The following is a 230,686-nucleotide window of genomic DNA, read 5'->3' on the forward strand; positions in this document are numbered from 1 at the left end:
CTGGGTGATCTCGGTGTTCGTATATTCTGTATTCAGCAGCTTCACGAAGGAGTCCTTATCGAAATACTGGGCCTTGTCGCCCATAACCGCTTCCGCCACCTGCGCAACATCGGCCTTCTTGCTGGAAGGAATACGCCCGCCGGGAAGCATCTCGGTATTCCCTTCGGTCAGGAACCAGCTCAGGAACTTCATGGCTGCCTCTTTGTTCGGACTCTTGGCATTGATCGAGGTCATATCGTTCAGCTTGGTGTTGTTGATGTTGCCCCCTGCCGTCCACTGCGGCATCGGCGCGAAGGCAATCTGGTACTCGCGGTTCGGGTAGGCGGTGTCATCCTTAATGTAACGGACAAAGTAAGCGGAGGTATAGGTAGAAGCCGTTCGTCCGTTCAGCAGTTCATCCTGCGGCTGGGCCTTATTGGCCACCCCTTCCGCATACGGCATCACCTTCTTGCCGTCAATCAGCTTCTTCTGCAGCTCAAGTCCTTTGCGAAAAGCTTCATGCCCGAAGTTAGATGTGCCGTCTGCGGCATAATAGGCATCCTTCGGCTGGGCTGAATTCAGCACATCGAAGGCAATCGGCTCCCAGGTGGGCGTGAAGAACGCCCCGTACTGCCCCTCCTTCGTCAGCTTGCCGGCCAGAGCCGCATAGTCATCCCAGGTCCAGCCCGGCTCCGGGATGCTCTCTCCGATGGCATCCAGCGAAGCCTTGTTGAAGGCGACGAACTTCACATCCCTGGAGCCTGGAAGGTTATAGATGGTGCCGTCCACCTTCGTAATGTTCTCTGAGCCGATGATTCCCTCCAGGTCAAACCCGCTGGACTTAATCAGGTCCTCCAGCGGCTCTACCATCCCGGCCTTGATGCGGCGTTCCAGATGGGCATCGGCGTAATTGACAAACAAATCAGGAGCATCCGTGTTCGACAGCAGAGCCGTCTCCAGCTTCACATTGCCCGGATCATCATTGACGAACCGGACATATTCAACCTTGATATCCGTGTTCTCAGCGTTCCAGCGGTCCGCTACCGCCTTGGGACCATTCTCTTCAGGTACGCCGCCCCACCACTTCAGTGTAACCGTTTTCGATTCCCCGGAGGCCTTGGCGCTCTGCTGCGGCGCCTTGTCCGGGCCCCCGGCCGTATTCCCGTTATTGCCTCCGCAGCCGCTTAACAGGACACTTGTCAGCAGGACAGAGGACAGACTTAAGGTTAATCCACGCTTCATTATGATTTCCCCTTTCGCTAATTGAACAGTAACACAACTTAGTTATATCAGAGCGCTGCTCAATAACGAACGGCTTATTCTTTGGTCTTAGAGGGATTTTCCAAGCTGCCCTGCTTGCGGCCGGTCATCGTTTTGCGGTATTCCAGCGGAAATAATCCCTCTATTTTTTTGAAATACTTACTGAAATGATTGGAATCGGCGTAGCCGACCATCTCGGCTATTTCATATATTTTGTACGTGGGATTGCGCAGCAGCTCCCGCGCCTTTTGCATCCGGATCTGGGTCAGATAATCCACAATCTTCACCCCGGTCTCCTTCTTGAACATCACACTGAGATAATTCTCGGCGAACCCCGTCCGTCTGGCCAGATCGGCCACTTTCAAGGACGAAGCATACTCCTCCTCCATGATGGTGATCATCTGCTTCACCTCATCGCGGTATACCGGCTGGCTATTCTGCCCTGTCAGCGCGATAGCTTCGGGCAGCCAACCCAGGAACCAGTGGCCGATCTCCCGCAGCGTCTCCGCGTTGCGGATCACATCGAAGGGATACTTCCCCTGATGCTCAGGCATGACGTACAGAATATGATCGGACGGTCCCATATGCTGGCAGACCAGATGCAGCCACTGCAGCCACTGCTCTCTGACCCAGGCGGTTCCCATCCCTTCCTCCTCCTGCAGCCGGGCAATCCAGCGCCGCAATTCCTCCAGAATAACCGCCTGCTCCCCCGTGTCCAGCAAGCTGCTCCAGTGCCCGCTCTTCAGAATACTCACCTTGGGCTGAACCTCATCCGCCTCAGCCAGCGGGTACAGGATCGGGCAGTCTTCATGAAAAAAACGCCGGGCCAGTGCCTGATCCGCCTGCCGGAAGCCTTCATTTAACTGATAAGGGCTGCAGTAGTCCCCGGACACGCCGAAGCTCACCTTCACCTTGGCAAAGGTGCTGCCCGCCACCATAAGCTCCTCCAGCATCCCCTCCGAATAAGCGCCGGCCAGAATCACCAGCTTGCGGTTATGCATGTCTACGAGCTGGCACTTGTCATATTTCTTCAATATTTCCGCAAAAATATTACTGACGGTATAGAACAGCAGCTGCTCACTTTGAAAGCGGTTCTCCTCCAGGACCTGCCGGTAATGATCGACACCCGCCACAATCACCCGGCAGCCCTCCGTGACAAAAGGCGGCAGGTTCCCGTCTCGCTGCAAATGGTCCACCTCTAGCTTCGATCTCTGCTTCACCAGTAAATCAAGCAGCGTCAGCTCGGCGGATTTCCGCTCCAGAGCTTTTATTTTATAATCCAGCTTATCCTTCTCTGTACGCTCCTGCTCTTCATTGTGGAAGAACTGCTGAAGCCGCTTGCACTTGTCAAGCAGCTCCTCCGGCGTATAAGCCAGCTTCAGCGTATAGTCAGCAGCCCCCAGCCGCAGCGCCTTCTGCACATATTCAAAGTCATTATGGTTGGATAAAATGATAAACTTAATCGCCGGCCACTTCACCCGGACATGATTCATGAGATCCAGACCGTTCATCTCCGGCATCCGGATATCGGACAAAATGATCTGGCAGGTCCCGCGGTTCAGCAGCTCCAGGGCCTCCACCCCGTTCGCGGCTTCCCCGATGATCTCGAAACCGTGCGCCTCCCAGGGAATCAGCGTCTTGAGCGCCACCCGGACCAGAATTTCATCATCCACAATTAATAGGCGTGTTGTCATCCTTCCAGCTCCTTCCGATAAGGAATCCGCACCGTCACCTGTAGTCCGCCCGCCTCCGGCCGGGACAGGAGGATGCCGCATTGCTGCCCGAAATGGATTTTGATTCTTCTGTCCACATTCAGCAGCCCGATGCCGCTGGTCTTCACATGATCCTGCTGCAGTTGATTGGCAATCATCCGCAGGGTTTCCTCCGAGACCCCTTTTCCGTTATCCCTGATGTGAATAAGGATGTATTGACCGGAGCATTCCGCCTCGATGCGGATATGCAGCGGCAGCTTCGACCCATGGATAATGCTGTTCTCCACCAGCGGCTGGAGCGTGAATTTCAGCACCGTGCAATCCAGCAGGGCCTCCGGGACCTCAACAGAGACCGTAACATCATCGTGATACCGGATTTTTTGCAGAGACATGTACAGCTCCAGATACTCCAGCTCCTGACCCAGCGTGACGAACAGCGTATTTTGCTTCATGGAGAACTCCATCAGCTTCCCGAGCGCCGTAATCATATCGCTGACATTGCGGTTGGTACCCGAGAGCATAGCCATCAGCTTGATGGAATTGAGCGTATTGAACAGGAAGTGGGGGTTAATCTGGGCCTGGAGCGCCTGGAAATGCGCCTCCTCCTTCTGCCGTTGCTCCTCCGCCACATGATGGATCAGCTCTTCGAGCTGCCCGACCATTTTATTGAAATGGCTGCCGAGCAGGGCGATCTCATCCTTGCCGCGCACCTCCACCTTGGTACTGAAGTTGCCGCTGCCCACCCTGCTCATCGAGCGCACCAGGGCATAGAGCGGCTTGGTCAGCCGCAGCAGAATGTAGATCACGATAATGATCCCCACGCCGAAGAACAACAGGAACAGTGCGATGGACTTCGTCCGGGAGTTATCCAGCTGAGCCGAGAAATCCCCCATCCGCTGCAGGGAGACAATGGACAGGCCTACCTGCGGCACGGACGCTGCATTCATTAGATAGGTCTCCTTACCCAGCGTCAGCTTCCTCATCACAGAACCGCTATGCCTGGAGTCTTCCGCCTGCTCCGGCGTCAGCGAATACTGCTCCTTGCCGTAGATGTCGTACAGGGTTCCCCCTTTATCCAGAACAAGCAGCTGCGTATTGTCAGGCAGCCCTTTGGAGGGAATGCCATAGAACTGGCTTACGGGTATGGCCACCATAACCAGTCCCCAGTTACGGATGGACGATTCGAAGGCGAAGGAACGCGACAGTAGGATGAACTCCTTATCGGGGGCATTCTCGGTATACCCCAGATTGGCTGGCAGCCGGTAGACTCTTTCCCAATAGGGATAGCCCTTCAGCTCCATCCCCGCTATGAACCAGGGTTCGCGGATGATCGTGCCGGTTGCCCCGCGGTTGAAATTGTTGAGGGTCGTCACCACACTGCCTTCAGCATCGACCAGTCCGATGAAGGCGCTGTTACCCAGCAGGATATCCTTCAGGTACCCCATCTTCTTCTGAATTTGAAAAATAGCTCCCATCGCCTCGGCATTCCCGTAATCCCAATTGAAGGTATTCGAGCCGAAGGACTGGGCCATATCGGCCTCCAGCAGATACGTCGCCTGTATCATCCGTTTGGCTGTATCATTAATCGTCATCGCCGCCTGCTCCACCAGGCTCTGATTGGCGGCATAGACCTCCTGCTCCACCACTCTGACCGATGTTGTGAAATAGTCATACAGCACGATCAGTGTCGGCAGGGCAATTACGATGAGTACGGTAGCAATCAGCTTGCTGCGGATGGAACGCAATCCTCTCCAGCTTCCGGTTATGGCGGCTTCCTCCCCTGGCACTGCGACCTGTGTTCCGAAATATCTTAAACACATTAATTATAGCAAAGGATAGGCTGGGCTATGAATGGGATATACTGTTTAAAAACAGGGGAATTCTTCTGTCCCTGCAGCAAAAAAGCAGCGATCCTCCCATCGGGAGAACCACTGCTCACAGCTCACACAAACATCTCTACAATCAAGAACAAATTCAGCGATACCACCAGAGCGGAGATGATCCAGCCCAGAGTGGTGGTGATCCGGTGATTCACCAGGCCCTTCATGATCTTGCGGTCGCTGGTGAAGATCACGAGCGGGATCAGGGCGAAGGCAATCCCGAAGGAGAGAACGACCTGGCTCATCACGAGTGCGGTGGTCGCATTAATGCCGAAGGCGATAATCGTCAGCGGTGGGATAATCGTAATCGCCCGCCGGAGGTAGAGATTGATTTTTTTATTAATGAAGCCTTGCATCACCACATCACCGGCCATCGTACCGACCGACGAGCTTGACAGACCTGCGATCAGGAGGCCGAGGCCGAAGGAGATTGCCGTAACGGGTCCTGCCAGATTGCGGAACTGCTCGAAGGCGATATCCAGATCCTCAACAACAAGACCGTTCTTGAAGAACAGCGCCGCTGCCACGATCACCATGGCCATATTCACCGCACCGGCAATCAGCATTGCAATCAGGATATCAATGAACTCCAGCCGGAAAATCTGTTTCTTCTCCCGCTCATCTGCCCCCACAACCCGGCTCTGGGTCAGCGAGGAATGCAGATAGATCGCATGGGGCATAACCGTTGCGCCGAGAATCCCGGCCGCCAGCAGGATGCTGTCCACACCTTCAAATCTGGGGGTAAACATCCCTGTAACAATGCTGCCCGCATCCGGCTTCGCCATAATGACCTGGAACGCAAAGGCCAGCACAACAATCATTACCATGCCGGCTATCCCGGCCTCAAGGGTACGGTAACCACGCCGCTGAAGCTCCAGAATCGCGAACGACCCTACTGCGGTAATCAGTGCAGCCGGCAGCATCGGTATACCGAACAGCAAGTACAGTCCGAGGGCTGCCCCGATAAATTCTGCCAGATCGGTAGCGATAATGACCAGCTCACTCTGTATCCATAAGAAGACCGACACGCCCTTCGGGAATTTCTCCCGCGCGACCTCCGGCAGATTCTTACCGGTAGCAATACCAAGCTTGGCGGATAAGGATTGAATAAGAACGGCCATCAGATTCGAAGCAAAGATAACCCATAGCAAGAGATACCCGTATTTCGAGCCTGCTGTAATATTAGTGGCGAAATTGCCGGGGTCCAGGTACGCTACGGAAGCGATAAAAGCCGGGCCCAGGAACGGAAGCAGCCGCTTCAGTCCTTTGACATCTCCATCAAGCACCGACTGTGCCGAATGTTTATTGGTATGGCTTTTTAGTATTGTGGATGATTCTACTGCTGTATTCTGCTCCATCATTTCTGTCCCTCCTCTTGCCCGGAAAAAGTTGTCTATACACACGAAAGTTTCCCTGGTGCAACATTTGATCTGAGTTTATTATAATCCGCTGTGTGAGAAATGTAAATGTATTTTCATTGGTTTTTTTCATACGAAATGTCACGATGATTACAGACAGCTATGCTATCCGCCGGCCGCTGCATCTTATATTATGTGCACGCCCCTGGAAAGTGATGCTCCAGCCCATATGTTATTACCCATTCTGAGACTTATGATTTACAGGAGCACATGGGTGGACGCATGGGCGGGCACTTGAGTGGACGCTCCGCGGATGGACCGTTGTTTTAGCGGTATCCCATTAAAACATTCAAATAAAAGTAACACCTATACCGGGCGTACCACGCAAAACAGCGATCCTCCATGAATAGAAGAATCGCCGTTTGGTTAATTTCAGTTATCCAGAATTTAATCCAGAATTTAAAAATTCAGCAGCAGCCGGGTTAGTTCCACACTTCTGGATCCGGAATTTGCAACATCTTGCCGTTTATTTCCCCGCTTTGCCTTTCCAGGTATCCTTGAGCGGAACGATCCGGTTGAACACCAGCTTCTGCTCACTGCTGCGCTTGCTGTCGATACAAAAATACCCGTGGCGCAGAAATTGGAATTTGTCCCCGGGCTGCGGTGTATTTTCGAAAGGCTCCAGCAGGCAATCCTTAAGCAGAGTCACAGAATGGGGATTGATATATTGCTCCCAGGTCTCCCCCTCCTCCTTCGGACCGTTGTTATCGTTGAGCAGCTGCTCATACAGGTATACCTCACACTTGAGCGCATGGGCGGCAGAGACCCATTGAACCGTTCCTTTGACCTTCCGGCCGCTTAGAGGACCGCCGCTCTTGGTATCCGGGTCATAGGTGCACCGCAGCTCCATGATCTCTCCCGTCGCCTCGTCCTTAATGACCTCATTGCAGCGGATAATATATGCGCCCTTCAGCCGTACCTCACCGCCCAAGACAAGTCTGCGGAAGCCCTTGGCAGGTACCTCCATGAAGTCCTCCCGCTCGATATAGAGGGTGCCGGAGAACGGAACATCTCTTGTCCCCAGCTCAGCATTTTCGCTATTGTTATCCATCTTAAGCCATTCAGAGGTCCCGGCTTCAATATTCGTGAGCACAACCTTCAGCGGATTCAGCACAGCCATGATCGCAGGAACCTTGGCCTTAAGATCCTGTCTGACGCAGTGCTCCAGCAGTGAGTAATCGACCATCGCCGTATTACGGACCATTCCGATCTCCTGTACGAAATCCTTGATGCTCTCCGGTGTAAACCCGCGTCTGCGCAGACCACGGAGCGTCGGCAGACGCGGATCATCCCAGCCGTCCACGTAGTTCCCGTCTACCAGTGCCCGGAGATAACGTTTGCTTGTGACCACTCCTGTAAGATTCACCCGGCCGAATTCCCTTTGCCTCGGCGCCTCCGGGATATCCAGCTCATTCAGCACCCATTCATACAGCGGCCGGTGATCCTTGAATTCAATGGAGCATAACGAATGGGTCACCCCTTCTAGCGCATCCTGAATCGGGTGGGCGAAATCATACATCGGGTAGATACACCAGGCATTGCCCGTACGGTAATGCTCTGCGTGAATGATCCGGTACAGCACCGGGTCGCGCAGATTGATGTTCGGCGAGGCCATGTCGATCCGGGCCCGCAGCACTTTGGCGCCATTAGGATATTCGCCGTTACGCATCGCTCTGAACAGCCGCAGATTCTCTTCCGGCGAGCGGTCCCGGTAAGGACTATCTGTCCCCGGCTCGGTTAATGTCCCCCGGTAGGCCGTCATCTCCTCCGCCTTCAGGTCACAGACATATGCCTTCCCCTTCTGAATGAGCACTTCCGCGCTGCGGCAGATTTCCTCTGAATAATCAGAACCGTAATAGACATGCTCTCCCGGGCTGCAGCCCAGCCATTCGATGTCTTGGGTGATGGCCTTCACGTATTCCATATCCTCCTTCAGCGGGTTGGTATCATCGAAGCGCAGATGGAATCTGCCGCCGTTCTTACGTGCAATCTCATAGTTCGTGTGTATAGCAAAAGCACTTCCGATATGCAGATAGCCATTGGGCTCCGGCGGAAACCTTGTGCAGATCTCCCTGCTGAAGACCCCTTCCTCTATATCTTCCCTGATTAGCCTGTCCATATAATTCTCCGGCACGGCGGATTCATTCTCATTAACATTAACGTCAGTCATTCGATCTCCTCCTGTATATGGGTGATACCTGCCCTTACGGGACCACAAAAAAGAACCTCACCTCCAAGACTGTAGTCTTGGGGACGAGATTCTCGCGGTACCACCCCAGGTTCATTAATATGTCGCCATATTAATCTCATCAAGTACGGCGCCGCCGGCAAGGCAGGGCTTATACTCTAGCTCTGTAACAGGAGCACCTGTCGCACCATCCCCGGCTGCTGCCGGTTCCGATACACCGCTCAGAGGCTTGTTTCTACTCAGCCTTCCCTGCTCCTTCACACCAGCCGGAGCTCTCTGTGAGGGAAGAACTGAATATACTCTTCTCGTCATCGCGTTTGCAAATTGTTGGATACAGAATATCAAATCTCACACAAACTGTAAAGTCTAATAACGGCCGGCTGCCCTTATAGCCTGCCGGTTACGCTTCTTCCGGCCCCTGGCTCAGCGCCGCCAAAAGCTCCAGTGCTTCCTCATGCTCCGGCTCAATTAGCAGCGATCTGCGCGTGTAATCCAGCGCCGCTTCGTCATCCTCCTGCTCGTAGCTGCAGATCGCCAGGCAGTACAGCACGGTAATTACCGGCTCCTCCTCACTTGACGCAAGCGAATGCTCCAGGAAGCGGCGGGATTCCCCGTACTGCTCCATCTCGAACAGCAGCAGGCCGCAGTCCAGCGCCAGATCATACTTTTGCGGCATCGGGTAGAAGCCCTTCCACATCCGCTCAATGCCCCGTTGAAGGTCCAGCAGCTCTTCATCGCTGGCATCGGGCAGCAGCGCGGAGATGCGCTCCGCACTCTGGATGAACAGCTCGGCGTCATAGCCGCCCAGCCGCCAGAAGGCCAGAATCTGCTGCATCCCGATCGTATCGTAATTCTTGTCAATCCACACCTTCAGGCTGAAGAAGTCATCCGGCCCGAACCGCTCCACGAACCGCCGGTAGGCCAGACGTGTATGAGGATGCAGCATCGGCTCCTCCAGCATCAGGATGCAGCCCACATTCAGATTCTTATAATGATGCTGCGTGAACTGGGGCAGTGCGCCCTTCCGTTCAAAATAATGCACCAGCGCATGATAATTCGCCGTGAGCGAGATGCTGCCGTGGTGAATCAGCTTCGGCGGCTCGGCAAACTCCCAGTTCTCCAGCCGGTGGTCTCCCTTATCGGCAGTCAGCAGCAGGAAGCTTCCCCGGGAGAGTGCCCCCAGACGCTCCATGCAGGACAAGGCCGCAGCCGGAAACAGCACATGTGAATCCTCCAGCTTGTCCAGATAGAACGAAATCACTTCATGGTACTTGTATGAAGGGTCCTCATAGCCTTCGGCCCGCTTGTAATGATATTCCGGCACCAGATCCCGCAGTACTTCGGACGTGCTCATCGAGCCGGACTGCTCGGGATATTTCAACGAAACCTCACATTCATAAATCTTGCCTTCATCAATATAGAGCAGCTCCTGCTGAATACTATCGAAGAAGTAGTTGGCGATCACCATCAGCGGCTGCCCGAGCTCCCCGGGCTTAATCACTATTCCGCTCTGCGTCAGGGACAGCTCTGTATCCTGCACCGCATCAAAGCGGGCGAAATCAAGAATCCCCTGCTCCACAAAAGGCTTCAGACCTTCATGCTTCTGCCAGCCCTCAATGTTCTTCCAGGGCAAATCACTCATCACGTAACGGAACGGCGGCAGCAGCACCCCCGCATACTGGATCAGCTCACATAACTGCTGCAGCACATGGAACGCCAGACGTCCCACTCCTGCCCCCAGCTCCAGAACAATCACCGGTTCTGCAGTATATCCCTTCTCTGCCCGGTCCTGGAGAAATCCGAAGATCATCTCCGCATAAGCAGTCCCAATCATCGGATTGCTTGTAATATACTGCGGAACCTGGTCATTGGCCCAGGCCTGCAAACCGAGCTGTTCATAATAGGCACGCTGCAGTTCCCATATTGGCGCTTCACTGAAGCGGTAACGTTCTTGTCCCTCTAATGTCATTGGTTCTAACCCTGCTCTCTGATTATCGTACGGAAATTTGTCCGGTAGTCAAATATTATCACATTTCCGCATATATTTTCTTGAAATGCTGTGCGTTCCACCTGAATCCCCTGTCTATCTCCGACTGGTTCGCTCATACTCCGCCGGAGGTGCTGTCTGCGAACTTCGGCGTAATGTTGTACATTCTGCAACCTCATCATCTGACTATCCTGAGGCTCAAGACAATTGTTGCATGAATGGCAGGAATCCCCCTGCTTGGCGGTGTGGACGAGGAGGAATCCTGGCTTTTGTACAACAATCGTGGCTTAGGAGTCCGTATCCGGCGAGAATTGTTGCATTTTTTGCAGCTCCAATGGTCTAGTCCAGTCCAGGACAAAAAAAGCGGTCAGACTCACCGTCTGCACCGCTTGTTCTGCTTATCCTATTTCTAGTACTTAAGTTAGAGCAGCTTCAGCTCCAGATACAAGCCCAGCAAGGTGATGAATAGCGTCGGAATCGTCAGGATCACGCCTATTTTGAAATAGGTGCCCCAGGAGATCTTCACACCCTTGCCCGACAGCACATGCAGCCACAACAGCGTAGCCAGTGAACCGATCGGTGTAATCTTCGGACCCAGATCCGAACCGATGACATTGGCATAGATCAGAGCTTCCTTCACGATCCCGGCGGCATGTGCGGTATCAATCGCCAGCGCCCCGATCAGCACCGTCGGCAGATTATTCATCACCGAGGAGAGGAGCGCCGCAAGGAAGCCCATTCCCATCGTGGCTGCAAACAACCCGTGCTCCGCAATTCCGCTGATCATCTCAGCAAGCACATCCGTCAGTCCCGCATTACGCAGGCCATATACCACTACATACATGCCAATGGAGAAAAAGACAATCGCCCAAGGCGCGCCCTTGACCACTTCCATGGTCTTCACGTATGGACTTCTGCGGGCCATCAGCAGGAAACAGAGCGCAATCACTCCTGCTACCACAGACACCGGAATGTCCAGGAATTCACTGACGAAATAGCCGGAGACCAAAAGCGCCAATACGCCCCAGGATAACCGGAACATCCGTTGATCCTTAATCGCTTCCTCCGGAAGCTTCATCCCGGCGGTGTCATACGCTTTCGGTATGCTGCGGCGGAAGTACAGATATAAGACCAGAATACTGGCTCCCAGTGAGAATAAGGTAGGCATCCACATATGTCCTGCGTACTGCATGAACGTGATGCCGAAGAAATCGGCGGAGACAATATTGACCAGGTTGCTGACGATCAGCGGCAGCGAGGTGGTGTCGGCGATGAAGCCGCTGGCGATAATGAAGGGAAATACTTTTCGCTCGTCAAAATTCAGCGCCCGGACCATCGCCAGCACAATCGGCGTCAGGATCAGCGCTGCCCCGTCATTGGCGAACAATGTCGCCACAACAGCGCCCAGCAAGATCACATAGATGAACATCAGCGTCCCATTGCCGCGCGCCGCCGCTGCCATATGCAGGGCCGCCCACTCGAAGAATCCAATTTTATCAAGGATTAAGGAAATCAGAATAATAGCTACAAAGGCCAGCGTGGCATTCCACACAATCAACGTCACATCACGGACATCCCCGAAGCTGACCACACCTGCCGCAAGCGCCAGGATCGCCCCGCCGCAAGCGGACCAGCCAATGGATAAATTCCGCGGCTGCCAGATCACAAAAATCAAAGTAACAACAAAAATCAGGCAGGCGGTAACAATCACCATCCAGCCCCCCGTTCGATCTGCAGCATTCCCCGATGCACTCCTTAAAATAAATATAGTATAAGCCAATTCATATATACTAAAGCAGCCCCTTCTGAAGTACAAGAAAAAATTGCTGGGAGGTTAGCAGGGCATTATTTATATACTTAAGTACTAAGCGCCTGAAGGGATACATAGGCTGGATTAAGGGGAACGAAGCAGCTTCTTGGGAGAGGAGATGCAGGTCCGGAAGAGCCATCCTTGTGTTTGGGATTGGAGGTTCGGACTACCATGAGTACAGATCAGCTCATTGCACTGCTCGTTCTTGTTATTATGATTGTACAGCTTGCCGTCAAGAAGGATAAATCCTGAAGACAGCAGCCAGAGAGACCGGGGGCATCCCGGTCTTATTGCCGTAAGGAGCAGCGTTGGGCGCAGGCCCAAGGGACAAGATAACCGCAGTCCAATTGTGTTCGGTTTTCTGTGAAAATAGGTCTGGCACTGCGATAAACGTACGGCCTACGCGGCGCGTCCAGTCCAGTTGTGTTATGTTTTTCGTTTACATTCGGCTTACGCAACCCACCCGGTCTTATTGTGTTCGGTTTTCCGTTTACATTCGGCCTACGTGGCGCTCCCAGTCCAGTTGTGTTCGGTTTTTCGATTACATTCGGCCTACGCGGCGCTCCCAGTCCAATTGTGTTCGGTTTAATACGAAAATAAAAGTATCGGAAAATGCGCCGCAGACTGGATTTTGACAAAAAAAGACCCACCGCCCCAAAAACGTTTCGTTTTTTTTGAAAAAGGGAAGACTATTGGATAGGATTTAATTGCACGCAATACCCTAACTGCTGGATATATTTCACGTACCGATCCAACGGGTTTTTCTTGGACGTCTCATCGCCTAGTGAGACGTCTATTTCTTGGTATAACCTTTTCTCCCGCATCAGGGCATGGAGGATTCGAATCAACAAATGTGCGGTGGCGACGTTTGCTTTTTTATCTCCTCGTCTCTTACGTATTCGTCGAAAGAATTGGCCGATCCGGTTCGAGGAGCGAGAGTTCGCCCAAGCCGCCTGACACAAGGCCCCTTTCAGATGCTTGTTCCCTTGCATCGTTTTTGACTTTTTTCGCTTTCCAGCGCTTTCGTTGTTCCCTGGACACACCCCCGCCCATGAAGCAAACTGCGCATCACTCGGGAACATTTCCGCGACATGCGGCCCCACTTCTGCAAAGATGGTCACGGCAGATGTCCGCTCAATTCCTGGAATGGAGTCAATTTGTTCAATCCTCTCCAGGTAGGGTTCTGCCTTCGCCTCGATTCGAGCTTCCAGTTCCGTGATCCGTTTCTCCAAATAGACCAAGTGGTCCCAGTGGTCTCGAATCATCTCCCGATGATGACGGCGCAACTTGCCATTGAGCGCGTCTAGCAACTGCGGAACTTTCTTTTTTAAACGGGTTTTGACCAGGTTTTTAACGGTCACTTCGTCTACGACCTCGCCGTCCATGATCTTCTGGAGCAGGCCCCGTCCCGAAACCCCATATAGATCGGACATAAAGGTGGTTAGCTTGATGTTGGCATCCTGCAGGATTTTGTGAATGCGGTTTTTCTCCGCCGTCACCGCCTGCACCATCTTACTCCGGTAACGGGTCAAATCTCGCAAATCCCGGATGTCCTGTTCTGGCACCATACTGCCTTCAATGAGCCCGCAACGGTGCAATTGCGCTAACCAGCGCGCATCTTGCATGTCACTTTTTCGACCCGGCATATTCTTTACCCGCTGGGCGTTGGCCAAGACAAGATCACAACTGCCCTCTAAGATGTTCCATACCGGTTTCCAAAACACGCCGGTACTCTCCATCACCACTTCAAGGCAGCCGTGTTCATTCAGCCAATCTTGTAGGCCTAGCAATTCTTTGGTTGTCGTCCCAAAGGTTTTCAGGTGAGATTGTGGTTTCTGTTCGATCGGTCCTTTCAACACGCAGGCCACAACGGTTTCCTGGTGCACGTCTAGACCCGCGCAACACATACGTACAGCATCCATTCCAACCATCCTCCATCGTCAGCTTACAAATCATGCGCTCGAGTGAGTGTAATTTAATACACGTACTTTTTGGGGGGTTACAATAGGCGATGCTCGAAAAGCGCAATAGAACGGTTTTTCGCACGGGGTGTATCCCAGTAACCGCGTCCGCCCTTTGATTTGTATATGTAGTGTTGACGACTACAGCATCTTTTAGAATGGATGCGACGGATGCCACCCACTTATTTTCATTCCTGGGGGTGACAAGGCCTCTGCCTTGTCATGCCTGTTTTTCGATTACATTGGGCCTACGCGGCGCTTCCAGTCCAGTTGTGTTCGGTTTTTCGATTACATTTGGCCTACGCAGCGCACCCAGTCCAATTGTGTTCGGATCCAACGGGTTTTTCTTGGACGTCTCATCGCCTAGTGAGACGTCTATTTCTTGGTATAACCTTTTCTCCCGCATCAGGGCATGGAGGATTCGAATCAACAAATGTGCGGTGGCGACGTTTGCTTTTTTATCTCCTCGTCTCTTACGTATTCGTCGAAAGAATTGGCCGATCCGGTTCGAGGAGCGAGAGTTCGCCCAAGCCGCCTGACACAAGGCCCCTTTCAGATGCTTGTTCCCTTGCATCGTTTTTGACTTTTTTCGCTTTCCAGCGCTTTCGTTGTTCCCTGGACACACCCCCGCCCATGAAGCAAACTGCGCATCACTCGGGAACATTTCCGCGACATGCGGCCCCACTTCTGCAAAGATGGTCACGGCAGATGTCCGCTCAATTCCTGGAATGGAGTCAATTTGTTCAATCCTCTCCAGGTAGGGTTCTGCCTTCGCCTCGATTCGAGCTTCCAGTTCCGTGATCCGTTTCTCCAAATAGACCAAGTGGTCCCAGTGGTCTCGAATCATCTCCCGATGATGACGGCGCAACTTGCCATTGAGCGCGTCTAGCAACTGCGGAACTTTCTTTTTTAAACGGGTTTTGACCAGGTTTTTAACGGTCACTTCGTCTACGACCTCGCCGTCCATGATCTTCTGGAGCAGGCCCCGTCCCGAAACCCCATATAGATCGGACATAAAGGTGGTTAGCTTGATGTTGGCATCCTGCAGGATTTTGTGAATGCGGTTTTTCTCCGCCGTCACCGCCTGCACCATCTTACTCCGGTAACGGGTCAAATCTCGCAAATCCCGGATGTCCTGTTCTGGCACCATACTGCCTTCAATGAGCCCGCAACGGTGCAATTGCGCTAACCAGCGCGCATCTTGCATGTCACTTTTTCGACCCGGCATATTCTTTACCCGCTGGGCGTTGGCCAAGACAAGATCACAACTGCCCTCTAAGATGTTCCATACCGGTTTCCAAAACACGCCGGTACTCTCCATCACCACTTCAAGGCAGCCGTGTTCATTCAGCCAATCTTGTAGGCCTAGCAATTCTTTGGTTGTCGTCCCAAAGGTTTTCAGGTGAGATTGTGGTTTCTGTTCGATCGGTCCTTTCAACACGCAGGCCACAACGGTTTCCTGGTGCACGTCTAGACCCGCGCAACACATACGTACAGCATCCATTCCAACCATCCTCCATCGTCAGCTTACAAATCATGCGCTCGAGTGAGTGTAATTTAATACACGTACTTTTTGGGGGGTTACAATAGGCGATGCTCGAAAAGCGCAATAGAACGGTTTTTCGCACGGGGTGTATCCCAGTAACCGCGTCCGCCCTTTGATTTGTATATGTAGTGTTGACGACTACAGCATCTTTTAGAATGGATGCGACGGATGCCACCCACTTATTTTCATTCCTGGGGGTGACAAGGCCTCTGCCTTGTCATGCCTGTTTTTCGATTACATTGGGCCTACGCGGCGCTTCCAGTCCAGTTGTGTTCGGTTTTTCGATTACATTTGGCCTACGCAGCGCACCCAGTCCAATTGTGTTCGGATCCAACGGGTTTTTCTTGGACGTCTCATCGCCTAGTGAGACGTCTATTTCTTGGTATAACCTTTTCTCCCGCATCAGGGCATGGAGGATTCGAATCAACAAATGTGCGGTGGCGACGTTTGCTTTTTTATCTCCTCGTCTCTTACGTATTCGTCGAAAGAATTGGCCGATCCGGTTCGAGGAGCGAGAGTTCGCCCAAGCCGCCTGACACAAGGCCCCTTTCAGATGCTTGTTCCCTTGCATCGTTTTTGACTTTTTTCGCTTTCCAGCGCTTTCGTTGTTCCCTGGACACACCCCCGCCCATGAAGCAAACTGCGCATCACTCGGGAACATTTCCGCGACATGCGGCCCCACTTCTGCAAAGATGGTCACGGCAGATGTCCGCTCAATTCCTGGAATGGAGTCAATTTGTTCAATCCTCTCCAGGTAGGGTTCTGCCTTCGCCTCGATTCGAGCTTCCAGTTCCGTGATCCGTTTCTCCAAATAGACCAAGTGGTCCCAGTGGTCTCGAATCATCTCCCGATGATGACGGCGCAACTTGCCATTGAGCGCGTCTAGCAACTGCGGAACTTTCTTTTTTAAACGGGTTTTGACCAGGTTTTTAACGGTCACTTCGTCTACGACCTCGCCGTCCATGATCTTCTGGAGCAGGCCCCGTCCCGAAACCCCATATAGATCGGACATAAAGGTGGTTAGCTTGATGTTGGCATCCTGCAGGATTTTGTGAATGCGGTTTTTCTCCGCCGTCACCGCCTGCACCATCTTACTCCGGTAACGGGTCAAATCTCGCAAATCCCGGATGTCCTGTTCTGGCACCATACTGCCTTCAATGAGCCCGCAACGGTGCAATTGCGCTAACCAGCGCGCATCTTGCATGTCACTTTTTCGACCCGGCATATTCTTTACCCGCTGGGCGTTGGCCAAGACAAGATCACAACTGCCCTCTAAGATGTTCCATACCGGTTTCCAAAACACGCCGGTACTCTCCATCACCACTTCAAGGCAGCCGTGTTCATTCAGCCAATCTTGTAGGCCTAGCAATTCTTTGGTTGTCGTCCCAAAGGTTTTCAGGTGAGATTGTGGTTTCTGTTCGATCGGTCCTTTCAACACGCAGGCCACAACGGTTTCCTGGTGCACGTCTAGACCCGCGCAACACATACGTACAGCATCCATTCCAACCATCCTCCATCGTCAGCTTACAAATCATGCGCTCGAGTGAGTGTAATTTAATACACGTACTTTTTGGGGGGTACAATAGGCGATGCTCGAAAAGCGCAATAGAACGGTTTTTCGCACGGGGTGTATCCCAGTAACCGCGTCCGCCCTTTGATTTGTATATGTAGTGTTGACGACTACAGCATCTTTTAGAATGGATGCGACGGATGCCACCCACTTATTTTCATTCCTGGGGGTGACAAGGCCTCTGTCTTGTCATGCCTGTTTTTCGATTACATTCGGCTTACGCTACCCACCCGGTCCAATTGTGTTCGGTCTTCCGCTAAAATTTGTTAAATAGATGAACAGACGACGTTCTGTTTTTAGGCGCACTGCTCATTTTCATGCTGGAGTTGTGCCTTGAAAGACATGTTTGTTTTCGTAGGTTTTCTGCGTACATGGGTCGATCTGCTAATTAAGGAGTCTTCCTTATACAATAATATAAATCACTTAATTCACTTACTAAAGTTGAGAAACATTATAAAGTATAGTAGAATGATTACATGAAGAAAGGGGCGGACAGATATGGCCGAGGATAAATCACGAATGGAAATTGGAATCAGCACGTTTTTGGAGACTACACCCGATCCGGTGACAGGGCAGACCATCAGCCATGCCGAACGGCTGCGGGAAGCTGTAGAAGAAATTGTGCTCGCCGACCAGGTGGGCCTGGACGTATATGGCATTGGTGAACATCACCGGGCCGACTATGCAGGCAGCGCTCCGGCTGTAGTGCTGGCCGCAGCGGCAGCTACAACCAAGCGGATCAGACTGACCAGTGCAGTCAGCGTATTGTCTTCGGATGACCCGGTTCGGGTGTATCAGGATTTCGCTACGCTGGACGGCCTCTCGAACGGCCGGGCAGAGATTATGGCCGGACGCGGTTCCTTCATTGAATCGTTCCCGCTGTTCGGTTACAGCCTGGAGGATTATGATGAATTATTCGAGGAGAATCTGGAGCTGCTGCTGGCGATCCGGGCTTCCGAGAAGGTTACCTGGCGCGGCGGGCATCGTCCGGCGATTCATAATCTTCCGGTCTATCCCCGTGCGGTGCAACAGCCCCTTCCCGTCTGGGTTGCCAGCGGCGGCAATCCCGAATCTGCTGTGCGGGCCGGAACACTGGGCCTGCCCATCGCCTTCGCCATCATCGGCGGTATGCCGGAGCGGTTCGCTCCGCTCGTCGAATTGTACAAGGAAGCCGCTGTACGTGCAGGGCATAATCCCGACAAGCTGCAGATTGCCACGCACTCCCACGGCTTCGTAGGAGAGACTACCGAACAGGCGGCTGCCTTGTTCTATCCATCCACCCAAGCCCAGATGAATGTCATCGGACGCGAACGGGGCTGGGGCGGAACGTATAACCGTGCAGCCTTTGACGATGCCCGGAGTCTGCGCGGTGCCCTCTATGTCGGTGACGCTGAATTCGTGGCCGAGAAGATCATACTGCTGCGCAAGAACCTTGGCGTGACCCGCTTCTTCCTGCATGTGAATGTCGGCACCATGCCGCACCGCGAGGTACTGCGTGCCATTGAGCTGCTGGGCACCAAGGTGGCCCCGCTCGTGCATGAAGAATTAGCCCGTATTGAAGGCAAGTAACATTCACTTAAAAAACACTTCAGGTGCCCAAGGGCCCTTGAAGTGTTTTTTTGTTAAGACTGGACTAACGCTTCTATCACCGGATAAGAGATCAGACTCCGGTCTCTGTAGGTTGCCGGGATCACATCACTGTGTGAGCTAAGAATGCCATTTTGCAGCAGAACAGCCTTGAACCCTCTTTCCGCAGCCCCGTTATAGGTGAACAGGACGCAATGCTCCGCAGCATATCCGGAGAGTATCAGCAGGTCGATATTCTGCTCCCGCACAATCTGTTCCAGATCCGTCTTCCAGAATGCATTCGAGTACTCCTTCTTCACTCTGAAATCTGTCTCCTGCACCTCAATTCCGGGAATGATGTTGAACTTCGCTTCCTCTGAAGGCTCCATGCCTTCGATGTCCTGGATATGAATTACGGCATGATCCCTTGAGCGCAGCAGCCCGGCGACATAATTAATATACTCACAGGCTTTGTCAATCACCTGCTGCTCCACCTTGCCCAGATGAGCCTCCTGCAGATCAATAATTAATAATCCGATTCTCATTCTATTCCTCCTATAAAGTAATCATTCAACCGCTTTTTCAAATCCACTCTTGTATATGTGGTTTCATACGCTGTACCGTCTTCATTATAAAATATAGCTGTTTTCAGGTAAGGCTCTGTAACCGCTGCATACCCGAGTCTGGTGATCAGCTGTATCATCCGTGGATTCTTCTGTGGATCAACACTGACAAAGAGTTCCGAATAGCCCAATGTCCGGGCCATATTCTCCTGATAACGAATCAGAGCCGAGCCTACACCCTTTCCCCGGCAGGCTTCTTTAACATAGAGATCACTCAGTTTGGGAATCCGGTTCCCGCTCAGCTTCAGAACCACGAACCCTGCAATCCTCCCGTCCATCTCAGCGACTATGAAGCATCCTTCCCTTTGGTGATCCTGATCCAGATACTTGCGGAATAAGCCCTCATGATTTCTGATTGAACATAGACCATCCAGGTCCCTATTGCTGGCGGCTCTTATGCTGTAATTCATCTCTGCCTCCATTATCTTAGATTATATAACAAGAATTGTAGCATTAATCCGTCCTATGTAGCACAAAAAAACTGCAGTAGAATGATCCACCGGAATGGACCCGTCTCTGCAGTATGTTTGGTCTTCACAGCTATCCTGAATCCGATCCGTTTACTCTGTTACTCTTTGACTCCGCCCAGTGCTACACCCGCGATAATATACCGGGACAGCAGGAAGTAGACCACGAACAGCGGCAACGCTGTCAGCGCCAGCCCCATATAGATCGAGCCGAATTCCGTCTTGTAAATGTCCCCGCGCAGCAAGCTTACCATGATAGGCATCGTATACTTCTCCTTCTGTGTAAGCAGGATCAGCGGCATGAACAGGTTGTTCCAGTTGGCCACAAAAGCGAAAATCGCTTGAGTTGCAATCGCCGGCATCATCAGCGGCATAATAATCCGGTTGAAGGTGCGGAACTCGCCGGACCCGTCTACACGGGCTGCCTCTACGATCTCAATGGATAATGTAGCGAGCAGGTATTGACGCATGAAGAACACCACAGCAGGCGCTGCAATCGCAGGCAAGATCAGCGGAAGGAAGTTATTGGTCCAGTGCAGCTTATACATGAACTGATAGAAGCCGATGGCACTGGCCTGGGAAGGAATCATCATCACGCACATAATGAAGGTGAAGAACGCACCCCGCAGCTTCCAGCTGTAGGTTACCAGTCCGTAAGCGGCCAGGGATGAGAAGTAGACCGTACAGAGAGTAGCCGAGCTGGCAATGATGAAGGAGTTCATGAAGCCTTGCAGCGGATCAAAGCTCTTGTCGAGCAGCACCTTCAGATTGCTCATCATGTGGCTCGAAGGGAGCAGCGAGAGCCCGCTCTGAATCTCCGGTGTAGAGCGCGTAGCGTTGACGAACATGATCCAGAACGGCAGAATGCTGAGTACCGCCAAAGCGATGCAAACCACATAGATAATCGTCTTGTTAATGGATTGGGTGACTTTCCCGCTTTCCCGATTCTTCTGCATGGCTTACACCTCCCTAGCAGCCGTCTTGGCAGCATTTCTGTGTGTTTGTTTTTGGATTTTTTTCATTTTGGCTGCATCGCGGTCACGCATGACGTAGAATAGCAAGCCGGACAGTACGGCAGATATCAGGAACATAATCATACTCGCGGCTGCAGCACGGTTATACATGTAACTGCCCTTGAACGCCTGCCCGTAGATGAACATGGACGTAGTAAGCGTAGAGTCATCCGGTCCGCCCGCAAGGAATAATTGCGGAATATCGAACATGGTCAGACCGCCTACCATCGAGGTGATCAGGGTGAACAGCAATATAGTACGCAGACTCGGCAGCGTGATCCGGAAGAAGGTCTGGAATCCGTTCGCCCCGTCAATGGCAGCCGATTCGAACAGCGCCGGATTAATTCCCATAACCCCTGCGATCAGGACGATCATGGTGTTCCCGTACCACATCCAGAACTGGATGAAAGACACGATGCCGCGCGCTGTCGTCTTATCCTGCAGGAAGAAGACCGGGCCGTCGGTCCATCCCAGCATCTGAAACAAGCTGTTGACCGGTCCCATCGGATAGGCGAACAAAGTACTGAACAATACGGCGATGGTACTCGCGGTAATGATATTCGGCATATAGAGCAGAACCTTGAACAATCCTTGCCCTTTTATGTTAAGACGCCGGTTGGTGAACCATGCGGTCAGCAAGAGCGCAAGCAGCATCTGTGGAACGAAGTTCGTAATCCAGAGCAGTCCGGTGTTTATCAGGGACTTGCGGAAGGATACATTATCGAAGAGAAGATCCTTGAAATTCTGAAACGGGTTATCGAGGATATGTATAGGCTTGGGAATGAGCCCCTTCATATCCGTGAATCCAATCACTGCCGTATACAGAATGGGATACAGTGAGAAGATTAGAAAGGCAAGAATAAAGGGAAATGTAAAGATATAACCGAATTTCGCATAGCTGACATCCTTGCGGCGCATGCTCTCACCTCTTTAGTTGATTATAGGGGCGGGAAAAATCCCCCCGCCCCTCCGAATTCTTCTTATGCTTATTCGCTTTCAATACCCAGCTGGTCTTTGACTTGCGACTTGAAGGTTTCGATTGCTTTTTCTTTGGTCTTATTGCCTGCAGTGTACTCGCGTACCTGTTCGCGCCAGGCTTTGTTGATCGTTTCGTCGAATTGGGTCAGGTTCTTACCTGAAGCATTGGCGTTGGCCGGAACGAAGACGTCGAACATGTTCTGTCCGCCCAGCAATGGAACTTCACCATTGGATTTGGACATCACCACAGAGGAAGCTACGCTATCCTTCGTGCCTTGTTCGCCCGTTTTCATCGTACCGTTAGCCCAGTAATACTGGAGTCCCGTTTCCGAGCTGTCGAGTGTAACCCACTTCACGAAATCTGCAACCGCTTGTTTCTTCGCATCATCCTTGGTTACTTCGGCATTGGCCAAGAGCCAGGTGCCGCCCCAGAAGAAGCCTGTAGTCGGTTCCGTAACAGCCCAGTCGCCGTTTGTATCCTTCACTTGGCCGTTCATCACGTAGTTGATGAGCCAGGCCGGACCGAAGAATCCGAAGATCGGTTGAGCGCCTGCACCGGACATATCTGCATACCATGCTTCTGTCCAGTCGGTTGTATCGTTATGATAGCCGTTGTCTTTCAGCTTTTTGGAGAGATCCAGGAATTCTTCACGCTTCGGATCAATGTGCAGCTTGCCGTCTACAATCCAGCCCTTGTCCGAGCTGTTCTCAATCGGGTGCCAGATGTCGCCGTCGCCGGATACGATACCATATCCTTTAGCCTTCAGCTTCTTCGCTGCGTCGAAGAATTTATCCCAGCCTGGTCCAACCTCTGTTTTGATTTTGGCCGGATCATCGGTTCCGAAGACATCCTTCGCAATGGAGCGGCGATAGATGAAGGCACCGCCTGTGGCCTGGTAACCGAGACCTTTCAGGTGGCCGTCAGTGGTACTGCCGATATCTACAGAATACTGGGCGATGCCCGCATCTTTTACCATTTGATCATCAAGTCCAAGGTCTGCATAATTGGCAGCATAAGTGGACGCATCACCTTGCGTGTATTTAAGTACGAATGCGGACTCCGCTGCGTAAATATCCGGGGCATCCTTCCCGCCGCCTGCCAGCGCCTGGTCAAGTGCCGGCTGATATGCGCCATCTGTCGTTGCGATTACCGTTGTTTTGAATTCCACATTCGCATCAGGATGCGCTTCCATATACTTCTTGGTCATGTTCGGAATTTCGTCGGTGAAGCTCCAGAGATTGATGGTTACCTTCTCACCAGATCCGGCTGCTGGAGCTTTGGTAGCCTCTGCGGCAGTTGTAGCTGCTGGAGCTGTCGTTGCTTCTGTACCGGACGAGCTGGAATTGGAATTCCCGCCGCCGCATCCTGCCAGAGCAGATGACATCACGAGCACTGTTGAGAGCCCCGCTAAAACACGCTTCATACTTTTCATACTTTGCCTCCCCTTTTATATTCATCCTCGGTTTTATGTAACCGCCTTCATATTATAGTGCTAGTCTCTCTCCGGCATAAGGAACCCCTCATTGGGAAAAATACCACTATTTATGGGTTTTGCTCTAAAAAGGCACAAAAAAGACGCCAAGGGCATCGGGCCTTAGCGTCTTTGTAATCTTTGACCTTTATTTCTTCCTCTTCATTCTCGCTTCTCCGAAATCCTGATCATAGTGCAATATTTCCTTCATTACATGGCTCCAAATCCAAACTTGTTGCAGAAAAGGCAGTATTTCTCCCCCTTCATATGGCTCAATCGGGACAATTCCTGCATTTGATGCAACATTTCTCAGTCATACTTAGTGCCGAGAAATCAAAGCTGCACAATGTGCAACATTATGGATCAATGCATCCCAAATCCAGCTCCAGATAAAGGATTATCTCATTTTATTTTATATACAAATCACCCATTAGGGTATAACTAATTAGCAGCCGAAGCTGAGAATGCTGAAACTTGTCATCATTCCTAACGTAGATTTGAACCATACAGACTAAGAAACACTGGAGAGGAGCTTGTATCTGATGGAGTATTACCGCCACAGTGTGTCAGACACCCTGAAAGAAGTCCACAGTTCCACGAGCGGGCTTACGTCTGCTGAAGTAGACAACCGGCTCGCCAAGGAAGGCTATAATGAGCTGAAAGGTAAACCGAAAGACCCGCTCTGGAAGCTGTTTCTGGAGAATTTCAAAGATCCTATGGTAGTTGTCCTGCTTATCGCGGCAACGGTTCAGATTGTGATGGGGCATCTTATGGAGTCCATCATCATCTTTGTAGTGCTGATTCTGAATGCAATCATCAGCGTGGTTCAGACGCGCAAGGCGGAGAGCTCACTGGACGCGCTGCGCAAGATGTCCGCCCCCGAAGCCAAGGTTATCCGGGACGGGGCGCTGCGGTCTATTCCGGCGAGGGAGCTTGTCCGGGGCGACATTGTCTTCCTGGAGGCAGGCGATTACGTGCCTGCGGATGGACGGATTATCGAATCCGGAAGTCTGCGGATCGACGAAGGCATGCTGACCGGCGAGTCCGAAGCCGTGGACAAGCATATCGAGCCGATCGCAGAGGAGGCTCCGCTTGGGGACCGGCGCAACATGGCCTTCAGCGGCTCGCTGGTCGTCTATGGCCGGGGAACGCTGGTCATCACAGGAACGGCGCTCGGCACCGAGCTTGGGAAGATTGCCGGTCTGATTGAGAGTGCGGAAGCGAAGCAGACGCCCCTTCAGCGCAAGCTGGAGAGCTTCGGGAAGAAGCTGGGCATCGCTGTCCTGCTGCTGTCTGTCCTCATCTTCTCTATTCAGGCTGCGCGCGTCTGGCTCTCGAATGACGCGGTTGATACCACCGAAGCGATTCTGAATGCCCTGATGTTCGCCGTGGCTGTAGCCGTCGCCGCGATCCCGGAGGCCTTGTCCTCCATCGTAACGATTGTTCTCTCCGTGGGCACGAACAAGATGGCCCGGCAGCATGCCATTATCCGCAAGCTTCCCGCAGTGGAAGCCCTGGGCTCAACCAGCGTAATCTGTACCGACAAGACCGGGACGCTGACCCAGAATAAAATGACGGTTGTCGATTATTTCCTGCCTGGAGGACCGGAGGAGCAGTTCAAGCTGAAGGCCGATGACTGGTCGGAAGAAGCACGCAGACTGCTGCATATTGCCGTGCTCTGCAACGACTCCAACATCAACGAGGAAGGCAAGGAGCTGGGCGATCCCACCGAGGTCGCTCTGATTGCCTTCAGCAACAGCAAGGACCGGGATTACCGTGAGATCCGTGACAACTTCCCGCGCGAAGCCGAGCTGCCGTTCGACTCAGAGCGCAAGCTGATGACGACGCTGCATACCTTCGAGGGGCAGAAAGCCCTGCTGACCAAAGGCGGCCCCGATGTCCTGTTCAGCAGATGTACCCATGTACTGCTGAGCGGCCAGGAGGTTCCGCTGACACCGGAGGTGCTGGAGCGCTTCACCGAAGCCAACGAACAGTTCTCCAGCCGGGCCTTGCGGGTGCTGGCTTACGCTTATAAGACGGTGCCGAATACAGTCACTGAGGTGGGCCTTGCAGATGAACAGAATCTGGTGCTGGTCGGCCTGTCGGCGATGATCGACCCGCCGCGCGAGGCTGTATACGGCTCCATTGCCGAGTCCAACAAAGCCGGTATCCGCACGATTATGATTACCGGAGACCACAAGACTACGGCCCAGGCTATCGGCCGCGATATCGGACTGATGGCAGAGCATGAGATTGCAGTCACCGGCCAGGAGCTGGATGCCATGTCCGAGGAGGAGCTGGACAGCAGGCTGGAGCAGATCGGTGTCTATGCCCGTGTCTCCCCTGAGAACAAGATCAGAATCGTCCGTGCCTGGCAGCGTAAAGGCAAAATCACCGCCATGACCGGCGACGGCGTCAATGATGCACCGGCCCTGAAGCAGGCCGATATCGGTGTAGCTATGGGCAGCGGAACCGATGTAGCCAAGGATTCGGCGGCCATGATCCTGACCGATGATAACTTCGTATCCATCGTTAATGCGGTTGCTGTCGGCCGGACGGTGTTCGATAATATCAAGAAGGCCATAGCCTATCTGTTCGCCGGCAATCTGGGGGCGATCATCGCCATCCTGTTCGCCCTGATCTTCGACTGGATTAATCCGTTCACCGCGATTCAGCTGTTATTCATTAACCTGGCGAATGATTCCCTGCCCGCTATTGCCCTGGGTATGGAGAAGGCCGAGCCGGATGTAATGAGCCGCAAGCCGCGGGATATCAGCGAAGGCATCTTCGCGGGCGGCATGATGCAGGCGGTCATTACCCGTGGCCTGCTGATCGGGATTGCCGTCATCATCTCCCAGTATATCGGGCTGCAGCATTCCGAGGAGATGGGCATTGCGATGGCCTTCACCACGCTGATTCTGGCGCGTACCCTGCAGACCTTCGCCGCCCGCTCCAACAGTCAGACCTCTGTGGAAGCCGGCTTCTTCAGCAACAAATATGTAATCGGCGCGGTCATGATCTGCTTTGCCTTTTATGGCATTGCTGTGCTGCCGGGAGTCAGAGATATTTTCTCGATCCCCGCTTCCTTCGGGATGAACCACTGGCTGACCGCAACCGGACTCGCCTTGGGCGCTGTCATTGTGATGGAGCTGGCGAAGCTGGTCCGCCGTATGCTGCCTGCGAAGCAGGCTGCTTAAGCTGGGCTGAGTCGACGAACCGTAATAACAGCAAAAAGCCTGCACGCCCGGTATGGGGGTGCAGGCTTTTTTATAATCCATCACTTCTTCAAATGATAAGGCACCGTAGTGACAATGACATCGCTGCGGAACAGCAGACGGGCGCGTATCAGCAGACTCGATTGATTATGAAGGATATTATGCCAGCCTTTCTTCGGAATGAACTGCGGAATAATTACCGTTACCCTATGGTTCAGCTCTGCGGCCTTCCAGTTCACCTTATCAATGAATTTGGTCAAGGGCTGTATGATGCTTCTGTAAGGAGTATATAGGGTGACCAACCTTACGTCCGGCTGCCACTTTCTCCACTTCTCCTCGAACACCGCTTCATCTTCCCGCTCGAAGGGCACATAGACGGCAATAATCTGCTGCGGAGACAGCGACTTGGCATATTCCAGGGAATTCATCACGACATGCGTGATTCCGGCCACCGGCACGATAATCACATTGCCTTCAATCTTGATCGTCTCCTCACAGGTAGTAATTCTAAGCTGATCCGCAATAGCCTCATAATGCTTATGGATCCGGTGGAACACCAGGAGCAGAATCGGCAGAAAGACAAATACCGGCCATACCTGCGTAAACTTGGTCATGAAGAACATCATCGTTACAACGAAGCTGATCAGAGCGCCAACCGTGTTGATGATGAACTTTGGCACCCAGCCCGCAGGTTTTTCCCGGAGCCATTTCACCATCATTCCGCTCTGCGATAACGTGAAGGGAATGAACACACCTACAGCATATAAAGGAATCAGCTGCTCCGTTTTCCCCTCAAAGACATAAATCAGAAGCATGGACAGCACGCCCAATATGATAATACCGTTGGAGTAACCCAGCCGGTCCCCCCGCATGGTGAACATTCGCGGAATGAATTTATCCTTGGCAAGGTTCACGGCCAGCAATGGAAAGGCGGAATAACCGGTATTGGCAGCCAGGATCAGGATTAATGCAGTCGTTCCCTGGATAAAATAGTACATCGCATTCCGGCCAAAGGTTTGCTCGGCAATTTGCGAGACAACAGTGACGTCAGCGCGGGGAGCAATCCCGTAATAATAGGCTAACACCACAATGCCTGAGAACATCACAGCCAATAAAACTCCCATGGCGATTAAGGTTTTGGAGGCGTTGGACGCTTCCGGGCTTTTGAAATTCGGTATGGCATTGGAGATCGCTTCTACACCCGTTAACGCAGAGCTCCCGGAAGAAAAGGCGCGCAATAATAGAAACAGGCTAATCCCCGCTACCGGAGTACCCAGTGAGGTATGCAGTTCCGCCGGAACGTTACCTGACAAAATGTTGTACAGACCTGTACCAATCAGGATGAATAAGGCCAGGACGAATAAATAGACCGGATAAGCGAGGACGGAGGCAGATTCCGTGACCCCTCTTAAGTTCAGAATCGTGATCAGAAGCACAAACACTATGGCAATCACCACTTTATGCTCATGCAGGCTTGGAAACGCTGATGTGATGGCATCCGTACCCGCCGAAATACTTACAGCCACCGTTAAAATATAGTCAACCAGCAGCGACCCCCCGGCTATTAACCCCGGATACTTGCCCAGGTTCTCCTTGGACACCACATAGGCGCCCCCGCCGTGGGAATAAGCAAAAATAATCTGCCGGTAGGACAGAATGAGCGCGGTCAGCAGGATCAACACACCCAGCGCAATCGGGATCGAATACCAGAAGGCGGCTGCCCCAATCGTAACCAGAACAATCAGGATCTGCTCCGGCCCGTAGGCAACGGATGACAGCGCATCTGAAGACAGTATAGCCAGCGCTTTCTTTTTATTTAACTTTTGCTCTCCCAATTCACTGGACTTTAAGGGCCTGCCAATTAAAAATCGTTTTAAAAATGAAATCACTTTGGTTTCACCACTCGCTTGTTATTTGTAGGATCTTGGTTGAACCCCGTCTGCACCTGTTCCCCTGACACAACAAAAAGACCACGGAAGACTATTCCGTGATCTTCAACATATCATGTCCGGCATTAATATAGCGTTAAGAATTACGCCAAGACATTAAGATTGCATTAAGATCATTCGCAGGCCGGAGCATTACCGGACTCCATGCTCCGGCCTACTGACAAGTCACGATGTCTCTGCACGCAGATTAAATCCCTTCACCAAGAGCCAGAGCGGAAGAACAATTTCAAATATTGCCCCTGGAATGTACAGGATGCTTCCGGTGTCATGACCGCTGATAGCCAGACAACTGCTTGTTAACAACCCTGCATACCCGATGAAACCGATAACGGACAACCATCGCGGAACCAGCTCTGAACGGTAGAGAACATAACACAATAACAAGCTGCCTAAGCTCAGCACGATCATAGCCAGTTGAAATAGCATGAAATGAGCTTCTACCGCTAAATCCGCTATACTCTGGAGGTGAGAATGACCTGAGGCTTCCGCCGATGCGTAATCTTCACTCAATGTGATGAGTACGATTGGAGCGATTAAACTGATCATTAGAAGCGCAGACTCGAGGATCCGGGAGCTTAAGTACCCTGTTGCAAACGCCTCATTATATTTTTTCAAAACAGGATAGAGCAGCATCGCAATCCCCACAACCGCTATAGCGTTGATCCATTCCAGCAATAATCCGGCGGTTACTCTTGTTCTGTCTACAAATATACCTGCGAGAAATTCAGGCTCCTGAAGTATGGGATTCAGCAACCCGCTCCCTATCATGTAAGCCCCCGTTGACACCAGAAAGAGTACCCCTGCCACCCTTGCATTCCTATTCATCCTTATCTCCCCTTAACTCGTGTTACAAGGATTATAGCTAAGGGGCTTTATAGCCAGTAGACACTTTAGTGTGGTTTAAGCGGGTCCGGAAGCAAGTTCAGCTCATGGGCACGTGCGATCGCTTCCGTGCGTCTTTGTACTTGAAGTTTCTCAAAAATCCTGCGATTATGTCCTTTGACAGTGTCCACGGCTAAGAAGAGTTTCCCGCCGATGTCCCGGTTGGAAAGTCCCTTGGCGATAAGTGCCAGCACCTCAAGCTCTCGCTTGCTGAGCGGCTCGATCAGGTTGCCTTCCTGGCCGGGTCTGCGCTCCCTCTGTACACGCTGCAGACCCGCCTGTGCTTCTTGAAGAGCCGGGAGGGGCAGATCACCGGCTAGCCGAAGAGCCTCTCCGTAACATTCTCCTGCCAGACCGGGCCGATTGTCCGCTTCCTCCATTTGACCCAGGCCGATCAGAGACAGAACAGCCATCGGTTTATGGCCCATCATATGGCTGTACGAAATGACCGCGTCATAGGCCTTCCGGGCTCCGGCATGGTCTCCCCGCCGTTGGCAAGCCACGCCCAGCATCCAAGCAGCCGACGTCCTAACTGCAAGATTATCCTGACGGAGATATTCTAACGCACGGCTTGACTGGGTAACCACTTGTTCTATCTCCTGGCTTGTATCTGCCCAAGCCTCCCTTGCAGGAGCAATCAGCCCGATAAGATCATCGGTCTTATCCTCCTGCTCTGTCATTTGCATGGACGCTTCGGCTGCCAGCAATTTGGGGTTGGCACCCCCAGGCTTTACTGCCATCATCAACGCGGCTACGGCAGCCCGGGTTGCGGCAATAAGTCCGATCAGATCTCTGATACGGGCGTCCTGCCGGACCCCCTCCAGCGCCGCTTCCGCTGCCCGCAGCTTGGGTTCGACATGTGTCGGCTTGCCGGTTATCAGCATCACCGAACCATATATCACGAGCAACGCAGGTCTTGCCTCCAGCTCCGCAGCAGGCAACGACTCCAACCATTTCAGCGCAATATCTGCTGACCCGCGAAGATGCAGCGGCTTCCCGTCACCTTCAAGCAGCCGTGCAGCATGCTCAATATCAGCCGATTGTACGGCATGACGAAACGCTTCGACCTCGAAGCCCTGGTTTTCATACCATGCACTTGCCCGTTTATTCATTTCCGCAATACTGCTGTTGTCGTGACTATCCTGCAACCGTCTCTGCAATGATTCGGCAAACAAGTGATGATAGCGATACCACTGTCTTTCATGGTCCAAAGGGACAACAAATAAGTTCTGGCGTTCAAGATCAAGTAACTGCTGCCTTCCCGACATCGCCGGACTAAGCAGAATGGCCTCGCAAAGAGAACCGCACAGGCGGTCAAGGATCGAGGTCCTTAGCAAAAAGCTCTGAACAGCTTCCGGTTGCCGCTGCAGAACTTCTTCTACCAAATAGTCCAGTACGAAATGATGGCTGCCAGCGATAGACTGTAGGAACCGTCCGGTACCATGATCTCCCTGTATAGAGAGCGCTGCCAGCTGCAAGCCGGCTATCCAGCCTTCGGTGCGTGATCCCAATTCGTCTATTTCGTCCGTGGGCAGGTTAAGCCCCATGATTCCGTTTAGAAATCCTTCGACTTCTGTGGCAGTAAACACCAGATCAGATGCACGTAACTCTGTTAACTGGTCTTGAACCCGTAACCGGGCTAATGGAATAAGTGGTTCCTCGCGAGTAATCATCACCAGGTGGATATGCAAGGGAAGATGGTCCAGCAGGAAGGAGACTAACTTGTCGACAGACTTCGATTTCACTAGGTGATAATCGTCAAGGATGAGTATACAAGGAGCCATGGCGGCGGTATCCTTAAGAAGCGCTGCCAGTACCGGCTCCATGGGCGGCGGCTCGGGAGACTGAAGCACAGCAAGCACACCTTCACCTGTCTTCGGGGCAAGAGTTTGCAGGGATGAGATAAGGCAGATCAGGAACCGCGCAGGCTCACCATCTCCTTCCTCTAGCGACAGCCATGCGCAAGGCCGCCCGCAATTGGCGATCCAATCACTAATCAATGTTGTTTTCCCATAACCGGCGGGTGCAGAGATAAGGGTCAATTTACGATGCAAGCCATCTCGAAGCTTGTTAATCAAACGTTCACGGGGAACCGTTTTGGGCCGAAGCGGCGGGATATTGTATTTGGTATTTAGGATAGGTGTAGGCATAACCACATCTTACCACCCGCCCTTTCCCTCATCCATACTTGATATGGTTTATAACAAGATTAATCATTTACAACGTGAATATTAGTTGAATCCTGACACTTCACTCTCCAGCTCCTCGATTTCACTTAAAAAGTTCTGCAGACTTGATTTTCGGTTGCAGAATAGATATTTTTCTTCATTTTGCTCAATGTAAGATCTGTTTAATCCGGTTTTAGCCTGCTCCCGAAATCCTCTTTGAAGAGCTTCACAATCTATTCCAGGATTGGAGGCGTCCAGCTCCATAATCTCTAGGAGGGTTTTCTTCTTTTTGTCCTGTAGTATAAGTTCAACGGCATCCTTCGGGTATATTCTGTGGACCAACAGGGTTCGCAGGGACTTCAAGCCACTGTACCCTCCTGTAGACAGTCGAATTAATTCTTCCTGAATCTGAGAGATCAGATTGGTATTCCAGTGATCAATAATGCCTTCAAAGATCCACCCGATCCATTCCTCATCATCACTATGCTGGTTAAACACATCTTGGATATAAGGAATAACCGGGTCACCGATCTCCCGCAAAAAATCAGCAATCAGACCAGCCCCCGGCCAATTGATATCCTGAATCCAGACCAGCAGTCCCGGCAATATACGCTCTATACGGGGATAGCCCAACTTAATAATGACCTCAGCCGCCCCGTCCCAATGCCCTTTCGTAAGCGACTGCAACAATAAATGGAGTTCATCCTCGTGAATATCCTGCAGCTGCTTCATGGCATTCGCTTTTTCTGCTACAGGTGTGTCCCAGTCTAACCTTTGAATTAGTGTATTTATATTCTCCAAGGGATATCGCCTCCTCTGCCTCTGTTATTATTTCGCCTCTTCCTCCCATCTCCCTTCCCTGTAGATATACTGGCGGCTCACACCCTCCTGATCCCGTACAATAAGAATAATAGCAGAGCCTACATTCTTCTCCTCTATTACCTCATAATAAGCTTCACGATCGGAAGGCGGCACTCTATATGCTTGTTTGAGCCCGTCCTTACCAGTATTGCTTACGACGATCTTCCCCTCCCTCCCAAAAAAACCGTTTCCGTGTAACACCATATCTCCGCCCAGCACCGTAACGATTCCTCTGATGGTTCGTTGTGAATCTATTACATCAAACCCCATCTTCCAAAAATCCGTAATACCCTCCACCAGATAATCCCCTAACGGGTACACCTGTACGACTGCCGCTGGAGTTAGCTTGAACTTATGGGGAACGGTCTGCTCAATTTGTACAAGCATTGCAAGCTTAAGACCCAGGTAGCCGACAATACACACAGCGAGAAGGGTATGGAATCTCCGTATTCTTTCAGATACCATCGGAAGCAGAGATAGGATCACACCCACCAGCATGGGCACCCATAGCGTAGGGTCTCCCAGATAAATCAGCGGCAAGGTATAAGCTTGCTTGGATAGCGGATACACCAAATGCACCCCATGTCCCAGAGAGTCCACAAGAATATGCCCGAGTACACTCCCTGCGAAGCATATATACAATTGAGCGTACGTGTGCCTTTTTAGAAACACCCTTAATAAATACACTACTGGAACCATGACAAGTCCCATGACTACGATGGAGTGCGACCATGGAGAAATATCACGGGTTCCTAGAAGGTCGGGCAGAATCCCCAACAAGGAGGTCATGCCCAGTATGATTATCTTCTCCTTCAAAGAAATCTCTTTGCCCATAAGGACCCATGAAGCGATGAAACCTCCTGTCAGCAGATGTGTAATCATGTGCATAGCCAGAATAATGGACATCTCGAACCTCCCCGCTTCTTCTGTACTCTCCACTAATAAACAAATGAAGCGGGTAAAAGGTTCATTTTACTGGACAACAGCCAGAAGCTTCGCCCACCCGCCAACAGCAACTTCTCCGCAGAAACAACGTCCATATATATGGAAGTCCTAACCATTCAAGGATAACCATATAACAATTGAACTTTATCAGGAGGTTTAGATATGCGCTATATAGCGGGAATTGTGCTGGCAGCCGCTTTGCTTACAGGGTGTCAAAATGAAGAGGCCGCCGCACCACCATCAGCCACACCTGTATCCTCAGCGGAATCAAGCGTGGAGGAGCCTTTTCTATATATCGAGCAACTGAATGTCATAGGCGGTTCCGGTCAATTGGTTCAAGTGAAGTCCAACAGTGATATTAACCAAGCTTCGCTGGAGCAAGCACTGAAAAACAGTCTGCAGACCAGCGATCCACAGATAGAGTTCCGCTATACGCTGGAATGGGAGTCTCCACGTTTCGTTCAGATTCGTCTGCATATGGATGAGAACAGCACCTATTCAGGAACATTCAATCTGGATGAGACCACAACCACAGGTGGACAGACCTATGCCAGCGCAGAGCAGCCCTTCCGCAATACCGTCATTGTCAGCTCCCGGAGCGATCAAGGCAGCATTCTGTTCAGAGGCATCGTCTCCGGCACCCAGCGTGTGGTTCCAGGCTGGAAGACAGGCTGGGTCAAGACCATCCACAACCAGGAATCCGCGGTTCCCTCTTTTCTATTCTATGGACAAGAAGAGCATCATCTGGTTCAGGCTATGACGGGACATACGCTGGACCTTCCGTCGTTCTCTCTGGAGAAGGGTTCTTACGGCAACGACTATGGATATCATGAGATGTATTCTGACCGCTTCTATCCCGGCTTCACTTATATGGTGTCGGGCAATAAAACGCTGTACCGTGTAGACTTGAAGGACTTCACCCGCAAGCAGCTCCATACGTTCAACAAGCCGGTCTACGGAATGTCCTCATCGCCGGACGGTACCCGCATCGCTGTATTAACCGCCCATGACGATTACATCGGTCCGGGAGCGGACTTGCTGGTTCTGGATGAGAAGGGAAATACGCTGTTGTCGCGGGAGAACGCGGTTTACCTCTCCCACAGTGACGGCTTCCTGTTCGTATATCCGCTGACCTGGGAGGATGATTCGATCCTGCTGCTTCCCGCAGACAGCGGAGAGGATAACCCGCTCGGGACAATCCGTTACGATATCGGAAGCGGGACCTCTTCGGTTATGCAGGATGAACGAATTACGGATCAGGTGACAAAAGATATCTGGGAGCATGAGCGCTGGGAGAAGGATTACTCCCTGTTATCGGGGCTCCATTGGTCGCCGGACGGCAGGTCCGCGGCATATACATCCGGGACTGGCGCCATTCAGGTCTACGATAAGCAAGAGCGATCCTTCGAGTTCGTGGCTGCAGGTACTCTGCTGGGATGGATGCCGGACGGCACGCTGGCGTGGGCGGATGTCGGGGGTCATGCTTATACGTTTTGAGTCTATGGGACGGGAATAGGGCCACTGTTTTGTTTGAATTCTTCCAAATTTATATCAGAGCAAAGACAACCGCCGATCTCTTCTGAGCGGTTGTCTTTGCTAACACTCCTATTTTCTACCATTCCTTTTAAGAAGCATGGAAATTCCAACAATACAAAGCAACGTTACTCCAGCAAAAATTGGCATGGATGAGGCCAATAATAGAACTACAATTCCGAATAACAGAACTCGAATCACCTTAATTACAAGTACCATACGTCAACTCCTATTTAATTGTATCCACAGATTTGCATGGCGTCTGAAATCTTGCATTGCCCTCTAACACATCCGCTAAGAATGTTTTGGATGCCTTCAACTTCTCTTCTAACTCCTGGATATATTGAATTTTCCCCTTCACCAAAGCATTCTTTTCTACATAGGAATTCTCGTTCTCGTTGATAAGCAGAATTATTTCCTGAATAGTGAAATTTACACTGAGCAAGATTTTTATATCCTCCAGAAAAGCAATCACATCTTCGTGATATACGCGATAATTATTGTCATCCCTTGATATATACTGCTCCGGAATCAGCTGTTTGCGTTCATAGAATCGCAAGGTGGATACTGGCAGCCCCGTCAGCCTGGACACTTCACTCGCTTTCATAACCCATTCCCTTCTGAACACCGTAATAATTAGATTTGCTGTAAACCACGGTTTATAGTTCATAATGACAATAGGATAACCACTGGCACCAACAATGTCAAAAAAACGGGTTACCTCAAAAGGAGAGATTACATGCTGGAGCATATCCAAAACAACGATTTTGTGAGTATTATTACGGGCCGCCGTTCCGTCCGCCATTATGATGAGCAGGTCAAGATTACTACAGAAGAAATGCAAGACATCATTAATGAAGCAAGCTTAGCGCCTTCTTCTGCCAATATCCAGCCATGGCGTGTTATCGTGGTTCATACCCCTGAAGGGAAAGACAAACTTCGTCCTCTTGTACAATTCAATACACAACAAAATGATTCCTCAGCCGCTATGCTTATTATTCTGGGTGATACGCAGAGTGAACAGTATGTAGAAGAGATTTATAATATGGCTGTGGAGCAGGGCAAAATGCCGCAGGAGGTGCGGGATAAGCAGGTCTCACAAATTCTCGGTATGTTCCCACTACTCCCCCGGGATATGAAGATAGAGATCGCCAAAGTCGATGCCAGTTTATTTGCGATGCAACTGATGCTGGTAGCCCGTGCACACGGGTATGACACCAATCCTATGGCAGGTTTTGAGCGGGATAAGGTAGTTAGCGCCTTTGATCTGGACGACGAACGTTATGTCCCTGTCATGATCCTGTCCATCGGCAAAGCCAAGCAAGAAGGCCATGAATCGGTGCGCTTACCTAGTGATAAAATCACCTTTTGGCGCTGACCTTCATTCCATTCCAAGGATCTAGCGTCACCTCGCAGACATCGGTCTGTACAGTCAGTGTATGCGGGAACGCTTCCTGATCTGACATGAACCAGACCCGGCCTTCCTTAACCACAATAAGCAATCCCTGCTCGTCACCGGCAGCAGCAAATGAGCTATTGTAATCCTGCCATGGTAAAATCCCTGCATGGGACAGCTCAAGTAATGCATTGTCGACATCAGGCACAGGCAGACCGATTTCACTTACGCACAGCAGACTCGCCTGAGAAAATAACTGATCCGTTGAATTGTTCAAATGATGCCGTGCAATCAGCTCAACCAGATTGCCGGCCGGATCATGGAAATATATCGACTCGGCGTTCCATGCTTTGAAGTATACCACTTGCTTGCCTTGATCCGGGATTATAGCGGCCTTCGGGGTGATCCACCGCACCGCCTCGCCGATTTGGTTCTCCGGTATATTAAAGGCAAAATGATAAAAAGGTTGGGCGCTCTGTCCAGACTCTGTAAAGGATAGGCTGGACTCCCCAACCTTCACACTAAATGAAGTCGAATTTTCTGTAATTAATGCTAACCCGAGAGAATCCACGTAAAACTCCTTCAATTCTGCAATGGACTGAGCCAGCATCTCTACTTCTCTTATCATTCAAGGCACCTCGCATCTCAACCAATTTTTTGAATATGTACTAACTACTTTAGTTACAGGTTACCTTAACCTGAAATCGAGTCAAAACGTAGGCGCAGGTCTTTTCCATAATGAAATCTGGCCTGCCGATGTAATTGGTCCAGCTCAATCTCAAAAACATTCAGACGGCTATGGACATTCCGTCCTGACAAATATTTGCCCGTAAAAAAAGCAGCGGCAGAACAAGACTTGATAAGTAAAGTCTTATTCTGCCGCTGTAGTTGTTGAACTATCTTTTCCCGTTAGCTGCCACTCCATTAATCAGCTTCTCAAGACTTCCCCTGTCCAGAAAAGGTGCGAGGCTTATGATCCGGTCCGCATCGAGGGTGCCTTCTGTAACCCGGTCTACCAGGCGGCTTAACGTATCTCTGCTAATAAAGGGGGCCAACCCTTGAACGGTATCCCAGCTTACGCTGCCCTCTTCTGCCAGTTGTACCAACCGGTCTATATGTTCTCTTCCAAGAAACGGGGCAATTTCAACAAGATTGTGGAACTCCAAGGAACCCTCATTCCATTTATCTACCAGTCGGTTTAAGGTGTCGCCGCTGACGAACGGAGCGAGTCCTGTAATGATGTCCCACTCCATTTCGTCTTCTTCAGCCTGACTAACCAGTTCATCCAATGTACCCGCTCCAAGGAACGGAGCCAGCCGCATGATGAAGTCCAACTTAAGCACGCTGCTGTCTAATCGTTCTGTAACCTTATGCAGAGAGCTTGCTTTTAGTAACGGTGCTACTTCTAGCAGATCTTCCACCTCCACCTCACCGGTATTAACCCTCTCTGCCACTTGGTCCGGTCTGTTCTCGGAGATCTCCTCAACGATTGTTCCCAGGTGCTGGTGCTCCCGATGTTCTGCGTGGTCTCCTGAATTTAAAATGTCATCAACCGTCTTGCCAAATAACCTCGCAAACCGCGGAAGCGTTCCGATATCCGGTAGCGATTCGCCGCGCTCCCATTTCGATACCGCCTGATGACTTACATTCAGTTGATCGGCAAGTTCCAATTGGGTCAGATCCTGGTCTTTGCGAAGCTTCGAAATATAAGCTCCAATCTTACGCAAGTCGAGCATTGGTATACCTCCAAGTCGTACAAAATGTACAGTGCGCACTGTCAAAAACAGCATAGCATTTTCGCAAACGCAATCCTATCAAGCGGTGGTTGAATGATCACTTGCGCAATATTCAACTGCCGGTAGAATGGCTTCTGCAGATGATTACCGGTTGATATTTTGCATAATTGCGCTGTAAAGAAAATCTGCTAAATCCTCATTGCCATATTGATTAAAGTAGCTTTTGAAGCGTGCATCGAATTTGTAGGTATGGGCAATGCAAGCCAGTAACTCTGCATCGCAGGTCATGAATTGCATTAGATTTCCTTTCCACTCTTCGATTAATTGCTGCACTTCATCGGAGGAAGGATCCTGATGGATACAAGACGCAATTTTTTTATATATTTCCTCAGTATCGGAAAAACGTTTCTCTTTTTCATCTGCTGATAGTTTTTCCATATTTTCAATATACACTTTATACGCCTCTGTTTCGCCATAAATGAACTTTGCCTCATTAGCATACTGTTCTTTCAATGGCAAAACGGAAGAATGGTTAAAAATGTGCAAATTACTAATATCATTCCCCGAAACGTATTCATCGAGAGCAGTCATGATGTTGTCCAGTCTTTGTTTTCTCAATAATAAAGTTTGTCTCTGCTTCTTTAATATTTGTTTCTGTTCTTGCCTGGTCAGCTTTAAAATGTCCGCAATTTCTTTCAAGGAAAAATCCAATTCCTTTAAGAATAAAATGGTTTGAAGTTTTTCCAAACTGCTTCGATCATATAGGCGATATCCTTTTTCCGTCAGATGTGTCGGTTTAAATAGATCGATTCTATCGTAATAGTGCAAGGTACGAGCTGTAATGCCTGTTATCTGAACAATATCTTTAACCGCTAATAATGGTTTCTTCATCCCAAAATCCCTTTACTTCGTCTAGTATTTGAGCAGCAGGCGTGATTGTTGCCTCAAAGATCGTTCTTCCTGTTTTTCTGAGGTAATACTGGATTAAATAATATCCGCAAGCGTAGCCGGCGCTGTAAGGCATATTGACCGGTTTGAAGCTCTGAAGTTCTGCGATCTCGTCACCGTAAAGATAAGGGGCAAATTGATCAAACCCCGTTAATTGCAATTGCTCTCTTAGCACGGGCTTAATGCGCCTGTTAAGTGTTTCTGCATTTGTTTTCGTTATCCAAGGGCCAAGCAACTCTTCTCCAAACATGAGCGTAGCAAAGTTCTCAGCTAATCCTTCACTTACAATAAGCTCGCCCAAATTAACGGTGTGATCCCATTGAATAAATTGATATCGCACATTATGATTGCATTCGTGCGCCAGCGAAGCCTTCATTCGAGGAAGCGTGTACTCATTTGGCAAGAGTGTGCCCCAGATAAACCCGGGAATGCCCCCGAAGCCGCTATATCCTTCATTTATTAATAAGGCACGGCTTTCCGGATTTCCTAGTTGAATGGTAAACAAATATTCGGATACAGGGAGATTTATTTCATGTTCTATAAATAGATGGAGGCTTTTCTTCACAGCATGCTCACACTCTAACCAAAAAGAATCCGATGAAATCAACTCGATCTCTGATGAAATCTGCCCGGTAATCTGATCAGGGGATCGATGCATTATACTATTGAACGTAACAACGTCAAAACCATTCGCTTCTTCAGCTCTAAAAGGCATTTGTTGAATTTGCCATTGTTTCATAAAGGGAGCCATCATTTCGTTTCTGAATAATTCAAGCTTTTCCTCGGGCGAAGCTTGGGCAACTTTTTGATAAATTCGGTCTGAACGCAATGTTCTTATGTTCATATCTCTCACTCCAAGTAGTTGATAGTGAGAATTATGCACTATGACCTAACGTCATAGTCAAGCACTTTGAATCGAATAAGGAAAATTAGGTACAGGGTACTCCAACACATACCTTTCTTTTGACACCAGCGAGACTGGTTAGATTACAATGAAGTACTTTAGTTACTTCAAAGTGCGTACTTCTCAAGTGTTGATATTTGTTACAAACTAACGTTGAACAAATCACTGCACTTAAGGAGTTGAGACACGATGATGAATGAATCTACTGAAAGACGTAAAGTCGCTCTGGTCATTGGCGCAAATGGTGTGATCGGTCGCAACCTAATCCATCACCTTATTATTTTACCCGACTGGGACGTTATTGGCGTTTCGCGTCGAGGTGGAGAATCTACCGATCGTGTACGTTATGTGGCGGCCGATTTACTCAATATAAATGAAACCCGTGAACAATTGAAAGGGCTAACTGAGGTAACCCACATCTTCTATGCTGCGTATCAAGACCGGCCAACTTGGGCCGAACTCGTTCCACCCAACCTGGCTATGTTAGTGAACGTTGTAGAAGTTATGGAACCGATAGCGCCGGGATTGAAGCATGTCAGTCTGATGCAGGGATACAAAGTATACGGTGCACATCTCGGTCCTTTCAAGACACCTGCACGTGAGACTGACGCGAATCATATGCCTCCAGAATTCAACATTGCCCAGCAAGACTTTTTAGAACAAAGACAATTAGGGAAATCCTGGACTTGGTCAGCCCTTCGTCCTTCAGTCGTGTGCGGATTCGCACTCGGGAACCCGATGAACCTTGCCATGGTCATTGGCATATACGCTTCTATGTCAAAGGAACTTGGGCTTCCTCTACGGTTCCCGGGAAAGCCGGGGGCTTATGATAGCCTCCTGGAGATGACGGATGCTGGACTACTCGCCAAAGCAACTGTATGGGCAGCGACAGAAGAGAACTGTGCGAATCAGGCATTTAACATTACAAACGGAGATTTGTTTCGCTGGAATGAACTTTGGCCCAAAATTGCCCGTTACTTTGAGTTGGAGACAGCACCTCCATTGCCCATGTCACTGGATATGATCATGGCTGATAAGGAGGAACTATGGGACACCATGGTTAAAAAGCATGGTCTTGCAACACATTCCTATAAAGCTGTCTCGTCTTGGCAGTTTGGAGATTTTGTGTTTTCCTGGAACTACGATTTCTTTTCCGACGGATCAAAGGCCCGCCGATTAGGCTTTCATGAATACGTGGACACGGAAGTGATGTTTAAAGATATCTTTGACGATTTCCGGAAACGCAAAGTCATTCCTTAACAGACGATGGAAAACTAACAAGCTGACCTTCCATAAGGTCAGCTTGTTAGTTTTCAGGTTCAGATTCACTTGGCGGGTTATCCAGAACAACTGCATTCTCCCCGTAGGTTCGCTCAATATAAGTTTCGCCCCATCTACACATCAGGTGAAGAATCTCTTTTAGACTACTCCCATACTCCGTTAACTCATATTCAACCTTTGGAGGAACCTGATTATAGGAAGTACGTAGAACGATCCCTGCCACTTCAAGCTCCCGAAGTTGTTCCGTTAATACCTTTTGAGTGATTTTTGGTATCAGCGTTTTGAATTCATTATTCCGTTTCTTCCCAAAGGTTAAATGAAAAAGAATAGCAGGTTTCCACTTTCCTCCAATCACTTCAAGCGTGGCTTCCACAGAAGTATTATATATTTTAACCGGATCTGCCCGTTTCACTGTACATTCCTCTTTTCTGGACTGGAGGTGGCATCTTAATCTGAATTTGACATCATCCATGCCAGAAATTCTCCAAACGAATCGGCTACCTTGTCAACCTCTTCAAATTCAGGCTCACATCCACGGACAATAGCCCCACCGTCGGTTGTTAAGTCAATGGCATAGAAGGAATATCCATCCTCCACAGACATTACGATCGGCAAGTGATGATCCCACCAGGCCGTTATCTCTGAGCGCCAAATAGAATCACCCTCTGCGGCCTCCAGACTAAGCATTTCAAATTCATTCCATTGGAATGCGGCCTCCGTGCTATTGTTGAACTCCGCCTCACAAATAAACCAGGTTTGCTCATCCGGTGCAACGCACTTTTCAACTACATTTAGAAATTCGGAATATTCATCTGGAAGTCCTTTATATCTTGAAGTAATGCCACTATTTAAATGTAGCTGAGAACCGGATTTACTCATTATGTCCCAGCCCTTTTCCCCAGCCCAAGTCATAAATTCCCTAAGGTGAGTTTTTCCTTTTCCATTATTCCCTTCCAAATTCCACACCTGCCCATCAGCTTAAGAAATAGAAATTCTAACCCTACTATACCATTTTCTTTACTGAGGGTGATAATCAGAGAATCCTGATATTAGAACTCTAGACGCCTTATTCACGCTATCCACCTTCCAAATACCGTTCGTGAATATAAGAGTGACCGTCCGATCTTCAGCATATTGATCTTCTCCTGTAAGACCATTCGCCAGTATTACAGATTGCGAAAGTGTGGCCGAATTCTTGCTAGTATAAACAGGTGAAGTGACAGGCATTTCATAAGTACCTGCTGTGTTCAAACCTTTGTTCTGAACAATAGACTTAATTAACCTATCCGTGAAATAGGGTTGGAGGGTTGAATTTACATTTTTAATGGAAGATATATTGGATGCTTGGTTTAATTTATCCGATAGTAGTTTCAAGCGTGAGTCAGTAATTTTGCTTTTCTCCGGAATTTGAATAGACGGGGTCTTCATATTGACAACAAGTCCCTTGTTGCCTAACGTCACTTTTGCTTGTTTAGACAGTTGGTTCCATACTACAGTTGCTCCTAACGACTGACTAACAAAACGTAGAGGGACATACGTTGTTCCTTGGATGACCTGTGTGGCAGTATCCAAATCCACATATTCCCGGGACGGTGTGTCCGGAGTTTCACTCGATGGAGCAGCTTCAATAATGACACGTTTGAAATTTGCGGCAAGCCATAGGGTTGAATCCCCATTTTTGATTTTAACAACTTTGTCCGTTTGAAACCATTCCAGACTTGCACCAAGATTCTCGGAGACTGCGCGTAAGGGAACTAGTACTCGACCATTGTTTATTTGGCCATTGTTAATCGTAGTAGATGTAGAAGCCTCTGATGCATAACCAGATTCTGTTGTTAAAGGCAGCAAAAAAAGTGCTGATGAAAGCAAAGAAATCGTCCATTTTTTCATCATCATATATCCTCCTTATTACGCGCTTCGTCTATTTGCCCCACCAAGAATAGCAGGTTAAGGTGCTTCCTTATAATCAATTAGCTTAAGATAATATCAGAATGATTTAGTATAATTCTCCTTCATCCCCTTGTACTTTCGCATTAAGTTCCTTAGCAATCTCCTTCATCTTATCCATTACATCATCAACTTTCCATATAAAAAAATCACCGTTTATTGATATTTGAATTGGACCAGATATTGAAAATGTATTAGAATACTCAAAATCATTTTTAGCCGAAAATAAAACCTTTAACTCATCAAGTGAAATGGGACTTTCCGTGCTCTCTGTCCAATGATCTGCTCTCGTAATTATGAATATCATAGCTCATAAACTTATACTCCTTTGGATTAAATTTCTCTCATACTTACTAAGTGTCGAACGATTCAGCGATTTCATGTACGTTACCAAATGGATCAACGAAAGCAGCATATCGCCCCTCAGTAGGTTTCTCATGCAAAAATTGAATACCCTTTTCCTTCATTTCTTTATAAGTTTGCTCAACAGATACGACCTCAAACACCAAAACTGTTCTAGCTTCGTTTGAATAATCCCCAATTTCTTTGGTCTTTTCACACTTAAAAGCTATAAGCTGACAGCCGTCAAGGGCAAATATAAGCTTATTTTCTTGCTCTAACAGAGTTTGCAAACCCAGCAATTCAGAATAAAACCATTTCGCCTTTGTCATGTCATTAACGAAAATCATTATATGTCCTAGTTTCATAAGGCTATGCTGCTCCTTCACTTTTTTGAATTTTTTATGGTTCATGCAGATTCTTTACTTATACTTATTTGAAGTATTCGCTAATTGATTAACATATCCTTCCCATTAGCTTAGTGAAGCGTCCATCCTCTGATATTCATTTTTTCGAGTAATTTCCCAGCAAAAAAGCCGCCCTAAATTATTAGGACGGCTTATGTTGATTAATTTAATCGTTGAATACTTTTTCAAAACAATACTATAATGAATTTTTTTAAATCAGAACAATACTTTAATGTAATCAATCAAGACTTCCTTTACTGATTCCACCCTTACTCCACAGTAACGCTCTTAGCCAGGTTTCTTGGTTTATCCACATCATGACCCAAGGCCAGCGAAGCGTAGTAAGCCAGCAACTGCAGGGATACTACAGACAGGGCTGCGGTCAGCAACGGCAGGGTTTGAGGAATCACGAATACCTGGTCAACGGAGCGGAGCAGGTCGTCTTTGTGTTCTTCATGTGTGACGGCCAGGACATGAGCGCCGCGGGCTTTCACTTCTTTGATGTTGCTGACGGTCTTCTCCAGTACGGATTCCTGGGTAGCCAGGGCAATGACAGGAACGCCTTCTTCGATCAGCGCCAGTGTACCATGCTTCAGTTCACCCGCAGCATAGGCTTCGGAGTGAATGTAGGAGATCTCTTTGAGCTTCAGAGAGCCTTCTTGAGCTACTGCGTAATCTACGCCACGACCGATGAAGAAGAGATGCTTGTGCACGGCGATTTGCTCGGCATAGGCTTTGAGCACATCTTTTTGCGCCAGAATCACTTCTACCTGCTCCGGCAGAGACTGCATAGCCGCCAGAATCTTGGCAACCTCAGGCTCAGACTGGGTGCCGCGCACTTCAGCCAGATACAGACCCAGTAAAGTGAACGCAATCAGCTGGGAGGTGTACGCTTTGGTAGAGGCTACGGCGATTTCCGGTCCGGCCAGCGTTACCAGTACACTGTTCGCTTCCCGAGCAATAGAGCTGCCTACTACGTTAGTGATCGCCAGCACATGAGCTCCGTTGGCCTGACCTTCACGAAGAGCGGCCAAGGTATCGGCAGTTTCACCGGATTGGCTGACTACGATAACCAGTGTTTCTGGAGTCACGATTGGCGCACGGTAGCGGTATTCGGAAGCAATGTCATTCTCTACCGGAATCCGCACCAGGGACTCAATCAGGTTACGTCCAACAAGGCCGGCATTATAAGCAGTACCACAAGCAACGATCTGGATGTTGCGGATGTTCTTGATCTGTTCTTCCGTCAGGTTAAGCTCCGGCAGAATGACCTTGTTGCCTTCAGCATTCATACGTCCGCGCATGGTATCGCGGTAAGCCTTTGGCTGCTCGTGAATTTCCTTCAGCATGAAGTGCTCATAACCGCCTTTTTCTGCGGTTACCGCATCCCAATCGACAGTAATCATTTCCCGAGAAATAAAGTTGCCTTCAATCGTCATTAATTCGACAGCATCCCGTGTCAATACAGCCATTTCGCCGTCGTTCAAAATATATACGTTGCGGGTATATTCCAGCAGTGCAGGAATATCGGACCCAATAAAGTTCTCGCCTTCTCCAAGACCGATAATCAGCGGGCTGGCTTGACGTACAGCTACCAGTTTATCCGGTTCAAATTCAGTCAGCACACCCAGTGCGAACGCTCCGCGCATGTAAGTGATCGCTTTTTGTACAGCCTTAACGATATCCCCATTATATTCACGGGCAATCAGGTGGGAGATTACTTCTGTATCCGTTTCGGAAGTAAAGATGGCTCCTCCGGCAATCAGCTCTTCCTTCAGGTCCAGATAGTTCTCAACAATCCCGTTATGAACAACCGAGAATTTGTGAGTGTTATCTGTGTGCGGATGAGAGTTCTCATCGGATGGCTTGCCGTGTGTAGCCCAGCGGGTATGGCCAATGCCAGCGCTGCCTGTCAGCGGAGTCGCGTCCAGACGGGATTCAAGATTCGCCATACGTCCCTGTGCCTTCACAATCTGCAGACCTTCCGTGGTGAATACGGCAATACCTGCGGAATCATACCCGCGATACTCCAGCTTTTTCAAACCCTCTACCAAGATCCCCTGCGAATTCTGATTCCCAATATATCCCACAATACCACACATTATATTTTCCTCCGTCCAATTTATCGTAATTAGGGGCGCATGAGGAAAGAAACGTGCCGTGCGGCATGTTTTGAAGAAAAGCAAATATGATGTTGTCCATGATACGCAACACAATAACCTGTCACTTACAGTCTTCTCTTCTGCCGCAGCAGAACCATCTGCGTTTCCTGCATGTACGCTTGCCCATGATTTGTAATTCTCCATTTGCACCCACAGAAGCGTTGTGTGCAAGGTCGCCCTCGCATTTTCCGCTTCCATTTACGGCTCTGGTGCATCACCGGGAGGTCCCCGCCGAACATTTCGAACACCTCCACCTCGTCAGCTTACATCTGCCGTGATCCGTTCAGACCGTGCTGCCCTATTCGGCAGACTCCGTTCTTCCCTTCTCGCCCGCGCAAGATCAAGCTCTGGCGCTTGTATTGCATGAACCTTACTATCCCCGCTTTCCTTCTGGAATGACACTTAATCTATTATATGCACCTGATACCATTTTGGCAACGGCACAGTGAAGAAAACCTTTCTTAACCATTTCACAACAGCTTACAAAGCCGCGCCCACTCTAATCATTCAGCCGGTGAACCCTCCTCTATAACGGTTCACCGGCTGTCTGTGCAAGCGATATGGAGAAGGAGTGATTACACCAGCTCGCGCTGAACCACTTCCACAATCTGTCCTACAAAAAGATCAAGCTCGGCCTTATCCGGCCCTTCCGCCATCACACGGATCAGCGGCTCGGTTCCCGAAGGACGCACCAGAACACGCCCATTGTCGCCCAGCTTGCCTTCTACTTCTATGATCGCGGCCTCAATCGCCGGATTGTTCGGGTAATTGGTTTTGTCCTGCACGCGCACGTTCACCAGCACCTGCGGATATTTGGTCATCATGGACTTCAGCGTACTAAGCTTCTTGCCCGAAGATTTCATGGTATTCACCAGTTGAATAGCCGTCAGAATCCCGTCGCCTGTTGTATTATAATCCAGGAAAATCACATGACCGGACTGCTCCCCGCCCAGATTATAGCCGCCGCGGCGCATTTCTTCCATGACATAACGGTCACCGACAGCAGTCTTCGCCGTATTCAGCGACAGCTTCTCTGTAGCCTTGTAGAATCCGATATTGCTCATTACAGTGGATACAATAGTACCGTCCTTCAGCTTCCCTGCACGGTTCATCGCATCTCCGCAAATGCAGAGAATGAAGTCGCCGTCCACCTCGTCGCCCTTCTCATCAATCGCAATCAGGCGGTCGGCATCCCCGTCAAAAGCAAGTCCCAGATCCGCACCATGCCGCAGCACTTCTGCACGCAAGGTCTCCGGATGTGTTGAGCCGAATCCGTCATTAATATTCAGCCCGTCCGGCTCAGCCCCGATGCAGATGACTTCTGCGCCCAGTTCTCTGAACAGCCGGGGTGCCAGCTCATACGCTGCGCCATGTGCACAGTCCAGTACAACCTTCATGCCTTTGAAGCTCTGGTCGATGGTGGTCTTCAGATAGTCCAGGTACAGATACTTCGCTTCATCATCTGTCCGGAGCGTGCCAAGACCTGACCCTACGGGACGCGGCAGTTCATCCTGCTCCGCATCCATCAGCTCTTCAATCCGCAGCTCCGTCTCGTCAGTCAGCTTGAAGCCGTCTCCGCCAAAGAACTTAATCCCGTTATCCTCCACCGGATTATGCGAAGCAGAGATCATCACTCCGGCATCCGCCTGAAGCAATCTTGTAATATAAGCAACAGCCGGTGTAGATACTACACCCAGACGGATTACATCCGCACCAATAGACAATAACCCGGCAATCAATGCCGATTCCAGCATCGGACCGGAGATCCGAGTGTCCATGCCGATTACGACTTTAGGCTTTTCCACATTTCCCGCCAGCACATATCCGCCGCAGCGTCCAATACTGTAGGCCAATTCTGCTGTTAATTCACGGTTAGCCACCCCGCGTACGCCATCTGTTCCGAAATACTTACCCATCTTTTTTTCTCCTTTTGAATACGCTGCTTCAGCTTAATAAATTATAGTATGAACGATTTGTTAATCCGTGCCCGGGCAAGCTACGTTCCGCCCGTACTGCCGGCATTATTGCCGCCCGCTGGCGGGGTAACTTCATTCTCCGGCGGAGTAGGCGTGGGAGACGGGGTCTCCTCCACGATGTCGCCGGTATGGACTGGTGTAGGCTCTACAATCGTCTCCTCACCGGTAACAGGCTCCGCGCTGGGCTCCGGACTAGGAGCGGGCGTACTGCTGTCAGCCCCCACAGTAGCCTCTGGTGTTGCAGGAGCCAATAGCTCAATCTTCGCTATAAGCTGCGAAGGGGTATTCTGCAGCGTGATGAACCTTGGAAGCGATACCTGTAGCGTGACATCGTGAATACCTGCCGTAAGCCCCCCGACATCTGCAACCACGCTGATACTATCCTGGTCAAGCTGGTCGAGCAACGCAGGCGCACCTGAGATCGTCAGATCAATAGAGGTGCTTACAGGGTCTAATATAAGGGCTGTCAGCCCGTTGCTAACGCCCTCCAGCTTAATAGGCATAGCAGAGAGCGTCCGCTGGGTAATCTCCGCTGCAGAGACGGATACATTCATTACAGCAGGTTCAATCTTGCCGGTTCCCTCGGGCGGCTTCAGCTCCAGCTTCATTTGCTCTGTGCCTGCATTCTTAACCGTGCTTAAATCAAGTACGGCTTCATAAGAGGACAAGGTCTTCAGCGACTCTGCGCTGCCGTATACCGTTACCATATCCTGCTCGGGCGTCACCCTGGACAGAACTAATGAACCGGGCAGACTGCCGGTAAAGCTGATGTCCAGCGGCAGAGTTTTGGACGGAAGGGTAATAGGTACTTCTACCGCTGCTGTGGACGGTTCAATCACCGCATCCTCAAGCTCGTTCCCCTTGTTATCCAGCGCGTAGAGCCTCAGCTTCTTCTCGCTAAAAGCCTCATTCTCCCCATCCAGCTCAATCTTCCCCTGCACCTTCGCTACCCGTCCAAGATCACTTGCCGGAAGAGTAACCTCCACAGAGGCCGGGTCGATCACCGGAGTCCCTACTTCATAGCCTGACGCCGGCTCCCCTGTAATATTCAGCGAGACGGGAAAAGATTTGGTCGTCCGCAGCTCGATATGCACATTCACCTGATTCGGGACCATATCGTCCAGGGTTACACCGCTCGGCGTCGAATACATCAGCGGAAGCGTATTATCGCCGGGCTTCACATCCTTAAGATCCAGCCATACCCGGTATGCGTCGGAGAACTTGTAGGTAAGATCTGACCTTTTCCCTCTTACCTCCATCCTGACGCTATCTACATCCTTGGTTAATACATAGTTATCACTGTCGAAGCCTTCAATCTCCACTTTGACATTCTCAATCGTCTTCGATTCGGTGTTTACGGTAGTCTGATACGTCGGTGCTGTATCTACATGCACAATGGTCCACAGGATAATCCCCAGGGCAAGGGCAAGGATTTTGTTGAAGTTGTTATTCTTCATCCATTTATCCATTATTCTTGTTCCCCCTCCATTTCCAGAAAGCGGAACTCTTTTCTTTGAGCGTTGAGCTCAGCTCTTGGTGCAGCTTCGAGATCAGCGACTCTTCCTTGATATCCCGGACAATTTGTCCATTGATGGCAAGGGAGATCAGGCCGGTCTCCTCGGAGACGACGACAGATACTGAATCCGCCACTTCACTGATGCCGATGGCAGCCCGGTGTCTTGTCCCCAGCTCCTTGCTGATGAACGGATTCTCTGACAAAGGCAAGTAACAGGCAGCCGCAGCGATCTGATTCCCCTGCATGATGAGCGCCCCGTCATGCAGCGGTGTATTGGGGATGAAGATATTGATCAGCAGCTCTGAACTTACATCCGACCGCATCGCTATCCCGGATTCCGTATACTCATTAAGCCCCGTGGCCCGTTCAAATACGATTAATGCCCCGATTTTGCGCACAGCCAAATAATTCACAGCCTTAATAACTTCGCCGATTAATTTGCTGATCTCCTCATCATTCTCCGCCGTACGCCCGAAGAACCTGCCCCTTCCGAGCTGTTCCAGCCCCCGCCGCAGCTCCGGCTGAAAAATAATAAAGATCGCAAGTATCCCGAACGTAAACACCTGGTTCATCAGCCATCTCAGGGTATATAGATCCAGCAGAGTACTGCCGCCCCAGATGACGACTAGGACCATAATCCCCTTCAGGAGCTGGACTGCCCGCGTTCCGCGTACCATATTGAGCACTTTATAGATAATATAGCTAACAATTAATATATCGATTATATCTTTAATGGATTCTTTCCATGTAAGGTCGGTAAAGTAGCTCATGGCCGACAACCCCCGTCATTTCAAATTAGCTGGGTTTATGTAAATAGTATGTTAACTTAACACCTAATCTTATTCTAGGTTATAACGTTCAGCCTCCGGTTGCAAGTTTCACGGCCGGGAAATTGAAGAACCTTTATTTCAGGCAACAAAAAAGCGCCATCTTTCCGGAAAAAGAGGCGCAAATGAGTTTTCTGCTACAAGCGACCAACATTTAGCTATCGGTAGGCAACTTCAGAGAACATGTTTGTCACTTTATACCAGATCCAGCTTACTGCTTGGTCTATGCTTTTGACTTGCCCGGAAATATGGGCGGTTGAAGCCTGATACAGCGAGCCGTCGATGACCGTTACATTACCGTTGACTTCCCCGTACACTTGAGTTTTGCCGTTCTCCACCGTCAGATCACCGGAGATAATTTTGCCGGAAGGCACGATTACCGTATCCCCTTGGATAACAACCTGATCGAGGTCTGTCCCCCGGACCACAAGCTGTCTATCCTGGTTCCAGAAGGTCACCGAGCTCATCAGCATCACGAGAATGAACACAGAGGCCGCCGTCAACGCCGGATGTCTCTTGATCCAGGTGATAAAAGCTCTTTCCTTCTTCGGTTTCGGTAATGAATCCATAATCCGGCCTACAAGATCCTCCGAGGCTACGGGCGTCTGATGCATCAGGGAAAACATCAGCATATCGGTCTGTTCCAGTTCTTTGAACTTCGCACGGCACTCTGTACAGGATAGAAGATGCTCCTTCAATTCCCTCTGCTGCAGTTCGGGCAAGTCGTCATCCAGGTAGTCGTGCATCATAGAGACGGCCAGTTTGCATTCCATAGGAGCCAATCCTTTCATTAATGCTTATTTAATTATTCAGGCATAGGAACAGGACGCATAAGACTTGCTTAACTTACATACGTCACGGCCCTGCAGGAGTTTCATAAAAAATAATCTATTTTTACATTTTGGGGCCTAATTTTTTACGTAAAAACTCACGTCCGCGGTGCACCCGGGTCTTGATCGTCGTTACGGGCATATCCAGCACATCACTGATCTCCTGAAGCGACAAATCCTGCAAATACCGCAAAATCATCACCGACCTGTACTTCACGGGCAGGCTGTCGATGGCTTCATAGATGAGTCTCTGTGTCTCCGAGAGCAACAGTTCCGTCTCCGGGGTCACATTGTCGCTCGGAATCATCGAATACCCGTCAATCCCCTCCTGGTCGTTCATCTCGGCATCCAGTGAATACGTCGGCCGCCGCTTGCGCAGACGGTCAATACAGAGATTCGTGCCAATCCGGTAGATCCATGTGGAGAACTTCTGCTTATCATCATACCTGTCCAAATTCCTGTAGACGCGCAAAAATGTCTCCTGAACCACATCTTCAGCCTCATGGCGGTTATTCAGCATACGGTAAGCCAAATGATATATTTTGTCTTTATATAGTTCCACAAGCTCGGCAAATGCCCTTTGGTCGCCCTTCAGGGCGAGCTTTGTCAGTCTGCCTTCGAGATTCTCCACCTGTTAACTCCCCCAGACTTGCCGCCCTTGGTATATCTTAAGTTGCGAAACCACGGTACAAGCATTTAAATCGTAATTCAAGTTCTGGTAAAAATCAAGGTTTGTATTGTTACCTTCTATATATATTGTGCTGGGAAAAGCGGACGGGGGCTGGCGGGGGCGGCCGGGTCTTTGACTCCAGGCCTCCTTTCCTTCACCCCACCTGCTTTAATCCTCATTCTATTTCTAAGCGGTTTTCCGCATACATTTGACCGATAACCCTCATGACCACCCAATGTATTCGGTTTTCCGCATACATTTGGCCCGTACGCCTTCATGACTTTCCAATGTATTCGGTTTTCCGCGTACATTGGCTCATATGCCTTCGTCACTGCCCATTGTGTTCGGTTTTCCGCATACATATAGCCCATGTGCCTTCGTGACCGCCAATTTCCTATAATAAAAAAACGCCCACCTCCGGTTAGGAAGTGGGCGGGACTTCTGAAGCGGCTTAGGGCCGGCTTCAAAGATTCAAGACCGAAAGATCAAGGCCTAAGATCAGAAAATCAATACCTTAAAGCGGCTTCGCCGGCTTTGAAAAACAAGGCCGGAGACCGAGTGCTTCAAGCAAAAGGCATCAGCCGGTATTCCGAAGACCGGCGGCAATACCATTGATCGTAAGCAGCACTTCACGCAGCAGCTCGGCATCATCGCCCTCCACATCGCGCAGGGCGCGAAGCTCGGCAAGGAGCTGAACCTGCAGGTAGCTGAGCGGATCAACGTAAGGATTACGCAGGCGGATCGACTCCTGAATGACTGGGACATTATCCAGAATATCCTGCTGGCCGGTAATTTTGAGAATCAGCTCGGAGGTCAGCTTGAACTCGGCTTCGATCTGGCCGAAGATCCGGTCGCGCGCCTCTTCATTTTTGCCCATACCGGCATATTCCTTGGCGATCACAAGATCGGCCTTGGAAATCGCCATCTGCAGCGTATCTATCAAGGTGGTGAAGAACGAGAAGTTGGCATACATATGCTGCATGATCTTCAGATTCTCTTCTTTCCCCTCATAGAAGCTCTGCAGTCCGGTTCCGGCAGCATACCAGGCAGGCAGCAGATAACGGCTCTGCGTCCAGGCGAACACCCATGGAATAGCACGCAGATCCTCGAAGCGTTCACTGTTCTTCCGCTTCGATGGGCGTGAACCGATATTCAGTTCCCCCACCTCCGGCAGCGGTGTAGATTCTTTGAAGAACGTAAGGAAATCCGGATCACGGAAGATCAGATCCTGATATTTGTTCAAAGAGACTTCAGAGATACGGGCAATAATCTCATCCCACTTCGCTTCATACAGATCCGTCTGCGGTGATCTGGCATGAATAGCCGCTGTGATGAGAGCAGACGTTGCCTGCTCCAGACTGCGGTAAGCAATGCCTTTCATCGAGTAACGGGAAGAGATAACCTCACCCTGCTCGGTAATCTTGATACCGCCGCCGATGGTTGAAGCCGGTTGCGCCAGGATGCTGCGGTTCAACGGCATACCGCCGCGGCCAAGCGCACCCCCGCGGCCATGGAAGAACTTCAGCTTAATGCCGAAATCATCGGCAGTCGCCGTAATCTGCTTCAGCGCCACACGCAGCTCCCAGTTCGCTGTAACCACACCGCCGTCTTTGTTACTGTCCGAATAGCCAAGCATAATCTCCTGCAGATCATTCATCGCACTGACGGCATCCCGGTAGATCGGCATACTGAGCAGTGTACGCATAATTTGCGGTGCATCATGCAGGTCGTCAATCGTCTCAAACAGCGGCACAGCCTGCAAAGTGCATACAACCGTACCGTCGTTGTCTTTGCGGAACAAGCCGACTTCCTTGGAGAAGACCATGACCTCAAGAATATCGCTTGCCGCTTCAGCCATACTGATCAGATAACTTGTGATACACTGCTGGCCGTATTCCTCCTGTGCCTGGTGGATCGTGCGGTATACCGCAAGGCATTCCTCTGTACCCTCACTATAAGACTGGTAAGGGGAAGTCAGCGGACGCGGGTCATTCAGCAGCTTCTCAAGCAGTTCAATCTTCTCCTGCTCTCCCAGCTTGGAGTAATCCGGTGTAACATTCATCTTCGCCAGAATCTCTGTCATCGCATTCTCATGCTCCTGGCTGTGCTGGCGGACATCCAGAGTTGCGGTATGGAAGCCGAACAGCTCCACCTGACGGATCAGCTTCTTAATGTAGGTGTCTGCTACATAATCGGCATAGTGATGCCGCAGGCTGCGGTCAATGACGTTCAGGTCCTCTATAAATTGTGCAGGGGATGAGTAGCGCTCAGGCGTGCCTTTTTTCTCATCGTCCAGTACGTTCTGTGTCTTGGAGATCATGTAGCTGAGCTTAATCCGGTAAGGCTCGTTATCATTGCGCCAGGCATCGACCCGGTTGAGATTGATAATATTACGGTCCTTCTCAATAGACTCGGTCAGCTCCGGCGTTACATTCACGATGCTTGTACTAAAACTCAGGTACTGCATCAGCTCGCGCATAATACGCTGGTATTCACGAATAGCCAGCTTGCGCTGCAGACGCAGGGTCTGCAAGGTTACGGTTGCCTTCACGGAAGGGTTGCCGTCGCGGTCCCCCCCAATCCAGGAACCGAAACGCAGATAGGTCGGTACATGCCAATTCTGGCCCGGATAATATTTGCTCAGACAGCGCTCAAGCTCCTGATAGACATCCGGCAGGACTTCAAAAATCGTCTCATGGAAATAATACATCCCATTGCGCACTTCATCCAGTACCGTAGGCTTGCGGTCACGCAGTTCATCCGTCTGCCACAAGGTGATAACCTCATTCAGCAGCTTCTCCCGAAGCTGTTCGCGTTCGCGGAAGGTCAGCGTCGGATTATCCAGCCCCATTACATCGTCGGAGATCCGTTTGTGGATATCGAGAATCGCCCGGCGCATAGCTTCTGTAGGGTGGGCGGTCATAACCAGCTCCAGAGACATGCCGCTCATGATCTCATGAACTTCCTCGTGGGAGAAATCCCGTTCGCGAAGCTCTTGAATCGCGCTCTCAATTGACCCGGGCTGTACCGTCTCCCCGGCAGAACGTTCGTAGTCGCGTTTGCGGCGAATCCGGTGGTTCTGCTCCGCTATATTCACCAGTTGGAAATAAATAGCAAAGGCTCTTATCACCTGATGACGGTTCTCCGGGTCCAGTGAGCTGATCAGCTCTTTAAATTCATTGTGCAGTTCAGGCAAAAACAGTGAGCGTAGCGACTTGCTGGTCTCCCGGATCTTCTCCACGATATCCAGCAGTTCGTTGCCGCCTTGGTGTACCAAGACTTCGCCCAGTATATTCCCCAGGAACCGTACGTCTCGCCGCAGCAGATTGTTGGAGTTGCTTTTGCTAACGGTAGTCGTAAGTTCGGTCATGCTGCTCCCCCCATCCTCTTCCGGATCAATGCTCTTAACATTGTCTATTTAAAAGCTTTCCTCATATCATACAATAAAACCGCCCGGAAATCTCCAACTTTATTGCGCGGTAAAGCGATGCAGTAATTACGATTATACACCAATTCGGCTATTTATACAGTCTAAAATAATTATGTAATTCTTCCTATTCTATTACCCGTTGAATTGAATTGCAAACGGCTATGCCGTCCTTGAAGGACGGCACCATTCTCTTCTATTTCATCGTGCGGCCTTCACGGTTATTAAGTGCCAATTCAAATAATCCTGTCGCAGACAGCCCGGCAAGCCCGCCTGCCCATAGGCGCAAGGCCATATCCAGCTCTGTAAAAGGATACGCAGCCGCTCCAATCCCCATCCCCATGCCAAGTCCGATAAACGGGATCATGTTGCGCGGCAGACAGGTATTCTTTTTGATCAATTGAACCAGGGCCAGGATGACCACAGCCAGCAGTGACGCAAAAGCTAACACATTATCAAACAACTCATTGTAAATCATACGCTCCCTCCTTTCTGATCTGCGGTGGTGATTTCCACCGTTTGTGTAGCGAAGTTGTAGACAACCCGGGCACCCAGCGCTTCTGCAACACTACGTACGGGAACATGGGTAACCCCGTTTGCCAGGCACCCGTCCGCGATCTTCTTTCCATTTACTTTTACAGCTACATTCATTTGGCCCTTCACCGCTTGCTCCTCCTTCTGCTTCATCCGTTGATACACCACCTCCACTGCCGCAGCAGCAGGCTTCTTACCTGTCCGGAGATCCGCCAGTCGTAATCCAAAGCTCATCTGAAAATGCGGGTAGTCCTTAAAGCTGGTCCAATCCCCGCCCCACTCAAATCCGATAGCCTTCGCCTGCTGCACCACTTCCAGCCAATCAGCGGTACCGTCATAGTCACCATCCCTGTTCATATCCCAGGACACACTTGATCCATTCGGAAGCAGCAGCGCAAAATCCACCGCCAGCCCATAATTGTGATAGCTGTAACCGCCGCGCGCATTCGTGACAACCGCTCCCGCCTTAGTCCGGCCCTGGGCATACAGTGCGTCCTGTTCGGCAATCGTCCGTAGTCCCTGAGTAATCAGGATGGGAACACCGCACGCATAACTTCGTTCAATCAGCGCAGTGGCGGCGGCGAGTACGGCGGGATGGAGTCCAGATAGGCGGGCAGCGGATTTATTTAGGACCTGTGTGAGAGTCAGCATGCCGATTCCTCCCCTTTCTGATTTGGGATAGTACCACGAACAGATCCTGACGTCTGGTGTAGATTAACAGGGTCAGAATCACCAGCCCTAATGTGGTGCCTGTCTGGGCAATAGCCCAGATTTTCGATTGCAGCGAGCCTAATATCGCCTCCGGGCCGGAGATGCTGCTGAATCGTATCCAGAGGGCAACCGCCATTTTAACGGTATACGCTCCCAGAAAAAAGAATGCTGCCAGCATAAACAGACTGACTACGCGCGCCCGGAATCTTCGGCGGAAATACAAAAAAAGCGCAGCCATCAGCAGCAGCGCACAGATAAGGGATATGGAATACGCTATTAACAACACAACATCAATGCTGTTCATCTTCTGCCCCCCGATCATAGATTAGGAACTCGGCGAACCCGTTGTTCCTGATTTCCTCCTGTATGTCCTGGGATACATTCTTGTACCTGCGGATAGAGAGTGCTACTCTAAGTCCCGCCTGTGTAAGCTTTCGCTCTTGATCCCGGTGCAGGGGCGATAGCCGTTTGATCCACTTACTCAGCACGTTATCCCCTCCTGTCTTCATCATGAGTACCATCCGGATGGCCGCCTGCTGAATGGTCGATTTTCAAGCGCTGCAGCACTTCGAGCGTCGGTGCCATGAAGTCAGACCGCTCTTTGTCGAGGATATTCTGCAGCCTGTCCCTGTCTTCCTCGGCACGCTCCAGCAGTTCACGCGGCACCAGATTCCCCTTCACAATTGACCGCAAAAGCACAAGCAGAATCATGAGCAGAATCAAAGCGATGAGATAGGCCAGCCCGTACTTATCCGCGAGCGGCAGCAGCTTCTCCAAATTTGCAACATCGTTGCTGTCCATTGCTTCACTCCCTTCTGTGTGATTAGTCATAGTGATGCCCCCGGCCAGGGCCGGAGGCACCAAAGTAATCCTGCAAAACATATAGAATCAAAAAAAACACCCTGGCGGGTGATCATAACCTGTTCCCCAAGCGGAATCGCTCAGAGTGTAATACACCATATGACAGCAGTTGTAAAAACGTATCTTAATTCAGTTACATAGAAGCGTTTGAAGGGATTAAATGGATAAACGTCACTTATTTTTGTTCCAACTCGCCCTTTAAGGGCTTTGCAGCTATAGCAAGTGCTGTTTTTCCAACTATTACTCGGAAAAGCCCCTCCTGCTTGACAGCAAGTGGAGAAAATCCAACTGTTGTTTTCGGCTTTCAATTCTCAACCCCACGCCATCGACTCTATTGATATGCGTCTGTAGTAGTAGTTAGTTACTCTTCAATTACAAGAAACTCCAATCCATTCTCCACCAGAATCTCCTTGACGGCAGGCTTCAGCGTAAAGGGAACCTCACTATAATTAGTCTTTCCCAGTGTAACGCGTTGCGCAAAAAACAAGGCCATTGCTCTCACCACCTTTCTATTAATACGCTTAAAACGTAAGGGAACCCGCCGGACGCTTAAGAATAAACTTGAGTTGCCATTTCGGCGATAATATCCTCGATGAAATCCGCACGCTCAGTAAGCGCACTATTCTGCGCCTTCAGCAGCAAGTTCTCCTGTTGCAGCTGCTCCATCTCCGTCAGCACCGGCGGCTTGTTAGCCTCAGCTTCCTGGTACGCTTCCCATGCTGTTTGCAGTTCAGCTTCTGTCGGCTGCGGCGCATCCAGCTTCCAGACCGCAATGAACGGTCCCCGTTCTACCAGATCGTAGTCTTCGCCTTCGACCAGTAGGTTGTAGTCGATGCCGTAGCGGTAGTGGACGCCCTCTTCGAGTTCCTCGCCGTTCTCAGGCGACTTGATCTCGTAGCGGATACGGCCTTTATCTTCGGCTCCCGGCCGCAGGACGGGTTCTGGGCCGTTGTCCCATACTTCAAAGTCTTTGTTCGATTCAGCTCCGGGAAACAAACATTTTATAGCAAATGACATATTCATTTTATCTCCTCCGATTCACGCAATTCGCACAATTTCAAGGTGCGTTGTATCCATACCGTTTACTATGATAACGGAATTTGCGTCCGTGTGTAGCTGTATTGCAATGGTGTTTCCGGCAGGCATATGCAGACACATATCCCCTCCTAAGAACAAATGTGACGTTACAGCAGTATTTTTATAGTCGGCAATCCACCGATTAACTCCATTTTGCAATACAGCAATTGAATAAGCACCTATTGGAGCGCTCTGCAATTGGACAGTTGCTTTTATTTTATACCAACCTGTTTGCGGGCTAGTAAATACGCCTGTAGTTGCATTGTATCCACCTTGTTGGTTGGTGCTAATACCGTATCTAAGTAAATTCCATGCACTCGCGGTTGTTGTTGTCGATGAAACCAAACTCCCCCCCCACACTATTGGTCTCATGTCCTGTGTATTATCTCCCCATGGATTAACGACACCGCCTAGAGTGTGTATTGTTCCGCCAAATACGGTGTCTGTTAGGTTCCCAACAGCAGTTAATGTAGAATTCTGTACAGTGATCTTACCGTTTACAGATGCTTGATACCCAATTTTACATCCTGTTCCTGCAATACCAGATGCAAAAATCTGCCCATTAACATGTGCATATACACCTACTAAACGGTTACTAGATAGGCACTCATTTAGGTATACAGATGAAGATTCAACAAAATAACCAACGGACGATGGACTGGATGATGAAACACTATCTCGGTAAAATAAAACCTGAGTAGATGCTTTCGTTGAAAAAGCTTCTCCGTCAGTTCTGAAACCATTAAACCCGTTAACCTCTACACGGCAAGAACAATTTATAATAGAAAATGAATGAACTGAACGGGAATTGCTGATTATAGAATCTCCGTTTATTTGAATAATAGATGAGCCGCTACGTCCTGCTATATTTACAACCTCGTTATAAGTGCCTGCCGCTACATTAACCACGGCTGCATGATTTACTACCTGAGGAATCATACTAATCGCTTTCCCAATCGTCCTAAAAGCCCCACCCGCCGTATTCCCCAGCCCGGTATTCCCATCATTCCCATCCGTCCGGACATAGTAGGTGAGGTCCGCCGTAGTCTGCTGCGGTGTAGTAGATAGATTCGCCTTGCCATTCCAGGCCGCCTTTTCTGTATCACTGACAAAGCGGTTGGCTGCATCCTGCACAATGATCGAAGGCAAGTGCGTGGAAGGATGTACATAATTATTAGCCCCCTGCGCCACACTATCCAGCTTCGACTTATCCGCTCCAGCCATCAGACCGGCAGCAGACGCAGTTGCAGTTGCCATAGATGCCTTGGCATTCCATGCGGTGCGTTCAGCCGCCGTGATGTGCTTGAATGTATCGGCGGCGTGGTCCTGCACAGCCTTGACGGCGGTGTCCAGGATATCCATGTTGCCGTTCAAATCTGTGATATCTACGATATCTGTGCCATCCGGCTTTTTCAGCCCCAGATTACCCGTTGTCTTCATCGCTCACACTCCTATTCATATACTCTTAGTTCGTTCCAGGTCTTGCTGTGCGCACCGTTCCAGGTGAGGGACTTCAAGGAGTCCCACCAGGTGTAGCTGTACACGAAGCTGTAGTCCAGATGGGCTGGCTTAATCTCTTCCATGATCTGAATCAGCCCTGCCATATTGGCCGGGATGCCCAGCGTGCCGACGAAGCGTACCTCGAAGCTGTATGCTTCGGGCACCTCCACCACCTCCACATCCCCGCCGGAAAAAGCGGACGCCGTCCGCCGGATCATCTCCGGTGTCGTCGTTCCGCTTCCCCGCAGCTTGGCCTTGATCATCTCCCGGCGGGTGGCGTAGGACTTGTTCGTATCCGGGGTCAGTCCCAGCATCCGCTCCCAGCGGGATAGGCTCCAGGTAGCCGACTCCAGCGTCTTCTGCGCGTCGCTGTCGGCCATGGCATAGGCGATTTCACCGCACTGTGCACCTGCGCTGGCCTGCAATTCCTCCATCTCAGGGATACCCTGATAATACTCCGGCAGGTATTTCATCAGGTCCGGGACATGAACCTCCGGTCCCTCCTCCGTCACACGATCTGCCGAATATCCCACAAGACCATATATACTGTCTCCATAAGCCACGGCTACACCCCCTTCAACTGATTCCAGGTTAGCGGACCCTTGGGCAAATAATCATGGGTATGCGCAGCCGCCGGATAAACCGAAGGCTTGCCGTCCACCCCGGACCAGGGAACCGTGTCCGCGGCCTGTGCATAATCGACCTTGCCGTTGTTATTCGTATCGTAGATGCTCTTCAGCATGTCGCCGCTGCTTTGGGCCGTTACCAGCAGCCTATTGCTGCTGCCGGTGCCGATGTACAGCTTGCCGGAATCGGTGCAATAGCCCAGCTCACCTGCCGCCAGCGTACCCAGTGCACTTTCCAGGCCGCGGCGGATTTGAATCAATGTTCTCAGTGCCATGGTCACCGCCTCCTAGAATGTCCCGCCATCAATACTGCCCACCGTCAGCCGGTTGCCGTTGCCCGCATCATATACAATGCTGCTTCCATCCACATTCGCGGCAACACCTGCTGCATCTACAGTAATCCCTTTGCCTGCTGTGACAGCAATCGCATCCGCACTTACCGTAATCCCGTTGCCCGCTCCGATATTCAGCGTCACCGCATCCGCTTGTCCGCCGCCGATGAGTCCGCTCCCTGCAGTTATAGTCTGTAGCGCCCCGCCCGTCCGCACCCAGGCGGTCCCGTTCCAGCTGTAGATTTTCTGCTCATCATCCACATAAGCCGTCCAGCCGACAGCCGGGACATAATAGGCCCATACTCCTGACTGGTACTCAGCGATCTGGCTGGTCTTGCCCGCCCATGCACCGGTTGCTCCAGCCGGGATGATATACCTGTCAGCTTCGGCCGGGCTGGCCGGCGGAGCACTCAGATTCTGATCCTTGACCGAAGCCTGCGGCTCAATATTATGCTTGGCCAGCTCGATCTCGTTTTTGATTTTTTGCGCCGACCACAGGTCCGTAAGGGCTGTCCCCGTATCATTGATCAGCCGGTGCCTCGCGGCATCGTCAATATGGGTTCTGATCTCCGCCGCTGTCTTCGTATTGGTGCCGTCCGACACTTTATTGGGATGTCCTGCTGTAATATCTGCTTTGAGCACCTTGGCATATGTGATACCGTCGGCGACATCGTCCACCGTTCCGGTCAGATCCGTTAATTTCTGCGCATTCACCCGGCGCCAGGCCGCCCCATCATCGAAATACAGATACCCGCTATTGCTTCCGCTGCTTACAGAATACAGACGGCCCGCAGAAGCGGCCGCAGGACGCGAAGCTTCCGGACCGGACAGCGCCCGGCCCACCATGGAATTGGAGGTACCGTCTCCGATATAGATCTCCTTCGTGTCTGTACAGAAGCCCATTTCCCCGGCCCTCAGCGCCCCGTAAGTGGTCAGCTCTGCCCGCGTACCCCGTTTAATCTGAATGGTCTGTGCCATTTCACACCTCTCTTCTAAAAGATCCGCCGTCAATCCGCCCGGCCTGTTTATAACGTTCCAGCTCAATCTGCGTGGCGGTCAGCCCCGTCTGCAATTGATTCACATCATCCGCCTCCACGGTATCGCCCGGTGTTTCGTAAGTGACGTACACTTCGGGCTCATCGGCATAGATCCTGATCATCCGCCGCCAAGGCGCCTCGTCCGGAAAAGATACCGAATAATTCCGCACCTCTGTCCCGCTATAACGTGAGCCTGTATACACCGAGAGGGTCTGATTATTAATGTTGTCGTGGGCCAGAAGCCCGCTGTATACACCGCCCGTAAGAAGAAGCTTCTCTTCTACAACATAATTTCCGCCATTCGCTTTTTGGTTCAGCTTGTCCTGAAAGACGTCAATCTGCTCCGGATATCCCATAGCTACACCTCCAGTACGACACTGCCGAAGAGCGGCACTTCAGTTTCATTGAGAGTCACATTCCCCGCACCGCCGTTCAGCTTCAGCCCGCTGTAATCCACAATGCCCTCCGTATCCAGCAGCAGGGACCCAACAACGGAATGACTGATGTAGGTGGCGGCAAAAGCCTTCTCCTTGCGGTATTTCTCCAAGATCGCCGTAAAAGCCTGAATAACCGGCTGCAGCGCATAACCTGCCGCCAGCGTAACCTTCGCAGTAACACTGATCGTTTTGCCTGTCGCCGATTCCACCGTTACTACGGCACCCACCGGTGCTTGGCCCTCGCCAAGACCCGGAGCAGGATCAATGTACTGTTGCACCTGGGAGACCAGCAGCGTAGAAGCAGGCTTATGCTCCGCATTCACAATGACCACTTTTACCGTTTTCGGTCCGGCCCACAGCGGAAAAACCCTCGCTCCCCCTACACCCTCTATGTCCTGTGCCCACTCCATGTAGTGATATTTATTGCCGCTCGTCGAAGGCCGTCTGGCCGAATCGAAATACCGCTGCCGCAGTGCTTCATCCGGCTCCGCATCCGTACCGGGAACAAGCATTGCCGTAATCTCTCCCCGGGCAAGCCCCGGGATATAATCAATGGGCAGCAGCGTGCCCGAGTACTGGTTCCCTTCGGCCCCGGCGGTCTCACTCTCGATCCGGTACGTTCCGGGAGCCAGCTTCTCCGCCGCACGATAATGAAGTAAGCCCAGGGAGAAGCGGCTGCCCAGAGGAATATCCAGCAGCTCCCCGCCGCCGGTATAGAACCTGGCACCCAGCTGCGCCTTTCCTGCGGCATGACGGGTAATTCCTGTCCAGGCAATACTGCGTTCCAGATACTCACCGCCTGCAGTGTCCGGGAAATATAGATTATTGCTGACATCCAGCTCCATATACATCTGGGCCATCTCCGCCGCTGCGGGAGCAAGCGCATCATAAATGATGCTTCCCTCGCGCTTGTCCATCCCTTCCGGCACCCGGTCCAGCATACGTTCGAGCAGAGACTCATAAGTCTGATCCTCATACACCGGCAATCCCCTCCTTTCTCAGTTCAAAATCGCCGTAAAGCGTAACCGCTGTGCAGCTGAAGCTTACCGTATCCCCGTTAAACCTAATCTCCACATCCTCAAGCGCCTGAATCCGTTCATCCTGAAGCAGCGCATCACTGATCAGCCTGCGCAGCTCCGGACGGGCCAGCAGCCTGTCCTGACCCAGCACTAGATTCCACTCCGTTCCATAGTTTGAGCTATAGATCAAATGTTCAAATCGGCCCGTCTGCAGCACTTTGACCGCTGCCTGCTTCACCGCTTCAAGCCCATCGACCCGCCCTGTAATCCGTCCCTGCTCCCAGTTCATCCGGTACGTTAAGCTGGGGCCGCCCCCCGGTTCGGAAGTATTCTCTTCCAGAGAGGCCGTAACCGGGCCTGATCTGCCAATCGCCGGAATCATAAGTCCACCAGCCGATCCAGGACAATGTAGCTCTGTCCGCCTTGCATACGCACGAGCAGCACGCGGTCACCCGCCTCAAGCCCGCGGCGCAGCAGAATCTCCCGGCCCTCTACCACAGCACTACTCTCCATCACGGATTCAAGCACAACCAGTGCCGGTCCGCTCAGAATGAACCGCTGCTCTACCTGAATCTGCAGCGGCTGCGCCAGGATTACCGTCCCATAAGAAAAAGCCACCGGATTCGTATTGGATACGGCCCCGAGGCTTGCTTGTTTAATAATATCGAGCATGTTGTCTACACCACCTTAATGTCTAGGGACATCGTATGCTCCCCTCCTGAAATTTTGTGGCTGCACTGGTCAACCAGGAATACCTGCGTCTCGAATTCATCCAGCAGGACATAGATGAAGTTCCCGGCCCGCACCCGCATATCGCCGATGGCCTGGACAGAGAGGCTGAGCTTCTCGCGGTTATGCAGCTTCAGCAGATTGTCTGCCTTCTCCTGGATTTGCGCGGCATTCGCTTTATCGTCCGCCTTCTGGTACAGGTGAAGAATCCCCCAGCGTGCCACATTGTCCTTATCCGTAACCGGATAGAACTCCCGTTTGCCGGTTTCTTCATTGTCCCGGTAGAGCAGAATCGTATTGTACGTATCGTCGTCGATGCTTTTTTTCAGCGAATAATCATACAGGTAATGTCCTGCTCCAAGGACCACATTCAGCAGCATCGCCTGAGGTGCGCGCAAGGTCAGCTTCCCGAAATCATCATAAAAAGCCATAAGCTGTCCCATATACTGCAGCTCACTGCCCACCGCTCCCATAATAATATCGAGCAGCTTCTTGTTATCCTCAATCAGAGAGGGGATTGTGTACTTCGCCGGGTCCAGTGTACCCAGCCGTAGTCCGCGGTCCTTGGCTATGGTGCTGATGACCTCGCTTGCCGTAATATTCTGTAGTACATAACTGCCGTTGCCCAGCAGATAACGGATTTGATCATAAGCCGTCAGCTTCATCTCCTGATTCGCTCCCGTATCTATACTGAAGACGAACCCGTAGAACACATCTACCCCGTCTTTCCTGAACTGCACAATATCGCCGTTGCTGATGCGGAACTTGGCATGCTGATAGATACCGCTGTCCACCAGCGTCAGCTCCAGGGTGGCAGGCTTGCCGGTACGCGTAGTTTTCCAGGAGATATCAGTGGTAATCCCGGAGACATCCCAGATCTTGCCTTCTTTATTGATGACTATCAGTTCCATCGCCATGTCCTCCTACGACAGCTTAATCACTCTGCCGATTTTGAGCTTCTTCAGCTCGCTGTCCGGGATATTGTTAAGCTTTTGCAGAGTTTTGCTTTTGCTGCCGTCACCCAGGTGTTTTTGGGCAATCGACCAGAGGGTATCCCCGGCTTTGAGGGTATACGTGGACGGTGCGGTCTTCTCACTTGCCCGTTTCTGCTGCTTCTTCACCTCACCATTGCTGGCTACCTTCATGCCTAACGCCTGATAGAACACGTACTTTTTGAGACCGAGGGTATACTCAATATCGCCGGATGAACCCGCACTCAGCTTCCAGGAGAAGCTCTCGATGCTGACCGCCATATTGATGCCGATCTCCCCGTTTAACGTCTGCTGCTCCTGGGCACTCTCCTGCTTCAGCCCCGAGAAAACAAACCGGACCGGTCTGCGGCTCAGCATCCATTTGCGGATCAGCTCCACATATTCATAGGGCTTCAGCAGCCTGCCGGCATTCTCCCTGGAATACACCACGAACGGATAATACTGTGCCGGGAACATACTCTCAATGGTGATCTCCGTCAGCTTCGGATAGGCAATGACATTGATTTCGCCAAAATTCACGATCGTATAGCCCTTGCTGTCGCCATTCTCTTTGATCTCCAGGGTCTCAGGGTTAACCGGAAGCCGGATCACCTCTTCATAGTTGTTGAAGCTCAGATAGAACCCATACTCTTCCACGTTACGTATACACCCCCTGGGCTGTAGAGACAAATTCCTCTTTCAGCTTTTGCCCGATCTTCGTAATGATAGAATCAATGTCGCCGGAATTGTTAATGTTACCTGTTGTTACCTGCACTGTTGGAGTCAGCTCCACGAAATTCTGCACCGACTGGATCTCCGCCAGCTCCCGCAGCATATCCAGATCGTCGCTGGAGACATCGACCTTCTCATTAATGGAGCCTATTTCGCCTACTTTGTTGACGCTGTTGATGTTCGCTGCAGCGGCTTGAGCAGGATTCTTCGATTGATCATCTTCTTGCTTTGGCGGGTCCAGCTTGGTATTGAATTTTTTAGTAAGAGCCAATGTTTTGCCTGTGTATTCCTCCACACTCTTGGAGGTATCTACGAATTCCTTCTTCGGTGTATTGTATACATCCTTAGTGGATGTAGGTTCTACCAGAGTGCCTTGAACGTTCTTGATCATATCACTGAAGACATGCGGGTTCTCCGTATCAAGGAAGTTAGGCTTGAAATCAGCCAAGAATTCAAAGCCTGGAACTTTGCTTAACCACCCTGCCAACGTTTGAACTCCTTTAAGCACGAAGTTTATGCCCTCGGCTATGGCTTTGACGAACCCGCCTGCAAAGCTTTCAACACCTAATGCCATCTGATACATGAAGCCAAGGAAGTTCGTGGCCAGGTCATAGAACAGCTTCTGAACCGCATACGTCGGATCAATAAACAAGTTACGGAAGAAGTCTGCAAATGCAACGAAGTTATTGTACAGACCGATGACAAAGTTCTCAATCGTTGCCCTCAGCCAGCCAAAGGCTCCTCCAATAAAAGCTACTACCTCATCTACAGACACACCTGCCTGTTGAAGGATATAGATAAGCAGTGCTACAGCAGCAACGATTAAAAGGATCGGCCACATTCCTACAAGCCACGCGGCAGCAAGACTATATAACTGCACAATCATTGCAGCTATGAAGACAATGGCAATCGCCGCAAGGATTGGCCCTACAACATCCCAATTCTCCTGAAATGCTGTGAACATATACATGATGCCGTCAACCACTTCTCCAATCACCGTAGCAATCACCAAGAATGCATTCGCGATCAGATTTAGCGCCGTAGACATTCCTTCAGACTGAAACGCATTGTTCAAGGTATCCAGAATCGGACGCAGCGCAACGATCGCTTTTTGACCCATCATTTCCACTGCGTTATCCATATTCCCCTGCAGCTTATTCCATTTCCCCTTATCTTCATCCGTAGCGTTGGCAGTTATCGCTTTCGTTCCCAGAGACTTCACCTTATCGAATACACCCGCAAGGTCCAATGAACCCAGCGAGTCCATCGTTTTGGAGAGGAACCCCGGCTCGGCTGCTTTTTGTTCCTTCTCCTTCGCATTTTCCTTTTTCTTATTCAGCATATACCCTACAGCTTTTTCACCCACATAGGTGATTAGCTCGAATCCGCTGACGTCCAGCGCCTTCATTATTTTTTGGACTTTACCCATGAATCCGTTTTTGGCATTTCGGACGTCGCCGTCATCCGGACCGTCATTATCTGACCCTCCCCCAGAACGGCGGGACCTGGAAGAGTCACCTTCATCTGCCAGACGTCTGGCCGCTTCCTGAGCCTGCGTGAACCCTTCCATAAAAGACTTGTTTTTCTCTTCATACACCCGCTCCAATATCTGCTGCAGATCGCTGAGCGAGTGGCTGGCCCGGTTGAAATTCTGGTTCAGCCGGTCCCACTGTGCATTCACATTTTGCCATACCGTTAATGCCGTTACGGGAACCAACGCTGTGCTTGTAATTTCCATTCATTCACCCCCTTCATCTCTTCTTCCCCTTACTCCGGGCTCGCTCCCGTTTCTCCTTGTCCACACGCACAGCGATCATGGCATAGATTGCCGCGCGTTCGCGGACGGAGAGCTTCATCAGCTCATGCGGCAGAATGTGCAGCTCGTGGAGGGCGTAGTAGGCCAGATTAGCCTCACCGTCGCCCTCGTTGATTAGTTTTTTACGTCATCTACCAGCTCGTTCATATCTGTGGCGAAGCCGTTCAGGGCCTGCACCCGCTCACCCAGCGCCGCGAATTCACCGGGCAGCAGCATTTTGCGCAGCAGAGATTCCGCTCCCATTACCCCGTATGAACGCTGAAGCTCGGTATTCTTCAGGTCCGGGTGCACAATGCTTGCCGTCATCAGCTTGGCCATGTATTCATTGGGATCAATCTCCGTAGAGTACGTACCGTTCTTTCCTTTGATCTTGCGGGTGGCCGCTTTCCGGCATTCCTGGTTCTCTTCCTCATTCATACTGCGCAGCTTCCAGACCGCCGGATTGCCTTCCTTATCCTTGAACCGCAGTGAGACCGCGAACTCCTCTGTTGTATCACATGCCGCATTTTGCGCAAAAAACAAACTTAATTCACTCATGATGTTCCTCCCGGATTCTTATTGTGTATCGTTAGCGATGAGACCCGCCGCCCAATAACCCCACATCGTGGGGCATTGGCGAATTCAAGCTTATCTGTTATTGGCCAGAGCCTGCCGGAGCACTGAAGGACTGAGCCAGTTCCACATCCTCGAAGGTAAAAGCAACCTCTTCCTCCAGCGCATCCGACTCCGTATCGAGCGAAGCCATGATCACACTGTCTAGATTGACATCCTTCAGCATAATGCGCTGCGCCCCCACCGTAGAGGATGGATCTTCATTCGTCACGATAATGTTGAAGTACTGGTCAATCCCTGTCTTCATATAATCCAGCATCATCTGACGGAACCGGCTGGTCATGTAGAAAATCGTCATCGTACCGCTGCCCGACCAGCCGGTTGCCTTATGCTGCACCCCGCGGCGTCCCAGCGTCTTCACTTCCGCCTTCTGCTTCTCCACTGTAGCTTCGAGCGTCTTCACATAGAACATTTCTTCCGTCTGTCCGTTAATCATGGCATAGGCCCGGCCCTCCTGGCCGGATAGCGTATCGCTGGCTTTTAAGAATGTCATCTTAAACCACCTTCACTTTCATATATACTTTTTCTACGGAATCCACCGGCTTCACAGCTACCTCCAGCACAACGCTGTCACTGTCCGCTCCCGGGGTAACCACAATATCGCTCTGCGCGTTGAAATTCTCAATCGCCCCCAGATTCTGCAGGTCATTCATATAAGTGACACACTGCGTCCAGAACAACGCACGCCCGTCCTCATTATTCGGCAGCTTGCCAATGAAGTAGTTCTCAAAAATCCGCTTCAAATCACCCGCAATCCCATCCAGTACACGCAGCACACGGTTCTTCGAGAAGGCTTTGCCTTTGTCCGGGGAGAAGGAAGTAAAGGTGTTGATGTCCTGTTCAACCACAGCCCGGCCTCCGCTATAGGTGAAAAGCAGTTCCCCGTCTGTAAGCGCGGCTACCGTTTCGGAATGACTGAAGCGCACATCCGCATCAACGGCATCATCATAGGCCTGATACGTCAACGATTCATTCACAGCGGCGGCGGCAGTAGCACCGGCTACCCAGGCCACGGCATGCGTTTTATCCACCACAGTCCCGTCGCTCAGCACTACACCATTCGCCACACTGATGATGCCTTCTTGGTCAGCTGTAGCATAATCGGACAATACTGCCTGCACCTTCTTGCCTTCGGTAGAACGCAGACGCTTCACATAAGCGCTGTATAGGGACTTGAGCGTATTGTCCTGCGACACCAGACCCACGGTCTGGAAGTCCTGAACCTCAAGTGCCGACAGGAACGCACTATGCTCCGCATTAGTAACCGTACCGTTCGCCCCGCCAGCCAGCGGCATTCCTGCCGTTACCGTAAGGGAACCGGGCCCATTGGGTTTGAATTCCACATAGCTATTAGCAGCCAGCCCGTCAGCAGCGCTTACCGTTTGTTTGTCCACCTCAGCGCCATCGAGCAGCGTCCGCACATCGAACCGGGCATTGTCGTCAATGTTCTTCTCGATGATTACCTGAAGCGCATTGCCGCGTTCCCCGCCATACCTTGCCGTAGCCTGAACCCCGTTATTGGTCACGGCAGCCTTCACACCCTCATTCAGACGGTAGAGCAGCAGCGTACCTGCCCGTTTCAGCACTTCTCTTACAGGCAGCAGCTCAGCAGCCGTCAGATCATACCCAAGCTTTTGCCGGAAATTATCCTGAGCCGTAAGCTTCACAATCACTCCTGCGGGTCCCCAAGGCAGCGTAAGCGCCAAGGCCGCCGTACCGCGTTCCCCCATTTTACCTGCCACAATCCCGTTCGAGGCCACATTTACGTATACCCCCGGACGCACCTTGTTTTGTGTTGTCCATGTTCCTCCAGCCATTAGATAACCTCCTTATTTAGATACAGCCTCAATAATTGCTTAACGCCTTCCAATGTGTAGCATGCTTCCTCTTGCAGAACTACTTCCAGCACATCCTTTTCCCCCGGCGAAAAAAGGGCAGAACCCCTAATCTGCTTCTTCCCAAAAGCATCCGGCTCTCCTACGCTGCCTTTCAGCTCACTCGCCTTCATTCCCTTAGAACTCATTTCAGCCGCGCTCCTTCCGTGAAGTGCCCCATCAGCACTGCTTCTTCCTCCGGCTGCTTTTGCCTCTGGAGATAGAGCATGTAATCCACTGTGAACAGTGGCCCCTGTCCCTCTGATCCATTGATCCAGGACTGGCGCATCACTCGGAACTCAGGATTTCCGCCTTCTCTTGCCGCCAGCGCCTCACATAAGCCGTCTGCCATAGCCTCAGCCTCAAGCGGACTTCCCTGCTCATAGCGGATACCGAAGCGGTACACGGCCATGTACCTGTCTTCACGCTGCCGGTCATAGGTTGCTGAGATCAGCCCCAGCTTGAAGTAGGCCGTCTGTGGCTTCTCCCCCTCCACATAGACAGGAACACCCGGGAAGAACTGTACCAGCGCCACCGTGATGTTCTCCCGTAATTGTTGTACAGTCATGACTTCATTCCCCTTATGATTAGATGTGGTAATCCCTCCTGCCTTTCTTGAAATCACCAACGGATATAATTCAGCGAGAAGCATATCCGCCCTTTATCTGGCCATGACCGAAAGAACTTTCACCGCGTCTCGTATACCGGCCTCCAGTGGGCTGGATTATGTAGAGCATTCATGCTCCTGCGGTGTCCTTCTGCTTCATTTGCCATGTTATAATCATAGACCCCCTGCGACCTTGCAGAGACGCTTTTACAGAGGAGATAGAGATAACTTAGGGCGTTAAAAGGGATGGTAAAAGGAGGTTTGCGGCCCAAATCCGTTGACAAAGGCAGAGCCGCTATTTAAACAAAAAGGCCGCATCACCCTAACGGGTAATACGACCACTTGAAATGCCAATTACATCTCTCAAAAAGAACTCTGTCCCTTGACCACTCCGGCCGGGGACTTCTCCAGCGCAGCCAGAGATAACAGCTGCAGATCTGCAAGCGCCAGCGCCATCTTATAGAACGCCTTCGACCTTATTTTCACATACGTGTCCTTGCTCACCGGGGGATCGAACACATGATTATAGATCGTGTAATCGTAGCTCTCCTCTCTGCGCATGTATCTCTCCCGCACCAGCTGCTGCTCTCTCTGTGTAAGCCGCTCTACTACCGAGTCGATTACAGCGCAGTAAGCTCTTCTGGCTGCCGGCACATCCACATTATGGGCTGCTATGGCTGCTGTCTGATCGGTGACCGCATTCGTCGCTCCATGGAACCTTTCGGTGTATGAGTACGTAATTCCGGCCTCTTTAGCCTCGAAGGTTACAGTCTTAAATATCCGGTATTTCTCCAGCATATTCTCTATAGTGACCTGAGTCCGGCGGCGGTCAAGCTCGGGCAGCGAAGATAGGATCATCATTTGGACCACTCCTTTACGATTAAAAAAGATTTAAGAACTTTGTTGCGGACCTTTCCAGCCAAGTGTGGTAAAATTCTATTTGTTCGCATACTGTTCGCTTTTTTCAATAATATACCACTTATCTGCCAATTCAGTAAAACTCCATTTAAGCCCGTTTTGGAGCATAAACAAGCCTAAATCATCGTCATTCTTACCTTTTGGCAATAATGGACTCTTTATTGTTTACCTATTGGCATAAATAGCTTATATTAATAACAACAGCTATTTAGGTTATAAGGGATAAGGAGTGGTTAACGATGGCAGAGGAATTCGGCAACTATCTGAAACAGCTTCGGGAATCAAAGGGGCTGACCATTAATCAGCTGGCGGCTCTTGCCGGTATTAGTGGAGCACAAATTTCGCGGATCGAGAATGGATTGCGGGGTGTCCCTAAGCCGGCAACCCTGCGTAAGATTGCTGAAGCGACAGAGGTGTCTTACGAAGAGCTGATGGGCCACGCCGGTTATTTAACGGGAGCGGAAAGCAGTCCAGAGGGCTCCATACCTGTATGGGCCACAAGCAAGGATAAGCGGGACTTCCGCCAGATGCTGGAGGATGACGGTGAGCTGATGTTTGACGGAATCCCACTCAATAAGGAAGATAAGCAGCGGATCAAGGATGTGTTAACCGGCCTATTCTGGGAGGCGAAGCAGATGAATAAGAGAACCCAGCCCAAGCACAATCCAGGCAAGGAGTAATAACCAGGCAATCATACTACTATTAACATGCTGCGGGTGAAGAATATGGATGAGCTAATCAAGCGTCTGGTCAAAAAACACAATACCAACAGCCCATTCGAGCTGGCTGGGGCACTGGGTATTCACATCAGATTCATGAATCTGGGTGAAGGCACCAAGGGCTTATACTACCGTAAGTTAAGAAGAAGGTTCATTGTCATTCATAATCAGCTGCCTCTGGAGTGGCAACGTTTTGTGTGTGCGCATGAGCTGGCCCATGACCGCCTGCATAAAGGGGTCAACCGCTTCTTTATTGAGGAGAATTCCTATTTCTCCCCAGGTAAGCTGGAACGGCAGGCTAACCTATTCGCGGTGAAGCTGCTATCATTCGGCACCTCGATTGAGCAGGATGAATCTTTACAGAGCTATTATGCAAGGATTGGCATCCCGGCCGAGGTTGTCTTTTTTTTAGACGATTAAAGGAACATACGTTCCTTTAATCGCGCAACAAAAAACTCTTACCGCAGTAAGAGTTGATTGCCAGCCAATAGCTGTTCGATCGGGATGACACGATTTGAACATGCGACCCCCTGGTCCCAAACCAGGTGCTCTACCAAGCTGAGCTACATCCCGAAACTATGAAATTTAATATGGAGCGGGTGATGGGAATCGAACCCACGCTATCAGCTTGGAAGGCTGAAGTTCTACCATTGAACTACACCCGCAAAGGTGAAATATCGGGATGACACGATTTGAACATGCGACCCCCTGGTCCCAAACCAGGTGCTCTACCAAGCTGAGCTACATCCCGTTAATACAAGTGAAGCGATGATTCAATGAAGTATAAATGGCGCGCCCTGAGAGATACGGATGCTATGCATCCGATTGCGAAGTTGTGCTATCGAAGCTTATGCTCCAACGAACTCGTTCGAATCTGAAGGACACTTTGTTGAATCAATGAAGTAATAATGGCGCGCCCTGAGAGATTCGAACTCCCGGCCTTTTGATTCGTAGTCAAACGCTCTATCCAGCTGAGCTAAGGGCGCATACATAATGGAGCGGACGACGGGAATCGAACCCGCGACCCTCGCCTTGGCAAGGCGATGCTCTACCGCTGAGCCACGTCCGCAATAAGTGGTGCGCGTGAAGGGACTTGAACCCCCACGTCTTACGACGCCAGATCCTAAGTCTGGTGCGTCTGCCATTCCGCCACACGCGCATAAATCAATTACAAGTGAGCCATGAAGGACTCGAACCTTCGACACCCTGATTAAAAGTCAGGTGCTCTACCAACTGAGCTAATGGCTCGTATTTGGCAGGGGATATAGGATTCGAACCTATGATGACGGAGTCAGAGTCCGTTGCCTTACCACTTGGCGAATCCCCTATAATAGATACCTATATAATGCCCACAATCTTCCTCAAATATCAAGAACATTATGGTGGAGGCTGAGGGGTTCGAACCCCCGACCCTCTGCTTGTAAGGCAGATGCTCTCCCAGCTGAGCTAAGCCTCCATATGTATGGTGACCATTAAGGGTGAAACTCAGGGAATTCTCATCCCAATAAAAATGGTGACCCGTATGGGATTCGAACCCATGTTACCTCCGTGAAAGGGAGGTGTCTTAACCCCTTGACCAACGGGCCTTAGTAAATTTGTGGAGCTCTCAACCGGATTCGAACCGGTGACCTCTTCCTTACCATGGAAGCACTCTACCTGCTGAGCTATGAGAGCATGGCTCCCCGAACAGGACTCGAACCTGTGACAACTCGATTAACAGTCGAGTGCTCTACCAACTGAGCTATCAGGGAATATTGTCCGCTTGGCAACGTCCTACTCTCCCAGGACCCTTCGGTCCAAGTACCATCGGCGCTGGAGGGCTTAACGGTCGTGTTCGGGATGGGTACGCGTGGAACCCCTCCGCTATCGCCACCAAACGGGCATTTACAGCGTAAATGCTTCAGGATTTGATTCCTGAAAACTGAATCCGAAACGAATTTGTGTGTTAGTGTATTTGGATAAGCCCTCGACCGATTAGTATTGGTCAGCTCCATGCATTGCTGCACTTCCACCTCCAACCTATCTACCTCGTCGTCTTCAAGGGGTCTTACTAATTGGGAAATCTCATCTTGAGGGGGGCTTCACGCTTAGATGCTTTCAGCGCTTATCCCGTCCGTACGTAGCTACTCAGCCATGCTCCTGGCGGAACAACTGATGCACCAGCGGTACGTCCATCCCGGTCCTCTCGTACTAAGGACAGCTCCTCTCAAATTTCCTGCGCCCACGACAGATAGGGACCGAACTGTCTCACGACGTTCTGAACCCAGCTCGCGTACCGCTTTAATGGGCGAACAGCCCAACCCTTGGGACCTACTTCAGCCCCAGGATGCGATGAGCCGACATCGAGGTGCCAAACCTCCCCGTCGATGTGGACTCTTGGGGGAGATAAGCCTGTTATCCCCAGGGTAGCTTTTATCCGTTGAGCGATGGCCCTTCCATGCGGTACCACCGGATCACTAAGTCCGACTTTCGTCCCTGCTCGACTTGTAGGTCTCGCAGTCAAGCTCCCTTATGCCTTTGCACTCTGCGAATGATTTCCAACCATTCTGAGGGAACCTTTGAACGCCTCCGTTACTCTTTAGGAGGCGACCGCCCCAGTCAAACTGCCCGCCTGACACGGTCCCCGTACCCGATGAGGGCACCAGGTTAGAACCTAGATACGATCAGGGTGGTATCCCAACGGCGCCTCCGCAGAAGCTTGCGCTCCTGCCTCACCGGCTCCCACCTATCCTGTACAGATCGTACCCAAATTCAATATCAAGCTGCAGTAAAGCTCCATGGGGTCTTTCCGTCTTGTCGCGGGTAACCTGCATCTTCACAGGTATTAAAATTTCACCGGATCTCTCGTTGAGACAGCGCCCAAGTCGTTACGCCATTCGTGCGGGTCAGAATTTACCTGACAAGGAATTTCGCTACCTTAGGACCGTTATAGTTACGGCCGCCGTTTACTGGGGCTTCGGTTCACAGCTTCGGGTTGCCCCTAACCACTCCCCTTAACCTTCCAGCACCGGGCAGGCGTCAGCCCGTATACTTCGCCTTACGGCTTCGCACAGACCTGTGTTTTTGCTAAACAGTCGCTTGGGCCTTTTCACTGCGGCCCCCTCGGGCTATTCACCCTACCGAGGCACCTCTTCTCCCGAAGTTACGAGGTCATTTTGCCGAGTTCCTTAACGAGAGTTCTTCCGCGCGCCTTAGAATTCTCTTCTCGCCTACCTGTGTCGGTTTGCGGTACGGGCACCTTCTCCTGGCTAGAGGCTTTTCTTGGCAGTGTGAGATCATGACCTTCGCTACTATAATTTTCGCTCCCCATCACAGCCCAGCCTTAGTAATGTGCGGATTTGCCTACACATCAGCCTCACTGCTTAGACGGACATCCATCAGTCCGCGTCACTACCCTCCTGCGTCACCCCATCGCTCATAGCGGATTACGGTGGTACAGTAATTTCAAACTGTTGTCCTTCGACTACGCCTGTCGGCCTCGCCTTAGGTCCCGACTTACCCTGAGCGGACGAGCCTTCCTCAGGAAACCTTGGGCTTTCGGCGGATCAGATTCTCACTGATCTTTTCGTTACTCATACCGGCATTCTCACTTGTGTAGTGTCCAGCGCTCCTTACGGTACACCTTCAACCCCTACACAACGCTCCCCTACCCCAGATGCAAAGCATCTAGCCATAGCTTCGGTGGTGTGTTTAGCCCCGTTACATTTTCGGCGCAGAGTCACTCGACCAGTGAGCTATTACGCACTCTTTCAATGGTGGCTGCTTCTAAGCCAACATCCTGGTTGTCTGTGCAACTCCACATCCTTTCCCACTTAACACACACTTGGGGACCTTAGCTGATGGTCTGGGCTGTTTCCCTTTTGACAATGGATCTTAGCACTCACTGTCTGACTCCCGGCAAGAAGTAAATGGCATTCGGAGTTTGACTGAGCTTGGTAACCCTTGCGGGCCCCGCACCCAATCAGTGCTCTACCTCCACCACTCCATTCACCGAGGCTAGCCCTAAAGCTATTTCGGGGAGAACCAGCTATCTCCGAGTTCGATTGGAATTTCTCCGCTACCCCCACCTCATCCCCGCATTTTTCAACATGCGTGGGTTCGGGCCTCCAGTGCGTGTTACCGCACCTTCACCCTGGACAGGGGTAGATCACACGGTTTCGGGTCTACGTCCACATACTCAATCGCCCTATTCAGACTCGCTTTCGCTGCGGCTCCGGCTTCTCACCTTAACCTTGCATGTTAAACGTAACTCGCCGGTTCATTCTACAAAAGGCACGCCATCACCCATAAAAAGGGCTCTGACTTTTTGTAAGCACACGGTTTCAGGTTCTATTTCACTCCCCTTCCGGGGTGCTTTTCACCTTTCCCTCACGGTACTGTTTCACTATCGGTCGCCAGGTAGTATTTAGCCTTAGCAGATGGTCCTGCTGGATTCATACGGGGTTTCACGTGCCCCGCACTACTCGGGATCCGTCTCGGAGAGAACACCATTTCGGCTACAGGGCTTTTACCTCTATCGCGGGCCTTTCCAGACCTCTTCGCCTACCATATTCCTTTGTAACTCCATGTGAGACGTCCCACAACCCCAAGGGGCAAGCCCCTTGGTTTAGGCTGTTCCGCGTTCGCTCGCCGCTACTGACGGAATCACTATTGTTTTCTCTTCCTCAGGGTACTTAGATGTTTCAGTTCCCCTGGTCTGCCTCTGCATTTCCTATGTATTCAGAAATGAGTAACTGCGAATTACCACAGCTGGGTTTCCCCATTCGGACACCCCCGGATCAAAGCTTGCTTACAGCTCCCCGAGGCAGTTTCGTTGTTCGCCACGTCCTTCGTCGGCTCCTGGCGCCTAGGCATCCTCCGTGTGCTCTTATTAGCTTAACCAACGCTCCGATGTTTGGCTGATTTGCTCATCTTGTTTTGAATGCTGTTCATGGATTGCTCCATTCACCAACACATTCAAAGCCAAAGGTCGCTTCATCATCCAAAATCTTCGCTTAGCATCACTATAATATTGAAACTTGTTTACACAAGTTCAGCTTAAAGGAATGTTCTAAAACGCAAATTCGTTTCGGTATCCAGTTTTCAAGGATCAAGTTCTTGCATATACTTTTGTAAAGAAGTTTTGGTGGAGCCAAGCGGGATCGAACCGCTGACCTCCTGCTTGCAAGGCAGGCGCTCTCCCAGCTGAGCTATGGCCCCAAAATGGTATTCAATTAAAATGTTATATGGTGGGCCTTGGTGGACTCGAACCACCGACCTCACCCTTATCAGAGGTGCGCTCTAACCAACTGAGCTAAAAGCCCATATAACAGATAACATTGTGAATCAATCAATAAATTGATTGTTCGCTTGGCGGCGTCCTACTCTCCCAGGACCCTTCGGTCCAAGTACCATCGGCGCTGGAGGGCTTAACGGTCGTGTTCGGGATGGGTACGTGTGGAACCCCTCCGCTATCGCCACCAAACGCATACGAAAGAGACTTGCTCTTTCAAAACTGAACACGAGTGAGTGTTCGAACCCGAAGGTTCTATTGTGGAAGCTTAGCTTCCGATTTGAATGTCTCCATTGCAGGAAACGATTCTCCATAGAAAGGAGGTGATCCAGCCGCACCTTCCGATACGGCTACCTTGTTACGACTTCACCCCAATCATCTACCCCACCTTCGGCGGCTGGCTCCCTTGCGGGTTACTCCACCGACTTCGGGTGTTGTAAACTCTCGTGGTGTGACGGGCGGTGTGTACAAGACCCGGGAACGTATTCACCGCGGCATGCTGATCCGCGATTACTAGCAATTCCGACTTCATGCAGGCGAGTTGCAGCCTGCAATCCGAACTGAGACCGGCTTTGCTGGGATTGGCTCCACCTCGCGGTTTCGCTTCCCGTTGTACCGGCCATTGTAGTACGTGTGTAGCCCAGGTCATAAGGGGCATGATGATTTGACGTCATCCCCACCTTCCTCCGGTTTGTCACCGGCAGTCACTCTAGAGTGCCCAGCTCAACCTGCTGGCAACTAAAGTCAAGGGTTGCGCTCGTTGCGGGACTTAACCCAACATCTCACGACACGAGCTGACGACAACCATGCACCACCTGTCTCCGATGCTCCGAAGAGGGGCACTATCTCTAATGCTTTCATCGGGATGTCAAGACCTGGTAAGGTTCTTCGCGTTGCTTCGAATTAAACCACATACTCCACTGCTTGTGCGGGTCCCCGTCAATTCCTTTGAGTTTCAGTCTTGCGACCGTACTCCCCAGGCGGAGTGCTTACTGTGTTAACTTCGGCACCAAGGGTATCGAAACCCCTAACACCTAGCACTCATCGTTTACGGCGTGGACTACCAGGGTATCTAATCCTGTTTGCTCCCCACGCTTTCGCGCCTCAGCGTCAGTTACAGCCCAGAAAGTCGCCTTCGCCACTGGTGTTCCTCCACATATCTACGCATTTCACCGCTACACGTGGAATTCCACTTTCCTCTTCTGTACTCAAGTTACCCAGTTTCCAGTGCGACCTCAGGTTGAGCCCAAGGTTTAAACACCAGACTTAAATAACCGCCTGCGCGCGCTTTACGCCCAATAATTCCGGACAACGCTTGCCCCCTACGTATTACCGCGGCTGCTGGCACGTAGTTAGCCGGGGCTTTCTTCTCAGGTACCGTCACTCCGGCAGCAGTTACTCTACCGGACGTTCTTCCCTGGCAACAGAGCTTTACGATCCGAAAACCTTCATCACTCACGCGGCATTGCTCCGTCAGGCTTGCGCCCATTGCGGAAGATTCCCTACTGCTGCCTCCCGTAGGAGTCTGGGCCGTGTCTCAGTCCCAGTGTGGCCGTTCACCCTCTCAGGTCGGCTACGCATCGTCGCCTTGGTGAGCCATTACCCCACCAACTAGCTAATGCGCCGCAGGCCCATCCCCAAGTGGCAGATTGCTCCGCCTTTCATTCTCTCTTCAGGAGAGGAAAGAAATTATCCGGTATTAGCTACCGTTTCCGGTAGTTATCCCAGTCTTGAGGGCAGGTTGCCTACGTGTTACTCACCCGTCCGCCGCTAAGTTAATCCAGAGCAAGCTCCTTCATAACTCCGCTCGACTTGCATGTATTAGGCATGCCGCCAGCGTTCGTCCTGAGCCAGGATCAAACTCTCCAAATTGGTATTTAGAAAGAGCGATTGCTCATTTTGAAACATCTGACGAGAATTTACATTCTCTACGATGAGATTTCTAAAGCGTACAAGACGCTGTGAAATTCATCATTTTTGGAATTCACTTTCGTGATTCCCCACTCACTCGTTGTTCAGTTTTCAAAGATCAATGTCTCATTTTAGCTCTTCACCGCATCTCAGCGGCGACCTTCATAATATATCATAGTGTTTCGTTGTTTGGCAAGCTTTTTTTTGAAAAAGTTATTTTTCATTATTTCTTGCCTGCGGCTTCTCTTAAAACAATTAAAAGGAGCGCGAGATATAATGTATCATGTCGGCTCCCTTTTCGTCAAGCTATTCAATTCATTTTATTTATCCGGATTTCATCCCGCTCACAACTTAATGTTTGAACTGAGAAGAACGTCCACCCCAAGCATACTTAGACAACTCTTTCTGGGGAGCAAAACGCGCATACATCCGGAATACCGTTTTATATCGATTGGCAATAGCCTGTCTAATGTTCTGGTCTAATCGCTGGTCACTCATATCCAATAGCATTTCATCCAGTTCTTTGCGCAATACATAGTCCAGCTCCTTGCATTCCTTCTCATTGAATAACATTCCCAACATATGCTTGGCCTCCTTCATGAAATTCATAGTTATTCAAAATCATCAAATGCCTTATCATTTAACGCGAAGACTGCCATTTGATGTGGGAAGCTCATTATTGAAGTGCTTACACTAGATTAACCGGAGTACTGAATCTATAACCATAATCATAAGAAAATTCCAGTTATGGCCTCTCTTCATTCAACCTGGAAATAGACCCAAATGTTTCGGCTTTAATGTTATGCACAATTCCCAAGGATTTTATGATAAAAGCGAAAATGTTATTGTGCTCTCAATGATTGCTGCAACGAACAGGAGAATAACAATCCAGAAGGAAGCGGTCAAAGTCTGGCGCATAAAGGCCGGCCATACCACTGCCCTTCTCTCACTCCGTTTAATTGCCGCCAAGAGCGCAGACCACACCTTACTCCCGAACGCTATCCCAAAAGCGCAGGCAATGATGATTGCCGGAATCTCAATAATTCCATGCGGCAGCAGTCCTTTTACAATCAGCGTGAACATATCCTGTCCCTGTATCGCGGACAAATGAATCAGATAACCAATAACCGCACCGTTAATTAACAGGAATATGGCGGGCAGGAGGCCGAATAACGCCCCCAGAAATATAATGACTACGCTTTTGATGCTATTGTTCAGAAAGATGAAGACAAAAAAGCTCCACTGCGGGTTAGACGACTCCCTAAGGTCCCCGCTAATCTGACGGATTCCCTTCAATTGCTCATTCAGCAGCTCTTGAAGACTTCCCGTGCCGATCCAACCCATCACTCCTCCAGCTATGAATAGCAGGGTAGCCAGCAGCAGTGCTGCGCGAATCGTCCTTAGATCCTTAATAAATGTATTAAAAGATAACATGCTTACCTCCTGAATGGGACTACGTCTATTTTGTATTTCGTCTCGATTGATTCATATCTGAGGTCATAAGCGTCCTGTACGAGCATACATTTAGAACAAACAAGCATTTCGCATGGGAGAGGAGCGCGACTTTATGAATTCTTTTTATGTATTTAGCGGCAAAAAGATAAAACGGTTCCTTTACATCTTTGCTGCTGCGCTTCTTACCGCCGGCGTCGTGTATGTGGAAAGGGGCAACATCACCGTGTTCTCTGAAGCAGCCCCTTCCGCCATTTACAGTGTGCCGACGGAAAAGAAGCTGATTGCCTTAACCTTCGATATCAGCTGGGGAGAAAAAAGGCCCGAGCCGATTCTGAAGGTGCTGGAAGACAAAAAGGTGGATAAAGCGACATTCTTCCTGTCCTCCCCCTGGAGCAAGACACATCCTGAGATCGTTACCAGCATCAAAGACGCCGGATATGAGATCGGCAGCCATGGTCATAAGCATGTGAATTACAGCACGCTAAGCAATGAAGAAATCCGTACACAGATCAGCACTGCGCATACGGTTTTGACGGAGCTCACAGGTTCACAGCCTAATCTGATCAGAATGCCTAACGGCGATTTTGACAAAAGAGTACTGCAGGTTGCCACCGATCTGGGCTATAAAGTCATTCAATGGGACACGGACTCACTGGACTGGAAGAACATCGGTGTGGACAATATCGTAAACCGTGTAACGAGTAAGGCCCATCCCGGCGATATTGTGCTGCTGCATGCCAGCGACTCCTGCAAACAAACGCATGAAGCTCTGCCTCAGATTATTGATAAGCTTCGCAGCCAAGGGTATGAGTTCGTTACCGTATCTGAGCTGATCAGCCAAAGCAATGCAAGCGGCAAGGAAGTCCGCGATTCAGCCTGGCTCGATGATGGCCTGGAAGACGCAGCCGGAATGTAACAAACGCTTAAGGAATATTAGTGGCGCGGCGAGATGAGCTGGGAAATATCCGGAGTCGGAGTGTTCAGCTTCGGGTAACTCAGGTCAAGCCCCTCCAGTGTCTTAACCACAATCTTCAGCGCCAGATAGTTGCGGTACCACCGGTGATTCGCAGGAATCCAGTACCACGGGGCTTTGTCTATACTGCTCTCGCGGAAAACATCCTCATACGCCTGTTGATAATCGTCCCAGTATTCGCGTTCCTGCAGATCACTGGCATCGAATTTCCAATGCTTCGCCGGATCGTCAAGCCGCTCCTGGATTTTCTCGAGCTGCTTCTCCTTGGAGATATGCAAAAAGAGCTTAATTACCGTTGTCCCCTCCTCCGCCAGCATCTCCTCAAACTGGCGGATGTAGCGGAAACGCCGCTTGGCATCTTCTTTACTCAGACTGCCATGCACCCGGGGCACCAGCACATCCTCATAATGCGACCGGTTGAACGCCGCTATATAGCCTTTGGGCGGGGTCTTCATATGGACTCTCCACAGGAAATCGTGAGCTTCCTCCTCCAGTGACGGCTTCTTAAAGCTGGTAACGATGAAGCCTTGCGGATTGACGCCGGAGAAAATATGCTTAACTGTTCCGTCTTTTCCGCTTGAATCCATTCCTTGCAGGATCACCAGCAGAGAATGCTTCTTTTGGGCAAACAGGATATCCTGCAGCTTCACCAGCCGTTCTTTCAGCTTCTCGGTTTTGGCTTCTGCTTCTTCTTTGGATTTGAATTCACCCAGTTCATCCGGATCGAGGTCCTTCAGGCGTGTTTCATTTGTGTCTTTTATCATATAGCGCTTGATGTTCATATATTCCCTCCTCCACTCTGTTCTTTAAGATTAACCTCTTGGGCTTCATTTTAACCTCTTCACATCAGCAAAGCCAAAACCCCGCCTCCCTGGTTAGATCCAGAGGGGCGGGGTTTTGGCTTTATTCATAATTTCAGAGTGAGGCCGGTTTCAGAATACGGTGCAGCATCAGAATCTGGAAGGCATTACAGGCGATAAGCGGGACGAGAATAAATACGGTGGCGCTATCCACGCCAATGCGGAGGACGCCGATAATCTCCACTATTGTGATGGCTGTCATGAAGAAAAAGGTGGGGACCCAGGCCGATGCATTCGTGCTGCGTATTTTGAACCAGGATACCATAAGGGCTGTCAGCAGAATAGCCACGCCCAGCGTCAGATCTGAACCCACACTCCGGTCCCCGCTGACAAAGGTGCGGAGGAACATCAGCTCCAGCAGCGCAAGCACTGCAAGCACCAGTTGTATGTATCGCCAAGCCTTACGCGGAAATACGCCGATGCCCGTATAGTTGAGAATAAGATAAGCGAAGAATCCGAGCTGGGCATATACGCTAACAAGCGCTCCGTAGCCAAGAAGAATCAGGGCGTAGAGGAAAAAGTCGGCGGTGCTTTTAAATTGAATTCCGCCATTCACTATCTGCAGAGCAAGACCGGCAATCACGGCCCCGCCTGCACCGATCAAAAGCGTGGTCCAGAACAAATAAAACCATTTTCTTAAGCTCAGCGCCTTCACCTCCCCGTGTCAGATTTATTTTACCAAGGTTACCGTCAAAAAACCATTACACTTCAACATAAATGTACCTGCGGGCGGCATACTACAATCATTGATTCTAATAAAGGAGGGCAGCGCCAATGAAATGGAGGGCTCTATGGTCTGGAGGCTTGGCACTCGGCTTGGCGATCACGTTAACCGCCTGCGGAGGCGAACAGAGCAGTTCTTCTTCCGGTGGACAGGGCGGATATAAGGAAATGAAGACGATGGTTGTAGATATATTGAAGAGCGACGAAGGTAAAAAGGCTGTAGAGGAAGCCCTGTCTACCCCCAGCTCAGATGAGGGTGGCGGCGGCAGCGGCGGGATAAGCATGAAAATGATGCCTATGCAGACGACAGAGCAGATTAGGATTGCCGTTAAGGATACTCTCACAGCACCCGAGTATCAGAAGGAAATCGAAAAAATCATGACCGACCCGCAATTTGCCGGGGATTTCGCCAAAGCGATTAATAAAGAGAGCAAGGAACTGCATCTTCAATTGATCAAGGACCCCACTTATCAGAAGTCTGTTGGAGAAATCATGAAATCGCCCGAAATGATGAAAATGTTCCTCGATCTTACTAAGACTCCGGATTACCGCAAACAGTCCATGACCATTATGCAGGAGGCTATGCAAAATCCGCTGTTCCGTATGGAAGTCCTTACTCTGCTCAAAAGTGTGGTTCAGGATGAGCTGCAGCCCAAGGTTGAGAAAAAGGATGCAGGAAAAGGCGAAGGCGGCGGGGAGGAAAAAGAAGGCGGAGGAGAAAAGCAGGAAGGCGGAGACGATTCCGGTTCCGGATCTGGTTCGTAATTCAAATAAGGCCTTGCCCCAGGAATGGGGCAGGCCTTATTTTTGCATGCGCATCGCGGAATGTTACTTATTGCTCGTATTTGGCAATCAGCTTGTCTGCAATTTCTGCGAATAACATTCCGGTGGCTGTCTCCGCCTTATAGACCGACGGTGAGAAGTCCGGCTCGGAGATATGGTTATCCGGTGCACCCAGCGGCACCTGGGCCAGCAGCTCTGTATGCAGCGTTTCAGCCAGACGGGCTCCGCCGCCGCGTCCGAAGATATAATCCTTTTTGCCGCAGGAGGAGCATTCGTAATAAGCCATGTTCTCGATGACCCCAAGGATTTCATGCTCCGTCTGCAGAGCCATTGAGCCTGCTCTCGCAGCCACAAAGGCAGCCGTTGCATGAGGAGTAGTTACAATGATCTCTTTGCTGTGCGGCAGCATCTGATGTACATCGAGCGCCACATCCCCCGTACCCGGAGGCAGATCCAGCAGTAGATAATCAAGCTCGCCCCAACCCACATCGGCGAAGAACTGACGCAGCATTTTGCCCAGCATCGGCCCTCTCCAGATCACCGGACTATTCTCACGGATAAAGAAGCCCATGGACATGACCTTCACTCCAAAACGTTCTACCGGAATAATAGTTCCTTCATCGACGACCGGTCCCTCTTCAATCCCCATCATATCCGGGATACTGAAGCCGTAGATGTCAGCATCAATCAGGCCGACTTTTTTGCCTTTCCGGGCTAGTGCTACGGCAAGATTCACGGTGACCGTTGATTTCCCGACTCCCCCCTTACCGCTGGCAATAGCAATAAAGTTCACACCTGAGTTCTCATTGATCAGCTCATGCCCCTCAAGGCCCGCTGCGTGTCCTTTGAGCTTCTCCCCTTGTTCGGAATCCGGCTCGCCGTCTTCGCCCTCTCCGCGGAACATAGCACGTTCATAATCGGTGGCATCACGCAGGCGGATGTGAATATTCTCAGCCCCGCCCTCCGTAAGCAGATCACGCACCTGCTGTTCCAGCTCCATGCGCTTCTTCTCATCGGAGTCAAGACACACGATGGATAACGATATCCGGTCTTCTTTGACCATGATGTCGCGGATTAGCTGCAATTCAACAAGGCTTTTTCCGGATTCCGGGTCTGTGAGCGGCTGCAAAAGTTCCTGAATTTGTTCCCTGGTCAGCATGGAAGCACCTCTGTTTCTGTCCGGCGGTAAGCCCCGGTATTTGCATCTATTATAGCATTACCCTCCGGGGGAAGAGTAGTCCCTGCCCTAATCCCTTGGTTCTATGGCCGCTCCGTGCTGTACCGCAGAATTCCCCGGTAGATGCTGGTAGCCACCTTCCGCTGATACACATCATCCCCAAGCAGCAAGGACTCCTGAGGATGGGACAGGAAGCCTACCTCCACTAACACGGATGGCATCTTTAAGACTTTTAACAAATAAATGGTGTTCGCGGTCTTCGCCACCCGGTCTGTATTCTCAAGCGTTGCCCGAAGTTCATCCTGCACCCGTTCGGCCAATGCCTTGTTCCCCTCGTTGCTTGGATAATAGAAGGTCTGAGCCCCGCTCCAGCGGTTGGAAGGAATACTGTTCATATGTACGCTGATGAATAGATCCGCCCCCTTCTCCTCAATGCTCCGCACCCGCTGCTTCAGGTCCTCTGTCTTGCGCTTTGCGTACCCTTTGGTGTTGTCCTGGGCGAGATCATAATCCCCTTCCCGGGTCATGACCACGATCGCCCCTGCCTGCTGCAGATAATCACGCAAGTACAGCGACACGGCGAGATTGATCTCCTTCTCAATCAGACCCGACCGGCTCACCGCCCCGCCATCCGGCCCGCCGTGGCCTGCATCAATGGCAATGACCTTGCCGGACAGCGGCAGGCTCCAATAGTTGACCGTCCTGGCAGTCGGCATATCATATGCGATGATACCGATCATCACAGCGAGCAGTATAGCGCCTAGGAAGCTTTTTTTGATGCTGCTCCAAGAGATCCAGACCGAGAATTTACGCCGCTGCCCTCCAGACATAACAAAGACCCCCTCGTCCCGATAGATTCTACTCATCTATATGGGACAAGAGGGCCAAATAGTACTGGCTGTTCCAGACTATACGGAGACTTCTGAAGACATGCCTTCAATCAGAATCTGCGCCACCTCAGGACGCGTGAATTCTGGAGGCGGGCACTGACCGTCACGCAGCAGCGCACGTACCTTCGTACCCGATAGCGTCAAATGCTGGTCGCCCGGATGCGGGCAGGTTTTGCTGGAGGCCATATTCCCGCATTTCACACAGAAGAAGCTGTGCTCGAAGAATAGCGGCGTAATACCGAGCTCCTCAGCGGTGAAATTAGCAAAAATCTCCTGCGCTTCATACGTGCCATAGTAATCTCCTACACCGGCATGGTCGCGTCCGACAATAAAGTGTGTACACCCGTAGTTCTTGCGCACCATCGCATGGAAAATCGCTTCACGCGGTCCTGCATATCGCATAGCCGCCGGAAACACCCCGAGAAATGTACGGTTCTCCGGATAATAATTCTCCAGCAGCGCAAGATAACTCTTCATCCGCACATTTGCCGGAACATCGTCCGATTTAGTCTCACCCACCAGCGGATTCAGGAAAAGAGCGTCTACAACCTCCATAGCGCACTTCTGGATATACTCATGGGCCCGATGTACCGGATTACGCGTCTGAAAGCCTACAACCGTTCTCCAGCCCTTCTCTGCGAAGATCTGGCGCGTCACAGCGGGGTCAAAATAGAACTCAGCGAATTTCTCCGGCTGCGGGCGATTGAGCACAGTTATGGGTCCGCCTACGTAAGTGGCCGGCCGGGCCAGCAGCTTGCTGACACCCGGATGCGCGGGATCGGTTGTTCTGAACACATTCTGAGCTTCAAGCTGCTGATCTACCGTATAGATACTCTCAATATCAAGTAATCCGTAGACAACACCGTCTTCCTCGCCAATCAGTGAAACTCTGTCCCCTACGGCAAGAGATGACGCCTGCTCTTCGCCTACAGCCAGCGTAACCGGAATACTCCACACGGTACCGTCAGCCAGCCGCATGCTTGTAACTACAGAATGATAATCCTCTTCGTTCAAGAATCCGGTAAGCGGCGAGAATGCCCCTACACCGATCAGGTCCAGATCCGATAAAGTCCAAGTATTAAGTGCAATTGATGTATGGGCTGAAGCCTGCTCCAGCAGTGCTTCTCTCTGCTCTCCGGCGGCGATGCGCTGAATCAGTGTTCCTCCATGAGGAAGTATTGAAGTCATCCTTATTCTCTCCTCCTGTATCAATGCCTGTGCAGTGCTGGTAGTTCTGGTATTGTAGAGCTGGTACCTTATTTATGCAGTCCGCATTCTGTCTTATCCGACCCGGACCATCTTCCGGCACGCGGATCTTCACCAGGCATAACTGCCCGGGTGCACTGTTCACAGCCGATGCTCGGGAAATTGCGGTCATGAAGCGGATTATACACTACCTCATTCTCGCGGATATAATTCCATACATCCTCTGTAGTCCAGCTGGCAATCGGATTGAACTTGACCAGTCCAAATTTGTTGTCGTATTCCACCTTTTTGGAATTGGCCCGTGTAGGTGCCTGATCACGGCGGATGCCGGTAATCCAAGCGTCGTATTGTGAGAGAATGCGGGTCAGCGGTTCAACCTTACGGATGGCGCAGCACTGATTCGGATCACTGTTCCATAGAGCCTCCCCGTACTGAAGCGCCTGCTCTTCCACCGTGATCTGCGGAGACACCCGAACGAACTCCATGCCGTACTTCTCAGCCATGATATCTCTAGTCTCATAGGTTTCCTTGAAATGATAATCCGTGTCCAGATAGAACACATCTGTCGAGGGACTCACCTTCTGGATCATATCCACCAGCACAACATCCTCCGCTCCAAAACTGCAGGCAAAGGTTATATTCGGAAAAGTCTCCACCGCCCAGCGGATAATCTCCTCGGGAGTAGCATTCTCCAGCTCTTCCGCTTTGACTTTGATTAAATCCTCTTTCTCGAGCAGGTTCATCTCAGTTTCCTCCATCCGGATATAAGCCAAGATACAATCCTAAGAAAGATTAATCCCGACTAATTCTATATGATATAGTATATCCGTTTCACAGTGGAAGTCAATGGGTTTTGTTCACTTTGGAATAAAGTATTTCAAGTATTCATAAAAAAGCTCCCGACCATAAATGCCAAGAGCTTGAAATGCTTGATTTATAAACATTAATTAAAGTTCATTCCAATAACACCTGCAAAAATAAGAGCCAAACAATAAGCAATGATCATGACATATAAGATATTCAGGAAGTTAAATGAACGCTTCATACTCTGCACCTCCTTAGTTTTACAATATAGAGATAAAATAAATTTACTATTCAACCCAAATAATCTATTTCATATAGAATACTTGCTTTATGCAGAGGTCCTATGCTTACGTTAAATCTATTTTAGTATTTATGGTACATTATGTAAATGAGAATCAGGCATAATTAGTCACGGATTCATGACTATCGCTGCTTAAGATACTCGCTAGTTTCTGACTGTAGTCACGATTAGTCTTGAGTAATATCTATGGTCAAAATATGGTCACGGCCATTACAGAGGACAAAATGAAAGCCCCTGACCACGAGGGCCAAGGGCTGAAATTCGTTGATGCTATGCGATTCTTAACGTTTCGAGAACTGTGGAGCACGACGAGCGGCTTTGAGGCCGTATTTCTTACGTTCCTTCATACGTGGGTCACGAGTCAGGAAGCCGGCTTTCTTCAGCGCACCGCGATATTCAGGGTCTACTTTGAGCAATGCACGGGAGATCCCGTGACGGATTGCGCCAGCTTGACCGGAAATGCCGCCACCGTGTGCAAGAACGATTACATCGTAGTTGCCCAGAGTTTCAGTCAGGTTCAAAGGTTGTCTTACGATCATCTTCAATGTTTCAACACCGAAGTATTCGTCCATCTCACGTTTGTTAATGACAATGCGTCCTTCACCCGGTACAAGGCGAACACGTGCTACCGAATGTTTACGACGACCTGTCCCATAGTATTGTACTTGTGCCATGAAACTGTCCTCCTCTATTCTTATCCGCGAAGTTCGTAAACTTCAGGTTTTTGTGCTGCATGTGGATGTTCAGCGCCTGCATATACTTTGAGTCTCAGCTTCATGTGATTTCCTTGACGAGTCTTAGGAATCATACCATGAACTGCGAATTCAATCATACGCTCAGGTCTAGTCTTGAGCAGTTCTTCGGCAACGGTAACCTTCAAGCCACCTGGGTGCATCGAGTGACGGTAGTATTTCTTGTTTTGCATTTTCTTACCGGTCAGGTGAATCTTCTCAGCGTTGATAACAATTACGAAGTCTCCAGTATCAACATGTGGAGTGAATTGCGGTTTGTGTTTGCCACGGATCAGAGCAGCGGCTTCGCTTGCCAAACGGCCAAGTGTTTTGCCTTCGGCATCAATAATGTGCCAATTGCGTTCAACTTCGTTCGGCTTCGCCATATAGGTGGTACGCATGAATGTTTCCTCCTTGTTCTCGTACGAAAATCATCTGTTTCGTATATCTTGTTTCTCATTGGATTACAATTATGTGAGTTAAAAAAAGCTTGTTTGTTTGGCATTTCCTTGATCGGGGCTGTGGGATAGCCATCAAGAAAACACAACTTTTATATTACAGCATAAACATGACAAGTGCAAGTGATTTTTAACTATTCCAACGCTATTTTTCAGAAAAAAATAGTGTACTGAACGTTTAACTCTCATTCTCGTCATATTCCACACTCCAGAGTGCCAAACCTTTAGACACAGCCGTAGGTCCGGCAGCTGCGCGGTCACAAGCTGCAAGAATTACAGGAATTCGGTCCGCGCTGATCTTGCCTTGTCCGACTTGCATCAGCGTGCCCATAATTATGCGTACCATATGCTGCAGAAAGCCGCTGCCTGTAATATAGGTATGAATTACTCCCTGATCAGAAGAGCCAGGACGGCACATACTGCGGTCCACCTCAAGATATGCTTCGAATATAGTCCGCACATGCGAAGTCTTGGTAGACTTCCTGGATGCAAACGAAGTGTAATCATGGGTGCCCAGCAGCCCTGCCAACCCCTCTTCCATCGCAGGAATATTCAGCTTCATCGGATGATGATGCTGCCAGCGCCGCTGGAACGGGTCCGGGAACCGGTTGCCGTTAATCGTGTACCGGTAGGTTTTACGCTTCGCACCTCTGCGGGAGTGGAACGAGAGTGGAACCTCCGAAGCCTCGGTAACCACGATATCCTGCGGAAGCCTGGCATTCAGAGCCAGACACCAGCGTTCCAGCGGAATCTGGGAGGAGGTTATGAAGTTAAAAGGTTGGCCATAAGCGTGCACCCCTGCATCAGTCCGTCCTGAGCCCGTTATTTTGAGCGTCTCGCCGGTCAGATGAAGAATGGCATGCTCCAGCTTGTCCTGAATCGTATTGCCCTTAGGCTGGGTCTGAAAGCCATCATAATGGGTGCCGTCATAATTGACTTTCATCAATAGATTGCGCATTTCATTCTCCTGTGGGTCCATATACTTGAATTATTCTCAAAAAAAAGAGCCCCGGCGGGAGCTCCTTCTACTCTATACAAGGTGATTCCCGCGGTTAATTGCACAGCAGGGTAATATGCCCTGCAGTACAATAACGTTAAATACGTAATGCGTACATCCGGAAATCATGGCTTGTGAAACTACGCGCGGTCTACCAGTTCAAGATAAACCATAGGCGCAGCATCGCCACGGCGAGGTCCCAGCTTCAGGATACGAGTGTATCCGCCTGGACGCTCTGTGTAACGTGGAGCAATATCAGAGAACAATTTTTGGATTGCATCTTGTTCACCATCTACAGTCTCACGACGAACAAATGCAGCTACTTGACGGCGAGCATGAAGATCGCCCTTTTTCGCTTTAGTGATCAGTTTCTCAGCAATGGAACGAACTTCCTTCGCTTTGGCTTCTGTTGTCTGGATACGTTCGTATAGGAACAGATCCGTTACCATATCGCGGAATAGTGCTTTGCGCGCGCTGGAATCACGGCCCAATTTTTGGTATGCCATTTGTTTTCCCTCCTTCACTCAAGTCTCAAGAACTCCGGGTATTATTCTTCTGTACGAAGTCCCAAACCAAGTTCCTCTAGCTTCTCTTGAACCTCTTCCAAAGATTTGCGGCCCAGGTTACGAACCTTCATCATATCTTCTTCAGTTTTCGTAGTCAGCTCTTGCACGGTATTAATACCGGCACGTTTGAGGCAGTTGTAGGAACGGACAGAAAGATCAAGCTCCTCGATAGTCATCTCAAGTACTTTTTCTTTTTTGTCTTCTTCTTTTTCAACCATAATTTCGGCGTCTTTCGCTTCATCCGTAAGACCTACGAACAGAACGAGGTGCTCGTTCAAAATTTTGGCTCCAAGGCTAACGGCTTCTTCCGGTCTGATGCTACCATCCGTCCAAATTTCAAGCGTCAATTTGTCGTAGTTAGTCACTTGACCAACACGGGTATTATCAATACCATAATTCACGCGGGAAATAGGAGTGTAGATGGAGTCAACTGGAATTACACCAATTGGCTGATCGTCGCGTTTGTTCCGGTCCGCTTGGACGTAGCCGCGACCACGGCCTGCAAAAATGCGCATGTGCAGTCTCGCGCCAGGTCCCAGCGTTGCAATATGAAGATCCGGGTTCAGGATCTCAACATCGCTGTCCGCACGGATATCACCTGCGGTAACGATGCCTTCTCCTTCAGCATCAATCTCGAACACTTTCTCTTCGTCCGAATGAATCTTCAGAGACAGAGCTTTAAGGTTCAGGATGATTTCCGTCACATCTTCCATTACGCCGGGAACGGTCGAGAACTCATGCAGAACGCCGTCAATTTGGACCGAAGTCACTGCGGCTCCCGGAAGGGAGGAAAGCAGAATCCGGCGAAGCGAGTTCCCCAGAGTCGTGCCATATCCACGTTCCAGCGGTTCAACTACGAATTTCCCATAGGTTCCATCATCATTGGCTTCTACGGTCTCAATCTTCGGCTTTTCGATTTCTATCACGAGTGTACCCCTCCTTCAAACGTCGCTCCTATATGAAACAGTCACCCCATCAGGTGTATCATGTAGTATGCCTAAACACCTATTATTAGCAGATGCGTCAGAATTATACCACAATCACAATTCTGATTATACTAAACGCGGCGACGCTTCGGCGGACGGCATCCATTGTGAGGAACCGGAGTAACGTCTTTAATGAGGTTTACTTCAAGACCAGCGGCCTGAAGGGAACGGATGGCTGCTTCGCGGCCCGCGCCCGGTCCTTTAACCATAACTTCAACGGACTTCATGCCGTGTTCCATAGCTGCCTTAGCAGCAGTTTCGGCTGCCATCTGCGCTGCAAATGGAGTCGATTTACGGGAACCTTTGAATCCTTGACCGCCGGAGCTTGCCCAGGAAATTGCATTTCCGTGAGGGTCCGTGATCGTAACGATAGTGTTATTGAACGTGGAACGGATATGTGCCACGCCAGACTCGATATTTTTCCGGTCGCGACGTTTCGTACGTACGACTTTTTTCGGTTTAGCCATTGTCTCTTATCACCTCTTCTTATTTCTTTTTGTTTGCTACAGTACGACGCGGGCCTTTACGGGTACGAGCATTGGTTTTGGTACGTTGACCGCGAACAGGCAATCCACGACGGTGACGAACACCGCGGTAACAGCCGATCTCAGTAAGACGTTTAATATTCAAGGAAATTTCACGACGAAGGTCACCTTCAACCTTAACCTGCTTGTCGATCGTTTCACGCAGTTTGCTGACTTCATCTTCCGTCAAATCACGGACACGTGTGTTAACGTCAATGCCTGTTTCATTAAGAATTTTCTGGGAAGTCGTTTTACCGATTCCGAAAATATAAGTCAAGGCGATCTCAACGCGCTTATCACGTGGCAAATCCACTCCAGCTATACGAGCCATTTTACGCTACACCCCCTTCTTAACCTTGTTTTTGTTTGTGTTTCGGATTTTCGCAAATTACCATAACAGTCCCTTTGCGGCGGATGACTTTGCATTTTTCGCAAATGGGCTTTACAGAAGGTCTTACCTTCATGTTAATTACCTCCTCAAAGTTTTGCGAAGCAAAACTTTTGTTGTAGTTCCCATCTATTTACGGTAAGTTATACGGCCTTTTGATAAATCATAAGGCGATAACTGCACGACCACTTTGTCTCCGGTAAGAATACGGATAAAGTGCATCCGCAATTTCCCGGACACATGGGCAAGTATCTGATGACCATTCTCAAGCTCAACCTTAAACGTTGCGTTAGGCAACGGCTCGATGACCGTTCCTTCTACCTCAATGACGTCTTCCTTAGCCACAGTTAGTCTCCTCTCTCATTAGCACTTTTTCCAGCAGGTCTTCCATACTTCATGACTGCGAACCGCAGCTTTCCGTTAGTTACCCGGCCGGTTTCTTCCAAACTGTCTACAATCTCACTGCTGATGAAGGGTATGAGCTCCAGGTGCTGAATATTCTTCTTCTTTGGGCTGTCAAACTTACGTTTGTCCCCGTCAGCAATATATACAAACCTGCTATCCACAACTGCGATAACAACGGCAGCCTCTCCGGCATCCTTGCCTTTGAGAATTCTCACAATTTGACCTATCTGCGGGCTGGTCCCAGTATTCACGTGAAGATCACCTACGCATTCAGTTTTGTGAAAATCTCCATGCCGTCCGGTGTAACTGCAACTGTATGCTCAAAGTGAGCGCACAGTGACCCGTCTACCGTAACGACAGTCCAGTTATCTTCCAGCGTTCTGACATATCTGTCTCCTGCGTTAACCATCGGCTCAATCGCGAGTACCATACCCGGCTTCAGTCGAGGTCCGCGGTCAGCTATGCCATAATTCGGAATTTGCGGTTCTTCATGCAGTTCTGCCCCAATGCCATGGCCAACATACTCTCGGACAACGGAGAACCCGGCGTCCTCAATATACTGCTGGATTGCATGGGAGATTGTAAACAAGCGCACATCCGGTTTGACCAACGCCAGTCCAGCGTACAGGGAGCCTTCCGTGACATCCAGCAGACGCTGAGCCTCTTCGGAAATACTACCCACCCCGTAAGACCAGGCGGAATCACCGTGATAACCGCGGTACTCTGCACCGATATCCAGCGTAACGATGTCGCCTTCTACCAGTTTGCGTTTCCCAGGAAATCCATGCACCAATTGTTCGTTGACTGAAGCGCAAATGCTGGCAGGAAAACCGTTGTAGCCTTTGAAAGACGGCACAGCACCCTGACTGCGGATGTATTGATCGGCGATTCTGTCGAGCTCTCCGGTCGTAATGCCTGGCTCAATAGCCTCAGCTATACGGCGGTGACTCTCGGCAACAATTCGACCAGCTTCCCTCATAAAGACAAGTTCCTGTTCGGATTTACAAATGATCATTACATTAACCCCGCAATAAAGATACGATTTCAGAAGAAACGACATTGATTTCGTTTTCTCCGTTTACCTGACGCAAAAGACCTTTATCGTCATAAAATGCAAGCAGCGGCGCTGTCTTGTTATCATACTCATCCAGACGCTTGCCTACGCTCTCTTCGTTATCATCCGGACGCTGATACAATTCACCGCCATCAATGTCGCAGATGCCTTCTTGCTTCGGCGGGTTGAAAATCAAATGGTAGGATGTTCCGCATACTGTGCAGATCCGGCGTCCGGTAAGACGCGCCATCAGCAGTCCGCGGTCCACATTCAAGTTGATCACATGATCCAGTGAAGTCCCAAGCCGGCTGAGGATTTCTCCCAGCGCTTCCGCTTGCGAAAGGGTTCTTGGAAAACCATCCAATAAGAAACCTTTTTCGCAATCGGACTGCTGCAGCCGTTCTTCAACGATTCCAATAGTCACATCATCAGGTACAAGCAAGCCTTGATCAATGTAAGATTTAGCCTTCAATCCAACCGGAGTACCCTGCTTGATTGCCAAGCGGAATGCATCTCCTGTCGAAATATGCGGAATGCCAAGCTCCTTCACTACAACAGCGGCCTGTGTTCCCTTGCCTGCCCCAGGAGGGCCCATGAATAAAATGTTCACGATTCTCTTCTCCCCCCAAAAGTTCGCCACCAAGCAAGAAACAGCACAATAGGTACCGGGAAGTCTAAGAACCCAGGTACTTCACCGGAACCTATCGCCTATTTATTGATGAAGCCTTTGTAATGGCGTTTGATCAATTGGCTCTCGATCTGCTTCATCGTATCCAATGCAACACCGATTACGATCAGCAGTGCAGTACCGCCGATCTGTACTTGCTTAGGCAAACCGGATAACGTTCCAAACAATACTGGCAGCACAGAAATGAGTGACAGGAACAGCGCACCGGACATAGTCAAACGCGACATTACTCTAGTCAGATATTTCTCTGTAGCCTTGCCTGGACGAATACCGGGAATGTATCCGCCATTCTTTTTCATATTGTCAGCCATTTGCTGCGGGTTCATCTGGACAAACGTATAGAAGAACGTAAATCCGATGATCATGACTACGTATAGCAGCATGCCGAGCGGCTTTGTATGATCCAGATTGGCTGTTACCCATTTAGCCCAGCCATGGGTTGACCAGAAGCTCGATATAACGATCGGGAATTGAAGCAGTGAAACGGCGAAGATAACCGGAATTACACCAGCCGCATTAATTTTAAGCGGAATGTGCGTATTCTGTCCACCGTACATTTTGTTACCGACTACGCGTTTGGCATATTGTACAGGAATCTTACGGATACCTTGTTGAACAAAGATAACCCCGACAATAATCGCAACAACCACGATCAGTACAATAACGACTTTAAGAATATTCAGGAACATCTGATCCGGCTGAATGAAACTTGATTGAGCCGTAGTTGTGATATATCCCGGAAAGGCGGCGACGATTCCCGCAAAAATCAGGATCGAAATCCCGTTTCCTATACCCTTTTCAGTGATCTGTTCACCTAACCACATCAAGAACGATGTACCCGCCGTCAATATGATCGCAATAAGCAGGTAATCCGCAAAGGTTGCATTTGGAATCATCTCAGTGCCATAAATCCGGTTAAACCCGATAGATGTGGCAAACGCTTGAATCAAACCTAGCACTACTGTGCCGTAACGCGTAATTTGCGCCAGTTGTTTCTTACCGTGCTCCCCTTGCTTCGCCCATTCGGCAAACTTAGGGACAACATCCATCGAGAGCAATTGCACTATGATGGAAGCCGTAATGTACGGGTAAATACTGATCGCAAAAATCGAGAAGTTTTTGAGCGCTCCGCCCGAGAAGGTGTTCAAAAGACCCATCAAAGCGTCTCCGCCCTGATTTGTTGATTCCAGTACTTCTTTGTTCACACCGGGAACCGGTACAAACGAACCGATGCGGTAAATGATCAGAACGAACAGGGTAAACAGGATCTTTTTGCGCAAATCTTCAACATGCCATATATTCTTAAGCGTCTTGAACATTAGATCACCTCGGTTTTACCGCCGGCAGCTTCGATTTTCTCTACCGCAGATTGAGAGAACTTATTTGCTTTGACAGTTAATTTAACAGCTAGTTCACCATTGCCGAGAATCTTAATGCCGCTCTTAGTGTTGCTGACAACACCAGTTTCAAGCAAAAGCTCAGGAGTTACTTCTGTTCCTTCTGCAAAGCTGTTCAGATCTTCCAGGTTCACAATCGCGTACTCTTTACGGGTAGGATTGACGAAACCACGTTTAGGCAGACGACGATAGAGTGGGTTTTGTCCACCCTCGAAGCCTGGACGCACACCACCGCCGGAACGGGAGTTTTGACCTTTGTGACCGCGGCCCGAAGTTTTACCATTACCGCTACTTGGTCCACGACCAACGCGGTTGCGTTCTTTCCGTGATCCAGGAGCTGGAGCAAGTTCATGTAACTTCATCGTTTGCACCTCCTTATGTTTGTTAATTTATACGAGGCTATTAGCCTTCAATTTCAGTAACGGACAGCAAGTGGCTCACTTTGTTGATCATTCCGCGAATTGCAGGAGTGTCGTTGTGAACCACGGACGAGTTGGTTTTGCGCAGGCCGAGCGTCTTAACAGTAACACGTTGTGTTTCTGGACGTCCAATTACACTGCGTACGAGGGTAATTTGCAATTTTGCCATTGACGTTCCCCTCCTTAACCGCGTAATTCTTCGACAGATTTGCCGCGAAGCTTCGCGACCTCTTCAATGCGCTTCAGACGGGAAAGACCCTCTAAAGTAGCATTGACCATGTTCATGGAATTCGAAGAACCCAAAGATTTTGTCAAGATGTCGCCAACGCCTGCCAATTCAAGCACCGCACGAACTGGTCCACCAGCGATAACGCCGGTACCTTCGGATGCTGGCTTCAGCAGAACGCGTCCTGCGCCGAAATGTCCAGTAACCAAGTGAGGAATCGAAGTTCCTACGATTGGAATGTGGATCAGGTTTTTCTTGGCGTCTTCAATGCCTTTACGGATGGCATCCGGAACTTCGCCGGCTTTACCGATACCAGCACCAACGTAGCCGTTGCCGTCGCCCACAACAACAAGTGCACTAAAGCTGAAACGGCGTCCGCCTTTTACAACTTTTGCAACACGGTTAATGTGTACAACTCTTTCTGTCAGTTCTAAACTGTTCGGATCTACACGCAAGTCGTTAACCTCCTTTTAGAAATATTCTAGAATTCAAGACCAGCTTCGCGAGCTGCGCTAGCCAGAGCCTGAATCCGTCCATGGTACAAGTATCCACCGCGGTCAAATACAACCACTGCATAACCCTTTTCCTTGGCACGCTCAGCGATCAATTGACCGACTTTGCTTGCAGCTTCAACGCTGCCGCCATTTCCGATTGTAGCACTCAATTCTTTATCCAGTGTGGAGGCAGATACGATAGTAACGCCTGTCACATCATCAATCAGTTGAGCGTAGATGTGTTTCGAAGAACGGAACACATTCAAACGCGGGCGCTCAGTTGTACCCTGGATCTTCTTACGAACACGCAGGTGTCTTTTGAGACGAGCCTTGTTTTTATCCTCTTTTGTAATCATGACTTCCCTTTCACTCCCTTCAGTTTGCCGTAAACAGCTTCACTTTAAGATGCACGGGGTATCTTACAATTAAGGTAGAGCTGGTTATTTCTTCTTACCAGCTTTACCTTCCTTGCGGATGATACGCTCGCCTTCATATTTGATACCTTTACCTTTGTAAGGCTCTGGTTCACGTACAGAACGGATTTTGGCAGCATAAGCGCCTACGCGTTCTTTATCAATACCTCTAACGATGATCTTCGTGTTCGCAGGAACATCGAACTCGATACCCGCTTCCGGTGTAATTTCAACCGGGTGGGAGTAACCAACGTTCAGTACGATTTTATCTCCGGATTTGCTTGCACGATATCCGACCCCAACCAGCTCCAGAGATTTCGAGAAACCTTCAGTCACACCACTCACCATGTTGTTGACAACGGAGCGGGTTGTGCCGTGAAGTGAACGATGCAATTTGTTGTCCGACGGGCGAACAACAGTGATTTCGTTATTTTCAACTGTAATCTTCATGTCTTTATGAAGCTCACGAGTCAAAGTGCCTTTAGGACCTTTTACTGTAATAACGGTGTTGTCCAAAGTGACATCTACACCGCTAGGTACTGCGATTGGTTTGCGACCAATACGAGACATGTGTTGCACCTCCTTATCTTGTGACGTTTATTACCAAATGTAGCAGACAACTTCTCCGCCGGATTTTGATTGACGAGCTTCCTTGTCGGTCATAACTCCCTTAGATGTGGAGATAATCGCGATTCCCAGACCACCGAGTACACGAGGCACTTCATTGCTCTTCGTGTATACGCGAAGACCTGGTTTACTGATTCTTTTCAGACCGGAGATAACGCGCTCCTGGTTCGGGCCGTATTTCAGGAAAATACGGATAATCCCTTGTTTGCTATCTTCAACGAATTCAGCATCACGGATGAAACCCTCACGCTTCAAGATGTCCGCGATTTGTTTTTTCATAGTAGAAGCAGGCATTTCTACTGTCTCGTGACGCACAGTGTTGGCGTTACGAATACGAGTAAGCATATCTGCAATAGGATCAGACATAGTCATGTGTGTAAACCTCCTTCCCGTTTATAAACTTCTTACCAACTTGCTTTTTTCACGCCAGGAATCTGGCCTTTATAAGCTAATTCACGGAAACAAATTCTGCAAATTTTGAACTTTTGCAGTACCGAATGTGGACGACCGCAACGCTCGCAACGTGTATATGCACGTACTTTGAACTTAGGCTCGCGTTGTTGTTTAACTTTCATTGAAGTCTTTGCCACTTAGACTGACACCTCCTAAACATTTTCGGAGAAATGGATGATTCTTATTTTGTGAAAGGCATTCCCAGCTGATTCAGCAGCTCACGGGATTCCTCGTCCGTCTTTGCAGTCGTTACGATAACGATGTCCATACCGCGTACCTTATCCACTTTGTCATATTCGATTTCCGGGAAGATCAATTGCTCTTTAAGACCCAGTGTGTAGTTACCACGGCCATCAAAGGCTTTGCTGGAAATACCACGGAAGTCACGTACGCGTGGAAGCGTTACGTTGATCAATTTATCCAGGAAGTAATACATACGCTCGCCGCGCAGTGTTACTTTAACCCCGATCGGCATATTTTCGCGCAGTTTGAAACCGGCGATGGATTTTTTCGCTTTAGTGATAACTGGCTTTTGACCAGTGATCAATTGCATGTCATTTACTGCAGCATCAAGTACTTTGGAGTTTTGAACAGCGTCACCCACACCCATGTTGATGACGATCTTCTCGATCTTAGGCACTTGCATAACAGTAGTATAGTTAAACTTCTGCATCAGAGCAGGTGTAATTTCATTCAGAAAACGTTCTTTCATTCTTGCTGCCATGAAGATTTACCTCCTTTCATTAGGACTGTATTAGTCGATAATCTCTCCGGATCTTTTTGCTACCCGAACCTTCTTACCGTTATCTAGTACTTTGTAACCGATACGCGTAACTTTCCCGCTCTTCGGATCAATGTGCATTACGTTGGACACATGGATCGAAGCTTCCTGCTCAATGATTCCGCCTTGCGGATTCAACTGGTTAGGCTTCTGGTGTTTCTTCACCATGTTCACGCCTTCTACCAGGACGCGGTTTTCACGAGGATAAGCAGCGATGACACGGCCTTTTTTACCTTTGTCTTTCCCGCTGATCACAAGTACCACATCATCTTTTTTCACGTGCAGTTTGTTGTTGTGGGATTCCAGAACTTTTTTCACTCTAGGCATTTAATTACACCTCCTATAACTGACCTTATCAAGCACACCCGAGTATAATTCGGGTTTATATTAGATTACTTCCGGTGCCAAGGAAACGATCTTCATGTAGTCCTTGTCGCGAAGTTCGCGAGCAACTGGTCCGAAGATACGTGTTCCGCGCGGGCTTCTGTCGTCTTTAACAACAACAGCTGCATTTTCGTCGAATGCGATGTAAGATCCATCTTTACGGCGTACAGAACGTTTCGTACGAACAACTACCGCTCTAACAACATCACCCTTTTTGACAACGCCGCCTGGTGTTGCTTGTTTAACGGAACAAACGATCAAATCGCCGATTGCTGCTGTACGGCGTCCAGTACCACCCAGTACGCGGATACACATCAGTTCCTTCGCACCAGAGTTGTCAGCCACATGCAAACGTGTAAATGGTTGAATCATTATTAATTTCCTCCTTCCGGAAAGGGATCAGCTCTTATCTTAGATGATTACCGCTTTTTCTACCACTTCAACCAGTCTCCACCGTTTGTCCTTCGACAATGGACGAGTTTCCATGACTTTCACGACATCACCAATCTTAGCTACATTCTCTTCATCATGTGCCTTGAATTTCTTCGTGGACTTGATGCGTTTGTGATACAGACTGTGCTTTTTATAGGTTTCAACAGCAATTACGATGGTTTTATCCATTTTGTCGCTGACTACTTTACCGATCAACACTTTACGTGCATTACGCTCTTCGCTCATAATTAGCCTCCTTCCTGATTACGGATTAAGCATCCGTCGTCACTTAACTAATCCCAAGTACTCTTTGATGGATAACGGTTTTAGCACGAGCTATTTCCTTACGCACATCACGAATCCGAGTAGGGTTATCCAGTTGGCCTGTTGCCAATTGAAAACGGAGATTGAAAAGTTCTTCCTTGAATCCGGCGATCTTCTGTTCAATCTCAGCAGTGGTTAAGTTGCGAAGTTCATTAGCTTTCATTTGCTTCACCACCCAATTCTTCACGTTTCACAAACTTAGTCTTTACAGGCAGCTTGTGAGCGGCAAGACGCATCGCTTCACGAGCGATTTCTTCCGACACGCCTCCGAGTTCGAACATAATCTTACCCGGTTTAACTACAGCTACCCATTTCTCAACGTTACCTTTACCACTACCCATACGAACCTCGAGAGGCTTCTGAGTAATTGGCTTATCCGGGAAAATCTTGATCCAAACCTGTCCGCCACGTTTGATGTAACGTGTCATTGCAATACGGGCAGCTTCGATCTGACGGTTAGTGATCCAAGATGGTTCCAGGGCCTGCAAACCATATTCGCCGAAGTTCAGTTCGGTTCCGCCTTTTGCCATACCCTTCATGTGACCGCGTTGTTGCTTGCGGTGTTTAACGCGCTTTGGTACCAACATGATTAGTTGCCTCCTTCCTGAGCAGCATGTTTCTTAGCTGGGGGAAGAACTTCTCCACGGTAGATCCATACTTTTACGCCGATCAGGCCGTAAGTTGTATGTGCTTCAGCTGTTCCGTAATCGATATCAGCACGAAGCGTATGAAGTGGAACTGTTCCTTCGCTATAACCTTCTGAACGGGCAATCTCAGCGCCGCCAAGACGTCCGCCAACCTGAGTTTTAATTCCCTTTGCGCCGGAACGCATAGTTCTTTGAATTGCTTGTTTCAGAGCACGACGGAACGATACGCGACGTTCCAGCTGTTGTGCAATGCTTTCAGCAACAAGAATAGCATCCAGTTCAGGGTGTTTAATTTCATTGATGTTGATGTGTACTTTTTTGCCGCCGGCGATAGTTGTAACTGCGCTGCGAAGTACTTCTACTTCTGCTCCGCCTTTACCAATTACCATACCTGGCTTAGCAGTGTGAATTGTAACGTTCACTCGGCTTGCCGCTCTTTCGATCTCGATGCGGGAAACAGAGGAATCTTTCAACTTGCCTTTAAGGTATTCCCGGATTTTGACGTCTTCCATTAAAAGAGTACCGAAATCTTTGCCTGCATACCATTTTGATTCCCAATCGCGAATAATACCGACTCGGAGTCCGACTGGATTTACCTTTTGACCCACGTGTTATCCCTCCTTATTTCTCAGATACCACCAAAGTAATGTGGCTGGTACGTTTATTGATCCGGCTTGCACGGCCCATGGCGCGCGGACGGAAACGTTTCATTGTAGGACCCTGGTTAACGAAAACTTCGCTTACGAATAAGCTGTTCACGTCCAAAGAGTAGTTATGCTCAGCGTTCGCAATCGCCGAGTTCAGTAGCTTCTCAACAACCGGAGAAGCGGACTTCGGAGTGTGGCGAAGAATTGCAATTGCTTCCCCCACTTGCTTGCCGCGAATCAAGTCAACAACCAGTTTCGCTTTACGAGCGGAAATCCGCACCGATCTTGCATGTGCTTTTGCTTCCATTGTTTTCCCTCCTCTCAAACGAAGACGTTAATTATCTTCTGGTTTTCTTATCGTCACCCGCATGGCCTTTGTAAGTACGTGTTGGCGCGAACTCGCCCAACTTGTGACCTACCATATCTTCTGTTACGTATACAGGCACGTGTTTGCGGCCGTCATATACACCAAACGTATGTCCGATAAACTGAGGGAAAATGGTTGAGCGACGGGACCAGGTTTTTACTACAACTTTCTTGTCTGTCTCGTTCAAGTCCTCAACTTTTTTCAGCAGGTAGCCATCAATGAACGGCCCCTTTTTTAAACTGCGACCCATGTGTGAATCCTCCCTTCATCCGGTTCTTCAAACCGCGAATCGACGCTTCGCGCTTAGCTAACTTGCCTGAAGCGTCTTATTTTGTGCGGCGACGAACGATGTATTTATCAGAAGCTTTGTTTTTCTTACGCGTTTTGTAGCCAAGGGTTGGTTTGCCCCAAGGTGACATTGGCGATTTCCGTCCGATTGGAGCGCGGCCTTCACCACCACCGTGTGGGTGATCGTTAGGGTTCATGACAACACCGCGTACTTCAGGACGACGTCCGAGCCAGCGGCTGCGTCCGGCTTTACCAATCTTGATCAATTCATGATCTCCGTTACCTACGGCACCGATAGTTGCACGGCATACGCTGAGGATTCTGCGAACTTCACCGGAGTTCAAACGAACGGATACATATTTATCTTCTTTACCAAGCAACTGAGCTTCTGTACCAGCAGCACGAACCAGTTGTCCGCCTTTGCCAGGTTTCAGCTCGATGTTGTGGATAACTGTACCTACCGGGATGTTGATCAGCGGAAGGCTGTTACCAATTTTGATGTCTGCAGCAGGGCCAGACTCAACTTTATCCCCAACTTTAAGGCCTTTAGGAGCGATGATATAACGTTTCTCTCCATCAGCATAGTGGATCAAAGCAATATTGGAAGTACGGTTCGGGTCATACTCGATTGTAGCAACGCTACCTGGTATGCCGTCTTTAGTCCGTTTGAAGTCGATAATGCGGTATTTACGTTTGTGTCCGCCGCCGTGGTGACGAACCGTAATTTTACCTTGGTTGTTACGTCCCGCATGTTTGAACAGCGGAGCGAGCAACGATTTCTCTGGCTGGTTTGTTGTAATTTCTTCAAACGTAGACACAGACATGTTGCGTCTTGCCGGAGAGGTCGGTTTGTACTTTTTGATTGGCACTATAGTTTCCTCCTTACTTTAAGAGTATTATTCTACCGCTTCAAAGAATTCAAGCGGCTTGCTGTCCGGGCTAAGCTTAACGATGGCTTTTTTCCACTCCGGAGTGTAACCGGAATATTTGCCGTAACGCTTCAGTTTACCAGGTACGCGCATTGTGTTCACACTAACAACTTTAACTTTAAAAATAGCCTCGACAGCTTTTTTGATTTCGGTCTTGTTAGCACGGATATCCACTTCAAAAGCGTACTTCAGTTCGCTCATGTATTCGGATGTGCGTTCCGTAATCACTGGACGCTTGATTATATCACGAGGATCTTTCATTACGCGAACACCTCCTCTACCTTCAGAACTGCTTCTTTAGTGATGATCAGTTTGTCGTACGTCAGTACGTCAAGAACATTGATGCCGTCAGCCGCTACGAATTTCACCCCAGGGATGTTACGAGCGGAAAGTGCTACGTTGTCATCATAGCTAGGAGCTACGATCAGGGCTTTGCTGCCCACTTTAAGGTTGTTCAGAATAGCTGCGAATTCTTTCGTCTTCGGAGCATTCATAGTCAAGCTATCCAATACGATGATGTCATTCTCAAGTACTTTTGAGGACAACGCGGATTTGATGGCCAACCGGCGAACCTTCTTAGGCAATTTCCAGGAATAGCTGCGTGGAGTTGGTCCGAAGACTACGCCGCCGCCTTTCCATTGTGGAGAACGAATAGAGCCTTGACGAGCACGACCTGTACCTTTTTGTTTCCAAGGCTTACGTCCGCCGCCACGCACTTCAGAGCGTCCTTTTACTTTGTGTGTACCACGACGAAGGGAAGCTCTTTGCATAAGTGCAGCTTCATGCAGCACATGTACGTTCGGTTCAATACCGAAAACTGAATCACTCAGTTCAACTTCGCCAACTTCGTTACCACTAGTATTGAAAAGTGTTACTTTTGGCATTTCATGTTCCTCCTTTCTTCAGTAATTATTTCTTAACGGTTTGTTTAACTTTCACGAAGCTGTTCTTAGGACCTGGAATAGCGCCTTTAACCAGCAGTACATTACGTTCTACGTCAACTCGGATGATTTCAAGCTTTTGAACCGTTACGGTCGTGTGACCCATATGTCCTGGCAGGCGTTTGCCCTTAGGAACACGGTTAGCCTGGATGGAACCCATCGAGCCCGGTCTTCTGTGGTAACGCGATCCGTGTGCCATTGGTCCGCGGCTTTGTCCCCAGCGTTTGATGTTACCCTGGAAGCCTTTACCCTTCGAAGTACCTGTTACGTCAACAAATTCGCCTTCAGCGAAGATGTCAGCCTTAAGCTCTTGTCCAACCTCGAGTGACCCGAGGTCAACACCGCGAATTTCGCGAACGTAGCGCTTAGGTGTTGCATTTGCCTTTTTGGCGTGACCCTGTTCAGGCTTGTTGGAGCGACTTTCCTTTTTGTCGGAAAAGCCCAACTGCACTGCTTCATATCCGTCGATATTCAGGTCTTTCTTTTGCAGTACCACACAAGGTCCAGCTTCGATAACAGAAACTGCAATTACGTTACCTTCTGGAGTAAACACTTGAGTCATACCGAGTTTTTTTCCTAAGATACCTTTCAATGTTGACACCTCTTTTCTTTTCCTAGTTGCTTAATGATGAATTACAATTTGATTTCGATATCTACACCGGACGGTAGATCCAAGCGCATCAAGGCATCCACAGTTTGTGGTGTTGGGTTCACAATATCGATCAAACGTTTGTGAGTCCGTTGCTCAAACTGTTCACGGGAATCCTTGTACTTGTGTACCGCACGGAGAATGGTAATGATTTGCTTCTCAGTTGGCAGCGGGATCGGCCCGGATACACCAGCACCCGAACGTTTTGCTGTTTCAACGATCTTCTCTGCGGATTGATCAAGAATTCTGTGGTCGTATGCTTTCAAGCGAATACGAATTTTTTGCTTTGCCATTTTAGTCCCTCCTTCTATCGCCCAATTTATTATCGGACATACTCCGTGAAAATTTTCTGACGTCGACCTCATGGCAAAGGGGCCGGGTGTGTCAGTAACCTCTCACATCATCGCAACGTCTCAGAACAACATTTATTATTATATATAATAGGCGGCTATATTGCAAGAGCATTTGCGAAACAAATGAGATTTTTCCGAAATATAATTAAAAAAGCACACTTTTCGTTGAAAAAGATGCTTTCAAGCGCTCGAATTGATGTTTTTCTACTATATATAAGTAGTTCATCATTACAAATATCAATTAATCGCTAATCTCTGCAATCTGAATCAGAGCTTCCATCTCCAGAATATTTACGGTTCTTTTGTGCATCGCAATAATCTTCAGAGCTTCCAGCTTGTTCAGCTTGCGGCTGAGCGTTTCGGCGGTTGTACCGATCATCGCAGCCACTTCTTTTTGCGCAGACGGCAAATCTACGGATTGTCTCAAGGCCTGCACAGTAACAGCCGGAGTATTTAGATTCCGCGTATACAAGTAGACCAGAAGCCGGGCTAGCCGTTTCTCCACTTCAAACATATGCATAGCCCCCGCGGACTCCTCCGCAATATGAAGCTGCTCACTTACAGACATCAGGAAGCTGAACGCAAGACCCGCATTTTGCTCCAGCAGAGGAATGAAGTCTTTACGGTGCATCCGGCACACCACTCCGCTCTCAATAATCTCCGCCGTTACGTCATTATTTTTATTGTGAAGCAAGGCAAACTGACCGAAATAATCCCCCGGGAAAAGAAAACGGACAATATGCTGCTTCCCTTCTTTACTGTTCTTCGTTAATTTGATGAGTCCACTCTTCACCACAAACAAGGCTTCAGACGGCTCCCCTTCTCTGCATACCTGGCTGCCTTTTTTATAATCATGAGATTCTGTAATAGATTCTATTATAACTAATTCTTCGTCAGACAAGCTCCGGAATACCGGAACCTGACGTACACAGGCATGAGAGCTGCATGTATTACAATTCATCATCCTTCATCCCTTCCTACTCCTCCTTCCAACATATCAAGGTTCTGAAGTCCACCGGGTGACTGTGCGCACAATCCTATTAAAAACTTGATCTGTATCAAGGATTAACCTGCTCATGTTCTATACAATAGATTTACAGAGAGAAAAGGAGTTGACGCACTTGCTGCAATACACTTTCGAGGATATGCGCCAGATGGATAGAACTACTCTGGGGAACATGGTCCCCCTTGAGCTTTTTCGGACCATACGTTTGATTGGTATGAATCAGGGATTGCCGTTAGGCGGAAAGGGAACTACTGTCACCATTGGCAGGAAGATCGGCGAGAGCTTGCCTGTCCAGTCTATTGAAGAGCTGCTGCATATTTTTGAGGAGCTCAAAATAGGGATTCCCCGGATTGTCCATTCTGATGAACGCAGGATTAATATTGCCGTTGATGACTGCTTCTGCAAAGGATTACCCTCTCTTGAGGATGAGAAGATGGTATGTGATCTAGAGGGAGCTATTATTGAGGGCGCGCTGTGCAAAATTCTTGGCCGCAGGGTATCCGTGAAAGAGATCAAATGTAATGTTACAGGTCATGAGCATTGTGAGTACGAAGTGAAGCTTTAAACAAAACTAATTTATAGAAAGCAGGGAATGGATAATGGAAAAGAAAAACATAGCTGAGGTAATACAATATCAAGAGGAGCGCTTTACGAAAAAAATCATTTTCCAAAAAGGTGAAAGTGTTGTATTCGTGCTTAATTTCATGCCGGGGCAGAAGCTGCCTGTTCACAAGCATCCGGGCGCCGATGTATATATCCTGGCCCTCCATGGAGACGGAGTCATTCACGTTAATGAAGAAGAATTCTCTTTGGTCCAAGGGGAAACCATTTATATCACCGGTGATGAGTCCTTTGCCTATACGAACAATAGCTCATCCCCATCCAGTCTGCATGTGGTATTATCCAAGTTGCCTAGTGCGGATTATGCGAAGGAAATCTAAATCACTTGATTTAAAAACACAAAGACCGTTTCTCTTCTGGAGCAGCGGTCTTTGTGGCCTGTGCCAACATAAAACAAGGCCCCTTCTTTGAAGGGGCCTTGAATGTATTCCAGTCTATCCTAACGGATAGAATCCGAATTACTTCTGGATGGAAGCTACGGAACCGGCACCAACTGTACGGCCGCCTTCGCGAATGGAGAATTTAGTACCTTCTTCAATAGCGATTGGGGAGATCAGTTGAACGGTTACAGTGATGTTGTCACCAGGCATAACCATTTCAGTACCTTCTGGCAGGTTGATGATGCCAGTTACGTCAGTTGTACGGAAGTAGAACTGTGGACGGTAACCAGTGAAGAATGGTTTGTGACGTCCGCCTTCTTCTTTAGTCAGAACGTAGATCTGAGCAGTGAACTCAGTGTGTGGCTTAACGGAGTTCGGCTTAGCCAATACTTGGCCACGCTCGATCATGTTACGGTCAACACCACGAAGCAGTGCGCCGATGTTGTCGCCAGCTTGAGCGGAGTCAAGCAATTTACGGAACATTTCCACGCCAGTAACTACGGACTTCTTAGTTTCTTCGTGAATACCAACGATTTCGATTTCTTCTCCGACTTTAACTGTTCCGCGTTCTACGCGACCAGTTGCCACAGTACCGCGGCCAGTGATGGAGAATACATCTTCGACAGGCATCAAGAAAGGCTTGTCAGTCTGACGTTCTGGAAGAGGGATGTATGTGTCGATCGTTTCGAACATTTCAACGATCTTCTGTGCATACTCGCCATCAGGGTTCTGCAGAGCTTCACGAGCAGATCCACGAACGATTGGAGTATCATCGCCTGGGAAGTCGTATTCGCTCAGCAAGTCGCGAACTTCCATTTCAACCAGTTCAAGCAACTCTTCGTCTTCAACCATGTCGCATTTGTTCAGGAATACGACGATGTAAGGAACACCTACTTGACGGGACAGCAGGATGTGCTCGCGAGTCTGTGGCATAGGGCCGTCAGCTGCGGATACAACCAGGATAGCTCCGTCCATTTGCGCTGCGCCAGTGATCATGTTTTTAACATAGTCGGCGTGTCCAGGGCAGTCTACGTGAGCGTAGTGACGGTTAGGAGTTTCATATTCAACGTGAGCAGTGGAGATAGTGATACCACGTTCGCGTTCTTCAGGAGCCTTATCAATTTGGTCGAATGCTACAGCAGCGCCACCGTATTTTTTGGACAATACAGTAGTGATTGCAGCAGTCAGAGTTGTTTTACCATGGTCGACGTGACCAATAGTACCGATGTTAACGTGCGGTTTGTTACGTTCAAACTTTGCCTTTGCCATTTGAACAGTTCCTCCTTATTGTGGGGTTCCTTATATTTGAGCCGCCCGCCTACATGCAATTCTTAGGTGACTGATGTGATATACCCGGACGGCAAGTTAAAAACTTTAAATTATTCTCCGCCTTTGTTCTTGGCTGCGATTTCTTCTGCAATACTTCTTGGAACTTCTTCATAGTGAGAAAGCTCCATTGAGAATACGCCGCGTCCTTGAGTACCGGAACGAAGTGTTGTAGAGTAACCGAACATTTCGGAGAGAGGCACCTTAGACCGAATAATCTGAGCTCCACCACGGGAGTCCATACCTTCAATCTTACCGCGACGGGAACTAAGCATTCCCATAACATCGCCCATGTATTCCTCAGGAACAGTTACTTCCACTTTCATGATTGGCTCAAGCAGAACAGGTTTACACTTGTCTTTTGCAGCCTTAAGCGCCAATGATCCGGCAACTTTAAACGCCATTTCATTGGAGTCAACATCATGATAAGAACCATCTACAATAGTGGCTTTAACATCAACAAGCGGGAAGCCTGCGATGACACCATTTTTCATAGCTTCTTCAATACCCGCAAGTGCAGGAGCGACATATTCTCTAGGTACAGAACCGCCGACTACCTTACTTTCGAATTGGTTGCCAGTACCAGCCTCGAGAGGTTCGAATTCAACCCATACGTGACCGTATTGACCGCGTCCGCCGGATTGACGAACGAATTTACCTTCGACGCGAGCAGGCGCATTGAATGTTTCACGATATGCTACCTGTGGTTTACCAACGTTAGTCTCAACGTGGAATTCACGGCGCATACGATCAATAATAATATCCAAGTGAAGCTCGCCCATACCTGCCAAGATCGTTTGGCCTGTTTCTTCATCAGTATGAGCACGAAGAGTTGGATCTTCTTCGGTCAACTTTCCGAGAGCAACGCCGAGCTTATCTTGGTCAGCTTTGGTTTTTGGTTCTACTGCAATTTCGATAACGGGATCAGGGAAGTTCATGGATTCCAAAATAATTGGATTCTTCTCATCACACAGCGTATCGCCCGTGCTTGTATCTTTCAATCCTACAGCTGCAGCGATATCACCAGAGTACACAATGGAAATCTCTTGGCGGCTGTTCGCGTGCATTTGTAGAATACGACCGATACGCTCACGTTTGTTCTTAGTAGCATTCACTACGTACGATCCGGACTCCAGAACACCAGAGTAAACACGGAAGAACGTAAGCTTACCTACATAAGGGTCTGTCATGATTTTAAATGCCAAAGCTGAGAACGGCTCTTCATCCGAAGAATGGCGAACCCCTTCAGTTCCATCATCATGATGACCCACAATAGCTGGAACATCAAGAGGTGAAGGCAAGTAATCAACAACAGCGTCCAACATAAGTTGAACCCCTTTGTTGCGGTAGGAGGATCCAACAATTACAGGGAAAATCTTAACTTCACATACGCCTTTGCGCAATGCAGCTTTGATTTCCGGAATTGTAATTTCTTCACCTTCAAGATACTTCATAGTAAGCTCTTCATCAAGTTCGGCAACCTTCTCGATCAACTCGAGACGAAGTCCTTCAACTTGCTCAAGATACTCAGCAGGAATATCTGTTACTTCAATGTTTTGACCCAAATCGTCTTTAAACATATGAGCTTTTTGCTCAATCAGGTCAATAATACCAATGAAGTCATTTTCTGCGCCGATCGGCAATTGAATAGCAACTGCATTCGCCATCAAACGCTCACGCATAGACTGAATTACATTAAGAAAATCAGCGCCGATGATATCCATTTTGTTGACATAAGCGATCCGCGGTACACTATAACGGTCAGCTTGTCTCCAAACAGTCTCGGACTGAGGTTCAACGCCTTCTTTGGCGCTGAATACGCCTACTGCCCCATCCAATACACGCAAGGAACGTTCAACTTCAACGGTGAAGTCAACGTGTCCTGGGGTATCAATGATATTAACGCGGTTACCCTTCCAGGCAGCGGTGGTAGCAGCGGAAGTAATCGTAATTCCGCGCTCCTGCTCTTGCTCCATCCAGTCCATTGTAGCAGCACCCTCGTGAACTTCACCGATTTTGTGCGTACGGCCTGAATAGAAAAGAATCCGCTCAGTGGTAGTAGTCTTACCAGCATCAATATGTGCCATGATCCCGATATTACGTGTATTTTTTAAGGAGAACTCTCTTGCCATGAAATGGATCTCCTTTCAAAATAGAAGTTATTTGAACGACTGTAATCCTACCAGCGGTAGTGAGCAAACGCTTTGTTCGCTTCAGCCATTTTGTGTGTATCTTCACGTTTCTTAACGGAAGCGCCTGTGTTGTTGGAAGCATCGATAATCTCAGCCGCCAAACGCTCTTCCATAGTCTTCTCACCGCGGTTGCGTGAGTAGTTTACAAGCCAACGTAATCCCAAAGCTGTACGTCTTTCAGGTTTAACCTCGATAGGTACCTGGTAGTTAGCACCGCCGACACGACGAGCTTTAACTTCCAATACAGGCATGATATTCTTGATAGCAGCTTCAAAAACTTCCATCGGCTCTTTACCTGTACGTTCCTGAATCAACTTGAATGAATTGTACAAAATGCTTTGAGCGACACCTCTTTTACCACCCAGCATAATACGGTTGATCAAACGAGTAACCAACTTGCTATTATACAATGGATCTGGCAATACATCTCTCTTAGTAACTGGACCTTTGCGTGGCATGGATATCCCCCTTTCTTAAATGGTTATTATTCAAATAGGCTTATCTTATTTCTTGGCTTTAGGACGTTTCGCACCATACTTGGAGCGAGCCTGCATCCGGTTAGCAACACCTGCAGTATCCAGTGCACCACGAACGATGTGATAACGAACTCCTGCAAGGTCCTTAACTTTACCTCCGCGCAGCAATACTACACTGTGTTCTTGAAGGTTGTGTCCGATACCCGGAATGTAAGCAGTCACCTCAAGACGGTTCGTCAGACGAACACGGGCATACTTACGAAGTGCTGAGTTTGGTTTACGTGGAGTCATTGTGCCTACACGAGTGCACACACCGCGTTTCTGCGGAGCGCTCAAATTTGTAGCCTCACGCTTGAGGGCGTTGAACCCTTTTTGAAGAGCGGGAGATTTAGATTTTTCGATTTTGGCTTGACGGCCTTTACGAACCAGTTGATTAATAGTTGGCATGTTGTGCCACCCCCTTCCTGAAATGATAGTCAATTCATGACCGCTAAGTCCACAGACCCAGGTGGTTCATAAAAAGACAAATGAAAAGTCCTTGCTGCCGAAGTGTACCCCGGTACAAAAACGTTCTCTTGTTGCTATTGTTTTAAGACGGCTGCCATCGCAGCACCAACTTCTATACCGCAGGCCTTGCCCAAATTCAGCATCGTGTCCACATAAGTGACCTTCACGCCTTGTTTGTTGCAAAGCATTACAATTCTGGAAGTAAGCCGTTGATCTCCGTCCTCTGCCACATAGACTTCTGCGGCTTGGCCCAACTCCACCGCCTTGACGGTTTGCTTGGAACCGATCTTGACCTGAGCATCCTGTAACCCTCTATCATCAGTCATGAAAACCATTACCTCCACTGAATAAGAATGACAAGACTACTCACGCACCTTAGACATATTAGCATCCACAGCACATGATGTCAAGAAAAACGACAATAAATTTATTAATATTCATAGCAGACAGCTGCGTCACGCAAGATGATTACGTGACGCGAGCAATGCCATGCCATGATTATTCAATTATTCAGCTGGAACCGTTTCTAAAGCGGCTTGCTTGCTTTCTTCATTCGGATCGCTCAGCTTCACATTACGATAACGATTCATGCCTGTACCTGCAGGAATCAGCTTACCGATAATAACATTTTCTTTCAGACCCAAGAGCTTATCCACTTTACCCTTAATCGCTGCATCCGTCAAGACGCGGGTAGTTTCCTGGAAAGAAGCCGCAGACAAGAAGGAGTCTGTCTCCAGGGAAGCCTTCGTGATACCAAGCAGAACCGGTTTGGCGACTGCAGGTTCTTTACCAGCAAGAATAGCTTCCTTGTTAGCTGCCTCATATTCATGAATATCCGCAAAAGCACCAGGCAGGAGACTGGTATCTCCAGCATCGATAATCCGGATTTTGCGCAGCATCTGCTTAATCATAACTTCAATGTGCTTATCATTGATTTCAACGCCCTGGTTACGGTATACACGCTGTACTTCTTGCAGAATGTAGTTCTGTACCCCACGGATCCCTTTGATACGCAGCATTTCTTTAGGGTCAATAGAACCGTCTGTCAGCTCATCGCCGGCTTCAATCTCCTGGCCTTCGCTGACACGCAGACGGGAGCCGTAAGTGATGGAATACGTCTTGGACTCTGCTTCACCCTGGACTTCGATTTCACGACGGTCCTTGGTTTCACGGATTTCCTTGACTACCCCGTCAATCTCACTGATTGTCGCCTGGCCTTTAGGGTTACGGGCTTCAAACAGCTCCTGGATACGCGGCAAACCTTGCGTGATATCGTCTCCGGCTACACCACCGGTATGGAACGTACGCATGGTAAGCTGTGTTCCCGGTTCACCGATGGATTGTGCGGCAATAATACCGACAGCTTCACCGATTTCCACGAATTTACCTGTTGCCAGGTTACGTCCGTAGCACTTCTTGCAGACACCGTGACGGGCACGGCAGCTCAGTACAGAGCGGATCTGCAGCTTGGTAACACCAGCGTTGACAATCTCTTCAGCCTTATCCGAGTCAATCAGATCGTTACGGTGAACAAGGATTTCCTTGGTCTCCGGATGACGGACAGTTTCGAAGGAATAACGGCCTTCAATACGGTCATAGAGATCCTCAATAACTTCCTTGCCATCCTGAATCCGGCTGACAGTGAAGCCTTTATCGGTACCGCAATCTTCTTCGCGGACAATGACATCCTGCGCCACATCGACCAGACGGCGTGTCAAGTACCCGGAATCCGCTGTACGCAGCGCTGTATCGGCCAGACCTTTACGCGCTCCGTGAGTGGAGATAAAGTACTCTAGGACGGTCAGACCTTCACGGAAGTTTGCTTTGATTGGCAATTCAAAGATTCGGCCCGAAGGTGTAGCCATCAGTCCACGCATACCACCGAGCTGGGTAATCTGCGATTTGTTACCACGCGCTTTGGAGTCAACCATGAGCATGATGGAATTGAAGCGGTCCATCGACTTAAGCAGCACATTGGTAAGATCATCCTTAGTCTTTGACCAAATTTCGATAACACGGTCATACCGCTCATCATTGGTGATCAGACCGCGGCGGTATTGGTTCGCCACAACATCAACCTTAGCTTCGGATTCCTTAAGAATTGTAGCTTTCTCCTCAGGCACGATAACATCCGATACGGCAACTGTAACACCGGAACGTGTGGAGTACGTAAAGCCGAGCTGCTTAATTTTGTCCAGAATCACCGAAGTCTTCGTAGTGTGGTAGGTTTCGAAACAGCGGGCGATAATGAGACCCAGATATTCCTTACCTACGGCACTGGCTTCAGGAGCAGCCATGATCAGTTCACGGATATCCGCGCCCTTTTCATAGATGAAATACTTCTCAGGTGTACCCTGCAGCAGGTTGGTTTTGGTAGCTTCATTGATATACGGGAAGCTGCTTGGATAGATTTCGTTGAAGATAATCTTACCCACAGTAGTGATCAGCATTGCACCTTGCTGTGCTTCTGTAAAGCAGGTTTTGCCCAGAGCCTTAACAGGAATAGCTACACGTGCATGCAGACCGGCCGTTCCACGCTGATAGGCGGAGACTGCTTCGTTCACGGTACGCAGGATCATCCCTGTACCCTTTTCTTCCTTGTTGTCCATGGTCAAGTAGAACGTACCAAGGACCATATCCTGGGAAGGAGTAACAACCGGCTTGCCATCTTTAGGGTTAAGGATGTTACCGGATGCCAGCATGAGAATACGGGCTTCTGCTTGAGCTTCTGCGGATAGTGGAACGTGCACCGCCATCTGGTCACCGTCAAAGTCGGCATTGTAAGCCGTACATACGAGCGGGTGAAGACGGATCGCGTGACCTTCTACCAGAATCGGTTCAAACGCCTGGATACCCAGTCTGTGCAGCGTAGGGGCGCGGTTCAGCAGAACCGGATGCTCTCTGATTACTTCTTCAAGCACATCCCATACTTCTGGACTTACGCGCTCAACCTTACGCTTCGCGCTCTTTATGTTGTGGGCAAGCCCTTTATTCACCAGTTCTTTCATTACAAACGGCTTGAACAGTTCCAGTGCCATCTTCTTCGGAAGACCGCATTGGTACATCTTCAGGTAAGGTCCTACGACGATAACGGAACGTCCTGAATAGTCAACACGCTTACCGAGCAAGTTCTGGCGGAAACGTCCCTGTTTACCTTTCAGCATGTGGCTGAGGGATTTGAGCGGACGGTTACCAGGTCCTGTTACAGGACGGCCGCGGCGGCCGTTGTCGATCAGTGCATCCACAGCTTCCTGAAGCATCCGTTTCTCATTCTGAACGATAATGTCAGGAGCGCCGAGGTCCAGCAGTCTTTTCAGACGGTTGTTCCGGTTAATTACACGGCGGTACAGGTCATTAAGGTCAGACGTAGCAAAACGGCCGCCATCGAGCTGAACCATTGGACGAAGCTCCGGAGGTATAACCGGGAGTACATCCATGATCATCCAGTCAGGCTTGTTGCCGGAGTTGCGGAAGGCCTCAATAACTTCCAGGCGTTTGATCGCCCGGTTGCGGCGCTGGCCTTGAGCCGTACGCAGCTCTTCTTTGAGGAATTCCAGCTCTTTATCAATGTCGATATCCTGCAGCAGCTTTTTAACAGCTTCCGCACCCATACCGGCCTGGAATCCGTAGCCGTATTTCTCACGGTAGCTGCGGTATTCTTTCTCGGACAGCAGTTGTTTCTTCTCCAGCGGAGTTTCCCCCGGATCGGTTACAACATAAGATGCAAAGTAGATAATCTCTTCGAGCGATCTAGGAGACATATCCAGTGCCAGACCCATGCGGCTAGGAATACCTTTGAAATACCAGATATGAGATACCGGAGCTGCCAATTCGATGTGGCCCATACGTTCGCGGCGGACTTTAGCGCGGGTAACTTCTACGCCGCAGCGGTCGCACACAACGCCTTTATAACGAACGCGTTTGTATTTACCACAATGACATTCCCAGTCCTTCTGCGGTCCGAAAATACGTTCGCAAAAAAGACCCTCTTTTTCCGGTTTCAAAGTACGATAGTTAATGGTCTCCGGTTTTTTTACTTCTCCGCGGGACCAAGAACGAATTTTTTCCGGGGAAGCGAGCCCGATTTTCATAAATTCAAAATTGTTAACGTCCAACAAGGAGCAACCCTCCTTAACCTATATCCTGATTTAGTACCACAGCCCTCTCTTGACGCTTACGTCAACAGAGGGCGGGTCCTTTGTGTAATGAAATTAGTGGCTTGCTGGTGTACTACTCTATGCCGACTTCAGTGCCTTCCAAATTGAGGCTCAGCTTGTCGCTTGACGTCTCGTCCTCATCGTCCAGTTCCTTCATCTCGATCTCCTGCTCGTCACCGCTAAGGATTTTGACATCCATACCAAGTGACTGCAGTTCCTTGATCAATACCTTGAACGATTCCGGAACACCCGGTTCTGGAACGTTTTCGCCTTTGACAATGGATTCGTACGTTTTGACACGGCCGACCACATCATCGGATTTCACAGTCAGAATCTCCTGCAGTGTATAAGCCGCGCCGTAAGCTTCAAGCGCCCACACTTCCATCTCCCCGAAACGCTGTCCGCCGAACTGAGCTTTACCGCCCAGTGGCTGTTGTGTAACGAGAGAGTAAGGACCTGTAGAACGGGCATGAATCTTATCGTCAACCATGTGCGCCAGCTTGATCATGTGCATGACACCGACTGTAACTTCACGTTCGAAGCGTTCGCCTGTACGTCCGTCATACAGCACAGTCTTACCATTACGCTGCATACCGGCTTCTTCCATCGTATCGAATACGTCATACTCACGGGCTCCGTCGAATACCGGAGTAGCCACGTGGATACCCAGACGCAGTGCAGCCATACCGATATGGACTTCCAGCACCTGTCCGATGTTCATACGGGAAGGAACGCCCAGCGGGTTCAGGACAACCTGTACCGGCGTGCCATCCGGAAGGAACGGCATGTCTTCTTCAGGCAGGATACGGGCAACGACACCCTTGTTACCGTGACGTCCGGCCATCTTGTCACCTTCAGAAATCTTACGCTTCTGGGCAATGTAGACACGAACCAGTTGATTCACGCCAGGAGGCAGCTCATCGCCGTTCTCGCGGGTGAACACTTTAACATCAACGATAATACCATCACTACCATGCGGAACGCGCAGGGAGGTATCACGAACTTCACGGGCCTTCTCACCAAAGATCGCATGCAGCAGGCGCTCTTCAGCAGTCAGCTCAGTTACCCCCTTCGGAGTAACCTTACCTACCAGAATGTCACCGGCATTGATTTCCGCACCGATCCGGATGATTCCGCGCTCATCCAGATTACGGAGCGCCTCTTCACCGACGTTAGGAATATCACGTGTGATTTCTTCAGGTCCGAGCTTCGTATCACGGGCTTCAGATTCGTATTCTTCGATGTGAATCGAAGTGTATACATCTTCCTTCACCAGCTTCTCACTCAGCAGGATCGCATCCTCGTAGTTGTAGCCTTCCCAAGTCATGAATGCAACGACTACGTTGCGGCCAAGCGCAAGTTCGCCCATTTCTGTGGAAGGTCCGTCTGCCAGGATATCACCTTTTTTGACGATGTCACCGCGCTTGGCCAGTGGACGCTGATTAATACAGGTACCCTGGTTAGAACGCATGAATTTGTGTAATTTATATTTAACGATATCGCCTTTGACTTCTTTGCCTTCAACTGCCTCAACACGGCGCAGCCAGATTTCATTGGCAGAGGAGCGTTCGATAATACCGTCATATTTGGAGACAATACATACACCGGAGTCTTTCGCAGACTTGTGTTCCATCCCCGTTCCTACGAGCGGAGCCTTCGGAATGAGAAGCGGAACGGCCTGACGCTGCATGTTCGATCCCATCAGTGCGCGGTTGGAGTCATCGTTCTCAAGGAACGGAATGAGCGCCGTAGCGACAGATACAACCTGTTTTGGAGAAACGTCCATGTAGTCTACACGGTTACTTGGCATCGTAGTGATGTTGTCTGAATCCTTGTTATAACGGACGATAACCTGATCTTCCTTAAAGGAGCCATGCTCATCAATCAATACGTTCGCCTGTGCTACTACATAGTTATCTTCTTCATCAGCAGTCAGATAATCGATTTGTTCCGTAACCTTGCCGGTCTTCGGATCCACCCAACGATACGGAGCTTCGATAAAGCCGTATTCATTGATGCGGGCAAAGGTGGACAAGGAGTTGATCAAACCGATATTCGGGCCTTCTGGAGTCTCGATAGGACACATACGGCCGTAGTGGCTATGATGGACGTCGCGGACTTCGAAGCCCGCGCGTTCACGCGTCAGACCGCCGGGTCCGAGTGCAGATAGACGGCGTTTGTGTGTCAGCTCAGCAAGCGGGTTCGTCTGATCCATGAACTGGGACAGCTGCGAACTGCCGAAGAACTCTTTGATGGACGCGATAACCGGACGGATGTTGATCAGCGCCTGCGGTGTAATCGCGTTGGCATCCTGGATCGACATTCTCTCACGGACAACGCGCTCCATACGCGACAAACCGATACGGAACTGGTTCTGCAGCAGTTCGCCAACAGAACGCAGACGGCGGTTACCCAAGTGGTCAATATCGTCCGTGTTGCCGATACCGTGCAGCAGATTAATAAAGTAGCTGATTGAGGATATAATATCAGCCTGAGTAATATGCTTAACCGATTTGTCAATGTTACCATTGGCAATCAGCTTGATGATCCGGCCTTCTTCGATTGGCGAGAATACGTCAATGGTCTGAAGCGGAATATCTTCACTGTCCATCACCCCGCCGGTTACACGGTAGTTTTTGGCAGCCACATTTTTCTCAAAGTAAGGAATCAGCTCATCAAGCAGGCGGCGGTCTACCATTTGACCGGATTCTGCCAGGATTTCTCCTGTAGACTCATCAACCAAAGGCTGTGCCAGACGCTGATTGAACAGACGATTCTTGATATGCAGCTTTTTGTTAATTTTGTAACGGCCTACATTGGCCAGATCATAACGCTTCGGATCGAAGAAACGCGCGACCAGAAGGCTCTTGGCATTGTCAAGTGTAGGGGGTTCGCCCGGACGCAGACGCTCGTAGATTTCGATAAGCGCCTTCTCCGTGGAATCCGTGTTGTCTTTATCCAGCGTATTGCGAATATATTCATCATTGCCAAGCAGTTCCAGAATTTCAGCATCACTGCCGAAGCCCAGAGCACGCAAGAGCACCGTAACTGGGATCTTACGAGTCCGGTCGATACGGACATACATGATGTCCTTAGCGTCGGTCTCCAGCTCCAGCCAGGCTCCGCGATTCGGAATTACTGTGGCGGTGTAAGTTTTTTTGCCGTTCTTATCCACTTTTGTGCTGAAATAGACGCTTGGAGAGCGAACCAACTGGCTGACAATAACCCGTTCTGCACCATTGATAATAAAGGTGCCGGTTTCCGTCATCAGAGGGAAATCTCCCATGAACACTTCCTGCTCTTTAACCTCACCGGTCTCCTTATTGATGAGACGCACCTTCACACGCAGAGGAGCAGCATATGTTACGTCCCGCTCTTTAGCGTCGTCAACCGTGTATTTCGGTTCACCCAGGCTGTAATCAATGAACTCTAGCACCAAATTCCCTGTGAAATCCTGGATCGGCGAGATGTCCTGGAACATTTCCCGCAATCCTTCCTCCAAAAACCAATCATAAGATTTTTGTTGGATCTCGATCAGGTTCGGGACCTCGAGTACCTCGTTAATTCTCGCATAGCTCCGCCGAGTGCGTCGACCATACTGAACAAGATGTCCTGCCAACTTTACTCACCCCTCATGTCTACTCACTTAAAAATTGATTGCGAACCCTTGTTTGGACCCGTATAATGGAACCATACCACAAGGATTCAGCCATAAATACAGAAAAGCCCCTTATCGAAATCTTTCGAAAAAAGAGCACATCTATCCACGGCCAAAATACTCCTTATCCAATAGATTTGCCCAAAACGTGCGTATTATACGTCACCAGGCTACAGTTCATGCGCTATTATCTATTGTCCCGGCGACCTTCGCCGTGACAGGAACATAGAGAACGGAATTCGCAAAAACCTGCCGTGCGGCATGCGCTTACCGGGCGACAATATATCACTTGACATTTCAGCAAACTAAAGACATGGAGCCTATCTTAATACTGACATTTTATAATAATACCACTGTGGGCAATGCATGTCAATAAGTAATATTATTTATTTCTGCGCTCTTATAATCCGATAGCCCTTGTCTTTCCCGACTTCTTCCACCACCGGGAACAAGCTCTCCAGCTTGGCAACCGCCGACGGCGCTCCCTGCTTCTTCTGGATGACAATCCACAGACTTCCACCCTCATGCAAATGATCATACGCCTGTTCAAAGATCTGATGCACCACTGCCTTGCCGGCACGTATCGGCGGGTTGGTAAGAATAACATCGAATTTACGCCCCTGCACTGCGGACAGCACATCACTTTGCATAACCGTAACATTGCGGATTCCATTATGCTGCGCATTCTCGCGGGCAAGCTCTACCGCACGGCTGTTGATGTCTATCATCGTCACATGTCCCTTGGGAGCTAGATACGCCGCACTAATCCCTATGGGGCCATAACCACAGCCCACGTCCAGTACCCCCGCACCATCCGGGATGACCATCGCCTCGATTAGAACACGGCTGCCATAATCAATATCACCTTTGGAAAAAACACCAGCGTCGCTTGTAAAGCGGAGGCTTTTGCCTCTCAGTTCCGTATCGATGCTGCGTCTGTCATGACGCGCTTCCGGCTGCTGCGAGTAATAATGCTGCGACATACAATCCTCCCTTTCACATTGTACTAGACCCATCTTATAAGGGCTTCCCTTATAAAGCAACCCCCTTGAACAAGTTCAAGGGGGTTGCAAGAACCGGAGAGAATCACTTCTGCCCCGGGGCAGTACCTATGGAATCAACTTATTTTACTTCTACAGCTGCGCCTGCTTCTTCCAATTTTGCTTTGGTAGCTTCGGCTTCTTCTTTGCTTACTTTTTCTTTGATTGCTTTTGGAGCGTTGTCTACAACGTCTTTAGCTTCTTTCAAGCCAAGACCTGTGATTTCGCGAACGATTTTGATAACGTTGATTTTGGAAGCGCCAGCGCTTGTCAAAATTACGTCGAATTCGGATTGCTCTTCTTCAACAGCTGCTACAGCGCCGCCAGCTGCTACTGGAGCTGCTGCAGTTACGCCGAATTCTTCTTCGATTGCTTTAACCAGGTCGTTCAGTTCCAATACGCTCATGCCTTTGATTTCTTCCAGGATTGTTTCTTTGCTCATGATTGAACCTCCATTATATTTGAATTGGTTTGTGGTATTGATTATGAAGCTAGAAGCAAAGGCTTACGCGCTTTGTTCTTCTTTCTCAGCAACAGCTTTAACTGCAAGCGCGAAGTTGCGCATTGGAGCCTGAAGCACGCTAAGCAGCATGGACAGCAAACCTTCGCGGGAAGGAAGCTCAGCCAGTGCTTTGAGCTGGTCAGCGTCGATCACGCGACCTTCTACTACGCCGCCTTTAAGTTTCAGAGCGTCGTTCTTCTTAGCGAAGTCATTCAGAATCTTGGCTGCTATTACCGCATCAGTCTCACTGAAAGCGATAGCTGTAGGACCAGTCAGGACAGCGTCCAGATCAGTCAATTCAGCCGCCGCAGTTGCACGGCGAAGCAATGTGTTCTTCAGGACTTGAAATTCAACGCCAGCCTCACGAAGCTGCTTACGCAGTTCGGTTACTTGCGATACGTTCAATCCGCGGTAGTCTGCTACTACAGTAGAGATACTGTTTTGCAGTTTGCCGGTAACAACATCAACCGCATCCTGTTTAGCTTGGATTACTTTTGCATTTGCCAATGGTATACACCTCCTGAAAATTTATGTCACGGCGTTTCTTCCGGAGAAACTGCGCCGTTCCTACGCAGGCATTAGAAAAGCCTCCGCAGATTCACGAAGGCTTGATAAAACGGAAAGTTGATCAGGCGAGCCTGGCACTTTTTGTTTCTATCACAACACCTCGGTAGGAAATTAAGCCCTACGGCACCTACTGTCTACGGTAAGCATATTCAAATTCAAGATTGATCACCTTAATGTTCACAACTGTTACAGATTATCAAAGATAACTCGAAGAGTCAACCCTTAATTATCTGAAAGCAGTAGCGTTCACACGAGCGCTAGGTCCCATTGTGGACGAAATAGCAACGCCTTTAAGGTATACACCTTTGGCAGCAGCCGGTTTCGCACGGTTCAGAGCGTCCATGAGAGCTTTAAGGTTCTCGTTCAGTTGTTCAGCGTTGAAAGACACTTTGCCGATTGGCGCGTGAATTTGGCCCGCTTTATCGAGACGGTATTCGATTTTACCGGCTTTGATTTCTTGAACAGCCTTGGTAACGTCGAAAGTAACTGTACCTGCTTTAGGGTTAGGCATGAGGCCTTTACCACCGAGCAGACGACCCAGTTTACCGACTTCGCTCATCATATCAGGTGTAGCTACGCAGACATCGAATTCAAACCAGCCCTGTTGAATCTTGTTGATCATGTCAGCATCACCAACAAAATCAGCGCCAGCAGCTTCCGCTTCCTTCGCTTTTTCACCTTTTGCAAATACAAGCACGCGTTGAGTTTTGCCTGTGCCGTGAGGCAGGACAACAACACCACGAACTGCTTGGTCTTGTTTACGCGGGTCTACACCCAGACGAACTGCTGCTTCAACGGTTTCGTCGAATTTGGCAGTTGCTGCCTTTTTCACAAGCTCTACAGCTTCTGAAGGCTCGTAAGTCGCTTCGCTGTCGATCAGCTTAGCAGATTCCATGTATTTCTTACCATGTTTAGCCATGAAAATGTTCCTCCTTTGTGGTGTTAGCGGAAATTCCTCCCACATATTGCGGTCATGAATGACCGGTTCATCGAATACATATTAGTCTTCGATTGTGATTCCCATACTGCGGGCAGTACCTTCAACCATACGCATTGCAGCTTCAACAGATGCAGCGTTCAGATCGGGCATTTTTGTTTCAGCGATTTCACGAACCGCTGCGCGGCCCAGCTTCGCTACTTTTTTCTTGTTTGGTTCACCGGATCCTTTTTCTACTTTCGCAGCGATGCGAAGCAGAACAGCAGCCGGAGGAGTTTTGGTGATGAAGGTAAAGGAACGGTCTTCAAATACTGTAATTTCAACCGGGATGATCAGGCCAGCCTGGTCGGCAGTACGAGCGTTGAATTCCTTACAGAATGCCATGATGTTGACACCTGCTTGACCTAACGCCGGACCTACTGGAGGCGCTGGATTCGCTTTCCCTGCAGGAATCTGCAGTTTCACCATTTTAATAACTTTTTTAGCCATGAGTGACACCTCCTTGCGTAAATAGTGGTATTCGAATGCTATACAGCATTCTCCCACAAGAAACCCTTGTGCTTGTTATATCTTCTCCACTTGAGTGAAATCCAACTCGACTGGGGTTTCCCGTCCAAACATGTTGACATGTACCTTGATCTTGCTCTTGTCTGCCAAAATCTCTTCCACAGAGCCCACAAAATTCGCAAATGGACCGACCATAATACGTACGGATTCCTTAATTTCGAAATCAATCTTCGCTTTAGGTTCAACCATGCCCATATGCTTCAGAATTTGTTCAACTTCTTCAGGGAGCAGTGCAGTAGGCTTGGACCCTGAACCAGTTGAACCGACAAATCCGGTAACGCCCGGCGTATTGCGGACTACATACCAGGAATCATCCGTCTGAACCATTTCGACCAAAACGTAACCAGGGTAAACTTTGCGCATGACAGTTTTTTTCTTGCCATCCTTGTTTACCAGCTCTTCTTCCATAGGAACAAGAACGCGGAATATTTTGTCTTCCATGCCCATGGACTCAACGCGTTTTTCCAAATTGGCCTTGACCTTATTCTCATACCCGGAATAGGTATGAACGACATACCATCTTTTTTCCATATCAAGCCACCTGGGACCTCTCTAAATAATCGCTTCAATCACAGCGGAAATACCGATGTCCAGAACCCAGAAGTAAAGAGAAATAACTACGATTGTACCGAGAACGATCAATGTATAGTTCTTCAATTCTTTACGGCTAGGCCAGCGAACCTTTTTGAGTTCACTCCAGCTCTCAGTGAAAAAGGAAAACAAAGACTTGAAACTACGTTTCACGCCGACTACACCTCCAAAGACTATCTGGTTTCGCGATGAGGAGTTTGCTCGTTACAAAACTTGCAAAATTTCTTCATCTCCAAGCGGTCGGGGTGATTTCGCTTGTTTTTGGTTGTTGCATAGTTTCTTTGTTTGCAACTTGTACAAGCCAAAGTGATAATTACCCGCATGATGTGCACCTCCCGAAGACGTACTTCTAACGGTTAAATTAGAAGACGTAGATATTGATTCAAAAAAAAGCCGCGAATTTAGGCCTACCTAAAACACTTTAGCATAATATCAATGTCTGTGTCAACGAAAGTTTCCCCCATCGCACTGGGTATTTCCGGGTGCTGTAGCCGTGTAACAACCATCATCTTTGCTCTAGCTTCTTCCTTATGCCACTCGCTGTCTTCCATATCATTATGGTGCATTCCGCCATGGTATAAACCTGCTGCCAGCCAATGCTTCATAAATCAGAAATTCATCACATCAAAATGTAGCGACACTAAAAAAAGACTCGAGTCCCGAGCCTTCCTAGTTCATTATATCATTAATTGTCACGCACTTCCAGATATCTTTCCAATTTCCGTTTCACTCGCTGCAGTGCATTGTCAATGGACTTCACATGCCGCTTCAAATCCTCGGCAATCTCCTGATAGGAACGTCCGTCCAGATAGAGCATCAGAACCTTGCGTTCCAGATCACTCAGAATCTCAGCCATCTTATCTTCCAGTCCGATGAACTCCTCCTGGTTAATAATCAGCTCTTCCGGGTCAAGCACCTGCGTTCCGCATATCACATCCATCAGTGTCCGGTCGGAATCCTCATCATAGATGGGCTTGTCAAGCGAGACATAAGAATTCAGCGGAATATGCTTCTGGCGGGTAGCCGTCTTAATGGCGGTTATAATCTGACGGGTGATGCACAGCTCGGCAAAGGCCTTGAACGATGACAGCTTGTCACCCTTGAAGTCACGAATCGCCTTGTATAGGCCAATCATGCCTTCCTGCACAATATCTTCACGATCTGCCCCGATCAAAAAATAGGAACGAGCCTTGGCACGCACGAAATTGCGGTACTTGTTAATCAAATGCTCTAATGCGCCACTGTCGCCACCACGGAAGATCTCGACAATTTCTTCATCACTTATGAAATCATACTCGGACAGCATTATTTCCTTGAGGTCGACACTCACCAAGAATCCCCCCGGCTGCAACGCAAGACACATCGTTACTTCTCGAAATATAGGAACAGTATATATTATGTTACCTTACACCGTCAACCGGAATTGTCCAAAAACAATCTTCAATAACATATTATGGCATTTTTCGACGGAAGTCTGCTGCTTTCGCGTCCTTACTGTCTCCGCCAGTCCTCCAGCCGCTTGCGCGTCTCGGGAGGCAGTTTGTCTTCCAGCGAGTGACGGGTGGAGCTTATGCTTCCCGGTTCGATGGCTTTCTTCACCTGCTTCTGGTTCTCTTCAATCGCAAGTCTCAGTTCCCTGGCTGAAATTCTGAGAGCTCCCTGGGCAAAAACGACATGCTGCTCCACAAAATCACTGGTTGCAACCGAGATCTGTCTGCGGCGGTGCGTGAATTCTCCAACCAGCCGTTCGATGCACTCATCTGCGGTTTCCTTCTCCTTGGTGAAGAAGACCTGGACTTTCCCTTGTACAAAAGACCGCCCCAGTCCCGGCACACGGTAGGCATCGAATACGGCAATGACGCGCAGCCCGGAGAACGCCTGATAATCGGCCAGCATATCGAGCAGCCGGTCGCGTGCCTCCTGCATGCCGGTCTGCGACAATGCCGCAAGCTCCGGCCAGCCGCCGATCATATTGTACCCGTCCACGAGCAGGATATCGCGCCAGTCCGCCATCATTATCCCTGTTCTTGGCGGCGGCGGAGTACCTCGTACATGATTACACCGGCTGCAACTGAAGCATTAAGCGAATTAATTCTTCCGGCCATCGGCAGCTTCAGCAGCACATCGCATTTCTCACGGATCAGGCGGCCCATTCCCTTGTTCTCATTACCGATAACCACCGCTACCGGTCCCGTGACAATATCAGATCCGAACAGATTCTGATCGGTGTCCACATCGGTTCCTACCACCCAGACCCCCAGCTCCTTCAGCCGGTCAATGGTCTGTCCAAGATTCGTTACGCGCGCTACGGGTACATATTCGACTGCGCCGGCAGAGGTCTTGGATACAGTTGCCGTGATCTGTGCAGAGCGGCGCTTCGGCACAATGACTCCATGCACACCCGTGCAATCAGCCGTACGCAGGATAGACCCCAGGTTGTGCGGATCTTCAATTTCATCCAGCAAAAGCAGAAACGGCGGTTCTCCCTTGGCTTCAGCAATTGCCAGAATATCAGCAACCTCCGTATAGGCGAACGGTGCCGCCTGCGCAACCACCCCTTGATGCTGCACTCCCGGTGCGAGCTGGTCCAGCTTCCGCTTGTCTACATGCTGGATCACAATTCCCGCCTTGCGCGCTTCAGCTACGATAGGTGCAGTCAGATGCTTTTGCGCGGTTTCAGCGATCCATATCTTGTTCAGTGTCCGTCCGGCTCTAAGGGCTTCAAGCACAGAATGCTTGCCTGCCAGTATTTCCTCTTCTGTTCTCAATTCTTCCATTGTTTTATCTCCTGTTCTGTATGCTCACTTGGTCCGGTTCAACATGTATTCGATGCTGCTGTGAACAAGCTCCTGGATTCTCGCCTGCTGTCCGGTGTAATACAAATGCCCGATCAGGCATTCAAAAGCAGTCGCGTGGCGGTATTCCAGCACATCCGCGTTTTTGGGAATCGTGCCGGATTTCGCATTGCGCCCCCGTCTTACCACATCCTTCTCTTCCTCCGTAAGCACCAGATCAAGGTGTGCAAGAATGGTGCTCTGCGCTTTGGCAGAGACCAGCCCGGTTGCCGAGCGGTGCAAATGATTGGGGCGCAGATTAGGCAGCGAGATCAGATATTGCCGCACGGCAACCTCATAGACGGCATCGCCTGCATACGCAAGTACGATCGGTGACAACAGATGGGCCGGCTTGGAGGGTTCATACGGGAACCAGGCGCTGTTCAGATCAAACGTTCCGCTCATTTACGCCGCCACCGCATTCCCTGCGGAGTATCCTCCAGCAGAATACCCAGAGCATTCAGCTCATCACGGATGGCATCGGACCGGCTCCAATTCTTATTCTTGCGCGCTTCTGCACGTTCAGCAATCAGACGCTCCACCTCTTCACTTGCTACCTCTTCTTCGGCTTCCGCCGTAAGGCGCAATACCGAATTCATCTCGGCAAAAGCCTTCAGCAGTGCTGTTAAATCAGCATTAAGCGCATGATTATCAGCAAGTGTGAGGTTCGCCAGACTCACCCAGTCAAACACAGCCGTAATCGCATCCGGTGTATTGAAATCGTCCTGCATCCGGGCATGGAAGCTGCTCAGGATAGCCGCGAGCCGTTCCGTAATCTGCGGGCTTGCTTCACCCGCCGCCTCCTCTTTACCCAGCTCAAGGCGGTGCTTCACATTGCCTTCGGCCAGAGCGATACGATCTACGCTTTTCTCGGCAGACTGCAGTGCTTCCTCGGTGAAATTGAGCGGATTGCGGTAATGGCTGGACAGCATGAAGTAGCGGATAGCTCCCTGCTTGAAGCGCGCACGGATATCCTTCACCAGCAGACCGTTCCCCAGTGATTTTGACATTTTCTCGTCGCCGATGTTCAGAAATGCATTATGCATCCAGTAATTCGACAGCGGCTGGCCCGTCAGCGCCTCGGTCTGGGCACACTCGCATTCATGATGCGGGAATTTCAGATCCTCTCCGCCGCCATGGATATCAATAGTCTTGCCCAAATATTCGCGCACCATCGCCGAGCATTCAATATGCCAGCCGGGACGTCCCTCGCCCCATGGACTGGACCAGTGCACCTCACCCGGCTTGGCAGCCTTCCAGAGTACGAAATCCTCCTGGTTCTCTTTGCGGGAATCTACCTCGACCCGGATACCGAAGCGCAGCTCCTCCAGATTCTGGCCGGACAGCTTGCCGTAATTGGCAAATTTGCCGGTACGGTAATACACATCTCCACCGTTCTCATACGCATAACCTTTCTCTTCAAGCTCTTTGATGAATCCGATAATTGTGTCCATACTGTCCGTCACCCGCGGATTCATCGTTGCCGGCTTCACGCCAAGTCCGGCCAGATCCTCCTGATAGGCGGCAATGAACATATCTGCAACCTCAGCTACAGTGATGTTCATCTCCTCCGCTTTGCGGATCATTTTGTCATCCACATCGGTGAAATTCGTCAGATAACGTACCTCATTGCCGAGTGCCTCCAGATAGTTGCGCACCATGTCAAAGACGATAATCGGCCGGGCGTTACCGATATGCATATAGCCGTAGACTGTGGGTCCGCATACGTACATTTTCACCTTACCCGGCTCCTGCGGTACAAATACTTCTTTACTGCGACTCATCGTGTTATAAATTTGCAAAGCCATTCTTGTCCCAACCCTTTCTATTGTCCCCGGATTCTGAAATACCGGTTAGCTTAAATTTCGTAATCGCCGATATATTGCTGGCTTTCCAGCCGCCGCTGTTCCTTCTTCTGCTTGTCTTCCGCACCCATCTGTTCCCTGAGCTCTTCGATCTCCTTCTGCAGGAAACGCAGGGAATCAATCAGCGGATCGGGCATCTTGGTATGATCCAGCCGGTCGGATACGCGTTCTCCGTTACGTTTGACCACACGCCCGGGATTGCCGACTACCGTACTGTTGCTGGGCACTTCGCGCAGAACGACGGAGTTGGAGCCGATATTACAATTATCACCGATTGTGAAGGAACCCAGTACTTTCGCACCAGAGCCGATCACGACATTGTTGCCGACGGTAGGATGACGTTTGCCCTTCTCTTTCCCGGTTCCGCCAAGCGTGACCCCCTGATAGATAATGACATCATCGCCTATCTCGCAGGTCTCCCCAATGACAATACCCATTCCATGGTCAATGAACAGTCTGCTGCCGATCACCGCGCCCGGATGAATCTCCACCCCGGTCATGAACCTGCTGATCTGGGAGACGATGCGGGCCAGTGTAAACCAGCGGCGTTTATAAAAAGAGTGGGCCGTCCGGTGCGCCCAGATAGCGTGAAGCCCTGCGTAGGTGAAGATAACCTCGAACCTGCTGCGGGCGGCGGGATCGTTGTCGAATACGGCCTGAATGTCCGACTTGATATGTTTAAACATCACGGTTCCCCTCTTCTCTGACTTTTCAACAAAAAACGCCCCTGCAGCCTATAGCTGCAGAGACGTTTAACCGCGGTCCCACTCTGCTTGAACATTCATATACATGGATGCCGTTCACTTCACGGCCCATGCTCTGGTGTTCCTCTTGGCGTCTGTAACGGCGACGTTCCCGGCACAGTCTACAGCCTCCGGTTAGAGACTTTCAACCCTGCAGCTCACAGGTGCATCTTCAGCGGCAGACAAATGAATAACTCCCAGCCTGCAAGGGAAATCTCCCTCAGCGGTTATTCTCTCTGGCAATTGCCCTTATACGCTTACTTTTCCTGATCCCAGCTATTATTATATTCTTCTATATTAGCGAAAAGCCGCTGAACTGACAAGGGGCTCTGCCCTTGCCTGCTTCTGTTTATGCGCCTTTGATCTGCGACTTCAGACGTTCGATTACCCGTTCCCGGCCAAGCAGCGCAAGGGTCGCATTCAGATCACGGCCATGCATCTGTCCGGTAAGAGCGACACGAATCGGCATAAACAGCGCTTTGCCTTTGTGCCCGGTTTCCTTCTGTACTTCCTTGATCAGCACTGCCATATTGGCTGCACTGAAGTCCTCGGCAGCTTCCACTTTAGCCAGAAAAGCGGAGAGAACCTCAGGAACCTGGGCTTCGGCAAGCACCTGGGCTGCTTCTGTCTCCAGTTCCAGGTGACTGCGGAAGAAGAGGTCGGACAGTCCTACAATATCCGAAGCAGCGTTCATCTGCTCCTGATACAGCGCAACCAGGCTCTCTGCCCAGCTCTGCTGCTCCGCACTCAGAGCTTCCGGCAGCCGTCCTGCCTTTTGCAGATGAGGAATAGCAAGTGCCGCGATCCGCTTGGGATCGGCATGCTTGATGTAATGGTTATTGAGATGTGCCAGCTTGTTCGTATCAAACACCGCCGGGCTCTTCGACAGACGGTTTGCTGTAAAGATCGAGATCAGCTCTTCCTTCGTGAAGATCTCCTCCTCACCTTCCGGCGACCAGCCCAGCAGGGTGATGAAGTTGAAGAGTGCCTCCGGCAGATAGCCCAGCTGGTCATACTGCTCAATAAACTGAATGATTGACTCATTCCGTTTGCTTAGCTTCTTATGGTCATCCCCGACAATTAGCGTCATATGGCCGAACAACGGAGCTTCCCAGCCCAAAGCTTCATAGATCATGAGCTGACGCGGCGTATTGGAGATATGGTCTTCTCCGCGCAGCACGTGGGAGATGGCCATCAGATGATCATCAACCGCTACTGCGAAGTTATACGTCGGAATGCCGTCTTTCTTCACGATGACGAAGTCGCCCACCTCTTTGGTATTGAAGGAAATACTGCCCTTAACGATATCATTGAAGGTATAAGTACGGTCTTCCGGAACGAGAAAACGAATGCTGGCAACACGCCCTTCTGCTTCAAAGCTAAGGCGCTGCTCTTCGGTCAAATTACGGTGTCTGCCGGAATAGCGCGGAGTCTCGCCGCGTGCAGTCTGTTCCTCACGTTCTGCTTCCAGCTCTTCTTCCGTGCAATAGCAGCGGTAAGCTAGACCGCGGTCCAGCAGATCCTGCCAATAGACACGGTAAAGGTCCAGACGCTCTGTCTGGCGGTAAGGGCCATATTCGCCTCCTACATCCACACTTTCATCCCAATCTATTCCCAGCCACTTCAAGTACTTCAGCTGGCTTTCTTCACCTTCTGCTATATTGCGCTTGAGATCCGTATCTTCGATCCGGATAATGAATTTGCCGCCCAGATTACGGGCGAACAGATAGTTGAACAAGGCTGTTCTGGCATTTCCGATATGTAAATGTCCCGTAGGGCTCGGTGCGTAACGCACCCGAACTTGATCCGCCATGGGTTTCCCTCCGCTTCATATTGGTTGAAATTAGGCTGTTTCTTAAGCTAAAACCATCTCACGATGATATCACATCTTGGAGCAGACAGACAATAGATTGCGCGGCAATTCCTTCACCGCGTCCGGCAAAGCCAAGCTGCTCGGTCGTTGTCGCTTTGACATTCACCTTCGACAGATCCGCTTCAAGCGCACGGGCAATAACCTCCGTCATCTGCGGGATATAAGGCGCCATTTTGGGTTTCTGCGCAATGATGGTCGAGTCAATATTCCCCAGCCGGTATCCCCGCTCGCGTGCAAGCGCCCATACCTGCTCCAGCAGCTTCAGGCTGTCCGCATCCTTGAAGGCCGGGTCCGTATCCGGGAAATGTCTGCCGATATCCCCAAGGCCCAGCGCCCCCAGTATAGCATCGCTAACAGCATGCAGCAGCACATCCGCATCGGAATGCCCCAGCAGCCCTTTCTCATAAGGAATGGTCACCCCGCCGATAATACACGGCCTTCCCTCAACCAGTTGATGTACATCGAACCCTTGTCCTACAGCAATCATGTGTGTTCCTCTCCCCTGCTTCTTACTGTGAATTCAGCGAAATCCAGGTCCTCCGGTGTTGTGATCTTAATATTCCTGTAGCTTCCCTCTACAACCGAAACGGTAATGCCGCTGCGTTCCGCCAGACTGGAATCATCTGTACCGAGGAAGCCGTCCCGCTCTGCCTCCTCATAGGCGGAGCGCAGATCGGACAAACGAAAAGTCTGCGGGGTCTGAATCGCCCACAGACTTCGCCGATCCGGCGTAGACAGCACCTTGCCCTCACTGTCCACCTGCTTGATCGTATCCTTTACCGGTACTGCCAGCACCGCTGCTCCGGCCGATTGAGCCCGTTCAAAGCAAGCCTCAATCTCACTGCCTTGTACGAATGGCCGGACCCCGTCATGCACCATGACCCAGGTGGTCGTAAGTTCTCCCAGTCCACGGCGTACCGAATGCTGGCGCTCCGTACCTCCGGGAATGACTGCAGCCACTTTATCCAGCTTGTGGGCTTGTACCCATTGCCGGCAGCGCTCCACATCCTCTTCACCGGTGACAAGCACAATCTCAGAGATAAGGTCATGCCGCTGGAATACCTCCAGGGTATGCACGATAATCGGTTTGCCCTGGAGCAGCAGGTATTGCTTGCTCTCTGCCGTCCCCATCCGGGTTCCTCGGCCTGCCGCTACGATAACGACACCCACACTGTTTGACATGCTTTTGGCTCCTGTCTTTCACGTATACTCCCATCATAACGTGTTTGACTGGCATTTCCAAGCCTTCAAGGTCCCGCCGGAAGGCTAACGGGTACTTATTGCGCTTTTTCCAGAAGCTTGGGCTTGGCAAAAATCATCCGGCCTGCCGATGTCTGCAGGACGCTTGTCACCAGCACCTCCATCGTAGTGCCGATATAATCCCGGCCGCCTTCCACCACAATCATCGTGCCATCATCGAGATAGGCTACACCTTGTCCATGTTCTTTGCCGTCCTTGATCACCTGAACAATGATCTCTTCGCCCGGAAGCACCACCGGCTTCACTGCATTGGCCAAGTCATTGATGTTCAGCACCGACACCCCTTGAAGTTCACATACCTTGTTGAGATTGAAGTCATTTGTGACGACCTTGCCGTGCAGCACTTTAGCCAGCTTGACCAGCTTGCTGTCCACCTCGGAGATTTCCTCGAAATCTCCTTCGTAGATCAGTACCTTGACGTCCAGCTCTTTCTGAATCTTGTTGAGGATATCCAGCCCTCTGCGTCCGCGGTTACGCTTCAGCAGATCCGAGGAATCGGCAATATGCTGCAATTCCTCCAGTACGAACTCAGGGATAACAATCGTGCCTTCGATAAAGCCTGTTTTGCAGATGTCGGCAATCCGTCCGTCAATGATAACGCTGGTGTCGAGAATCTTGTGCTCCTGTGTTCCCCGGCCCTCCGGCTCGGCAGCACGCGCCCAGCGTCCGGTAGTCCAGAACGAAGCCAGCTCCTCCTTCTTCTCCAGCCCTACCCGAAGACCCATGTATCCCAGGGCAAGCGTTGCAGCTACCTGCAGCAGCTCTCCTGCCTTGCCAAGCCAGACCATAGCGGGATACAGCAGCAGAGACAGCAGCAGACCTCCAGTAAGCCCCGCTGCGCCTGCAGCGAACTCACTCATCGGCATACGCGAACAATACTCTACCGCCTCACGCAGTTTTGAAATCGCCCAATCCGCGCATAAAGTCCCCGCAATCAAAAAAATAATGGCACCCAGCACCGCAAACAAAACGCTTCCTTCCATAGGCAAACTATCCTCCAGCTTCCCCATCCCTCCCGGGAACCCTCTTTCTGCCGCGCGATATAGCGAATAACCGGACCAGGCTCCACAACACCCGGCAAGCATCAGAACAATCTTTTTCCACATAACCTCGCACCTCCTTATTATTCATCCACAATTCATCTATACTTCACCAGTATGTTCCAATTTTTAGGACAATAATCCGGAGGTACGTTATTTTTTCTGCAGACTACCATTTCTGTGTCCATATCCGCTGCCGAAACTGCTATTGCTGGTTGAAAATAAGGGAGCCCCTGACATATAATGAACTCAATTACGAACCCAGGGGTGAATGGTTAATGAGCGCACCAAGTTTACAGGCCTTTCAGGATCAAGTCTCCGAACTGCTGCTCCGTCACCGTAGTCTTCTGGATGTAATGTCCAAGAACGGACAGAGCAGCGCTTCCGTCAACCGGGCTGTCGTCAAATCCATTACCGAATGCGGCTGCATTCAACTGCATGCAACCAAGCAGGTCTATGAACCGACACTGGGGCTGGAACAAGCCAAAGAGCTTGCCGGGACCCATCTTGAAGGGGAGCTGTGCGAGAACTGCCGGGAGGTCATTGGCTCAGAGCTGGGCCGCGAGCTGTTCTATATGTCTGCGCTCTGCAATTTGCTTGCGATCAATATGGACGAGGTAGTGTCCAAGGAATCGCAGAAATGCGCCACACTCGGATTATTCAATTTATCCTAAGCAGACGGCCAGTGTCCTCCTTCATCCGTTCAGCAATACGCAGCAAAAAGGCATTGCACTCTCCTGGTTCAGGAAAGGCAATGCCTTTTGCTTATCGGTCTATGAATGGAATTAGTGCTGCACTGATACCTAGCCGTTCTTGGAATGATATACCTTGTCTTCCGATCGTCTTCTGCGGCGGCGCTGACGGCGGGCCTTCAGCAGCCCCAGACTCTGCCTGAAGCCATATAAAGCATACAGCGCAAGCAGGCCGAAGATCAGCTTGGCAATCTGTTCAGGAAATACTACAGCAACGGCTACAGCAATCACTATCACTAAAGGCGCGCCTACGACCGCTTTTTTGGGCAGGCCGATCTTTTTGAAATTGGGGTATTTCACGGTACTGACCATCAGATAAGAGAGCAGCAGTGTAGCCACAATCATAAAGGGTGCAGATACGTCTTTATGGAAAAGCGCCAGTGTGGCAAGAACCCCACCCGCAGCAGGTATAGGCAATCCTACGAAATATCCCGGAATCCCCGGGCGGACGTTGAACCGGGCCAGACGCAATGCTCCGAATACAGGGAAAATCGCTGTAATCGTCCATCCCAGTGCAGAATTCAAGTCCTGCAGACTGGTCAAATACATAATAATCGCCGGAGCCACTCCGAAGGAAACTACATCGGATAAGGAATCCAGCTCCTTGCCGAATTCACTCTCACATTTGAGCGCACGGGCCACGCGGCCATCCAGACCATCGAGCAGCATCGCGATAATCACCATGATAGCGGCCATGCTCAGTTTGCCGTCAAACGCCATCATGATACCAAACATTCCAAGCATCAGATTACCGATCGTAAACAGACTTGGAATTGATTTTTGTATCATTTCTTCACCTCAATTTTCCTACTTGTACTGCTTTGGTTTGCAATATTACGTGATTGTATGTTATTTACATTTGTCTGTCAATAAGAACTTGTTTCTGGAGCCGCTTCAGTCCGTCCTGAATATTGCGTGCCCGGACCTCGCCAATGCCGTCCACTTCATCGAGTTCAGCAATGCTTGCCGTCAACAGATTAGGCAGTCTTTCGAAGCGTTCTACCAGATTGTGAATGATCACATTCGGCAGCCTTGGGATCTTGTTGAGCAGACGGTAACCGCGCGGGGTCACAGCTTCTTCGGATGAAATAGCTGTCGAGGAATAGCCGAGCAGGCGGGCAATATGGTTGTCATCCATCAGCTCATCATCCGTGCTGCGCTTCAGTCCGGCAATGATCTCGCGGATCTTGTCCTCTTGCTCCACTCTTGCATAGTCTCTGTACAGGAGCCATGCTTCTTCCTCTGTATTTCCCACCAGTTCTTCCATCTGCATGCTGATCAGGCGGCCTTCATTGCCAAGCTCGTTGATGTAACGCTTAATTTCCATTTTGATCCGCAGCACCATTTCTACCCGCTGGATCACGCCGACGACCTCCGCTACAGTTACAATCCCTTCGTATTCGGAAGCGGACAGGTTGGTCAGCCCTTGTGTCAGAACGGCTCTGTACTTCTCAAGGGTCTGAATCGCCTGGTTGGCTTTGGCCAGAATCGAACCGATTTCCTTGAGGGCGTAACGGATGGAGCCTTGATACAGAGTAATAATATTACGGCGCTGGGAAATGGAAACTACCAGTTTGCCGGTCTGTTTGGCTACACGTTCAGCCGTCCGGTGCCGGATTCCTGTCTCAATGGAAGAGATGGAGGAATCGGGAATGAGCTGAGTATTGGCGTATAGAATCCGCTTCAGATCCTCGCTCAGAATGATGGCCCCGTCCATTTTGGCCAGCTCATATAAATAATTGGGTGAAAAATCGCAGTTAATGGAGAATCCTCCATCGACAACCTCCATCACCTCCGGACTATATCCGACAACGATCAGTGCCCCGGTCTTCGCGCGGAGCACATTCTCCAGCCCCTCCCGGAAAGGTGTTCCCGGTGCGGCCATTCTAAGCAGATCATTCATATTATCTAATGGATTATGTTCTTTCATCGTCCCTGTGCCCCCTAATCTAACGCGACCGCTAGTGCCTGTGCTACTGTGCTGACGCCAATAATCTGAATATCCTGCGGATGCTTCCAGCCTTTCATGCTCTTCTCGGGCATAATGACCCGCCGGAAGCCAAGCTTGGCCGCCTCTTTCACCCGCATTTCTGCGCGTGATACCCCCCTCACCTCACCGGTAAGCCCTACCTCGCCGAAGAACACATCATAAGGCTTGGTCGGGAAATCCCGGAAGCTGGAAGCGATACTGATGGCGACAGCCAAATCTACCGCCGGCTCATCCAGCTTCACTCCTCCCGCTACATTGAGGTAAGCATCCTGATTCTGCAGGAACATGCCCATCCGCTTCTCCAGTACAGCAATAATCAGCGCCATTCTCTGATGATCCATACCTGTGCACATTCTGCGGGGTGAAGGGAAATGTGTCGAGGCTACCAGTGCCTGTAATTCTACAAGTACAGGTCTCGTGCCTTCCATGCTGGCTACTACCGCTGAACCGGCCACTCCAAGCGGACGCTCCGAGAGGAACAGCTCTGACGGGTTCTCCACCTCGGTTAGCCCGATCTCCCCCATTTCAAAGATGCCGATCTCATTGGTGGAGCCAAACCGGTTCTTCACCGCCCGCAGCAAACGGTACGTATGATGCCGTTCTCCTTCAAAGTAGAGGACACAATCCACCATATGCTCAAGCATACGCGGGCCGGCAATCGCCCCTTCCTTGGTTACATGCCCTACAAGTACTGTGGCAATCCCCCGGATCTTGGCGATTCGCATGAATCTTGTCGTACATTCCCGTACCTGTGCCACGCTGCCCGGCGCACTGGTTACTTCCGGCATAAATACAGTCTGGATGGAGTCAATGACCAGAAACTGCGGGTTAATCTGCTCAATGGCTTCTTCAATGCTCTCCATATTCGTCTCACATAGAACATACAATTCCGCAGACAGCGCTCCGAGGCGGTCGGCCCGCAGCTTGGTCTGCCGCACGGATTCTTCCCCCGAGATATACAACACGCGAAGCCCCTGAGTGGTCAGGGCATGTGAGGTCTGCAGCAGCAGCGTCGATTTGCCGATTCCGGGATCGCCTCCGACCAGCACCAGCGAGCCGGGCACAATTCCGCCGCCAAGCACGCGGTTAAGCTCACCGATGCCCGTCAGAATCCGCGGCTCCTTGTCACTTTCTATATTTATGATCGACTGCGCCTTTTCTTTACTCTGAAAAATAGGTGCATTCATGCCTTGTGTTTTGACGACGCTTTCCGTTTCCTCTACCATCGAGTTCCATTCCTGGCACCCCGGGCACTTCCCGAACCATTTCGGTGATTCGTACCCGCATTCGGTACAGAAAAATTTTGTTTTTGGTTTTGCCATGTGCGCTCCTTACCGTCCGAACTTACTAAAATTGCGGATATTTTTCTCTTATTCAAAGTTTACCATTTCTGCACACTTAACGGAAGGACACTTAAGATCTACTTTTCATTTGCGTCTTCTCCGGAAGCCAAATAAAGCTCCCGCCCCTCTATACGGAGGAGCGGGAGCTTTGTTTCATTTTACGCAAGAATTACTCAGTTTCAACGGTTTTCTCCAGGGAGACTTCTGCCGGTGCTTCTACAGTGGTTACGACCAGTTCGCCGTTCACCTCATCAATGTTGAGGGAATCGCCCTTCTTGATGTTGCCCTTCAGCAGCTCTTCGGACAAGCGGTCCTCGATATGCTTCTGAATCGCCCGGCGGAGCGGACGGGCACCGAAGGCCGGGTCATAGCCTTCTTTGGCCAAGAACGCTTTGGCCGCATCCGTAAGCAGGAAGTCTACATCATGCTCACGCAGACGCTTGCGCAGTTCCTCTGACATCAGGGTAACGATCTCAGCGATATGCTTCTCATCCAGGGAGTGGAAGACAATGATCTCGTCGATCCGGTTCAGGAACTCGGGACGGAAGCTCTTCTTCAGCTCTTCCATAACCTTGCCCTTCATGTTGCTGTAATCAGCGCCCGCATCTTGAACTGCAGTGAATCCAAGCGTCGAATTCTTCTTGATCGCCTGTGCCCCTACGTTCGAGGTCAGGATAATCAGCGTATTGCGGAAATCGACCACGCGGCCTTTGGAATCGGTCAGACGGCCGTCTTCCAGCACCTGCAGCAGAATGTTGAACACTTCAGGGTGAGCCTTCTCAATCTCATCCAGCAGGACAACGGAATACGGTTTGCGGCGTACCTTCTCCGTAAGCTGTCCGCCTTCTTCATATCCTACATATCCTGGAGGAGCCCCAACCAGACGCGAGGTGGAGTGCTTCTCCATGTACTCCGACATATCAATGCGGACTACCGCATTCTCATCACCGAACATAGCTTCGGCAAGCGCCCGTGCCAGCTCTGTTTTACCCACCCCGGTTGGTCCGAGGAAGATGAAGGAGCCCATCGGACGTTTCGGGTCCTTCAGACCCGCACGCGCCCGGCGGAGTGCCCGGCTAACAGCCTTAACGGCTTCATCTTGTCCAATTACACGTTCATGAAGCAAGGACTCCATGTTCAGCAGACGGTCCGTCTCTTCTTCCTTCAGCTTGCTGACCGGAATGCCGGTCCAGCTGGCAACCACCTGCGCGATATCCTCAGGTGTAACCTGGGAGTCGGTACGGCCCTGCTTTTCTTTCCACTGGTTCTTCGTGGTATCCAGCTCTTCACGAATCTTCTGCTCGGTATCGCGCAGCGCGGCAGCCTTCTCGAATTCCTGGCTCTGTACGGCGGAATCCTTCTCCTTGCGGATATCATCCAGACGCATTTCGAGTTCCTTCAGATTCGGCGGGATCGTGTAAGAGTTCAGTCTTACCTTGGAGCCTGCTTCATCAATCAGGTCAATCGCTTTGTCCGGCAGGAACCGGTCCGGGATATAGCGGTCAGACAGCTTCACTGCTTCCACAATGGCTTCATCTGTAATCTTCACCCGGTGATGGGCTTCATAGCGGTCACGGAGACCGAACAGAATCTGCACAGCTTCTTCCGGAGAAGGCTGATCGACTGTGATAGGCTGGAAGCGGCGTTCCAGCGCAGCGTCTTTCTCAATATATTTACGGTATTCATCAAGGGTTGTCGCACCGATGCACTGCAGCTCGCCACGGGCCAGAGCAGGCTTCAGGATATTGGAAGCATCAATCGCACCTTCCGCACCGCCAGCTCCGATCAGAGTGTGCAGCTCATCAATGAAGAGTACGATATTACCTGCCTGACGAATCTCATCCATGATTTTTTTGAGGCGGTCCTCGAACTCACCGCGATATTTCGTACCGGCCACTACAGAACCCATATCGAGGGTCATGACACGCTTGTCGCGCAACGTTTCCGGAATTTCATTGTTGATAATCTTTTGGGCCAGGCCTTCAGCAATAGCTGTTTTACCAACCCCCGGCTCACCGATCAGCACCGGATTATTCTTGGTACGGCGGCTCAGTACTTGAATGACACGTTCGATTTCCTTGCTGCGGCCGATTACAGGGTCAAGGTTGCCGTCCTTGGCATAGGCTGTCAGGTCACGTGCCAGGCCATCCAGTGTTGGCGTGCTTACGTTGACCGGAGCGCCGCTATGGCTGGAGGTGGCTTCACTGCTGCCCAGAAGCTGCAGTACCTGTTGACGGGCCTTATTCAGGCTGATGCCGAGATTATTCAGTACGCGGGCTGCTACGCCCTCTCCTTCACGGATCAGACCGAGCAGGATATGCTCTGTTCCCACATACGTATGCCCCAGCTTGCGGGCCTCGTCCATGGACAGCTCGATGACTTTTTTGGCACGAGGAGTATACGCGATGTTGGTCGGCTGCTCCTGACCTCTGCCAATCAGTGTTTCCACTTCATCCTGAATTTTCTCCAGACCCAGACCCAGTCCGATCAGTGCCTTCGCGGCAATGCCGTCTCCCTCACGAATCAGTCCGAGCAAAATATGTTCTGTCCCAATGTTGTTGTGTCCCAAACGTACGGCTTCTTCCTGCGCCAGCGCCAGCACCTTTTGTGCGCGTTCCGTAAATCTTCCAAACATCATATCTCCTGCACCTCCACGGATAATATATATCTATAATTAATGTTGTGATCCCAATGTCTCCCGGAGCAGCTTCGCCCGGTACATATCACGTTCGGTGGAAGACAGCTCGTCACCGAACAGCTTTTGCAGAAAACCAGGCTGGGTCTTGACATTCAGCTCATTGAGCACTGAAATCGACGGCCCTTCCAGAATTCCAAGGTCTACACCAAGCCGCAGATCGGAGAGCCGCTGTGCGGACTCCTTAAGCTCCATCACTGCCGCGTAGGACAGAATTCCGTAGGAACGTTTGATGCGGTCCGTAATCCGCAGTGCGGAATCGACCAGCAGGCGTTCACGTGCATTCCGTTCATGCTCTATAATCTGGGTGACTACGCTGTGAAGATTCTCGATAATCTCATTCTCTGTCTGTCCGAGCGTAATCTGATTGGAGATCTGAAAGATATTCCCTACTGCTTCGCTGCCTTCACCATAAATTCCTCTAACAGTAAGTCCAACCTGGTTGACAGCGGACAAAATCCGGTTAATCTGATGGGTCATGACCAGCGCCGGCAAATGAACCATTACCGAAGCTCTGAGTCCTGTGCCCACATTGGTGGGACAACTGGTCAGGTAACCTCTGCGGTCATCAAAGGCATAATTGACAGCAGCCTCAAAAATATCGTCGATGGCAGTCGCCCTTACCCAGGCTTCTCTGACCTGCAGTCCGGGAAACAGGCATTGAATGCGGAGATGATCCTCCTCATTGATCATAATGCTGACCGACTCGTCCTCATTAAGAATGACTGCTCCGCCTTTGGAATCATCCGCCAGATTAGGACTGATGAGATGCTTCTCGACCAGTACCTTTTTATCCAGCTCATCCAGCTCATCCAGTCTCAGCAGCTCAAAGCTGCCGAAATCTGCAGAAGCTTCACCCTGAAAAACAGGAGCAAGCAGGTCCAGCACCTCTTCGGACTGCTCTCTTGAGGCGAGCAGCGGGAAGGGCAGATGCTCCAGATTACGGGCGATTCGCATACGGCTGCTGATTACAATCTCAGAATGACTGCCGCCGCAGCGCATCCAGTCACTAAGTGCTTGTTCGGTAAACCGGAGACTTGACATGTCCAATCCCCCCTATATATCAAAGACTTTACTCTTGTGGCATTTCTTTTTCAAGCTTGCGGATCCGATCCCTCAGCTCTGCTGCAGTTTCGAACTCTTCCTGCACGATACTCTGCTGCAATTCCTGCTTGAGCTCATCAATTTGGCGTTTGCACATGATCTGTGCACCGGCCCGTCTGGGAAGCTTACCGACATGAGCCGTACTTCCATGTACCCGTCTGAAGAGCGGGTCCAGTGTGCTGTCGAAATACTTGTAGCAAGAGCTGCACCCAAACCGTCCAAGCTTGCTGAACTGTGAATAGGTCATACCGCAGTTCTCACACTGCAGCCCTTGCACAGACTGTGCAGCTGCTGACTTGCCCTTGCCTGCGCTCTCCAGATCAAGCAGCCCGGAGAGCAGGCTGTGAATGGAGAAACCTCCGGAAGTACCAGGGATGAGTTCCCCCTTCTCCCGCGCACAGCTTTCGCAAATATGAAATTCTGTCTTCTCCCCGTTCACAATCTTCGTGAAGTGGAGTGTAGCCGGTTTGACGCCGCATTCCTGGCATTGCATGAGCGGTGTCCCTCCTTACATGTTGACAAATTATTTGCCTAATAAAGAGATTAGCATAGCCTTCATAAGCTTGGCACGAATCTCATCCCGGTACGGCAGATTAACCGTCAGGCATTCCCGGGAAACCGCGGATCGCATCAGACACGCTTCACGTTTGGAGAGGAAACGGGCCTCCTCCAACTGATAAATCAGTCCTTCGGCAGAATTCTGGTCAATATCATTCCCTATCGTGGAGTTCAGATGTGCATACAAGGCCACATTCTGAGGCAGCTCATAGCGCTGAATCCGGATATATCCGCCTCCGCCGCGTTTGCTCTCCACCACATATCCCTTTTCCAAAGTAAAGCGTGTACTGATGACGTAATTGATCTGCGACGGTACACACGAGAACTGGTCCGCCAGATCATTGCGCTGAATTTCCACCGTACCTTCGGGACTTTCATGCAAAATATTCTTCAGATATTGTTCAATAATATCGGAGATATTACGCATCACTCATCCTCCAGTGTGTAAGCCTTGGTAAAATTTGTGCTGCGCCACCGCCTGCCGTCAGAGACATGCTCTTAAGAATTTAAACCGGGCCATAGCGTAAGAATCGGCTGCAACCGCCTTCGTACTGCCCTTTTCTTCTAATTGTTACATTCTTGAGAACGATGCTATCCGGCCTGCGTTGACTTTGACTTTCTTTGACTTTTTCATATTATAACATATTCTCACTGAATTCCAAGGGGTTACGCTTATTTTTTACTTATTGGCGGCATTGTATTCCATGGTGTCTTAATAGATCACTGGGCCCATACGATATGTATAGGATAGCTCTGTCAGAAAAAATCGAATAATGCCGTTTCCGCCTGCGGAATCAGCGCTTCCAGCCATTCTACAGCTTCAGCGGTCCCGGCTAATTGCCCGTACCTGGCTGTCTCCAGCGGACGTTTATAGCCCATCAGGAGCATGGTAAGTGTTCCGATACCGCATACAAGGTCTGCGTCTGCCTGGTCTCCTTCGATCTGAGTAAGCGATACCTTCCCGTGTTCCGATACCGTCCACCGCCATAAACCGTTATTCCAGGGCGCATGTGTATCTTCAATATATAGCACACGATCCTGAACGCTGCCCGGCACCTTAAACGTCATGTTCTCCACAAAAGCCTTAGCATTCACGATACGCGCCATGAAGTAAGGATAATTCTCCTGTGCCACACGCGGATCGGGAAGCAGAAAGGGAAGAATATCATCAGACGGCACCAGCTTCAGCTGTGCTGCCGTAATCATGGAGTCATGGTTGGCAAGGAAAGTCCACAATCCCTGGCGGGCCAGCTCATTCACATAGATAAATTCATCTATGATCAGCTCTTGGTTCACTATTTTATACAGCACATATCCTTCCGGTTCACCCTGCTCTGAATAAAACACACCTGTGTGCGTATCCTCATCGAGCACTCTTTCCTTCCACCATTGCTCAGGGCGCAGGAGCGTGCCGTTATACCGCATGGCAAATGTATCATACAACTGCTGAAATACTGCAATATCAGCTGTCCCGCGCTTAACCGCGCCTTGGATCTCCGTCTTATGCGGGAACTTCCCTACAGGAATGGTGTACTTCTTATATTCACAGTAGATCTCCCATCCAAATTTACGGTAAAAAGGAATCAGGAACGGATGCAAAAAGGACAACGTTTGACCGGCTTCATTCATTGTCTTCAGCGCATGGGTCAGCAGATGGGCCACATACCCCTGCCGGCGGTTCTCCGGCCAAGTAGCGACACCCGCAATTCCCCCCATGGAAACGGGTCTGCCCTGGATATATGCCTGTAGCGGAAGAAGGGTCAATTGTGCACCTATTCCTTCCCCTTCAAAAAGCCCCCATATCTGGTCCGGCTTAAATTTCTCCCTGGCGCGTACCCGGTCTTCCCCAGTAACCTTGTACTGAAAAGCATATTCGGACAAGCTCAAGCTGTCCTCAAATTCTTCGTTCCGTAATTTCCTAATTTCCATTCTGCTCACCCCGTTAATATTTCATAGAAATCGCGACAATTATTGCTTATTAGAGAGTATATCAAGCAAATCGTCCGGAAGCTAACGAGGCGCCTCGAATCAGCTTTAATACACAAGTTATCCACAGCTTTTATACAACAAAACAAAAAACCGGAAAGAGTTTCTTTCCGGCAAAAACGAGTTATCCACGAATAGCAATTATCTATCCACATTATTCACTTTTTATCCACAAAATCGGTGTATTACTTATATTTTTTCTTGACTCGTCCCCTGAATTATGCGTTATCCTCCCATTTTCCGGGGATAGATTCGTTCCTGAAATAGTATCCACATGTGCGTAATTTTTCTGTACTTGCTGAAATCTATCCACAGCTTTTCCACAGCCCTGCCCGCACGCAAAAAAGCCACTGTCGATTGCTCAACAATGGCTTGATGTGCTTGGCAACGTCCTACTCTCCCAGGACCCTTCGGTCCAAGTACCATCGGCGCTGGAGGGCTTAACGGTCGTGTTCGGGATGGGTACGCGTGGAACCCCTCCGCTATCGCCACCAAACATGCGTCTGTGAAACAGACGCTGCCGCTTGAAATTCGGTTCATCACGGATGTGTGAATGAATTTCATGACGTTCAGGAATTGATTCCTGAAAACTGAATCCGAAACGAATTTGTGTGTTAGTGTATTTGGATAAGCCCTCGACCGATTAGTATTGGTCAGCTCCATGCATTGCTGCACTTCCACCTCCAACCTATCTACCTCGTCGTCTTCAAGGGGTCTTACTAATTGGGAAATCTCATCTTGAGGGGGGCTTCACGCTTAGATGCTTTCAGCGCTTATCCCGTCCGTACGTAGCTACTCAGCCATGCTCCTGGCGGAACAACTGATGCACCAGCGGTACGTCCATCCCGGTCCTCTCGTACTAAGGACAGCTCCTCTCAAATTTCCTGCGCCCACGACAGATAGGGACCGAACTGTCTCACGACGTTCTGAACCCAGCTCGCGTACCGCTTTAATGGGCGAACAGCCCAACCCTTGGGACCTACTTCAGCCCCAGGATGCGATGAGCCGACATCGAGGTGCCAAACCTCCCCGTCGATGTGGACTCTTGGGGGAGATAAGCCTGTTATCCCCAGGGTAGCTTTTATCCGTTGAGCGATGGCCCTTCCATGCGGTACCACCGGATCACTAAGTCCGACTTTCGTCCCTGCTCGACTTGTAGGTCTCGCAGTCAAGCTCCCTTATGCCTTTGCACTCTGCGAATGATTTCCAACCATTCTGAGGGAACCTTTGAACGCCTCCGTTACTCTTTAGGAGGCGACCGCCCCAGTCAAACTGCCCGCCTGACACGGTCCCCGTACCCGCTAAGGGCACTAGGTTAGAACCTAGATACGATCAGGGTGGTATCCCAACGGCGCCTCCGCAGAAGCTTGCGCTCCTGCCTCACCGGCTCCCACCTATCCTGTACAGATCGTACCCAAATTCAATATCAAGCTGCAGTAAAGCTCCATGGGGTCTTTCCGTCTTGTCGCGGGTAACCTGCATCTTCACAGGTATTAAAATTTCACCGGATCTCTCGTTGAGACAGCGCCCAAGTCGTTACGCCATTCGTGCGGGTCAGAATTTACCTGACAAGGAATTTCGCTACCTTAGGACCGTTATAGTTACGGCCGCCGTTTACTGGGGCTTCGGTTCACAGCTTCGGGTTACCCCTAACCACTCCCCTTAACCTTCCAGCACCGGGCAGGCGTCAGCCCGTATACTTCGCCTTACGGCTTCGCACAGACCTGTGTTTTTGCTAAACAGTCGCTTGGGCCTTTTCACTGCGGCCCCCTCGGGCTATTCACCCTACCGAGGCACCTCTTCTCCCGAAGTTACGAGGTCATTTTGCCGAGTTCCTTAACGAGAGTTCTTCCGCGCGCCTTAGAATTCTCTTCTCGCCTACCTGTGTCGGTTTGCGGTACGGGCACCTTCTCCTGACTAGAGGCTTTTCTTGGCAGTGTGAGATCATGACCTTCGCTACTATAATTTTCGCTCCCCATCACAGCCTAGCCTTCACGATGTGCGGATTTGCCTACACATCAGCCTCACTGCTTAGACGGACATCCATCAGTCCGCGTCACTACCCTCCTGCGTCACCCCATCGCTCATAGCGGATTACGGTGGTACAGTAATTTCAAACTGTTGTCCTTCGACTACGCCTGTCGGCCTCGCCTTAGGTCCCGACTTACCCTGAGCGGACGAGCCTTCCTCAGGAAACCTTGGGCTTTCGGCGGATCAGATTCTCACTGATCTTTTCGTTACTCATACCGGCATTCTCACTTGTATGCTGTCCAGCGCTCCTTACGGTACACCTTCAACCCACATACAACGCTCCCCTACCCCAGATGCAAAGCATCTAGCCATAGCTTCGGTGGTGTGTTTAGCCCCGTTACATTTTCGGCGCAGAGTCACTCGACCAGTGAGCTATTACGCACTCTTTCAATGGTGGCTGCTTCTAAGCCAACATCCTGGTTGTCTGTGCAACTCCACATCCTTTCCCACTTAACACACACTTGGGGACCTTAGCTGATGGTCTGGGCTGTTTCCCTTTTGACAATGGATCTTAGCACTCACTGTCTGACTCCCGGCAAGAAGTTAATGGCATTCGGAGTTTGACTGAGCTTGGTAACCCTTGCGGGCCCCGCACCCAATCAGTGCTCTACCTCCACCACTCCATTCACCGAGGCTAGCCCTAAAGCTATTTCGGGGAGAACCAGCTATCTCCGAGTTCGATTGGAATTTCTCCGCTACCCCCACCTCATCCCCGCATTTTTCAACATGCGTGGGTTCGGGCCTCCAGTGCGTGTTACCGCACCTTCACCCTGGACAGGGGTAGATCACACGGTTTCGGGTCTACGTCCACATACTCAGTCGCCCTATTCAGACTCGCTTTCGCTGCGGCTCCGGCTTCTCACCTTAACCTTGCATGTTAAACGTAACTCGCCGGTTCATTCTACAAAAGGCACGCCATCATCCATGAATAGGACTCTGACTTTTTGTAAGCACACGGTTTCAGGTTCTATTTCACTCCCCTTCCGGGGTGCTTTTCACCTTTCCCTCACGGTACTGTTTCACTATCGGTCGCCAGGTAGTATTTAGCCTTAGCAGATGGTCCTGCTGGATTCATACGGGGTTTCACGTGCCCCGCACTACTCGGGATCCGTCTCGGAGAGAATACAGTTTAGGTTACAGGGCTTTTACCTCTATCGCGGGCCTTTCCAGACCTCTTCACCTACCATATTCCTTTGTAACTCCATGTGAGACGTCCCACAACCCCAAGGGGCAAGCCCCTTGGTTTAGGCTGTTCCGCGTTCGCTCGCCGCTACTGACGGAATCACTATTGTTTTCTCTTCCTCAGGGTACTTAGATGTTTCAGTTCCCCTGGTCTGCCTCTACATTTCCTATGTATTCAGAAATGAGTAACTGCGAATTACCACAGCTGGGTTTCCCCATTCGGACACCCCCGGATCAAAGCTTGCTTACAGCTCCCCGAGGCAGTTTCGTTGTTCGCCACGTCCTTCGTCGGCTCCTGGCGCCTAGGCATCCTCCGTGTGCTCTTATTAGCTTAACCGTCACTCCGGTGTTTCGCTTGTTTGCTCATCTTGTTTTGAATGCTGCTCATGGATTGCTCCATTCACCAACACATTCAAAGCCAAAGGTCGCTGCACAATCGAAAACCTTCGTTCTGCACTAATAACTATTTCAACTTGCTTACACAAGTTTCAGCTAAAAGATGTTCTAAAACGCAAATTCGTTTCGGTATCCAGTTTTCAAGGATCAAGGTGCTGAAATTTCGGGACAATCACGACTGTGATGTTCGAAAATTCAGACACAAAAAATATTAAATTTCTTTCTAGACATAACAAATAGATGAAGTTTGTTGGTGGAGCCAAGCGGGATCGAACCGCTGACCTCCTGCTTGCAAGGCAGGCGCTCTCCCAGCTGAGCTATGGCCCCGCAAATTCCATCAAAACCGAACAAATGGAAACGCTGATAACTTTACAAAGTAAAACTTGCTCCGGAAGCATGCTCCCTGAAGACTTAGATTTGAATGTTTCCATTGCAGGAAACGATTCTCCATAGAAAGGAGGTGATCCAGCCGCACCTTCCGATACGGCTACCTTGTTACGACTTCACCCCAATCATCTACCCCACCTTCGGCGGCTGGCTCCCTTGCGGGTTACCCCACCGACTTCGGGTGTTGTAAACTCTCGTGGTGTGACGGGCGGTGTGTACAAGACCCGGGAACGTATTCACCGCGGCATGCTGATCCGCGATTACTAGCAATTCCGACTTCATGCAGGCGAGTTGCAGCCTGCAATCCGAACTGAGACCGGCTTTGCTGGGATTGGCTCCACCTCGCGGTTTCGCTTCCCGTTGTACCGGCCATTGTAGTACGTGTGTAGCCCAGGTCATAAGGGGCATGATGATTTGACGTCATCCCCACCTTCCTCCGGTTTGTCACCGGCAGTCACTCTAGAGTGCCCAGCTCAACCTGCTGGCAACTAAAGTCAAGGGTTGCGCTCGTTGCGGGACTTAACCCAACATCTCACGACACGAGCTGACGACAACCATGCACCACCTGTCTCCGATGCTCCGAAGAGGGGCACTATCTCTAATGCTTTCATCGGGATGTCAAGACCTGGTAAGGTTCTTCGCGTTGCTTCGAATTAAACCACATACTCCACTGCTTGTGCGGGTCCCCGTCAATTCCTTTGAGTTTCAGTCTTGCGACCGTACTCCCCAGGCGGAGTGCTTACTGTGTTAACTTCGGCACCAAGGGTATCGAAACCCCTAACACCTAGCACTCATCGTTTACGGCGTGGACTACCAGGGTATCTAATCCTGTTTGCTCCCCACGCTTTCGCGCCTCAGCGTCAGTTACAGCCCAGAAAGTCGCCTTCGCCACTGGTGTTCCTCCACATATCTACGCATTTCACCGCTACACGTGGAATTCCACTTTCCTCTTCTGTACTCAAGTTACCCAGTTTCCAGTGCGACCTCAGGTTGAGCCCAAGGTTTAAACACCAGACTTAAATAACCGCCTGCGCGCGCTTTACGCCCAATAATTCCGGACAACGCTTGCCCCCTACGTATTACCGCGGCTGCTGGCACGTAGTTAGCCGGGGCTTTCTTCTCAGGTACCGTCACTCCGGCAGCAGTTACTCTACCGGACGTTCTTCCCTGGCAACAGAGCTTTACGATCCGAAAACCTTCATCACTCACGCGGCATTGCTCCGTCAGGCTTGCGCCCATTGCGGAAGATTCCCTACTGCTGCCTCCCGTAGGAGTCTGGGCCGTGTCTCAGTCCCAGTGTGGCCGTTCACCCTCTCAGGTCGGCTACGCATCGTCGCCTTGGTGGGCCGTTACCCCACCAACTAGCTAATGCGCCGCAGGCCCATCCCCAAGCGGCAGATTGCTCCGCCTTTCATTCTCTCTTCAGGAGAGGAAAGAAATTATCCGGTATTAGCTACCGTTTCCGGTAGTTATCCCAGTCTTGAGGGCAGGTTGCCTACGTGTTACTCACCCGTCCGCCGCTAAGTTAATCCGGAGCAAGCTCCTTCATAACTCCGCTCGACTTGCATGTATTAGGCATGCCGCCAGCGTTCGTCCTGAGCCAGGATCAAACTCTCCAATTAGGACGCTTACGAAGTAAGCGTCACCTGTAACCTCTTCGGTCCAGCTCAAGCTGAGCGGATGAAGAGGTTACAGTATAGAAAGAGCGATTGCTCATTTTGAAACTGACGATTCATTTACTGAATCTTGTAAAAATTAAAGCGTTCCATTTGTTCAGTTTTCAAAGAACTTGCTCCCGGCATTTCGACATTACGTTTCTTGCACAGGAATTAGATCATATCATTTTATTACGTTTGTTGTCAACTTATTTTTCTTCCGCCGCTCAATTCAGCGTCGATGTCTCATAAGCACAAGAGATAATATATCACGCGATTCAGACCTTTGCAAGCCTTTTTTATAAGATAAGAATTTAAATAATTCATTAACGCATAATTGCACGCTATAGAGCACAAATTGATTCCCATAACGGTTCATTTGTCGCTACAATAGGATTTATCGTTATCTTCCAATTATCCTTACCAACTAGCTGTTCCTGAAAGGAGTTCCAATGTCTAATCAATTGAAGGAGTCGCGCAATCTGCAGCAGGCTACTATCTACCGTATTTTACTCGCAGTCAGCTTTGTTCATTTATTCAATGATTCGATTCAGGCGCTTATTCCGGCGATGTTCCCTGTGCTGAAGGATAACCTGACGCTCTCCTATGCCCAGATCGGCTGGATTGCGTTCGCGCTTAACCTCACTTCCTCGGTGATTCAGCCCATTATCGGCTTCGCCGCTGACCGCAGACCCCGCCCTATCCTGCTTCCGCTGGGGATGTGCTGCACTTTTGCCGGAGTCTTCTTACTCGCATTTGCCGGTAATTATGTACTTGTCATCGTGTCCGTGATGCTTGTGGGCTTTGGCTCAGCCGCTTTTCATCCGGAAGGGATGCGGGTAGCCCATATGGCTGCCGGTCAGCGCAAAGGACTGTCCCAATCTATTTTTCAGGTAGGCGGCAATGCCGGTCAGGCCTTGGGGCCTCTATTAATGAAGTGGGTATTCATCCCCTTCGGTCAGATGGGGGCGCTTGGCTTCACTGTTATCGCCGCTGCCGGAGTTGCCGTCCAGGCCTATGTAGCCCGCTGGTACCGTGAGATGCTGGATGCCGGATATACCTTCCGCAAAAGATCAGTGACCCGCTCCATCGACCCAGCCCGCAGCAAGCGTATCCTCATTACAACGGTCATCCTGGTCTTCATCGTCTTCGTCCGGTCTTGGTACGGCGCTTCCATCGGCGGGTATTATGCCTTCTATCTAATGGACAAATACGGTATGACGCTGGATGATGCGCAGATCTATATTTTCATCTATCTCGCAGCAGGTGCTGTCGGAACCTTCTTCGGCGGTCCTCTGGCCGACCGTTTCGGGCGCCGTAATCTCATTCTGGTCTCGATGATCGGGACGGTGCCGTTTGCGCTGGCCCTGCCTTTTGTGAATCAGTTCTGGGCGGCCGTGCTGCTAATCATCTCCGGGTTCATTCTATTATCAAGCTTCTCTGTAACTGTGATCTACGCGCAGATGCTGTATCCCGGCAATATCGGTACGGTATCGGGACTGATTACGGGCCTTGCCTTCGGGCTTGGCGGAATTGGTTCTGTTGTGATTGGCCATCTGATCGATACGATCGGCATAGCCACGGTGTTCGTGGCCTGCGGCTTCCTTCCGCTGCTCGGCCTGCTTGCGCTGCTGCTGCCAGGTGATAAGAAGCTCGAGGAATGGGCAGCCGAATAATCCGCTGAGCCTGGCTGGCAGCAGAGTATTATTCAAGGGATGTTTTTTGCGGTACAACTTAGTTAAAACTTGAATTAATCATTACCATGCTGGAGGGCAGCCGAGGAGGGATAGCGCTTGAAGAACTTACTTACCACCATCCGCAAAGGGTATGGAAAAAAGCTGGTTTCGCTTCACATGTGGAATGCCTGGCTAGTCTTAATTCTTGCCCTAAGCGGTCTTATGCTGGTTGGAGGCTTCTGGAGAGAACTGCTGGGCGAAGGCAGAGTGTGGCTGAAATGGGGCCATATCGGGTTTGGACTGGTGCTGTTAATTCCCGTAGTCTATTATCTGCTCCTGGCAGCGAAGCATTGGAAGCAGTTGAAGGGGAAAACGGCACAAAAAGCCAATGTCATCTTCGTGCTTACTCTTTTGATCGGCTGGCTCATCTCAGGGGTTGTTCTCTGGCAGTTCAGGCTTGCCGGGCCGAGAGCGGCGAATAGCGCGCTGTTTATTCATGATCTGCTCACCTGGGTGGGACTTCCTGTCATCATCTATCATTCCATTACCCGGGTGAAGTGGCTGAAGGAGCCCAAGAAGCGCACTATTGTGGCAGAAGCTGTACCTGTAGAGGAGAACGCTCCCCTTACCGGACGGCCCCGGCCTGTGTCTCCCTCTGAAGCCCAGCCTCTGTACTCACGCCGTGGTTTCATCAAAGCTGCGGTAGGCGCAGGTCTTGCCGTTACGCTCGGCCCAACCTTTGTCCGCTGGATCGGCAAATCCCTGCAGCTTCCGGGTACAGCCGACTATGCGGCAACGAATGCCAACACCCTGATTCCCGACCCTGTTCCGCTGGCACAATCCGCACCTCCGATCGGCGGGGGAGCCGAGGGCAGCTTTCGTGTATATACGGTCACGGCCATTCCCGCCTTCGACAATTCCAACTGGTCTTTTACTATTGACGGCCTGGTGGACAAGAAGCTGACCTGGAACTGGGAAGAGTTCGTCAAGCTGCAGCGTGAGGTGCAGGTCAGTGATTTTCACTGTGTGACGGGCTGGTCTGTGTATAAAAATACATGGGAGGGCCTCCCCCTCTCCAAGCTGCTCGATATGGCCGGTGTGCAGGCTCAAGCCGTCACGGTCAAGCTGTATTCGGGAGACGGCGTCTATACGGACTCTCTAACCCTGGATCAGGCGCGGATGGATGACATCATGGTGGCGGTGATGCATGACGGCAAACCTATTCCGAATCAGCTCGGCGGGCCTGTACGTCTGGTTACTCCGCAGATGTATGCCTATAAGTCCGTCAAATGGCTAAACCGGATAGAATTAATAGACGAAGATCATGTCGGGTACTGGGAAAAGCGGGGTTATGATAAGGACGCCTGGCTGCCTGGTGCTAAGCGGGTGTAGCTTTTCCCTTCTATTCAGACAAGTAGAAACGGCTTCGCTGTCCTTTAAAGGACGGTACCGTTTCAGCGAGAAATAGAAGGATAATTTATCATGTGAAACATATAAATTCTTATATTTTAATAAAAACCTCCTCTCCCAATCAGGGATGTGGAGGTTTTTGGTTGTGAACGGTGTGTTACAGACTTGTAAATGAAGCATCGTAAAGGCGGAACATCGTCTTATAGCCGGATTCGTCAATCTTGATCCCGACATCCAGACGCCCCGTTATCTCCAGCGGCCCGGAGGTATAGCGGAGCTTGCTGCCTTCAGGCACAAATACAATCATTATCTTGTTCCAGTACGTCTCATCCCCATTATCGAAGGGGCATTCCGCACCCGGCTCCGGGATAAGCAAGAACCAGTTTTTCTCAAAGGAAAGGACTTCGCCCATAAAGCCCTTAATAGTCACTTGCTGACCGCTGAGATTCCAGAAGTCTTCTGAAGGCCGGGTCTGATCGTCACCGTCAAAAAAACCGTTCCAGTCAATGTTCGTATTCCCTGTGGTGGAAACCCCTGCGGTAGTTGCTGGTGTTAATGCCGGTGTTACTAACGGTGTAGCCGCCGGTGTCGCTGCAGGTGTTGCGGGCGGGGACGGGCTAACTGCCGGACGGACTCCGGCCTTGGCCGGCTCTGCTCCAGTACTGCTCTTCCCGGTAGCCTTAGGCACTGCCGCTGGCCCGGGACTTTGTACAAGAGAAGAGACTTCAGCGCTTGGAGTGGAGGCAGCCGCCTTCTTGGAAGTCTTCCCGGTAGCCGTCATTACTGGTACAGCAGGTGGCGTAGGAGATGGCTTAAACGTAACCGTTGCACCGTCTCCGGCGCCTGCATCTTTGGAGGCTGGGGTAGCCTCCGCTTCAACCTTAGCTGTTGGAAACGCGCCGCTCACATTACTTGTCTCTGTTGTGCCAGAGTTCTCAGGCACGGGTGAAGGTTCAGCAGTCCCCTGCGCAGCTTCTGCCACTGCCGCAAAGGACTCTCCGTTGCCTTCAGCAGCCGTATTCTGACCGCAGGCCTGAAGCAGCAGCATACCCATAACAGCTCCCGACATGAGGAACAGTCTTCCTTGTATTCGTATCAATTGTACGTACCTCCTATGATTTGAACAAGGCGAGCGGATGCATCCGGTACATCCGGAAGGCCGGTCCCAGCGAAGACAGCAGGCCTATCGCAAGTGCACCAAGGACAATCAGCCCGTGTTCCGGTGTCCAGTGGTACGGCTCTATTTGAATGCCTGCCTGTGCGAACAATCTATCCTTCAGCAGGTAGGCTCCAAGATGACCGGTCAGCAGACCCGCGATTAGTCCTGTCATTGTCAACAGCAGGCCTTCCGTAGTTAATGTCAGCCATACATAGGCCCGTGATTTGCCGAGGAGACGGAGTATCCCCACATCCTTGGTCCGTTCCGAGGCTGCTGCAATCAGAGATAAGAGAATGGCAATACCCGCAAGCAGCACACAGATGCCCGTCAATATACCAAGCAGCCGTGAGCCCTGATCCACAGCATTCAGCACCTCGGACACTGCCTTGCTGGTATACACGGCCTGAACACCATTACTGCCATCGAACCCCTGCTTCAGATCATGGGCCCCCAGCAGACTGGACGGTTTGACCAGCACCGCCGTGATCTCGCGGTCCTCCGCTTCAAGTCCGTGTACAGCCCAGGCATAGTCTACCGTCGTAAAGACGGCACGGTCATCCGGTGTGTGCAGCTCGGGAAGAATGCCTGTGATCTGGTAGCGGAAATTCCCGTGATCCTGCTCCCCGTGATGCTCTGCCTCCTCCGCTTCGCCTGCTCCATGCCCTTCCGCTTCTTCAGCCTCTTCGGATTCAGGTTCATCCCCCTGCACCAGTCCATGTGCTCCCGCAAAGCTATCGCCTACCTTCAGTCCCAAGGACCGGGCGACGTACGAGCCTATGATTGCTTCTCCGGTATGGGCATACAGCTTGCCTTCCTGAAGCTTGCTGTCACCGTAGCGGGTGAAGAAATAACCGGTATCTATCCCGACGATCGGATACCCCTTGTGGTTGTCTCCCGTGGTCATCGCAAGGGCAACATCCACAGACGGGTCCCGCTGTGCCTCATCCAGCACTGCAAGCGGAATATTTCCGGCCGGCGCACCGATATGATAAAACGTATTGAGTACCAGCTGAGTCTCACTGCCTGCTGCTCCTATGACAAGATCAAAGGGGCCATAGCCCTTCTTGGCTCCCTGCTCCACGCTCTGCCGGGACAGAACGAGCAATACGATAAAAGCAACCGTAATAGCCACCGCACACACAGTAAGCAGGGACAGGAACCGCCGATGCAGCACATTACGGAGGGTTAAGCTGAACAGGCTCATAGCGAGGCACCCTCCTGTTGAACCGAAGCGAAGGAAGCCCGCTGCTTAGGCAATGTTTCCCGGCGTACTTCATTAAATTTTTCAATGCTCAAACAGCGCGGAAACCGGCCAGCCAGATTGAGGTCATGCGTTACTACGATTAAGGTATACCCGTGTGTCACGCTAAGGCCCAGGAGCAGGGAGGAAATCTCATCGGCCGTCTCCCAGTCCAGGCTGCCTGTAGGCTCATCAGCCAACAGAAGCGGCGGGTGATTCACCATAGCCCTCACAATAGCCACCCGCTGCTGTTGTCCCCGTGACAGCTGGGCAGGGAGATGCTGTCCACGGCCCCCAAGACCAACCTGCTCCAGCCAGCCGTCCACCCTACGCCGCCTCTCCTTCTGCGGAAGCCGGGAGGTCATGGCAATCTCGACATTCTGCCGGGCCGTCAGCGAAGGAATGAGATGAAAGTCCTGCAGCACATAGCCGATCGTTGAAGCACGGAAGGCATCCCGCTTCGCCTCGTTGATCAGGTGAAGCGGCTGACCATCCACCACAATTCCGCCGCTGTCCGCATTCATGATTCCGCTAATCAGATGCAAAAGCGTGCTTTTACCGGACCCGCTGGGTCCGGTAATGGCTACACGCTCTCCTTTTTCAACCTTCCAATGGGGGATATCCAGGATCGGTACCGCTCTACCGTCCATTTTGAACTGTTTTTTCAAATCCCGAATTTGGAGCAATCAGGCCACTCCTATCTCAATAGAATGCGTTCAGATAGAGCATCCCAAGTTAAGGTAGTGCCCTTCAACTGGTTGAATGCGCTAAGCGGAAGGTAAAGTACATTGTTATCTACATCCACTGTATATGCGGCAGCCTTGCTATTCAGCTTTGCTGTTTTGCCGGTCAGATTAACCTCGATGGTATTCTTTCCAAGGCTGAGCTTGGCAGTGGAGGCATTCCCTGTATAGGTTCCTCCAAGCGCTTTGACCAGTGCCTCTGCGGGATAGAGAACCTCATTGTCGCGGCTGATTTTGAACTTCGGATATATATATTTCGACTGCAGCTCTGCGGAACGCTTCTTCAAATCCAGTCCCAGTATTCCTGCGCCAGCTGTTGCGATCTGCGTGTTATCCACCTGACCCTTCACCTTGTCGGCAATCGGCCCGTATGCCCAGACGCCAACATCCACTGCGGAGTGCCCATGGCCGGACCATCCAACCAGCAGCCGCTTGGAAATCACCGCATTATAAGCACCTTCGCGTTTGTAAGAGGAACCGTCACCATTCATGATCTGGGTTACCTCCTCCTCCGAGAGATCCTTAATCCATGTGTTCGCTGTTACGATACTGCGAATCTCCTCCGGCGTCTGTGCTGCCTCAAGATCTGCTGCCAGACTCTCAGAGGAGTGCTTCTGCTTGTTCCACAGATCAATGTTGATCTCATAGATATTGTCACGCGAGAGTGAGAGGCCGCCTGTCTCATGGTCAGCAGTGACCACCACAGAGGTGTTGCCGTCCCGCTTCGCATATTCAATCGCTGTCTTGACCGCTGCATCAAAGTCGAGGGCTTCCTGCACCAGTGTAGGCAGATCGTTGGCATGACCGGCATGGTCGATACGTCCGCCTTCAATCATCATAACGAAGCCTTCTTTATCGGTAGACAATATATTAAGTGCTTTGGAAGTCATCGCCGCCAGGCTCGGGATCTCTGCAGTCCGGTCCGGGACATAAGCCACATGCGAGTTGCCGAACAGGCCCAACACCTTGGTGTTTTTGGAGGTAAGGGCATTTAGTGCCGAAGTGTTCTCAACGACCGTATACCCTTTGGCTTTGAAGTCAGGGAGGAGGTTCTTGTCTGTACGTTTGCCCTTCTCATCTTTGGTCGTGAAGAACTGCTTGCCCCCGCCCATGAGGACATCTACTCCGCTCTCCAGATACTGTGAGGCAATCGCTGATTCATTATCACGGTTACGGACATGAGAGGCGTATACGGCTGGTGTAGCATGAGTAATGCGGGCAGTGGTCACAAGGCCGGTTGCCTTGCCTGCACTCTCGGCAGCCTCAATAATGGAGGCGAATGGCTTGGAGACGTCCTCGTTGGAGACGCTGATGCCCGCATTGTAAGTCTTATGCCCTGTAGCAAATGCAGTACCGGCTGAGGCGGAGTCTGTGACGATCCCGGATACGATTTTCCCGCTGTCCTCTCCCCGGTCTGCATATGTAGTAGCTTGTCCCACGTAGTATGGATCGAGGTTCAGATGATTGACACCCTTGGTGTATTGCTGATAATATCTCGCCGCCGACACTTGGGCCGGACCCATGCCGTCGCCGATCAGAACGATAAGATTTTTAGATTGGGCTTTTGCAGCGCCTCCAGTACTTGCCTTACCCTGTGCTGCTCCCGCGAGCGTTGCCCCTGATACTACAGCCGCAGCCAATCCTCCAAAGATCATGCCCTTCATTAGCTTCTTCATCATATACCCCTTCCTCGTTATGGTGATTCTTTTCCAAGCTTAACTTGGAAACGTTAACCAATTGTCAAATGAAGTGCGGTGTTGTATTAAATTATCAGTTGCTCATATATCCAGTAGAAAATACAAAAAAGCCCCGCAATCCTCTGCCGCCAGGCAATGGGATCACGGGACTCCATCATTCTTCTTTCAATTATCCATTACTTTGAGAATAACGGCATTACATCTCCAGTAACCGGATCAGCTCATCTTCATCCTCAATGACTTGAATTCCGAGCTGCTGGGCTTTGGCCAGCTTGCTGCCTGCCTTCTCTCCGGCAATCACCAGGTCGGTCTTCTTGGAGACGCTGCCGGATACCTTAGCCCCTAGTGCCTCCAGACGTTCGGCGGCTTCCTCGCGGGTCATTTTTTGCAGGGAACCGGTCAGGACGACTGTTTTGCCGCTGAAATAGGTATTCGTGCTGACTACACGCGGGGCTTCGGGAGCCTTGGCTTCTACACCGAGCGCCCGCATACGGTCAATGCTGACCACCACGAACGGGTCGGCAAAATAATTCACAATGCTCTCCGCCACAATCCCGCCGATATCCGGCAGACCGGCCAATTCTTCCGCTGTTGCGGACATCACGGCTTCCAGGCTGCGGTAGTGATCGGCCAGCATTCTGGTGGTGGCTTTGCCGGTATTAGGAATACCGAGGGCATACAGGAAGGAGGCCAGGTCCCGGCCTTTGCTCTCTTCCAGCGCCTTCAGCAGATTGTCCGCCTTCTTCTCCCCGAAGCGTTCGAGCTTCACCAGCTGGTCGAAGGTTAATTCGTACAGATCCGCAGGCTCCCGTACACTAAGCTCCTCATGCAGTTGAGCGGCGGTCTTCTCGCTAAACGTCTCAATATCCATGGCATCTCTGGACGCAAAATGCGTAATCCGGCTGACAATCTGCGGCTTACAGTCAAGCTTGTTGTTGCAGAACAGATGGGCACCACGCATCTCCAGCGGGAACCCGCAGGCCGGGCATTCCTCAGGGAAAATAATCTCCCCGCCGTCGCTCTCCTCTGTCACCTTACCCAGAATCTCCGGGATGACATCATTGGAGCGGCGGATGAACACCCGTGTCCCCAGGGCAAACTTCAGATTCTTGCGCTCAATATCGCCCACATTGTTAAGTGTGCAATTCTGCACAGTAACACCGGCCAGCTCTACAGCTTCCACCCGCGCGAGCGGAGTGACCTTGCCTGTGCGGCCGACATTCCAGCTGACGGATTCCAGAATGGTCGTGGTCTCTTCGGCCTCGAATTTATAAGCAACCGCCCAGCGCGGGAACTTGTCTGTATAGCCCAGCGCTTCACGGATGCGGAAGTCAGTGACCTTGATAACCGCCCCGTCGATCAGATAATCAAGACCGGAACGGCTCTCTTCGATCTCTGCCAGCTGCTCGGTAACGTCATCGAAGGTACTGAAGTAATTCAGGTAAGGATTGACCTTGAAGCGGTTGCTGCGCAGGAAATCCATCATCTCCTGATGATCGGCGAACTGTACCCCTTCCGAATACCCCACATTATAAAAGTAAGCATTCAGCCTGCGGTCAGCAGTCATCTTCGGATTCAGGTTACGCAGTGCACCCGCCGCCCCGTTGCGCGCATTCTTCAGCGGCTCCGCTGCTCGGGTATTGTAGTCGGCCAGCACAGACAGGTTCATAATCCCCTCGCCCTGCACTTCAATTACGCCTTCCTTGAACGGAATGTTCAACGGAACCGATTTGATCGTCTTCACCTGTGCCAGAATCCCTTCGCCTGTTACACCGTTCCCCCGCGTTGCCGCCTGGACAAGCACTCCGTCACGGTAGGTCAGGTTAAGGGTCAAGCCGTCAAACTTCAGCTCCACCGCATAACACGGCTCCGGCAGCGGATTCTCCGGGTTCTTGGTATTGTAATCATTCACGAGCTTCAGCACGCGGGTGTTCCAGATACGAAGCTGTTCAATGTTCTGCGCCTTGTCGAGACTCCACAGCGGCGCCAGATGGCGGTGCGGTGTGAAGCCCTTCAGCAGCTCTCCGCCTACGCGCTGGGTTGGAGAATGGGGCAATACAATCCCGCTCTCCGCTTCCAGCGCCACCAGCTTATCATAGAGCACATCATATTCCTTATCGCTGATCTGCGGCGCATCCATTGTATAGTAATGATAGTTATATTGATTAAGCTCGGCTACGAGTTCTTCCATCGTGAACATAATATCCATCCGGGCACATCCCTCCGTCAAATAGGTTTCCTACGGTTAGCGTGATCCAAAAACATAATCGTTAATCGCAGCTTGATTTATTCAACTTTGGTGATCGGCGCAAAGCCGGCCAGCAGCCGCTTAACACCTACCGGCGCCGGGAAGGCGATCTGCAGCTCCGTATCATTGCCGCTGCCCTTCACGGCTACCACGGTGCCGATGCCCCATTTGCCGTGGGAGACCTTGTCGCCCGCCTTGAAGCCGCCGGCCTCCGCAGCCGCCCCGGCTCCGCCCGTCGTGCGCTGCGCGCCGCCGGTCGTCACCACGACACGGCCCGCGCCGGGCACCGCGCTCGCCGAACTGCCGCTGCCGAAGCTGGCGGTCCCGCCGCCGGCCGGAGCGTTCCCGGCAGCAGCGGTGCGGCTGCCGAAGTTCCCCCGGCTGCCTCCGCCGAAGCCGCGGCCGCCATAGGCACCGCCTACCTCCGCGCCTCCGCGCCGGAAGCGGTCCGATTCCTTCACCGTATCTTCCTTCAGCTCTTCAGGAATCTCCTCCAGGAAGCGGGACGGCGCATTCGCGGTCGTCCGCCCGAACAGCGTGCGCATCCGTGCGCAGCTGAGGAACAGCTGCTTCTCCGCACGGGTAATGCCCACATACGCCAGCCGGCGCTCTTCTTCCAGTTCATCATTGTCCTGGAAGGCACGGCTGTGCGGGAACACGCCCTCTTCCATCCCGATGATGAAGACCGTGGGGAATTCCAGCCCCTTCGCGCTGTGCATCGTCATCAGTACGACAGCATCGCTGCGTTCTTCGTCGTCATTCACGCTGTCAATGTCCGCGATCAGCGCCAGATCCGTCAGGAAGGAGACCAGCGACTTGTCTTCATTATTCTTCTCGAACTCCATCGTCACAGACAGGAACTCGTCTATGTTCTCCAGACGTGAACGGGATTCCAGCGTATTCTCATTCTGCAGCTCCATACGGTACTGGGACAGCTCCAGAATCTTCTCCGTCAGCTCCGTTACCGAGAGGAATTCCACCATCCGGTGCAGGGCTTCGATCATATCATAGAACTCTACCAGCGTATTGCGGGTACGTCCGGCAAATCCCAGATCGTCCACCGTCTGCAGCGCCCGGAAGATCGACACTCCCTGGGAAGCCGCTGCGGCCGCTAACTTACCAACGGTTGTATCCCCAAGCCCCCGCTTGGGAACATTGATAATCCGCGTCAGGCTGATATCATCATCAGGATTGGAGAGCAGGCGCAGATAGGCCAGCAGATCCTTAATTTCCTTGCGGTCGTAGAACTTGATCCCGCCGACAATCTGGTAAGGGATATCGGATTTGATCAGAATCTCTTCTATTACACGGGACTGGGCATTCGTACGGTACAGAATCGCATGGTTCTGGTACGCCTGGCCCTGCTTCACGTTCTTGCTGATCTCCCCGGTGACGAAATACCCTTCATCATGCTCGGAGTCCCCGCGGAAGACCTTGATCTTCGCGCCTTCGTCGGAATCGGTCCATAGCTTCTTCGGCTTGCGGCCCGTGTTCAGGGCGATGACGCCGTTGGCGGCGTTCAGAATATTCGAGGTGGAGCGGTAATTCTGCTCCAGCAGGATGGTCTTGGCTTCCGGGTAATCTTCTTCAAAATTAAGAATATTCGAGATATCCGCCCCGCGCCAGCGGTAGATCGACTGGTCACTATCCCCGACGACACAAATTCGGTGGTGGCTCTCCGCCAGCATCCGGCAGAGCATGTACTGCGCCCGGTTCGTATCCTGATACTCATCAACATGAATATACTTGAACTTCTTCTGATAGAAATCCAGCACCTCAGGCTGTTCCTTGAACAGCTCAATGGTCTTCATAATAAGGTCATCGAAATCCAGCGAGTTATTGCTTCTCAGCCGGTGCTGGTACTTGGTGTATACTTTGGCAACCAGACCTTCAAAATAATCCCCGATCTTCTGTTCATATTGCGCCGGTGTGATCAGCTCATTCTTGTTCGTGCTAATAATAGCCTGAATGGCCTTCGGCTCAAACTTCTTGGTGTCGATATCCAGATCCTTCATGCAATTGCGGATGACAGACAACTGGTCTGTAGAGTCCAGAATGGAGAAGTTCGAGGTGAAGCCGATCCGCTCAATATCCTTCCGCAGGATCCGTACACACATGGAGTGGAAGGTGGATACCCAAATATCCCGTCCCTCCGGCCCTACCAGCTTGGAGACACGCTCCTGCATCTCCCGGGCGGCCTTGTTCGTAAAAGTAATCGCCAGAATCGCCCAAGGCGGCGCCTTGCGGTTGGCAATCAGCCACGCAATCCGGTGAGTCAGCACGCGGGTCTTCCCGCTGCCTGCGCCAGCCATAATCAGCAGCGGACCTTCAGTAGCTTCTACAGCCTGACGCTGCGGCGGATTCAGCCGGCTTACAGCGTCTTGTATGTTAACAAGTTGCATGTGTTACATGCTCCTTTCTGAATATAAGCTTGAAATTTATAAGTTCTCCCGGTCCATCTGCCGCGTATCCCGCACAGCCTGGACGGTCAACAGCGCTTGCTCCACATTACTATAAATAATATTGCCGACCACTACTGTATCACATAGTGCGGCTACCTGCATGGCTTCCTCTGGACCTGTAATTCCGCCTCCATAGAATAGCTGGCTCTGTTCAACCAGCTCCCTGACCTCACGCACGATCTCCATATCCCCGTAGGCTCCGCTGTATTCAAGGTACACCACCGGGAGATTCATCAGCTTGTCTGCAATCTGCGCATAGGCTCCTGCTGCAGCCGCATCCAGCGAGCAGTCCGCGCCCGTAAGACGGGCTACCGAGGAATCCCCGTTCAGCACAATATAGCCCTCTGTCAGCAGCAATTCCCATGGGATCAGACTGCCGAAACGTTCAATCGCCCGGCGGTGATGGCCCAGAATCCATGAAGTATCGGCAGTGTTGAGCACCATGGGAATCATATACAGGTCAAACCCGGGCACAGCGGCTTCCAGATCGGAGACCTCCAGCGCGCAGGGCAGATCATACTGCCGGATTCTCGCAAGGAGACTCACCGTATTCTCATAAGTCACGCCAGTAGAGCCGCCTACGATGATCGCATCCGTTCCCGACTGGCAGACCGCTGCCAGCTCCCTGTTCCCCAGTTCACGGTCCGGGTCCAGCTTGAATACATGCCGCCACGGCTCGATCATTTGCCGCATTCCATTCATCCTCGTCCATCCTCATTGTTCATCTAAGTGCATACTCTATTTCAACCCTGTTCCGCAACAACAAATACACTCCTGCACATGCAAAAGCCGTATCTCTAGTCTATGTCAGCACAAAGGCGAGTGTCAATTTAAAACGGATAAAAATGCGAACATTTTTTCGCATTTTTGCAGGTCAAGCTTTCCTCTATCCGCGGAGACCCTTGATCCGGTTCAAGTCATTCTCCGAGACAAAATCAGTATAGAACCCGTTAACCCCCAGCCGGGACAGCTTCCGGATTTCTTTCTCTTCATTAACGGTGTGCACATAGACTCTGGCACCCGCTGTTTTCAGATTACGGACGAAGCTCTTGGTAGCTCTTGTTGTCGGCATCGTGATATCCACTCCGGTCTGCTTCACGAATTCAATGACCACTTCATCGCTGTCCTGGGTCTGATATAGGGTAAAGATCATTTCAGGAAAAGCATACACCTTATTCACAACCTCCAGCATATTCCGGCTGTAAATCTGCGGCACGATCCGCTTAAGCAGCGCAGGGTCCTTCTTCTGGGCGACCTCCACAATCAGCTGAAATTGCTTCGTGACCTGCTCCGCTTCCAGCTCCTTCGTGTCCGTTACCACATACGTATCCGGGTAATTCACCATCAGATCCATGATCTTCTCAATATCCAGCGGAGAGTATAGCTCCAGAACCGGGCTGCTCATCACTTCATCGTGCGTCAGGACATCTCCCTGCTTATCCGAAGGAAGCACATCCTGCTGGCCCAGAAGTTTACTCATATTGGCTGTCCATTCATGGCGGGCTACCAGCTGGTCGTCACTTGTCAGCAGCAGATCCGCCTCGAACACCCGGGTCCCCTGCTCATAGTTGGCAATAAAAGCATCCTGTGTATTGGTATACGCTTTGTCATTAATTCCGCCCATGGCATGGGCAATGACTCTGTGGGCTGCGAAGCCGGTCTCCGGCTCCTTCTTCTTCTCCCCCAGGGTAAGTATAAGCAGGAGGGCGACAGCAGCGATCATAACAACGGAAGCCATAAGCTTGTTTCTCTTCATGATGGCAGTCTCCTTTGCAGGTAATAGAGAGTGGATGAAAAAGAAAAAACGGCTGTGTCATCCTCAAGGGGCAGCAACCGTTTTTAGCGAAGCATATAGATAAGACCGTAGGATTAATAAGCGTTCTTGAAGCCGTTACGGATGGTCTTGGCAATGATGCGGATGTCGAATAGAAGCGACCAGTTCTCGATATAGAAAATATCATGCTTGATCCGGTCCTCAATCGAGGTATCCCCGCGCAGACCGTTACTCTGAGCCCAGCCGGTAATTCCCGGCCGCACATGATGCTTGACCATATACTTCGGAATCTCACCGCGGAACTGCTCTACGAAATACGGGCGTTCCGGGCGCGGACCGACTACACTCATCTGGCCGAACAGCACGTTGAAGAATTGCGGAAGCTCATCGAGACTCGTTCGGCGGATGAACGTACCGAAGCGGGTCCGCCGCGGATCATTCTTCGTACTCCAGCCTGTGTCTTCTCCGGCGTCTGTCTGCATCTTCATCGAGCGGAACTTGTACATCATGAAATTACGGCGGTTCAGGCCTACACGCTCCTGCTTGAAAATAACCGGCCCCGGTGAAGTCAGGCGTACTCCCAGCGCTACAATCAGCATCACCGGAGACAGCATAATAATGGCGAACAGGGCAAACACAAGATCAAACGCCCGCTTAGCCATCTTGTTCCCGGCCATATCCAGCGGAATATCACGCACGTTAATCATAGGCATTCCGGCAAAGTTATCGAAATACGGACGGGCCGGCAGATAATCGAAGAAGTCAGGGATAATCAGCGTCCGCACCCCCGCCTTCTCGCAGGTAGCAATAATGGTCGGGTATTTGGAGTGGGCATCCAGCGGAAGCGCCAGAATCACCTCATCCACCGGCAGCATCTCCAGCATCCCTTCCAGCTGATCCACGGTGCCGAGAATCGGCTTATACCGCTGCTCCTCCAGACCGTCCCACTGATGGAAGTCATCCAGGAACCCGATGGCCTCATATCCCAGCTCCGGGTACTGCTCTAGGTTGTTATAGAATCTTTTACCCAAAGTACCTGCCCCAAGAATCAGGACGAACTGGCGGTTGAAGCCTTTTTCACGCAGCGACTTCAGCATCTTCTTCAGCACATAACGGTACAGCATGATCGACAGTATATTGAAGCCCATATAAATAGCCAGGTATTGCCGGGAGACATCAATCTCCTTCAGGAAGAACATCAGACCCAGCAGAATGAAGATACCCATGGCATGAACCTGGAATATTTTGACGAATTCATCAATGAACCGCTTCTTCCGCTTGGGTAAATACAAGGACAGCACAATTCCGACCAGCACGGCAATGGCCCCGTAAATCAAGCTCCAGTAAGCATAGGACTCTACAGGGAGTGTTCTGTAGGATTCGAGCAGACCACTCTTGAACTTCAGCCACCAGGCCGCAATAAACGCAATCTGGATGACGATGAAGTCGGCAACCATATATAATTGGGTCAGAAACTTTTGATTACGGCGAATCATAACCTCACCTCAGCCTTCGATTCATTGCGGATACCAGCTTCCCCGGGGACTGCGAGACTCTGTGCCGGCGTTGGGACCTTGCGTGGAGCAATCAGTGCGTTGCGCAGCAGCGATAACGTGAACTTGACGCCGACTCCCGCATACACCGCTCCATTTATCATACTGTTGTAACGGCTGCTATAATGCTTCTTATGAAATAAAATCATCGCCCGGTGGAACTCATACACGATCTTGAAGGGTCTGCGGCGCGCACTGCCACCCTTCAGATGCACGATCGTCGTCTGCGGATAATAATAAATCCCCCAGCCGGCTTCTTTGATCCGGTAACACCAGTCCAGATCCTCTCCGTACATGAAAAAGGTCTCATCCAGCCCGCCCACCTGCTCGATGGTCTCCCGCCGCAGCAGCATGAAGGCTCCAACCAGACAATCTACCGGATATTCATCATCCGGGTCCAGATAACCGAGCTGGTAGCCGTTGAACCTCGGCCGGTCCGGGAACAGCTTGCTGAGGCCAAAAGCATAATAGAAGGAGGCCGACGGTGTCGGGAACCCTCTCCGGCAGGCCTTATCCAGCGACCCGTCCGGCAAAATCACCTTACAGCCGGACGCGCCAAGATCCGGACGGCTGTCCATGAGCTGAACCATCGTCTCCAGCGTATCCTTGCGGACCACTGTATCCGAATTGAGCAGCAGCACATAGCGCCCGGAGGCCACTTCCATTCCCTGGTTATTGCCCTTGGCAAACCCTACGTTCTCCGAATTCGCAATCAGCAGCACATGCGGGAATTCCTTGCTTATGATCTCTACCGACTGATCTTGGGAGTTATTATCTACTAGAATAATTTCATACGAGTAATGGGTCTCGGAATCATATACCGACCTCAGACAGTCCATCGTCAGGCGGCATGTGTTGTAATTTAGAATCAATATACTAACATCTACATTCACTGCTATACTCTCCTGACAAAAATAGTAATCTATCGACAATTATTATAACACAAAACCCCCGCTGATAGGCAGCGCCTGTTCAGGGAGGTTTTGACATGCATGGGTATAATGATGAAGAATGTTGTTAGCCGGCATAGATCCGGAGAAAATAAGCGCCTTTTTGAATATCTGCGGGATTCCTCCGAGTTCTTCAGATTCTTCCCCGCTTCACCTCATTGTCATTGGCGCTTAGCCTTCTCCTGGATATAGCGGCGCTTGCGCTTCAGAGCACTACGCTGCGAGAAGAATGATGACCAGGCTCCAATTAACTTAGGCTCTTTCAATAGTGAATAGCCGTGTGCAGCAATCTCGTAAGGCAGAGAATATAGTAGAGTAAACAGCATCCTGCGGGAGGACTCATTCTTGTAGATCATTTTATACCGGTTAATATAGGAGATCCGCCTGATGAACATCGCCTTGCCGCTCCGCCCGGATGTCTTCCAGCCCCGCTCGTGGTAACCAATGGCTCCCGCCTCATAATAAGCCTGCCAACCGAACAACCCGGCACGCCAGGCTACATCCACATCTTCCTTATAGGCAAAAAAGTCCGCATCGAAAAACTCCCCCTCAACGCTGATGTCCTCAATCATACGCCTGGAGTACATCGCCGCCGCACCGGATACGCCGAATACCACACCAGATTCGTTCCACTGGTCCGCAGACTCTCCCGCCCCTCGGTCAAATGCCCGCCGGGCTTTATTCATCCGCAGCCCCGTACTGTCCACAAGCGAGTGATCCGCCTTCAGCAGCAGTTTGCCTGTGGCACTGCCGATCTGGGGATTAGCTTCCATACAGGCGACTAGCCTCGATATATAATCTGGGGCCAGCGTGAGATCGGGATTCAGCACCAGTACATAATCTGTCGAAGTACCGGCTATAGCCTGGTTGTGTGCGGGGGCGAAGCCGGTGTTGAGTTCATTTTCCAGAAGGACTAGGGTTGGGCTGGATGTGCTATTTACATAGGCTCCAGATTGTGCCACTGCTGTGCGCTCATGATAGAACGACCTCACCTTCTCCGCCGAACCATCCGTTGACGCATTATCTACCACCACAATCTTTTTGACCGGATAATCCTGGGCCAGCACGGCCGACAAACATTCAACAATATCATCTGCGCTGTTATAGGTAACAATATGTACACTGACCGTTTTAGGTTTCATGGGGTACCTCGAATTTCATAATTTCGTATTCAAATCTGTTACTCCCCATTATAACGAAAAGAGCAGTGCAGGGATACGGCGGGTTACTGGATCGATCTAGCGAATACTATCAAATTAGTATCAAATCACAGCAAGAACCCCCTAACCATTAAGTGGATTAGGGGGTTTACTTCAAGTTTTATGATCTGGGATTGCCGTGACTCCAAAGCATGTTTGGCCCTCCGGACGCTATCGCTCCTTAAGTTCCAAAATTCTCCTCCGCCACTTATCCTGAAGCTATTTCAGCTCCAGCAAAAAGTCTCTCAGCCCTTCCCGCCATGGACGGATATCCTTGAACCCGTTCGTACGGATGGACAGATGCTCCATCACCGAATTACGCGGGCGTGGAGCTGGACGAGGAAACTGCTCGGTAGCACAAGGCTCCAGCTTCGCTGTGAACTTTAGCCCCAGAAGTTCCTCCGCCTCCGCAAAAATCGCCTGTGTGAACTCATACCAGGTGCAGGACTCTGTGTTCGAGGCGTGGTATACCCCATACTTTTCAGTCTGGATAAGCTCAAGCAAGAATTTTGCCAAGTCCACGGTATAGGTAGGCGAGCCTTTCTGGTCATCGACAACCTGCAGCAACGGCTTTTCCTGCCCCAGCTTCAGCATGGTTTTGACAAAGTTATTGCCGTATTTGCCATAGACCCAAGAGGTGCGCACGATAAAGAATTTAGAAGATAAGGACTGAACCAGTATCTCTCCTGCCCGTTTGGATTTACCATAGATGCTCTTAGGATCAGTGTTATCATATTCATGGTAAGGCTGTTCCCCCATGCCATCGAACACATAGTCCGTACTGATATAGACCAGCTTAGCTCCCGCCTTCTCGGCTGCCAGGGCCACGTTCCGGCTTCCAGTAGCATTAATCAGGTAAGCTGCATCTACATCAGACTCGGCTGCATCAACCGCAGTATGAGCCGCACAATGAATGACAGCATCAGGCTTAAAAGCCCCGATGATCTCCTGGCACTGATCTAGATTAGTAATATCCATCTCCTGACGGTCACAGCCGAGCACATCATAATCCTGACCCTGAAGCAAAAGCATAAGATCCTGGCCTAATTGTCCGGCTGCCCCTGTAACCAGTACCTTCGTCTTCACCATTACAGGGAATCTCCCAGACGGCTGCCGTACTGAAGTGCAGCATACTTCTGGTATTCTCCAGACTGAATGCGGGTCCACCATTCCTTGTTATTCAAGTACCACTGAATAGTCTCCTTAATGCCGGTCTCAAAAGTATGCTTAGGCTTCCAGCCCAGCTCACCCATAATCTTAGTCGGATCAATGCCGTAACGGCGGTCATGTCCCGGACGGTCTTGAACATAGGTAATCAGTGAGTCCGGTTTGCCCAGCTCCTGTAGTACAGTATTCACGATATGCACATTCGTCCGCTCATTGTTGCCGCCGATATTGTACACCTCACCGTTCACACCTTCATGAATCACCAGATCAATCGCACTGCAGTGATCCTCAACATACAGCCAGTCACGGATATTCATTCCGTCACCGTAGACAGGCAGCGCCTGATCAGCCAGCGCACGGGAGATCATCAGCGGAATCAGCTTCTCCGGGAACTGATAAGGACCGTAGTTATTCGAGCAACGGGTAATATTAACAGGCAAACCAAAGGTTTCGTGGTAAGCACGCACAAGCAAATCTCCGCCCGCTTTGCTCGCGGAATATGGGCTGTTCGGCGTTAGCGGTGTTTCTTCCGTGAAGAGACCTGTAGCACCAAGCGATCCATAGACTTCATCCGTGGAGACTTGAACAAATTTAGTAACACTGTATTTCTTGGCCGCATCCAGCAGCACTTGAGTGCCCAGCACGTTCGTCTTCACGAACACTTCCGGCTCCAGAATACTCCGGTCTACGTGAGACTCCGCAGCAAAGTTAACTACTACATCTACACCGTCACCGATCAGCTTATCCATCGCCGCCACATCAGTAATGTCTGCTTTGACGAACGTATAGTTCGGATGCTTCTCAATGGATTTCAGGTTCTCCAGATTCCCTGCGTAAGTCAACGCATCGACGTTGACGATCTGATAATCAGGATGTTGCTGCAGCATGTAGATTACGAAGTTGCTGCCAATGAAGCCGGCTCCGCCGGTGATAAGAAGTTTCATTTTGTACCCACCTTTTACTAATTGTGATAGTTGGTGCCCTTAACTCCGCCAGGGAAGTGGTCAGCAACAATAAGAGTATTCATTACATATGTTCAAAAATCAAAGTTAAGTTCTGCATCCTTTAGCAGCGGGTGGCGCTGATCTTTGTCAGACAACACCGGATTCGTTGCCGGCCAATCAATCCCAAGCGCCGGATCATTCCATAGTATGCCACGGTCATGCTCAGGGGAATAATATTCGTCCACTTTGTACAGCACTTGGGTGTTGGGAAGAGTGCTTAAAAATTAATCCGTTCTTTCTCCACTACTAACGGTCGCTTTAACACCTGAGTATGAATTGAGCCGATATACTCACCAATTATTCCTATAAAGAAGAGCTGGACGGAGGAGAATAAGAATAACCCTATGATGAGAGGAGCTGTACCTAAGGAAAAATAATTCCAGAATAGCAGTTTAGCTAGTAAATAACCTACCGCTACCAGCAAACTTAAAGCAGACATAGTAAAACCTAACATTGCAGCTAATCTCAACGGTATTTTAGAGTGGTTAGTAATACCCAACATTGCAATGTCATATAGGGTATAAAAGTTATTTTTAGTTATTCCACGTTTTCTAACGGGCTGAATATATTCAATTTTATAGCTTTCAAAACCAATATCAGAAATCAGCCCCCTGAAATAAGGATAAGGGTCATCAATTTCTTTTAGGATTTGAATAATTTGTTTATCATATAATCCAAAACCAGTATTATTCTTAGTTAGTTCAATCTCTGAAACACGATTAATAAAATTATAATACATCTTTCGTATTGCAAACATAGCTTTACTCTCATGACTTTGCGTCTTCACACCTAGAACAACCTTATAGCCTTCTTCCCATTTATTCACAAAATCTTTAATCATTCCAGGAGGGTCCTGAAGGTCCGCTACAAGTAAAATAGCAGCATCTCCCTCAGCCTGAAGCAGGGCATGATACGGAGATCGTATATGTCCAAAATTACGTGAATTAACAATGATTTTTGCGTTTGAGTCTTCTTTAGCGATATCTTTTAGAATTGCCACCGTTTTATCTTTTGATGCATTATCAATAAAAATATGCTCATAAATATAACCTGGCATCTCCGCAAAAACTGCCTTTACTTGAGTATAAAGCTCCCGAACATTCTCTTCCTCATTGTAACAAGGTGTTACTATACTAATTGTTTTCATTTTTATTCCTCATTCTCAATTGTTGGTAACCTGACTCGATACTCTCTATAGAAGTATAACTAGGAAGATAGCCTATAGTTGAAGCATCGCTATTTAAAGAATAATAGTTAGTCTTTGAGCCTGTTATAGAATCGTATGTGTATCTTGTGTCAACTTCATATTTCAATCCATGCTCCCTAGCAAAGTAGTCCAAAATATCAAATTTAGTCGCTGGCTTGAGAGAATACACATCATATACCCCATTGTGTATATTCTCGTCCATGCAACTTTGCACGAGAGAAAGGAAATCTTCTGGATGTACGTAATCTCTAAGGATATTTTCTGAAGAGGTATTTAGTACTTTTCTCATCCAAACATGCTCAATTACTTCAGTTAGAAGAAACTTTGATTTCATATCAATAAATGCGCTAAAAAAACCAAATATCCTAAGGTCGACTATTTTAAAACTTTCTAGACTTCTATGCTTTGCCTCCATGTTCAGCTTAGATATGCCGTAGTAATCTTTGAGCGATAAATTATTTATATTTAAATTCAGTAATTTAGTATTTGTTGCAGGTTGTTCAAAATCAGACCCATATGCGGCCCCAGAACTAAGATTGATATATATAGTATCTGGGTTCTTCTGTATATATTGAAGAATCATGTTGTCATATTGCTCCGTGATTTGAAATACACTAAAGGGATTCCGAAGCAGGTCCTCCGGGTTACCTACTCCTATACAATTAATAATAACATTATAAGTATCTAAGTCTTGAAACTGCTTATAATCTCTAATATGAGTCTTGTCATTAATATTATTCTCAAATAAAAAGGATACTAGCCTCTCCTGGGTCCGAGCGAATAAAAATAATTCGTAATGCTTGAAAGATGAAAGGCCAACTACTAAGCTTTTTGCAATATGACCTGTAGCTCCTAATATTGCGATTTTTAAACAATCCTTATTAAGCACTCTGAGAACCCCTTTAAGTAGGAATATCCATTTCATCAACAAGATCTATTAGCATTATTTTCTTCAACTCTTCCCTATCCAAATAAGGATACATATCTTCAATAGGTCTATTTACAACTAATTTAGGATGCACTTCTGTTTTCTTTTCCAACTTCACCTCAATAAATGCTGGTCCATTAGTACTCAAAAACTGTTCAAGTTGATGAATATCCTCCATTGTATTCATTTGATACGCTGGAATTGCATACGCCTCAACTATTTTTATAAATGAAGGATTGGGATTAACTGTTGACTGTTGTCTACCCTCGAAATACAAATCTTGAAATTGCCTTACCATTCCAAGGGAACTATTATTCATAACAACTATTTTTATGGGTAAATTCAAACGAACAATAGTATCTAATTCTTGTATGTTAAGTTGGAAACCACCGTCTCCTGCAATGACGAGAGTTTCTTCTCCAGTTGCTAAAGAGGCACCAATTGCCGCCGGCACTGCAAACCCCATCGCACCCATCCCGCCAGAGTTGAGTAATCTTTGATGACCGGATAATTTAAAGGACTGCGATGCCCACATTTGGTGTTGACCAACATCTAGGCAAACCGCTCCAAACTTTTCGGACTTAGAAGAGAGTAATTCCATAAAGCGGTTTGGTTCAATTTCATTAGCAACTGGAGTAAAAGAATAAGTAGGAAACTGTTCTTTTAAAGATCCAATCAACTTCAACCATTTGGAAATATCTGGTTTATTAAAGTCTGTTAGTGCTAAATTCATTTTCTCCAAGAACTCATTAAGATTTGCTTTAACTGCCAGAGTTGCTTCAACCTTACTGTTAAGCTCATTATAATCAATATCAACATGAATTTTTTTAGCACCGCGCCCAAACGTATCTGGTCTAGTTCCAGTTTGTCTACTATCTAGTCTTGACCCTAATATAAGTAATAGATCACAATTAGCAAGGATTAAATTGCTATATCGATTACCGTATGACCCAATTAGACCAGAATATAAAGGATTGTCATGTGAAATCACATCAATTCCCATTAACGAACTTACAATCGGTATTCCCGACTTCTCTATAAACTGTGAAAGTGCTTCTGCAGAATTGCTAACTCTTACACCGCCACCAGCTAAAATGAGAGGTCTTTTTGCAGCAGATAACATCTCAATAATATCTGCAACAACAGATTCACTGATTTCTGACTTTCTAGAAAGTTCATTAAAATACTCTTCACTATCATAGAAGCTGGCTAAAGTTTCAGGCTCAATTTGTGCTCTCTGAAGGTTCATTGGAATATCTAATAATACTGGACCAGGACGGCCATTTTGAGCAAGATATATTGCTTTTTCCATTTCGTATCTAATTTGATCTGGATCTGTAACCATGGCAGCATACTTAGTTAAAGGTTTTGCTACACTAACAATATCTGTTTCTTGAAACCCAATTTGTCTGACAGGTCTATCAAACTTATATTCATAAGTATTTACTTGTCCAGTAATAAACAAACAAGGAACTGAATCGAAATAGCAACTACCTATTCCAGTAAGTAGATTTAATGCCCCCGGCCCACTCGTTGCCATTGCAACTCCAAGCTTTCCGTTCATTCTGGCATAAGCTTCAGCCGAAAAGGCACCTGCTTGTTCATGACGAACAGAGACACATTCCATATCATCTCTGAAGGAGACAGAATCCAATAAGTGGACAATAGCCCCTCCGATAAATTCAAAAACATGAGATACACCTTCTTGCTTAAGGCAATCTATTACATAATCGGATAATTTCAACTAACCCCACTCCTTACAAAGACTCTTGGTAGTCCTTTATCTGTTTAACACAAACATCAATTAGTTTTTCGCCTTTTTGATATGCAGTCGTGAACTCCACGATTTTGTCAATCGCCTGCCTCAGATTCCAGCGCGGGTGCCATTCCAATTCAGCAGCAGCCTTGGAACAGTCCAGCTTTAGATATTGCGCTTCATGAGGTTGAGCACTAGTATCAACTTCAAAGCTGGCACCTTCCCATATACTACAAATCTCCCGAACGATCCATTCAACAGGTTTGGCATCATCATCTAGAGGGCCAAAATTCCATGCACTAGCGAATTTCTCGCCATAATTATATAAATTCTCAGCTAATAAGAGATAACCACTTAAAGGTTCAAGTACATGCTGCCACGGCCTAATAGAATTTGGATTTCGAATGATAATCTTTTGATCAGTCAGAATAGACCTAATGATATCTGGAACTAACCTATCAACTGCCCAATCCCCACCACCAATTACATTACCAGCTCTGGCTGAAGCAACAGCAATCTTTCTACCATCAAGCTGATTATTTAAAAAGGAATTTCGGTAAGCACTAGTCACCAACTCAGAGCATGCCTTGCTACTAGAGTAAGGATCATATCCACCCAGCGGCTCATTTTCTCTGTATCCCCAATGCCATTCCTTATTTTCATAACACTTGTCAGTTGTAACATTAACTACAGAAACAACACTTGGACAATTTCTGACGGCTTCCAGCAAATTGACTGTACCCATAACATTCACTTCATAGGTTTCGACTGGACTCTTATAAGATTCCCGCACTAACGGCTGAGCAGCCATATGAATAACAATTTCGGGTTGAGCCTGGAGCATAGCTCTATTCAAATTTTCGCCATCTCTAATATCAGCAATCACACTGTTTTTTAATAGATCCTTTATATTGCATAAGTCAAATAAATTAGGTTTAGTGGAGGGTTCTAGAGAATATCCTGTAACTTCAGCCCCTAAGGAACTTAGCCATAAACTTAGCCAAGATCCCTTAAAACCCGTGTGACCAGTCAGAAATACTTTTTTACCGCTCCAAAATTGTTTATTTATCATTTTGTTTTCACCGGCTTTGCATCCCAAGTCTTCCATGGAGCCTGCCCACTACTCCAAAGATCCTCTAAATGGTTTTTATCTCTCAGTGTATCCATTGGTTGCCAAAATCCATGATGCTTAAAACCAAACAATTCACCATCACGTGCCAATCCTTCCAAAGGTTCTTTTTCAAAGAAAGTCTCATCACCATCAATGTAATTAAATACTTCTGGTTGTAACACGAAGAACCCTGCATTAATCCAAGACCCGTCACCTTTAGGCTTTTCTTGGAAGCCCTTTACTTCGTTGTTGGAATCTATATCTAGTGCACCAAAGCGGCCACTTGGCTGCACAGTAGTTACTGTTGCGAGACGTCCATGTAAGTTATGCTGATTAACAAGTTCTGATATATTCACATCAGATACTCCATCTCCATAAGTTAGCATGAAGGGTTCGTTTCCAATGTATTTTTGTATTCTCTTTACTCTTCCACCAGTCATTGTATCAATTCCGGTGTTCACAAGAGTTACCTTCCAAGGTTCAGCAGTATGGGTATGTGTTACCAACTGATTATCACTTGTGAAATCGAATGTAACATCTGATTCATGTAAAAAATAATGAGCAAAGTATTCTTTGATATAAAATCCTTTATAACCAAGACAAATCACAAAATCATTAAAACCATAATGGGAATATAATTTCATTATATGCCATAAAATTGGTTTTTGGCCTATTTCAATCATTGGTTTCGGTCTGAGATGAGATTCTTCGCTGATTCTAGTACCATATCCACCCGCAAGAATAACTACCTTCATTTCATTAGCCCCCGAACTATATTTTATCTAATACAAAGCTTCTGATCTTACTGACCACATAATCAATTTTTTCTTTGGTTAACCCAGGGTAAACTCCTACTAAGAATGTATCATGCATAATTTTATCAGTATTCTTGAGGTCACCACTTATACGATAACTTACATTATGGAATGCCGGCTGACGGGTTAAGTTACCAGCAAATAGCATCCGTGTTTGAATTCGATTGGCCTCCAAATACTCAACAATCTCATTTTTAGTAAATTTCGCACCATCCTGGACAGTTAACATGAATCCGAACCAACTTGGATCTGAGTTTTCAGTTGCTCTAGGAAGGATAAAATGCTCTCCTAGATCCTTCAGACCTTCAAATAACCGTTTGAAATTATCTTTACGTGCCTGAGTGAAAGTAGGAACCTTCTTAAGTTGTTCTACCCCAATAGCTGCCTGCATCTCTGTAACCCGCAAATTGTAGCCGATATGCGAATAAGTATATTTATGATCATAACCATATGGTAATGATCCTAGCTCCCACCCAAAACGTTTATTACATGTATTATCACAACCGGATGGACACCAGCAATCTCTGCCCCAATCTCTGAAGGATTCAATAATTGACTTGAGTAGAGCATTATTAGTGTAGACTGCCCCGCCCTCACCCATAGTCATGTGATGTGGAGGATAGAAGCTTGAAGTACCAATATGTCCATGTGTACCGGTTAATTTACCGTTAAACGTCGAACCAAGTGCATCGCAGTTATCTTCAACTACCCACAGGTTATACTTCGAAGCAATCTCCATAACTTTATCCAATTCAAATGGATTGCCCATTGTATGTGCAACCATGATAGCTTTAGTCTTTGGTGTAATTGCTTCTTCAATACGGTCAACTATTATATTATAAGTTCCCAGTTCTACGTCGATAAAAACAGGAATAGCTCCATTCTGTACGATAGGTGTTACAGTCGTTGGGAAACCAGCTGCTACTGTGATTACTTCGTCTCCTGGTTTTATCTGACGATCCTTCAGTTTTGGAGATGTTAAAGCTGAGAATGCTAAGAGATTAGCAGAGGATCCAGAGTTAGTGAGAAGAGCATACCTAACGCCTAAGAACTCAGCATATTCCTTTTCAAATTGTTTGTTATATCGGCCAGCAGTGAGCCAAAAGTCTAGTGAAGAGTCCACTAAGCTTCTCATTTCTTTTTCATCATAGACGCGTCCACCATAAGAAACTTGCGTTGATTCAGGATCAAAGTCTTTGTTTCTTTCAGAATGGAATAATTCGTAGTAATTTTCAACTTTGGATAATATTTCTAACCTCGATACTTTTTCCAATGTTTTTGCATCAATTTCGGCTATAAACTCTAAATCATCGTTTCGTAAAGTTATTTTGGACCGAATGTCCATATATAACAAAGATGAGATTTGGGTAAGCGTTATTTCCAAACAATATTTTTCAGAGAAGTTAATTAAGGGTTCAGTTAATAATGAAAACCCTTGCGAAAACCCATTATTTTCATCATATAACAAATAAAATTGATTATTTTTTTTGTTTTTTACAACATTCCCATTTTTCAAAACACTACACTCCTTGTTTTATCTTTGTTTGGCAAAGCTCCAGTATTTATGACCAAAAAAACTAATTAAAGTTGTAAAGAAAAGCGAAATAGCTTGAGCCAATAATTTATTCATTCCCATATGATCAACTAACATGCGCAAAAAGATTAGATTTATTAGAAATGAAATCAAGTAAATTGATGTGAATTTCATAGCGCTCTTCATACTGAATTTTTTCACAGTAAATGTCCACTTGTTATTCCAAATATAACTATGAGTTATACCTACTATATTAGATAATATTAAAGCTTGAAAATAACTATTATTTATATAGTTCAGATATAGTGCGTAGACTATAAATCCTACTATAGTATTAAGAACGCCTACAATAACAAACTTCAGTGACTGCTTATTTATAAGTTGATACAAACCAGTTTTATTCAATTGGCGCACCTATTCTTACTTTTTCCAGTTCATTAGCATCAATAGTTATAACATCCTTCCACTCAAACCCCAGGCTTTCAAAAACATCAGGATTAGTTATATATCTTTTTGTATCGTTCTCAATTAGATATACGTTCACTCCATTAGATACCAACATACCATTCTCTATTCCCTCCACATGTGAAATTAATTTGTTGTTGGCTTCTTCAAAATAGTCCTTTCTAATATAGATGTTTTTTTCATAATCCACATCCGGATTCAGTGGTTTATATTCAGTATTCAAAAAATCTAAAACAACTTTAGCAAATTCAGAATATTTATATCCCCAGACATCACTATCCTTTTCAAATATAATTAGCCTTGGTCTTGAGGTGTTTAAATCTTCCATGATTTCGTTCTTAAATGCGTCTATGTACCAAGGCACTAGAATATAAGCTCGCATTGCTGGATCTCTATTAGAATTTATATAGGTTTGAGGAGTCAAACTAGTAATCCATATTTCCTCGTTAGAATCAGTTAATTTATTAATATATTCATCGTAAGGAGACTGCGCTATTATTCCATTAGCTTTATTGAAATTAACTCCAGCATTTGGAGCATAATTATTTAAGGATAAAATCATCAATAAAAAAAAGCTTATTCTAATAAGATTTTTCATATATTCTTTAGCTTTAATCTCTTTTTTGAATATATAATGGTTTATGATAAAAGAACTATTAAAAAACGAGACAATATAGTATGGGATTGCATGAAATCCTTCAAACCCTCTAACACCCGTAAATGCTAAAAATATAAAGATTAGAATAGCAAGTGCTCTATCTTTTTTATAGTGATAATGACAAAATAGTAGATTTAAAAATAATAATAAACCGCTAAAAACACTTTCTTTCGAGAAAGTCGTTGCATGGTATGCTATATGATTAATCCACGAACTCATTATCTGTTTCATCAATCCTAGTGAGCTATTATTCAGCCCATTATAATTACTATAATAAACTCTATTAAGCTTATATGCCTGATAATAAAAGTTATATAGGTTCCCTGTTAACCAATACCAGGTTAACAAAATCAAAAATGGTACAGCCACAATTATAGCTAGTTTAATATAATTCGGTATATTTTCCTTAAACTTTTTTTTATAGATATCATAAATAAACAGTAGAAATAACAAAATGGCTACTGAATATACACTAACAAAAGCAGACATAACAGACATAAAAATAGAGACAGAAATCACCATCACACTCTTTTTAGATAGAGTTCCAGTTCTTATATAAATCAATGATTCTAAAAGTAAAAATAAAATTGAAAATCCATAAAAAACATCGCTTAAGACCATATTTGCCCATGTAATGTTAATAGTAAGAGCATATAAAAGCGCGAATATTTTAAAAACCATTGAATCAAAATAGCTTATATATCGGATATACATGAATGCCCAAAAACATAGAATCACTAATCCCATACAAAGCCTAAAAGTCTCGTAGTCTCTGACACCAATCAAAGCAAAAATGGACATAAAATAATATACAAATGGCGTATGTTGCGAGAAGAAACTTTTATATATATCGCCGCCTTGAGCAACAGACATAGCACCAAGCATGTTATCTGCTTCATCCATAAAACTAAAAAATCTTGAATAAAGAATTATCAATAAAAATCCCAACGTAAAAACAACCCAAGTACTTCTATCTTTAGTAAGGAAGTTTCTCATTTAATAATAATCTCCTAAACACTTAAGTGGTTTTTTTCTCAAAAATTTTCTTTAATATAATTCGAAAATCGCCTTTCAGAATATATTTATATAGTTTTTGGAGCCTTATATAATTAACATTATACAAACCTTTAACTTTTAGCATCTGAGATTTACCATGAGATTTAACTGGATTCATACAAAACTCCTTAAGCGGAGATATACAATTCTCCCATATGTAAATATCTTTAATTTTTTTAAATCCATTTTTATAATTCGTCAATACATTTTTATCCAGCATCAACTCTAGTGTTGAAGCCAAATTATTCTCATTACTAATATGAATAACTTCTCCGATATTGTGTTTCTCTACCAACTCACTCATTATATCTCCATTATTAGTAACAATAGGCAATTCACACCACATGTAATCCAAAATTCTCGTTCTAAAAGCATATCTAGTCTCTATATGATTTTCATGAACATTGAGGCCAATGTCTGACTCAAGTAAAAAATTTTGTCGTTGATCATATTCCACCCATTCATTAAAAAACACAAACTTATTCGTAAGGTTCAAAGAATCGGATAAGGCTATACTCTCAAGAGTTTTTTTTGATATTGGAACTAGCGAGTTAGGATGTTTTATCCCCATGAAAAATAGTTTTATATCATTCCTTTTCAGACTTAAAACATGCACGGCCTTTATTGCAGTTATAGGATCAAGCCAATCCCATATCCCCCCCCCCCATAACAAAACCTTATCATCTTGATTTATACCAGGAAATACTCCCTTTAACACATTCTTGTTATGAATCGGCTCATCTACAGTTATTCCAAAAGGAACTACACCTATTAGGTGTTCTAAACTAGAATTAATCTTATATTCCTTAGCATTAATTCTATTAATTGCAGTTAACATTCCAATCCATAAATCTTTTTGTTTCTCAGAGGCACATATAAAATAATCCCCTGCAGCCAGTTGATCAAGAATAATCGTTAGAGAAGATAAGTGAAGTTGATTAACATTTACACTATCCTTTTCCACTTCGAAATTTTCAAACATAAAGGGATCATATAAATCTACTACTATTGGAACTTTCGCTTTTTTTATAAATGGATATTGCCATAATGTTACTCCCTGAAGGATTACACTATCTGCTGTCTTTAATTCTTCCTTCAATGTAGGAAGACTTATTTGTTTAATACTGAATTTAGCATCTAAAGTGCATTCATTAGGACATAGTAAGGTCACATCAGTATGTTTAGACAATTCTATGGCAAAATTCCAATACCTTATACCAGGACCTGCCATTTTCGCTTCTATTATATCCGATGATATAATAAGCGTTTTTTTCCTCACCTTGATCCACCTCATTAACGTCTAAGAATTTTTTTAATCCATTTTCTCGCGAGAATTTTTTTGAGTTTCTTATATAAAATTATTGGGGCAGAATCAGTTATTTTTATCACCTTTATTTCTAACTCATTCACCTTATTTTGCAATTCTCGGACTGCATAATTATTTGCACCTGCATTTGCAATTTTTTGCTTTAATATTAATGCAATCTCATTAATTTCTCCTTCTTCGTTAGTAAGGGATATGTTATTACCAGCATCCCTATCTATAATAGTGTTATATACAAAATCCCCATAAAAAGTACAGTATGTTATAAAACAAAGACTCCCTTGATTCTTATGATGATTCACATAGGTATTATTTCCTTGCTCATTTGCATATATAGTCACTGCATTCCCTTCATTAGCGTCGCTCTCGATATAAAAATAGTATTCTTGATTTTTCGAGTTGACAATAGGATCAAATTCAAAACTATTCCAACTATTATCTTGAATTTTGTTCAAATCAATCTTCACAGTATAAATATCATTTATAGAACTAGGATGTTTTTTTAAATGAAAAATCAAGTTACCATGGTTAATTCTGTTATAGTTTCCGAAAAAAATATCTACTCTTGAGAAATAATCTTCATTTATTCTAATAACACTTCCATAAGAAACCCCATAACTTAAAGGAGGCATTGGACTCACAATTTTCTCATTACTACCATTTTTTAATTCTCTTATTCTTTGAGATTTTTCCGTGAAAAGGGTTTTTGAGATAATTATTCTTTCAAACTGTTGACCGCTTTTATCCCATGTCAAATCCTTTGTGAAATCGTAGCTATTTTGTTGTATTTGAATTCTCAATTCAACATTTTCCACTAGATTACTTATTTTATCAGCTATATCCAACGGATCAGCCTTAGCAAGCAAACCATTATAACCATTTCTGACTACACCTTCGATTGTAGCGTCATCTATATCAATGACAGCGCACCGAGATGCCATTAATTCTAAAGGTAATAAACTGGCATTCGTTAGAGATACCACTAAAGCTAAGTCAGCACTCTTATAAAGTTCAGCTAATTCGCCAGTATTCAGAACACCAAGATTAGTATGAGTGAAGTTAGTTTTAAGATTTTTATCTCCGCCAAACAGTACTATTTCAACGCTTCCCTTAAATCTTCTCTCTACTAATTCCAAGGCTTGAAGACCTAATTCCACTCCTCTTCGCGGAGTAGTATTGCGCGCATAAAAAATTATTTTCGTCTTGCCATTTGCTACTTTCGGTTCGTTCCGCAAATAAACTCTATTATCAGTAGAGAAATCAATATAATCACAATCCATTCCAAAGTCATTTTTAACTTTTTTGGTCAACCACTTTCCAATAGTGATACCCTTCAAATCTAGTTTGTAGGAATTTTCAGCTAGCTTATATTCACTAGACATTGGATAGAAGAACGGTTCATAATCTTGAATAAAATAGAATTTACTCTTACTGTTGGTAACTGAATTAACCATATACGCTGTAGGCCACGAAGTAGCAATAAAAACATCAGAATCTTTAAATTTGGTATCTTCTTTAAAATACTTAGCACCAGTAACAAAAAAGTGATTATCAATAAAATCAGTAATTACTTTTTCATTTGAAGCGTCAAAATTCTCTCCATTTTGCACATAAATATTCACTTCATTTTCGTTTTCACATAAATATCTTGCCATTCTAAGAATAGTAGTGTGTCCACCGGATCCAATAAAAGGTTGTGGAATCAAGAAATTAACTATTAATTTCACTTTACTGTTTATTTTCTTAGTATTACTGTTCTCAACTATTTGAGAAAGCACACGGCTGTAATGATGAGCTCTACTTTGTACGGTGTAATTATTTTTAACATGCTTATATGCATTTTCCCCCATTTTCATTCTTAACTCTGTTTGTGTAACCAACTTTTCAAGTTTATCAAACCACTCTAATGAATCATTTGCCAAGAAGCCATTTTGTCCATCCTCTATAGCATATTCAAATGCATCAATTTTAGAGGCAATTGTAGGGATTCCCAATATACCGGCTTCAAAATACTTCAATTCACTTTTAGCTCTGCAGAATGGGTTATTCATTTCTAACGGAGCTAGATTTATATCTATTGAATGAATGGATTTGGGAAGCTCTCGCCAATCAACCAAAGGCAGCCGAATAATTCTATCCTTAAAAGCATTAAATTCTTTACTTAGGTCTAGTAATCCACCAATAACAAGATCAGTATTACTATATTTTTTCAAAATATTCAAAAGGCCTTCTTTCACCTCCAAGAAGTCCTTGTTATGCGTTTTACTACCACTGAAGTACCCAATTCGAACTCTTTCTTCATTGGCAACAGAAACTCTTCTTAAAGATTCACAAATCTCTTCTAATTCTAGACTAATTGCATTTCTATTTATAAAAATATTATCGTTGTACTTAGATATGGTCTCTGCTAAAAATTCAGTGGTTACAATAGCCCCGTCACAAAGACTAATTGTCTTTTTGTAGCGTTCAATACCTTCAAAATATAAACTTTTCTCTTCTTCCTCTAAATAATTTATACCATCGGAATATTTAGCATATTCTTTTTCATATACTAAATCATCCACATCAAAGATTACAGGCACTTTTATTTTATTAGCGCTTTTGATTAGATACTCAACCCCCATTGTATGCGGGACTCTATGCATAATTACTAAGTCAACGCCCTGATCTAATACAGAAATAATATCGTAATCGGCAAAGTATCTTTCTGTAACGCTAATCTCCAGATGTTCAAGTTGCTCTATTTGGTTGAAAACTCTATATCTTTGGGTATCACCAAAACATCCACTAACAAACAAAACTTTCTTCAAAATTCACACCTCATATTTCCCTGAGAATTTTTATCAAGTCGTTATATTTCCTGTTTGAATCGTTATACTGATCAGTCATTAAATTCAATTTCTCATGGCTATTATCAATTTGAGTAGACATGGCTCTTAATTCATTTTCTTTCTCGTCCAGTTTCGTTTTCAACCATTGAATTTCCTTTTCATAATCCTGTCCCTTTTGAATAATTTGCTCGTTCTCACGTTTCAAATCATTGAACTTTTGGTCAACTAGAAAATAATGTTCTGCAGCATTCATTTTTCTGCAGTAAGTTTTTATTGAAAGATTACCTTTTGTACCTTCTCCATTAAGTTCTCCGACACCATAATGATTTTTTTCCGAATAATAAAAACTCGGGCCTAATCCAGAAGATATTTGCGTCATTTCGATCACATACTCTTTGTCCTTAGAGTGCATTAGTGGTGTGAAGTCTACATTAAACCACTCGTTGTCCCTAAGAAGACTAAAGTCAATGGTTGTTTCTAATACACGTTCAGCACTACCAGGATCTATTAAAGAAAGTTTAATTTCCCCTTGTAAGCTTTCTTTATAGGTAGCCACCAAAAAAGACAAACGAAATAAGTTGGGGTGTTGGCAAATAAAAGTCTGACGAATAGTATCTTGAAAACTCATTCTGCTTAATACTTTATCAGAATCAAAATAATTACTATTAAATATGGTTTTGTTTTCATTTTCTTTTTTCATTGTAAAGTATGTCAGAACTGCTTCGGTAGGCAAAGTGAATTTAGTAACATCTGATTTTTCTAAATACTCAAAAAAATTATCTTTAACGACTTGTCCGTTCTTATCAATTACAAAGGTTACTCTGTAACCTTCAGATAAATTCATTTCTCCCAAAAAATGATATTTATTAACGTATTCATCAATCATTTCTTGTAAGTTAGTCAGTCCAATTCTTGACAATTCATAATTAACTGCCATTAATTCAAGCCAGTTATCCGTATCACCAGAATAGTAAAAAGAGTGAGGCAACGATAGTTCATTTAGCTCATCAATAACATCTGCTACTCTAGGCAACCCATTTACTAGATGTTCTTCGAGCATACGATTTTCACCGTTAGAGGAATTAACAATATACTCATAAAGTATTTTCTCTGCCAATGCTTTTTTAGCTGTGTAATATGGGAAATTGATTATTACAATTTCCTTGGATACTCTGGTCAATTCTTTTATAAAGGAATAGCGGCCCTGAGGCGGAACATGCTCAAGAACATCATTAGATACTACTATATCAAATGAATTATCTTCAAAAGGAAGATCTCTCCCGTCACTCACCTGATAATTTTCTATAGATGCTTGAGTAGTATCGACAACAAGAATGTCATTTTCCCCGAAGAATTCAACTGCTGGTAACCAATCTACTCCTTCTTTTGTCTTGAAATGCCCCCCCACATCTAGAATTTTAAGTTTTCTTTGTCTTTTTTCGTTAATATCAAAAATAATTCTTTTGCATATTTCATATCTTTGATATTGGTCAAAGGGCATGGTAAATTTGTCAATCAAAATTAAGACCTCCTTAAAATCTAAACAAGCCAGTCGCATTCCAATCCTATAATGCCCATTTCATTTCTTTCATTTACTACCATAAATTCAAAACACTTTTCCAAATGGATAAAGGGTTCTATACAATCATAGTCATAGATAGCAAGCGTCATATAAAACTTCCCGTTAAGCAACGGCGGTTCTTTAATCAATACCTTTATAAATCTTGACTGTTCAATTTCATCTAAAATTATGCCATCATTTTTCGAATTCGGTCCACTTAATAGATTATTATTTTCATCATATAATGCGATCCCAATGACCAATTTTTGGAGCGGAAGTTCTGCTTTAAGTTCTATATTCATCACAATGTCCTGTTTATGTTGGAATATATTTGATGCATATCCTTCAGAATTCGAAAAATAAAACTTATTCAGACTAACCTTCCTATTCCCCCAAATAGATTCTTTAACATTATAATGCGAACTAGTATGAGCTATATATAAAGATTCAGAATTAAGCTTGTTTTCCGATTGATCTTGTATGACTATATTTGCTTGTTTGCCGTATAACTGTGCATAATATCTGTTAATTAAGAAATCCGGTTCCCCGAACTCAATCTCGCCATCATCACCGATATAAATAATTCTATCGCAGAGATTTTTGACACTAGACATATCATGTGAAACAAAGACAATTGTCTTACCTTTCGCTTGAATTTCTTTCAATTTATTCATGCATTTCTTTTGAAAATTAGCATCTCCAACTGCAAGAACCTCATCCAATAGTAGAATATCTGGATCTACATGAATTGCTACAGAAAAGGCCAGCCGCATATACATTCCTGAAGAATAATTTTTTACCGGAGTATTCATGAAATTATTCAATTCCGAGAATTCAACTATTTCCTCATAATGATCTCTAATATATTTTTTAGGGAGTCCCAGAATTGATCCATAAAGGTATACATTTTCTCTACCTGTTAAATCTGGTTGAAATCCCGCACCGATCTCCAATAGAGAAGACACACTTCCCTTTACAGTTATTTTCCCATTATCCGGATTTATTATTCGCGCAATCAGTTTTAGTGATGTACTCTTTCCAGCTCCATTTCTTCCTATAATCCCAACTGTTTCACCTTTGTATATAGAATAACTAACATCCTTTAAAACGTTCATCTCAATGGTTTCTAATTTGTTTCTTCTCAATATGAAATTAATAACTTTCTCTTTAAGCGTCGTTGGTTTATTTTTATAAATTTTATATACTTTAGTTACATTCTCGAAATCGATAACTTTTTCTATTGTCATTGTCATAGTTCTTCTCCAAAGTTTTTTTCTCGTTTATAAAATATAAATAGTCCCACCGCAAATAAAACTACAGCATAACCTAAAGTGAACAAAATATTTATTAAATCAGGAAACTTTCCTTCTAAAAGAACTTCTCTGAATAACTCAATCAAATTTGTGATCGGATTTAATTGAATTATTTTATTAAATGGTTCAGGTACCATTGAAAGCGAGTATATAACAGGAGTTAAATAGAACCAAGCCATAAATACAACATCGACTATGTGCGAAACATCCCTATACTTAACAGTAATAGAAGAAAGGACTAGACTAATACCAGCAACAACCAGGTATAAGATAATCCACAAAATCGGCAAAATAAGCAATGAGGCTGTGAAATCAACATGATAAACAAACATTGCACCAAATAATATTATATGGCTTATAATCATGGTTATAAAATTCGCATTAATTACTGACAATGGAATTATCGCTCGAGGAAAATATATTTTCTTAACGAGATTTTGATTATTAATGATACTGTTTGTGCTTTGCGAAATACTTGCTTGCACAAAGTTCCATGGTATTAAACCAATAAAAACAAACAGTGCAAAGTTATCTATTGTCATCCTCAGAATAATTTTAAATGCAAAATTATATATTACAATCATCATTAAAGGGTATATGTATGACCATAATATGCCCAGAATAGAGTTTTTGTATTTCAATTTCATTTCATTTGAAGTCAAATTCCCTAATAGATCTTTGTAAAAAATAATGTTTTTTAAATAACTTATCAAAAATACCCTCTCACTTTCTGAAGTAGTTCTTCTCTTTATAAGATAAACCGCACAAATGGTTAAGGAAAACTCACCAAACAATAGGATCAGATGATAACTTTACTTAAGAGCTTATATGGTTAAATGAATTTAATCATATGTTTTTGACTCACTTTAGCTCCATATTATCTTTTCTGATACATTTGATAGTCCCCTTAAATTGATGCGATAGAAATTTCAAGTTATCAACAAAAAAATATTACTTTTTTATAAAACCCTTTTTATTTTCCGAGATGGATTTATTATGCTAAAATATCCTCGTACCTACAGGAAAAGGAGATCATAACGTGTCGAAACCAGTATACGGTAAAAATGCAGTTCAGTCGAGAAATGTTGAAAAGATATCCAGTTACATATGGGCTTTGGTGATTGGGTTCATTGTTTTTTTAGTCTGGACCCCGTTTCAAGTGGGATTATTTAATGGGCAGCAGATTGACTTCGAGAAGCCGATCTATCTGTCTTCACTGCTCAGCAGCCTCCTGCTGTTGGTGTGGGTAGCCTTGTACTTCACAAAGTTTAAGCTGGAGGGACAGCGTGATATGCTGGCGGTAGCTTCGCTACTGCTGCCTGCTACCTACGCGTTGTCGCTTATTGGCGCTGTTTCACATTATATGGCGATGAGTATGCTGTTTATACAGAGCATGTATGTCGCAATATTCATTATAGCGTTATATCTGCTCCAGCAAAAGCGGCTAAATGTTGTCATTCAAGATGCCATTCTGGCGGTTTCGTATTTTATCGTGGGATTTGGCCTGCTGAATTGGCTTGGGAGCTGGAAGTTCGCAGGGGGACTTGTAGGGTGGTTCTCTGTTACTGTACGTAATGGTAAATACTTGGATGCGGTAATGACGGACTCTAACGGGCTGCGTTTGACCTCCATTTTCCAGTATGCCAATACTTATGCAGCTTTCCTCATGGCCTTCCTGTTCGTGGCGGTATATGCCCTGGTCCGTTCCAAAAAGTGGTACGGCACACTGACACATGGCTTCATGCTTGTCCCAATTATTGTATCGTTGCTGCTGACCTTATCCCGTGGCGGACTTGTAATGCTGCCTGTGGTATTCATTCTGCTCTTGCTGTTCCTGAAGCCTGCTCAGCAGATTCTCTGGATTATTCACCTTGCGATCGCTGGTATTGCGGCTCTGCTGGTCACCAGTCCGCTAACTACGCTCGGAACAGAGCTGAATAATGCTTACACCTCATCAGCTGCACTAAAAGCCTGGGCTTACTTGCTTGGAGCTTCAGTGGTTGTCGCCGCTCTAGGGTGGGTAATTCAGCGTTATGCCGCTCCGTGGCTGAAAGGAAAGCTGGGAAGCTGGGAAACACGCAAATTGACCGGGCTGTGGATTCCTCTCGGTTCAGTCGTGCTTGTAGCTATCGTTGCGTTCCTGTTGATTGGGACTAGCGTCCGAAGTGTATTGCCGGATAACATCGAAACACGGCTGGAAAACATTAACTTCAAACAGCATAGTGTACTCGAACGCTTCACTTTCTATAAAGATGCAATGAAGGTCGTTAAAGATTACCCGATCATTGGGTCCGGCGGTGGTGGCTGGGCTTCCTTGTATGAACAATATCAGAATAACCCTTATATAAGCCGCCAGGTCCACAATTTCTTCCTGCAATATCTGATTGAAGTCGGAATTGTCGGGTTTATCGTGTTTATGGGCTTTATCGGATATATTTTCTACAAATACATCCGCATGTATCTGAGACGGGAGAAGGATGAGTTCGATAATGGATTCTTTTTCTACATTATTGCGCTATCTATTCTGGTCCACAGTCTACTGGACTTTAATATGAGTTATGCCTTCATGGGGATTCTGGTGTTCATCGGTTTGGCTGGTATGGGAGCAGTCATGGACAATAAGCCATTACGCCAGAGATGGAATAAAGCTGGTCTGCGATTTGGATATTTCGCTGTCATCACCGTCGGCACCGTATTCTTGCTCTTCCTGTCGATCAGCTATATCGGGTCCAGCAATGCAGCCCTCAAAGGAAAAAGCTTACTTTCGGTGAGTACTTCATATGAAGAAATCAAGACACCTCTGGTTAAAGCATTAGATGCCCGCCCTTCCCATCCGGAAACTGCATTATACTTGTCGTCTCTTGATATGCAGGTGTTCAAGCAGACTCAAGATGAGCAATACCTGGTTGAAGCATCTGCTGTATTGACCCGTGCCCTGAAAGACGAGCCTTACAACAAAAATCTGCAGACTCAATTGGCCAGTTATTATGATCTAAAAGGTCAAGGCGACCTGGCCCTGGCTGTATATCGTGATAATGCTAACAAGTTCAACTGGGATATTACCTGGTACGAGGCACTCATCAGCCGGTCTCAGGCACTCGCAGCCACAGCTAATGAGCAAAAAGATGATCCCAAAAAACAAGAATACGTCACAGCAGGACTGGATGCCTATAAGCATGTGGTGGAAGGCGTAGAGCATCTGAAGACTTTGCCCCCTGAGCAGCTGCAAGGCCGTCCGTTCTCGGTTACACCAGTGATTGCTCTTAATGCGGGTAAACTGCAGGTGATGTCAGGACAAAACGATGTGGCTGCAGCTACTTTGAAGCTTGGGTTAAGCGAAGATTACAGTGATACTACTAATCGTGAAATAGCCCGCTGGTATCTGGCTGCACTGAAGAAGGCGGGAGCGGCAGTTGATCAGCCAGTCTATGATAAGCTGATTGCCGCTGATCCGGAAGAGGCCGCAGCGATTGATAAGGTTGTGAATACGCAGTACTAGTTGAAATAGCAGAATAAATACACACGAAAGCGGCCCACTGTCTGAGTACAGTGAGCCGCTTTTTAAGATTAAATGAGGAGAATGGAGAGAGTGAACAAGCACCTATATAGCTCTGAGCGATAATTTTTTTAACGGCTAAACAGTCTCTCCTCATTCTCAATAACTTCCTTCAGATACTCTAACAGCCCTTCCTTAAGCTCCTCATGCTGCAGCGCGTAGTGGATGCTTGTCTGGATGAAACCCATTTTCTCGCCGACATCATGCCGTCTGCCTTCAAAGTCGTAAGCAATAATCCGCTCCACTTCGCTCAAGCGGGAGATTGCATCCGTAAGCTGGATTTCCCCGCCCACCCCCACCTGCTGTTCGCCGAGCATGTCGAAGATACGCGGAGTCAGGATATACCGTCCCAGAATTGCCAGATTGGATGGAGCATCCTCACGCTTCGGCTTTTCTACAAGTCGGTTGGCTTTATAGACACGTTCTGCTAATTCAGATCCGTCTACCACCCCGTAGCGGGAAACTTCTTCCCAAGGCACCTGCTGGACACCCACAATGGAGGATCTATATTGATCGTACACTTCAATCATCTGCTTCAAACAAGGCTTGTTCGACTCCACGATGTCGTCTCCCAGCAGAACCGCAAACGGCTCATTGCCGATGAATTTCCGCGCACACCAGATGGCATGTCCAAGGCCACGGGGTTCTTTTTGGCGGATGTAATGAATGTCGGCCATTTCTGAAGATTTGCGTACTGACTCCAGCAGCTCCCACTTTTGCTTTTCCGCCAGATTGAATTCCAGTTCAAACGAATTGTCAAAATGGTCTTCGATCGCGCGTTTGCCTTTACCGGTCACAATAATAATATCTTCAATCCCGGAGGCGACCGCTTCTTCAACAATATATTGGATCGTCGGTTTGTCTACAATGGGCAGCATTTCCTTAGGCATCGCTTTGGTCGCAGGCAGGAAACGGGTTCCCAAACCGGCAGCGGGAATAATAGCTTTACGGATCTTCATCTCATAGCTCCTTTATCGTATATACTCATAATCTCAATTATAGCAGTTACTGCTGCTTTTGGGCAGCGGCCGGGTCTTTAATACATGATCATAACGCTCCAGAGGCCCCGTTGCGGCGAAGCTGATCTAGTCCGGGCTTAGACCCTATACTTGAAACTCCTGAACGTTGACGCCACCATTGGATGCTGATATAACATGACTATATCACAGCAATTCAAGGAGGAGGATATTCATCCTAGACTTATCCAGTCCCGTATGGCAGCAGCTGCAAGGCCCTTTCGGTTCTGCTGAGGCGGTACCCGGCTTACTGAAGCAGTTACGGGACGATTACGCCGCAGACGTTAAGGATGAGCTGTATTGGGAACAGCTCTATCATCAGGACACGATCTACAGCAGCACCTATGCCGCATTGCCTTATCTTGCGGATCTCGCCAGGCAATCGGCTGATCCTGAGGTGAAGCTAGATATCTATGTGACTTGTGGGATTTTTGTCGCTAATCAGAGTGCGGTGAACAGTGGACAGCTTCCCGGAGAATTGGATCTCCACGACCCTCCTCTTGCAGAGGAACTCATACAAGAGATATATACGGCTTACCTCGCCGCTGTTGTTAGTCTGGGCAAACTATCGGAAGAAATCCTCCGCTATGCAGAAGCGGCTGAAAAAGATGACGATGAGAAGCGTTACATCATCACCGCAGATGCTGCTTACCGGGGTGATCTAGCGGTTGCCGTCATGCTGCTGACTTATTCGGATGGTGACGAGTATATCGTGGGATGCCCAAAATGCCATGAGGATATGTATATCTGGCCGACTGAGAGCGGCCCCGGTATGACCGCTTACCCGGAAGACCCTGTGTTCAGCAGTAAGGAGAATGGGCGAATGGTTGAGCCTTCCGTGCCTGACACCGTCCGCTCAGGAGACGATGCTCTGGCCCGCTTGTGGCAAGCGGCCATCGCTATAAAGAATAGACAACTCCTGGAGCAACTTCCCTATCTCTCCGGCCGTGTGAGCTGCCCTTCCTGCGGTGAACCGCTGGAGATTTGGCCGGAGCTGGTACGATAAAAGGGTAGAAACAGATATCATTCCTGTTTAGTTTTGGAAATTTGTCCAACTATTGCACGCCATCTGAAAAGAATCAAATAGATGCGAGCAGCATAAAACAGAAAGGCCCGGGAGAACTTCCGGAGCCATCCGAATGGATGGTCCGGCTTCACCCGGGCCTTAGCTATATCAAGTCATCATCTCTTATTTCGCATTAACCAACTGCCCGCGTGTAACCCCAAGCTGGTTGGTAGCCTTCAGGCTTTTCCATACCTGCGTACCGGAAATTTCACCACGTAAAGCGCGGCTGTAGAGGCTAATGACCTCTGCTACCTGCTCGGGTGTCTCCTCCAGGAACTCTACGCGGTAAGAAGATACTCCAAGCTCACGGAAGTGATTCAGGTATTCTGCACCGGACTGCTCGACAGCGTTATAGACGGTATTGCGGCAGCCTTCGTCTACACGAACAGGATGGGACATGCCGATCCGGTCCTGCAGTGAAGCACGCTGCTCCTCGCATGGACGGCCACAGTTGGTGTAGTCAGTTCCCTCACTCATGAAGGTACAATAGACACAATGTTCCGTATGGAACATCGGCAGATGCTGGTGGATGACAATCTCCATACGGGAGGTGTCGCTGTGCCCCAGCAGATCGACCATCTGCTGGATGTTCAGGTCATACGACGGTGTGACTTTGTCGCAGCCGGCATCCAGGAACAGATCTACCGCTCTGTGATTGGCGATATTCAGCGAGAAATCGCCAATCAGCCGGGGATGCACAGCATCCGGGTGCTCCATCCGGTGGCGCAGGTAATAATACAGCGCACCGGTGTTGCGGACCAGCACAGCATCCGGCTTAAGCCTCAGGATGTTGGCATGGTAGCCGTTCTCGTTCGGCATATGGATGCGCGGTGTCGCCAGCGTGATGCTGGCTCCTGCCGCCCGCACAGCGTCTACTGCCGCCGGGAACTGCTTGATGAACTCGAAATCGGCGTAAATGCTGGTTACGCCGGCTTCGAGCGCAGCCTGCACCTGCGGCAGGCTGCGGCACAGCGCGGTGAGCTCTGCTTCACCGCTGAGCCCGCCCGCGCCATCTCCTGCGGCGATGGTGCTCTCCGCGGCGCCCCTGCGGGTGGCACCGCCGTAAACCTCGACCTCCCGTTTCACATACACGGGAGGCTTCGGGCGCTCGCCCGCAAGCAGCTCCACCGCCTGGCGGCGGATGCTGTTCAGCTCGCGCATAGGCACAATCACGTCGCCTTGCAGATGCGACTCCAGCGCTTCAAGCTGGAACAGGGTTCCGCCCAGGCGGCCGAATTGTTCTTCCAGCAGCGCGGTATCCATCGGACGCTTCTGCGCGGTCTCCAGCGCCAGCTCCGAATCCACACGGACGGTAACGTTCTTCTGAACGTCTGTCCACCAGGTCGTCAGCTTCTCGCCTACGCAGCCCTGCACTCTCACATGAACCGGGAAAACCCGGTACGGCTTCTCGGTCTCGAACGACTGGCGCAGCGCCTTGTCGAGCGCCGGATCATTCGTCTTCCAGATACGGTCGCCCACATGCAGGCGACGCAGATCGACGTCATTACGGCCAGGCACGATGTCGATAATCCAACCTTCTCCGGCTTCGCCTTCCAGCTTGACGCCCTTACGGCGCAGATCGTAGACACGGCCGCCTTCTTCCTTCTTCGTCGGATCTCCGGCATCGAATACAATTCCATCCCCCCGCTTAAGCGGAGCATGAATCCGGCAGACCACGCCATCCCGCAGGATTTGCTCAACCGTGCCCATGAATACCCCACGGCTTTTCGGGAAGGTGCCATCGACTAACTTCTTATTATTGGTGCCATCCAGGAAACCATGAGTGAAGCCCCGCGAGAAGCTCTGCTGCAGCTCACGCATGTCCTCCTTCGAAGTCGGCACCCAGTTGCCGTCAAAATACTTATCAATCGCCTTACGGTACTTACTAACCACATTGGCAACGTACTCCGGGGTTTTGAGCCGGCCTTCGATTTTGAACGAGGTCACTCCCGCTTCAATCAGTTCAGGCATCAGATCAATGGCGGCAAGATCCTTCGGAGACAGCAGGTAAGTCACATCGCCCATCGGCTTCACTTCCCCGTCCACCATCAGGTCATACGGCAGGCGGCAAGCCTGGGCGCATTCCCCGCGGTTCGCCGAGCGTCCGCCCCACATTTCAGAGGTTAGACACTGACCCGAGTAAGATACACAGAGCGCACCATGCACGAAGACCTCCATCGGCAGGCGGGCTTGTTCGCCAATCGTGCGGATTTGCTTCAGATTATTTTCACGGCCGAGTACTACACGTTCCAGCCCCCACGGCTTCGTAAATTCCACCGCTTCCGGCGAGGTAATCGTCATCTGTGTAGAACCATGAATCGGGAAGTCCGGAGAGATCTCACGGATCATCTTCACCAGTCCCAAGTCCTGCACGATTACGGCATCCACACCGGCGTCCACGCAGGCATCAATCAGTTCCTTGGCATCCGGCAGCTCATTCTCGAACACCAGTATATTAAAGGTCAGGAACCCCTTCACTCCATAGCTGTGCAGAAACGCCATAATCTCCGGCAGCTCGTCCATACGGAAGTTGTTCGCTCTGGCCCGTGCATTGAATTTCTCTACGCCAAAAAAGACAGCATCCGCCCCGTTCGCCACCGCTGCACGCATGCAGTCCCAGTCTCCCGCCGGAGCGAGTAGCTCCACATCTTCTCTGCGTATTTCTTGCTCTTTCATTTATATCCTCCCAAACCGCCTGATCGGCGGATCATTTACAGCTTTTTAACTTATTAATTGTATCAAATATCACAGTTCTCTGCCAGTAAAATAGAAACACTTGGATTTTCTATTCATCATTGAGCCGTCACAATGCAAGCCCGTCTTCTTGCTTTAATAGACAAACCAAGAACAACCAGCGTAAAATATGAATGGATAAGAATAAATAACGCAAAAGATCTCACGGTTCCCAAAATTTATATGTGGCAAAAGGAGAGTTGAAACATTTATGAAAGGCATTATTCTTGCGGGAGGAAGCGGCACCCGTCTGTATCCCCTTACAATGGTGACCAGCAAACAATTACTGCCGGTCTATGATAAACCCATGATTTATTATCCTCTGTCTACACTGATGCTGGCTGGCATCAAAGAGATTCTTATAATTTCTACCGCTGAGGATACACCCCGTTTCGAGAATTTACTCGGTGACGGCTCCCAGTTCGGTATCTCGCTGCAGTACATTGTCCAGCCAAGTCCGGACGGGTTGGCACAGGCATTTATTTTGGGCGAATCATTCATCGGTGAAGACTCCGTGGCTATGATTCTCGGAGATAATATATACTACGGAAACGGCATGACCAACATCCTGAAAAAAGCCGCGGGGAAAACAAATGGAGCAACCGTGTTCGGTTACCATGTGCCCGATCCTGAACGTTTTGGTGTGGTGGAATTCGATGGAGACGGCAAGGTCCTCAGCATTGAAGAGAAACCGGAGCATCCAAAATCCAATTATGCGGTTACAGGTCTGTATTTTTATGATAACCGTGTGGTTTCTATCGCTAAGGAAGTTAAGCCTTCTCACCGTGGCGAGCTGGAGATCACCTCGATCAATGAAGCCTACCTGAAGCTGGATGAGCTGGATGTCGCCCTGCTTGGACGCGGATTCACCTGGCTGGATACCGGAACACATCAGAGTCTGGTTGACGCCACCAATTTCGTTAGAACCATTGAAGATCATCAGGGTATTAAAATCTCTGCACCTGAAGAGATTGCTTATATTAACGGCTGGATTACACAGGAACATTTGCTGGAATGCGGACATAAACTGAGTAAGACCGGCTATGGCCAATATCTAATTAAGGTGGCTACAGGAAAAATCCAATTTTAAACCATAGAAAGAGTGGATAAGATGAAGTTTATCAAAACCAATCTGGAAGATGTTCTCGTTGTCGAACCGGCGGTCTTTGGAGACCACCGCGGCTGGTTCATGGAGACCTACAGCGAGGCAAAATTTCATGAACAAAACATTAATTATCAGTTTGTTCAGGACAATCAATCCTATTCAGCTGTAAAAGGGACTCTGCGGGGCCTACATTTCCAATTAAACCCTAAGGCACAAACTAAGCTTGTCCGCTGCACAAGGGGGGCCATTTTTGATGTAGCTGTTGATATTCGTCAAGGCAGTCCATCTTACGGCAAATGGTTCGGAATTGAGCTGACCGCCGAGAACAAAAAACAGCTTCTCATTCCAAAAGGGTTCGCCCATGGCTTCATGACATTAACCGAGGATGTCGAAGTTCAATACAAATGCGATGAGCTGTACGCGCCTGAATGCGATGGCGGCATTCTGTGGAATGATCCTGACATCGCCATTGAATGGCCGATTGATGTTACCCCCGTGCTGTCTGCCAAAGATGAAAAAGCTCCGCTTTTAAAGGATGTTACGCATAATTTTGTGTATTAACCAAATAAAATTCTTTAGTTTCATTCAGCAAAATACGTCCCGGCTCTTAGTAGCCTGGGACGTTTTTTCTGTTTTCATCACTTGTTTAAGATACTAATTATCCCCCTACTCCCCCGCCCACCCAAACGACCCCAGCACCCTCTCCAGCGTCGCCTGCTGGCTGGCCGTGGCGTTGGCAGCGTTAAGCGTAACGGTGAGCGTATAGACCACATCGTTTTTGCTGAAAATAATGATCTTCGTGCCCACGGGGATACTATTCTTAATCTGCTCAATAGTAAGTATCGTGGCTGGCACACCCGCAAAGGCGGTTTCTGCTACGCTTTTCACCTGCGGACCTTTGGGGTCCTTCTTGGTGTTCAGATAATAGCTCTGCAGCTGGCTGAGCGCATACTCCGGCGTAACCTCGGGGCTGGCATAGAACTGGAAGCGGCCGCCGGTGAAGCGGTATTCGATGGTCTGGCTCTCGAACAGATCCTGGACCGGTGTCCACAGCCGCGGAATATCGATCTTGTAGCCGTAGGCCTTGGAGGTTTTGGTGATTAATTTCGTGCTGAGCAGCGGGTAGTCTTCAACCTCCAGACGTCCGAAATTCTCCTGGGTCTGTGCAAAATCAATATCAATCGAATTCAGCACATCCGTGAACCGCTCTTTGTCGCTTGGCTGACTGGAAGCCGCAACATATTCAAAAAAATAACGATACCCGTTCTTCAGCAGCAGAATCTGATATTCCGTATTCCAGCCGTTGCCCGGATTAAGCCCAAGCTCATTAATCAGTACCGGCTCACCGGAGACCTTGCCTGCTACGCTATCCTTCGAGGTATAGGCCTCGCTCACATAGGTGTCCTGGAGCTGTGACTGCAGTTCCTGATTCCAGCTTGCCAGCGTGGAGCCTGCCGGGGCTGAGCTTACTTTCACCCGCAGATAACTCCCCTGTTTGCCCGTATAATAGAGCTGCTGATCATCTGCACTCCAGTCTGCGGGAACCTTAAGCGCAATGCCGTAGTCGTCGTTGTAAGCCTCGCGCAGGCCGTTGTGGATGGTGGACAGGTCACGGATACTGGAGTCGGAAGTGTTAAAAGAGGGCTGAAAAGAGTTCAGCAGCGCCGCATACTTGCCCAGATCTTTATAATTCGCTGCCTTGTCATCGGTCAGATAGATCTCATACAGCCTTCCATTCGCATAATATTGCCTGCCTTCCCACAGCGCCCCGCTGGAATCCTTGCTGACCGTCCGGGCGTAAGGAGTTCTAGCCTCAGGAACCGTCTCCCGGTCCAACACAATCTCCCCGCCTTCCTGCGATGACCCCACTAGATTCTCCAGCAGCCCTTCGGGATCTAACGGAACCGCAAGCGGCGAAGCATGCACCTCCAGATAATAATCATTCTCTGCACTCGTAAAAGTCGCTACGCCCTCATCCCCGCCGCTGTCGCCAACAACGAGCCCGGGCGGGTAGTTCATGCTCCATGTCAGGTAACTGTTGCCGATCCGGGTTTTGCCGATATCGCTGTCAATCCCGCCCTGCGTGTCAACGGCTGTTACAGCCAATGAAGGAGCCAGTGTAACCCGTATGCCCCCGCCGCCTGCCGGAGTAACCCGTGCACCCAGTACCCCGGCCACGAACCTAAGCGGCACCATCAGCACACCGGATACCATCCGCGGAGGCGCAGCCAGCTTGATTTTGACGCCATCCTTCCAGGCAGTAGTCCCGCCTATCGTCATTGCACCGGTATGCGGGCCATACATGACCTTCACCACATCCTCTCCTTCCAGGGAGACGGTGCTGCCGAAGGCTTTTTTGAAGATACCCAGCGGTACCATCAGCGTTCCATTCTCGGAAAAAGGCTGCTGAATCGTGACCGGTTTCCCGTTAACAGTTGCCGAGGTACTGCCTGCTTGTATACTTAGCTCCAGCAAAGACCCTTCTGCCGCATAGGCATTCCGTGCCGGAAACAGAGCGAGCAGTAATAATACAGCCAGCATGGCAGACACTAGACGCCGCATATGCCCCGCTCCCATACCTGATCCGGCAGCCTTTGCTGCATGTTTACTTTTTTGGCTGATCATCGGCATCCTCCTCCGTATCCACGGCACTCACCAGCGGGTCACCCTGTCCAAGGACAAGGCTTCTGGCAACGATATCGCCCTCGCTCTGCATGAGCAGCTTGACCACCGCACCTGGCTTGTACCGTTTGAATAGTTCATTGACATCCACAAGCGAGGTTACCCGGTGCCCGTCAATCGCATACAGCGCATCTCCGGCGGCAATCCCTGCCTTGCGCGCTTCCGCTGTGACCACCTTCGTTACCGTTAGTGGCTCCTGCCCGGGCAGTCCGACAATCACAGGCCAGCTCTCCTCCAGCTCTACCCCGAGGCTCGGACGCCGTACCTCTCCGTACTGGAGCAGTTGATTCATGATGTACTTCACCGTCTCTGCCGGAATGGCGAAGCCCATGTTCTCCACCCCCACGGCTGCGAACTTCAAGCTGTTGACTCCCAGGATCTCGCCTGTCATGCTCACGAGCGGCCCTCCGCTGTTGCCGGGATTGATAGCCGTGTCGCTCTGAATCAGCCGGTAGGCAGCATCCACCGAACGATTGAGACCGCTAATTACGCCCACCGTAGCTGAATTTCTCAGCGTGAACGAGATGGGCGTCCCGATCACTATGACCTTTTCTCCTACCTGCAGGCTGGCTGAACTACCCGCAAAGGTGGCGGGCTTCAGGGATTTGGCTTTGATTTTGATAAGGGCAAGATCACTGAACTCATCCAGGTATGTATCTGTGATGTTATAGCTTGTCCCATCCGAAGTGACCGCTACCGCATTCTGCAGCCCTTCCATCACATGCGCATTGGTAATGATCCACCCGTCCGCCTTGACGATAATGCCGGAGCCGTGTGTCAGATTGTAACGGTCATCCGGGCCGCTGGCTTCCCCGCCGGCTTTGCCGATAATGCCTACCACAGACGGCGATACCGCGCGGATGATGGACGGAACCGGGTCCGTGGCTGTTTTGCCCCCTTGCTCTCTACTCCCTGCTTTGACCCCACCTGCTTGTCCAATCTGTATTACATTCGCAGATGCCTCGCTGTCTGCCGCTAATGGCGCTGGCTCTCCGTAGACCGCCCCATGTACAGCACCGGGCACACTTATGAACCCCGACAATGCCAGCAGCAGAACACCCGGCAGCAACTTATTGCTTCGGGCAATCCCTTTTCTCCTCATCTCCATCGCCCTCTCCCCTTCATCCATGTGAAACCTGTAACTTATATTCTAAAAAAAGACGCCTTTAGGATCGCCGCCGGCGGGTAAAGGAGTCTTTAGTAAGCTGTGCATCTGAAGTTATGTGTGCCTTACTTAGCTGAACCAATTCATAATCATTGCATAATCGGAGACCACAAAAACCAGCAGGCTCACTACTCCGAAGCCAATCGCAAACTTGTTCTTCTGCGGAGCTTTCAATAGACGGACCACACCGATAAGAATCAGGATGGTGAATACAATCATAAACGCGTCGAAGGTATGAAATTTAGACGGCTCTTGCGCGGCAGCTTCTGCAAGCAGCATGGGCAATCCCTCCCTGAAAGTGTTGTCAAGCAAGTTCCTCTAATCCATATCACCTTCTATGTTATCGTTACCATTTCAGTCACGCAATAGAAATATTTTAAAAACGTTAGTTTTGTCACAAAAAATTTTTCAAATGGCCGAATTCAGCTGTGATTCAGGGATATTTTACATTGACGGCTGCTTGTTATCCGGTTATCAAGGAGCTGTTCCACCGCAATCTTCCCATCACCTGCTGCTATTCATTCAACACATATTCTTCTCTTTGAATCTTACGGGGGACATGCTCTAAATATGCCAGTCTTGCTTGCCTGACGCCAGATTAATTTGTGTCTATATAGATTGTACTTGTGAGTTTTCCGTTCTGGGATTGCCGTGACTCCAGAGAATGTTTGGCCCTCCGGCCACTGTTGTCCCCAGACTTCTTGATTTGGGACCGCTAATCGCGGTAGAAGTCCGGTGACAAAGGCGGACGCTAACGCTCCTACAGTTCCAAAATTCTCCTCCGTCACTTTTCCCTGTCTGTATATTCTCAAGTTCAATCTATATAGGATAATGGTACAATTAATCCTATTCACTACCGGAATGCCTTTTGGAATCAAGAGAACAGGCTACAGGAAGATAGGTGACACTCGCTTGAAATACATCGAATTCGGAATCGGAAATACGTGGTTTGTGCGAACAGAGATGGAACAGCCGGATGGTACAGAGACCGAGGCCAAAGGAATAATCAGACCGGTTAAATTCCGCTCCGTATACCTGAGAGTCTGGATCAGAAGAACGGTATGGATTGCGGATTCCCGGGAAGGCTTCAAAAGAATGCAAAAAACCAGCAGCCGTTTCAAATTCATCCTCGGTATCCGCAGTGAGTTGTAGCAGGTAGCCGATAACAGAAAAAGATGACCAAGTAACCTTTACTGTGGCGTGTGTTTTTACGCACGGTTCTGATTACGGAGCGGCGGGTGACAATAAGTGGAATTAGCACATCTAATTTGGCGTCACTGGAATATTGATAGGAAGCAGTTGGAAAAACAACACTTAATCGGCTCGATTTCTGCTGAATCCGTAGAGTTCGGTGAATTAAATGGACATTTTCCACCTGCTGACTCGTAACACTCGGTTTCGGCAGTATTAAGTGCCTTATTTCCAACTGCGTCCGCTATCCCCGGTGGCCGGCCACTACTAATCAGGGTTAAGCTTCGCTTCCCCAAGGCATATACGTTTATATTAAAAAATAACCCACGCCCCTTACGAGGGGTCTTGGGTTATTTGGGTTATTTGGGTTATTTGGGTTATTGAGGTTATTCAGGTTCTATCTGCTCTTCCTACAGTTACACCGTCTCAGAGGTCTGCAGCTCCAGCTCCAGCTCCATCGCCTGCGTACGTTCTGTATCACGGATCAGGATGGGCTTCAGATACCGGCCCGTGTAGGATTCGCCGACCGTAATCAGCTTCTCCGGTGTTCCGGTGGCAAGGACGGTACCGCCGCCGCTGCCGCCTTCCGGCCCCATATCAATAATGTAATCGGCTGTCTTGATGACATCCAGGTTATGCTCAATGACCAGGACGGATTCACCGGAATCCACCAGGCGGTGCAGCACCTCAAGCAGACGGCCAATGTCGTCCACATGCAGGCCGGTTGTCGGCTCATCCAGGATATAGAGGGTCTTGCCAGTACTGCGGCGGTACAGCTCGGAAGCCAGCTTCACCCGCTGGGCTTCGCCGCCGGACAAGGTCGTTCCCGGCTGGCCGATGTTGATGTAGCCCAGACCCACATCGAGCAAGGTTTGCATTTTGCGGTGAATGCGCGGGATATTCTTGAAGAACTCCGTTGCATCCTCTACGGTCATCTCCAGCACATCGGAAATATTCTTGCCTTTATATTTCACTTCCAGCGTCTCGCGGTTATAACGTTTGCCCTTGCAGACTTCGCAAGGTACGTATACATCCGGCAGGAAGTGCATCTCAATCTTGATGATCCCGTCTCCACGGCAAGCCTCGCAGCGGCCACCCTTCACATTGAAGCTGAAGCGCCCCTTTTGGAAGCCGCGCACCTTGGCCTCATTGGTCTTGGAGAACAGATCGCGGATATCATCGAATACGCCTGTATACGTAGCCGGATTAGAGCGCGGGGTACGACCGATGGGAGACTGGTCAATTTCGATGACCTTATCCAGATTCTCCAGACCGCGGATTTCTTTGTGCAAGCCCGGACGGACCTTGACCGCCTTATTGAGCTGGCGTGCCAGACTCTTGTATAGAATCTCATTAATGAGTGAAGATTTGCCGGAGCCGGACACACCGGTTACCGCTGTGAAGACACCAAGCGGAATCTTCACATTCACATTCTTCAGATTATTCTCTTTGGCTCCGCGAATCTCGATCCAGCGTTCATTATCGGTAGGCCGCCGCTTGGCAGTCACCGGAATAAACTTGCGTCCGCTTAGATATTCACCGGTCAGGGAGTTCGCATCCTGCATAATTTCCTGCGGTGTCCCCTGAGCAATCACCTGACCGCCGTGTTTACCGGCACCCGGCCCGATATCAATAATGTAATCAGCCGCCATCATCGTATCCTCATCATGCTCAACGACAATCAGTGTATTGCCCAGATCACGCATATGTCCGAGTGTGGCAATCAGCCGGTCGTTGTCCCGCTGATGCAGACCGATACTTGGCTCGTCCAGAATATAGAGGACACCCATCAGACTGGAGCCGATCTGGGTAGCCAGCCTGATCCGCTGGGCTTCCCCGCCGGATAGCGACCCCGCTGCACGGCTGAGAGTCAGGTAATTCAAGCCCACATTCACCAGGAAGCCGAGCCGGCTGCTGATCTCCTTGAGGATCAGATTGGCGATAGCTGTTTCTTTCTCACTAAGCTTGAGATCTCCGAAGAAGTCCAGACAATCTCCAATCGAAAGATCCGTAACATCGGAAACATTCTGCCCGTTAATGGTCACAGCCAGAATTTCCTTCTTGAGCCGTTTGCCTTTACACGAATGGCATGGCTTGGCGCTCATGAAGCCTTCTATGAACTCGCGGATGCCCTCAGAGGCCGTATCACGGTATCGGCGCTCCAGATTGGGAATAATCCCCTCAAAGGCAACAAGGGCGTCTTTACGCTGGCCGAAGTCATTCTCATACCGGAAGCGGATCTTCTCGCTGCCCGTTCCGTGCAGCAGCTTGGCCATATGCTCCGGCGACAGGCTGCTGACAGGTACATTCTGCGGTATTTTGAAATGCTCACACACTGATTTCAGGAACTGCGGATAATAGTTGGAGGTACTGCCTGTCCAGGCCAGGAACGCCCCCTCCTCAATCGACTTCTCCGTATCCGGGATTAGCAGATCAGGGTCAACGACCATGTTCATCCCAAGCCCGTCACATTCAGGGCATGCCCCAAATGGGCTGTTGAAGGAGAACATGCGCGGCGCCAGTTCTTCTATGCTGAACCCGCAGACCGGACAAGCGAAGCTTGCACTGAACAAAAGCTCCTCCTGGCCCATCACATCCACCAGAATCTGACCGCCCGACAGCTTCAGTGCGGTCTCCAGGGAATCGGTTAGGCGGGTCGCGATATCCTCCTTAATCACAATCCGGTCCACGACCACTTCGATCGTATGCTTCTTATTCTTCTCCAGGACAATATCTTCCGTTACTTCGCGCAGTTCACCGTCCACACGTACACGGACGAAGCCTTGCTTCGAGATATCCGTGAACAGACCCTTATGCTCACCCTTGCGGCCGGAAATGACCGGAGCCAGGATCTGCAGGCGGGTCTTCTCCGGGTACTGCATGATCCGGTCAACCATCTGCTCAACGGTTTGTGAGGTGATCTCAATTCCATGATCCGGGCAGTGGGGATGACCGACCCGGGCAAAAAGCAGCCGCAGATAGTCATAGATTTCGGTAACCGTACCTACTGTCGAACGCGGGTTACGGCTCGTAGTCTTCTGGTCAATCGATATCGCCGGGGAGAGTCCTTCAATGGAATCTACATCCGGCTTCTCCATCTGGCCCAGGAACTGGCGGGCATACGCAGACAATGACTCCACATACCGGCGCTGACCCTCGGCATAGATGGTGTCGAAGGCCAGGGACGATTTGCCCGAGCCGCTCAGTCCCGTCAGCACGACGAAGCGGTCACGCGGAATCGTTACGTCGATGTTCTTGAGGTTGTGGGCTCTTGCGCCCTTAATTACTATACTTTCATGTGCCAACGGTACCTCTCCTTTAAGGGGAATTTAAAATGCAAAAACATTACCTTTCGATCCCTCCCAAACCCTCCCTTCCAAGGGAGGGCCCCAAGGGTTGCACCCTCTGGACACCTGCAAACTTGGCGGAAAGAGTTGGGCTGGGTGGATGGACGACTACTGGGGGAATAGGCTCGCTTGTCCCTACGGGACCGCTATACTACCAGTGCAGGATACGGCTCGCTGCCGCTTGCCGACAACGCTGTCCCTTCGGGATACGCGCTAAGGGCTTGAGTGCACGCTGTCCCTGCGGGATACGCGCCAAGAGCTTAACTGCGGGCTGTTCCTTCGGAATGCGCTAAGGGCTTCAACGGCAAGCTGTCCCTGCGGGATACGCAAGGGCATGGCCCCTTTATCTTCAAAAAGAACGGCCTGAATAGCGCCGTTCCCTGGATTGTTAACTTCATCGCCGCCTTACTCTGCCCGCAGCTCAAGCAAGGCATCGCGCAGCTCGGCGGCGCGCTCGAATTGCAGGTTCTTGGCGGCGTCCTTCATCTCCGCCTCCAGACGCTGCATCAGGCTCTGCTTGTCTTTCTTGTTCAGCTTGCCGCCAACGCCGGTAAGGTAATCGGCCTTGGACTCGGCCACCTTCGTCGCCTCGATGATGTCGCGTACCTTCTTGTTAATGGTCGTCGGGGTAATGCCGTGCTGCTCATTATGAGCAATTTGGATCTCACGGCGGCGCTGGGTTTCGCTCATCGCCTTCTCCATGGAATCTGTAATGCGGTCGCCATACAGGATGACACGGCCGTCCGAGTTACGGGCTGCACGGCCAATCGTCTGAATCAGCGAACGCTCGGAGCGGAGGAACCCTTCCTTGTCGGCATCCAGGATAGCGACAAGCGAGACCTCCGGCAGGTCGAGCCCTTCTCTGAGCAGGTTAATCCCGACCAATACATGGAATGTACCCAGCCGCAGATCACGCAGGATTGCCATACGCTCCAGCGTTTTGATGTCCGAGTGCATATAACGCACTTTAATCCCGATTTCCTTAAAGTAATCGGTCAGGTCCTCAGACATCTTCTTCGTAAGCGTTGTAACCAGTACACGCTCATCCCGTTCCACCCGGTCACGGATCTCACTGATCAGATCATCAATCTGCCCCTCGGTAGGGCGCACTTCAATGATCGGGTCAAGCAGACCAGTAGGACGGATAATCTGCTGCACCATAGTATCGCAGTGTTCCATCTCATAAGGTCCCGGTGTAGCGGACACATATATAATCTGGCTCACCTTGTCTTCGAATTCCTCAAATTGCAGCGGCCGGTTATCCAGCGCAGACGGCAGGCGGAACCCGTGCTCCACGAGCACTGTCTTACGCGCACGGTCACCATTATACATCGCCCGGATCTGCGGCAGCGTAGCGTGGGACTCATCAATCACAATCAGCATATCATCCGGGAAATAGTCCATGAGGGTATAGGGAGTGGCGCCCGGCTCACGGAAGGTAAGCGGACCGGAATAGTTCTCGATGCCGGAGCAGAAGCCGACTTCCTTCATCATCTCGATATCATAACGGGTCCGCTGCTCCAGCCGCTGGGCCTCCAGCAGCTTGCCTGCTTCACGCAGTACGGCCAGGCGCTCCTCAAGCTCACGCTCAATATTAACAAGGGCTACACGCATCGTCTCTTCCTGGGTGACAAAGTGGGACGCCGGGAAGATCGCGATATGATCGCGTTCGCCGATCAGTTCACCTGTCAGCACATCTATCTCCGTAATACGTTCTATCTCATCTCCGAACAACTCTACCCGGATCGCATGTTCTCCCTGGGAAGCCGGGAAGATCTCAACCACATCCCCCCGCACACGGAACGTCCCCCGCACGAAGTTGATATCATTACGCTGATACTGGATATCTACGAGCCGGCTCAGAATCTGATTGCGCGGCTTCTCCATCCCTACCCGCAGGGAGAGCAGCAAGCTTCCGTATTCCTTAGGTGAACCGAGGCCATAAATACACGACACACTCGCCACAATAATGACGTCACGGCGTTCAAACAAAGAACTGGTCGCCGAGTGGCGGAGCTTGTCGATTTCTTCATTTATACTGGAATCTTTCTCAATGTAGGTATCGGAGGAAGGAATGTACGCCTCGGGCTGGTAGTAATCGTAGTAACTGACGAAGTAATCAACCGAATTGCTTGGAAAAAACTCTTTGAACTCACTCGCGAGCTGCGCAGCAAGCGTCTTGTTGTGCGCGATGACCAGCGTCGGGCGGTTCAACTTGGAAATTACTTGTGCGATGGTAAAGGTCTTGCCTGTACCTGTCGCTCCCAGCAGCGTCTGGTGCTTCTTGCCCTGCCGGATGCCGTCCACTAACTCTTCTATGGCATGAGGCTGATCGCCCTGGGGTGTATACTCGGACTCCAGTTCAAAAGTCTTCGTACTGACGACAATATCATTCATTTGCCCGTCTCCCCTCTATCGTCTAGAATATATGAATATATTATAATTTTAACCCTAATGAGCCTTCATCCATACCAAGCTGAAAAATATGGAAGATAGGAATGCACGTTCCCGTTTATTATACAGCGTTGCCCAGACTGTTGCAAACCATAATATATAGAAATTTAAGGAGCCTGAATTTATGGATATCACTTCAATAATCGGCCTGGTGGCCGGGATTGCCGCAATGATCGGCGGTTTTCTGTGGGAAGGCGGAAGCCTGTCCGGCCTGCTGCAGCCGAATGCTGCGCTTATTGTCTTCGGCGGCACCCTGGCCGCTATACTTATCGGCTTTCCGGCCTCCAAGCTCCGCAGTGTACCGGCGGCTCTGCGCCTGGCTTTTGGCAGACAGCCGGACACCAGTCAGGAACAGGCGGAAGAGCTGATCTCCATGGCTACAGTCACGCGGCGCGGCGGCGTACTCGCACTGGAGAAACGAGCCGAAGAACATCCCGACACCTTCACCAGAGAAGGGCTGTTTCTGATTGTCGATGGCAATGACCCGGATCAGGTCCGGCAAATCCTGGAGCTTGAAATGGATGCCAAGGAGCTGAAATATGAAGGTTACGCCAAAATTTTTGAAGCGGCCGGCGGCTATGCTCCCACAATGGGGATTATCGGCACCGTTATGGGGCTGATCCGTGTATTGGGCCATTTAACGGACCCTTCCCAGCTGGGTGCCTCCATTGCTGTAGCTTTTACAGCCACGCTCTATGGCGTAGCCAGTGCTAATTTAATCTTTTTACCCATTGCCTCCAAAATTAAATCCCGCAGCCAAAGTGAACTGGGCACCATGGAGATGCTGCTCGTTGGCATCCTGTCCCTGCAGAATGGGGATCACCCGCATCTGGTCCGCAAAAAACTGGCCCCGTTCATTTCAGACGCCGCCCCCAAACGCAGCAGCAATAGCCCGGGGGAACCGCTATGAGACAAAGAAACCGCAGACAGCCCCGCGCCGCAGGCAAGGAGAGCCGGGACCGCTGGATGATTACCTATGCGGATCTGATTACGCTTCTGCTCATTTTCTTCGTGATTCTGTATGCCATGAGCAGTCTGGATTCGCAAAAGTATGCGCTTGTTTCAGGTTCCTTATCGGATACGTTCAAGAGTGGCGGTTCTGTGCTGGAGGGCGGTAATGGAGTTCTAGAAGGCAATAAGGGGAACAGCGGCCAGGCCGTCCCGAACGGACAAGAAGATGACGGCGGAACGCAAGGAGCGGTTTCCGGGGGCGATGGGGAAGGAAGCGCCACAGATTCCGGTGGCAGCTCCGGCGATGGCACCAGCACTGGTACATCCGGGCAAAACAGTGACACTGCCGGACACCAGCCGTCTGCGCGTGAGCTGGCTTTTCGTGAACAGGAAGCGAAGCTGGCGGCTCTAATGGGAGTCATCACCGAATATGTGGAGGAGAATAACCTCGGGGAACAGATCTTTGTGGCAGACAAGCCGCAGGGCATTGCGATCACGCTTAGTGACCGGTTCCTCTTCGATGCGGGCCAAGCCGAGCTGAAATCGCCTGCCTTCCCTGCACTGCGTCAGCTCTCCGGCCTGTTCCGGGGCATCGGCGCCACGGTCAGCATCGAAGGACATACCGATAATGTTCCGGTAACCCTTCGATCGGTCTACACCGACAATTGGGATCTATCCGGCGCCCGCGCACTGTCTGTGCTGCGCTTCTTCCTGGACAACGAGGGGCTTAGCCCCGATACGTTCCAGTACGCCGGTTACGCCGATACCAGACCTGCCTACGATAATACAACCGCCGAAGGACGGCAGAAGAACCGCCGGGTTGAACTGATTGTTCTGCGGCAGCTTCAGGAGGAAGAATAGCACGTAACTGCGCGCGAATCAGCTCAAATACCGGCAGGCGACAGGAGCATATATCCATTTGCTAATATAAGGAGATAGACCGCTATGCAGGATACAAACGGAGCGGCACCGGAGGCCGCAGGTTTTTTCAGGTTTTTGCGGCTGGCAGTTTCTCTGATCACGATCATTATTGCCCAGGGGATGCTTACCCTCTTTGTCGGATTTTTTGCCGCCTTCATGCAGTTCTTCTCCTCCGGTTACTTCTGGGGAGACCTGGCCCGCGTCTATCCGCTGGACAAGCTGATTGCAATTGGCGCTGATTACCTTATTGCCGGAGCTATCTTCGCCCTGGCCTGGTTTGGGGTCTGGTGGATGCTCTACGGCCTGTCCGGGAATGGGCGTATCCGCTGTTTCCCCCTGCTTCTGCTGAGCGCGTATTCGACGTTTCTTCTCCTCTTTTTACAGGTCAATCCGGTTTATAACCCCGACGCCATGATCCCCAGCTCTGCCGGGGAAGCAACATTTATCGTTTGTATGGGGATGTCTGCCGCCGTGCTTTTTCCGTTTTATTCAGCCGGAGTGTATTATTTCGTGCTCAAGCCCGCCACCCGTCCGCAAAAAAGTTACCGTTTCCTGCTGCTGTGCTCTGTATTTTCCGTTGCGGGCCTGGCTCTTCTGCCCTTCCTGTGGCATCTGGCTCCAAACATTTATCCGGGGCTGCTTGGCTTTCCAGAATGATATAAAGACGCAAAAAGACAGACCTCTCACATTAGTGACATCTAATGTAATAAGAGAAGCCTGTCGTATCCAGCCGTTCAGCAACTAAGCTGAACCTTATTCTCCAACCAATTCCTTATAAGCAGCCGCATCCAGCAGGCCGGAAGCCGCCTCGGCGAACTCACCGTCAAGCTCCAGCTCAAAAATCCATCCGCCGCCGTATGGCTGGTCATTGATCAGTTCCGGGCTGGTCTCCAGGGCGTCATTGATCTTGGTGACCGTCCCTGATACCGGTGAATACAGCTCTGACACCGTCTTCACGGATTCGATGCTGCCTACACTGTCGCCTGCGGAGATCGCTGCCCCGACTTCCGGAAATTCTACAAACACGATGTCGCCGAGCAGATGCTGCGCATGATCCGTAATCCCTACACGTACTACACGTCCCTCACCCTGCTGTGCCCATTCATGCTCTTCGCTGTATACCAGGTTGTCCAGCACTTCACTCATTTACAAGCCGCCTCTTTTCCACATTTGGAGTTCTAAATTTAGTTATAGCCTAATTTATTGACTTGCCTAATGTCAATATAACTGACAGTAAAATTTAATTTGTCAACTTTTTGACGTTTTTTTGATTGACAGTATGGAGGGTTACCCGGTTTAATGGAATCAGTAGAATATCATATCGTTTGCGAATGATGGCATAGGGAGAGACTGTCTCACAGGAAGACAGCGCCGAAGGAGTAAGCCCGGGATGGGTGAATCTCTCAGGCAAAAGGACCTTTGCCGGACGCATCTCTGGAGAGCATCCAGGCCTGCCGCGCAGGTCTCACGGATCACCAACGGGGAAACCTGCGCGTTACTGCAGGGTAACTCTCAGGTACAAAGGACAGAGCGAAAGTTCATTTATGCGTGTATGCATAATGGCTTTCGCCTGTCCTTTTTTGTATATAAACAGACCAAGGGAGTGACGAGATGGAGTCTTTGAGAAGAACGCCTTTTTATGACCTCTATTCCGCCTACGCGGAGTCCAGATGCATTGATTTCGGCGGCTGGGAGCTGCCGGTGCAGTTCACAGGAATCGTTAAGGAGCATGAAGCCGTCCGTGAACGGGCCGGATTATTCGATGTCTCCCATATGGGAGAATTCATGGTTACCGGCAGCGGCTCCGAGGCCTTCCTGCAGCTTATGACCACCAATGATGTCAGCCGCCTGGAGGACGGCGCAGCGCAGTATACGCTTATGCTCTATCCGGGCGGCGGAGTGGTTGACGATCTGCTCGTGTACCGGCTGGGCGAGGAGCGTTACATGCTTGTTGTCAATGCCTCCAATATCGACAAGGACTTCCAGTGGCTGCAGGAGCATCTCACACCTGAGTTCAGCGGTGTCAGCATGAAGAATGTCTCTGACGAGACCCTGCTGCTCGCGCTCCAAGGACCGCTGGCGGAGACCATTCTTGCCCAGGTCACGCAGGTCCCGCTCCCGGAGCTTAAGCCCTTCCACTTCATCGAGCAAGCTGAGGTCTGCGGTGTAACTGTCCTGCTCTCCCGCACCGGGTATACCGGTGAAGACGGCTTCGAGCTGTACGCTCCCGCAGCTACAGCGGCTGCTCTCTGGAACGGCCTGCTCGAAGCAGGCGCTCCGCATGGCCTGACTCCTGCCGGACTCGGCGCACGCGATACGCTGCGCTTCGAGGCCAAGCTGCCGCTGTACGGCCAGGAGCTGTCAGCAGACATCACTCCCCTTGAAGCCGGTGTCCAGTTCTTCGTGAAGCTGGACAAAGCTGATTTTATCGGCCGCGCTGCCCTGCTGAAGCAGAAGGAAGCCGGCCTGCCGCGCCGCCTGGTAGGTCTTGAGATGATCGACCGCGGCATCCCCCGCTCCCACTATCCCGTGTATGCGGACGGAGTGAAGATCGGTGAAGTCACGACCGGCACCCAATCCCCGACACTGAAACGGAATCTCGGACTCGCCCTGCTGGATGCTGCCTATACGGAGACCGGCACAGAGGTGTATGTGGAGATCCGCGGCAAGCAGCTTAAGGCTGTTGTCATCAAAGCCCCGTTCTACAAAAAGAGCCAAGGAGTGAAGCCCCAATGAAGCACCGCTATCTGCCCATGACGGAGCAAGACCGTGCAGAAATGATGGAAACTGTAGGCATACAGTCCATTGACGAGCTGTTCGCCGATATTCCGCAGTCTGTCCGCTACCAGGGAACAATGCCGATGTCCGGCGCCCTGGACGAATATGCACTGCTTCGCCATATGAAGGGCCTGGCTGACAAGAATGCCGACTTCGACACCCACACCAGCTTCCTGGGCGCCGGATTGTACGACCACCACGTTCCGGTCGTCATCAACCATGTGATTTCCCGTTCGGAATTCTATACTGCCTACACTCCTTACCAGCCGGAGATCAGCCAGGGGGAGCTTCAGGCGATCTTTGAATTCCAGTCCTATATCTGTGAGCTGACCGGCATGAAGGTTGCCAATGCCAGTATGTATGACGGCGCAACCGCCTTCTCTGAAGCAGCGGTGCTGGCCGCCGGTGCCACCAAACGCAAGAAGCTGATTGTCTCCCGCACGGTTCATCCTGAAGCACGGCAGGTGCTGCGCACCTCCGCCAATGCCTGGGGCCTGCAAATTGTAGAGATCAACTATGCAGACGGTGTGACGGACCTCGCACAGCTGGCCGCCGCAATCGACGGCGATACCGCCGCCGTTCTGGTTCAGTCCCCCAACTTCTTCGGCGGCATTGAGGATCTGCGCGGGATCGAACCGCTGGTCCATGCGGTCAAGGGACTGCTTGTCGTCAGCGCGAATCCGATTGCGCTGGGCGTACTGGAAGCGCCCGGACGGCTTGGCGCCGACATCGTCGTCGGCGATGCGCAGCCGCTCGGAATTGCCGCTTCGCTCGGCGGTCCGACCTGCGGATTCTTCGCCGTTGCCGAGCCGTTAATGCGCCGGATGCCGGGCCGGATCGTCGGCCAGACCGTTGACCGTAACGGTAAGCGCGGCTTCGTCTTGACCCTTCAGGCGCGGGAGCAGCATATCCGCCGCGAGAAGGCGACCTCGAATATCTGCTCCAACCAGGCGCTGCTGGCGCTGTGCGCCTCCGTCTACTTATCCGTGATGGGCAAAGAGGGAATGCGTGAGGTTGGCGAGCTGAACATCCGCAAGAGTCATTACGCCGCCGGAAGGCTGGCTGCCATTGCCGGGGCAGAGCGCGTCTTCAGCGCCCCGTTCTTCAATGAATTTGTACTGAAGCTGCCGGAAGGCAGCAGTGTGAGTGCGGTGAACTCCAAGCTGCTGAAGGAAGGCTATCTCGGCGGATATGACTTAAGCCGGGATTATCCCGAGCTGGCCGGACATATGCTGGTTGCCGTAACGGAGAAAAGAAGCCGAACCGAAATTGACGAATTCGCAAGTGTACTGGAGGGCTGTATATGAAACCCGAACAAAGTCTGATCTTCGAATTAAGCCGTCCCGGCCGATCGGCCTACTCTTTGCCGCTGTGTGATGTGCCGCAGGACGAGGGCCTTGGCTCACTCATTCCTGAAGGGCTGCTGCGCAGCGAACCTGTACTTCTGCCGGAGGTCTCTGAAGTGGATGTCATCCGCCACTATACCTCCCTGTCGCGGCGCAACTTCGGCGTCGATAACGGCTTCTATCCGCTCGGCTCCTGCACGATGAAGTATAACCCGAAGATCAATGAAGATGTCGCCCGCTTCCCCGGCCTGTCCAAAATCCACCCGTACCAGCCGGAAGAGAGCATTCAGGGTGCGCTTGAATTGATGTACACGCTGCAAAAGGATCTCGCCGGACTGACCGGCATGGACGCTGTATCCCTTCAGCCTGCTGCCGGAGCCCATGGCGAATGGACCGGCCTGATGATGATCCGCGCCTATCACGAGAGCGGCGGCGAAGTCCGCTCCAAGGTGATCGTGCCGGATTCCTCACACGGGACTAACCCCGCCAGCGCCGCAGCGGCCGGACTCGACACCGTGACCATCCCCTCCAACGACAAGGGAATGGTCGATCTTGAAGCGCTGAAGGCCGCTGTCGGCAGCGACACCGCTGCGCTGATGCTGACGAACCCGAGCACGCTCGGACTCTTCGAGACTCAGATCGTAGAGATCGCGGCCATTGTGCATGAAGCAGGCGGTCTGCTCTATTACGACGGAGCGAACTCCAACGCGATTATGGGCATCACCCGCCCGGGCGATATGGGCTTCGATGTGGTCCATCTCAACCTGCATAAGACGATGAGCACACCGCACGGCGGCGGCGGGCCGGGAGCCGGACCGGTTGGCGTGAAGGCGAAGCTAATTCCGTTCCTGCCGCAGCCTACTGTGGCCCAGAACGAGGATGGCAGTTTCACACTGGACTGCGGCGGGCCGGAATCCATCGGCCGCGTCAAAGCTTTTTACGGCAACTTCGGTATTCTCGTCCGTGCTTATGCCTATATCCGCACCTACGGGCCGGACGGCCTGCGCGAGGTCTCCGAGAATGCGGTGCTGAACGCCAACTATATGATGCACCGGTTGGCCCCTTATTTCGAGATTCCCTTCCCGGGTGTCTGCAAGCATGAATTCGTTATGTCCGGCAGACGCCTTAAGCAATACGGCGTGCGCACTCTGGATGTAGCCAAACGGCTGCTCGACTTCGGTTATCATCCGCCGACGGTCTACTTCCCGCTGACCGTAGAGGAATGTATGATGATTGAGCCGACCGAGACTGAGAGCAAGGAGACGCTCGATGGCTTCATTGAGACCATGATCCGGATCGTCAAGGAAGCCGAGGAGACACCGGAGATCGTGATTAATGCACCGCATACCACGGAGATTAGCCGGCTGGATGAGACACAGGCCGCGCGTAAGCCGGTACTCAACTGCTCCTGCGGATAAACCTTCAATAATAGACTTACACCGCTGCACCACCCTTATTTTAAAATAGCCGGGCAAGTGATACGTCAGTATCGCTGCCCGGCTATTCTGTATGTACCGCGGTTATGGAGAGGCGGTGTCTACGGCGTAAGCCGTTTGACGAACTGAAAGCGGTCATTCACCCGCATTTTACTGTAAATGCTCTTCAGCATATTGCGCACCGTGCCTTCACTGATCCCCAGGTCGCTCCCGATGTGCAGCGCGCTTTTCTCAAGCAGCCATAGCCTTGCCACCTCCTGCTCCCGCGCAGTCAGCTTATATTCCTGTAAAGTGGCTTCGAGCCGGTACTGCTGCATCTCCGGGTTCTTCTCCATCCACTTCCCCATCACATTCTCGGCAATCTGCTGCACGAAGGGAATGGCGAATTCAATCGGCTCTACTCTATTAAACGAAATATCGACATACCCGTAGACAGTATTATGATCCTGCAGCGGTGCACATACGCAGTTCCAGTTCCGGAAGGCCTGATCCGAATGCTCCGCTCCCCGCACGACCCCGATGCACTTCATCTCCATGGCCAGCGATACGGCATTCATTCCCGCCCGCTCTCTGCATAAGCTGACCCCCGGCCGCAGTTCCGCCTGCTCCATCTCCGTCCGGGTATCCGGGGAAGAGTAGACCAGCTCCAGAATAGTGCCTGCCTTGTCCGTCAAAAACACGACATAAGGAATCGAGAGCAGCTGGCTTAACTTATTCATTTCACTTCGGATCGAAGCAATCATTGCCCGATGATAGATATGCTCTTTGGATTCTTCTGAAGAACCCGCCCCGGACACCGTCCCATGCACATCTGCTTGAGCTGCATCCAGCGGCCGGAAGGCTTCAAGCTCGCTTGCTTCCAAATCTCCAGGCATACTCCATGCTCTCGGTCGATCAAAGACTCTCACGTCGATCCCCTCCATATTTACCATTTCCTATATATCCGATTTTAAAAGAAAGCATTATAACATACAATCACGGAATAATGAACATTCACTGTTGGACCTGTAAAAGCCCGCGTAAGCGCTGTAAAATGTAGAAATCTGTAACCCATTCAACCAAAATTCCGGGAGGTTCGACATGCTTCGCATCGGTTATCTATCGGCTGCTCTGAATCTGGCCACCGCCATCGTATCTTTCCTGCGCTTCGGCAGCAATGAGGCCCTGCTGATCATGGCCGGCTATACCCTTCTCATTCTTGCGGGATACCGGCTGCTGCGGAACCAAGGGGTGCTTACCCTAATCCCTCTGCTCACCTTCAGCTGTTTCTTCCTCATATACAACGTGATCTATGTATTTTTGAAGCAGCTGCACCTCATTGATCTGTATGCGGTTGACTGGAGACTTGAGGTTCAGCTCGCCTTGCCCCTGCTGCTGGGGTTCACCGTCAAGTCCTTCCTGAAGCGAAGCGGCAAATCCCGGTTCGTCTAATCCGTCGGGGGAGGCCGTTTTTTTCACATTCGACCTAAAACGATAGTGTTCGACATCCCCATAGTGATATATTTATTCCTACGTCTTTTACCTTTTACATAGGAGGGTTAGCCTTGAGTATGATTGAAGCCAGAGGGCTGAGCAAGTCCTTCATGCAGGCTGTGAAGGAACCGGGCCTCAAGGGGGCGGTGAAGCATCTGTTCGTGCCCCGGCATATCGAGAAAGTAGCGGTGAAGCCGCTGGATCTGAGGATCGAAGCAGGCGAGACGGTTGCCTATGTGGGTCCGAATGGCGCCGGTAAATCGACCACCATTAAGATGCTGACCGGCATTCTGATGCCTTCCTCCGGCAGCGTTTCTGTAAACGGTATCAATCCGTACAAAAGAAGAATGGAGAATGCCGCCCAGATCGGCGCAGTATTCGGGCAGCGTACCCAGCTGTGGTGGGATATTCCGATTGCCGAGTCTTTCTCGCTGCTGAAGGATATCTATCAGATTCCGGATGTTCTCTATAAGAAGAATATGGACCTGTTCACAGACATGCTGGGGATGAGCGAGTTCATTCACCTGTCGGCGCGGAAGCTCTCCCTGGGTCAGCGGATGCGTGCCGATCTGGCCGCGGCTCTGCTCCACAACCCGCCGATTCTATATCTCGATGAGCCGACAATTGGCCTCGATGTATCCGTGAAGCAGAAGATCCGGGGGTTCATCCGGCAGATCAATCAGGAGCAGAAGACTACTGTGATGCTGACGACTCATGATTTGGGCGACATTGAGGACCTGTGCAAACGGCTGGTGATCATTGATCACGGGGCGATTATTTACGACGGCACCCTGAGCGAAGTCAAAGCCCGTTTTGCCAAAAACCGCGTCATCTTCTTCCAGGCCGGATCGCCTATGCCGGAATTACTTGCGCAGCTCGCCCTGACGCCCGGCATGAAGCTTGAAGAGCAGAGCGCGCTGGAGTTCTCGGTCTCTTTTGACAGATATGAATATACCGCCAGTGAGGTGGTTAGCCAGGTGATGAGACATGGTGAAGTGATCGACTTCCGCATGGAGGACACCCATATTGAGCAGGTCATCAAGGCTGTCTATGACGGCCATCTGGACCTGAACGGAACCGGGGAATAAGGAGGAGTGCACACCGTGATGACAGCAGCCCCGCTCAAAAAATACCGCAGCATCGCCAATCGCTCCCTGCAAAATGTGATGGCCTACCGGAACTCTTATATCATTAATGTGCTGGCGAATTCTATCAATCTGGTCGCTATCTTTTTTCTCTGGCAGGGGATCTACGGCGGGCGCGGGGTGGTTGGCGGCTACTCCTGGGATCAGATGAAAACCTATCTGCTGGTGACCTTCCTGGCCAATTCCGTATTGTCCTGGTATTCCGAGACCGCCATCTCCGGCAAAATCCTTGACGGCAGCGTCGCGATGGACCTGCTGAAGCCGGTTGATTTCCAGACCGCCAGATTCGCAGAGACCTTGGGCGCAAGCCTGCTGGAAGGCGCAATGAGTACGGTCCTGCTGATCCTGTTCGCCACGTTCCTTACCGGAGTCACCTTTCCCCACTCGTTGATCGTCTACCTGCTGTTCGCGGTCAGTCTGCTCTGCGCAGTGGTGGTCAAATTCGGCGTCGTCTATCTGGCGGCTTTATTATGCTTCTGGTCTACCGGATCACTGGGTATTGTCTGGACCCGGATTGCGCTCACCAATCTCCTGTCCGGCGCTCTGGTGCCGCTGGCCTTCTTCCCGGACTGGCTGGAGAAGTTGGCCCTGCTGCTGCCCTTCCAGGCTATTATTCACACACCGACGATGATCTTTCTGCAGCAGGCAGATACCGGGGAGAGTCTGCGGCTGATCGGCCTTCAGCTCCTGTGGGGAGCAGCGCTCTGGATCGGCGGCAAAGCCATGTGGAACTGGGCGGTCCGGCAGGTGACCATTCATGGAGGCTAAGGCAGAGGGAGGACGCAGAATGAAAACTTCACAAATGCTGTATCTCTATAGAAGGCTGTATGTGCAGCAGCTCAAAGCTATTCTGGAATATAATAAGGATTTTTATATTTTGATGTGCTCGGCCGCGTTGACGCAGGTGCTGGGGTTTGTTTTCCTGTGGGTCATCTATGACCGGATTCCGGATATTCACGGCTGGCAGTTCTGGGAAGTTACTTTTATGTACGCCATGATCTTCCTGACGGAGGGAGCGGGGTCGCTGTTCTTTGAAGGCACCTGGCGCCTCGGAAGGCTGGTGAACACGGGTGAGCTGGACCGGTATCTGCTGCGGCCGGTGCCTGTTGTCCTTCAGGTATTCTGCACCGGGATCGGCATCAACGGGCTTGGCAATCTGCTCATCGGCGGCGTCATCATCTGGCAGTCGCTTGCGCACAGCCCTATCCACTGGACCGTAGGCAAAGCCGCCATTCTATTCCTGCTGTTCCTAACTGCGGTCATCATCCGGGTATCCATCAATCTCGCGGGCAATTCGGCGGCCTTCTGGATTCGCAATGCGGGCAATGCCTTTCCGCTTATGGTTCATAATCTGTCTGATCTGGCCAAATACCCCATCACACTGTTCCCACAGGCGATCCGCATCTTTATTTCTACGGTGCTGCCCTATGCGTTCATCAGCTTTTATCCGGCGACCTATATCTTCGGCAAAAGCGGCTGGTCCGGCTGGTGGCTGCTCGCCCCTGTCGCGGCCATAGGGAGCGCGGCTGCGGCGTATGGGATCTTCCGGTACGGGTTGTCGAGGTATGAGAGTACGGGGAATTGAACGGAAAGCGAGTTAGTCTCCCATTTAGGAGCTGGATCGGCGTTGGCACACGGGTGGACGCTCCGTGAACGGACCGTTGTTCCGATCGCTGCCCAGTCCAGATTTTATTATCATTTTTACCTTAGCGGTGAAAATCCGGACACAAAGGCGAACGCTGCCGCTTCTCCACAATCGTTCCGTCCTCTCCGCTGCTTAAGCGGGTATTACAAACGGTAGAACGATCAACCTTTAAACCACTGAGGAGAACTAAGAACAGAATCACCCTGCGGGTGGATAATCTAAGAACCTCTGCGGTCCAGTCAACTCGTATGGCTACCTCCCTTATCCCTCTGCCCATTGCAGAGAATCCTGATCACGCACCTTCGCACCAGCACATTGTATTCGGTTTTCCGCATACATTTGGCTCACGCGGCGCGTCCAGTCCAATTGTGGTCGGTTTTCCGATTACATTCGGCCTACGTGACGCGTTCAGCCCAATTGTGTTCGGTTTAATACGAAAATAAAAGTATCGGAAAATGCGCCGCAGACTGGATTTTGACAAAAAAAGACCCACCGCCCCAAAATTACGTTTCGTTTTTTTTGAAAAAGGGGAGACTATTGGATAGGATTTAATTGCACGCTATATCCTAACTGCTGGATATATTGCACGTACCGATCCAACGGGTTTTTCTTGGACGTCTCATCGCCTAGTGAGACGTCTATTTCTTGGTATAACCTTTTCTCCCGCATCAGGGCATGGAGGATTCGAATCAACAAATGTGCGGTGGCGACGTTTGCTTTTTTATCTCCTCGTCTCTTACGTATTCGTCGAAAGAATTGGCCGATCCGGTTCGAGGAGCGAGAGTTCGCCCAAGCCGCCTGACACAAGGCCCCTTTCAGATGCTTGTTCCCTTGCATCGTTTTTGACTTTTTTCGCTTTCCAGCGCTTTCGTTGTTCCCTGGACACACCCCCGCCCATGATGCAAACTGCGCATCACTCGGGAACATTTCCGCGACATGCGGCCCCACTTCTGCAAAGATGGTCACGGCAGATGTCCGCTCAATTCCTGGAATGGAGTCAATTTGTTCAATCCTCTCCAGGTAGGGTTCTGCCTTCGCCTCGATTCGAGCTTCCAGTTCCGTGATCCGTTTCTCCAAATAGACCAAGTGGTCCCAGTGGTCTCGAATCATCTCCCGATGATGACGGCGCAACTTGCCATTGAGCGCGTCTAGTAGCTGCGGAACTTTCTTTTTTAAACGGGTTTTGACCAGGTTTTTAACGGTCACTTCGTCTACGACCTCGCCGTCCATGATCTTCTGGAGCAGGCCCCGTCCTGAAACCCCATATAGATCGGACATAAAGGTGGTTAGCTTGATGTTGGCATCCTGCAGGATTTTGTGAATGCGGTTTTTCTCCGCCGTCACCGCCTGCACCATCTTACTCCGGTAACGGGTCAAATCTCGCAAATCCCGGATGTCCTGTTCTGGCACCATACTGCCTTCAATGAGCCCGCAACGGTGCAATTGCGCTAACCAGCGCGCATCTTGCATGTCACTTTTTCGACCCGGCATATTCTTTACCCGCTGGGCGTTGGCCAAGACAAGATCACAACTGCCCTCTAAGATGTTCCATACCGGTTTCCAAAACACGCCGGTACTCTCCATCACCACTTCCCGGCAGCCGTGTTCACTCAGCCAATCTTGCAGGCCTAACAATTCTCGGGTTGTCGTCCCAAAGGTTTTCATGTGACATTGCGGTTTCTGTTCGATCGGTCCTTTTAACACGCAGGCCACAACGGTTTCCTGGTGCACGTCCAGACCGGCGCAACACATACGTACAGCATCCATTCCAATCATCCTCCATCGTCAGCTTACAAATCATGCGCTCGAGTGAGTGTAATTTAATACACGTACTTTTTGGGGGGTTACAATAGGCGATGCTCGAAAAGCGCAATAGAACGGTTTTTCGCACGGGGTGTATCCCAGTAACCGCGTCCGCCCTTTGATTTGTATATGTAGTGTTGACGACTACAGCATCTTTTAGAATGGATGCGACGGATGCCACCCACTTATTTTCATTCCTGGGGGTGACAAGGCCTCTGTCTTGTCATGCCTGTTTTTCGATTACATTCGGCCTACGCGGCGCGTCCAGTCCAATTGTGTTCGGTTTTTCGTTTACATTCGGCCTACGCGGCGCGTCCAGTCCAATTGTGTTCGGTTTTTCGTTTACATTCGGCTTTCGCTACCCGCCCAGTCTAATTGTGTTCGGTTTTCCGCTAAAATTTGTTAAATAGATGAACAGACGACGTTCTGTTTTTAGGCGCGCTGCTCATTTTCATGCTGGAGTTGTGCCTTGAAAGACATGTTTGTTTTCACATACATTCGGCCCACGCTTCTTATCCACAACAGACGGATAATATAATTTCCTATACAACAAGACAACGCCGCCTTCAATCCTACCGGCAGCTTTGTCCCCCATTTAGAGTCTGATGCTCAACTTAGGGGATCTTTGTACATTCAATAGTCTTCTGCTTCTACCGTGCAATAAATTGCCGCTTGTCGAGATCCAGATCGTATACCCGCGGCTTCAGCTCCGGGTCCCCACCGGCACCCTCAGGCGAGTGCACAACTAACTGTTCATTCAGGTTAGCAGGTGCGGGCTGATTTTCGGAGAAGACAAGCATATCTTGTACAAGTTCACCCTGTACGAAGGATAGGGGAAACACTTCTCCGCTTATTTTATTGACCGCAAAGGCATAAGCAACCAATCCATGCCCTGATTTATATTGGGGAGCAAGCAGGTATACCTCTGCATCCTTGAAGCTGACTTTATCGAACTTCAGGACCTGATCTGATTGACGTACGAACAAGAGTGCCGGAAACTTCAATAACTCCTGATCCTGACCATCCTCACGGTACACTATGGAGTAATCGGCCTGATAGGTCTGATCCCCTTCGAGACCATAATTGCTGGACACATTCAGATGTCCCCGCTCCTCCGGACCGCTGGAGATCATCAGCAGCTCGCCCCGCTCCGTAGCGGCTCTCGCACGGACGGTTCCAGCCTCATTAACGGAATTGATAATGACGGAATCAGCCAGACCCTCGGGCAGGAACTGGCTGGCGATACCTGTTGGAGTTACCGGAACCGCTGGTGAAGCAGTTGGAGAAGATGAAGCCATAAGAGCAGGTGTAGCTGATATAGCTGGGGCAGACGTTGCAGTATTCGACGGAGTGGCTTCTGCCGATTCTCCCGCCGGAGTAACCGGGTTGGATGCTTCTTCGTTGCTGCATCCCAGCAGCAGGCTGAATGACAGGATCGCGCCCGCTGCCAGTGTTGTACCTATAGATCGGATTGGACTCATTCCCCTCTGTGCATTTTTATGAGCACAACCCATTATATAGTGATATAACTCCTCACAAATTTAAATAATGTCTTCTCTTGTTTAAAAAATAGTAACTAATATATAGATTAAACCGAAAATCCCCCATTCTCCAACTTCTATTGTACTTTCTACAGCAGATGCCCCCGTAATCAGTCATTGAAAAGGAATCTGTTGCACTTTGTACATTAGGAATCAAGTAAAAGTGGGGTTTGGGGCGGAATTCCAGAAATCTATTGTATAGAATACATCAGAATGGGTTTTCACTCCTAATATTGAGAATTCTATTGTACATAGTACATTCACCCAAGCAGCATTTGCTCAATTAGCTATCAGAAGACTAGTCTCCATCTTGTAAAGGACTGCCTAGTTGAGCAGCTACGATTATTATGCAGCTCATTTTCGCATCAGCCAATCTACCGGAATATCCCCTTCAGCAGCGGCGGAGTGACGGGTGTGGTTACCAGCCAGCGTGGTGAATAACAGAATCAGCAGTAATTACTTCAGATAGAAGACTTCACGCAGCGGCACCATCGGAACCGCATCATTGAAATCAAAGGAGCCCTCTACCATCTTCGAGGTGATCGCATTCCAGCGGTTGCAGGCTTCGCTCCCCGCGATATAAGCAAAGGCCGCTTCCGTATCCTCACATTCAAAGCAATAGAAAAACTGGTTACCGTTCTGAAAAATAGAGTAATTACGGATGCCCGCCTTGCTGTGCTCCTCCAGAATTTCCGGCCATGGCTCCAGATGCATCTGCACGTATTCCTCCAGGCATTCCTCTTTCACTGTCCAGGTCCAAGCCAACTTATTGCTGCCCATCTTCGCACCCTCCCAGAACTTCTTTGATCTGATCATATCACAAATTAATGAGTTCTGAACATGTCTGTTTTAGGCACTGATCCCTGCCTCATTCGGACGGAGAATGGCAGAGCCTACCGCCAGCAGAATTGCAGCCATCAGACCCAGAATAGCAAACGGCAGCCACAGCTCGTTCCAGCCTCCGCCCGTAGCGGCAATATCCACTGCCTGTATGGCCCATTTTTGCGGCGTGAAATTGGCCAGCTTCTGCATATAATCCGGCATGATGGAGATCGGCCAAAAGCAGCCCCCGAGCATACAAGTCGGTGTAAGGATCAGCGAGTTCAGCATACCGGCATTGCGCGGATTACGGATCAGGCCTGCAACGGTGCTGGCGATGCCCATAGATACCAGCATGAATGCAGCGAGAACCAGGAAGTAGAGCGCCATCGGCATCCCGTAATCGTAGCGGAGTACCCATCTGCCCAGTGACAGGACCACAAGGATCTGAATCATCCCGACAAGGAAGCTCCCCAGGAAATTACCGAGCGCGATTTCATAAGACCGGACCGGAGCGCTGAACATACGTATCATCGTACGCCCACTACGGTCGTCGGTAATCAGGGAGACAGAGCTCGTTACCAGTGCCATCAGGAACATCAGCGTCAGACCGGTAACGACGCTCAGCGTCTGCCGCGGATACAAATTATAATCTGTACGTGTGCTTCCGACGTTATGCTGCTCTGCCTGCCTCAGCACAGCAGCCAGCTGCGCCTGCACATCACCCGTGCCGCCGCTGCCAGCCGCAACTGCTTGTGCAGCTTCAGCCATATTTGCGGTGATGGCCGTGAGCTTCATTCTCAGCACCATCGAACTTTCGCTTGCCCGCAGCTCATAGATGCTAATCTGCGGCTGCTGCCCCGCCATCAAAGACGCCGAATAGCCCGCAGGAATCCATAACCCGGCCGTCCCCTCCTGCTCGATGGTCGCCTCCTTCAATGCAGCTTCATCCCTGCGCTCTTCAAGCTTGTAATCTCCGGTCTTGGCAAGCTCCGCAAGCAGATGCTTACCGGCTGCCCCCGTATCCGAGTTGGCATACAGGACTGTGGCCTGCTCCTCCCCGGCACCTCCGGTAAAGGATATAATCGCAGCGACCACTACGCTTGGAAGCAGGATGAAGATCATCACACCTTTGACGGTGCCTATGCTGCGTCTGACCATATTCCAGGCAATGGTTATTATTTTATGCATGGTAGCCCACCTTCCGGTATGAGACAATGACGGCTCCGAACAGAACCGCACTGATGAGGCACATGACCCACAGATTCGGCAGAAGCTGCTCCAGGCCGGAATGCAGCATCATACGGATGATCGCCTGCTGCGCCCAGTGGTTAAGCGTGAATGCACCTACGCTGTTCACCCAGGAATCGGGGAGCGGCGCCATCCCGCCACTGATGAAGGTCATCCCTACCGTCAGCACACTAATCATATTCGCAGCGGTTGCCGATGTCCGGCTGAACAGGCAGACCAGCACGGAAAGGGTCATCGAAGCGATGATCATGAGCAGGCAGAACAACAGCAGCAGTCCGGGGCGGTTACCCCAGTAGACACCGAACAGCCAATCAGACAGCAGGATGATCGCCAGACACTGGAGAATACTGACAAGGCCCACGCCCAGCATTTTGCCGACGAACACCTGCCAGTCTTTGACCGGCATAGAATTAATTCTGAGCAGCGTACGGTTCTCTCTGTCGCCAAAAAGTGAGCCTGTTACGGTCAACCCGCTGTACAGCAGAAACATCAGCAGCATGGAAGCCGCATAGAACTGTGCTGCCGTATAAGTCTTCCCGCCATTATTCAGGTCTCCCAGCACCACTCCAGTATTCTTGGCGGATGCCGAAGAAGCTGTAAGGGCCTGCGGCCCGAGCGTAACCGCTACGGCCTGTTTATAATTGAGCTCCCGCAGAAAATTGTCAAAAGCCGTACCCGCCACCAGGTTACCGGTATGATCCTTGCCGAGAATGAATTCCAGCTCCGCCTGCCCTCCGCGCTGCACCCCCTGATCAAAGCCCGGGGGGACAATAACGGCATAAGCGTATTTGCCTGTGCGCAGCCCGCTCTCTGCCGCCTGCCGGCTACCTGTCTCCACAGGGATAAGGATATCCTTAACTTCCGGTGTCTCCAGAAAAGCCTTAATCATAACAGAAGCCTCTGCTCCCCCGTCTCCGGTATTCACAACAGCTATACGTACCGGCTCTATCTTAGCGGCCTCCTTAGCCCCCACCACCCCGGAGAGTGAAGCCCCCAGCAGAAAGATCAGCACCAGCGGCAGCAGAAGCATATTGAGCAGCATCGTCCGTGACCGGAACAGCCTGCGCAGCTCATGCATCATAATGATCCAGGTATTCACACCTTATTCCCCTCTCTAATCCCGCAATGTCCGGCCGGTCAGACTGAGGAACAAGGTCTCCAGATCCGGCTCCTCGATGTTAAGGGAGGCAATCACCCCTTCATGCTTGGCGAAAATGAACAAAATATCCTGCAGCGCACTTTGTGAGGAGGGCAGATATAGCGCTATGGCATCCTGCACTGCTTCTACCCGGCTGACCCGGGGATGCTGCTCCAGCTCCTTCACTAAGGCGGGGGTGATGTTCGCTGCCTTCACAATGATTTTCTCCTCATGGGCCACCCGTTCCCGCAGCTCGCTCTCCGTACCACAGGCAATGATATGCCCTTGGTCCATAATGGCAACCCGGTCACAGATCGCAGCAACTTCCTCCATATAATGGCTTGTATAGATCACCGCCGAGCCCATCTGGTTCAGCAACTTCACGGATTCCAGAATATGATTACGCGACTGCGGATCAATCCCGACGGTCGGCTCATCCATAATAATCAGGCGCGGTCTGTGCATGATGGCGCAGGCGATATTCAGCCGTCTTTTCATTCCTCCCGAGAAGGTGGACGGCTTATCCCTGGCCCGGTCGCTAAGACCGGTGAAGGCCAGCGCCTCCCGGGTCCGTTCCTTCAGCAGCTTGCCGCGCAGACCATAGAGCTTGCCGAAGAAGCTTACATTGTCCGCCGCCGACATATTCTCATATAACGCCAGCTCCTGGGGCACAAGTCCGATACGCTTTTTGACCTCAAGCGGCTTCTCCCGGACAGACACTCCGTCGATGATAATCTCCCCGCTGTCCGCCTTAAGCAGACCGCAGATCATGCTGATGGTTGTGCTCTTCCCGGCACCGTTCGGGCCCAGCAGGCCGAAAATTTCACCCTCCTGTATATTGAAATTCACGTGGTCCACAATCAGCTTGCCATCATATCTCTTCACCACATCACTTAATACTGCAAGTGCCATTGCGCGACTCCTCCTGTTCCCTTCGTTCTCGTAAGCTTATTGTACCGCAGGTCGGGTGCAGCCGAAGGTACTAAAGGTCATCCTTCAGAGGTGACCAAAGTCATCTCCTGAACAGCCGCGCTGGTATGCTAAGATGAAGACCTGAGAAGAATTTGATGTACCATTGATATTTTCATAAAAGGATGAGCTTATTTGACCAGAGAACTGAATCTGCTGCGTTACGGTCTCATGATGATTCCGGCAATCCTGTCCATTCAACGCTATGAATATGCCGACTATGACAGGTTCACACTGCATTTCCTGCTGTACCTGCTGCTGGCTACCCTGGGTGGAAGGCTGCCGCGTTCACTCTCTGCGCTGACCGGAAGCCTGGAGCTGATCTTCACCGCCTGGCTGTGTTACCAGTATAGTCCGCTGATGGTTTTTCCGGCTGTGTCTGCGGTGTTGTCCTATACCCGGTCGCAGCAGAAGAACACAGCCATTGCCTTCTTCTGCATTCACCTGGCACTGCTGAATGCCGCTATCCTTACCGCAGACCCGGCCGTGCGGGTGTCCACCAACCTCACCTTTGTGCTGGCTGCCGGCTTGAATGTGCTGCTGCTCCGGGCAGGGCGCGGCCGTGCCGATACTTTGTTTCTGTATGATGAGCTGCGCAAAAAACACTTCGAGCTTGAAGAGACCCGCTCAAGGCTGCTTCAGTTCACCTCCCAGGTCGAGCTGGCGGCACAGGCGGAGGAACGGGTGAGGATCGCACGCCAGCTGCATGATGATATCGGCCATCGGCTGATCCGGGTCAAGATGATGACCGAAGCCGCTATCCATACCCTGCCTGCGGCTCCCGAAGCGGGACTGCAAATGATGAACCAGATCCGGGACCAGCTCTCCGGCAGTATGGACGACATGCGGGTTGCGCTGAAGCGGATTAACCATACTCCGCAGCTGGAAGGTGCGTATGCGCTGGACCGCCTGCTGGAAGAAGTGGGCCGGGATACCGGCATCGCCACCTCTTTTACCGTTCAAGGAATTCCCTATCCGCTCTACCCGAGTCTTCAGGTGGTGCTGTATACCAATGCCCGGGAAGCCATCACCAATGCGCTGCGGCACGGCAAGGCCGACTCGGTCTGGATCAATATGTCGTATACGGACCACGAAGTGAGAATGGAGACCGGGAATAACGGGAAGCTGCCTGACGATCCCTCTCTGCATAGACTGCACAATGCCAGCGGAATGGGCCTAAAAGGCATGAAGGAACGCAGCGCTCTGATGGGAGGAACGCTGGAGCTGCGACTGCAGCCGCAGTTCACGGTGATCACCCGGCTTCCGGTGTACCGGCAGCCGGAGGGCTATCCGATGTAAACATCTATGCTGCGGGAAGGCTATCGGCTGTAACGAGTATTCAACAGGAAGGCTATCAGCTGTAACGCCTATTCCACGGGGGGAGCTACCTGCTATAGGCGAAAGTTGGTGATAAGTGGATTATTTTAGAGTAAAGGGGGTTCTGCGATAATGATTAAGGTACTGATTGTTGACGATGATTCTTTTATCCGCGAGAGCTTGAAAGTACTGATCGGCCTGGATGCTGATATCGAAGTGGCCGGAACGGCAGAGGACGGCCTGGAGGCCCTCTCCTTGCTGAAGACGCTGCCCGGCGGCGCAGATGTGGTACTCATGGACATCCGGATGCCGGGCTGCGGCGGGGTTGAGGGCACACGCCTGATCAAAGAAGCCTACCCGTCCGTAGCTGTCCTGATGCTGACTACCTTCGATGATGACGAATACATTATAGAAGCTCTGCGGGGCGGAGCCAGCGGGTATCTGCTTAAGAACATTCCGCCGGACCGGATCATTCAAGGCATCAAGACTGTACATGAGGGCAATATGCTCATTCATCCCGAGATCGCCCGTAAGCTGGCCGGCTTCCTTCAGCCGTCTGCGCGTCAAGAAGCTCCCCAGACTCAGCCGCTTGCTTCTTATGGTCTGACCAAGTCCGAGCAGGCCGTAGTCACCTCCATCGCAGAGGGACTCACCAATAAAGAGATTGCCGCCAAGCTGTTCCTGAGCGAAGGCACGGTCAAAAACTATATTACAGACATCCTCAGCAAGCTCGGCGTACGCGACCGGACCCAAATCGCAATCCTGTATCTGAAGAATGAGCAGGGGAACCGGTAGGCGTGGGGGGACGGGGCAACAAAGTAATGGGATTCGGGAGTAGGGGAGGATGCAGCGGGAACAAACAATTAGTAGTTACAATCATCGTCTAAACCACTCTTCATCGCTTCTGTTCCCGGATTGGTGGGTTACAGAGGTTATATTGTTGTACTTTAAGCAGGAATTGGTTTGAAGCGATGGGTACAGAGCGCGAGTTGTTGTATCTCTTGCAGGATTTCCCGTGTTTAGGCAGGCAATAGCTCCACATTGTTGTATTTCATGCAGGATTTTCATCTGCTCGGCAGATCACAGTACACTTTGTTGCATTTAGTGCAGGATTTCTGCCCGATTCGGGGTCCGTTGGTGGAATGGCTCCCTAACTAGGGGTAGCGGCTGGCGGATTCAGGTGCACTTTTGCTCCTCATTCACGCCTACCGCCCACTTCCTGAAGATTCAGGTGCACTTTTGCTCCTCTTTCACGCTCACCGCCCACTTCCTGCGGATTCAGGTGCACTTTTGCTCATTCACGCCTGCCGCCCACTTCCTGCGGATTCAGGTGCACTTTTGCTCCTCATTCATGCCTGCCGCCCACTTCCTACGGAATCAGGTGCACTTTTGCTCCTCGTTCACGCTCACCGCCCACTTCCTACGGATTCAGGTGCACTTTTGCTCCTCTTTCACGCCTGCCGCTCACTTCCTGCGTATCAGGTGCACTATTGCTCCTCTTTCACGCCCGCCGCTCACTTCCTGCGTATTCAGGTGTACTCTAAAGCTGCCTCCGATTTCATGAACATTCTAACCGCACCAGACGAATATCATATTTCCTCGTACATGCAAAAGGCCCGTACCCCCGAAGTGATTCCAGGGAGAACGGGCCTTTCGCCTTCCACGCCAGCTACAGCTGGCTGGGACAAGTACATTGGGTATGCTTCCGTCAGACTCCGGCCGAGTCCTGCTTGGCCTCTGCGGGCGGAGACTTCTTCTTCGCCCGGCCCAGCCGCTCCGGCCGCACGCCCCGCTGCCGGGTGCCTGTCCGCATCCTGATGATGCTGAAGATGCTGGATGGCTTGGCCTCAGCCGTTAGGCTTCCATCCGGGTCCGGCACCAGAATGATGCCGAGCTGATGATGGTCCCCGGCATAGATCGCGCGCTGCAGATACTTGCTCTCGCCTTCGCGGTTCAGCACCTCCAGCTTGCAGAACGCGGGATTCATGCGCAGCGCCTGATGTAGCTGCGCCGCACTGGTCAACAGGACCCCGTTGACCTTCAGCACGATCTCGCCGGGCAGGATGCCCAGCTCCTGCGCGGGGCTGCCCTGCAGCACGGCCAGCACCTTGCGGCCGGCCGGGGGATGCACGAAGATGGGGCTAAGGCTGCGCTCCTCCAGAGCGCTGTACCAGCTTAACCCTTCGTGCAGCAGAAGTGCCGCGAGCGCCGCGACGACAGTCAGCGGGCTCCATAGGTCCGCAAGCAGGCTTAAGCCGAGCAGGACGGCGCTGTATAGCAGCAGCCGTCCGAACGTACGGGCCGCCTTGCGTCCGGGCAGCATGCCCTGGGTCATCTCGCTGAAGCCGATGAGGACCGGCAGCGAGACCAGGCCGAGGCCTCCGCCCAGCAG

210 protein-coding genes, 15 tRNA genes, 7 rRNA genes, 1 pseudogene, 2 riboswitches and 2 other annotated features (2 of these 237 running past the window's edge) are annotated in these 230,686 nt (G+C 49.7%); of the genes and pseudogenes, 31 read left to right on the forward strand and 202 right to left on the reverse strand.

The window, feature by feature from the left end:
- The 10 genes from KDC22_RS29125 to KDC22_RS29170 form a co-directional block, all read right to left on the reverse strand.
- A protein-coding gene (locus KDC22_RS29125; RefSeq protein ID WP_211721218.1) for an ABC transporter substrate-binding protein crosses the window boundary here: on the reverse strand, nt 1–1,221 show its 5' portion. 135 nt of this gene lie to the left of the window's left edge; 1,221 of the gene's 1,356 nt are visible here — the first part of the coding sequence; the start codon lies at nt 1,219–1,221; its stop codon lies beyond the left edge, outside the window.
- 74 nt (nt 1,222–1,295) lie between these two features.
- A complete protein-coding gene (locus KDC22_RS29130; RefSeq protein ID WP_211721219.1) occupies nt 1,296–2,933 on the reverse strand; it encodes a response regulator in 1,638 nt (545 codons plus the stop codon).
- Nucleotides 2,930–4,696, reverse strand: coding sequence for a cache domain-containing sensor histidine kinase (locus KDC22_RS29135; protein ID WP_211721220.1), 1,767 nt, complete (start codon nt 4,694–4,696; stop codon nt 2,930–2,932). Before KDC22_RS29135 ends, KDC22_RS29130 begins: the two co-directional genes overlap by 4 nt.
- 197 nt (nt 4,697–4,893) lie before the next feature.
- Nucleotides 4,894–6,189: an Nramp family divalent metal transporter gene (locus tag KDC22_RS29140; RefSeq protein ID WP_246553798.1), complete on the reverse strand. Its 1,296-nt coding sequence runs from the start codon at nt 6,187–6,189 to the stop codon at nt 4,894–4,896.
- A gap of 526 nt (nt 6,190–6,715) precedes the next feature.
- Complete coding sequence (locus tag KDC22_RS29145; protein WP_211721222.1) at nt 6,716–8,419, reverse strand: glutamine--tRNA ligase/YqeY domain fusion protein; 1,704 nt, start codon at nt 8,417–8,419, stop codon at nt 6,716–6,718.
- Between the two features lie 76 nt (nt 8,420–8,495).
- Nucleotides 8,496–8,758, reverse strand: a binding site (T-box leader).
- A 79-nt stretch (nt 8,759–8,837) separates the two neighbouring features.
- Nucleotides 8,838–10,406, reverse strand: a complete 1,569-nt coding sequence (locus KDC22_RS29150; RefSeq protein ID WP_211721223.1) for a tetratricopeptide repeat protein — start codon at nt 10,404–10,406, stop codon at nt 8,838–8,840.
- A 439-nt stretch (nt 10,407–10,845) separates the two neighbouring features.
- Nucleotides 10,846–12,138 (reverse strand): arsenic transporter, encoded by a 1,293-nt coding sequence (locus KDC22_RS29155; RefSeq protein ID WP_281424944.1) that lies wholly within the window; start codon nt 12,136–12,138, stop codon nt 10,846–10,848.
- A gap of 785 nt (nt 12,139–12,923) precedes the next feature.
- Nucleotides 12,924–14,156 (reverse strand): IS110 family RNA-guided transposase, encoded by a 1,233-nt coding sequence (locus tag KDC22_RS29160; RefSeq protein WP_211721224.1) that lies wholly within the window; start codon nt 14,154–14,156, stop codon nt 12,924–12,926.
- Between the two features lie 259 nt (nt 14,157–14,415).
- Nucleotides 14,416–15,699, reverse strand: coding sequence for an IS110 family RNA-guided transposase (locus tag KDC22_RS29165; protein WP_211721225.1), 1,284 nt, complete (start codon nt 15,697–15,699; stop codon nt 14,416–14,418).
- Between the two features lie 259 nt (nt 15,700–15,958).
- Nucleotides 15,959–17,242 (reverse strand): IS110 family RNA-guided transposase, encoded by a 1,284-nt coding sequence (locus KDC22_RS29170; RefSeq protein ID WP_211721225.1) that lies wholly within the window; start codon nt 17,240–17,242, stop codon nt 15,959–15,961.
- Between the two features lie 588 nt (nt 17,243–17,830).
- On the opposite strand from KDC22_RS29170, the gene KDC22_RS29175 reads away from it, so the two are divergent.
- The gene (locus KDC22_RS29175) at nt 17,831–18,880 is read left to right on the forward strand and encodes an LLM class flavin-dependent oxidoreductase (protein WP_211721226.1); all 1,050 of its coding nucleotides are present in this window, start codon (nt 17,831–17,833) and stop codon (nt 18,878–18,880) included.
- A 53-nt stretch (nt 18,881–18,933) separates the two neighbouring features.
- Here the strand turns inward: KDC22_RS29175 and KDC22_RS29180 are convergent, their stop codons facing one another.
- The 5 genes from KDC22_RS29180 to KDC22_RS29200 form a co-directional block, all read right to left on the reverse strand.
- Nucleotides 18,934–19,422, reverse strand: coding sequence for a cysteine hydrolase family protein (locus KDC22_RS29180; protein ID WP_211721227.1), 489 nt, complete (start codon nt 19,420–19,422; stop codon nt 18,934–18,936).
- On the reverse strand, nt 19,419–19,910 hold the full coding sequence (locus KDC22_RS29185) for a GNAT family N-acetyltransferase (RefSeq protein ID WP_211721228.1): 492 nt from the start codon (nt 19,908–19,910) through the stop codon (nt 19,419–19,421). Before KDC22_RS29185 ends, KDC22_RS29180 begins: the two co-directional genes overlap by 4 nt.
- 158 nt (nt 19,911–20,068) lie before the next feature.
- Complete coding sequence (locus tag KDC22_RS29190; RefSeq protein WP_173138870.1) at nt 20,069–20,923, reverse strand: carbohydrate ABC transporter permease; 855 nt, start codon at nt 20,921–20,923, stop codon at nt 20,069–20,071.
- Between the two features lie 3 nt (nt 20,924–20,926).
- The gene (locus tag KDC22_RS29195; protein ID WP_173138872.1) at nt 20,927–21,898 is read right to left on the reverse strand and encodes a carbohydrate ABC transporter permease; all 972 of its coding nucleotides are present in this window, start codon (nt 21,896–21,898) and stop codon (nt 20,927–20,929) included.
- Between the two features lie 68 nt (nt 21,899–21,966).
- A complete protein-coding gene (locus KDC22_RS29200; RefSeq protein WP_211721229.1) occupies nt 21,967–23,391 on the reverse strand; it encodes an ABC transporter substrate-binding protein in 1,425 nt (474 codons plus the stop codon).
- 581 nt (nt 23,392–23,972) lie between these two features.
- Here KDC22_RS29200 and KDC22_RS29205 point away from each other — a divergent pair.
- Nucleotides 23,973–26,627 carry a cation-translocating P-type ATPase gene (locus tag KDC22_RS29205; protein ID WP_211721230.1) on the forward strand — a complete coding sequence of 885 codons (2,655 nt, stop codon included), beginning with the start codon at nt 23,973–23,975 and terminating at the stop codon, nt 26,625–26,627.
- Nucleotides 26,628–26,707: 80 nt separating this feature from the next.
- Here KDC22_RS29205 and KDC22_RS29210 read toward each other — a convergent pair whose 3' ends face one another.
- The 5 genes from KDC22_RS29210 to KDC22_RS29230 all read right to left on the reverse strand — a co-directional run bounded on the left by KDC22_RS29210 (nt 26,708) and on the right by KDC22_RS29230 (nt 33,411).
- Nucleotides 26,708–28,534, reverse strand: coding sequence for an APC family permease (locus KDC22_RS29210; RefSeq protein WP_173138876.1), 1,827 nt, complete (start codon nt 28,532–28,534; stop codon nt 26,708–26,710).
- 225 nt (nt 28,535–28,759) lie between these two features.
- Nucleotides 28,760–29,419, reverse strand: a complete 660-nt coding sequence (locus tag KDC22_RS29215; RefSeq protein ID WP_211721231.1) for a DUF4386 domain-containing protein — start codon at nt 29,417–29,419, stop codon at nt 28,760–28,762.
- A 65-nt stretch (nt 29,420–29,484) separates the two neighbouring features.
- Nucleotides 29,485–31,476 carry a helix-turn-helix transcriptional regulator gene (locus KDC22_RS33910; protein ID WP_485020538.1) on the reverse strand — a complete coding sequence of 664 codons (1,992 nt, stop codon included), beginning with the start codon at nt 31,474–31,476 and terminating at the stop codon, nt 29,485–29,487.
- A gap of 231 nt (nt 31,477–31,707) precedes the next feature.
- Nucleotides 31,708–32,445 carry a DUF5071 domain-containing protein gene (locus KDC22_RS29225; protein ID WP_246553100.1) on the reverse strand — a complete coding sequence of 246 codons (738 nt, stop codon included), beginning with the start codon at nt 32,443–32,445 and terminating at the stop codon, nt 31,708–31,710.
- 27 nt (nt 32,446–32,472) lie between these two features.
- A complete protein-coding gene (locus tag KDC22_RS29230) occupies nt 32,473–33,411 on the reverse strand; it encodes a metal-dependent hydrolase (RefSeq protein ID WP_211721232.1) in 939 nt (312 codons plus the stop codon).
- Between the two features lie 201 nt (nt 33,412–33,612).
- Here KDC22_RS29230 and KDC22_RS29235 point away from each other — a divergent pair, with 201 nt between their 5' ends.
- On the forward strand, nt 33,613–34,947 hold the full coding sequence (locus tag KDC22_RS29235) for a WD40 repeat domain-containing protein (protein ID WP_211721233.1): 1,335 nt from the start codon (nt 33,613–33,615) through the stop codon (nt 34,945–34,947).
- Nucleotides 34,948–35,212: 265 nt separating this feature from the next.
- Here KDC22_RS29235 and KDC22_RS29240 read toward each other — a convergent pair whose 3' ends face one another.
- On the reverse strand, nt 35,213–35,734 hold the full coding sequence (locus KDC22_RS29240) for a helix-turn-helix domain-containing protein (protein WP_246553799.1): 522 nt from the start codon (nt 35,732–35,734) through the stop codon (nt 35,213–35,215).
- On the opposite strand from KDC22_RS29240, the gene KDC22_RS29245 reads away from it, so the two are divergent.
- Complete coding sequence (locus KDC22_RS29245; RefSeq protein ID WP_211721234.1) at nt 35,723–36,361, forward strand: nitroreductase family protein; 639 nt, start codon at nt 35,723–35,725, stop codon at nt 36,359–36,361. The genes KDC22_RS29240 and KDC22_RS29245 overlap by 12 nt on opposite strands.
- Here KDC22_RS29245 and KDC22_RS29250 read toward each other — a convergent pair.
- From KDC22_RS29250 to KDC22_RS29265, 4 genes are all read right to left on the reverse strand, one after another.
- Complete coding sequence (locus KDC22_RS29250) at nt 36,345–37,007, reverse strand: VOC family protein (protein WP_211721235.1); 663 nt, start codon at nt 37,005–37,007, stop codon at nt 36,345–36,347. The genes KDC22_RS29245 and KDC22_RS29250 overlap by 17 nt on opposite strands.
- Before the next feature lie 268 nt (nt 37,008–37,275).
- Nucleotides 37,276–38,115 (reverse strand): helix-turn-helix transcriptional regulator, encoded by an 840-nt coding sequence (locus KDC22_RS29255; protein WP_211721236.1) that lies wholly within the window; start codon nt 38,113–38,115, stop codon nt 37,276–37,278.
- Between the two features lie 144 nt (nt 38,116–38,259).
- The gene (locus tag KDC22_RS29260) at nt 38,260–39,006 is read right to left on the reverse strand and encodes a MerR family transcriptional regulator (protein ID WP_211721237.1); all 747 of its coding nucleotides are present in this window, start codon (nt 39,004–39,006) and stop codon (nt 38,260–38,262) included.
- Nucleotides 38,981–39,907, reverse strand: a complete 927-nt coding sequence (locus KDC22_RS29265; RefSeq protein ID WP_211721238.1) for a DUF2268 domain-containing putative Zn-dependent protease — start codon at nt 39,905–39,907, stop codon at nt 38,981–38,983. The genes KDC22_RS29260 and KDC22_RS29265 overlap by 26 nt, the downstream gene beginning before the upstream one ends.
- 252 nt (nt 39,908–40,159) lie before the next feature.
- On the opposite strand from KDC22_RS29265, the gene KDC22_RS29270 reads away from it, so the two are divergent.
- Nucleotides 40,160–41,227 carry an SDR family oxidoreductase gene (locus KDC22_RS29270; RefSeq protein WP_425517081.1) on the forward strand — a complete coding sequence of 356 codons (1,068 nt, stop codon included), beginning with the start codon at nt 40,160–40,162 and terminating at the stop codon, nt 41,225–41,227.
- Between the two features lie 46 nt (nt 41,228–41,273).
- Here KDC22_RS29270 and KDC22_RS29275 read toward each other — a convergent pair whose 3' ends face one another.
- The 36 genes from KDC22_RS29275 to KDC22_RS29445 all read right to left on the reverse strand — a co-directional run bounded on the left by KDC22_RS29275 (nt 41,274) and on the right by KDC22_RS29445 (nt 71,682).
- Complete coding sequence (locus KDC22_RS29275; RefSeq protein WP_173138901.1) at nt 41,274–41,660, reverse strand: winged helix-turn-helix transcriptional regulator; 387 nt, start codon at nt 41,658–41,660, stop codon at nt 41,274–41,276.
- A gap of 35 nt (nt 41,661–41,695) precedes the next feature.
- Nucleotides 41,696–42,205, reverse strand: a complete 510-nt coding sequence (locus KDC22_RS29280; protein WP_246553102.1) for an SMI1/KNR4 family protein — start codon at nt 42,203–42,205, stop codon at nt 41,696–41,698.
- 60 nt (nt 42,206–42,265) lie between these two features.
- Complete coding sequence (locus KDC22_RS29285) at nt 42,266–43,144, reverse strand: stalk domain-containing protein (protein WP_211721241.1); 879 nt, start codon at nt 43,142–43,144, stop codon at nt 42,266–42,268.
- A 100-nt stretch (nt 43,145–43,244) separates the two neighbouring features.
- Nucleotides 43,245–43,502, reverse strand: coding sequence for a hypothetical protein (locus KDC22_RS29290; protein WP_246553104.1), 258 nt, complete (start codon nt 43,500–43,502; stop codon nt 43,245–43,247).
- Between the two features lie 46 nt (nt 43,503–43,548).
- On the reverse strand, nt 43,549–43,902 hold the full coding sequence (locus KDC22_RS29295) for a VOC family protein (protein ID WP_211721242.1): 354 nt from the start codon (nt 43,900–43,902) through the stop codon (nt 43,549–43,551).
- Nucleotides 43,903–44,210: 308 nt separating this feature from the next.
- Nucleotides 44,211–46,043: a glutamine--fructose-6-phosphate transaminase (isomerizing) gene (glmS, locus tag KDC22_RS29300; protein WP_211721243.1), complete on the reverse strand. Its 1,833-nt coding sequence runs from the start codon at nt 46,041–46,043 to the stop codon at nt 44,211–44,213.
- A gap of 635 nt (nt 46,044–46,678) precedes the next feature.
- Entirely contained in the window at nt 46,679–48,019 is a 1,341-nt protein-coding gene (glmM, locus tag KDC22_RS29305) for a phosphoglucosamine mutase (RefSeq protein ID WP_173138911.1), read from the reverse strand.
- An 80-nt stretch (nt 48,020–48,099) separates the two neighbouring features.
- Nucleotides 48,100–49,548 carry a CdaR family protein gene (locus tag KDC22_RS29310; protein WP_211721244.1) on the reverse strand — a complete coding sequence of 483 codons (1,449 nt, stop codon included), beginning with the start codon at nt 49,546–49,548 and terminating at the stop codon, nt 48,100–48,102.
- Nucleotides 49,541–50,365, reverse strand: a complete 825-nt coding sequence (gene cdaA / locus KDC22_RS29315; RefSeq protein ID WP_173138915.1) for a diadenylate cyclase CdaA — start codon at nt 50,363–50,365, stop codon at nt 49,541–49,543. The genes KDC22_RS29310 and cdaA overlap by 8 nt, the downstream gene beginning before the upstream one ends.
- Before the next feature lie 215 nt (nt 50,366–50,580).
- Nucleotides 50,581–51,195, reverse strand: coding sequence for an anti-sigma factor family protein (locus tag KDC22_RS29320; protein ID WP_211721245.1), 615 nt, complete (start codon nt 51,193–51,195; stop codon nt 50,581–50,583).
- A gap of 121 nt (nt 51,196–51,316) precedes the next feature.
- Nucleotides 51,317–51,883: an RNA polymerase sigma factor SigW gene (sigW, locus tag KDC22_RS29325; protein ID WP_173138919.1), complete on the reverse strand. Its 567-nt coding sequence runs from the start codon at nt 51,881–51,883 to the stop codon at nt 51,317–51,319.
- Nucleotides 51,884–52,499: 616 nt separating this feature from the next.
- Nucleotides 52,500–55,292, reverse strand: a complete 2,793-nt coding sequence (gene ppc, locus KDC22_RS29330; protein WP_211721246.1) for a phosphoenolpyruvate carboxylase — start codon at nt 55,290–55,292, stop codon at nt 52,500–52,502.
- 253 nt (nt 55,293–55,545) lie between these two features.
- Nucleotides 55,546–55,827: a holin gene (locus KDC22_RS29335; RefSeq protein WP_211721247.1), complete on the reverse strand. Its 282-nt coding sequence runs from the start codon at nt 55,825–55,827 to the stop codon at nt 55,546–55,548.
- Nucleotides 55,824–56,534, reverse strand: coding sequence for a M15 family metallopeptidase (locus KDC22_RS29340; RefSeq protein WP_211721248.1), 711 nt, complete (start codon nt 56,532–56,534; stop codon nt 55,824–55,826). Before KDC22_RS29340 ends, KDC22_RS29335 begins: the two co-directional genes overlap by 4 nt.
- Nucleotides 56,506–56,898, reverse strand: coding sequence for a hypothetical protein (locus tag KDC22_RS29345; RefSeq protein WP_211721249.1), 393 nt, complete (start codon nt 56,896–56,898; stop codon nt 56,506–56,508). The genes KDC22_RS29340 and KDC22_RS29345 overlap by 29 nt, the downstream gene beginning before the upstream one ends.
- Entirely contained in the window at nt 56,885–57,082 is a 198-nt protein-coding gene (locus KDC22_RS29350) for a hypothetical protein (protein ID WP_173138929.1), read from the reverse strand. Before KDC22_RS29350 ends, KDC22_RS29345 begins: the two co-directional genes overlap by 14 nt.
- Before the next feature lies 1 nt (nt 57,083).
- Nucleotides 57,084–57,425, reverse strand: coding sequence for a hypothetical protein (locus tag KDC22_RS29355; protein ID WP_173138931.1), 342 nt, complete (start codon nt 57,423–57,425; stop codon nt 57,084–57,086).
- A gap of 391 nt (nt 57,426–57,816) precedes the next feature.
- Nucleotides 57,817–57,948: a CD1375 family protein gene (locus KDC22_RS33840; RefSeq protein WP_281424945.1), complete on the reverse strand. Its 132-nt coding sequence runs from the start codon at nt 57,946–57,948 to the stop codon at nt 57,817–57,819.
- Between the two features lie 56 nt (nt 57,949–58,004).
- A complete protein-coding gene (locus tag KDC22_RS29360; RefSeq protein ID WP_211721250.1) occupies nt 58,005–58,472 on the reverse strand; it encodes an XkdW family protein in 468 nt (155 codons plus the stop codon).
- Nucleotides 58,473–58,493: 21 nt separating this feature from the next.
- Complete coding sequence (locus KDC22_RS29365; RefSeq protein WP_211721251.1) at nt 58,494–59,972, reverse strand: complement C1q domain-containing protein; 1,479 nt, start codon at nt 59,970–59,972, stop codon at nt 58,494–58,496.
- Nucleotides 59,973–59,983: 11 nt separating this feature from the next.
- Entirely contained in the window at nt 59,984–60,595 is a 612-nt protein-coding gene (locus KDC22_RS29370) for a putative phage tail protein (RefSeq protein ID WP_211721252.1), read from the reverse strand.
- Nucleotides 60,596–60,597: 2 nt separating this feature from the next.
- Entirely contained in the window at nt 60,598–60,933 is a 336-nt protein-coding gene (locus KDC22_RS29375; protein ID WP_173138937.1) for a hyaluronate lyase N-terminal domain-containing protein, read from the reverse strand.
- 12 nt (nt 60,934–60,945) lie between these two features.
- Nucleotides 60,946–61,968 carry a DUF2793 domain-containing protein gene (locus KDC22_RS29380; protein WP_211721253.1) on the reverse strand — a complete coding sequence of 341 codons (1,023 nt, stop codon included), beginning with the start codon at nt 61,966–61,968 and terminating at the stop codon, nt 60,946–60,948.
- Between the two features lies 1 nt (nt 61,969).
- On the reverse strand, nt 61,970–62,383 hold the full coding sequence (locus KDC22_RS29385) for a phosphoglucomutase (RefSeq protein WP_211721254.1): 414 nt from the start codon (nt 62,381–62,383) through the stop codon (nt 61,970–61,972).
- A 2-nt stretch (nt 62,384–62,385) separates the two neighbouring features.
- The gene (locus tag KDC22_RS29390; protein ID WP_211721255.1) at nt 62,386–63,444 is read right to left on the reverse strand and encodes a baseplate J/gp47 family protein; all 1,059 of its coding nucleotides are present in this window, start codon (nt 63,442–63,444) and stop codon (nt 62,386–62,388) included.
- On the reverse strand, nt 63,437–63,865 hold the full coding sequence (locus KDC22_RS29395) for a DUF2634 domain-containing protein (RefSeq protein ID WP_211721256.1): 429 nt from the start codon (nt 63,863–63,865) through the stop codon (nt 63,437–63,439). Before KDC22_RS29395 ends, KDC22_RS29390 begins: the two co-directional genes overlap by 8 nt.
- On the reverse strand, nt 63,862–64,155 hold the full coding sequence (locus KDC22_RS29400) for a DUF2577 domain-containing protein (protein WP_173138947.1): 294 nt from the start codon (nt 64,153–64,155) through the stop codon (nt 63,862–63,864). Before KDC22_RS29400 ends, KDC22_RS29395 begins: the two co-directional genes overlap by 4 nt.
- A gap of 5 nt (nt 64,156–64,160) precedes the next feature.
- Complete coding sequence (locus KDC22_RS29405) at nt 64,161–65,123, reverse strand: XkdQ/YqbQ family protein (RefSeq protein WP_211721257.1); 963 nt, start codon at nt 65,121–65,123, stop codon at nt 64,161–64,163.
- 12 nt (nt 65,124–65,135) lie between these two features.
- Nucleotides 65,136–65,840: a LysM peptidoglycan-binding domain-containing protein gene (locus tag KDC22_RS29410; RefSeq protein ID WP_211721258.1), complete on the reverse strand. Its 705-nt coding sequence runs from the start codon at nt 65,838–65,840 to the stop codon at nt 65,136–65,138.
- A gap of 1 nt (nt 65,841) precedes the next feature.
- Nucleotides 65,842–67,653, reverse strand: a complete 1,812-nt coding sequence (locus KDC22_RS29415) for a phage tail tape measure protein (protein WP_211721259.1) — start codon at nt 67,651–67,653, stop codon at nt 65,842–65,844.
- A gap of 192 nt (nt 67,654–67,845) precedes the next feature.
- On the reverse strand, nt 67,846–68,268 hold the full coding sequence (locus tag KDC22_RS29420) for a phage tail assembly chaperone (protein ID WP_173138955.1): 423 nt from the start codon (nt 68,266–68,268) through the stop codon (nt 67,846–67,848).
- Between the two features lie 97 nt (nt 68,269–68,365).
- Entirely contained in the window at nt 68,366–68,836 is a 471-nt protein-coding gene (locus KDC22_RS29425) for a phage tail tube protein (protein WP_173138957.1), read from the reverse strand.
- Between the two features lies 1 nt (nt 68,837).
- Nucleotides 68,838–70,160, reverse strand: coding sequence for a phage tail sheath family protein (locus KDC22_RS29430; protein ID WP_211721260.1), 1,323 nt, complete (start codon nt 70,158–70,160; stop codon nt 68,838–68,840).
- Nucleotides 70,160–70,366, reverse strand: a complete 207-nt coding sequence (locus KDC22_RS29435; RefSeq protein WP_211721261.1) for a hypothetical protein — start codon at nt 70,364–70,366, stop codon at nt 70,160–70,162. Before KDC22_RS29435 ends, KDC22_RS29430 begins: the two co-directional genes overlap by 1 nt.
- The gene (locus tag KDC22_RS29440) at nt 70,363–70,785 is read right to left on the reverse strand and encodes a phage tail terminator family protein (protein WP_211721262.1); all 423 of its coding nucleotides are present in this window, start codon (nt 70,783–70,785) and stop codon (nt 70,363–70,365) included. The genes KDC22_RS29435 and KDC22_RS29440 overlap by 4 nt, the downstream gene beginning before the upstream one ends.
- A gap of 402 nt (nt 70,786–71,187) precedes the next feature.
- Entirely contained in the window at nt 71,188–71,682 is a 495-nt protein-coding gene (locus tag KDC22_RS29445; protein WP_216857452.1) for an ArpU family phage packaging/lysis transcriptional regulator, read from the reverse strand.
- Nucleotides 71,683–71,981: 299 nt separating this feature from the next.
- Here KDC22_RS29445 and KDC22_RS29450 point away from each other — a divergent pair, with 299 nt between their 5' ends.
- Nucleotides 71,982–72,422 (forward strand): transcriptional regulator, encoded by a 441-nt coding sequence (locus KDC22_RS29450; protein ID WP_211721263.1) that lies wholly within the window; start codon nt 71,982–71,984, stop codon nt 72,420–72,422.
- 45 nt (nt 72,423–72,467) lie between these two features.
- Entirely contained in the window at nt 72,468–72,881 is a 414-nt protein-coding gene (locus KDC22_RS29455) for an ImmA/IrrE family metallo-endopeptidase (RefSeq protein WP_173138980.1), read from the forward strand.
- A 79-nt stretch (nt 72,882–72,960) separates the two neighbouring features.
- Here the strand turns inward: KDC22_RS29455 and KDC22_RS29460 are convergent.
- From KDC22_RS29460 to KDC22_RS29555, 20 genes are all read right to left on the reverse strand, one after another.
- Nucleotides 72,961–73,034, reverse strand: a tRNA-Pro gene (locus KDC22_RS29460).
- A gap of 18 nt (nt 73,035–73,052) precedes the next feature.
- Nucleotides 73,053–73,126: transfer RNA gene (locus tag KDC22_RS29465), tRNA-Gly, on the reverse strand.
- Between the two features lie 12 nt (nt 73,127–73,138).
- A tRNA-Pro gene (locus tag KDC22_RS29470) sits at nt 73,139–73,212 on the reverse strand.
- 158 nt (nt 73,213–73,370) lie between these two features.
- A tRNA-Arg gene (locus tag KDC22_RS29475) sits at nt 73,371–73,447 on the reverse strand.
- Between the two features lie 8 nt (nt 73,448–73,455).
- Nucleotides 73,456–73,530 (reverse strand) — tRNA-Gly (locus tag KDC22_RS29480).
- A 6-nt stretch (nt 73,531–73,536) separates the two neighbouring features.
- Nucleotides 73,537–73,620 (reverse strand) — tRNA-Leu (locus tag KDC22_RS29485).
- A gap of 16 nt (nt 73,621–73,636) precedes the next feature.
- A tRNA-Lys gene (locus tag KDC22_RS29490) sits at nt 73,637–73,709 on the reverse strand.
- Nucleotides 73,710–73,714: 5 nt separating this feature from the next.
- A tRNA-Gln gene (locus KDC22_RS29495) sits at nt 73,715–73,788 on the reverse strand.
- A gap of 53 nt (nt 73,789–73,841) precedes the next feature.
- A tRNA-Val gene (locus KDC22_RS29500) sits at nt 73,842–73,917 on the reverse strand.
- A gap of 55 nt (nt 73,918–73,972) precedes the next feature.
- Nucleotides 73,973–74,047 (reverse strand) — tRNA-Glu (locus tag KDC22_RS29505).
- A gap of 12 nt (nt 74,048–74,059) precedes the next feature.
- Nucleotides 74,060–74,135 (reverse strand) — tRNA-Thr (locus KDC22_RS29510).
- Nucleotide 74,136: 1 nt separating this feature from the next.
- Nucleotides 74,137–74,212, reverse strand: a tRNA-Asn gene (locus KDC22_RS29515).
- A gap of 9 nt (nt 74,213–74,221) precedes the next feature.
- Nucleotides 74,222–74,338: ribosomal RNA gene (rrf, locus tag KDC22_RS29520) — 5S ribosomal RNA — on the reverse strand.
- Between the two features lie 77 nt (nt 74,339–74,415).
- A 23S ribosomal RNA gene (locus KDC22_RS29525) occupies nt 74,416–77,342 on the reverse strand.
- Between the two features lie 242 nt (nt 77,343–77,584).
- Nucleotides 77,585–77,660, reverse strand: a tRNA-Ala gene (locus KDC22_RS29530).
- A 27-nt stretch (nt 77,661–77,687) separates the two neighbouring features.
- A tRNA-Ile gene (locus tag KDC22_RS29535) sits at nt 77,688–77,764 on the reverse strand.
- 44 nt (nt 77,765–77,808) lie between these two features.
- Nucleotides 77,809–77,925: ribosomal RNA gene (rrf, locus tag KDC22_RS29540) — 5S ribosomal RNA — on the reverse strand.
- Between the two features lie 124 nt (nt 77,926–78,049).
- Nucleotides 78,050–79,605 (reverse strand): 16S ribosomal RNA (locus tag KDC22_RS29545).
- Together the 16S, 23S and 5S rRNA genes with 14 tRNA genes alongside form the textbook arrangement of a ribosomal RNA operon.
- A 390-nt stretch (nt 79,606–79,995) precedes the next feature.
- A complete protein-coding gene (locus KDC22_RS29550; RefSeq protein ID WP_173140540.1) occupies nt 79,996–80,226 on the reverse strand; it encodes a hypothetical protein in 231 nt (76 codons plus the stop codon).
- A 240-nt stretch (nt 80,227–80,466) separates the two neighbouring features.
- A complete protein-coding gene (locus tag KDC22_RS29555; RefSeq protein ID WP_211721264.1) occupies nt 80,467–81,078 on the reverse strand; it encodes a stage II sporulation protein M in 612 nt (203 codons plus the stop codon).
- 133 nt (nt 81,079–81,211) lie between these two features.
- On the opposite strand from KDC22_RS29555, the gene pdaB reads away from it, so the two are divergent.
- Entirely contained in the window at nt 81,212–82,015 is an 804-nt protein-coding gene (gene pdaB / locus KDC22_RS29560; protein ID WP_173140536.1) for a polysaccharide deacetylase family sporulation protein PdaB, read from the forward strand.
- A 17-nt stretch (nt 82,016–82,032) separates the two neighbouring features.
- Here the strand turns inward: pdaB and KDC22_RS29565 are convergent, their stop codons facing one another.
- Both KDC22_RS29565 and KDC22_RS29570 read right to left on the reverse strand, forming a co-directional pair.
- Nucleotides 82,033–82,854, reverse strand: coding sequence for a PPK2 family polyphosphate kinase (locus KDC22_RS29565; protein WP_173140534.1), 822 nt, complete (start codon nt 82,852–82,854; stop codon nt 82,033–82,035).
- 133 nt (nt 82,855–82,987) lie between these two features.
- A complete protein-coding gene (locus KDC22_RS29570; RefSeq protein WP_173140549.1) occupies nt 82,988–83,578 on the reverse strand; it encodes a KinB-signaling pathway activation protein in 591 nt (196 codons plus the stop codon).
- 128 nt (nt 83,579–83,706) lie between these two features.
- Here KDC22_RS29570 and gerD point away from each other — a divergent pair, with 128 nt between their 5' ends.
- Nucleotides 83,707–84,420, forward strand: a complete 714-nt coding sequence (gene gerD, locus KDC22_RS29575) for a spore germination lipoprotein GerD (RefSeq protein WP_173140532.1) — start codon at nt 83,707–83,709, stop codon at nt 84,418–84,420.
- 67 nt (nt 84,421–84,487) lie between these two features.
- Here gerD and KDC22_RS29580 read toward each other — a convergent pair whose 3' ends face one another.
- The 39 genes from KDC22_RS29580 to KDC22_RS29770 form a co-directional block, all read right to left on the reverse strand.
- Entirely contained in the window at nt 84,488–85,597 is a 1,110-nt protein-coding gene (locus tag KDC22_RS29580) for an Mrp/NBP35 family ATP-binding protein (protein ID WP_173140530.1), read from the reverse strand.
- Between the two features lie 101 nt (nt 85,598–85,698).
- Nucleotides 85,699–86,445, reverse strand: coding sequence for an N-acetylmuramoyl-L-alanine amidase CwlD (gene cwlD, locus KDC22_RS29585; protein ID WP_211721265.1), 747 nt, complete (start codon nt 86,443–86,445; stop codon nt 85,699–85,701).
- A gap of 78 nt (nt 86,446–86,523) precedes the next feature.
- Nucleotides 86,524–87,693, reverse strand: a complete 1,170-nt coding sequence (sat, locus tag KDC22_RS29590; RefSeq protein WP_173140526.1) for a sulfate adenylyltransferase — start codon at nt 87,691–87,693, stop codon at nt 86,524–86,526.
- 68 nt (nt 87,694–87,761) lie between these two features.
- Entirely contained in the window at nt 87,762–88,454 is a 693-nt protein-coding gene (locus KDC22_RS29595) for a phosphoadenylyl-sulfate reductase (protein ID WP_173140524.1), read from the reverse strand.
- Between the two features lie 643 nt (nt 88,455–89,097).
- Nucleotides 89,098–89,490, reverse strand: a complete 393-nt coding sequence (gene rpsI / locus KDC22_RS29600; RefSeq protein WP_042140127.1) for a 30S ribosomal protein S9 — start codon at nt 89,488–89,490, stop codon at nt 89,098–89,100.
- Between the two features lie 20 nt (nt 89,491–89,510).
- Nucleotides 89,511–89,948 (reverse strand): 50S ribosomal protein L13, encoded by a 438-nt coding sequence (gene rplM / locus KDC22_RS29605; RefSeq protein WP_173140492.1) that lies wholly within the window; start codon nt 89,946–89,948, stop codon nt 89,511–89,513.
- 235 nt (nt 89,949–90,183) lie between these two features.
- Nucleotides 90,184–90,963 (reverse strand): tRNA pseudouridine(38-40) synthase TruA, encoded by a 780-nt coding sequence (gene truA, locus KDC22_RS29610; RefSeq protein ID WP_173140490.1) that lies wholly within the window; start codon nt 90,961–90,963, stop codon nt 90,184–90,186.
- 179 nt (nt 90,964–91,142) lie between these two features.
- Nucleotides 91,143–91,508 (reverse strand): 50S ribosomal protein L17, encoded by a 366-nt coding sequence (rplQ, locus tag KDC22_RS29615; RefSeq protein ID WP_019908254.1) that lies wholly within the window; start codon nt 91,506–91,508, stop codon nt 91,143–91,145.
- A gap of 41 nt (nt 91,509–91,549) precedes the next feature.
- A complete protein-coding gene (locus tag KDC22_RS29620; protein WP_036692422.1) occupies nt 91,550–92,494 on the reverse strand; it encodes a DNA-directed RNA polymerase subunit alpha in 945 nt (314 codons plus the stop codon).
- Nucleotides 92,495–92,625: 131 nt separating this feature from the next.
- Nucleotides 92,626–93,021, reverse strand: a complete 396-nt coding sequence (gene rpsK, locus KDC22_RS29625; protein WP_020427052.1) for a 30S ribosomal protein S11 — start codon at nt 93,019–93,021, stop codon at nt 92,626–92,628.
- Between the two features lie 19 nt (nt 93,022–93,040).
- Entirely contained in the window at nt 93,041–93,409 is a 369-nt protein-coding gene (gene rpsM, locus KDC22_RS29630) for a 30S ribosomal protein S13 (protein WP_025706577.1), read from the reverse strand.
- A gap of 19 nt (nt 93,410–93,428) precedes the next feature.
- Nucleotides 93,429–93,542, reverse strand: a complete 114-nt coding sequence (rpmJ, locus tag KDC22_RS29635; protein WP_003322638.1) for a 50S ribosomal protein L36 — start codon at nt 93,540–93,542, stop codon at nt 93,429–93,431.
- 53 nt (nt 93,543–93,595) lie between these two features.
- On the reverse strand, nt 93,596–93,811 hold the full coding sequence (infA, locus tag KDC22_RS29640; protein WP_018753971.1) for a translation initiation factor IF-1: 216 nt from the start codon (nt 93,809–93,811) through the stop codon (nt 93,596–93,598).
- A 2-nt stretch (nt 93,812–93,813) separates the two neighbouring features.
- Entirely contained in the window at nt 93,814–94,122 is a 309-nt protein-coding gene (locus KDC22_RS29645) for a KOW domain-containing RNA-binding protein (RefSeq protein ID WP_173140488.1), read from the reverse strand.
- Nucleotides 94,123–94,133: 11 nt separating this feature from the next.
- The gene (gene map, locus KDC22_RS29650; RefSeq protein ID WP_211721266.1) at nt 94,134–94,886 is read right to left on the reverse strand and encodes a type I methionyl aminopeptidase; all 753 of its coding nucleotides are present in this window, start codon (nt 94,884–94,886) and stop codon (nt 94,134–94,136) included.
- A gap of 4 nt (nt 94,887–94,890) precedes the next feature.
- Nucleotides 94,891–95,535, reverse strand: coding sequence for an adenylate kinase (locus KDC22_RS29655; protein WP_173140484.1), 645 nt, complete (start codon nt 95,533–95,535; stop codon nt 94,891–94,893).
- 98 nt (nt 95,536–95,633) lie between these two features.
- Nucleotides 95,634–96,932 (reverse strand): preprotein translocase subunit SecY, encoded by a 1,299-nt coding sequence (secY, locus tag KDC22_RS29660; protein WP_173140482.1) that lies wholly within the window; start codon nt 96,930–96,932, stop codon nt 95,634–95,636.
- A complete protein-coding gene (rplO, locus tag KDC22_RS29665) occupies nt 96,932–97,372 on the reverse strand; it encodes a 50S ribosomal protein L15 (RefSeq protein WP_036692409.1) in 441 nt (146 codons plus the stop codon). Before rplO ends, secY begins: the two co-directional genes overlap by 1 nt.
- 40 nt (nt 97,373–97,412) lie before the next feature.
- A complete protein-coding gene (rpmD, locus tag KDC22_RS29670) occupies nt 97,413–97,598 on the reverse strand; it encodes a 50S ribosomal protein L30 (RefSeq protein WP_019908243.1) in 186 nt (61 codons plus the stop codon).
- A gap of 14 nt (nt 97,599–97,612) precedes the next feature.
- Entirely contained in the window at nt 97,613–98,110 is a 498-nt protein-coding gene (rpsE, locus tag KDC22_RS29675; RefSeq protein ID WP_036652980.1) for a 30S ribosomal protein S5, read from the reverse strand.
- A gap of 26 nt (nt 98,111–98,136) precedes the next feature.
- On the reverse strand, nt 98,137–98,505 hold the full coding sequence (rplR, locus tag KDC22_RS29680) for a 50S ribosomal protein L18 (protein WP_036692407.1): 369 nt from the start codon (nt 98,503–98,505) through the stop codon (nt 98,137–98,139).
- 84 nt (nt 98,506–98,589) lie between these two features.
- On the reverse strand, nt 98,590–99,132 hold the full coding sequence (gene rplF, locus KDC22_RS29685; RefSeq protein WP_036692405.1) for a 50S ribosomal protein L6: 543 nt from the start codon (nt 99,130–99,132) through the stop codon (nt 98,590–98,592).
- Nucleotides 99,133–99,162: 30 nt separating this feature from the next.
- Nucleotides 99,163–99,561: a 30S ribosomal protein S8 gene (gene rpsH, locus KDC22_RS29690; RefSeq protein ID WP_019908239.1), complete on the reverse strand. Its 399-nt coding sequence runs from the start codon at nt 99,559–99,561 to the stop codon at nt 99,163–99,165.
- A gap of 32 nt (nt 99,562–99,593) precedes the next feature.
- Entirely contained in the window at nt 99,594–99,779 is a 186-nt protein-coding gene (locus KDC22_RS29695; RefSeq protein WP_036589425.1) for a type Z 30S ribosomal protein S14, read from the reverse strand.
- A gap of 44 nt (nt 99,780–99,823) precedes the next feature.
- Complete coding sequence (rplE, locus tag KDC22_RS29700) at nt 99,824–100,366, reverse strand: 50S ribosomal protein L5 (RefSeq protein ID WP_173140478.1); 543 nt, start codon at nt 100,364–100,366, stop codon at nt 99,824–99,826.
- Nucleotides 100,367–100,396: 30 nt separating this feature from the next.
- Nucleotides 100,397–100,750: a 50S ribosomal protein L24 gene (rplX, locus tag KDC22_RS29705; protein ID WP_019908235.1), complete on the reverse strand. Its 354-nt coding sequence runs from the start codon at nt 100,748–100,750 to the stop codon at nt 100,397–100,399.
- Nucleotides 100,751–100,810: 60 nt separating this feature from the next.
- Complete coding sequence (gene rplN / locus KDC22_RS29710) at nt 100,811–101,179, reverse strand: 50S ribosomal protein L14 (protein ID WP_036680556.1); 369 nt, start codon at nt 101,177–101,179, stop codon at nt 100,811–100,813.
- A gap of 39 nt (nt 101,180–101,218) precedes the next feature.
- Nucleotides 101,219–101,485 carry a 30S ribosomal protein S17 gene (gene rpsQ / locus KDC22_RS29715; protein WP_173140476.1) on the reverse strand — a complete coding sequence of 89 codons (267 nt, stop codon included), beginning with the start codon at nt 101,483–101,485 and terminating at the stop codon, nt 101,219–101,221.
- A 43-nt stretch (nt 101,486–101,528) separates the two neighbouring features.
- A complete protein-coding gene (gene rpmC, locus KDC22_RS29720) occupies nt 101,529–101,726 on the reverse strand; it encodes a 50S ribosomal protein L29 (RefSeq protein ID WP_019908232.1) in 198 nt (65 codons plus the stop codon).
- Complete coding sequence (gene rplP, locus KDC22_RS29725; RefSeq protein ID WP_039298647.1) at nt 101,716–102,150, reverse strand: 50S ribosomal protein L16; 435 nt, start codon at nt 102,148–102,150, stop codon at nt 101,716–101,718. Before rplP ends, rpmC begins: the two co-directional genes overlap by 11 nt.
- A gap of 2 nt (nt 102,151–102,152) precedes the next feature.
- Complete coding sequence (gene rpsC / locus KDC22_RS29730; protein WP_173140474.1) at nt 102,153–102,818, reverse strand: 30S ribosomal protein S3; 666 nt, start codon at nt 102,816–102,818, stop codon at nt 102,153–102,155.
- A 13-nt stretch (nt 102,819–102,831) separates the two neighbouring features.
- The gene (rplV, locus tag KDC22_RS29735) at nt 102,832–103,164 is read right to left on the reverse strand and encodes a 50S ribosomal protein L22 (protein ID WP_036680546.1); all 333 of its coding nucleotides are present in this window, start codon (nt 103,162–103,164) and stop codon (nt 102,832–102,834) included.
- Between the two features lie 31 nt (nt 103,165–103,195).
- Entirely contained in the window at nt 103,196–103,474 is a 279-nt protein-coding gene (rpsS, locus tag KDC22_RS29740; protein WP_036692395.1) for a 30S ribosomal protein S19, read from the reverse strand.
- Nucleotides 103,475–103,550: 76 nt separating this feature from the next.
- Complete coding sequence (rplB, locus tag KDC22_RS29745) at nt 103,551–104,381, reverse strand: 50S ribosomal protein L2 (RefSeq protein WP_173140472.1); 831 nt, start codon at nt 104,379–104,381, stop codon at nt 103,551–103,553.
- A 27-nt stretch (nt 104,382–104,408) separates the two neighbouring features.
- Nucleotides 104,409–104,702, reverse strand: a complete 294-nt coding sequence (gene rplW, locus KDC22_RS29750; RefSeq protein ID WP_019908225.1) for a 50S ribosomal protein L23 — start codon at nt 104,700–104,702, stop codon at nt 104,409–104,411.
- The gene (rplD, locus tag KDC22_RS29755; RefSeq protein ID WP_173140470.1) at nt 104,702–105,325 is read right to left on the reverse strand and encodes a 50S ribosomal protein L4; all 624 of its coding nucleotides are present in this window, start codon (nt 105,323–105,325) and stop codon (nt 104,702–104,704) included. The genes rplW and rplD overlap by 1 nt, the downstream gene beginning before the upstream one ends.
- A gap of 25 nt (nt 105,326–105,350) precedes the next feature.
- Nucleotides 105,351–105,974, reverse strand: coding sequence for a 50S ribosomal protein L3 (rplC, locus tag KDC22_RS29760; RefSeq protein ID WP_036721840.1), 624 nt, complete (start codon nt 105,972–105,974; stop codon nt 105,351–105,353).
- A gap of 41 nt (nt 105,975–106,015) precedes the next feature.
- Nucleotides 106,016–106,324, reverse strand: a complete 309-nt coding sequence (gene rpsJ, locus KDC22_RS29765; RefSeq protein ID WP_017692074.1) for a 30S ribosomal protein S10 — start codon at nt 106,322–106,324, stop codon at nt 106,016–106,018.
- A gap of 301 nt (nt 106,325–106,625) precedes the next feature.
- Entirely contained in the window at nt 106,626–107,348 is a 723-nt protein-coding gene (locus tag KDC22_RS29770; protein ID WP_211721267.1) for a Crp/Fnr family transcriptional regulator, read from the reverse strand.
- A gap of 256 nt (nt 107,349–107,604) precedes the next feature.
- On the opposite strand from KDC22_RS29770, the gene KDC22_RS29775 reads away from it, so the two are divergent.
- The gene (locus tag KDC22_RS29775) at nt 107,605–107,955 is read left to right on the forward strand and encodes a V4R domain-containing protein (RefSeq protein WP_246553800.1); all 351 of its coding nucleotides are present in this window, start codon (nt 107,605–107,607) and stop codon (nt 107,953–107,955) included.
- Nucleotides 107,956–107,989: 34 nt separating this feature from the next.
- Nucleotides 107,990–108,331 (forward strand): cupin domain-containing protein, encoded by a 342-nt coding sequence (locus tag KDC22_RS29780; RefSeq protein WP_173140464.1) that lies wholly within the window; start codon nt 107,990–107,992, stop codon nt 108,329–108,331.
- A gap of 138 nt (nt 108,332–108,469) precedes the next feature.
- Here KDC22_RS29780 and tuf read toward each other — a convergent pair whose 3' ends face one another.
- The 25 genes from tuf to KDC22_RS29905 all read right to left on the reverse strand — a co-directional run bounded on the left by tuf (nt 108,470) and on the right by KDC22_RS29905 (nt 134,592).
- Nucleotides 108,470–109,660 (reverse strand): elongation factor Tu, encoded by a 1,191-nt coding sequence (gene tuf / locus KDC22_RS29785; protein WP_173140462.1) that lies wholly within the window; start codon nt 109,658–109,660, stop codon nt 108,470–108,472.
- 110 nt (nt 109,661–109,770) lie between these two features.
- A complete protein-coding gene (fusA, locus tag KDC22_RS29790) occupies nt 109,771–111,849 on the reverse strand; it encodes an elongation factor G (protein WP_173140460.1) in 2,079 nt (692 codons plus the stop codon).
- A gap of 47 nt (nt 111,850–111,896) precedes the next feature.
- Nucleotides 111,897–112,367 carry a 30S ribosomal protein S7 gene (gene rpsG, locus KDC22_RS29795; RefSeq protein WP_020427074.1) on the reverse strand — a complete coding sequence of 157 codons (471 nt, stop codon included), beginning with the start codon at nt 112,365–112,367 and terminating at the stop codon, nt 111,897–111,899.
- 45 nt (nt 112,368–112,412) lie between these two features.
- Nucleotides 112,413–112,832, reverse strand: coding sequence for a 30S ribosomal protein S12 (rpsL, locus tag KDC22_RS29800; RefSeq protein WP_020427075.1), 420 nt, complete (start codon nt 112,830–112,832; stop codon nt 112,413–112,415).
- A gap of 134 nt (nt 112,833–112,966) precedes the next feature.
- Nucleotides 112,967–113,218: a ribosomal L7Ae/L30e/S12e/Gadd45 family protein gene (locus KDC22_RS29805; protein WP_036692367.1), complete on the reverse strand. Its 252-nt coding sequence runs from the start codon at nt 113,216–113,218 to the stop codon at nt 112,967–112,969.
- Nucleotides 113,219–113,398: 180 nt separating this feature from the next.
- The gene (rpoC, locus tag KDC22_RS29810; RefSeq protein WP_173140458.1) at nt 113,399–117,010 is read right to left on the reverse strand and encodes a DNA-directed RNA polymerase subunit beta'; all 3,612 of its coding nucleotides are present in this window, start codon (nt 117,008–117,010) and stop codon (nt 113,399–113,401) included.
- Between the two features lie 112 nt (nt 117,011–117,122).
- Complete coding sequence (gene rpoB / locus KDC22_RS29815; RefSeq protein ID WP_173140456.1) at nt 117,123–120,668, reverse strand: DNA-directed RNA polymerase subunit beta; 3,546 nt, start codon at nt 120,666–120,668, stop codon at nt 117,123–117,125.
- A 425-nt stretch (nt 120,669–121,093) separates the two neighbouring features.
- Complete coding sequence (locus KDC22_RS29820) at nt 121,094–121,690, reverse strand: class I SAM-dependent methyltransferase (protein ID WP_173140454.1); 597 nt, start codon at nt 121,688–121,690, stop codon at nt 121,094–121,096.
- A gap of 139 nt (nt 121,691–121,829) precedes the next feature.
- Nucleotides 121,830–122,189: a 50S ribosomal protein L7/L12 gene (rplL, locus tag KDC22_RS29825; RefSeq protein WP_173140452.1), complete on the reverse strand. Its 360-nt coding sequence runs from the start codon at nt 122,187–122,189 to the stop codon at nt 121,830–121,832.
- A 63-nt stretch (nt 122,190–122,252) separates the two neighbouring features.
- Nucleotides 122,253–122,756 (reverse strand): 50S ribosomal protein L10, encoded by a 504-nt coding sequence (rplJ, locus tag KDC22_RS29830; RefSeq protein ID WP_173140450.1) that lies wholly within the window; start codon nt 122,754–122,756, stop codon nt 122,253–122,255.
- Between the two features lie 64 nt (nt 122,757–122,820).
- Nucleotides 122,821–122,974: a sequence feature (ribosomal protein L10 leader region), on the reverse strand.
- 68 nt (nt 122,975–123,042) lie between these two features.
- Nucleotides 123,043–123,735 (reverse strand): 50S ribosomal protein L1, encoded by a 693-nt coding sequence (rplA, locus tag KDC22_RS29835; RefSeq protein ID WP_173140448.1) that lies wholly within the window; start codon nt 123,733–123,735, stop codon nt 123,043–123,045.
- A gap of 81 nt (nt 123,736–123,816) precedes the next feature.
- Nucleotides 123,817–124,242: a 50S ribosomal protein L11 gene (gene rplK / locus KDC22_RS29840; RefSeq protein WP_019908208.1), complete on the reverse strand. Its 426-nt coding sequence runs from the start codon at nt 124,240–124,242 to the stop codon at nt 123,817–123,819.
- Between the two features lie 75 nt (nt 124,243–124,317).
- Entirely contained in the window at nt 124,318–124,851 is a 534-nt protein-coding gene (gene nusG / locus KDC22_RS29845; RefSeq protein ID WP_173140446.1) for a transcription termination/antitermination protein NusG, read from the reverse strand.
- A 21-nt stretch (nt 124,852–124,872) separates the two neighbouring features.
- The gene (gene secE / locus KDC22_RS29850; RefSeq protein ID WP_036692354.1) at nt 124,873–125,064 is read right to left on the reverse strand and encodes a preprotein translocase subunit SecE; all 192 of its coding nucleotides are present in this window, start codon (nt 125,062–125,064) and stop codon (nt 124,873–124,875) included.
- 20 nt (nt 125,065–125,084) lie between these two features.
- Nucleotides 125,085–125,234: a 50S ribosomal protein L33 gene (gene rpmG / locus KDC22_RS29855; RefSeq protein WP_074086515.1), complete on the reverse strand. Its 150-nt coding sequence runs from the start codon at nt 125,232–125,234 to the stop codon at nt 125,085–125,087.
- A gap of 362 nt (nt 125,235–125,596) precedes the next feature.
- Nucleotides 125,597–126,241 carry an RNA polymerase sporulation sigma factor SigH gene (gene sigH / locus KDC22_RS29860; protein WP_019908203.1) on the reverse strand — a complete coding sequence of 215 codons (645 nt, stop codon included), beginning with the start codon at nt 126,239–126,241 and terminating at the stop codon, nt 125,597–125,599.
- 161 nt (nt 126,242–126,402) lie between these two features.
- Complete coding sequence (locus tag KDC22_RS29865) at nt 126,403–126,924, reverse strand: NYN domain-containing protein (protein WP_211724236.1); 522 nt, start codon at nt 126,922–126,924, stop codon at nt 126,403–126,405.
- A 2-nt stretch (nt 126,925–126,926) separates the two neighbouring features.
- The gene (rlmB, locus tag KDC22_RS29870) at nt 126,927–127,688 is read right to left on the reverse strand and encodes a 23S rRNA (guanosine(2251)-2'-O)-methyltransferase RlmB (RefSeq protein WP_076081731.1); all 762 of its coding nucleotides are present in this window, start codon (nt 127,686–127,688) and stop codon (nt 126,927–126,929) included.
- A gap of 24 nt (nt 127,689–127,712) precedes the next feature.
- Complete coding sequence (locus KDC22_RS29875; RefSeq protein WP_211721268.1) at nt 127,713–128,150, reverse strand: Mini-ribonuclease 3; 438 nt, start codon at nt 128,148–128,150, stop codon at nt 127,713–127,715.
- Nucleotides 128,147–129,553 carry a cysteine--tRNA ligase gene (gene cysS, locus KDC22_RS29880; RefSeq protein ID WP_211721269.1) on the reverse strand — a complete coding sequence of 469 codons (1,407 nt, stop codon included), beginning with the start codon at nt 129,551–129,553 and terminating at the stop codon, nt 128,147–128,149. The genes KDC22_RS29875 and cysS overlap by 4 nt, the downstream gene beginning before the upstream one ends.
- A 50-nt stretch (nt 129,554–129,603) precedes the next feature.
- The gene (gene cysE, locus KDC22_RS29885) at nt 129,604–130,296 is read right to left on the reverse strand and encodes a serine O-acetyltransferase (RefSeq protein WP_173140440.1); all 693 of its coding nucleotides are present in this window, start codon (nt 130,294–130,296) and stop codon (nt 129,604–129,606) included.
- 406 nt (nt 130,297–130,702) lie between these two features.
- Nucleotides 130,703–132,166: a glutamate--tRNA ligase gene (gene gltX / locus KDC22_RS29890; protein WP_211721270.1), complete on the reverse strand. Its 1,464-nt coding sequence runs from the start codon at nt 132,164–132,166 to the stop codon at nt 130,703–130,705.
- 58 nt (nt 132,167–132,224) lie between these two features.
- Nucleotides 132,225–132,713 (reverse strand): 2-C-methyl-D-erythritol 2,4-cyclodiphosphate synthase, encoded by a 489-nt coding sequence (ispF, locus tag KDC22_RS29895; protein ID WP_173140436.1) that lies wholly within the window; start codon nt 132,711–132,713, stop codon nt 132,225–132,227.
- On the reverse strand, nt 132,710–133,408 hold the full coding sequence (gene ispD, locus KDC22_RS29900; RefSeq protein WP_211721271.1) for a 2-C-methyl-D-erythritol 4-phosphate cytidylyltransferase: 699 nt from the start codon (nt 133,406–133,408) through the stop codon (nt 132,710–132,712). Before ispD ends, ispF begins: the two co-directional genes overlap by 4 nt.
- 95 nt (nt 133,409–133,503) lie before the next feature.
- A complete protein-coding gene (locus KDC22_RS29905) occupies nt 133,504–134,592 on the reverse strand; it encodes a PIN/TRAM domain-containing protein (protein ID WP_211721272.1) in 1,089 nt (362 codons plus the stop codon).
- Nucleotides 134,593–134,804: 212 nt separating this feature from the next.
- Here KDC22_RS29905 and KDC22_RS29910 point away from each other — a divergent pair, with 212 nt between their 5' ends.
- Entirely contained in the window at nt 134,805–135,200 is a 396-nt protein-coding gene (locus KDC22_RS29910) for a nucleoside triphosphate pyrophosphohydrolase family protein (RefSeq protein WP_173140430.1), read from the forward strand.
- A gap of 129 nt (nt 135,201–135,329) precedes the next feature.
- Here KDC22_RS29910 and pssA read toward each other — a convergent pair whose 3' ends face one another.
- The 12 genes from pssA to KDC22_RS29970 all read right to left on the reverse strand — a co-directional run bounded on the left by pssA (nt 135,330) and on the right by KDC22_RS29970 (nt 150,572).
- On the reverse strand, nt 135,330–136,067 hold the full coding sequence (gene pssA / locus KDC22_RS29915; RefSeq protein WP_173140428.1) for a CDP-diacylglycerol--serine O-phosphatidyltransferase: 738 nt from the start codon (nt 136,065–136,067) through the stop codon (nt 135,330–135,332).
- A gap of 64 nt (nt 136,068–136,131) precedes the next feature.
- A complete protein-coding gene (gene disA, locus KDC22_RS29920; RefSeq protein WP_173140426.1) occupies nt 136,132–137,208 on the reverse strand; it encodes a DNA integrity scanning diadenylate cyclase DisA in 1,077 nt (358 codons plus the stop codon).
- 14 nt (nt 137,209–137,222) lie between these two features.
- Nucleotides 137,223–138,590, reverse strand: coding sequence for a DNA repair protein RadA (radA, locus tag KDC22_RS29925; RefSeq protein WP_211721273.1), 1,368 nt, complete (start codon nt 138,588–138,590; stop codon nt 137,223–137,225).
- Between the two features lie 190 nt (nt 138,591–138,780).
- Nucleotides 138,781–141,249 (reverse strand): ATP-dependent protease ATP-binding subunit ClpC, encoded by a 2,469-nt coding sequence (gene clpC, locus KDC22_RS29930; protein ID WP_211721274.1) that lies wholly within the window; start codon nt 141,247–141,249, stop codon nt 138,781–138,783.
- Between the two features lie 36 nt (nt 141,250–141,285).
- Nucleotides 141,286–142,350, reverse strand: a complete 1,065-nt coding sequence (mcsB, locus tag KDC22_RS29935; protein ID WP_173140420.1) for a protein-arginine kinase McsB — start codon at nt 142,348–142,350, stop codon at nt 141,286–141,288.
- A 28-nt stretch (nt 142,351–142,378) separates the two neighbouring features.
- The gene (gene mcsA / locus KDC22_RS29940) at nt 142,379–142,903 is read right to left on the reverse strand and encodes a protein-arginine kinase activator protein McsA (protein ID WP_173140418.1); all 525 of its coding nucleotides are present in this window, start codon (nt 142,901–142,903) and stop codon (nt 142,379–142,381) included.
- Nucleotides 142,904–142,933: 30 nt separating this feature from the next.
- Nucleotides 142,934–143,395, reverse strand: coding sequence for a CtsR family transcriptional regulator (locus KDC22_RS29945; protein WP_036721901.1), 462 nt, complete (start codon nt 143,393–143,395; stop codon nt 142,934–142,936).
- A 329-nt stretch (nt 143,396–143,724) separates the two neighbouring features.
- Complete coding sequence (locus KDC22_RS29950) at nt 143,725–144,897, reverse strand: GNAT family N-acetyltransferase (protein ID WP_211721275.1); 1,173 nt, start codon at nt 144,895–144,897, stop codon at nt 143,725–143,727.
- Nucleotides 144,898–145,333: 436 nt separating this feature from the next.
- Nucleotides 145,334–145,450: ribosomal RNA gene (gene rrf, locus KDC22_RS29955) — 5S ribosomal RNA — on the reverse strand.
- 127 nt (nt 145,451–145,577) lie between these two features.
- Nucleotides 145,578–148,504 (reverse strand): 23S ribosomal RNA (locus KDC22_RS29960).
- Between the two features lie 310 nt (nt 148,505–148,814).
- Nucleotides 148,815–148,890 (reverse strand) — tRNA-Ala (locus KDC22_RS29965).
- Between the two features lie 126 nt (nt 148,891–149,016).
- Nucleotides 149,017–150,572 (reverse strand): 16S ribosomal RNA (locus KDC22_RS29970).
- Between the two features lie 485 nt (nt 150,573–151,057).
- Here KDC22_RS29970 and KDC22_RS29975 point away from each other — a divergent pair.
- A complete protein-coding gene (locus KDC22_RS29975) occupies nt 151,058–152,281 on the forward strand; it encodes an MFS transporter (RefSeq protein WP_173136334.1) in 1,224 nt (407 codons plus the stop codon).
- 177 nt (nt 152,282–152,458) lie between these two features.
- Nucleotides 152,459–153,673, forward strand: coding sequence for a molybdopterin-dependent oxidoreductase (locus KDC22_RS29980; protein WP_211724237.1), 1,215 nt, complete (start codon nt 152,459–152,461; stop codon nt 153,671–153,673).
- 175 nt (nt 153,674–153,848) lie between these two features.
- Here the strand turns inward: KDC22_RS29980 and KDC22_RS29985 are convergent, their stop codons facing one another.
- The 27 genes and pseudogenes from KDC22_RS29985 to KDC22_RS30115 form a co-directional block, all read right to left on the reverse strand.
- A complete protein-coding gene (locus KDC22_RS29985; RefSeq protein WP_246553109.1) occupies nt 153,849–154,790 on the reverse strand; it encodes a hypothetical protein in 942 nt (313 codons plus the stop codon).
- Nucleotides 154,791–154,803: 13 nt separating this feature from the next.
- Nucleotides 154,804–156,054 carry an ABC transporter permease gene (locus tag KDC22_RS29990; RefSeq protein ID WP_211721276.1) on the reverse strand — a complete coding sequence of 417 codons (1,251 nt, stop codon included), beginning with the start codon at nt 156,052–156,054 and terminating at the stop codon, nt 154,804–154,806.
- Nucleotides 156,051–156,776: an ABC transporter ATP-binding protein gene (locus KDC22_RS29995; protein WP_246553111.1), complete on the reverse strand. Its 726-nt coding sequence runs from the start codon at nt 156,774–156,776 to the stop codon at nt 156,051–156,053. The genes KDC22_RS29990 and KDC22_RS29995 overlap by 4 nt, the downstream gene beginning before the upstream one ends.
- A gap of 11 nt (nt 156,777–156,787) precedes the next feature.
- A complete protein-coding gene (locus tag KDC22_RS30000; protein WP_425517082.1) occupies nt 156,788–158,509 on the reverse strand; it encodes an alkaline phosphatase in 1,722 nt (573 codons plus the stop codon).
- 217 nt (nt 158,510–158,726) lie between these two features.
- On the reverse strand, nt 158,727–160,739 hold the full coding sequence (ligA, locus tag KDC22_RS30005; RefSeq protein WP_211721278.1) for an NAD-dependent DNA ligase LigA: 2,013 nt from the start codon (nt 160,737–160,739) through the stop codon (nt 158,727–158,729).
- A gap of 77 nt (nt 160,740–160,816) precedes the next feature.
- Nucleotides 160,817–163,180 (reverse strand): DNA helicase PcrA, encoded by a 2,364-nt coding sequence (gene pcrA / locus KDC22_RS30010; RefSeq protein WP_211721279.1) that lies wholly within the window; start codon nt 163,178–163,180, stop codon nt 160,817–160,819.
- A 36-nt stretch (nt 163,181–163,216) separates the two neighbouring features.
- Nucleotides 163,217–163,933, reverse strand: coding sequence for a heptaprenylglyceryl phosphate synthase (gene pcrB / locus KDC22_RS30015; RefSeq protein ID WP_211724240.1), 717 nt, complete (start codon nt 163,931–163,933; stop codon nt 163,217–163,219).
- Between the two features lie 193 nt (nt 163,934–164,126).
- Nucleotides 164,127–164,996: a phosphatidylinositol-specific phospholipase C/glycerophosphodiester phosphodiesterase family protein gene (locus tag KDC22_RS30020; protein ID WP_211721280.1), complete on the reverse strand. Its 870-nt coding sequence runs from the start codon at nt 164,994–164,996 to the stop codon at nt 164,127–164,129.
- Nucleotides 164,997–165,109: 113 nt separating this feature from the next.
- Complete coding sequence (locus KDC22_RS30025) at nt 165,110–166,510, reverse strand: undecaprenyl-phosphate glucose phosphotransferase (protein WP_211721281.1); 1,401 nt, start codon at nt 166,508–166,510, stop codon at nt 165,110–165,112.
- Nucleotides 166,507–167,406, reverse strand: a complete 900-nt coding sequence (locus KDC22_RS30030; protein ID WP_246553801.1) for a glycosyltransferase family 2 protein — start codon at nt 167,404–167,406, stop codon at nt 166,507–166,509. The genes KDC22_RS30025 and KDC22_RS30030 overlap by 4 nt, the downstream gene beginning before the upstream one ends.
- Nucleotides 167,407–167,678: 272 nt before the next feature.
- Nucleotides 167,679–168,659, reverse strand: coding sequence for a glycosyltransferase family 2 protein (locus tag KDC22_RS30035; RefSeq protein ID WP_211721283.1), 981 nt, complete (start codon nt 168,657–168,659; stop codon nt 167,679–167,681).
- A gap of 276 nt (nt 168,660–168,935) precedes the next feature.
- Entirely contained in the window at nt 168,936–169,805 is an 870-nt protein-coding gene (gene rfbD / locus KDC22_RS30040; protein ID WP_211721284.1) for a dTDP-4-dehydrorhamnose reductase, read from the reverse strand.
- Nucleotides 169,805–170,827 carry a dTDP-glucose 4,6-dehydratase gene (gene rfbB / locus KDC22_RS30045; RefSeq protein ID WP_211721285.1) on the reverse strand — a complete coding sequence of 341 codons (1,023 nt, stop codon included), beginning with the start codon at nt 170,825–170,827 and terminating at the stop codon, nt 169,805–169,807. The genes rfbD and rfbB overlap by 1 nt, the downstream gene beginning before the upstream one ends.
- Nucleotides 170,828–170,919: 92 nt before the next feature.
- Nucleotides 170,920–171,111: pseudogene (locus KDC22_RS30050) on the reverse strand (dTDP-4-dehydrorhamnose 3,5-epimerase family protein); the annotation flags it as partial.
- Nucleotides 171,105–172,034 (reverse strand): glycosyltransferase family 2 protein, encoded by a 930-nt coding sequence (locus KDC22_RS30055; protein ID WP_211721286.1) that lies wholly within the window; start codon nt 172,032–172,034, stop codon nt 171,105–171,107. The pseudogene KDC22_RS30050 and the gene KDC22_RS30055, both read right to left, overlap by 7 nt.
- Entirely contained in the window at nt 172,021–172,983 is a 963-nt protein-coding gene (locus KDC22_RS30060) for an NAD-dependent epimerase/dehydratase family protein (RefSeq protein ID WP_211721287.1), read from the reverse strand. The genes KDC22_RS30055 and KDC22_RS30060 overlap by 14 nt, the downstream gene beginning before the upstream one ends.
- 13 nt (nt 172,984–172,996) lie before the next feature.
- Complete coding sequence (locus KDC22_RS30065; RefSeq protein WP_211721288.1) at nt 172,997–174,766, reverse strand: thiamine pyrophosphate-binding protein; 1,770 nt, start codon at nt 174,764–174,766, stop codon at nt 172,997–172,999.
- Between the two features lie 13 nt (nt 174,767–174,779).
- Nucleotides 174,780–175,886, reverse strand: a complete 1,107-nt coding sequence (gene rfbG / locus KDC22_RS30070; protein WP_425516975.1) for a CDP-glucose 4,6-dehydratase — start codon at nt 175,884–175,886, stop codon at nt 174,780–174,782.
- On the reverse strand, nt 175,847–176,644 hold the full coding sequence (rfbF, locus tag KDC22_RS30075; protein ID WP_211721289.1) for a glucose-1-phosphate cytidylyltransferase: 798 nt from the start codon (nt 176,642–176,644) through the stop codon (nt 175,847–175,849). The genes rfbG and rfbF overlap by 40 nt, the downstream gene beginning before the upstream one ends.
- A 16-nt stretch (nt 176,645–176,660) precedes the next feature.
- A complete protein-coding gene (gene rfbH, locus KDC22_RS30080; RefSeq protein ID WP_211721290.1) occupies nt 176,661–178,220 on the reverse strand; it encodes a lipopolysaccharide biosynthesis protein RfbH in 1,560 nt (519 codons plus the stop codon).
- 18 nt (nt 178,221–178,238) lie between these two features.
- Nucleotides 178,239–178,652 (reverse strand): GtrA family protein, encoded by a 414-nt coding sequence (locus KDC22_RS34085; RefSeq protein WP_425516976.1) that lies wholly within the window; start codon nt 178,650–178,652, stop codon nt 178,239–178,241.
- Entirely contained in the window at nt 178,636–180,357 is a 1,722-nt protein-coding gene (locus tag KDC22_RS30090; protein ID WP_211721292.1) for a hypothetical protein, read from the reverse strand. The genes KDC22_RS34085 and KDC22_RS30090 overlap by 17 nt, the downstream gene beginning before the upstream one ends.
- 22 nt (nt 180,358–180,379) lie before the next feature.
- A complete protein-coding gene (locus KDC22_RS30095) occupies nt 180,380–181,696 on the reverse strand; it encodes a glycosyltransferase family protein (protein ID WP_211721293.1) in 1,317 nt (438 codons plus the stop codon).
- A gap of 14 nt (nt 181,697–181,710) precedes the next feature.
- Nucleotides 181,711–184,551 carry a glycosyltransferase family 4 protein gene (locus tag KDC22_RS30100; RefSeq protein ID WP_211721294.1) on the reverse strand — a complete coding sequence of 947 codons (2,841 nt, stop codon included), beginning with the start codon at nt 184,549–184,551 and terminating at the stop codon, nt 181,711–181,713.
- Between the two features lie 10 nt (nt 184,552–184,561).
- On the reverse strand, nt 184,562–186,091 hold the full coding sequence (locus KDC22_RS30105; protein WP_211721295.1) for a class I SAM-dependent methyltransferase: 1,530 nt from the start codon (nt 186,089–186,091) through the stop codon (nt 184,562–184,564).
- 20 nt (nt 186,092–186,111) lie between these two features.
- The gene (locus KDC22_RS30110; RefSeq protein ID WP_211721296.1) at nt 186,112–187,386 is read right to left on the reverse strand and encodes an ABC transporter ATP-binding protein; all 1,275 of its coding nucleotides are present in this window, start codon (nt 187,384–187,386) and stop codon (nt 186,112–186,114) included.
- Nucleotides 187,383–188,240: an ABC transporter permease gene (locus tag KDC22_RS30115; protein ID WP_211721297.1), complete on the reverse strand. Its 858-nt coding sequence runs from the start codon at nt 188,238–188,240 to the stop codon at nt 187,383–187,385. The genes KDC22_RS30110 and KDC22_RS30115 overlap by 4 nt, the downstream gene beginning before the upstream one ends.
- Before the next feature lie 245 nt (nt 188,241–188,485).
- Between KDC22_RS30115 and KDC22_RS30120 the strand changes: the two genes are divergently transcribed.
- Nucleotides 188,486–190,945, forward strand: coding sequence for an O-antigen ligase family protein (locus tag KDC22_RS30120; RefSeq protein ID WP_211721298.1), 2,460 nt, complete (start codon nt 188,486–188,488; stop codon nt 190,943–190,945).
- 128 nt (nt 190,946–191,073) lie between these two features.
- Here the strand turns inward: KDC22_RS30120 and galU are convergent, their stop codons facing one another.
- On the reverse strand, nt 191,074–191,961 hold the full coding sequence (galU, locus tag KDC22_RS30125) for a UTP--glucose-1-phosphate uridylyltransferase GalU (protein WP_211721299.1): 888 nt from the start codon (nt 191,959–191,961) through the stop codon (nt 191,074–191,076).
- Nucleotides 191,962–192,370: 409 nt separating this feature from the next.
- On the opposite strand from galU, the gene KDC22_RS30130 reads away from it, so the two are divergent.
- Complete coding sequence (locus tag KDC22_RS30130) at nt 192,371–193,024, forward strand: hypothetical protein (protein ID WP_211721300.1); 654 nt, start codon at nt 192,371–192,373, stop codon at nt 193,022–193,024.
- A gap of 183 nt (nt 193,025–193,207) precedes the next feature.
- Here KDC22_RS30130 and KDC22_RS30135 read toward each other — a convergent pair whose 3' ends face one another.
- Complete coding sequence (locus KDC22_RS30135; protein WP_211721301.1) at nt 193,208–195,760, reverse strand: U32 family peptidase; 2,553 nt, start codon at nt 195,758–195,760, stop codon at nt 193,208–193,210.
- A 268-nt stretch (nt 195,761–196,028) separates the two neighbouring features.
- Here KDC22_RS30135 and rfbA point away from each other — a divergent pair, with 268 nt between their 5' ends.
- Nucleotides 196,029–196,907 carry a glucose-1-phosphate thymidylyltransferase RfbA gene (rfbA, locus tag KDC22_RS30140; RefSeq protein ID WP_173136280.1) on the forward strand — a complete coding sequence of 293 codons (879 nt, stop codon included), beginning with the start codon at nt 196,029–196,031 and terminating at the stop codon, nt 196,905–196,907.
- A 21-nt stretch (nt 196,908–196,928) separates the two neighbouring features.
- Nucleotides 196,929–197,483: a dTDP-4-dehydrorhamnose 3,5-epimerase gene (rfbC, locus tag KDC22_RS30145; protein WP_211724242.1), complete on the forward strand. Its 555-nt coding sequence runs from the start codon at nt 196,929–196,931 to the stop codon at nt 197,481–197,483.
- A 105-nt stretch (nt 197,484–197,588) separates the two neighbouring features.
- On the opposite strand, the gene KDC22_RS30150 is transcribed toward rfbC, so the two are convergent.
- From KDC22_RS30150 to KDC22_RS30160, 3 genes are all read right to left on the reverse strand, one after another.
- Entirely contained in the window at nt 197,589–199,547 is a 1,959-nt protein-coding gene (locus tag KDC22_RS30150) for a copper amine oxidase N-terminal domain-containing protein (RefSeq protein WP_211721302.1), read from the reverse strand.
- Nucleotides 199,528–200,706 carry a S1C family serine protease gene (locus tag KDC22_RS30155; protein ID WP_211724243.1) on the reverse strand — a complete coding sequence of 393 codons (1,179 nt, stop codon included), beginning with the start codon at nt 200,704–200,706 and terminating at the stop codon, nt 199,528–199,530. Before KDC22_RS30155 ends, KDC22_RS30150 begins: the two co-directional genes overlap by 20 nt.
- Nucleotides 200,707–200,838: 132 nt before the next feature.
- A complete protein-coding gene (locus tag KDC22_RS30160; protein WP_173136273.1) occupies nt 200,839–201,048 on the reverse strand; it encodes a DUF2759 family protein in 210 nt (69 codons plus the stop codon).
- Between the two features lie 633 nt (nt 201,049–201,681).
- Here KDC22_RS30160 and KDC22_RS30165 point away from each other — a divergent pair.
- Nucleotides 201,682–201,921 carry a DUF3977 family protein gene (locus KDC22_RS30165; protein WP_173136271.1) on the forward strand — a complete coding sequence of 80 codons (240 nt, stop codon included), beginning with the start codon at nt 201,682–201,684 and terminating at the stop codon, nt 201,919–201,921.
- A 455-nt stretch (nt 201,922–202,376) separates the two neighbouring features.
- Here the strand turns inward: KDC22_RS30165 and uvrA are convergent, their stop codons facing one another.
- Nucleotides 202,377–205,265 carry an excinuclease ABC subunit UvrA gene (gene uvrA / locus KDC22_RS30170; protein WP_211721303.1) on the reverse strand — a complete coding sequence of 963 codons (2,889 nt, stop codon included), beginning with the start codon at nt 205,263–205,265 and terminating at the stop codon, nt 202,377–202,379.
- 447 nt (nt 205,266–205,712) lie between these two features.
- Nucleotides 205,713–207,704 carry an excinuclease ABC subunit UvrB gene (gene uvrB, locus KDC22_RS30175; RefSeq protein WP_173136267.1) on the reverse strand — a complete coding sequence of 664 codons (1,992 nt, stop codon included), beginning with the start codon at nt 207,702–207,704 and terminating at the stop codon, nt 205,713–205,715.
- A gap of 181 nt (nt 207,705–207,885) precedes the next feature.
- Here uvrB and KDC22_RS30180 point away from each other — a divergent pair, with 181 nt between their 5' ends.
- The 3 genes from KDC22_RS30180 (at nt 207,886) to KDC22_RS30190 (ending at nt 210,290) form a co-directional block, all read left to right on the forward strand.
- A complete protein-coding gene (locus tag KDC22_RS30180) occupies nt 207,886–208,671 on the forward strand; it encodes a flagellar motor protein (protein WP_211721304.1) in 786 nt (261 codons plus the stop codon).
- Entirely contained in the window at nt 208,668–209,573 is a 906-nt protein-coding gene (locus KDC22_RS30185) for a flagellar motor protein MotB (RefSeq protein ID WP_211721305.1), read from the forward strand. Before KDC22_RS30180 ends, KDC22_RS30185 begins: the two co-directional genes overlap by 4 nt.
- An 84-nt stretch (nt 209,574–209,657) precedes the next feature.
- Nucleotides 209,658–210,290, forward strand: coding sequence for a hypothetical protein (locus tag KDC22_RS30190; RefSeq protein WP_173136261.1), 633 nt, complete (start codon nt 209,658–209,660; stop codon nt 210,288–210,290).
- A gap of 96 nt (nt 210,291–210,386) precedes the next feature.
- Here KDC22_RS30190 and gcvH read toward each other — a convergent pair whose 3' ends face one another.
- Nucleotides 210,387–210,779, reverse strand: coding sequence for a glycine cleavage system protein GcvH (gene gcvH / locus KDC22_RS30195; RefSeq protein WP_173136259.1), 393 nt, complete (start codon nt 210,777–210,779; stop codon nt 210,387–210,389).
- 185 nt (nt 210,780–210,964) lie between these two features.
- Nucleotides 210,965–211,062: riboswitch (glycine riboswitch) on the forward strand.
- A gap of 3 nt (nt 211,063–211,065) precedes the next feature.
- Nucleotides 211,066–211,164: riboswitch (glycine riboswitch) on the forward strand.
- 80 nt (nt 211,165–211,244) lie between these two features.
- Here gcvH and gcvT point away from each other — a divergent pair.
- The 3 genes from gcvT to gcvPB are packed head-to-tail and all read left to right on the forward strand — an operon-like array spanning nt 211,245 to nt 215,175.
- Entirely contained in the window at nt 211,245–212,369 is a 1,125-nt protein-coding gene (gene gcvT, locus KDC22_RS30200) for a glycine cleavage system aminomethyltransferase GcvT (protein WP_211721306.1), read from the forward strand.
- Nucleotides 212,366–213,718 (forward strand): aminomethyl-transferring glycine dehydrogenase subunit GcvPA, encoded by a 1,353-nt coding sequence (gene gcvPA / locus KDC22_RS30205; RefSeq protein ID WP_211721307.1) that lies wholly within the window; start codon nt 212,366–212,368, stop codon nt 213,716–213,718. The genes gcvT and gcvPA overlap by 4 nt, the downstream gene beginning before the upstream one ends.
- Nucleotides 213,715–215,175, forward strand: a complete 1,461-nt coding sequence (gene gcvPB, locus KDC22_RS30210; protein ID WP_211721308.1) for an aminomethyl-transferring glycine dehydrogenase subunit GcvPB — start codon at nt 213,715–213,717, stop codon at nt 215,173–215,175. The genes gcvPA and gcvPB overlap by 4 nt, the downstream gene beginning before the upstream one ends.
- A gap of 119 nt (nt 215,176–215,294) precedes the next feature.
- Here gcvPB and KDC22_RS30215 read toward each other — a convergent pair whose 3' ends face one another.
- Nucleotides 215,295–216,101 (reverse strand): helix-turn-helix domain-containing protein, encoded by an 807-nt coding sequence (locus tag KDC22_RS30215; protein ID WP_211721309.1) that lies wholly within the window; start codon nt 216,099–216,101, stop codon nt 215,295–215,297.
- 172 nt (nt 216,102–216,273) lie between these two features.
- Here KDC22_RS30215 and KDC22_RS30220 point away from each other — a divergent pair, with 172 nt between their 5' ends.
- From KDC22_RS30220 to KDC22_RS30235, 4 genes are all read left to right on the forward strand, one after another.
- On the forward strand, nt 216,274–216,624 hold the full coding sequence (locus KDC22_RS30220; RefSeq protein WP_211721310.1) for a hypothetical protein: 351 nt from the start codon (nt 216,274–216,276) through the stop codon (nt 216,622–216,624).
- 119 nt (nt 216,625–216,743) lie between these two features.
- Nucleotides 216,744–217,754, forward strand: coding sequence for an ABC transporter ATP-binding protein (locus tag KDC22_RS30225; protein ID WP_343222056.1), 1,011 nt, complete (start codon nt 216,744–216,746; stop codon nt 217,752–217,754).
- Between the two features lie 18 nt (nt 217,755–217,772).
- Nucleotides 217,773–218,579: an ABC transporter permease gene (locus KDC22_RS30230; RefSeq protein ID WP_211724244.1), complete on the forward strand. Its 807-nt coding sequence runs from the start codon at nt 217,773–217,775 to the stop codon at nt 218,577–218,579.
- A gap of 19 nt (nt 218,580–218,598) precedes the next feature.
- Nucleotides 218,599–219,396 carry an ABC transporter permease gene (locus tag KDC22_RS30235; RefSeq protein WP_173136244.1) on the forward strand — a complete coding sequence of 266 codons (798 nt, stop codon included), beginning with the start codon at nt 218,599–218,601 and terminating at the stop codon, nt 219,394–219,396.
- Nucleotides 219,397–219,990: 594 nt separating this feature from the next.
- Here KDC22_RS30235 and KDC22_RS30240 read toward each other — a convergent pair.
- From KDC22_RS30240 to KDC22_RS30265, 6 genes are all read right to left on the reverse strand, one after another.
- Nucleotides 219,991–221,223, reverse strand: a complete 1,233-nt coding sequence (locus KDC22_RS30240; RefSeq protein ID WP_211721312.1) for an IS110 family RNA-guided transposase — start codon at nt 221,221–221,223, stop codon at nt 219,991–219,993.
- A gap of 686 nt (nt 221,224–221,909) precedes the next feature.
- Entirely contained in the window at nt 221,910–222,740 is an 831-nt protein-coding gene (locus KDC22_RS30245) for a hypothetical protein (RefSeq protein ID WP_211721313.1), read from the reverse strand.
- A gap of 516 nt (nt 222,741–223,256) precedes the next feature.
- Entirely contained in the window at nt 223,257–223,580 is a 324-nt protein-coding gene (locus tag KDC22_RS30250) for an L-rhamnose mutarotase (RefSeq protein ID WP_211721314.1), read from the reverse strand.
- Nucleotides 223,581–223,649: 69 nt separating this feature from the next.
- The gene (locus KDC22_RS30255) at nt 223,650–224,810 is read right to left on the reverse strand and encodes an ABC transporter permease (RefSeq protein ID WP_211721315.1); all 1,161 of its coding nucleotides are present in this window, start codon (nt 224,808–224,810) and stop codon (nt 223,650–223,652) included.
- Nucleotides 224,803–225,969 (reverse strand): ABC transporter permease, encoded by a 1,167-nt coding sequence (locus tag KDC22_RS30260; protein ID WP_211721316.1) that lies wholly within the window; start codon nt 225,967–225,969, stop codon nt 224,803–224,805. The genes KDC22_RS30255 and KDC22_RS30260 overlap by 8 nt, the downstream gene beginning before the upstream one ends.
- A gap of 15 nt (nt 225,970–225,984) precedes the next feature.
- Nucleotides 225,985–226,920: an ABC transporter ATP-binding protein gene (locus KDC22_RS30265; RefSeq protein WP_211721317.1), complete on the reverse strand. Its 936-nt coding sequence runs from the start codon at nt 226,918–226,920 to the stop codon at nt 225,985–225,987.
- Between the two features lie 192 nt (nt 226,921–227,112).
- On the opposite strand from KDC22_RS30265, the gene KDC22_RS30270 reads away from it, so the two are divergent.
- Together KDC22_RS30270 and KDC22_RS30275 are read left to right on the forward strand one after the other, a co-directional pair.
- Nucleotides 227,113–228,276 (forward strand): sensor histidine kinase, encoded by a 1,164-nt coding sequence (locus tag KDC22_RS30270; RefSeq protein ID WP_211721318.1) that lies wholly within the window; start codon nt 227,113–227,115, stop codon nt 228,274–228,276.
- Between the two features lie 150 nt (nt 228,277–228,426).
- The gene (locus KDC22_RS30275; protein ID WP_211721319.1) at nt 228,427–229,089 is read left to right on the forward strand and encodes a response regulator transcription factor; all 663 of its coding nucleotides are present in this window, start codon (nt 228,427–228,429) and stop codon (nt 229,087–229,089) included.
- Between the two features lie 913 nt (nt 229,090–230,002).
- On the opposite strand, the gene KDC22_RS30280 is transcribed toward KDC22_RS30275, so the two are convergent.
- Nucleotides 230,003–230,686, reverse strand: the 3' portion of a protein-coding gene (locus KDC22_RS30280) for a PDZ domain-containing protein (protein ID WP_211724245.1). The gene runs 633 nt beyond the window's last position; only the last 684 of its 1,317 coding nucleotides appear in the window; its start codon lies beyond the right edge, outside the window; its stop codon occupies nt 230,003–230,005.

The organism is Paenibacillus tritici, assembly GCF_018207515.1.
GTDB lineage: Bacteria > Bacillota > Bacilli > Paenibacillales > Paenibacillaceae > Paenibacillus_AQ > Paenibacillus_AQ tritici.

What these genes read in the sequence shown, in the direction of transcription:
- KDC22_RS29130 (WP_211721219.1), bottom strand. Translation starts at nt 2,933, where the DNA reads ATGACAACACGCCTATTAATTGTGGATGATGAAATTCTGGTCCGGGTG.
- KDC22_RS29140 (WP_246553798.1), bottom strand. Translation starts at nt 6,189, where the DNA reads ATGGAGCAGAATACAGCAGTAGAATCATCCACAATACTAAAAAGCCAT.
- KDC22_RS29145 (WP_211721222.1), bottom strand. Translation starts at nt 8,419, where the DNA reads ATGACTGACGTTAATGTTAATGAGAATGAATCCGCCGTGCCGGAGAAT.
- KDC22_RS29150 (WP_211721223.1), bottom strand. Translation starts at nt 10,406, where the DNA reads ATGACATTAGAGGGACAAGAACGTTACCGCTTCAGTGAAGCGCCAATA.
- KDC22_RS29155 (WP_281424944.1), bottom strand. Translation starts at nt 12,138, where the DNA reads ATGGTGATTGTTACCGCCTGCCTGATTTTTGTTGTTACTTTGATTTTT.
- KDC22_RS29160 (WP_211721224.1), bottom strand. Translation starts at nt 14,156, where the DNA reads ATGGATGCTGTACGTATGTGTTGCGCGGGTCTAGACGTGCACCAGGAA.
- KDC22_RS29165 (WP_211721225.1), bottom strand. Translation starts at nt 15,699, where the DNA reads ATGGATGCTGTACGTATGTGTTGCGCGGGTCTAGACGTGCACCAGGAA.
- KDC22_RS29170 (WP_211721225.1), bottom strand. Translation starts at nt 17,242, where the DNA reads ATGGATGCTGTACGTATGTGTTGCGCGGGTCTAGACGTGCACCAGGAA.
- KDC22_RS29175 (WP_211721226.1), top strand. Translation starts at nt 17,831, where the DNA reads ATGGAAATTGGAATCAGCACGTTTTTGGAGACTACACCCGATCCGGTG.
- KDC22_RS29180 (WP_211721227.1), bottom strand. Translation starts at nt 19,422, where the DNA reads ATGAGAATCGGATTATTAATTATTGATCTGCAGGAGGCTCATCTGGGC.
- KDC22_RS29185 (WP_211721228.1), bottom strand. Translation starts at nt 19,910, where the DNA reads ATGAATTACAGCATAAGAGCCGCCAGCAATAGGGACCTGGATGGTCTA.
- KDC22_RS29190 (WP_173138870.1), bottom strand. Translation starts at nt 20,923, where the DNA reads ATGCAGAAGAATCGGGAAAGCGGGAAAGTCACCCAATCCATTAACAAG.
- KDC22_RS29195 (WP_173138872.1), bottom strand. Translation starts at nt 21,898, where the DNA reads ATGCGCCGCAAGGATGTCAGCTATGCGAAATTCGGTTATATCTTTACA.
- KDC22_RS29200 (WP_211721229.1), bottom strand. Translation starts at nt 23,391, where the DNA reads ATGAAAAGTATGAAGCGTGTTTTAGCGGGGCTCTCAACAGTGCTCGTG.
- KDC22_RS29205 (WP_211721230.1), top strand. Translation starts at nt 23,973, where the DNA reads ATGGAGTATTACCGCCACAGTGTGTCAGACACCCTGAAAGAAGTCCAC.
- KDC22_RS29215 (WP_211721231.1), bottom strand. Translation starts at nt 29,419, where the DNA reads ATGAATAGGAATGCAAGGGTGGCAGGGGTACTCTTTCTGGTGTCAACG.
- KDC22_RS29230 (WP_211721232.1), bottom strand. Translation starts at nt 33,411, where the DNA reads ATGTCCATTATTCTGGCTATGCACATGATTACACATCTGCTGACAGGA.
- KDC22_RS29235 (WP_211721233.1), top strand. Translation starts at nt 33,613, where the DNA reads ATGCGCTATATAGCGGGAATTGTGCTGGCAGCCGCTTTGCTTACAGGG.
- KDC22_RS29245 (WP_211721234.1), top strand. Translation starts at nt 35,723, where the DNA reads ATGCTGGAGCATATCCAAAACAACGATTTTGTGAGTATTATTACGGGC.
- KDC22_RS29240 (WP_246553799.1), bottom strand. Translation starts at nt 35,734, where the DNA reads ATGCTCCAGCATGTAATCTCTCCTTTTGAGGTAACCCGTTTTTTTGAC.
- KDC22_RS29250 (WP_211721235.1), bottom strand. Translation starts at nt 37,007, where the DNA reads ATGATAAGAGAAGTAGAGATGCTGGCTCAGTCCATTGCAGAATTGAAG.
- KDC22_RS29255 (WP_211721236.1), bottom strand. Translation starts at nt 38,115, where the DNA reads ATGCTCGACTTGCGTAAGATTGGAGCTTATATTTCGAAGCTTCGCAAA.
- KDC22_RS29260 (WP_211721237.1), bottom strand. Translation starts at nt 39,006, where the DNA reads ATGAAGAAACCATTATTAGCGGTTAAAGATATTGTTCAGATAACAGGC.
- KDC22_RS29265 (WP_211721238.1), bottom strand. Translation starts at nt 39,907, where the DNA reads ATGAACATAAGAACATTGCGTTCAGACCGAATTTATCAAAAAGTTGCC.
- KDC22_RS29270 (WP_425517081.1), top strand. Translation starts at nt 40,160, where the DNA reads ATGAATGAATCTACTGAAAGACGTAAAGTCGCTCTGGTCATTGGCGCA.
- KDC22_RS29285 (WP_211721241.1), bottom strand. Translation starts at nt 43,144, where the DNA reads ATGATGATGAAAAAATGGACGATTTCTTTGCTTTCATCAGCACTTTTT.
- KDC22_RS29290 (WP_246553104.1), bottom strand. Translation starts at nt 43,502, where the DNA reads ATGATATTCATAATTACGAGAGCAGATCATTGGACAGAGAGCACGGAA.
- KDC22_RS29295 (WP_211721242.1), bottom strand. Translation starts at nt 43,902, where the DNA reads ATGAAACTAGGACATATAATGATTTTCGTTAATGACATGACAAAGGCG.
- glmS (WP_211721243.1), bottom strand. Translation starts at nt 46,043, where the DNA reads ATGTGTGGTATTGTGGGATATATTGGGAATCAGAATTCGCAGGGGATC.
- glmM (WP_173138911.1), bottom strand. Translation starts at nt 48,019, where the DNA reads ATGGGTAAGTATTTCGGAACAGATGGCGTACGCGGGGTGGCTAACCGT.
- KDC22_RS29310 (WP_211721244.1), bottom strand. Translation starts at nt 49,548, where the DNA reads ATGGATAAATGGATGAAGAATAACAACTTCAACAAAATCCTTGCCCTT.
- cdaA (WP_173138915.1), bottom strand. Translation starts at nt 50,365, where the DNA reads ATGAGCTACTTTACCGACCTTACATGGAAAGAATCCATTAAAGATATA.
- KDC22_RS29320 (WP_211721245.1), bottom strand. Translation starts at nt 51,195, where the DNA reads ATGGAATGCAAACTGGCCGTCTCTATGATGCACGACTACCTGGATGAC.
- ppc (WP_211721246.1), bottom strand. Translation starts at nt 55,292, where the DNA reads ATGACCGAACTTACGACTACCGTTAGCAAAAGCAACTCCAACAATCTG.
- KDC22_RS29335 (WP_211721247.1), bottom strand. Translation starts at nt 55,827, where the DNA reads ATGATTTACAATGAGTTGTTTGATAATGTGTTAGCTTTTGCGTCACTG.
- KDC22_RS29340 (WP_211721248.1), bottom strand. Translation starts at nt 56,534, where the DNA reads ATGCTGACTCTCACACAGGTCCTAAATAAATCCGCTGCCCGCCTATCT.
- KDC22_RS29345 (WP_211721249.1), bottom strand. Translation starts at nt 56,898, where the DNA reads ATGAACAGCATTGATGTTGTGTTGTTAATAGCGTATTCCATATCCCTT.
- KDC22_RS29355 (WP_173138931.1), bottom strand. Translation starts at nt 57,425, where the DNA reads ATGACTAATCACACAGAAGGGAGTGAAGCAATGGACAGCAACGATGTT.
- KDC22_RS33840 (WP_281424945.1), bottom strand. Translation starts at nt 57,948, where the DNA reads ATGGCCTTGTTTTTTGCGCAACGCGTTACACTGGGAAAGACTAATTAT.
- KDC22_RS29360 (WP_211721250.1), bottom strand. Translation starts at nt 58,472, where the DNA reads ATGTCATTTGCTATAAAATGTTTGTTTCCCGGAGCTGAATCGAACAAA.
- KDC22_RS29365 (WP_211721251.1), bottom strand. Translation starts at nt 59,972, where the DNA reads ATGAAGACAACGGGTAATCTGGGGCTGAAAAAGCCGGATGGCACAGAT.
- KDC22_RS29375 (WP_173138937.1), bottom strand. Translation starts at nt 60,933, where the DNA reads ATGGCACTGAGAACATTGATTCAAATCCGCCGCGGCCTGGAAAGTGCA.
- KDC22_RS29380 (WP_211721253.1), bottom strand. Translation starts at nt 61,968, where the DNA reads ATGGCACAGACCATTCAGATTAAACGGGGTACGCGGGCAGAGCTGACC.
- KDC22_RS29385 (WP_211721254.1), bottom strand. Translation starts at nt 62,383, where the DNA reads ATGGGATATCCGGAGCAGATTGACGTCTTTCAGGACAAGCTGAACCAA.
- KDC22_RS29395 (WP_211721256.1), bottom strand. Translation starts at nt 63,865, where the DNA reads ATGATTCCGGCGATTGGCAGATCAGGCCCGGTTACGGCCTCTCTGGAA.
- KDC22_RS29400 (WP_173138947.1), bottom strand. Translation starts at nt 64,155, where the DNA reads ATGCTCGATATTATTAAACAAGCAAGCCTCGGGGCCGTATCCAATACG.
- KDC22_RS29405 (WP_211721257.1), bottom strand. Translation starts at nt 65,123, where the DNA reads ATGGAACTGATAGTCATCAATAAAGAAGGCAAGATCTGGGATGTCTCC.
- KDC22_RS29415 (WP_211721259.1), bottom strand. Translation starts at nt 67,653, where the DNA reads ATGGAAATTACAAGCACAGCGTTGGTTCCCGTAACGGCATTAACGGTA.
- KDC22_RS29420 (WP_173138955.1), bottom strand. Translation starts at nt 68,268, where the DNA reads ATGAGTGAATTAAGTTTGTTTTTTGCGCAAAATGCGGCATGTGATACA.
- KDC22_RS29425 (WP_173138957.1), bottom strand. Translation starts at nt 68,836, where the DNA reads ATGACATTCTTAAAAGCCAGCGATACGCTATCCGGCCAGGAGGGCCGG.
- KDC22_RS29430 (WP_211721260.1), bottom strand. Translation starts at nt 70,160, where the DNA reads ATGGCTGGAGGAACATGGACAACACAAAACAAGGTGCGTCCGGGGGTA.
- KDC22_RS29435 (WP_211721261.1), bottom strand. Translation starts at nt 70,366, where the DNA reads ATGAGTTCTAAGGGAATGAAGGCGAGTGAGCTGAAAGGCAGCGTAGGA.
- KDC22_RS29440 (WP_211721262.1), bottom strand. Translation starts at nt 70,785, where the DNA reads ATGACTGTACAACAATTACGGGAGAACATCACGGTGGCGCTGGTACAG.
- KDC22_RS29445 (WP_216857452.1), bottom strand. Translation starts at nt 71,682, where the DNA reads ATGATCCTATCTTCGCTGCCCGAGCTTGACCGCCGCCGGACTCAGGTC.
- KDC22_RS29450 (WP_211721263.1), top strand. Translation starts at nt 71,982, where the DNA reads ATGGCAGAGGAATTCGGCAACTATCTGAAACAGCTTCGGGAATCAAAG.
- KDC22_RS29455 (WP_173138980.1), top strand. Translation starts at nt 72,468, where the DNA reads ATGGATGAGCTAATCAAGCGTCTGGTCAAAAAACACAATACCAACAGC.
- KDC22_RS29550 (WP_173140540.1), bottom strand. Translation starts at nt 80,226, where the DNA reads ATGTTGGGAATGTTATTCAATGAGAAGGAATGCAAGGAGCTGGACTAT.
- KDC22_RS29555 (WP_211721264.1), bottom strand. Translation starts at nt 81,078, where the DNA reads ATGTTATCTTTTAATACATTTATTAAGGATCTAAGGACGATTCGCGCA.
- pdaB (WP_173140536.1), top strand. Translation starts at nt 81,212, where the DNA reads ATGAATTCTTTTTATGTATTTAGCGGCAAAAAGATAAAACGGTTCCTT.
- KDC22_RS29565 (WP_173140534.1), bottom strand. Translation starts at nt 82,854, where the DNA reads ATGAACATCAAGCGCTATATGATAAAAGACACAAATGAAACACGCCTG.
- gerD (WP_173140532.1), top strand. Translation starts at nt 83,707, where the DNA reads ATGAAATGGAGGGCTCTATGGTCTGGAGGCTTGGCACTCGGCTTGGCG.
- KDC22_RS29580 (WP_173140530.1), bottom strand. Translation starts at nt 85,597, where the DNA reads ATGCTGACCAGGGAACAAATTCAGGAACTTTTGCAGCCGCTCACAGAC.
- cwlD (WP_211721265.1), bottom strand. Translation starts at nt 86,445, where the DNA reads ATGTCTGGAGGGCAGCGGCGTAAATTCTCGGTCTGGATCTCTTGGAGC.
- sat (WP_173140526.1), bottom strand. Translation starts at nt 87,693, where the DNA reads ATGACTTCAATACTTCCTCATGGAGGAACACTGATTCAGCGCATCGCC.
- KDC22_RS29595 (WP_173140524.1), bottom strand. Translation starts at nt 88,454, where the DNA reads ATGAACCTGCTCGAGAAAGAGGATTTAATCAAAGTCAAAGCGGAAGAG.
- rpsI (WP_042140127.1), bottom strand. Translation starts at nt 89,490, where the DNA reads ATGGCACAAGTACAATACTATGGGACAGGTCGTCGTAAACATTCGGTA.
- rplM (WP_173140492.1), bottom strand. Translation starts at nt 89,948, where the DNA reads ATGCGTACCACCTATATGGCGAAGCCGAACGAAGTTGAACGCAATTGG.
- truA (WP_173140490.1), bottom strand. Translation starts at nt 90,963, where the DNA reads ATGCGCAATCTATTGATGAAAGTCAATTATGACGGCACCCATTATGAT.
- rplQ (WP_019908254.1), bottom strand. Translation starts at nt 91,508, where the DNA reads ATGGCATACCAAAAATTGGGCCGTGATTCCAGCGCGCGCAAAGCACTA.
- rpsK (WP_020427052.1), bottom strand. Translation starts at nt 93,021, where the DNA reads ATGGCTAAACCGAAAAAAGTCGTACGTACGAAACGTCGCGACCGGAAA.
- rpsM (WP_025706577.1), bottom strand. Translation starts at nt 93,409, where the DNA reads ATGGCTCGTATAGCTGGAGTGGATTTGCCACGTGATAAGCGCGTTGAG.
- rpmJ (WP_003322638.1), bottom strand. Translation starts at nt 93,542, where the DNA reads ATGAAGGTAAGACCTTCTGTAAAGCCCATTTGCGAAAAATGCAAAGTC.
- map (WP_211721266.1), bottom strand. Translation starts at nt 94,886, where the DNA reads ATGATCATTTGTAAATCCGAACAGGAACTTGTCTTTATGAGGGAAGCT.
- secY (WP_173140482.1), bottom strand. Translation starts at nt 96,932, where the DNA reads ATGTTCAAGACGCTTAAGAATATATGGCATGTTGAAGATTTGCGCAAA.
- rplO (WP_036692409.1), bottom strand. Translation starts at nt 97,372, where the DNA reads ATGAAGTTACATGAACTTGCTCCAGCTCCTGGATCACGGAAAGAACGC.
- rpmD (WP_019908243.1), bottom strand. Translation starts at nt 97,598, where the DNA reads ATGGCAAAATTGCAAATTACCCTCGTACGCAGTGTAATTGGACGTCCA.
- rplR (WP_036692407.1), bottom strand. Translation starts at nt 98,505, where the DNA reads ATGATTACAAAAGAGGATAAAAACAAGGCTCGTCTCAAAAGACACCTG.
- rplF (WP_036692405.1), bottom strand. Translation starts at nt 99,132, where the DNA reads ATGTCTCGTATTGGTCGCAAACCAATCGCAGTACCTAGCGGTGTAGAT.
- rpsH (WP_019908239.1), bottom strand. Translation starts at nt 99,561, where the DNA reads ATGACTATGTCTGATCCTATTGCAGATATGCTTACTCGTATTCGTAAC.
- rplE (WP_173140478.1), bottom strand. Translation starts at nt 100,366, where the DNA reads ATGGCAGCAAGAATGAAAGAACGTTTTCTGAATGAAATTACACCTGCT.
- rplX (WP_019908235.1), bottom strand. Translation starts at nt 100,750, where the DNA reads ATGCCTAGAGTGAAAAAAGTTCTGGAATCCCACAACAACAAACTGCAC.
- rplN (WP_036680556.1), bottom strand. Translation starts at nt 101,179, where the DNA reads ATGATTCAACCATTTACACGTTTGCATGTGGCTGACAACTCTGGTGCG.
- rpsQ (WP_173140476.1), bottom strand. Translation starts at nt 101,485, where the DNA reads ATGAGCGAAGAGCGTAATGCACGTAAAGTGTTGATCGGTAAAGTAGTC.
- rpmC (WP_019908232.1), bottom strand. Translation starts at nt 101,726, where the DNA reads ATGAAAGCTAATGAACTTCGCAACTTAACCACTGCTGAGATTGAACAG.
- rplP (WP_039298647.1), bottom strand. Translation starts at nt 102,150, where the DNA reads ATGTTGGTACCAAAGCGCGTTAAACACCGCAAGCAACAACGCGGTCAC.
- rplV (WP_036680546.1), bottom strand. Translation starts at nt 103,164, where the DNA reads ATGGAAGCAAAAGCACATGCAAGATCGGTGCGGATTTCCGCTCGTAAA.
- rpsS (WP_036692395.1), bottom strand. Translation starts at nt 103,474, where the DNA reads ATGGGTCGCAGTTTAAAAAAGGGGCCGTTCATTGATGGCTACCTGCTG.
- rplW (WP_019908225.1), bottom strand. Translation starts at nt 104,702, where the DNA reads ATGAAAGATCCTCGTGATATAATCAAGCGTCCAGTGATTACGGAACGC.
- rplD (WP_173140470.1), bottom strand. Translation starts at nt 105,325, where the DNA reads ATGCCAAAAGTAACACTTTTCAATACTAGTGGTAACGAAGTTGGCGAA.
- rpsJ (WP_017692074.1), bottom strand. Translation starts at nt 106,324, where the DNA reads ATGGCAAAGCAAAAAATTCGTATTCGCTTGAAAGCATACGACCACAGA.
- KDC22_RS29770 (WP_211721267.1), bottom strand. Translation starts at nt 107,348, where the DNA reads ATGATGAATTGTAATACATGCAGCTCTCATGCCTGTGTACGTCAGGTT.
- KDC22_RS29775 (WP_246553800.1), top strand. Translation starts at nt 107,605, where the DNA reads ATGAATCAGGGATTGCCGTTAGGCGGAAAGGGAACTACTGTCACCATT.
- KDC22_RS29780 (WP_173140464.1), top strand. Translation starts at nt 107,990, where the DNA reads ATGGAAAAGAAAAACATAGCTGAGGTAATACAATATCAAGAGGAGCGC.
- tuf (WP_173140462.1), bottom strand. Translation starts at nt 109,660, where the DNA reads ATGGCAAAGGCAAAGTTTGAACGTAACAAACCGCACGTTAACATCGGT.
- fusA (WP_173140460.1), bottom strand. Translation starts at nt 111,849, where the DNA reads ATGGCAAGAGAGTTCTCCTTAAAAAATACACGTAATATCGGGATCATG.
- rpsG (WP_020427074.1), bottom strand. Translation starts at nt 112,367, where the DNA reads ATGCCACGCAAAGGTCCAGTTACTAAGAGAGATGTATTGCCAGATCCA.
- rpsL (WP_020427075.1), bottom strand. Translation starts at nt 112,832, where the DNA reads ATGCCAACTATTAATCAACTGGTTCGTAAAGGCCGTCAAGCCAAAATC.
- KDC22_RS29805 (WP_036692367.1), bottom strand. Translation starts at nt 113,218, where the DNA reads ATGACTGATGATAGAGGGTTACAGGATGCTCAGGTCAAGATCGGTTCC.
- KDC22_RS29820 (WP_173140454.1), bottom strand. Translation starts at nt 121,690, where the DNA reads ATGTCGCAGCATTATTACTCGCAGCAGCCGGAAGCGCGTCATGACAGA.
- rplL (WP_173140452.1), bottom strand. Translation starts at nt 122,189, where the DNA reads ATGAGCAAAGAAACAATCCTGGAAGAAATCAAAGGCATGAGCGTATTG.
- rplA (WP_173140448.1), bottom strand. Translation starts at nt 123,735, where the DNA reads ATGGCTAAACATGGTAAGAAATACATGGAATCTGCTAAGCTGATCGAC.
- rplK (WP_019908208.1), bottom strand. Translation starts at nt 124,242, where the DNA reads ATGGCTAAAAAAGTTATTAAAATGGTGAAACTGCAGATTCCTGCAGGG.
- nusG (WP_173140446.1), bottom strand. Translation starts at nt 124,851, where the DNA reads ATGGAAAAAAGATGGTATGTCGTTCATACCTATTCCGGGTATGAGAAT.
- rpmG (WP_074086515.1), bottom strand. Translation starts at nt 125,234, where the DNA reads ATGCGGGTAATTATCACTTTGGCTTGTACAAGTTGCAAACAAAGAAAC.
- KDC22_RS29865 (WP_211724236.1), bottom strand. Translation starts at nt 126,924, where the DNA reads ATGGCGGACTGGCGCGATATCCTGCTCGTGGACGGGTACAATATGATC.
- rlmB (WP_076081731.1), bottom strand. Translation starts at nt 127,688, where the DNA reads ATGGAAGAATTGAGAACAGAAGAGGAAATACTGGCAGGCAAGCATTCT.
- KDC22_RS29875 (WP_211721268.1), bottom strand. Translation starts at nt 128,150, where the DNA reads ATGAGCGGAACGTTTGATCTGAACAGCGCCTGGTTCCCGTATGAACCC.
- cysS (WP_211721269.1), bottom strand. Translation starts at nt 129,553, where the DNA reads ATGGCTTTGCAAATTTATAACACGATGAGTCGCAGTAAAGAAGTATTT.
- cysE (WP_173140440.1), bottom strand. Translation starts at nt 130,296, where the DNA reads ATGTTTAAACATATCAAGTCGGACATTCAGGCCGTATTCGACAACGAT.
- gltX (WP_211721270.1), bottom strand. Translation starts at nt 132,166, where the DNA reads ATGGCGGATCAAGTTCGGGTGCGTTACGCACCGAGCCCTACGGGACAT.
- ispF (WP_173140436.1), bottom strand. Translation starts at nt 132,713, where the DNA reads ATGATTGCTGTAGGACAAGGGTTCGATGTACATCAACTGGTTGAGGGA.
- ispD (WP_211721271.1), bottom strand. Translation starts at nt 133,408, where the DNA reads ATGTCAAACAGTGTGGGTGTCGTTATCGTAGCGGCAGGCCGAGGAACC.
- KDC22_RS29905 (WP_211721272.1), bottom strand. Translation starts at nt 134,592, where the DNA reads ATGTGGAAAAAGATTGTTCTGATGCTTGCCGGGTGTTGTGGAGCCTGG.
- KDC22_RS29910 (WP_173140430.1), top strand. Translation starts at nt 134,805, where the DNA reads ATGAGCGCACCAAGTTTACAGGCCTTTCAGGATCAAGTCTCCGAACTG.
- pssA (WP_173140428.1), bottom strand. Translation starts at nt 136,067, where the DNA reads ATGATACAAAAATCAATTCCAAGTCTGTTTACGATCGGTAATCTGATG.
- disA (WP_173140426.1), bottom strand. Translation starts at nt 137,208, where the DNA reads ATGAAAGAACATAATCCATTAGATAATATGAATGATCTGCTTAGAATG.
- radA (WP_211721273.1), bottom strand. Translation starts at nt 138,590, where the DNA reads ATGGCAAAACCAAAAACAAAATTTTTCTGTACCGAATGCGGGTACGAA.
- clpC (WP_211721274.1), bottom strand. Translation starts at nt 141,249, where the DNA reads ATGATGTTTGGAAGATTTACGGAACGCGCACAAAAGGTGCTGGCGCTG.
- mcsB (WP_173140420.1), bottom strand. Translation starts at nt 142,350, where the DNA reads ATGTCAAGTCTCCGGTTTACCGAACAAGCACTTAGTGACTGGATGCGC.
- mcsA (WP_173140418.1), bottom strand. Translation starts at nt 142,903, where the DNA reads ATGCAATGCCAGGAATGCGGCGTCAAACCGGCTACACTCCACTTCACG.
- KDC22_RS29945 (WP_036721901.1), bottom strand. Translation starts at nt 143,395, where the DNA reads ATGCGTAATATCTCCGATATTATTGAACAATATCTGAAGAATATTTTG.
- KDC22_RS29950 (WP_211721275.1), bottom strand. Translation starts at nt 144,897, where the DNA reads ATGGAAATTAGGAAATTACGGAACGAAGAATTTGAGGACAGCTTGAGC.
- KDC22_RS29975 (WP_173136334.1), top strand. Translation starts at nt 151,058, where the DNA reads ATGTCTAATCAATTGAAGGAGTCGCGCAATCTGCAGCAGGCTACTATC.
- KDC22_RS29980 (WP_211724237.1), top strand. Translation starts at nt 152,459, where the DNA reads ATGTGGAATGCCTGGCTAGTCTTAATTCTTGCCCTAAGCGGTCTTATG.
- KDC22_RS29990 (WP_211721276.1), bottom strand. Translation starts at nt 156,054, where the DNA reads ATGAGCCTGTTCAGCTTAACCCTCCGTAATGTGCTGCATCGGCGGTTC.
- KDC22_RS30000 (WP_425517082.1), bottom strand. Translation starts at nt 158,509, where the DNA reads ATGAAGAAGCTAATGAAGGGCATGATCTTTGGAGGATTGGCTGCGGCT.
- ligA (WP_211721278.1), bottom strand. Translation starts at nt 160,739, where the DNA reads ATGGATATTATGTTCACGATGGAAGAACTCGTAGCCGAGCTTAATCAA.
- pcrA (WP_211721279.1), bottom strand. Translation starts at nt 163,180, where the DNA reads ATGCAACTTGTTAACATACAAGACGCTGTAAGCCGGCTGAATCCGCCG.
- pcrB (WP_211724240.1), bottom strand. Translation starts at nt 163,933, where the DNA reads ATGCGGCAAATGATCGAGCCGTGGCGGCATGTATTCAAGCTGGACCCG.
- KDC22_RS30020 (WP_211721280.1), bottom strand. Translation starts at nt 164,996, where the DNA reads ATGAAGAGAAACAAGCTTATGGCTTCCGTTGTTATGATCGCTGCTGTC.
- KDC22_RS30025 (WP_211721281.1), bottom strand. Translation starts at nt 166,510, where the DNA reads ATGATTCGCCGTAATCAAAAGTTTCTGACCCAATTATATATGGTTGCC.
- KDC22_RS30030 (WP_246553801.1), bottom strand. Translation starts at nt 167,406, where the DNA reads ATGGACTGTCTGAGGTCGGTATATGATTCCGAGACCCATTACTCGTAT.
- KDC22_RS30035 (WP_211721283.1), bottom strand. Translation starts at nt 168,659, where the DNA reads ATGAAACCTAAAACGGTCAGTGTACATATTGTTACCTATAACAGCGCA.
- rfbD (WP_211721284.1), bottom strand. Translation starts at nt 169,805, where the DNA reads ATGGTGAAGACGAAGGTACTGGTTACAGGGGCAGCCGGACAATTAGGC.
- rfbB (WP_211721285.1), bottom strand. Translation starts at nt 170,827, where the DNA reads ATGAAACTTCTTATCACCGGCGGAGCCGGCTTCATTGGCAGCAACTTC.
- KDC22_RS30055 (WP_211721286.1), bottom strand. Translation starts at nt 172,034, where the DNA reads ATGAAAACAATTAGTATAGTAACACCTTGTTACAATGAGGAAGAGAAT.
- rfbG (WP_425516975.1), bottom strand. Translation starts at nt 175,886, where the DNA reads ATGGAAGACTTGGGATGCAAAGCCGGTGAAAACAAAATGATAAATAAA.
- rfbF (WP_211721289.1), bottom strand. Translation starts at nt 176,644, where the DNA reads ATGAAGGTAGTTATTCTTGCGGGTGGATATGGTACTAGAATCAGCGAA.
- KDC22_RS30090 (WP_211721292.1), bottom strand. Translation starts at nt 180,357, where the DNA reads ATGAGAAACTTCCTTACTAAAGATAGAAGTACTTGGGTTGTTTTTACG.
- KDC22_RS30110 (WP_211721296.1), bottom strand. Translation starts at nt 187,386, where the DNA reads ATGACAATGACAATAGAAAAAGTTATCGATTTCGAGAATGTAACTAAA.
- galU (WP_211721299.1), bottom strand. Translation starts at nt 191,961, where the DNA reads ATGAAGATCCGTAAAGCTATTATTCCCGCTGCCGGTTTGGGAACCCGT.
- KDC22_RS30135 (WP_211721301.1), bottom strand. Translation starts at nt 195,760, where the DNA reads ATGAAAGAGCAAGAAATACGCAGAGAAGATGTGGAGCTACTCGCTCCG.
- rfbA (WP_173136280.1), top strand. Translation starts at nt 196,029, where the DNA reads ATGAAAGGCATTATTCTTGCGGGAGGAAGCGGCACCCGTCTGTATCCC.
- rfbC (WP_211724242.1), top strand. Translation starts at nt 196,929, where the DNA reads ATGAAGTTTATCAAAACCAATCTGGAAGATGTTCTCGTTGTCGAACCG.
- KDC22_RS30150 (WP_211721302.1), bottom strand. Translation starts at nt 199,547, where the DNA reads ATGATCAGCCAAAAAAGTAAACATGCAGCAAAGGCTGCCGGATCAGGT.
- KDC22_RS30155 (WP_211724243.1), bottom strand. Translation starts at nt 200,706, where the DNA reads ATGAGGAGAAAAGGGATTGCCCGAAGCAATAAGTTGCTGCCGGGTGTT.
- KDC22_RS30160 (WP_173136273.1), bottom strand. Translation starts at nt 201,048, where the DNA reads ATGCTGCTTGCAGAAGCTGCCGCGCAAGAGCCGTCTAAATTTCATACC.
- uvrB (WP_173136267.1), bottom strand. Translation starts at nt 207,704, where the DNA reads ATGAATGATATTGTCGTCAGTACGAAGACTTTTGAACTGGAGTCCGAG.
- KDC22_RS30180 (WP_211721304.1), top strand. Translation starts at nt 207,886, where the DNA reads ATGGATATCACTTCAATAATCGGCCTGGTGGCCGGGATTGCCGCAATG.
- KDC22_RS30185 (WP_211721305.1), top strand. Translation starts at nt 208,668, where the DNA reads ATGAGACAAAGAAACCGCAGACAGCCCCGCGCCGCAGGCAAGGAGAGC.
- KDC22_RS30190 (WP_173136261.1), top strand. Translation starts at nt 209,658, where the DNA reads ATGCAGGATACAAACGGAGCGGCACCGGAGGCCGCAGGTTTTTTCAGG.
- gcvH (WP_173136259.1), bottom strand. Translation starts at nt 210,779, where the DNA reads ATGAGTGAAGTGCTGGACAACCTGGTATACAGCGAAGAGCATGAATGG.
- gcvT (WP_211721306.1), top strand. Translation starts at nt 211,245, where the DNA reads ATGGAGTCTTTGAGAAGAACGCCTTTTTATGACCTCTATTCCGCCTAC.
- gcvPA (WP_211721307.1), top strand. Translation starts at nt 212,366, where the DNA reads ATGAAGCACCGCTATCTGCCCATGACGGAGCAAGACCGTGCAGAAATG.
- gcvPB (WP_211721308.1), top strand. Translation starts at nt 213,715, where the DNA reads ATGAAACCCGAACAAAGTCTGATCTTCGAATTAAGCCGTCCCGGCCGA.
- KDC22_RS30220 (WP_211721310.1), top strand. Translation starts at nt 216,274, where the DNA reads ATGCTTCGCATCGGTTATCTATCGGCTGCTCTGAATCTGGCCACCGCC.
- KDC22_RS30225 (WP_343222056.1), top strand. Translation starts at nt 216,744, where the DNA reads ATGATTGAAGCCAGAGGGCTGAGCAAGTCCTTCATGCAGGCTGTGAAG.
- KDC22_RS30230 (WP_211724244.1), top strand. Translation starts at nt 217,773, where the DNA reads ATGACAGCAGCCCCGCTCAAAAAATACCGCAGCATCGCCAATCGCTCC.
- KDC22_RS30235 (WP_173136244.1), top strand. Translation starts at nt 218,599, where the DNA reads ATGAAAACTTCACAAATGCTGTATCTCTATAGAAGGCTGTATGTGCAG.
- KDC22_RS30240 (WP_211721312.1), bottom strand. Translation starts at nt 221,223, where the DNA reads ATGGATGCTGTACGTATGTGTTGCGCCGGTCTGGACGTGCACCAGGAA.
- KDC22_RS30245 (WP_211721313.1), bottom strand. Translation starts at nt 222,740, where the DNA reads ATGAGTCCAATCCGATCTATAGGTACAACACTGGCAGCGGGCGCGATC.
- KDC22_RS30250 (WP_211721314.1), bottom strand. Translation starts at nt 223,580, where the DNA reads ATGGGCAGCAATAAGTTGGCTTGGACCTGGACAGTGAAAGAGGAATGC.
- KDC22_RS30255 (WP_211721315.1), bottom strand. Translation starts at nt 224,810, where the DNA reads ATGCATAAAATAATAACCATTGCCTGGAATATGGTCAGACGCAGCATA.
- KDC22_RS30265 (WP_211721317.1), bottom strand. Translation starts at nt 226,920, where the DNA reads ATGGCACTTGCAGTATTAAGTGATGTGGTGAAGAGATATGATGGCAAG.
- KDC22_RS30275 (WP_211721319.1), top strand. Translation starts at nt 228,427, where the DNA reads ATGATTAAGGTACTGATTGTTGACGATGATTCTTTTATCCGCGAGAGC.